Source organism: Dermatophilaceae bacterium Soc4.6 (assembly GCA_039889245.1).
GTDB lineage: Bacteria > Actinomycetota > Actinomycetes > Actinomycetales > Dermatophilaceae > Lapillicoccus.
Genome location: JAZGVH010000002.1, coordinates 1431458 through 1658173, shown reverse-complemented (window position 1 = coordinate 1658173; position 226716 = coordinate 1431458). Strand labels below are relative to the sequence as shown.

Sequence of the window (226716 nt, the reverse complement as noted above, 5' to 3'; positions counted from 1 at the left end):
TGCTCGCCCTGCAGATCTGGCCGATCGTCTACACCGTGGCGACGGCCTTCACCAACTACGGCGACGGACACTCCATCTCCAAGCAGGAGGCGACCGACTCGATCGTCGCGAGCTCCGTGCAGGAGGTGGCGGGCACCCCCCGCTACCGGATGAGCGTCGCCGTCCAGCAGGGCGCAGATCCGGTGACCGGCGGTCTCTCGCTGCTCCTCACCGGCCCCGACGGCGCGACCTTCGTCGGCACCCCGAAGGGACTCGCCGACCTGCCCGCTGACGGGGTGACGAAGACATCGACCGGCAAGATCACGGCGGCGCCCGGCTTCACAGTGCTCAACGCCCGCCAGGTCAACGCCCGCAGCAAGGACCTCAGCGCGCTCGGGGTGCCCACCGCCGGCGGCGGCGGCATCAAGCCGGTGGGGCTGAGCGAGGCGTTCGTGGGCAAGACCACGGTCGTCTACGACGCGGCCGCCGACACCCTCACGGACACCGTGACCGGCACGGTCTACGTCCCGAAGAACGCCTTCTGGACCCCCCGCACGGGTGACGGCGCGGCCTACGCCACGGGGTGGAAGGAGAACGTCGGCCTCAAGAACTTCTCCACGCTGCTGACCAACGACACCATCCGGTCGGGCTTCCTGAAGATCTTCGTGTGGAACGTCGTCTTCGCCGTCGTCTCCGTCGGCTCGACCTTCCTGCTCGGCATGCTGCTGGCGCTGCTCTTCGACGACGTGCGGCTGCGGGGCCGGCGGTTCTATCGCTCGATCATCATCCTGCCGTATGCCATCCCGGGGTTCGTGACGGCACTGCTGTGGCGCTCGATGTACAACCAGGACTTCGGTCTGGTCAACAGCCTGACCCACCTCGACGTCGACTGGCTCGGCAACCCGTGGGCGGCCAAGGCGGCCATCCTGGTGACCAATCTCTGGCTCGGCTTCCCCTACATGTTCCTGGTGTGCACCGGTGCCCTGCAGTCGATCCCGGGTGACGTGCGCGAGGCCGCCAAGATCGACGGGGCGTCGCCGGCCCGCACGCTGCGCTCGATCATCATGCCGCTGCTGCTGGTCGCGGTCGGGCCCCTGCTGATCGCGTCGTTCGCCTTCAACTTCAACAACTTCGGGCTGATCTTCCTGCTGACCAAGGGCGGGCCCTTCGAGTCGACGGACACCTCGATCGGCTCCAGCGACCTGCTCATCACCTACGCCTTCCGGCTCGCCTTCTCGGGCGTCAACCCCAACTACGGTCTGGCGTCGACGGTCTCGATCTTCATCTTCGTGATCGTCGCGATCATGAGCTACTCGGGCTTCCGTCGCACCAAGAACCTGGAAGAGGTCAACTGACATGGCGATCACCGACGCCCCCGTCACGACCACCACTCCGCTCCCCTCTGCTTCACGGCACGCCTCGCGGGGAGGGGGGTCCATGTGGTGGAAGTACGTCTGCGTCGCGCTGGCCCTGGCCTTCGCGCTCTTCCCGGTCGTCTACCTGCTCTCCGCCTCGCTCAACCCGGCCGGCAACCTCCAGACGAGCACTCTCATCCCGCGTGAGTTCTCGGGAAACAACTTCTCGACGCTCTTCTCCGACGGGGCCCGGCCCTACCTGTCGTGGTACCGCAACGCGATGGTGATCGGCGTCGTCGGTGCCCTCGGGCAGTCGTTCATCGGGGCCTGCGCGGCCTACGCCTTCTCCCGCATGCGGTTCACGGGCCGTCGCCCCGGGCTGCTGGCCCTGCTGCTGCTGCAGCTCTTCCCGGCGCTGCTCACCTTCACGGCGCTCTACCTGACCTTCGCCGTCGTCGGCGACATCGTGCCCGGGATCGGCCTCAACACCGCGTGGGGGCTGATCCTCGTCTACATGGGCGGGGCGATGGGAGCCAACGTGTGGCTGCTCAAGGGCTACTTCGACACCATCCCGCGCGAGCTCGACGAGGCCGCCAAGGTCGACGGGGCCAGCCACGCGCGCATCTTCTTCACCATGACCCTGCGCCTCGTCATGCCGATCCTGGTGACCACCTTCATGATCGGCTTCGTGGGGCTCTACAGCGAGTTCCTGCTCGCCAGCATCTTCCTGCGCGACGTGGGCGCCCAGACCCTCGGCGTCGGGCTCTACAGCATGACGCAGGGCAACGAGGCGTCGCGCCTCTTCGGCCAGTTCTCCGCCGGGGCCCTGCTCGCCTCGCTGCCCGTCGTGGTGCTCTACCTCGGGGCGCAGAAGTACCTCGTCGGTGGGCTGACCCAGGGGTCGGTGAAGTAGGCGTTGACGAGGGGAAGCGCCGACGACTGGCTCGGCCTGCCCCACCACGACGGGTCCGAGCTCTACGTCTCCGCGGCGTCGCCCCGCCTGGGTGACACGGTCACCGTGTGGGTGCGGGTGCCCGTGCAGACACCCGTCGACGCTGTGCACGTGCGCACGGTGCCGGACGGCGAGCCGCAGTTCGTCGTGGCGCAGGTCGACGCCGACCGCAGCACCGAGGGGGAGACCTGGTGGGCGGCCGACCTGCACTGCCACAACGCCGTCACGTCCTACCGCTTCATCCTCGCCGGGGGACCGACCCGCTACGCCTGGCTCAACGGCGCCGGGCTCCACCTGCGCGACGTGCCGGACGCCGGCGACTTCCGGCTCGTCGCCGGCGACTGCCCACCGCCCGCCTGGGCACAGGAGGCCGTGGTCTACCAGGTCTTCCCCGATCGCTTCGCCCGGTCGGCGCGCGCCGACGCACGCGAGCTGCCCGCGTGGGCCCTCCCCGCGAGGTGGTCGGACCCCATCGTGCCCCGCGACACCCCCGACCACGGTCTCGGGCGTCAGCTCTACGGCGGCGACCTCGACGGGGTGGTCGAGCACCTCGACCACATCCAGGCCCTCGGGGCGACGACGGTCTACCTCACGCCGTTCTTCCCTGCCCGCTCCAACCACCGCTACGACGCCTCGACCTTCACCGCGGTCGACCCCGTGCTGGGGGGCGACGCCGCACTGGCGCGGCTCGCCGATGCCGTGCACGAGCGGGGCATGACCCTGCTCGGCGACTTCACCACCAACCACACCGGCGCCGCCCACGAGTGGTTCCTCGCGGCCCGGGCCGACCCCGCGGCACCCGAGCGCGACCACTACTTCTGGCTGTCTGACACCGACGCCGACACCGACGCCGAGTCCCTCGACTACGTCGCGTGGCTCGGCGTGCCCTCCCTGCCGAAGCTCAACTACGCGAGCACCCAGCTGCGCCAACGGGTCTTCGACGACCCACAGGGCGTCGTACGCCGGTGGCTGGGCCCACGGGGCCTCGACGGGTGGCGGGTCGACGTGGCCAACATGACCGGCAGGCAGGGCGTGCAGGACCTCAACCACGAGGTCGCGGCCCAGATGCGGGCGGCGATGGTGGACCAGCACCCGGAGGCGCTGCTCGTCGGGGAGCACTGCCACGACTACACGCTCGACGTGCCGGGCGACGGGTGGCACGGCGTGATGAACTACGCCGGCTTCTGCCGCCCGCTCTGGACCTGGCTGTGCGACCCCGACGACGCGCCCGACTTCCTCGGCTCGCCGGTGCTCGTGCCCCGGCTCGGGGGAGCGGCAGTCGTGGAGACGATCCGCGACTTCACCTCGCGGGTGTCGTGGCAGGCCCTGACCCACTCCTTCGACCTCGTCGGCTCGCACGACACCACCCGCATCCGCACCCTCGTCGGCGAGGACTCACGACTGGTCGACGTGGCCGCCGGCCTGCTCTTCACGATGCCGTCGGTGCCGATGCTGACCTACGGCGACGAGATCGGGATGGAGGGAGCATTCGGCGAGGACGGCCGACGCACGATGGCCTGGGACCGTCGGGGGTGGGACGAGCGCCTGCACGCGGTCTACCGCGACCTCATCGCGGTGCGCCGTGGCTCCTCGGCCCTGACCCACGGCGGCCTGCGGTGGGTGCAGGCCGACGACGACTCGATCGTCTTCTTGCGCGAGAGCCTGACGCAGGTGGCCCTCGTGCACGTCGCGCGGGCACCGCACGACCCGCTCCGCCTCGAGGTGGCTCTGCTGCCGGGCGTCGGGGAGGCCGTCGTGGCCTACGGCCGAGGGGTCGAGGTGTCGGGCACTACGGTGGTGCTGAGGGCCGACGGACCCACGGTGGACGTCCTGACGTGGAGCCCGGGCGGCTGGGCCGCGCGCGGCGACCACCACCATGACGACCGAGTTGACGAGGGGACATCGAGTGCGGGCGAGGCTCTCTGACATCGCGTCGCACGCGGGGGTGAGCGAGGCCACGGTGAGCCGGGTGCTCAACGCCAAGCCGGGTGTGGCCGAGTCGACACGTGAGGTGGTGCTGACGTCCCTCGACGTGCTGGGCTACGACCGCCCGAGCCGCCTGCGGCCCAAGAGCGCAGGCCTCGTCGGGCTGATCATCCCCGAGCTGGTCAACCCGGTCTTCCCCGCCTTCGCGCAGGTGATCGAGAACTCCCTGGCCCGGCACGGGTTCACACCCGTGCTGTGCACCCAGACGCCCGGGGGCATCCACGAGGACGACTACGTGCAGATGCTGCTCGATCGTGGTGTCGCGGGAATCATCTATGTCTCGGGGCAGCACGCCGACACGACGACCGACCCCCGCCGCTACGGCCGCCTGCGCGAGCGGGGTCTGCCGATCGTGCTGGTCAACGGCTACGTGCCGGGTCTTGACGCCCCCTTCATCTCCAACGACGACGCCGCGTCGATGGAGATGGCGGTCACGCACCTGGCCCACCTCGGGCACCGTGAGGTCGGCCTGGCGATGGGGCCGGAGCGCTACACCCCCTCGATCCGCAAGGTCGCGGCCTACCGCGCTGCCATGGCGGCCGTCCTCGGGCACCACCGCGTCGACGACCTCGTCGTCCACGCCCCCTACACCGTCGAGGGCGGGGCCTCGGCGGCGGCGCGGCTGCTGGACCGCGGGGTCTCGGCCATCGTGTGCGGCTCCGACCTCATGGCCCTCGGAGCGGTGCGGGCCGCGCGGTCGGCCGGGATGTCGGTGCCGACGGACGTCTCGGTCATCGGGTCGGACGACTCACCCCTCATGGCCTTCACCGACCCGCCCATGACCACCGTGCGCCAGAGCGTGCTGGCGATGGGGGAGGCCGCCGTGCAGGCGCTGCTCGACGAGATCCGCGGCGTCGGCTCCGCGCGCACGGAGTACGTCTTCCGGCCCGAGCTCGTCGTGCGCGGCACGACCGGCGCCTGCCGGGCCCGCTGACGAGCACCTCCCCGTTCGTCCGCGCCCCGGTGGGGCAGAGCCCGCCGGGGCGCGGACGCACGGGCGGGTAGGCGGCTCAGCGGGGCCCGGGGGCCAGCTCCCTGCGCAGCTCGAGCAGCCGGGCGATGGTCTCGACGAGCTCGTCGACCGAGCCGACGCGATGGGCCGCGGCCGTGTCACCTTCGCCGACCTTGACCGTCACGTCGCCCCGGCCGGGGTCGAGGGTGGTGAAGGCGTCCTCGTCCGTGACGTCGTCGCCGCTGTAGAAGACGACCTCGGCGCCGACCGAGTCGGCGAGCGAGCGCAGCGACGACCCCTTGTCGGCGTGCGAGACCGACAGCTCGAGCACCGACTTGCCGCGCAGCACGCGCACCTCGTCCCGCCCTCCGCTCAGGGCCGCGGCCGCGTGCAGGGCGGCCTCGGCGCTGTCGTCGGACAGACCGCGCGTGTGGACGGCGACGGCCGCGCGCTTGCGCTCCAGCCTGGCGCCGGGGTGGCTCTCGATGAGCTCGGCCACCGTCGTCGTCAGCTCGTCGAGCAGAGCGCGCTGGGCGTCGTCGAGGCGACCGTCGACGACCCCCGGCGCGCTCGACTCCGCCCCGTGGCTGCCGACGAGTGCGATCGACTCGTGGTCCTGCACCCCGGTGAGCGCCGCGAGGGTGGCGAGGTCGCGGCCCGAGACGATGGCGACGTGGGTGCCGGGGAGCCGGGCCAGCGCCCGCAGGGCGACCATCGCGCCCGGTGCGGGCACGCAGTCGGAGGGCTCGGCGCAGAACTCGGCCAGCGCCCCGTCGAAGTCCGACGCCACCAGCACGGTCGTGGCGCGGGCCAGCCGCTCGAGCGACTCGGTCAGCGTGAGGCCGCCGGCCTGCCGGCTCATGCGCGCTTCTCCCGGGCCGAGGCGAGGCGAGCTGCCTCACGACGGTCCTCACCGGCATACCGCTCCTGGTCGACGGCCTCCTCGTCGCGGGCGAGCTGCTCGTACCGGCTGGGGCGCAGGGGGGCCGCCTCGAGCGCCTCGAGGAAGCGTGAGGCCCACCGCTGCACGTCGTTGTCGGCGACGCGCCGACGCAGTGAGCGCATGATCCGTCGCTTGTCCTTGTCGGGGGTGTGGATGGCCTTGACGATGGTCTGCTTGAGCCCCTCGATGTCGTGCGGGTTGCAGACGAAGGCCTGGTGCAGCTCGTGGTACGCGCCGGTGAACTCCGACAGGACGAGGGCTCCGCCGAGGTCCGAACGGCAGGTGACGTACTCCTTGGCCACGAGGTTCATCCCGTCACGCAGGGGGGTGACGAGCATGACGTCGGCGGCGAGGTAGAGCGCCGCCATCTCCTCCAGCGGCTGCGTGTGGTGGATGTAGTGGACGGCGGGTGACCCGATCGCGCCGTACTCGCCGTTGATCCGGCCCACGGTGGTCTCGACCTGGGTGCGCAGGTCGCGGTAGGAGTCGACCCGCTCGCGACTCGGCGTCGCCACCTGCACGAGGGTGACCTGGGGCGGCGAGACGACGCCGTCCTGCAGCAGCTCTTCATAGGCCTTGAGGCGGTGCCGGATGCCCTTGGTGTAGTCGAGCCGGTCGACCCCGAGCATGAGCACCTCGGGGTCGCCGAGCTGGCGGCGCAGCTCGGCCGCCCGCTCGCGCACCTCCGGGGTGCGGGCGAGGGCCTCGAGGCCCGCGAAGTCGATCGAGATCGGCACGGCCGCGGCGCGCACCGTGTGGGTGCCGCCCTCGGGCAGGCGCACGGTGACCGTGTCCTTCTTGGTGCTCGCTCGCAGCAGCTGACGACAGGCCCGCACGAAGTTCTCCGCGTCGCCGACGCGCTGGAAGCCGAGGAAGTCGGCGCCGATGAGCCCCTCGAGGATGCCGCGCCGCCACGGCAGCTGCGCGAAGAGCTCGACCGGCGGGAAGGGGATGTGGTTGAACCACCCGATCCGCACGTCGGGCCGCAGGTCGCGCACCATCCGGGGCACGAGCTGCAGCTGGTAGTCCTGCACCCACACGGTGGCGCCGTCGGCCGCGACCTCGGCGACCGCCTCGGCGAAGCGGCGGTTGACCGCGACGTAGGAGCGCCACCATTCGCGGTGGAAGGAGGCCTGGACGATGACGTCGTGGTAGATCGGCCACAGGGTGTCGTTGGCGAAGCCCTCGTAGTAGTCGCACACCTCGGTGGCCGACAGCGGCACCGGCCGCAGGAACATCCCGCCCTCGCTGAACGGCGCCGGCGCGTCACCCGGCTCACCGGCCCAGCCGACCCAGGCGCCATCGCGGCCTCTCATCACCGAGTCCATCGCGGTGACGAGGCCGCCGGGGCTGCGGCCCCACGTGTGGGAGCCGTCCTCGTGGAGGATGCGGTCGACGGGAAGGCGGTTGGCCGCGATGACGAGGTCGTAGCGCCGAGGCACGAGGTGATCACTCCTGGGTGGTCCATTGGGGGGATGGGCCGACTCCTACCCTACGGGCACCGGTACCACTCAGGGTCTGGCGCGTCCCCCGGGGCAGGTCTACGGTCCGGGTATGAAGATCTCCGACGTGCTACGCAGCAAGGGTGACGGTGTCATCACGATCCGTCCCGACGACTCGGTCGCGCACCTGCTGGCCGTGCTCGACGAGCACGGGATCGGCGCCGTGGTGGTCAGTGACGACGGGCAGCAGGTGGGGGGCATCGTCAGCGAGCGCGACGTCGTGCGCCACCTGCACCGCACCGGCCCCGACGTGGTGCAGGGCCCGGTCTCGGCGATCATGACGAGCGACGTGACCACCTGCGACGCCGACGACGACGTCGAGGCGCTCGCGCGCACGATGACCGAGCTGCGCATCCGGCACCTGCCGGTGACGGTGGACGGCCACCTGCACGCGATCGTGAGCATCGGCGACATCGTCAAGGTGCGCATCGACTCCCTGCAGTCCGAGCGCGACCAGCTCGTGGGCTACATCCAGCAGTGACGAGTCGGTGACGACGGCGCGGCCCTCCGGGTCGGAGGTGCCGCGCTGGCCTACCGTGAGGGGATGACGGCGCACGCCCGCCACCCGGGCCGAGGTGACGAGACGGCTCCCGAGCCGCGCCAGCACGAGCGGCTCGGGCCCTATCGGCTGCTCCAGCGCCTCGGCGAGGGCGGGATGGGAGTCGTCCACCTCGCGCTCGACCCCGCCGGGCGGGCGGTCGCGGTCAAGGTGCTGCGGCCCCACATCGCCTACGACCCCGAGGCCCGCTCGCGGCTCGAGCGCGAGGTCGAGACGCTCACCCGGGTGCGCGACGAGCGGGTCGCCGCGGTGATCGACGCCGACATCTTCGGCGACCGGCCCTATCTCGTGACCCGCTACGTGCCCGGCCCCTCCCTCGACGAGGTCGTCCGCGAGCACGGCCCCCTGCCCGGAGCCGACCTGCACCGGCTGGCCCGCGGCCTCGTCGACGCGCTCGAGGCGATCCACGCGGTGGGGGTCGTGCACCGCGACCTCAAGCCCGGCAACGTGCTGCTCGAGGACGGCGAGCCCGTGCTCATCGACTTCGGCATCGCCCACGTCGCCGACGACGTGCGCCTGACCAGCGTCGGCCTCGTGATGGGCACCCCGGGCTACCTCTCGCCCGAGGTCGTCGCGGGGGGCGCCGTCACCGAGGCCACCGACTGGTGGGGCTGGGCCGCCACCCTCACGTATGCCGCGTCCGCCCGCCCACCCTTCGGTCGCGGCCCGATGGATGTCGTCCTCGACCGCGTGCGCCGCGGCGAGAGCGACCTGACGGGGGTCGACCCCCGGCTCCGGCCGCTGCTCGAGGCCGCCCTCTCGCCCGACCCGCGGTGGCGGCCACCGGTGGCCGAGGTCGTCAGGGCGCTCGGGGCGTATGCCGCCGGGAGACCCGCGACGGTGGCCCTGCCGGCGGGGTCGGCGACGGCGGCATACGACGGGTGGTCGCGTGGGGCAGAGCTTGGTGTCGAGGCTGGTGGCGGCTCGGGTGCCGGATGGGCGACGCAGACGTCGGCGCTGCCGGCCAGTGAGCCACCGTGGGTGGCGGCGGGGCAGTGGCCGGCGCCCGAGCGGCGTCGGTCGGCGGGGGAGGAGGAGGGATCTGAGGAGGGCTTCGACGAGGGCTTCGACGAGGGTTTCGACGAGGTCCGGGGTGGGGGCGAGACGGTGGAGCGCGACCCCCGCATCGGCCGCCCGATGCGCACCGGCACCCTCGTCGCTGCGGCCGCGGTGCTCGCGGCCGCCGCGATGAGCTGGCCGGGCATCGTCGTGCTGGCCGTCGGGCTCTGGGGCTGGGTGGCGCGCTTCAGCGACCGCACGGTCTCCGCCTTGGTGGTGCGCCGGTTCGAGCGCGGGCGCCGACGCTCCGACGTGCCACGCGCCGTCGCCGCCAGCCCGTGGCACCTGCTGGTGTCAGGGGTGCGGGCGGTGGTGGCGCTCGCGCTGCCGGCCCTCGTCGCGGTCGCCGGTGTGGTCTGTGCGGCCCTGGCCCTCGGGGCCGCCGGGTCCGCCACGTCAGGCACGTCGGTTTCACCCCGCCAGCTCGTCGGACCGGCGCTCGCGGCAGGGTTCCTCGTTGGGGCGCTGGTCGCCTGGTGGGGGCCGGGCGGGGCGTCGCTGCGCCGCGGGTCGAGGTCGGTCGCACGCACTCTGGTGCCGGCAGGAGCGGTCACCCAGGTGGTGGTCGCGGCGCTGCTGGTCGGTGTGACGGTGCTGGCCGTGCTGGCCCTGCTGCACCCGGGGCAGGTCTCGTGGGCGCCGTGGTCGGGCGACCCGCTGAGCGGTCTGCTGCCGACCTGAGCGGGTCGGGGCAGGCGGGTCTGGGGGTGGGGGTTCGGGAGTCGCACAACTCGAAGATCGTCGAGCTGTGGCGCTCGTGGTTCGCAACTCACACCCCAATCCTCTGCGCCGCATATCGCTCAGGTCACGCACAGGTCACGGAAAGGTCACGCGCGGGCTTGGATTGTCGGGCTCGACGCCGTACCGTCAAGGCATCACCCGGCCAAGCGGCCGGGTCGTCGTCCTGCTCGACCCCGGGTCGTCAGGGCACCAACTCCATACGCACCACCTGCACGACCGTCGCGCCGAGCCTCGCCAGACGGACGTTCCGACCCGGAGAGCCCGGGGCACAGGCGAGGACGGGGGACCCACGATGGGACCACCCAAGCGGGGAACACCACCCCTGGGGAGAAGCCGGTACGCCGGCCGGGCACCTGACCGTCCGATCCCGACAGCTAACTCCGCAGGCGCACGTCAGGAAGGAACCACCATGCAGCACTACTCGTCCAAGCACGCCCTGCCCGCCACCGTCACCCGCCGCGTCAAGGCCCGCCTCGCCGGGGTCGGCATCGCCGGCGCCTCGGCCCTCGTCGGAGGCACCGCCCTCGCCTCGACGGCGAGCGCCGCCTCCGTGTGGGACTCCGTCGCCGCCTGCGAGAGCGGTGGCAACTGGGCCATCAACACGGGCAACGGCTTCTACGGCGGCCTGCAGTTCACCAACTCGACGTGGCTCGGCTACGGCGGCGGCGCCTACGCCCCCCGCGCCGACCTCGCGTCGAAGTCCGCGCAGATCACCATCGCCCAGCGCACCCTGGCCAGCCAGGGCCCGGGCGCGTGGCCGGTCTGCTCGGTCAGGGCCGGCCTGACCCGGAGCAACGGCGGGGCCTCCTCGAGCGTCGCCGTCGCCGCCGCACCCGCTCCGGTCCGCGTCGCCGCCCCGTCGACGTCGCGCACCGCCACCCGGGCCCCGGCCGCCGTCGCTCCCCGGGCAAGCACCAAGGCGCCGGTCCGCACTACGGCCCCCATCTCGTCGCCTCCGACCACGACGGCCAAGCCCGGCAAGCTCTTCACCGTCAAGTCCGGTGACAGCCTGAGCAAGCTCGCGGCCGCCAACAAGGTCGCCGGCGGCTGGCAGACCCTCTGGGCGCTCAACGCCAAGACGGTCAGCAACCCCAACCTCATCTTCGTGGGGCAGCAGCTGCACCTCCCGGCCTGAGGCCGGTCGTGACGCCTGGGTGACCGGGCGGCACACCGTACGACGTGAGGGCCCTGCAGGCGACAGACCTGCAGGGCCCTCCCGCATGCCGCGACGCCTCTCACTGTGGTTCAACCGGCGAGCGGTGTGATCAGGGCCTTCAGGATTGGCTACCCTCGTCAGGTCGCCTCACTGCTCGCGGGGCGACACAGGTCGACGCACGACACTGTCGTGCGCGTGGCCGGCCGGCGTGGCGCAACTGGCAGCGCACCTGTCTTGTAAACAGGGGGTTAGGGGTTCGAGTCCCCTCGTCGGCTCCACCTCTGACAGGCCGCTTTAGGCCCCTGACCTGCAGTGATGTGTATCGAGAGTATGGTCCAGCGGTCGTCAGGTCTGGACACGGATGGGCAGGAAAGTACACTCGGATCGCACGCGCATCGCACGCGCATCGCACGAAACCAGCGGGCGATCGGAGGGGTTGTGGCGGGAACGGCGCGTCATCGCGGGTTCGGGTACGTGCGCCGGCTGCCCTCCAAGCGGTGGCAGGCGAGCTACATCGGCCCCGATCTCGCTCGGCACTTCGCGCCGAGCACCTACGCCAGCAAGGGTGACGCCGAGGGCTGGCTGGGAGCCGAGCGAGGCCGGATCAGTGCCGACTCCTGGGCGCCGCCCGGGTCCCGACGGGTGGAGTCGCCCGTAGTGACGTTCGAGGCGTTCGCTGCCGAGTGGGTGGCCAACCGTCCCCTCAAGCCGCGGACCCGTGAAGGCTACAACCATCTGCTGCGCGGCTATCTGGTTCCGGCCTTCGGGGCGGCCCCGATGACGACGATCAGCCCGACCATCGTCCGACGCTGGTGGCGGGGGATGGACCCGACGACCCCGACGATCAATGCCCGGGCCTACGCCCTGCTGCGGGCGATCTTCTCGACCGCGGTGGAGGAGGAGGTGGTGGCCAGCAGCCCCTGCCGGATCCGGGGGGCAAGCATCTCGCCTCGAGTCGTGGAGATCCGCCCGGCCACCGTTGCTGAGCTCGAGACCATCGTGGCCGGCCTCCCGGCGAACCGGCAGGCCGTCGCCCTGCTCTGTGCCTGGTGCGCCCTGCGGATCGGGGAGGCACTCGAGCTGCGCCGGGGCGACCTCGACCTGCCCCGAGGCCAGCTGACGGTCGGCCGGGCCGTCTCGTGGCTGGAGGGCGGCCCCGTCGTCGGGACGCCGAAGTCGCGGGCCGGGATGAGGACGGTGGCCATCCCGCCGCACATCACGGACGCCCTGGCTCGTCACCTGGCCGAGTTCGTCGGTCCGGAGAAGGACGCGCTCCTCTTCACGGCGCGGGACGGCACCTCGCACCTGCAGCCCTCGGTCTTCCAGGGCGCCTGGCGCAAGGCCCGAGCGGCTGCGGGACGGGAGGACCTGCGCGTCCACGATCTCCGGCACACCGGCGCGACGATGGCGGCGATGACCGGGGCGACCCTGGCCGAGCTCCAGCAACGGCTCGGCCACTCGAGCGTGAATGCCGCCCTGCGGTATCAGCACGCAGCGAAGGGTCGGGACGCCGAGATCGCCAAGGCCCTGTCGGTGCTCGCCGGCTATTCGGGGCCGACCGCGTAACCGTCGCGAGTGGCCAGAAAGGGGAGCGGGGCGAGCCCCGCGTCAGGCCGTGGGCACGGGGACCATGAGCCGGTCGACCTCGGCGGCGTCGAGCCGGATGATGCGGGGGCCGAGCCGGTAGGCCCTTAGGGAGCCGTCAGCGATGCGTCGTCGGAGGGTGCGCGTGCTGACCCCCGTGCGGTCTGCGGCTGCGGCGATCGACTCGTACGACCTGCGTGGCGTGCTCTGCATGGTGATGGCCTCTTCCGTCACCCCCGAATGCCCGGTCGCTCACGTGGGTGGACACCCGCCAGTCGGTGAGTTGACCGACGCGAGGTCCCATCGGACATTGACCGTGAGAGGGGGATAGGGGGAGTCCCTCCGCGGCGGAAGGGGAGGGGAGGACGTGAGGTGAGGCGGGCAGGCTCGGAGCGCTGCTCCTCCAGGCCAGTCCATGGACACGGCATAACGCGACGCGTTATGCTCCCTCGGTGATCAGGTCGTTCGGCAACACCATGACCGAACGTCTCTGGTCGCGAGAGCGCACCAGGAGGCTCGACCCGCGGATCGAGCGGACCGCCTTACGCAAGCTCGTCATCGTGGACGCTGCCGAGACCCTCGATGACCTGCGGGTCCCCCCTGGCAATCGGCTCGAAGCCCTGCGAGGAGACCGGAGCGGTCAACACAGCATCCGCATCAACCAGCAGTGGCGGGTCTGCTTCGCGTGGACGCCTGCCGGACCTGAGAACGTCGAGATCGTCGACGACCACTGACCACGGAGGAACACCGATGACGACCATCGCGCCGATCCACCCCGGAGAGATCCTCCTGGAGGACTTCCTGACCCCGCTCGGGGTGACCCAGCACCACCTGGCGATCTCCATCAGCGTCCCGCCACGCCGCATCAACGAGATCGTCCACGGAAAGAGGCGGATCAGCGCCGACACCGCACTGCGGCTGGCCCGCTACTTCGGCACCAGCGACCGGTTCTGGCTCAACCTGCAGACCCGCTACGACCTCGAGATCGAGAAGGACCACCTCGGCACTGACCTGGAACAGATCCGTCCTCTTCAGAGCGCCTGACCACCCGTCCGTTACGCGGCGGTGTGGGACAGCCGCACTCGCGGCGAAAGGACGCACTCGTCGTCTCTACGGCAGGGCTTTTGCGGCCTCGCCCCCAGTTACCTAAGAGTGGGGAGGTCCTTACGATCGATGAGCCAGGGACGCCGCCAAGAACCGAGCGACTCGACTTTGTTCGGTTGAGCGTGGACGAGGCCGAACCGCTGGGCCTAGAGATCTGTGAGGACGACCTTTCCCGGGCCTGACGTTGGGCTGCGGCATCGGTGCGTCAGCGGATTTCGTGCGGGCAGTCTCCTGGCGTCGCCGCTTCGACCGTGCCACGCTCGCCAGTTTGGAGGAGAGAGATGGCCGAGGCGGACGAGATGCTGTGGATGGTGCGCGGTCGGGATCGGCAGGGTGAACTGCTCGTCCGACGAGAGGCCTGGCAGGTCGGGGCTGGTCGTGGTTCCCCGACGTTGTCCCTCGCGACAACGTACCTCGCCCTGTGGGGCGCGAGGTTGAGGCTGCCCCGACGAGTATTTTCGGGGAAGGTGTCGTATCGGGGCGCGATCGTTCGTGGAACCAGTGTGAGGCGGCCGGCCGGCCGCCCAGCACGAGGGTCGGACCGGACCTTGTGCAGGACCAAGAGGAGACGAACATGACGGAGTACCTGATTACCTTTAACGACGAGTGGGTGCCGGATCACACGGAGGACGAGATCAAGGCCAAGGGGGTCGCCGCCAAGTCGGTGGTGCACGCGATGCAGGAGCAGGGTGTCCTGATTTTTAGTAACGGCGGCCTCGACCGCGACACCGCGATCTGCAGCGTTGTGGCGCAGGATGGCAAGCCCGTCTTCACCGACGGTCCCTTCGTCGAGACGAAGGAGCACCTCGGCGGCTTTTGCGTTGTGGACGTCCCGGACGACGAGACGGCTCGGTACTGGGCCGGACGGCTCGCCGTTGCCCTCGACTGGCCGCAGGAGGTCCACCGGTTCCGCGGGGCGGGGATGGCCCGCCACGACGTCTCCGGGACGGTGTGAACGCCGTGGCGAGATACCTGCTGTCCGTCTACGGACCCGCGGAGCCCACCACGTTCGGCACCTATCCCTCGCGCGAGGAGATGCTCGAGGCGTTCGCCGACACCGGCGCCTTCAACGACAGGCTGCAGAGCGAAGGGCGCCTTGTCTTCGCCGACGGCCTGGAGCAGGCGTCGACCGCGACGACCGTGGACGGACGGGGCGAGCGGCCGACCTTTACCGACGGTCCCTACCTGGAGACCAAGGAGCATCTCGGGGGCTTCTGGGTCATCGAGGCCGCTGACCTCGATGAGGCCCTGGCGCTGGCCACCGAAGGGTCCAAGGCGTGTCGCGGGGCGGTCGAGGTGCGCCCTTTCCAGACCGCCGAGTCCGTCCGTGCCCTGACCGAGGGCTAAGCGGAACGTGCTCTCTGCGGACGTCGAGGAGGCGCTCACCCGGGTTCACCACCAGGAGTGGGGGCGGGTGGTCGCCCGGCTCGCCCGCCGATTCGGCGACCTCGACATTGCCGAGGACGCAGCCGCCGAGGCGTTTACTGGGGCCGCCGAGCGCTGGCCAGGCGACGGCATACCGCCCAACCCTGGCGGCTGGCTCACCACCACCGCGACGCGCAAAGCGATCGACCGGCTCCGCCGCGAGTCCCAACGCGACGCCAAGCACCAGGCGGCCCTGATGATCCACCACGACACCCCCGCCGCGCCGACGGGCCCGGTCGAGGACGACCGGCTGAGGCTGGTCTTCACCTGCTGCCACCCGGCGTTGGCCATGGAGGCCCGTGTGGCCCTGACGCTGCGCCTGCTCGGGGGGCTCACGGTCGCCGAGATCGCCCGCGCCTTCTTCGTGCAGGAGACGACGATGGCCCAACGGCTGACCCGGGCCAAGGCCAAGATCGCAGCGGCGCACATCCCCTACCGCGTCCCCTCGGCGGCCGACCTCCGCGAGCGGGTCGCCGGCGTCCTTGCCGTCGTCTACCTCGTCTTCAACGAGGGCTACCTCACCGGTGAAGGCACCGCCGCCGTTCGCGTCGACCTCACGGACGAGGCGATCCGTCTCGGCCGACTGCTTCGCGACCTGCTCCCGAACGACGGCGAGGTGACCGGGCTGCTCGCCCTGATGCTCCTGACTGACGCCCGGCGAGCGGCGCGGGTCTCTCCCACCGGCGAACTAGTAACGCTCGACGAGCAGGACCGGGGGGCCTGGGACGCTGCCCTCATCGCCGAGGGCAGGGCGCTGGTCGACGAGCGGCTGCGGGTCGTCGCGGCCGGAGGTGAGCGGCCGGGTCGCTACCAACTGCTGGCCGCGATCAACACGGTGCACACCGACGCCGAGTCCGCACGCGACACCAACTGGTCACGCATCGTCGCCCTCTACGACGCGATCGTGCGCCTCGACCCGTCGCCGGTGGTCCGCCTCAACCGGGCCGTCGCGCTCGCCGAGCTCGACGGACCACTGGTCGGCCTAGCCGAGGTCGACCGCCTCGATGACGCCCTCGACGGCTACCACGCCTTCCACGTCGCCCGGGCGGAGTTGTTACGCAGTCTCGGTCGCAGCAGCGAGGCGCGGACGGCATACAACCGCGCCATCGACCTGACCGGCAACCCGGCAGAGCGGGCCCACCTCGCCCGCCGACGCGATCAGCTCGTCAGCGCAGGTCCTCCGAGCGGGCGACGCTGACGTGATGCAGGCTCTGAACGCTCACGGTGCTTCTCCTTGCCGGGCGCGGCGGCCGCTGGCGCCAGCCGACGGAGCCGCCGGCCCGTTCTCGACCAGGACCTCAGCCGGGTCGTGGTCTGTCGGTCGCCGCGCTGCTCGGAGTCCGTGGCTCAGCGAACCGGGACACGGGTCACAGGGGGTTTGACCTGAGGTTCCAGGTGGGGGCCAAGGCGGTGCCCTCGCGACGCGAGCGCAGGTTGCTCGCTTGCGCCCGACAGGCGGCGGTGTGGGACAGCCGCACTCGCGGCGGTGTGGGACAGCCGCACTCGCGGCGGTGTGGGACAGCCGCACTCGCGGCGGAGTGGGACAGCCGCACTCGCGGCGGTGTGGGACAGCCGCACTCGCGGCGGAGTGACGCGCCTGAGCAACGAGGCGGCACCGCTATGGTGCCATCGGCACTCCGTGGTCGACAAGGCCGCCAGTCGCTCGCTGGGGTGAAGAAGATGTCGCCTTGACCTCCCGGGCAGAAACCCGCAGCCCGACCTCAGCGCGGCCACCCCCCTGTGGGCCCGGACCCTCGGCAGGGGGGTCCGAGGGTCCGGGCTGTTTGTGGCCGCAATCCAGCTCCGCTGACGTGGGCAGCCGGTTCCTAGCCTGCTACGGACCGCGTTACCAGGCGTGCGCGGACCTTGTGCAGCTGGGGCATGAGCCCGTAGATGACGATGGGCACGGCGATGGTGGCCAGGATGAAGGTGCGCAGCACCGGGTTCAGGGGGCGCAGCCAGTCCCCCAGGGTGAGGTTGATGATGGTTAGGGTCGGAAAGACCGCAAGCCAGATCATGAGCGCCAGCTGGTGCTTGCTCGGTGGGCCGGGACGTGGCGGGGTTGTCGAGGTCGAGGTCGTGGGTGAGGCTGAGTCGGTTGTGTGGTTGGACATGGTGAGGCTCCTTCGGTACGGATGTGCGGGTAGGGGTCGGGGGGCGACGGTTCAGACGGGGAAGCCTTGGTTGAAGTAGGTGACGGCGGTGCGGACGTCGTCGCTGACGAGGCCGGTGTTGATGGCGATGGCTGTGGCTGAGCCTTCGCCGGCGGCGGTGATGACCTGCGCGCGGGCGTTGGTGACGTTGCCGGCGACCCACAGGCCGGGGACGCTGGTCGCGCCGTTGGGTCCGGTGACGACCCACCCCTGGTCGTCGACCTGGCAGCCGACGCCGGTCAGGAGGGCGTCGTGGGGGACCATGCGCGGGGGGACGAAGAGAGCCTGTCGGGGGATGCTGCGTCCGTCGACCATCGCCACCGCGGTCAGCCGGTCGTCGTGCACGACAACGCGTTCGACGTCTCCCTCGACCACGCCGATGGCCCGCGCGACCAGCTGGGAACGGTCGGCCGGCGTGAGGGTGTCACCGGGGAGGAAGAGGACCAGGTCATCGGTCCACTGCCGCACGATCTGGGCGTAGCGCACGCTGTCCGGGCCGTTCCACAGCACACCGAGCTGCTGGTCGCGCACCTCCCAGCCGTGGCAGTAGGGACAGTGCAGCACGTCCCTGGCCCACCGTTGCTCGAGCCCGGGAAGGTCGGGCAGCTCGTCGCGCAGGCCGGTGGTGACCAGGACCTTGCGCGCCTTGACCCGCTGTCCATCAGCAAGGAGGGCCTGGAATCCTGACGCGGCGCAGTGGACGAGCTCGGTCACGGTGCCCGCGGTGATGGTCGCGCCGTAGCCGCTGACTTCTTCCCGCCCGGCCGCAAGCAGCTCAGCGGGCGGCATGCCGTCTCGGGACAGGAAGCCGTGCATGTTGGCGGCGGGAGCGTTGCGCGGTGCGCCGGCGTCCACGACCAGGACGTTGCGCCTCGCTCGGGACAGGACCAGTGATGCGGAGAGGCCGGCGGCCCCGCCGCCGATGACCAGGACGTCGTAGGTGTTCATGTCGCCACTGTGCAGCCGAGTCTCAGAGCGGTGCAACGGTTGTTGCCATTCCTGGGAATGTGCGCGAGTTGACCTCGATGTCGCTGGCGCTGCGCTCGACATCAGACCCGTGAGCGACATGCCGTTGCGTACCAGCACGACTCGTCGGGGCCGAGAGCGTGACCTGGCTTGCGGACGTCGCTGACCTCTCGGCGGGCAGGTGGGACGACCGCGGTCGACGGGTGTGCGGGCGCCGCCCGTCATGGCCGCCACGGTGTCCTCGGGTCTGCGAGGCCCCGTGCTCCGGGGCAACAAGGGTTGCTGATCACGGGAAACGTGCGGTGCAATGCAGACGTGAAGGACGCCTCGAGCAGACCATCGACCATCAGCTCCGCCCTGGACTTAGTGGGGCCGCGGCTGCGCAAGGTGCGCCAGCAGCGCGGCGTGACCCTGACCTCCGTGGCCGAGCGGACCGGGATCTCCAAGAGCACGCTGTCCCGGCTGGAGAACGGCCAGCGCAAGCCCAGCCTCGAGCTGCTCCTGCCGCTGGCGCAGGTCTACCGCGTGCCGCTCGACGACCTCGTGGGCGCCCCCGACGTGGGCGACCCCCGCATCCAGCTCAAGGCCAAACGGGTGAACGGACGCACGGTCCTGCCGCTCACCCGGCACCCGGACGGGATCCAGGCGTGGAAGATCATCATCCCCACCACCCAGTCCAAACCCAGGCTGCGCACCCACGACGGCTACGAGTGGCTGTACGTCCTGACGGGACGGATGCGCCTGCTGCAGGGTGAGCGAGACCTGGTGCTCGGTCCCGGCGAGGCCGCAGAGTTCGACACCCAGACGCCGCACTGGTTCGGCAGCACCGGCGAGGAGCCGGCGGAGGTCCTGAGCATCTTCGGCCGCCCCGGTGAGCGCATCCAGAGTCCAGCCAGGTCGCGGGCGACGTGATGGGGCCGGCCCTGGTCGAGACCAAGTTCTTCGTCCCGCCCGCGCGCGCCGGACTCATCGCGCGAGCCCGTCTCAACGAGGTCCTGTCAGCCCGAACGACACGGCTGACGCTGCTCTCGGCACCGGCTGGGTTCGGCAAGACGACGCTGCTCGCCCAGTGGTTGACGACGGAGGCCGAGCGTGTGGGCCTCAGGGTCGCCTGGCTGTCGCTCGACGAGGCCGACCGCGTCCCGACCACGTTCTGGACCTACGTGATGACGGCGCTCGAGCGGGCCGCCCCGGGCAGCGGGTCCGCGGGCCTACAGCTCGCCGCGAGCGGGCAACCGGTCGAGGCAGCCCTGGCTGCCGTACTCAACGAGCTCAGCGTCCTCCCCGGCGACATCGCCCTCGTCCTCGACGACTACCATCTCGCCGAGAGCCCGGGGATCCAGCCGGCCATGACGTTCCTGGTCGACCGCCTGCCTCCCCAGGTCCGCCTGGTCATCCTCACCCGAGCCGACCCGGCACTTCCCCTGGCCAGGCTCCGGGTGCGGGGGGAGCTGACCGAGGTGCGGGCCGCGGACCTGCGGTTCACCGACGCCGAAGCGGCGCGTTTCCTCAGCGAGGCGACAGGCCGCGACCTGCCCGCGGAGGAGGTGTCCGCTCTCGGCGCCCGCACGGAGGGCTGGATCGCCTCGCTGCAGCTGGCCGCCCTCTCACTGCGCGACCGCTCTGACACCTCCGGCTTCGTCGCGGGGTTCACCGGTACCGACCGATACGTCGTGGACTACCTGGTCGAGGAGGTCCTGGACCGCGAACCTCCCGACGTGCGCAGATTCCTCCTGGACACCTCGATCCTCGACCGACTCTGCGGCCCCCTCTGCGACGCCGTCACGATGGCTGACGGCAGCAACCAGGCCCTGACGCGGTTGGAGCGGCGCAACCTGTTCATCGTGCCGCTCGACGACCACCGGCGCTGGTACCGCTACCACCACCTGTTCGCTGACGTGCTCCACGCGCATCTGCTCCGCGAGCGACCTCACGACGTCGTGGGGTTGCACCAGCGGGCGAGCCGCTGGTGCGCCTCGAGCGGGCACACCGAGGAGGCGGTTCGGCACGCGCTCGCCGCCGACGACCCCGACGCCGCCGCAGACCTCATCGAGCTCGCTCTGCCCGGCCTGCGCCGCGACCGTCGCGAGAACCTGGTTCGGCAGTGGGCAGACCAGCTCCCGCCGGGCATCGTCAGTCGTCGGCCGGTGCTCGCCATCGGTCTCGTGGGGGGACTCATGGCCAGCAACGACTTCGACGACGTCGCACAGCGGCTGCTCGAGCTCGAGGCCATGCTCACCCTTCCTCGGTCGGAGCTGGTGGTCGTGGACGTCGACGAGCTGCCGCGGGTGCCCGCCGCGATCGAGAACTTCCGGGCCGGACTGGCCCTGGTTGCCGGCGACCTCACGGAGGCGGTCGACCACGCAACGCGAGCCCAGGCGGCGGTCATCGACGACGACCACCTCATGCGGGCGTCAGCCGCCGGAATCGTCGGCCTCGCGACCTGGGCCGGCGGAGACCTCGTCGCCGCCCACCGGGCCTACACGACCTGCGCGCAGGGCCTAGCCCAGGCCGGACATGTTGCGGACGTCCTCGGGTGCTCACTATCCCTCGCGGACCTGGAGCTCGTCCTCGGCAGGCTCACCGACGCCGAACGCACCTTGGTGGACGCCCTCAGTCTGGCCGAACGACACCGTCCAGATCCTGCACAGCTGGTGCGCGGGACGGCCGACATGCTGGTGGGTCTCAGTCTCTTGGCCTGGCACCGCAACGATCTCACCGCCTCGGCGGACTACCTTCGTCGCGCCGACGAGCTCGGGGAACCGGCAGGGCTGCCACAGCATCCCTACCGCTGGCGGGTCGCTCTGGCCCGCCTCAGGGCGGCTGAAGGCGATCTCGCCTCCGCCCTGGACCTGATCGATGAGGCCGACCGGGTCTACGTGGGTGACTTCTCCCCCGCCGTGCACCCCATCCACGCCACCCGGGCCCGCGTGCTGGCCGCCGCCGGCGATCGCAGGGGGGCCGCCGCCTGGGCTCGCGGACACAACGTGCGAGTCGACAGCGACCTCAGTTACCTCCATGAGTACGAACACCTCACGCTGTGCCGGATACTGCTGGCCGAGAACGATCCGACCCAAGCGTGGGCCGCGGCTGCACTGTTGGACCGTCTGCTGGCACAGGCTCTTGACGGCGGACGCATCGGCACGGTCATCGACGTGGAAGTTCTACGCGCCACGGCCGCTCATGCGGTCGGCGACGATGGCAGCGCCCTCAGCGCGCTGGAGAGCGCGGTCGACCTCGCCGAGCCGGACGGGTGGGTCCGTGTCCTCGTCGACATGGACGTGACGATGGCCCCGGTCATGCAGGCCCTCATCCGACGACGGCCACGATCGGCGTTTCTCCACGAGATACAGGCCGCGAGCACGCCCGCACACGCCGTGCCCGGCTCTCGGGCACCCACCGCTCCCGCCCTCCTGGACCCGCTGAGCGACCGGGAGCTCGACGTCCTCCGCCTGCTCGCCTCCGACCTCGACGGGCCCGCCATTGCCCGCCACCTCGTGGTTTCACTCAACACCGTGAAGACCCACACCAAGCACATCTACACCAAGCTCGAGGTCACCAACCGGCGCGCAGCGGTCACGCGGGCACACCAGCTGGGACTGACCAGGTAGATCACGCTACGCCGCCCTCGATTCCGACCGACGACCCACGATCACCCCGTCAATCACCTCATCGGGTGACGCCGGGTCACCCTCTCGGCTCCTAGTTTTCCGGTTGTCCCCGCGACGCTCGTCGCGGACCAACCACGACAGGAGTGGACATGACTCTCACACCCGCCGCGCTGACCCGGGCAGCCGGCCTCGCGGCCGTCGCCGCCGGCGCCGTCTTCATCGGCGTACAGCTCGCTCATCCGCAGCTGGACGTCGCCGGGGTAAACGCCACCGAGTGGGTGGTGCGCAGCTCGCTCAAGGTGCTGATGGCCGCCTTGGCCCTCGTCGGCATCACCGGCATTTACCTGCACCAGATCAAGAGGATGGGCGTGCTAGGCCTCGTCGGGTACCTGATGTTCGCGGCCAACTACCTCCTCATCTTCGCCACCTCCTTCGTTGCCGCCTCCGTGCTCCCCTCCATCGATACCACCAGCCCATCGTTCGTCAAGGACGTCCTCGCCGCCGCTTCCGGCGGCCACGCGTCCGGTGACATCGGCCTGCTGGGAACCGCGCTCCTGCTCGACGGCGGCCTGTACATCGGTGGTGCGCTGCTCTTCGGTATCGCGCTGTACCGCGCCCGGGTCCTGACGCGCTGGGCCGCCGTGCTCCTGGCCATCGGTGGCCTCGCAGCCGCCGGGCTCTCCTTGCTGCCCGACCCCTGGTTTCGGCTGCTGGCCGTCCCCAACGGCATCGCCATGATCGCCCTCGGTTACTCGCTGTGGGAGACCCTGCGCCCCCGGACCCACCCCACGGCCATCGGCACCCCGGTCCTGACCGCGACCGGCGCCCCATGACCCGGTCGACGAGCCGCTGGGTCCCCGCCGGCCTGATCGCCCTGGCCACGGTGCCCGTCGTGGCCGGCACCGCCCGGCTCGTCGAGGTCCTGGGCGGACCAGACCTCATCCCCACCGACGCGCGCTTCGCCGCCGCTCCGGTCCCGGTCGTCGTCCACGTCGTGTCGGCCATCGGCTACGCCCTACTCGGCGCGTTCCAGTTCTCCGCCGGCATCCGCCGTCGCCACCCCGGGCGGCACCGTCGAGCGGGGCGGGTCCTGGTCGCACTCGGCATCGGGGTCGCCGGGTCAGCGCTGTGGCTGACACTGGCCTACCCGCGCAAGGATGGCACCGGTGACCTCCTGTACGTGTTCCGGCTCCTGTTCGCCGCCGGCATGGCCGCCGCCATCGTCCTCGGGCTCGCCGCGATCCGTCGTGGAAACATCGCCCGGCACCATGCCTGGATGACCCGCGCCTACGCCCTCGGACTCGGCGCCGGCACCCAAGCCTTCACCGTCGGGTTCGGCGAAGCCCTGCTCGGTGTCGGTGTCGTCCGCCACGACTTATTGATGGGCGCCGGCTGGGTCATCAACCTCGCCGTCGCCGAGATCATCATTCGCCGCCCCACCGGACGGCAGACACGCAGCACGCCGACCCGCACAGCCCTGGCCGGGTCGCCATGAACACGCGATGCGCATCACACCCACCCGGCGACTACGAGGTGCGCATCGACGGCCACCTCGACAAGCACTGGGCGTCCTGGTTCGGCGGCCTGACGTTGACCCATGACGACGGCATCACCATCCTGCGCGGCCCCGTGACCGACCAGGCCGAGCTCCACGGCCTGCTCGCCAAGGTACGCGACCTCGGCGTCACCCTCATCTCCGTGAAGGCCGTCGACGCCGACACCTGACAGCCCTCACCTCAGACCCCCCAGCCCATGGTCGACCCCCGTACAGCCACCCCATCTCCGAGGACCCAGCCCATGATCACCATTGAATCACTCACCAGGACGTACGGCGGCTTCACCGCGGTCGACGACGTCAGTTTCACCGCCCTTCCCGGCCGGGTGACCGGGTTCCTCGGCCCCAACGGAGCCGGGAAATCCACCACCATGCGGATCCTTGTCGGACTCACCAGAGCAACGTCGGGCAACGCCACCGTCTCGGGGGTCAACTACGTCGACCTACCAAACCCGGGCCTCGAGGTCGGCGTCCTTCTAGACGCCTCCGCCCAGCACACCGGCCGCACCGGCCGAGAAATACTAACCATCGCCCAACGGTTCATGGGGCTCCCGCGCAACCGGGTTGAGGTGATGCTCGACGTCGTCAGCCTGTCTCCTCAAGAGGCGTCACGGCGGGTCCGCGACTACTCCTTGGGCATGCGGCAACGCCTCGGCATCGCGACCGCTCTGATTGGCGAACCCCGAATCCTGATCCTGGATGAGCCCGCCAACGGCCTGGACCCCGCCGGGATCCGCTGGATGCGCGGTCTGCTGCGCGACTACGCCGATCGAGGAGGCACAGTTCTACTCTCCTCGCACCTGCTCCACGAGATCGAGGTCATCGCCGACGACCTCGTGATGATCGGCAACGGCCGCATCGTGGCCCAGGGCGCCAAGGACGACCTCCTGCGATCCGCTGGCTCCACGCTGCGCGCCCTCGACCGCCATGGCGTCGCCCGGGCACTGTTGAACGCCGGAGTCACCTCAACCCCCGTGGGGGCCGACGGGCTGCTCGCCGACGCCGAGCCGGCACAGGTCGGTGGCATCGCCTTCGCCGCCGGCATACCGCTCCTCGAGCTGCGCCCCGCCGACGGAGCCGGACTCGAGGAAATGTTCCTCGCCCTGACCGCCGAAACCCAACGAGACAGCATCAGCCGCAGCCACCTCCAAGGAGCAGGTACATGACGACCCTGAAGACCGCGACCACGCCCCGAACGATGACGGGTGCGCAGGGGACTCACGGGCGGATCCCACTCAGCCGCATCACCAGCACCGAGCTGCGCAAGATGTTCGACACCCGGTCCGGGTTCTGGTTGCTGGCCAGCATCGGCATCCTCGCAGTCCTCACCAGCGCGGCGGTGATCGCTTTCGCCTCCACGGACGGCCTCGTCTACACCTCCTTTGCCGTCGCGATCAGCTTCACGATGACCGTGATCCTGCCCATCATCGCGATCCTGTCCGTGACCAGCGAATGGAGCCAACGCAGCGGGCTGACCACCTTCACCCTCGTGCCGCACCGCGCCCGGATCATCACCGCGAAGGCCATCGCCTGTGTGGGTGTCGCCGCCGCCACCATCCCCCTCGCCTTCGCGGCCGGGGCCCTCGGGAACTTTCTCGGAGCAACGATCGCCGGCGTCCAACCCGTGTGGGACCTGACAGCAACCCACATGCTCACGCTCCTCCTGGCCAACGTCCTCGCTCTCATGGTCGGCTTCATGCTCGGCGTGGTGATCCGAAGCTCGGCCGGTGCACTGGTGGGCTACTTCATCTACTCCTTCGTACTGCCGACCCTGTCGACCGTCCTGGCCACCTCACAGGACTGGTTCCGCGACCTACAACCCTGGATCGACTTCAAGTACGCCGGCGGGACATTGATCGACGGCACCCTGACCAGCCAGCAATGGGCCCATCTGGGGGTCAGCGCCATCATCTGGGTGGTCGTCCCTCTGACCGTCGGGCTCAGGCTCGTCCTCAGGACCGAGGTCAAGTAGCCCCCGGATCACCATCCGTTGCTCAACCATCGCCCCAGCCCGTATCAAGGCCAGCAGCACACATCTGGATCTGACCATCCAGCCACCCGGTGGCGGGGCCGACAGGTCGTCGCGGCCCTACGCGCTGGGTGTCCGGCTTATTCGTAAAGGACACCCCACCGGCCAATAACATCAGCGCCGTCCGGTTGGTCGCAGCCAGCGACTCCATCGCCTCCCCCCGTTCGTGACCCGCACCCTGCTCCCCTACTTCGGAACCACGGAAACCACCGAACGGCACCGGGTGGCCGCGGAGCGGCTGGCCGACCAGACCGATCGCGCACGTGAGGTCGCCGCCGCCGTCGGTACCGGCTCCTCCGTGCTGAAGCTGTCGCGTCCCTGTTCAGAAGCTAAGCGACCGTGAAGGCGCACGTCTCATAACTACTCGTCAAGCTCGACGTGACCGTGGTTAGGTCGCCATCGTCGTACACGACGCATCGCATGCCTGACCTGCCCGCCCACTGCGCCCGTTGACTGGTTTAAGGGCAGACCTCACATCCCCGCCCCGGCGTCCGCCTCCACCCCGGCTCGCGTCTGTCACCGTACAGCTGCAGTTGAAGACCTGAGGACGCTCCCACTGATCGAACGGAAGTTCCCGTGGTTGCTCGCAGCGAGCTAGAGCCAGAGTGACACTGCCCCACAGTGGGCGGTGTGCAGCATCTCTTGGGATCGTGCTGACGCGGTGGAGAGGCGTTCTCGACGGTCCATGGAGGGGCTGCGGACGAGCTCAGCGGCTGGGGCTCAGTGGCCTGTCTCCGAAGCTGCTGGGTGGTTGGTGTCGTTCGTGGGCGGCGGCCCTCAGCCGCGCGCGGCCGGTATCCGCGGTCGGTGGGCGGGGACGGCTGGGTTCGGGTTCCCCGTAGACCTTGCGGGGCCATCCTTCGTGAGGGGGCAGCGTGATGAGGGTCTGTTCGGCTGGGGTCAGCTGGGTGTGGATGCGCCACCACAGGGCGGCGACGGGGTGGTCGTCTGGTAGCGGACCGGTGGCCAGGGCCCGGGTGAGGTGGGTGGCGGGGTCGAGGCCGGCGGCGGCCAGGGCGACCAGGTGCTCGGCGAGCTGGGCGGTGACGTGCACAGCGCTGGCGGTCGGCGGGACGGGGTGGAGGTGGGACAGGACGGCGGCCCACTCCCGGGCGCTCGGGGTGACGGGTCGCCCGTCGCTGGTGGTGCGGTCGTGGAGCTGGGCGGTGGTGACGCGGGCGTCGAGGTGGCGCTGCCAACGGGCAGCCGTCTGGGCTCGTTGCGCGGGTCGGGTGGGGCGGTGGTCGTCGGGTCCGACGGCGGTGGCGGCCCGCCATACGGCGAGGTCCCCAGCCAACGATGGGTCGAGAGCAGTCCCGCCGGGTCGCCCCCACACGGGGACCTCCCCGGTACCGGGGGGACTGGCGGTGCTGGCGATGGTGTGGACCTCGGTGGTGAGGTCGCGGACGAGGTTCGCGCGGCGGGTGAGGTAGGGACCCCATTCGGGGTGGGCGGCGAGGGTGGGCGGGATGCGCGGGAGCCAGGGCAGTGGTTGCGGTGGGGGGCCGACCCCGTTGAGGGCGGGGTCGTAGTGGGGATCGGGGTCGTCGAGGCGCCAGGCGATGACAGCGGCGGGGTCGTGAGCGTCTGCCAGCGGTGCCCGGGCAGCGACGATCCGCAGCATCGTCACGGGGTCGACGTCGTGCGCGGCGAGCAGGAGCAGCCGGGCGCGCAGGGTGGGCCAGGCGGGTTGCTCGGTCAGCTCCGCGGATGTGACGGATGCGTCCCGTGCGTCGCGGTGGTCGCGGGGGTCGTGGACCAGCCCGTCGCGTCCGATCGCTGACGCGGCCTGCTCGATGGCGGGCAGGTGGGTGGGTCCGAAATGGTGCTCGGCGGCGGCGTGGATGGCGTCGGTGTAGAGGGCGGCGGCCTGCCCGAGGAGGTGGGCGGGGTCGGTCTGCTGCCGTCGCAGGGTGGTCGCGGAGGTCGGGGTGTCGTCGCGGGCGAGGACGGTCTCGAGGATGTCGGTCGCGGTCCGCGGGGTGAGGGTGTCGGGGTGGATCGCGGTGTGGGGGTCGCCGTCGCCGGTGACTTGGACGTGGACGTGGTTGGCGTGACGGCCGCGGGTGAGCATCGTGTACAGCTGCTGACGCGACTCGGTGCCGGTGAGCAGGCCGTAGACGGTGTCGGCGGTGACGCCCTGGGCGGCGTTGATTGTGGTGGCGTAGCCCAGCTCGACCGACGCGGTCACGTAGTCGGCTGGGAGGGTGACGAGCAGCCCGTGCTGGCGGTGCTCCACCGTCAGGGCTCCGTGGTCGTGCACGGTGCGGATGCTCCACCGGTCACCGTTCTTGACCCAGTCACCCCCACCACCCCTCCCGGCACGGCTGTTGGCGCCAGACCCGCCGATCCGGAGGCGGCGGTCGTTGGTGCGGGTGATGACGACGTCCCCGATGGAGGCGGTGTTCCCGTCCGCGAGGTGGACCTCCCGCAGCTGATCCTGGGGGTCCTTCGACAGTGGCGACTCGTGGCGGTTGCGGGGGTGGTCGTGTGCCAGGCGGTGGGTGCGGGCGCGGTGGTTGAGGTCGGCGACGAGGTCGCGGGTGGGCGCGAGCATCAGGGCGTCGAGGCCCTGGGCGCGGTCATCGGCCCACGCGGTCAGGACGTCGTCCAGGCTGGTGGTGGGGTCGCCGACGTGGACGCGGTGGTGGTCGAGGTAGAACCCGAGCGCCTCCGGTCGCCCGTCCCGGAGGGCGAGGGACGCGGCGCCCTCCCCGGGGGTGGTGAACCGGAGGAGCTCGTCGAGGCGGACCGCGCCGTGGGTGGCGGCGAGGTCGCGCAGGATCCCGCCGGCGCCGATCGCGGCGAGTTGCTGGTCGTCACCGATGAGCCGGACACTGCCGCCGCGGGCGGTGACGAACGCGACGGCGGTGTCGAGGGAGAGGGTGTCAGCCATCCCGGCCTCGTCGATGACCACCAGGGTGCCCGGCCTGATGCGGCGCACCCACTGCGGCACCCGCCCTGCCCCCGGTGACGACGGGGTGTGGGTGGTGGGGTGCTGGTCGGGGTGAAGCTGGCGGATGGACCAGACCAGCTTGGCCAAGGTGTCGGTCGTGGTGCCGGTCGCGCTTCTGTCGCTCGTGGGGTGGAGGTGGTCGTGCAGGACGGCGGCGGCCGCGGCGGAGGGGGCGAGCCCAACGACGCTGCCGCCGCTCGTGGTCCACGCTGATGTCAAGGCGTGCAGGGCGGTGGTCTTCCCCGACCCAGCCGGGGCGATCGCGAGCTGGAGCCGAGCGCCAGACGTCGCCATCTGCCGGACAAGGTCCGCCTGTCCGGGGTTGAGCGTGACGCCGTGGGCGGCGGCTTCGAGGAGGGCCAGGTCGACATCAGCGGTGGTCGCGGTCCGGCCGTCGGTGCGGCCGGCGGTCGCCAGCAGCCGCGCCTCGGCCGCGAGGATCCGGGTCGAGGTGTACTGCTGGGTTCCGGCGACGGTGTAGACGCTGGAACCGTCACGCCGGCGCAGCGGATCGGGTTCGCGGATGCCGCGGGCCCGATCACTGTCGGGGTGGTCGCGGGCGGTCAGGGCGACGCTATGGCGCTCGAGTGCGGCGTCGACGAGCAGGTCGACGACCTGCTCGGCCTGCACGGGGGTGAGGGTCAGGTCGGGGCTGGACCGCAGCGCGCGGTGAGCTTCGGCCCGGACGTGCCAGACCTGCCAGGTGCTGCGGCGGGCCTCTACGGCCGCGACGACACCGGCCGCGGTCGTGTCGAGCCACGAGGTGTCGAGCCGGGTCGTCACACCGGTTGTTGCAGTGGGGGATTGCCCCGGGTGCAGGGCGGTGTGGACCATCTGCTCGATAGCGTGCTCGCTGCCGAGGACCCGGGCCGCTTGCGCCCGCCAGGTGGTGCGTTGCTGGGTGAGGCTGCGGGGGTGCTTCTTGCGGTCGCGAGTCTCCAGCGTTGCCTGCTGCGCGAGCTGGATCGCCTCGATCGGAGTCGGTGGTCGGCCGTGGTCTCGCTGGAACGCACGGGCGAGGTCGCCCTGGCGGGCCACGATCGCGGTCCGCCGTGAGGACCACGCCTGGTTGAGGCGGTCGTCGACGCCGACGACCTCCCGGACGGGGCGCTTGCGGGAGCCGTCGTACCCGCCGTGCTGCCGGTCCTGACCGGCTCGCTGGTCGGGCCGGGCGGGCTGGTCGGATTGGTCGGTCCGGGTGGCGAAGTGCAGGCCGAGGTCGTGGTGGAGGTGGCGTTCGAGGGCGGTGTTGTAGGTCTCGGACGCGGTGACGACGGCCTGGAACAGGATCCGCCCGTCGATGGACAGCCACCGTCCACCACCGTCGGGGGTGCCGTCAGCGCCGTCACCGCGATGACTGGCGAGGGTTTGGACCTTGTTGGCGACGGCGACATGGGTGTGCAGATCGGGGTCGCCGGCGCGGGAGTCGCGGTGGGTGAACGCGGCCGCGACGAGGCCGCGGACCTCGACCTGCCGCACCCCGTCCGTCCCGAGTCGGGTGAACAGGGCGTGCCGTTCGAGGAACGTCAACGCGTCGGTCACGGCGGCGTGGTGGGCCCGTTCGATGGCCGCGGCGGTCGCGGGGTCGGCGACCGCCCACAGGGTGCTGACGGACTTGACGGGGGAGAACGTCAGGTCGTACCCGGAGACCGCGTTCGTCCGCGGACGGGTGTGCTTCGCGACCGTCGCCGCGACCTCCCGGGCGTCGGCAGGGTCCCGCCCGTGGGCGGCGCGGAAGACCTCGACCGCAACCTCGGTGCGGATCCGGGCCCGGTCCTGCAGCGAGACCTCCCCTCCTGCGGCCGTGCTGAGGGCGGCGATCCGGGTGGCGACCTCGACCTGGAACGGCGTCGCGTTGGTGGGGTAGATCCGGAACGGCGCCCCGAGCCGCATCGCCGCCCGCAGCTCGCTGTCGGTGGCGTCGGGCCCCTCGAGCTGGGCCCAACGTTCCTGCGCGAGGGGGTGGTAGCCGACGCCGAACAGGTTGGCCATCTGGTTCGCGGTGACCTCGTCCCCGACGTCCAGTCCGTCGATGCCGGCCATCCCGGACCCGACCCACCGGCCCGGGGTCTCGCCCTTGTCGGCGTAGTAGGAGGCGAGCCCGGTGTGGCCCTTGTCGGTCGCGTCGTGGGCCGCGACCTGACGGGTCAGGTAGTCGTACCCGCTACCCGCGCTGAGCTTGTGGATCGACATCGTCACACCCCCTAATGCCGCGGGGACGACGCGGGTGGACGCGTTCGGGCGGCCGACATGCAACAGGTGTGTAGGACTTCGTTGTTGCGTTTCGACAGGGGGTACGAAGGCCGTCCGGGCGCGCAGCGCTCGGGCAGCGGAGCGACGGTGGTCGGGCGGCGGTGCGACGGCGGTCGGGCGGCGGTGCGACGGCGGTCGGGCGGCGGTGCGACGGCGGTCGGGCGGCGGTGCGACGGCGGTCGGGCGGCGGCGGTTGGGCTCGAGTGGGGTGGCGGGTCGACTCGTCATCGACATAGACCTCGTTGGCGGGACTCGTGGCATCTCCTACGGTGACGTCATGCCGGGCTGGCCAAAGCGCGTGACGGCCACGGCCGTTCGCAAGGCCCTGCGCTGCGCCACTCGACACGGCGACACTCACGATCCGTGATGCCTGCGCCCAGCGACCATGCTGGAGGGGCCGGTCACGTCACGGCGTCCCGTGAGCAGTTCGACGAGGCGGCTTCGACAACTCACGTCGACCAAGCGGTTTGCTGCCGGGATGTGGACGCTTGGGAACGTACCCTGCCGTGGTGACGACGTCAGCCGGACCTGGACCGCTCCCGTCGGCAGTCGCGTCTCGCTACCCGCACGGCTACGCGGTGGTCGACGTCGAGACATCGGGCTTGAACTCCCGCGCGCATCGGGTCCTTCAGGTCGCAGTCAGTCAGATAGGCGCTGACGGCGGACTCGAAGCCGCGTGGTCGACGACGCTCGACCCAGGGTGTGACCCGGGGCCGGTGGAGATCCACGGGCTGACCAGGGCCAGGCTCGCAGGCTCTCCCCAGTTCGACCAGGTGTGCGCGCACCTGACCTCGATGATCGAAGGCCGCGTCTTCGTCGCCCACAACGCCGCGTTCGACTGGGGGTTCCTGTCGGCCGAAACCGAACGCGCCAACGCCAGAATGAACGCGCGTGGTCGGCTGTGCACGATGGCGATGACCCGCCGACTCGACATCCCGACGGGGTCACTGAAGCTCGCGGCGGTCGCCCGCTATTGGGGTGTGACCCACCGCGCCGCCCACGATGCCGCCGACGACACCCGGGTCACGGTCGAGATCCTGCGGCACTCACTCGTCATGGCACACCGCCTCAATCTCCCCCTGCCCATCACCGTTTCCGGCGACGGCCACCGGCTGGGCACCGCCTACCCCGCTCCGGCCCCGCGCACTCCGTGCCCGTGGCGCTACCCCGGCAGGATGGGCCCGCATGACGCACTGCAGCAGGGGATGAAGGTCGCGTTCACCGGAGCGTCTGGCCTGCCCCGCGAGACGCTGACCCGGCTGGCCACCAGCGCAGGCCTCGAGGTGATGAACTCGGTCAGCTCACGCACCAGCCTCCTCGTGGTCGATGCCTCCGGGACCGCAACACAGAAGGCAGCGGCTGGCGCGGCCCACCGGACGCCCGTCGTCACCGAGACCACCTTCCTCCAGATGCTCGACACCATCCGGGCAGGGAGCCTGAAGGCGGCGCAGACCTCGCAGCGCTCAATCGTCGAGGCGAAGGCAAGCAGCTTGAAACCTGCACCCATAACAGCCGCAGGACCGCTGGCCGGGCGTCGGATCCTCGTGCTGGGTGGGACGCACGACCGCGCAGCAGACACCAGGTCACGGATTGCCGAGATGGGCGGACAGGCCGCAGCAAACCTGACGGCATCGGTCACCGACGTCGTCCCCCTCGAAGGGCACGACTCTGATCCGAGATGGCGTCGAGCCCGCGCCCTGTCGCTGCCGGTCCTGGCATCGGAAACCCTCACGCCACTGCCTGCCGCCCCGCAAGCGGTACCACTTAGGACGGCAAGTCCTTCGCCGCGGACCACTGCGCTCGACACACCACCAGTTCGGCCCGTCGTCCCTTCCGCCTCCGCCGCCGTGCTTAGTCAGGGAGCGGTCGTTGATCTCCCTGAGGGCCACCGTTGGACGGTCGAGGTTTCCTGGTTGAGCGACCCCGACCCGAGGCACGCGCCCGACGTCGATGTCGTCGCACTTGTCGTTGACGCCGACGAGCAGGTGACTGCCGACGAGGACTTCTGCTTCTACAACCAGCCCCGCCACCCGACAGGCTCCGTCGAGATCGAGCTCGACATCCCGTTCGAGGCCGTCGTCGGCATCGATGTGAACCTGCTGCCGCTGGCTGCTGAACGGGTGATCATTGCCGCGAGCATCGACGCCACGCTGACATTCGGTGACCTCGGACCCATTGAACTGGTGGTGCGTGACGTCGATGGCACCCCCGTCGCCCGGGCCACCCTCGACGCCGCAAGCCGTGAGCGCACCATGCTGCTCTGCACCCTGTACCGCCGAGCCGGCCGATGGCGCATTCGCTCAGTCGGGCAGGGTTACACCGAAGGCCTTGAACACCTCGCCGCCCTGCACGGCGTCGACGTCCAAGACTGAGGACTCAGGACGGGCCCCTCTTGAATTCCCGTGCAACGATTGACCGGGGTGACAGCTTTGGGAGCGTTGCCGGCCGGTCGGGCTGGTGAGCGTTGAGGTCAGCGCTTTCGCTGCAGAGCGCCGGTCAGGAGCTCGGCGACGAGGTCGAGGTCGTCTGCGGTGACGTCGTCGCCGGTGGCGCTGCGGATCCGGGCCAAGGACTGCTGTCGTCGGTCGACGAACTACAAGTCCACGTGCAGGGCCATGTCGTGGGCGACCGCCGGGGCGACGCTGGTGATCTGCGCCAACGCCGGGGGTCGTGTTGCTGGGTCGAGCAAAAGGCGGACGATGTCGAGCAGGTCGGTGCCTTGCTTGTTGCTCGACCTGTTCTCTACCGCCTGGAGCTTCATAGCGATGAGCGGTCCGGGTTCTGCGACGAGCGTGGTGACGGTAATGCTCGAGTGGCCGGAGAGGAGCACCTCGATCGTGAGGTCGGTCGCCGTGTCGTGGGCCCAGGCGCGGGCAGAGGCGTATAGCCGGTCACCGGGGTCGTCGCTGGGTCGGTCGAGTTCGATCTGGCGGACCTCGAGCACGTCGATCTTTACCGGCCCGAAGCGGGTTTGGAGGAGCACCGCCGCCGGCTCGAGCGGCTCAGCACCGGCCCCTGCCCGGAGGACCTCGAGCTGGGAAGCGGGTCCCTGTCGACGGTCGACGACGTCGAGGTCGACGGTGGCGCGGTAGGGGTTCGACAGGCGGGCCAGTACGGCGAGCCCGCCCACGACGACCGGCGGTCGACCGATTAGGGCGTGTGCTTCGGCGATCCCCTGGACGACGGCGGCCATCGCGTCACCGACGAAGGTGACCCGGTCACCAGACACGGGTCCACTCCTTCGGTGGGGTCCAACCTTCGAGGATCTCGCGGCCTCGGACGGCATCCTGGGCCAGGTCGAGCGCAACGAACACCGGGTGCGTGAGGGGCCAGTGGCTCGGGTTCGTCGCGGTGTCGATGCGCTGGTGGACGACGGCGAGGACGGGGGCCACGCGGATGCTCGCCTGGGCCTGCGAGGGGCTGGCCGCTGCGCCGAGCAGGGTGACCGCCCGTCGGGCGACGACGTCGCTGGGGACAAAGAAGTCGAGTGCCTGCCCCGCCCGGACGGCCAGCGGGGCCCCGTACGCGGCGGCCGCAGCTGAGTCGGTCAGCGCCCATCCCGGTTCGTGATCGACGTCGTCGAGTCCGAGCCTGAGGGCCTGAGTCAGGCTGACGTCACCGGGTGCAGGTGCTTGGGCGAGGTAGGTGCGTCGGGTAGGCCAGCGGTCGGAGACCTGCCAGAACAGGCCGGTGCCCACGAGGGTGTTCTTCTCGTCCAGCAGCTCGTCGCGCCGTAACGCCGACAGGACCTCGGACACGGTGCTGGGGGAGCGGCCCAGGCTCCGGGCCACCTCCCGGACGGCGGCGGGTCGGGACGGGGACATCAGCATCGACACCGCCACCTCGAGACCGACCTTCCCGGCCAGAGCACGAGACCGCGGGGGTCGCTGGTGGGCGGGCGGCACATCGGCGTCGATCACCAGACCCTCGGCACGCAGGGCCAGATGACCTCGCAGGTCCAGGTAGCCAGCCCCCCGAGAGGTGAGGACACCGCGGGCGTCACCTGTCACCCGGTCCGCCACCACGAAGACGACCCCATCGGAGGGCTGCGCGTCGGCCAGCAGTCGGTCGGCGGTCGCTGCGTCCACCAGAGTGCGCCGCTTCAGCTGGACGTTGATGCGGACGTCCTGGTCGGTCAGGACGAGGTCTGTGCCCGTATCCGGGGTGGTGACGGGGAACCGGGCCGCTAAGCCCAGCTGGGCGAAGGCCTCGATGATCAGGAGTTCCAGTGTCACCTGGGTAACCTTCCTTTGTGTTCGCTGTTCGGTCAATACCGAACAGCAAACACGTCAGGAGACAGGCAGGTGCCGTTACCCCTGCCACGGATGGTCAGGTCTGGCCTCAGGGATCGCACGTGGATCGCACGACGACCACCACAGTGGGGTCCGTCGGGACGTCGTTGCAGGTCAAGGGCCTGTAGCAAGCCCGTGCTCGACGTCTTGTAAACAGGGGGTTAGGGGTTCGAGTCCCCTCGTCGGCTCCACCTCTGAATGGCACTTTAGGCCTCTGAACTGCAACGATGTGTGTCTTGAGCTCGGTCTGGTCATCGCCAGGACTGGACATCGATGGCCAGAAAAGTACACGCGCATCGCACGAAACCGGAGGGCGATCGGAGGGGTTGTGGCGGGAGGCTGCGTCATCGCGGGTTCGGGTACGTGCGCCGGCTGCCCTCCAAGCGGTGGCAGGCGAGCTACGTCGGCCCCGATCTCGCTCGGCACTTCGCGCCCAGCACCTACGCCAGCAAGGGTGACGCGGAGGCCTGGCTGGGAGCCGAGCGGAGCCGGATCAGTGCTGGGTCCTGGGCGCCGCTCGCGTCCTGACGGCCGGACTCCCCTGCGGTGACGTTCGAAGCGTTCGCTACCGAGTGGGTGGTGAACCGTCCGCTCAAACCGCGAACCCGAGAGGGCTACGGCCATCTGCTGCGCCGCGACCTGGGCCGGCTCGGCCCGTCACCGATGACGACGGTCAGTCCGACCGTCGTCCGACGCTGGTGGCTCGGGATGGACAGGACGACCGCGACGATCAATGCGCGGGCCTCCGCCCTGCTTCGGGCGATCTTCTCGACGGCGGTGGAGGAGGAGGTGATGGCCAGCAGCCCCTGCCGGATCCGGGGGGCGAGCATCTCGCCTCAAGTCGTCGGCGTTCCCCAAGCACATCGTCGGCACCATCGAGGTCATCGCCGAGTTCAGGTATCGCCCCGCACGCGGCGGTGTGGGACGGCCGCACTCGCGGCCGGTATGACGCGGGCTTGCGCGATCTCGGGGGGGCCGCTGCGCGAGCACAGCGCGCCTTGCAGCGGTCTGCCGCGAGACACAGCTCCAGCAGCACCTGCATCGCGGCCAGGTCGAGTGTCGGGGACGAACTGGCCGCCTGCCTTGGGCTCGGCCACCGGGAGGTCGGCCAGGAAGTCGCTGGTGATGTGGACACCAGCGACGACAGGTCCGCGGCGGTGACGTCAGGAGCTGGGGAGCTCCTGACCGACGGGGCCCGATCTGACGAGCCGCGTCAGTCGAAGGTGATCCCCTCGAACAGCTCGGTCTCCTCGCGGTGGATGGGCTGCCAGTTCAGCTCCCAGTTGAGGTCATTCGGCAGGTGGGCGCCGATGTCCTCCTTGGTGGCCACGGAGAAGTAGTGCTCCTTGCTCTCCAGCCCGTGGGCGTAGATCGGGACGTCGGTACGCGGGGTGCAGATGGTCGCCGAGATCGCCGGCGACCACGACTCGAAGTGGGCGGCGATGACCCGGGTGGCTGAGCTGCTTCTCCATCGCGAGGAACTGCGAGTCCAGTCCGGTGAGTTGGCTTACGCGGTAGTCCCCGGTACGTCACCGGTCGGACGGCGCACGACGGCGTGCCCGGTGCGCGCGGCAGCATGAGCGGCGTCGGTCCCGAGCCAGTGCAGGATGCGCTCGGCGGTCCACACGGGGACCTCGAGCTGGGGGACGTGACCCACGTCGGCGGCGACCTCGAACCGCCAGCGGGGGTTGGCCCTGGCGGCGGCCCGGGCCGAGCCGATCGGCACGAGCCTGTCCTTGTCGCCGTGCAGCAGCAACACCGGGCCGGCCATCTCGCTCAGCATGACCGCGTGCCGATTCCGCCGGGCCAGCACCCACATCAGCGATCGCGCTGCCTCGAGCATCGCCTCGTCCACCTCGTCGAACGTCCGACGCAGGTGGGCGACCGTGACGTGCTGCGCGATGACCGCGGCGGGCACCCGGCCGGCGTCGACGCAGCAGAGCCGCAACATGTCCAACGCGGCCTGCTCGGGGGTGCGCCATCGCCTGGATGACAGGGCGGCCCGTCCGAGGGGAGGCACGGCATACAGCGCGAACATGGTGGTGACAAACGGGTCCGGCCTTACCCCGACGGCCATCGGCAGGGCGGGATCGAGCAGGACGGCACCGGCCACCGTCTGGGGGTGTGCGTCGGCCTGCAGGGACAAGATCAGCCCTCCCATCGAGTTGCCGAGCAGGATCGCGGGCCCGTCGACCACCTCGGTCAGGAACCGGTTCAGCAGGCGCTGGTTGGCGAGCACCGACGCCGACCTGCCCACCGCCCTGGTGCGGCCGAAGCCGGCCAGGTCGAGCGCGAGCACCCGGGCGTGCCTGGTGAGCCGGGGCGCCAACGCGGCCCAGTTGACCAGCGAGCCGCCGAGCCCGTGGACGCAGATCAGCAGGGGCGCGCCCTCCGGCCCTCCGTGGTCGACGTAGTGGACGGGCCCGTCCAGGTCGACCCACTGTGACGTCGGTGGCTGGTAGCTGATGCTCACCCGCTCATCCTGCCCGTCGAGGTACCGACCGGCGATGGCGCAGCCTCGGTCGGGGTCGGGTCGAACGTCCGGGCCGTGTGCCGCAGCCCCTGACGGCGAGAGCTTCCCCGACGATGGCAAGCATGTGATCAGTCCTTCGGTCAGCGCCCGGAGCTCGTCACGGACAGGTAGGCGGTAAGGGGCACAGCTGACGCATCGAGAGGCAGCGTTCCGGTCGACGCGGGCGCCAGCTTGCCTTCGGCGTTGTACGGCGATGCGGGAGGCTCCCACCACCCGGTAAGGATCGCGGGATGATCCTGCGTTGCGGGGGCCACGGCGTCGGTGGCCTCGATGCTGGTCCCGTTCCAGAACTTTACGCCAGCAGCTCGCGTGGCACTCAAGAGGCCATCGCCGGCTCGAACTGGTGCTCGAGCATCCTGGCTGCGCGGCAGCCGCCCGCCGCTGCCTGACATCACCGTCACGGGCGGGCCGGCGTCCATGGCCGCGATGGACCGGGTGAGAACGCAGCCATCCGGAGCTGGATCGGCGGGGAGCTGGGTCAGCCAGGCGATGGAGCGTCCGCCCATCGGGCGTGAGTGCGGTAGCTGGCCGGGGAGTCGGGGTCGGCGACCCGTATGCGGCGCTCGAGGAGCAGGCATGTCTCGCAGCGAGCGACACGGCCTGCGCGAACCCTTCTTCTCTCAGGCCACCGTGCCCGCGTCCCGCAGAGCTGCGATCCGCACCGCGTCATATCCGAGTCCGGCGAGCACCTCGTCGGTGTGCTGTCCGACGGAAGGGGGGAGCCGCGCCGGCACCATCTCCACCCCGGCGAGCTGGAAGGGCACCGCGATCGTGGCGACCCGCTCGTCCTCGGCGAAGGGGACGACCAGCCCGTTGGCGCGGATCTGCTCGTCGTGGGGGATGTCCTCGGGGGTGGCCACGATGTCGAAGACGATGCCGTTCTCACTGAGCAGCCTCTGCCAGTGGGCGCGGTCGTAGCGGGCGAACGCCTCGTCGAAAGTCGCGATCAGCATCTGTGAGTGTCGCAGCCGGTCCGGTTTGGTGAGGAAGCGCTCGTCCTCCAGCAGGTCCGCCCGCTCGAGGCAGCGCACCAGCACCGGCCAGTGTCGGTCCTCGTTGAGGAGCGTCAGCAGCAGCCACTTCCCGTCCGCGCACCGGTAGTGCAGGCTCAGCGCGTTGAAGTGCCTCTCGCGAGATGGCCGCGGGATGAACTCGGCGCCACAGAGCGCTGCGGTGGCCATGAAGGAGTTGGCCCACAGCCCGTTGGCGTGCAGAGACGAGGACACCGTGGTGCCGCGGCCGGTCGTCTCGCGATGGTAGAGCGCCGTGACGATCCCGGCGTAGAGGGTCATCGCCGAGGGGTGATCGCCCTGGCCGATGACGGCCCGGGCGGGTGTGGCGTCGGCGGACGGCCGAACGATGTCCATCATCCCCGAGCGAGCCCAGTACGAGGTGGCGTCGAAGCCGGGCTTCGCGGCTTCGGGGCCGTGCTCGCCGTACCCGGTGAAGGAGGCGTACACCAGCCGCGCGTTGAGCGCCACCAAGGTCTCGTCATCGATCCGCAGCTTCGCACGGACCCGCAGCGGGTAGTTCGTGAGGAACACATCGGCGTCGGCGACCAGCTCGTGCAGTACCTGCTGGCCCTCAGGAGTGCTCAGGTCCAGCGCCAAGCCACGCTTGTTGCGCGAGTCGAGCAGCCAGGCGTAGTCGTGCTCGCAGACCGGGTTGCCGGGCAGCTTGGGCAGCTGCCGGTAGGGGTCACCCGCGCCAGGGGGCTCGATCTTGATCACGTCGGCGCCGAGGTCGGCCAGGATCGTGGCAGCGGCCGGCGCGGCGATATAGCTCCCGCAGTCGATGACCTTCAAGCCGGCGAAGAGGCTCATGACGCACTCCCGGGGGTCTCGTAGTCGTAGAAGCCGCGCCCCGACTTCACACCGAGGCGGCCGTCCGAGATGTAACGCCGCAGCAGCGCACGTGGTCCCTCGGGGATGCCGTCCCGGTTGGCGGCGTAGTTCTCCTCGATGTCGAGGACGACGTCGAGGCCGACCTGGTCCATCGTGCGGAAGGGACCGCGCCTCGCGCCGAGCACCATCGTGTAGAGCTGATCGATGTCCGCGGGTGAGGCAACGCCCTCGTCGAGCACCATCAGCGCCTCGCGCTTGATCGCCGCCCAGATGCGGTTCTGGATGAAGCCCATGCTCTCCCGCTGCACGCGGAAGGGGGTCAACCCGAATCGGGGGAGCGCCTCCATCAGGCGGTCGATGACCGTCGGGTCGGTCCGGCCACAGGACATCACCTCACACGCCGTGGAGACAGGCGGCATGAAGAAGTGCATGTTGACGACCCGCTCCGGAGCGCCGACCTCAGCGATCAGCCGGCTGGACGGGTGCGAGGAGGAGTTGGTGGCCAGGATCGCGTCGTCCGGGGCGATCCGGTCCAGCTGGCCGAAGACCGGGATCTTGATGTCCAGGCGCTCCGGCAGCGACTCCACCACCAGCCAGGCGTGCTCCGTCGCGTCGGCCATGCTGTCGGTGAACTCGACCGTCGCGGGCGTGGTGCTCCCGACCTGCTCGAGGACCGCCGGCAGCTGCTCCTCGATGAACGCGGCCGCCTCTTCGCGCTGCGTCGCGTCGAGGTCGCAGACCCGGACGGTGCCACCTCCGGTCGCAAACATGAGCGCGATGCGGCGTCCGAGCGTGCCCGCGCCAAGGACCGCGATCGGCCGTCCGGTGATGGGGGGATGGGTGCTCATCACTGCTCCTGGAGATAGTTGTACACAGGCACCGGACGGTCGAGCGTGAGGTCGGTCAGGATGTGGCTGGCGCCGACGACCTCCCGGACAGGCAGGTCCGCGAGCGGTGCAGCGACATGGTGAAACAGCTGCAGCCGCGCCGGGCCCGTCCAGGCCTCCTTGATCACGAGGTCCTTCACTCCCGCGCGGACCAGATCGCAGAGCAGCGGCTTGCGCTCGTAGCCGCGTACCACCTTGAGCATGAACTGCGGCACACCGATCTGGACGCGCGCCTCGTGGTCATCGAGACGGCGTTGCTTGTAGCCCATCGTGGCCGTCGCGACCCGCTCGGAGGTGACGTCGAGAGTGCCGAGCAGCACGCCGTCCTCGACGCGAAGCCGGGGGTCCCCCATGCCCTTGGGAAAGGCGCTGAGCTCGCGGCCGGCGACGGTGGCGCCGAAGTTGTTCAGGTACATCGCGTGCAGGTACTCGCCGTGCTCGTCACCCCAGCGCACCGGAATCGCGATGCCGCACTCGGTATAGGGACCGAACGACCCGACGTCTCCCATGTGCATGACCTCGAAACGAACCAGCGGGTCGTCGAACTCCAGCGGCTCGGGTACGACGGCCCGAAGCGCCTCGGCGTCGGTCCGGTAGGTGATGTTGAGGTACTCGCGGTCGACGAACCGGTTGGCCACCAAGGGGTACGGTGGCGCGGTCAGTGGCGTGGCGTGCGACGTGGCGACGTCTTCGGCCCGCATCAGAGTCCCATGTCCTTGGCGATGATGGTCTTCATCACCTCGGAGGTGCCGCCGTAGATGCGGTTGACCCTGTTGTCGGCGTACAGACGGGCGATCGGGTACTCGTTGATGAAGCCGTAGCCGCCGTGGAGTTGCAGGCATCGATCGATCACCCGGTGGGCGACCTCGGAGCAGAAGAGCTTTGCCGAGGCGGCCTCGGCGGGCGTGAGCTCACCGGCGTCGAGGGCTTCGAGTGCTCGGTCGGTCACTGCCTCGGCGGCGTCGACCTCCGCCTTGCACGCGGCCAGCTCGAACTTGGTGTTCTGGAAGGAGGCCACCGTCTGGCCGAAGATGAGGCGTTGCTCGACGTACTCCTGCGTGAAGCGCAGTGCGGCCTTCGACTGGGCGTAGGCGGTGTGCGCGATTCCCCAGCGCTCGGAGGCGAGATTCTTGCCGAGGTAGCTGAAGCCCTTGTCCTCCTCACCGAGCAGGTCCTCAGCGGGGACCCGGACGCCCTCGAAGGAGAGCTCGGCGGTGTCGGAGGCGCGCAGGCCGAGCTTGTCGAGCTTGCGGCCGACCGAGTAGCCGGGGGCGTGCGCGTCAACCGCGAACAAGGAGATGCCGAAGCGGCGATCATCGTCCTTCGGCGGGCTGGTGCGGGCAGCCACGATCGTCCGGTCGGCGTGCACACCGCCGGTGATGAAGGTCTTCGCCCCGTCGAGCACGTAGTAGGTGCCGTCAGCCGACAGCTTGGCGCTGCTGCGCATGCCGGCCAGGTCGGAGCCGGAGCCCGGCTCGGTCATCGCCAGCGCCCACATCTCCTCACCGGTCACGAAGCTCGGCAGGTAGCGCTTCTTCTGCTCCTCGGAGGCCAGCAGCGTGATGTAGGGAAGCGCCAGGAGCACGTGCACGTTCGACCCACCGAAGCTGACACCGGCGTGGGCGGTCTCCTCGGACTGGATCGCGTGGAACTTGTGCGTCGCCAGCCCGGCACCGCCGTACTCCTCGCCCACGCTGATACCGAAGATGCCGAGGTCGGCGAGCTTGGCGTAGAGCTCCTTCGGCACGATCCCGGCGGTGCACCACTCGCCGTAGTGCGGGACCACCTCGGCCTTAATGAACGCCCGCAGCATCTGCCGGAAGGCCTGATGGTCCTGACCGAAAACAGTTCGCCGCATGGCCACCTCCATTGGTAAGACCGTTGTGTGCCACAGACCGGCACAGACCGGCAACAGCAGCTCAGGTGTGGCGACTGTGTGACGTATTGCGCTAATGTCTCACGACATGAGACTGATGTCACATCTCTACCAGACACCCGACTCGCAGTCGAGCCTCGTCCGGATGCGACCGGTCGGCAACCGCGGGAGGTGTGATGGGTCAGACACGGCTTTCCCGTTCGCTGGCCGAACGGCCGCAGGAACGCCCCGACGCCGCGGTCGCTTTCCGGGTGGCTCAGCGCGCTTTCCTGGCGGGCGATCGACTGGAGATGCAGGACCTGGCGGCCGAGATCGGGGTGAGCCGGGCGACGCTCTTCCGCTGGGTGGGGCCGAAGGAGCAGCTGCTCGTCGAGATCTTCTGGTCGCTCGCGGTGCCGACCTTCGAGCAGGCGGTGACGAGCGCAGGCGGCACGCGGGGACCGCAGCGGATCGCGAAGGTGCTCAGCGCCATCGCCGGGGCATCGGTCCGGTCCGCGCCGTTCATGGCGTTCGTTCAACGCGAGCCGAAGCAGGCGTTGCGCCTGCTCTGCACCCGGGCCGGCACCTTCCAGGACAGGCTCCTCGGCCTGATCGAACCACTCCTGCAGGAGGAGATCGAGGCCGGACGGGTCAGCCCGCCGCTGCCGCTGCACGACCTGGCCTACCTGATTCTGCGGGTCACCGAGACGTTCGTGTACGCCGATGCCATCGCGGGTGCGACCCCCGACCCGGCCAAGGTGGGACAGGCCATACGGGCACTCCTGCGCGACTGACCAGCGGGTCCGGCACTCCCCGCGGAAGGGCCGCATGATGGGTCTTCCCGGACTGCGTGACCTCTCCGATCAGATCGAGAGGCTGGCGCCACTGGCCAACGGGTTGACCCACTCCGGGGAGTTCGCCCAGGCGGCTGCGCTGATCACCAGCGTGAAGAAGGTCGTCAGAACCGAGCTGAACAAGGTTGCTGCAGGAGCCTGGCACGCGATCAACCTCCCCGCGGGCACAGACGTGCAACGCCTCAAGCAGCAGGTGGGCTCGCTCGACCGCGAGGTGCGGCTCCTGTCCCTCGAACTCCAGAGCGCACGGAAGGAGACCAAACGACGTGGTGTCGATTCCCGGCCTGAGCACGATTGACCGCGTCCGCCGCGAGGTCGAGCGCAACGCGCTCCGGACGCGCAACGGCATCCGGATGGCGACCGGCATCCAGCGCACGGACGTGGGGTTGAGTCCGAAGGACGTGGTGTGGAGCTACGGCCGCACCGAGCTGTGGCACTACCGAAGCGCGCAGGTCTCCCTCAAGCCGCCGCTGCTGATCATCTACAGCCTCTTCAACAAGAGCTACATCCTCGACCTGCGTCCCGGCAACAGTGTGATCGAGCAGATGGTCGAGGCCGGCTTCGATGTCTACATGCTCGACTGGGGCGTCCCGGACGAGCGTGACGCGGCCAACCAGCTCGAGGACTACGTCGACTCCTACATTCCCGCCGCTATCGACCGGGTCCGCGAGCTGTCGGGCAGCGACAGCGTCAACCTGCTCGGCTACTGCTTCGGCGGTACGCTCGCGACGCTCCACGCCGCGCATCACCCCGACTCACCGCTGCGCAGCCTCACCGTGCTGACCACGCCGGCGGACTTGCAGCAGTGCGGACCGATGACCGACATGATGGCCCGCACCGACCTCGATGACGTTCTGGGCGTGGATGGGATGGTCCCCCCGGGGGTGATCGCCCAGGGCTTCCGCGCGCTCGCCCCGGTGAGCGAGGTGACCTCCCGGGTCACCCTGCTCGAGAAGCTGTGGAGCGAGGAGTTCGTGACCGCCTACCAGGCCATGGCGGGCTGGGGAAACGATCAGGTGCCTCTGCCCGGAGGGGTTGCTCGCCAGTTCAAGAAGATGGTCGAGGTCAACGCCTTCGTCAACGACCAGGTCTTCCTCGGCGGTGACCACGTGCGACTCGCGGACATCACGGTGCCCTTCATGCACGTCCTCGGGCTGCGCGACCACATCATCCCGCCGGCTGCCGCTTGCCCCCTCGTGGGGCTGATCGGGTCCGAGGACAAGCAGGAGCTGCGGCTCGACGCCGGCCACGTCGGGCTGATGGTCGGTCGAGGCGCAGCTCGCAACACACTTCCCGTCGTCATCGATTTCCTCCAGCAGCGAAGCGAGGCCGCGTCGTGACCATCCAGGACCTGACCCCAGGGCACGTCGAGCAGCTCGGCGCCTTCTTCGCACGACTGCCCGAGAGTGACCTGACGTTCATCAAGCTCGACGTCTCGCCTGCGGTACTGGCCGGCTTGCCGGCCGCCCCGGGCCACCGCTGGGTCGACGTCGAGGACGACGGCACCGTCAACGGCATCGCGGCTCTGCTGAGGTTGACCGGCTGGTCCGACCACGTCGCCGAGCTGCGCCTGGGGGTGGACCCGGCGACGCGGGGACGCGGCATCGGCCGCAAGCTCGCACAACACGCGGTCGCCCACGCCGTGCGGTCCGGCCTGCTGAAGGTGGTCGTCGAGGTGCCGGCTGCCCAGGAGCGGATCACCGAGATGTTCCTGGACCTCGGGTTCACCGGCGAGGCCCTCCTGCGTGACCACTTCAGGGATCGCAACGGCCGGCTGCAGGACCTGATCATGCTCGCTTACCTCACTGAGCAGACGTTCGAGTCACTGAGCGCGGTCGGCATGGCAGACGTTCTGGGAGGGGAGTGACATGAATTTCCTGGACTGTTTCCGGCTGGATGGCAAGGTGGCGGTCGTCACCGGCGCATCGAGCGGCCTGGGCGTCACCTTCGCGCTCGCGCTCGCCGAGGCCGGCGCCGACGTCGCCCTCGGCGCGCGCCGCGAGGACAAGCTCGCCGAGACCGTGTCCAAGGTGGAAGCGCTGGGTCGCAAGGCCATCGCCGTCCGCACCGACGTGACCAGCCCGGAGGACTGCCAGAAGCTCATCGATGCGACGATGGCAGCCTTCGGGCGAGTCGACGTGCTCGTCAACAACGCGGGCGTCGGCACCGCCGTACCCGCGACCAGGGAGACGCCCGAGCAATTCCGCTCGGTCATCGAGCTGAACCTCAATGCCTGCTACTGGATGGCCCAGGCCGCCGGCAAGGTGATGCAGCCAGGCAGCTCCATCGTCAACATCAGCAGCGTCCTCGGCCTCACGACGATGGGCCTGCCCCAGGCGGCGTACGCATCCAGCAAGGCTGGCCTGATCGGGCTGACCCGGGACCTCGCGCAGCAGTGGAGCCCGCGCAAGGGCATCCGGGTCAACGCGCTGGCGCCGGGCTACTTCGAGTCCGAGATGACCGATCAGTTCGGGAGCGAGTACCTCGAGCAGGTGGTCATACCGCGCACGTTGCTGGGGCGCCTCGGCAAGCACGAGGAGATCGGCGCCGCCCTGCTCTTCCTCGCCAGCGCCGCCGGCGGCTACGTCACAGGACTCACCCTCCCGGTGGAGGGGGGCGTGCTTGCCACGTGACCACCCGACTGTCCCCGCAGGCGATCCCCCACCACTTTCTCGAGGAGGAACGCGATGACCCATCGTGCCAAGAACGTGGTGGAGAGCGCCGCGGAGCGCCCCGCCGCCCCGGCGCTGCGCCGTGGCGCGACCGCCCTCACCTACGCCGCATCCGACGACCTGGCCGGCTGTAGCGCCCACCGTGGCACCGAGCACGACCTCACCGGTTCTCTGCGTGAGAAGCTCGAGGTCACCCCGGGCGCGCGCCGGTCGACGGGCCGGCCCGAGACGCGACGCAAGATCAGGGGCCCGCTGGGTGCGCTGGCCGCGGCAGGCCTCGAGCACCCGCAGGACGGGGACCGTGATCGGCGTGGTCGCGGGCTTGTTGCCTTGCCGACGAGGTGGCGCACGTGGTAGCCGCGCAGGGTGTCGGCGTCAGGACACGGCCGAACTCGCGGCGGTGTGGGACAACCGCTTTCGCGGCATTGTGACGCGGCTACGGGTAGGCGTCCGCGCATTGAGGGTGCCCTCGGTGATCCCGTCAGGGCCTGGCGACCCTAGAGGTCGAACAGCAGCGCCAGTGTTTCGCGAACCTCGAGGAGGACCACCGGGCCGACATTGCCCGTGCGCTCCTGGATCCGGGTCGTCGCGACGGATCGCACGTGCTGGCACTGCGCCGAGGAGCGCGCCACCAGCCGGTTGACCCCGTCGGGGTCGATCAGCACCTCGGTGCTGCTCGTGCGGATCGTCCGGGTCAACGGCACGACCTGGACGACGTTGGGTCCGCCTCGAAGGATCCGGGCGGCTGTCACGACCAGGGCCGGGCGACGGAGTCCGGCCTCGCTGCCGGCAGGCAAGCCGAGGTCGAGCTCGACGACGTCACCCGGCGTCAGCATCGAGCCATGCCGCCTCGTCGTCGGGGAGCTCTGCCGCGAGGTCTCGCGCCATGGCGTCCTGGCGGAGCGCGCGGATGGCCTTGCTCACCGTCTGGTCGATCGTCTCGTGGCGTTCGGCCGCCAGGCGCGTCACCCGTGCGTGAGTGTCCCGGCTGATGCGGATCGTCGTCGTCTCGGCCATGTCACCACGGTAGTACGTGTAGACATTTCCGTCTACAGGCGGTGTCCGCCAAGCAGAGCCGTCAAAGGACGCGACGCAGCCCCACCCAGCCCGTGGTGCGCGACCACGTCGACCGCGGCGGCGTACAGGACGGCCACCACGACGATGTCTCCTGCCGGGCGTGCGCCGTACGTGCCGACGTTGGCCCCGTTCCCGATCTGGTCGGAGAGCGCTTGCGCCTTGGCCGTGTCGCGGCTCATGAGCTCGATGGTGTGGCCGTGCTTGGCCGCCCGGGTGCCGATGGAAGTGGCCATGTTGCCGGAACCGATGATGGTGATGGTGCTCATGGGTGTGTTCCTTCGTGGTGTGACGGGGTGTTCGCGGGGTCACGCTGGCGTGACCGGAGGCCCTTGTGGCGCTCAGATGACCGTGGTGCCGCCGGGGCGGCCCATCTCCCGGCGGGGGATCACGGACTCGAACCGCGCCTTCATCTGCGCGTCGAGCATCGAACTGCTCCTCGGTGACCCCGCCGGGCGTGGCCTGCTCGCCACCGCCGGCGCTGGCCCACAGCACGCCCATCGCGCCCTTCTCCTGCTGTACCGGCACTTCTCCGGCAAGGACGAGCTCGTCGCGGAGTGCCTGCGTCGATTCGACCCCGACGTCCTACCCGAGGTGTTCGAGCGCGACGACCTGACACCCCGAGAGCGGCTCCTGACCGCGTTCGACCTGCACGCGCCCCTGTGCCCGTTCATCGCCGCAGCGGTCGAGATCCCCGACCCAGGCCACCCGGCCCGCGTGTGCGCCCGCGACTACGAACTGGCCTTCGCCCGTCGACTCATCGAGGCCGCCCGCGAGGCCGGGGCGGCCGACCCCGAGCAGCTCGGCGAGCAGCTGCAGTCTCACCTGCCGCGCCCGTGTCGACGACAAGCAGCACGGCCACGACGGCGCCGCTCGGTGCCGTGGCATTGATGCCAGGAAGGTAGGCCGGGGCCCGCCATGGGGACGGATCGTCAAGGCGGCACCCAGGAACCACGTCTGCTCGAGCCGGTCCCGCCCCCAGGGTGGACGGGGCGGCCGCCTCGCGGCGGTGTGGGGCGGCCGCTCTCGCGGCGAAATGACACACCTTCTCGACTGGCCGATTCGAGCCAGGTCGTTGCCCGTTCACCAGGCCCGCAGCCCCGGGGCGTTCGAGACCTTACGGGTCCGTGAAGAATCCACCGATCACGGCCGCTCGGGGACGGGTCCCGGCATGGTGGTGGCATGACCACAGCTTTCGTACTGTCTGGTGGCGCGAACTTGGGGGCGGCTCAGGTCGGCATGCTTGCTGCGGTGGCTGACGCGGGAGTTGTGCCGGATCTAGTGGTGGGCACCTCGGTCGGCGCGCTCAACGGGGCCTGGGTGGCTGCCGGCGCCCCGCTCGAAGACCTGGGAGCGGTGTGGCGATCGCTACGGCGCGGTTCGGTGTTTCCCATGAATCCACTGCGCGGACTGCTCGGACTCTCCGGGCGCACCGATCACCTGGTCGGCAACACGGGCCTTCGGCGTATCCTGCACCAGAACCTGGCGTTCGACCGCCTCGAGGACTTCCCGATCCAGTTGCACGTCGTGGTCACTGATGTCCTTACGGGAGTAGGGAAGCTGCTCTCGTGCGGGCAGGCCCTGGACTCGATCATCGCCAGTGCCGCCATCCCGGGTGTCCTGCCCCCGGTTTCGCTCGACGGTCGGGCCTACATGGATGGCGGCGTGGTGAACAACTCGCCGATCTCGCATGCGGTCGAGCTGGGCGCCGACACGGTCTGGGTCTTCGCGACCGGCTACTCGTGCGCCTTGCGGGAGCCGCCCCGCTCCGCGCTCGGGATGGCTTTGCACGCGACCACGTTGATCGTTCAGCAGCGCTTGCTGCTTGACCTCGTACGCTATGTAGGAGTGATTGACCTGCGGGTGATCCCACCGCTGTGTCCGGTGGGGGTCTCGCCAACAGACTTCAGTCAGGCGGACGAGCTGATCACCCGCTCGTACGCTCTTGCTGCAGACTGGCTGCGCGTGGCTCCGGTGGACCCGGCGACGATGCTCCTGCAAGCGGTGCATCCGCACGATGTCATGCCACGGCTCTGATCCCTCATCCGGCCCCAGTCGCGGCTCACCGGCACGTCATCCAACGTCTGGCACGACTTCGCCCTCGATCAGGCATACGATCCACGCGCGGCGAAGTGGGACGGCCGCTACGCGGCGGTAGGACGCATCTCTTCCACCTGGCTTTCTCCGGACGGACGAGTCGCGTTATGTCGGTGTGTCGGGCGACCGCTGCTTCCCTCGGCGGGCCGACCGGACACGATGAACAGCGAGAGATGGACAGAAGAGACCTGCTCATCGGGTCGTTGGTCCTGGGTCTCACCCTGCGGGGTGGACTTGCTGTGAGCGTATGGGCTCAACTCACCCTGACACGCAGGGAACGACCCCACGAGTCAGCCCCCGATCAGCAGGTCGCCTGACCACACACACCCATCCACAGGTCTTGACAATTGCTCGTGTCAGCGACATCGAAACCTCACTTAGCCCACCGTGACGGTGAAGTTCTCTTGGTCGGTGGCCTTGACCTGGTCGATCACCTCCAGGGTGAAGCGGTAGGTCCCCGCTCTGCTGGGCGTCCCAATGATGTCGCTGGCGCTCGTGCCCTGGGTGAAGGGGCCCGTCATGCCGGTGGGGATGCTGCCCGCTACCACTTTCCACTGGACCGGGGTGGGGGTGGCCCCGCTGCCGGTCGTGGTGTCACACCCGGTGGTCTCGAAGAAGACGGCTGCCGAACTGCCGGCAGGGATGGTGGTGGCCGGTTTGGGGGTGATCAGGCACGAGCCGGTCGGGGCAGCCGGGTTGGGCGGTACGGCTACCGCCGATGGGGTACAACCAGACAGGGTCGCCGTCGCGGTTGCCGTTCGGTCACCGTCGGAAATGGTGACCGTGCAGTCCGGGGCCGTGAAGCCCGACGCGGTGATGCGGTAGGAACCGCTCTGGTCGGCACGGGCGCCGGCCGAGCTGGTGGTCGAGCGGGCGATGACGTACACCCCCGGGAAACTGTGACCCTCCAGGCGCAGCTCCCCGCCGACGAGGGCGCTCCTGCTAGCGGAGACGGCCGCCGCAGGGTTGGCGAGAACGGTCTGGGCGACCAGCCAGCAGGACATGGCCACGGTGATGGCGAGCGCGGGACGACGATTCGAAGTGGGCATCTGAACTCCTGGTGACGGGGGTGGAAAGTCGCTGATCGGGACTGAACCGCTGTCCGAGGCGCGTCCGCCCTACCCCTTCAACCTACGTAGCCTGGGGCTCCGTCGGCCATTGGACCATCGTCGTAGTACCCGGCCCCACCGCCTGACCATCGACCTGGTGGCACCCCGTATGCGGACCTCAGGCCGGCGCCATCAGGATCGTGAACGCGCCGTGGCCGCAGCCGATGTCGGCCACCGTGATCCCGGCCTCCAGGCGCGCCTGGGGCACAGCGCAGCGCTGGTGCTCATCGGTGAGGCAGGCATCGGCAAGAGCTCGCTGATGGACCACGCCATGCGTGGGGCAGACGGCATGCGTCTGCTGCTGGCGGTCGGCACCGAGGCCGAGTCCACGGTCGCCTTCGCCGGGTTGCACCAGCTGCTGAACCCGGTGCTGGACCACCTGCCGGCGTCACCTTCGTCGGCCGCCGGCTGGTCGCCGACCGGATCGCCCTGCTGATGGCGGGCCGAAGGGTCGCGCCCGACCCGTTCGCCGGGACCGGGCTGCCTCGGACCGAGGTGGCGGGCTGTCACCCGAGGCCTCGCAGGAGCTGCTGGCCCGCCGTGAGGGTGGCCCGGGGGCCGGAGCGCTGGCGGCCTGGCTGCACCACTCCTGCGGGGGGAACCCGCTGGCGCTGATTGAGCCGACCGACGACGTCGAGTTGCTACGACGACTGTCGCCCGAGGCCCCGTCCCGGTGCCGGACGTGGTGCTCCTGCTGGCCGCGGTGACCGACGGCGACCTCAGCCTGGTCGCACGGGCGTTGCCGATCGGCACCGAGATCGACCTGCAGGCCGCCGCGGACGCACGGCTGGTCACGCTCTCGGCCGGGCGGGCCCGGTTCCGGCACCCCACTGACCCGGGCCGGGGGGCGACGTCGGCGGGCCCGACCTCACACCCGGGCATGTGGCGCCGCCTGCGTCCGGAACGCCGGACTCCACTGCGGTGACGCTCGAGGCGGCCGCTCCCGAGTGGGTGGCGTACCGGCCTTTCAAGCCGCGGACCCGAAAGGGCTTCCGTCATCTGCTGCGTCGTTGCCTGGTCATTCCCCCGGCCCCCGGGCCCTGCTGCGGCGATCCTCGACCGGAACGGGGGCAGCGGCTGCCGGCTGGTCGGGGCGGGAGTCGGGAATCACCCCTTGGCCGTCAGAGCTTCGCTCGCGATGCGCAGGAGGTTGGCAGCGGGGCCGCGGGGTCGCTGACGCGGGTGCCAGATCGCGTGCAGGGTGCGGGGCATGCTGAGGTCGCGAACGGTGATCGTGGACAGTCGCCCTGTGGCCAGGTCTCCCTCGATGGCGAGGGACGACAGGATGGTGGGGATGCCCGTGGTGCGAACCGCGTCGCGTACGGCTGCGGTGGAGGGGAAGGTGTGCGCCGCGGGAACGTGACCAGGTATGGCCTGGTCGACGTGGTCCCGAGTGCCGGATCCGGCCTCACGCAGGATGAGAGGGGTCGCGGACACCTCTTGCCGGTCGATGCCGCCCCGGCGTCGTGTCCAGGGGTGGTCGGGTGGCACGACGACGACGAGCTCGTCGTGTCCTACGACCTGGGACCCGAGACCTCGGGGGATCGACGACGTCTCCACGAAACCGATGTCGACCCGGCCTGCGGTGACGGCGTCGATGACGTCCTGGGAGTTGCCGGGGAACACGTTGAGGCTGGTGTCGGGGTGGGTTCGCCGCAGCCGGCTGGCCCACACCGGCAACAGTGCTTCGGAGATGGTGTTGCTGGCTGCCACGCTGACCGTGCGACCCGGTGCGCGCAGGACCAGGACCCCTTCCTCGAGCTCGCGAGCCGCGTCGAGGACGGTGTGGGCCCAGGCCAGGACCAGCTGCCCCTGCCCGGTCGGGGTGACCCCGGTGGTCGAGCGCTGCAGGACCGCGAACCCGAAGAGCGCCTCAGCCGCGGGATCCGAGCGCTGATGGCCTGCTGGCTCACTCCCAGCTGTCGGGCCGCCGCGCCCATGCTGCCGGTGCCGGCCGCAGCGACCACGGCCGTCAGCTGCTCGAGGGACGGGACATGGGTCAGGTGCGACACGACGCGAGACTACCTCGCCACAACCGCAGTTTGTGACCCCACAGTGGTGAGTGGGGTACCGCGAGGGCGATCTGCCGCTGATGCTGAAGGCATGACGATCTCATCTTTCGCTCCCGCCACAACCGGGCCCGGGCCGTACCGGGCCTGCCGGGCCTACCGGGCCTACCGGGCCGACCGCGCTGCTCGTCCTGCGGTCGCGGCTCTCGCTCCGGCGGGCCCGGTCTGGTTCTCGTCCGTCATGGGCACAGGGATCCTGGCGACGCTGCTGGGCCGCGAGAGCGCCCAGGTGCCGGTGCTGCTGGTGCCGGCGACTCTCCTGCTGGGGGTGGGGTGCCTGCTCCTGCTCGGCCTGACCGCAGGATTCGCCGCGCGGGTGATCCAGGACTGTGACGTCTTCACCGCCACGATCCGCGACTCGGCGGTGGTCCCCACCTGGGGCACGGTCTCGATGGGTGTGCTGGCCGTGGGGGCCGCCGTCCTGACCGTGGTGCCCCAGCTGGGTGCCCGCACGTCGTCGGGGGACCCCGCGGGATGGGTGGTGGTCATCGACGCGGGGTGCTGGGCCCTCGGGACCGCACTGGGGGTCGTGACCGCCTTCGGCTTCGCTGCCGTGCTGGTCAAGCGCGATGTGGGTCACCCCGTTCCGGCGTGGGGGCTGCCCATCGTCCCACCCATGGTCTCGGCGACCACGGGAGCGGCTCTGGTGCCTCACCTCGCCACGTCGGGAGCCCGGCTGGTCCTGCTCGTGGGCGTCGTGGCCTGCTTCTTCCTCTCGCTGTTCCTCGGGGGGCTGGTCTTCGCGATCGCCTACCACCACCACTGGCGCACGCTGGCCCTGCCGGTGCCGGCGTCCTTCTCCTCGTGGATCCCCCTCGGCGTGGTGGGCCAGTCCATGGCCGCGGCGCAGGTCATGGTCGCCCAGAGCGCTCCCCTGCTCACCCCGGCGGCGGCGGCGGCGGCCCGTCAGCTCGCCGACGCCTACGGCTACGTGATGCTCGCGGCGAGCGTCCCCGTCATCGGGTACGCCGTCCGCATGAGCGTGCGGGGGGCTCGCGCCCGGATCGCGTTCGTCCCCGGCTGGTGGGCCCTCACCTTCCCCATCGGGACCCTGGCCCTGGGCACACGCCTACTCGGGGCCTCCACCGCCAACCCGGTCATCAGCGGTCTGGGCGACGCCGCCATCGCCGTCCTGTGCGGTACCTGGCTGCTCTGCGCCGGGGCAACCGTCCGCGCGGTGATCACGACGCGTCCCACCGCGGCCCGGGCAACCTGACGCTGCTCCGACACGTGCAGCGCCGGCCACTGCCGCTGTGCTCAGAGGCAGTGGCGTGGCGGTCAGCGCAGCACAGCGCCACTGAACAGGAGCCAGGAGGCGCCCGACAGCACGCCGAGGACGAGGGTGCCGGCAGCGCCCGCGGTCGCCACCCGCAACCCAGAGGCGGCAGCTGCGGCGGTAGGCCTGGGGGTTCTCGTGACCTCGGGGTCGGACGGGGCCGCAGCGCGCATCAGGGGGGCGACCCAGCGAAGATAGTAGAAGAGGCTGAGGAGTGAGTTGGCGAGCACAGCGACGGTGAGCCAGGGCGCGCCACCGTCCCAGGCGGCGGTGGCGATGGCGAGCTTGCCGGCGAACACGGCAGTGGGCGGTGTGCCGACCAGGCCGAGGAGGCTGACGACGAGGGCGCCGGCGAGCCACGGACGCGCGGACGCGAGACCGGCGTACGACTCGAGGGTGCGGCGCTGCGGTAGCGCGGCGACGACGGCGAAGGCAGTCAGGTTGGTCAGGGCGTAGCCCGCGAGATAGACCACCAGGGAACCGAGCGCCAAGGGGGTTCGCCCAGCGACGGCAACCGGCACGAGCAGGTAGCCGACCTGGCTGACGGTCGACCACCCGAGCAGTCGTCGGGGGTCGTCCTGATAGAAAGCGGCGAGGTTGCCCAGGGTCATGCTGGCCACGGCGAGGATTCCGACGAGCAGGGGCGCGCGGGATTCGGGCGGCAGCATGACGACGAGCCGGTAGACCGCGACGAGGGCGCCGAGCTTGGGGACGGTGGTGAGGAACGACGCGGCGAACGACGACGACCCCTGCGCTGCGTCGGGCACCCAGAAGTGGCCGGGTACGGCACCTGCTTTGAACATCAGGCCCCCGACCACCGCGACGGTGGCCACGGTCAGCGGCCCCTGGGGTGCGGTCGTGAGCGACGAGGTGAGCACGCTGTACGACGTCTCGCCGCCGAGTCCGTAGAGCACGATCACCCCGGCCATGAGCAGGATCCCGAAGAGCGACCCGAAGAAGTAGGTCTTGAGTGCGGCCTCGGCGGCGGCCGCGGTGCGGGTCAGGCCGACGAGTGCGTAGAGCGGGACGCTGGCCAGGAGGAAGCCGGTGACGACGATGAGCAGGTCGTGGGCCCCGGCGAGGAGGACTGTCCCGAGGGTGGCGAGCAGGAGCAGTGCGCAGATCTCGGCCTGGCGCAGGTGGTCGCGCAGCTCGTCGCCGGCGAGGGCAATGACGAGCAGGGTGGCGACGACGGCGATCAGGCGGACCGCACCGGTGGCCGGGTCGACGGCGAAGGTCCCGTCGTAGACCAGCTGGTCGGGTCCGGCGAGGGCGAGCGCCGCACTCACGCCACTGCCGATCAGCGCGGCGGCCGTCAGTGCTCGCACCCAGCCCAGCCGGCGGCGGGGCAGGAACGACCCCGAGACCAGCACGACGAGTGATCCGACCAACAGCCACAGCTCGGGCAGCAGGGCCGCGACGCTCTTGTTCATCCCCATGGCAGCAACCTCACCGGCTCACCAGCTCGACGACGGAGCGCGCGGCGGGCGCGATCGTGTCGAGCACCACCCGCGGCGCGATCCCGATGACGACGGCCAGCGCCACGAGCAGGCCGGCGGGCAGCCATTCGTGGGTGTGCAGGTCGGTGAAGCCCTGCGCCTTGCCGGTCGTCGGGCCGGTGAAGACCCGCTGCAGCGCCCGCAGGAAGAGTGCGGCGGTCACGATGATGCCGAGCAGGGCCACGGCCGTCGCGGGGGCGAGGGCGATGCTGCCGGTGAAGACCTGGAACTCCGCGATGAAGCCGCTGAAGCCGGGAAGCCCGAGGGAGGCGAACGCGGCGAGGGCGAAGAGCGTGGCCAGGCGCGGGGCGGGGCCGGCGAGGCCACCGTACGCGTCCATGGCGTAGGTGCCCCGACGCTCGTGGAGCACCCCGACGAGGAGGAAGAGCGCGCCGGTGATGAGGCCGTGGCTGACCATCTGGGTGACCGCTCCGTTCACCGCGGCCTCGCGCGCTGCCGCGTCGCTGGGAGCGAACAGGCCGGCGGCGCCGACGCCGAGCACGACGTAGCCCATGTGGTTGACCGAGGTGTAGGCCACCATCCGCTTGAGGTCTGACTGGGCGAGGGCGACGAGCGCGCCGTAGAGCACCGAGACGACACCGACGGCGATGATCGCCCACGACCACGCCCGCCACGACCCGGGCAGCATCGGCATGGCGACCCGCACGAAGCCGTAGGTGCCCATCTTGAGCAGCACCCCGGCGAGCACCACCGACCCCACGGTGGGCGCATCGGTGTGCGCCGGTGGGAGCCAGGTGTGGAAGGGGACGGTCGGCGTCTTGATCGCGAGCCCCAGCAGGAGCGCGCCGAGCACGAAGCCCCCGGCGACCGGGTGCCCCTGCAGCGGAGCGGCCGCCACCAGCCCGGGGATGTCGAAGGTGTGCGGCTGCGCGTAGACGGCGAGCCCGATGAAGCCGCCCAGCAGGGCCAGCGACCCGAGGAAGGTGTAGAGGAAGAACGTCAGCGCCGAGCGCTCGCGGTCACCGTGGCCCCAGCGGGAGATCGCGAAGTACATCCCCACGATCGACAGGTCGAAGAAGACGAAGAAGAGGATGAGGTCCTGGGCAACGAACAGGCCCAGGCAGGTGCTCTCGAGGAAGAGGAACAGCGCCGCGTGCGGGCGCGGGCGGTCGTCCTGGCGCATCGAGTGGATAGCGGCGGCGACGAAGACGACCGCGGTGAGCGCGAGCAGTGGCAGGGAGAGTCCGTCGACACCCACGTGGTAGCTCGACCCGACGCTGGGGATCCATGGCACCTGCGCCTCGGCGGTCAGCCCGCTCGCCCCGGGGTCGCGACCGACCCAGACGCCGGCGACGAGACCCAGCACGACGACCGAGGTCGTGAGCCACGCCCAGCGCGAGGGGGCGGCCGGCACCGGGGCCACCGCCAGCACGAGGGCCACGGCGAGGGGGAGGAAGACGATCACGGACAGCACGGGGTCACCTGACGAGGACGAGGAGGACGGCAGCGACGGCGAGGACGGCGACGCTCTGGGCGTAGTACTGGTGGAGCTGGCCGGTCTGGGGGCGGCGGGCGAGGCTCCCGGCCCGTCGTACGGCATGCGCGAGGCCCTTCACTGCCCGGTCGATGACGTCGCCGTCGAACCGGGCTGCCAGGTCGGAGAGACGCAGAGTGGTGCGAGCGGTCGAGGCGACGGCTGCGGAGAGGACCTCGTCGTCGAAACGCGCCAGGGAGCCGGCCAACCGGTCGGTCGGCTCCACCACGGCTCGCTGCATGAGGTCCTCCAGGTGAAGCCAGTCACGGGCCCAGGCCGGCTCGGGCAGACGCACCCGCCAGGCGACGACGAGCACGACCAGGGCGAGCGCGGCCGAGGCGAGCAGCTCCACCAGGCCGGGCGCAGGCGCCCGCGGGTCGCCTACCGCCGAGGCGAGGGCGCTGGAGACCGGGGGGAGGACCAGGACACCGAGACCGGCTGCCCCGAGGCCGAGGACGAGCATCGGCACCCGCATCGCGGTGGTGACCTCTCGTGTCCCCTCCTCCTCGGTGTCGAGCCTGGCGTCAGCGGTGCGGTCGGCGTCGCTCTCGAGCGGGGCGAGGACGACGGCGAGCACGCGTCCGGCGTAGCCCGCCGAGAGCGCAGCCCCCAGCAGGCCGACGGCGTAGAGCGCGGTGCCGTGCTCGACGGCGGAGGCGAGCACGGCCTCCTTGCTCGCCCACAGGGCCAGGGGCGCTACCCCGGCGAGGCTGAGCAGGCCGAGCGTGGCCACGACGCCGACGAGCGGCCAGCGCCGGCCGGCCCCGCGCAGCGCGGGCAGCGCCTTGGTGCCGAGGGCCGACAGCCAGGCGCCGGCGACGAGGAAGAGCAGTGCCTTGGTGGCTGCGTGGGCCACGAGCTGGGTGGTGCCGGCGGTCACGCCACCGACTCCGGCGGCGAGCACGACGAAGCCGAGCTGAGAGGCGGTGGAGGCGGCGAGCACCTGCTTGAGGTCTCGCTGGGCGATCGCCACGACGCCGAGGACGACGGCGGTGACGGCGCCGACCCAGGCGACCGCTGGGCCGACCCAGGTGGCGGTGAGCAGGTCGGGCACGCGCAGCAGCAGGTAGCCGCCCATGGCGACCATCGCGGCGGAGTGCAGGAGGGCGCTGACCGGGCTGGGTCCGACCATGGCCCGCGACAGCCAGAAGGAGAAGGGCAGCTGGGCCGCCTTCCCCAGCCCGGCGACGGCGACACCGGCGGCGACGACGGTGCGGGGCCCGGGGTCGGCGTGCGCGAGGTCGGCCAGGGCCAGCCCGTGCCCGCCGGCGAGCGCTGCCGCCGCGGCGACGTAGAGACCGAGGTCGGCGGCGCGTGTGGTGACGAAGGCCACCAGACCGGACGAGACCCGCTCCGGGTCACGCCAGGAGAAGCCGATGAGGGCGTACGACGTCGCGCCCATCACCTCCCAGGCCAGCAGCAGCGTCGGCAGGGTCGTTGCGGTCACGGTGATGAGGACGGCGGCGGTGAACAGCAGCATGAGCCCGCCGAAGCGGCCCGGGGCCTGGTCGACGTCTCGCTCACCGCCGGCGGCGAAGGTCAGCGCAAGGAGGGCGACGGCGGCGACGGTGACGGAGACGACGGCGGCGAGCCCGTCGACCCGCAGCCCCAGGTCGGTGCCGAGCAGGAACGGGGTGCTGGTGCTGGGGCGCGTCGCCGCGGCGACGATGGTGAGGGCCAGGGTGACCGCGGCGGCGCTCAGGGTGGCGCCGTGCGCGACCCGGCGAGACGTGGGTCGGGTCAGGGCCAGCGCGGTGCCGGCGACGGCGGGCACGACGGGCAGGGCCCAGGCGAGCAGGCTCAGATGGGGGCTCATGGGTTCCTCATCCGGCGAGGTCTCCCGCCATGTCGGTCATGTCGCTGCCGCGCCGCCGGTGGACCAGGACGGCGACCGCGAAGCCCATGGCCATCTCGAGCGTCATGACCGCGAGCACCACGAGCAGCAGGACCTCGCCGGTGGGTCGCGGGGCCAGGAAGAGCCAGATCGCTGCCGCGGCGAGGACGAGGCCGTTGAGCATGAGCTCGAGGCCCATCATCACCATCACGACGACCTGCTGCGAGAGGGCGCCATAGAGCCCGACGCAGAAGAGTGCGGCGGCGACGACGAGGACCAGCTGGAGGGTCATCGGCCGACCCCACCGGGTGTCGGGTCCTGCGCCGGGTGGTCGAGGTCGTCGCCGAAGCGGTCGTAGCGGGTGCGCCCCGAAGCGAGCACCACCCCACCGACGATGGTGGCGAACATGATCGGGCTCACCGACATCATCACGAGCATCTTGCTCCCCATGAGGGTGTGGCCGAGGGCCGCGATGTCGCTCGCGGTGGAGGCCGACCCGGCCGCGCCCGGCCAGGGAGCGACCACGATGCCGACGACGAGGAGCGCGAAGAGCGCGACGGAGACGGCCAGGGCGGCCCGCTTGCCGTGGACCATGTCCATGGGCATGAGCGCGGGGTTCATCCCCATGAACATGATCATGAAGACGGCCATGATCGCCATCTCCATCACCATCATGAGGATGGTGATGACCCCGAGGTAGGTCAGGCCGAAGGTCAGCAGGGCGAGGGCTACGGCGACGAACGAGCACGCCAGGGCGTAGGTCGCGCGCGCCATCGAGTCGACCACGAAGACCAGCGCCCCGGTGACCACCGAGACCGCGGCGAGGAGCAGGAAGACCACGATCACGGCCGACCCCCTGGCGCGCGCCGGCAGCGACGGCGGCACGGACGGTCGTTGCTCATGACGCCACCACCAGCGAGACGACGAGCAGCTGCGCCAGCGCCAGCGGCAGCAGGACCAGCCAGCCGACCTCGAGGAAGCGGTCCGGCCGCAGCAGGACCAGGCGGCCGCGAACCGCGACCAGGGCCAGCACGACCACGAGGGTCTTCAGACTCATCCACATCCATCCGGGCAGGAGCGGACCCTGAGTGCCGCCGAGGAACAGCGCCGTGGCGAAGGCGGATCCGGCCGTGAGCAGCAGGTAGCGACCGGCACCCGCGAGCAGCCGGTCGGGGCCGGAGAGCTCGGCCAGCACCCCACCGGCGAGGTCGGGTGCGGCGGCCGGCGACAGGGGGCCCCAGACCGAGAAGCCGACGACACCGAGCAGGGTGATGGCGAAGGCGACCGGCATCCACACGACGTACCACAGCCCCGACTGGGCGGCGACGACGTCGCTCACGCGCAGGCTGCCAGCGGCGACCGCCGGTGTCGTGAGGGCGAACATCAGCGGCAGCTCGTAGGCCAGCGCCGTGGCGAGGAAGCGGAAGGCCCCGACCAGGGCGTAGGTCGAGTTGGCGCCCCACCCGAGCAGCCACACCAGGGCCCAGACCACGACGTCGGCAGCGTTGAACCAGACGATCCCGATGGGTGAGTCCAGCACGGCAGGAGGCCCGAGGGGGACGACTGCGGCCATGAGCAGCGGGATCAGGGCAAGCCCGGCGCCGCCGATGCGCCACAGCGGGGAGTCGGCCGCCAGCAGCGTGCGCCGCTCCTGGCGCAGCAGACGGGCCGTCTCGGTCGCCGGGAGCAGGGCACCCACGCCCGGGGACGCACCGACGGTGCGCGCGGCAAGGGCGCCGTGCGCGGACGCAGCGAGGGTGGCGAGGACCAGGAGGGTGGCCACTGTCCACCACACCGGGATCAGGGTCATGACGGGTGCCCCACGAGGCTGGCGACGGTCAGGCGGGCGGACGCGAGCTCACAGCCCACGAGGAGGTCCGGAAGGGCAGTGGCAACGGTGTCGAGACCCGTTGCGACAGATAGCGTCTCGCTGCTGAAGGCGGTCAGCCGCAGGAGCCGGTCGTAGGCGTCACCGACCCACGCACCGGGCCATCCGTGGTCGACCGCCTGCTCGGGGCTGACCGGGCCGACGCGCCGCAGTGAGCGGCGCAGGGTCCGTGACCGCCCCACGCGACGGCACAGGTCGATGAGATCGGGGCTCTCGCCGTCGAGGACCTGGTCGCGGGCGGTCCGAGCCCGGGCCGCCAGAGCGTCGGCTCCCGTGAGATCCAGCACCCGGGCGGCGGCGTCGAGCCGGTAGGCCCTCGCGGCGAGGTCGGCCGGCGCGTGCGTGTCGGTGTGCGTGTCGGTGTGAGTGTGGGGCGGGGTGACGTCGACCTCGACGCCAGCGATCACGTCTCCGGACAGGGTGGCGGTGACGACGAGCCCGGCCGGCCACGTGGCGAGGACCGGCCCGAGCGGCAGGTGCAGCACGTCCATCTCGAGACCGTCCCGGTCGTCGTCCGACCCCGAGGCCAGCGCGATCCCACCGGGCCCGGACATGTCCATGTCCATCTCGCCGTCCATGCCGTCCATGCCGTCCATGCCGTCCATGCCGTCCATGCCGTCCATGTCCATCTCGCCGTCCATGCCGTCGCCCGCACTGTCGTCGTGCTCGTCGTGCGGCCCCTGCTGAGGGTCTGCATGTTCCGGATCGGGCTCCGGTCGGGCGTCCTGCGCCGACCACCCGCGGTAGCCGGCGGCGAGGGCGTCGAGCGCCGGCTCGACGTCGACGACCGTGACGACCCTGCCTCGGCTGCGGGGCCCAGGGACCTGCGACCAGACGTGCTCGACGCCCGCGGTCTGCTGCTCGCCACTGGCGGTGCCGCACTCCAGGAGTGCGTCGGCGTCGGCAGGAGACGTGGCGAGCACCCAGCCTCGCGCGGTGACTGCGCGTTCGGCCCGTGCTCGCGTCACGAACTCGCCCGGGTGCTCGACGAGGAGCACGTGCAGGCGCCGCGAGGCGAGCCGGGCGAGGGCGCTGCTCAGACCCATCGGAGCGCTCCTTCGCGCCAGGCCCACAGCACCCCGACGAGCAGGACGCCGAGGAAGGCGAACATCTCGACGACCGACCCGAGGCCTTCACTCGCGACGACGACCGCCCAGGGGTACATGAAGAGCATCTCGACGTCGAAGGCGAGGAAGAGCAGGGTCGCGACATACCACCGGGCGTGGAAACGCGACAGGGCGTGCTCGGTGGGCAGCGCCCCGGACAAGAACGGCAGCGCTGGCGCGGGCAAGGCCTGGTGAGTGAGCCGGTGGCCGCCGTAGAGCGTGGCGACTCCGAGCAGACCGGCGCCGAGCAGCAGGAGGAGTGGGAGGAAGGCCATGGGTCTGCTCAGGACCTGACGAGGCGCGCGATGGCGGCGGAGGCCTCGGCAAGCTTGTCGTCGGCGGCGGGCCCCCCCTGGGCGACGGCGTCGACGACGCAGTGGCGCAGGTGGTCCTCGAGCAGGCCGAGGGAGACCGCCTGCAGGGCCTTGGTCATCGCCGAGACCTGGGTGAGGATGTCGATGCAGTAGGTGTCCTGCTCGACCATGCGCTGCAGCCCGCGGGCCTGGCCCTCGATGCGGCGCAGCCGGGCGAGGTAGGCGTCCTTGTTGCCGATGTAGCCGTGCGGGCCCTCGTGCCCGCCAGGGATGCCGGTCGGGTCGGTCGGGAGGTCGCTCATCGCTCAGCCCTTCTGGCTCTCGGAGGTGATGGAGTGCCCGGTGAAGCCTCGCAGCCGCAGGCTGTTGCCGACGACGAAGAGGGACGACAGGGCCATGGCGGCACCGGCGAGCATGGGGTTGAGCAGACCGGCGGCGGCCAATGGTAGCCCGGCGACGTTGTAGGCGAACGCCCAGAAGAGGTTGCCCCGGATCACGCCGAGCGTGCGCCGCGAGAGGCGGATCGCGTCGCCGGCCGAGCGAAGGTCGCCACTCACGAGGGTCAGGTCTGAGGCCTCGATGGCGACGTCGGAGCCGGTGCCCATGGCCAGGCCGAGGTCGGCCTGAGCGAGTGCGGCGGCGTCGTTGACTCCGTCACCGACCATGGCCACGACCCGTCCCTGCTCCTGCAGGGCGCGGACCACGTCGACCTTGCCCTGCGGGAGCACGTCGGCGACGACCTCGTCGATGCCGACCTGCGCGGCGACGGTGCGGGCGACGGCCTCATGGTCTCCGGTCAGCAGCACGGGGGTGAGTCCGAGCTCGCGCAGCTCGCGCACGGCGAGGGCGCTGGAGTCCTTGATCGTGTCGGCGACGACGATCACGGCGTACGGCGACTGGTCGACGGTGACGACGACGGCGGTGCGTCCCGCTGCTGCCGCCTCGCTGAGCGCGTCGCGCAGAGCGGGGTCGAGGTCGCCGGCCACGAGGCTGGGGCGCCCGACCATCACCGCCCGGCCCTCGACCGTGCCCCGCACGCCGAGCCCGGGCATGTTCTCGAAGTCGTCCACGGGCGGCAGCGGCCCCACCTTCGAGCGGGCCCCTGCAGCGACAGCCTGCGCGACAGGGTGCTCCGAGGCGGACTCGAGGGCCCCGGCGAGACGCAGGGCCTGGTCGTGGGCATCGCTGACCTGAGCACCGACCTGAGCGCTGACGTGCACGCTGACGAGGGCCATCCGGCCGGTGGTGACCGTGCCGGTCTTGTCGAGCAGCACGGTGTCGACCCGGCGGGTCGACTCCAGCACCTCCGGGCCCTTGATGACGATCCCGAGCTGGGCGCCGCGGCCGGTGCCCACCATGAGGGCGACCGGGGTCGCCAGACCGAGGGCGCACGGGCAGGCGATGACCAGCACCGCGACCGCGGCGGTGAAGGCGACCTGGGCGCCGGCGCCGGCGACGAGCCAGCCGGCGAGGGTGGCGAGCGAGATCAGGATGACGACGGGCACGAAGACGGCCGAGACCCGGTCGGCCAGCCGCTGCACGGCGGCCTTCCCGGTCTGGGCCTGCTCCACGAGCCGCCCGAGCTGGGCCAGCTGGGTGTCGGTGCCCACGCGCGTAGCCCGCACGAGCAGCCGGCCTCCGGCGTTGACGCTCGCCCCGACGACGTCATCGCCCGGGCTGACCTCCACCGGCACGGACTCCCCGGTCAGCATGGACACGTCCAGGGCTGAGCTGCCGTGCTCGACGACCCCGTCGGTGGCGACCTTCTCGCCCGGTCGGACGACGAAGACGTCGCCGATCGCCAGGCGCTCGACCGGCACCTGCGTCTCGACCCCGTCCCGAATGAGGGCGACGTCCTTGACGCCGAGCTCGAGCAGCGAGCGCAGGGCGGCTCCGGCACGACGCTTGGCCCGTGCCTCGGCGTAGCGGCCGGCGAGCAGGAAGGTGGTGACGCCAGCTGCGGCCTCGAGGTAGATCGAGCTACTGCCCTCACCGCGGCTCAGCGTCAGCTCGAAGGCGTGCCGCATGCCGGGCCGGCCGGCGTCACCGAGGAAGAGCGCCCAGAGCGACCAGAGGAAGGCCGCGCTCACCCCCATCGAGATGAGCGTGTCCATCGTCGTCGCGCCGTGGCGCAGGTTGACCCAGGCGGCGCGGTGGAACGGCCAGGCCCCCCAGACGGCCACGGGTGCGGCAAGGGTGAGGGAGAGCCACTGCCACGAGGTGAACTGCCACGCCGGCATCATGGCGAGCACGACCACCGGCACGGTGAGGACGGAGGAGATGATCAGCCGCTGGCGCAGGGCACGGGCCTCCTGAAGACTCGCGTCGCCCGGGCTGACATCCCGTGGCTCGCCGGGGAACGTCTCGGCGCTCGAGTCCTGCGGGGGCCGCGGCACGCTGGCGTGGTACCCGGCGGCTGCGACGACTTCGAGGAGCTGGTCGGTGCCGACGTCGGCCGAGGCCGAGACGGCAGCCTTCTCCGTCGCGTAGTTGACGCTCGCGGTGACCCCGTCGATCTTGTTGAGCTTCTTCTCGATCCGCATCGCGCACGAGGCGCACGTCATCCCGATGATCTCGAGGGTGACGTCCCGCAGGACCGGCTCATCGCTGCGTGCGGTCGTGGTGGGCGTGGTCATGAGCGGACGAGCTCGTAGCCGGCCTCGTCGACGGCCACGGCCACGGTCTCCTCGTCCAGGGGAGCAGTGCTGTCGACCGTCAGACGCCCGCCCTCGAGGTCGACCCGCACGGCCTGCACGGTGTCGATCGCGGTGACCTCCTGCGTCACCGCGCGAACGCAGTGGTCGCAGGTCATGCCGTTCACGGTCCAGCTCTGGGTGCTCATGTCAGGTCCTTTCATCGGGGCCTTCGATCTTACCAGTACCCGGTAGGGGTATAGCAAGTCCTGCGGACGCGACCACCCCCTGGGCTGAGGTGCGAGGAGGTGCCGCTCGGGCGCTCGGTGGGGTGTATGGCACCAGCAGACGGGCCGTGGGGCCCCCTGTGCGACCATGAGCTGGTGACCGGATTTCTGCCCAGGGCGCTCCCGTCCGCGGGGGCCCCGTCGGCCCTGGCGGTGCGGTGCTTCAGCGTCTTGTGCCTGGCGGTCGCGATCTTGGTGATGCACACCATGGGCATGGGGCACCCAGCGGAGTCCTCGTCGCCGATGACCTCGATGTCGGCTACCGCGTCGGGTTCCGTCGCGCCCGTCCTGCTCGCCGCAGAGGCGGCCCCCACGGTCTGCGACCACGACTGCGCTGATCCCTCTCATCCCATGGACATCATGGGTGGGCAGATGTGTCTGGCGGTGCTGACGTTCGCGACCCTTTTCCTTCTGGGACTGGGGCGTGGTACCCGTGCCCGTGACCTCGCGCTGTCGTGTCCTCGCGCGTGGCGTGGCCTGCCGCTCTCCGGGCGAGCCACACCGTCCCATCTGACTCCCTCGCTGTCCCGCCTCTGCGTCCTGCGCACCTGAGCTGAGCGGCCGGTGGTTGCCCGCACGCGACCACCGGTAACCCGCGCTCATCCACTCAGCTGCACAGACCGATGGAGGAACCACCGATGAACCGTGCCCTGCGCACCCTTGCGCTGCCCGCTGCCCGCTGCCCTGGTGACCACCCTGGTGCTCACCGCCTGCGGGAGCCCATCCAGCACCACGACGTCCGACCCCGGCGGCACGCCCAGCATGAGCGCCCCCAGCCCCACGACAGGCGGGGGTGCGGCGACCCTCCGTCCACCGGCGCCCCCGCGCAGGGACCGCACAACACTGCCGACGTCAGCGTCGCCACGGACATGATCCCGCACCACACGCAGGCGGTGACCATGGCCGCGATGGCCACGACGGCCGCCACCACCGCTGACGTGAGGACCCTGGCCGCGGCCATCTCCGCGGCCCAGGCGCCGGAGATCCAGACCATGTCTGGCTGGCTGGCCGGCTGGGGTGCACCCGTGCCCGAGACCGCGGCCGGCGCGCCCGGCATGGCTGGGATGAGTGGGATGGGCGAAGGCACGTCGGACGGGATGATGACCGATCAGCAGATGTCTGACCTCGGATCCGCCACAGGTCTGGCCTTCGACCGGATGTGGCGGCAGCTGATGATCAGTCACCACCAGGGGGCGGTCGCCATGTCCACGACCGAGCTGTCGGCGGGTGAGAACCCCGAGGCCAAGGCCCTGGCGCAGTCGATCATCGACGGTCAGAGCACCGAGATCACCACCATGGAGCGGTTGCTGGCCGCCGCGCCCGGCTCCTGACCGCCTGGGGTAGGACCACCACCCCTCCCGGTAGGCGGCACCTCGGCTGGCTCCTCCCCGTCCGACGTGCTGATGCCTGCCGACCACCCGTTCGAGCCTCTGACTTTCTGATCCGTGAACAGGACCCACCATGAACGACACACGTCAGCCCGACGAGCACCGCCCCACCATCACCCGACGCCACGCCCTCCAGCTGGGGGTCGGCGGCCTGGTCGTCGCCGGCGTCGGCACCGCCGGAACACTGTCCTGGCGCCGCAACGCGGATGCTGCTCCGGTCACCCCCACGTCCCCCGAGGTGCGGGCCGCCGAGCAGGGCCGAGCCAAGACCGGCAAGCTCGTGACACGGAAGCTGGTGGCCCAGCCCACGACCATCGACCTGGCCGGACGGCAGGCCACGACCTGGGGATTCGGCGACGGCGTCCCCACGTCAGCGATCAGGGCCTCCGCAGGAGACCAGCTGCGGGTGGACCTCAGCAACCACCTGCCCGCAGCCACCACCATCCACTGGCACGGTCTGGCCCTGCGCAACGACATGGACGGTGTCCCCGACGTCACCATGGCCGCCGTCCAGCCTGGCGGCAGCTTCCGCTACCAGTTCACCCTGCCCCACCCCGGCACGTTCTGGTTCCACCCCCACGTCGGGGTCCAGCTCGACACCGGGATGCTCGGCGCACTCGTCATCGAGGACCCGGCCGAACCGCTGGCGTACGACGACGACGTCGTCCTCGTGCTCGACGACTGGACCGACGGGATCTCAGCCTCGCCCGACACCGTGCTGGCGGACCTCGCCGCCAACGGCATGCCCGGCATGGGCAGCGGCATGAGCGGCATGAGCGGCATGAGTGGAATGGGCGGCATGAGTGGTTCGGGCGGCATGGGGACGGACGACCAGCACCCGCTCGGCCAAGACACCGGCGACGTGCGCTACCCCTTCCATCTCATCAACGGCAAGCCGCCGAAGGACCCCACGGTCGTGACGACGAAGCCGGCAAAGCGTGTGCGGCTGCGTCTGGTGAACGCTGGCTCCGACACCGCCTACCGGTTCGCCATCGGCGGCCACCGGCTCAGGGTCGTGGCGGCCGACGGGTACCCCGTGCAGCCGGTCGACGTCGACACGCTGATCCTCGGGATGGGGGAACGGTACGACGTGATCGTCACCGCGCAGTCGGGTGCCTTCCCGATCATCGCCGTCCCAGAAGGCAAGCCCGACCAGCCTGCGTTCGCGGTCCTGAGGTCAGGGTCTGGTACCACTCCCGCGGCCACCGCGCCGGAGCTGAGCGGTCGTCGTCTGACCTATGCCGACCTGCAGCCCACGGCAGCCGTCGCCCTGCCCACCAAGACGCCGGATCGGACCCTCGACGTCGGCGTGCAGATGGGCAACGGGGGCCGCGAGTGGCTGATCAACGGCAAGACCTACGCCGATCACGTCCCCTTGCACGTCAGGTCCGGTGAGCGGGTCCGCCTGCGGCTGCAGAACCAGACCATGATGTTCCACCCGATGCACCTGCACGGCCACACCTTCGCCCTCGTCACCAACGGGACACCGGGGGTCCGCAAGGACACCATCAACGTCCTGCCCATGCAGACCCTCGAGGTCGACCTGCACGCTGACAACCCCGGCCAGTGGCTACTCCACTGTCACAACGCCTACCACGGAGAGCTGGGGATGATGACCGTCATGTCCTACGTTCGTTGACCGGGGTGTCCTGACCCCCGCCGGCACGGCGCAGCCCGCCACGCGTCCTCCGGCGTCACTCCGGTCGGGGACACTGGGGGAACACCGACCGTAGCTCTCGACAAGGAGTCAGCCGTGACCGAGGGAACCGTCCGCTGGTTCGATGCCGACCGGGGGTTCGGCTTCATCGCCCTCGGGCAGGACGCAGACGACCTGTACGTCCATGCGTCCGAGATCGTCAGCGACGGCGCGATGAAGCTGCTCCGGGAGGGGCAGGTGGTCGAGTTCGAGATCGGCGAGGGTGACCGCGGCCCGCAGGCCCGCCGGGTCCGGGTCACGGCCGACCGGGCCGCCGACACGCCGTTGGGCGTGCTCGGCACCATCGCCTGGTACGAGCCCGCCAAGGGGTACGGCTTCATCACGCCCGACGGCGGTGGTGGCGAGATCTTCGTTCACGGTTCGGCCATCGTGGGGGGCGGCGTCGTCTCGGAGGGGCAGCGTGTGGCGTTCCTCGTCGTCGACGGGGAGAAGGGGCCGCAGGCTGACCACCTGCTCCCCCTGGGAGCCGAGGCCGCGCATCAGGCCGTGCCATCCGACGGCGCAGACGGGGCGGACGGCACGGTGTCCTGGTACGACGGGGACAAGGGCTTCGGGTTCATCACCCCGCAGGCGGGCGGCCCCGATGTCTTCGTCCACGTCCGCGAGCTGGCCGACGGGCTGCCCGAGCTGGGCGAGGGGGACCGGGTGACGTACGACGTCGTCGTGAGCGCGAAGGGCCCGCAGGCTCGCGACGTGCGCCTCGCGCGCGGCTCGGCACGGCGGGGCGCACCTGCGGCGTCGACAACCCGCCCACGGTCGGGACGCCAGGAGGCATCCGACGCCCCGGTGCGCGGCGGCGAGGGCGTGGTCGCGCGCTACGACGCGGAGCGGGGGTTCGGCTTCATCGCCCCGGACGCGGGAGGCGCCGACCTGTTCGTGCACGTGTCGGTCATCAGCGGCGCCGAGGCGCTGCACCAGGGCGATCGGGTCCGCTACCAGGTGCGACAGAGCGATCGAGGACCACAGGCCGACCGCGTCGAAGTGGTGTGAGGTGGGAGGCGCCAGCGAAGCCGGGTCGGGTACTGGCGCCCGCACCCACTACCGTTGAGCGGTGAGTGATGTAGCGACTGAGGCCCCCGAGGCACCCGAGATGCCGACCTTCGCCGAGCTCGGGTTGCCCGAGAAGGTGCTCGCCGTGCTGCGCGACGTGGGCTACGAGACCCCGTCGGCGGTGCAGGCCGCGACGATCCCGCCGCTGCTCGAGGGTCGTGACGTCGTCGGCGTCGCTCAGACCGGCACCGGCAAGACGGCGGCCTTCGCGCTGCCGATCCTGTCCCGGCTGGACCTGGCCCAGAAGACGCCGCAGGCGCTGGTGCTCGCCCCGACGCGCGAGCTCGCCCTGCAGGTGTGCGAGGCCTTCGAGAAGTACGCCGCCCACCTCAAGGGCGTTAAGGTCCTGCCCGTCTACGGCGGCCAGGGGTACGGCGTGCAGCTCTCCGCACTGCGCCGCGGCGTCCACGTGGTCGTCGGCACCCCCGGCCGGATCATGGACCACCTCGACAAGGGCACGCTCGACCTCACCCAGCTGCGATTCCTGGTCCTCGACGAGGCCGACGAGATGCTCAATATGGGCTTCGCCGAGGACGTCGAGAAGATCCTGGCCGACACCCCGAAAGAGAAGAACGTCGCGCTCTTCTCGGCGACCATGCCGGCCCAGATCCGCCGGCTGTCGAAGAAGTACCTCAACGACCCGGTCGAGATCACCGTCAAGGGCAAGACGTCGACAGCGGCGAACATCATGCAGCGCTACCTCACCGTCAGCTACCCGCAGAAGGTCGACGCCCTGACGCGGATCCTCGAGGTCGAGAACTTCGAGGGCATGATCGTCTTCGTCCGCACCAAGAACGAGACCGAGACCCTGGCCGAGAAGCTGCGGGCCCGGGGGTTCTCGGCCACGGCGATCAACGGTGACGTGGCCCAGAACGTGCGCGAGCGCACCGTGAACCAGCTCAAGTCCGGCGCCCTCGACATCCTGGTCGCCACCGACGTGGCGGCCCGTGGCCTCGACGTGGAGCGGATCAGCCACGTGGTGAACTACGACATCCCGACCGACCCCGAGTCCTACGTGCACCGCATCGGCCGCACCGGTCGGGCCGGGCGCAGCGGCGACGCGATCTCGTTCGTCACCCCGCGGGAGAAGTACCTGCTCAAGGCCATCGAGAAGGCCACCCGCCAGCCGCTGACCCCGATGGCCTGGCCGAGCGTCGAGGAGGTCAACAGCACCCGCCTGGCCCGCTTCGACGACCAGATCACCGCGGCGCTCCAGGCAACGAACCGGATCGAGGGCTTCCGCGAGATCGTGGCCCACTACGTGCGCGAGTACGACGTGCCCGAGGTCGACGTCGCAGCCGCACTGGCCGTCGTGGCTCAGGGCAGCGAGCCGCTGCTGCTCGACCCGGCTGCCGAGCAGTCGCGGCGACCCGAGCGGCCCGAGCGGCCGGACCGCAGCGAGCGGCCCGAGCGCGGCGCCGGCGTCAGGGGGGGCAGCAAGCCCAGCTGGAGCGACCGGGGTGACCGGCCCGAGCGCGGCGCCGAGCCCGAGCGTCGGGCACGGCCCAGTAACGTGCCGCTCGCGACCTACCGGATCAACGTCGGAAAGCGGCACAAGGTGGAGCCGCGCCAGATCGTCGGCGCCATCGCCAACGAGGGCGGCCTCAGCCGCAGCGACTTCGGCGCCATCGCCATCCGGCCCGACTTCTCGCTCGTCGACCTGCCGGCCGACCTGCCGGCCGAGGTCTGGGACAAGCTGCGCGCCACCCGCATCTCGGGCCGGCTGATCGACCTGGCCAAGGACGAGGGTGGGCAGGGGTCGGCGGAGCGCTCCGCTGACCGCCCGGCTCGCAAGCCCCCTCACCAGGGCTGACCGACTCTCCAGCGGTCGCCCTGGTCTCCTGGGCACCCACCTGTCCCGGTCGGCGCGACGGGGAGAGGATGGGGGCATGGCCCTGGACATCGACGCCCTGCTCACCCAGCTGACCCTCGCCGAGAAGGCCTCGCTGACCAGCGGCTCCGGCTTCTGGTGGACCACGCCGGTCGAGCGCCTCGGCATCCCGCGGATCATGGTCTCCGACGGGCCGCACGGGCTGCGGGCGCAGCCGGTGGAGGGTGACCACGTGGGGCTCGGCGGGTCGCTGCCGGCGACCTGCTTCCCGACCGCGTCGGCCGTCGCGTCGAGCTGGAATCCCGACCTGCTGCGCCGGATCGGGGTCGCGCTGGGGCAGGAGGCGCGGGCCTGCAACCTGTCGGTCGTGCTCGGGCCCGGCATCAACATGAAGCGGTCACCCCTGTGCGGCCGCAACTTCGAATACCTCAGCGAAGACCCCTTCCTGACAGGGGAGCTCGCGGTCGGCATGGTCGACGGGATCCAGTCGCAGGGCGTCGGTACGTCGCTCAAGCACTTCGCGGTCAACAACCAGGAGACCGACCGGCTGCGCGTGGACGCCCAGGTCGACGAGCGCACCCTGCGCGAGATCTACCTGCCGGCCTTCGAGCGCGTCGTGACGGCGGCGCAGCCCTGGACGGTGATGTGCTCCTACAACAAGGTCAACGGCGTGTCCGCGTCGCAGAACCACTGGCTGCTGACGACGGTGCTGCGTGAGCAGTGGGGCTACCAGGGCCTCGTCGTCTCCGACTGGGGAGCCGTCTACGACCGGGTGCCGGCCCTGCTGGCCGGGCTCGACCTCGAGATGCCACCGGCGCTGGGGCGCAGTCCGCAGGCGGTGGTGGCGGCGGTGGAGTCCGGCGACGTGCCCTCGCACGTCCTCGACACCCGGGTCCGCACGGTGCTCGAGCTGGTCGACAAGGGCTCCGCCGTGCTCGACCTCGACGAGCCCTTCGACCCCGACGCCCACCACGCGCTCGCACGGGAGGCGGCGGCCGAGTCGATCGTGCTCCTCACGAACGACGGTGTGCTGCCTCTTCGCCCGGATGCGCGGATCGCCGTGCTGGGCGAGCTCGCCCGCACCCCGCGCTTCCAGGGGGCCGGGTCCTCCCAGGTCAACCCGACGAGGGTCGACTCCGCGCTCGACGAGCTCACGGCCACCTACGGGCCGGTGCCGTTCGCGGCGGCATACGGCATCGGCCTCAGTGGCGGCGACGTCGACGAGCAGGCCCTGCTCGCCGAGGCCGTCGAGGTCGCGACCTCGGCGAGCACCGTGGTGATGTTCATCGGGCTGCCGGCGGCCGACGAGTCGGAGGGCTTCGACCGCACTCACATGGAGCTGCCCGCGGTGCAGCTGCGGGCCCTGCGCGCCGTGGCGGCAGCGGCCCCCGAGGTCGTCGTCGTGCTGGTCAACGGCTCGACCGTCCTGCTCGACCAGGTGACGCCGTATGCCTCGGCGCTGGTCGAGGCGTGGCTCGGCGGTCAGGCCGCCGGCTCGGCCGTCGTCGACGTGCTCACCGGCCGGGTCAATCCCTCGGGCCGGCTGGCGGAGACCATCCCGCACCGGCTCGAGGACAGCTCGTCCTACCTGGGCTTCCCGGGCGACTCGCACGTCGTGCGCTACGGCGAAGGGCTCTACATCGGCTATCGCGGCTACGACCGCTGCCGCCAGGACGTCGCGTTCCCCTTCGGATTCGGCTTGTCCTACACGACCTTCGCCGTCTCGGACCTCGCAGTCGACACCTCAGGAGAGGTGGCGCAGGGCACCCTCGCGGCGACGGTGACGGTGTCGGTGATGAACACGGGCGTCGTCGACGGCGCGCAGGTCGTGCAGGTCTACGTCAGCGACCCCGAGGTCTCGGTCACGCGACCGGTCAACGAGCTCAAGGGTTTTGCCAAGGTGCACCTCCGTCCGGGTGAGACCCAGCGGGTCGCGGTGGCCCTCGACCAGCGGGCGTTCTCCTTCTGGTCGGTGCGCCATCAGGCCTGGGTCGTCGAGCAGGGGGACTTCACGATTCATGTGGGCACGAGCTCACGCGACCTGCCGCTGGAGCACACGCTCTCGGTGGCCGCTCCCTCGATCACCGCGCCGCTCACGCGTGACTCGACGCTGCAGGAGTGGGTCAGCGACGAGACGGGCCGGCGGGTCCTGGAGGAGGCGGCGGGCGCGGGGGCCACGATGAACGCGCTGAGCGACGAGCTGGTGGGCGTCATCGGCAGCATGCCGATGAGCACCCTCGCGAGCTTCGGTGGGATGGCTCTGAGTCACGACGCGCTCGACCGGGCCGTGGTCACCTGGCAGGAGCGGACCCGGACAGCGGATGCCGGCGCCACCACGTAGCCCCGGCCGGCCGCCAGCGCCGACCAGCCGTCTGGTCGCGGACGTCGAGGTCGTGCACACCCTCGCCCGCCCGCGCGTCGCGGGCCACCACCTTGCCTCCTGAGGCGGCCTGAGCCCGGCTGTCTGTCCTCACCGTGGCCGGGCCCCGGGTCCATCGCTCCGCCCCTGCCCCGGCGCCGCGCCGCCGAGCCCCGAGGTGACGCCAGGTCCCACCGCTGCGGGTGGATCACCGCCTTCACCGAGTCCTTGGCGGTCTTGCCGAGCCTCAACGCCTCGGCGGTCTCGGCGAGCCCGAAGTGCGGCCGGCACGTCGACGTCGGGCAGCCTCACGTCGTGGGTGCAGGGGCTCGTCGGGGGAGTGCCCTTCGAGACCCTGGTCGCGGCGGCCGCGCGGGTGCCCGCGGGTTCAGACGGACTGCTTCTGCTGCCGTACTTCGCCGGTGAGCGGACGCCGATCTTCGACCCGGACGCCCGGGGCGTGGTCGCTGGCCTCACCCTCAACCACAGCCGTGGCCCCCTCTTCCGCGCGGTCTACGAGGGCATCGCCTTCGGGGTCCGGCAGATCCTCGAGCTCCTCGACACGCCGGCCAACCCCGTCGAGCGCATCGTGGCCGTCGGGGGCGGCACGCAGGGGGGTCTGTGGACGCAGGTGGTGTGACGTCACGGGTCGCACGCAGCACGTGCCCACCCAGACCATCGGGGCGTCGTACGGGGCCTCATGGCCGCGGTCGGTGTGGGGCTGGTCCCCCCGGAGACCGACTGGGCCCAGGCCGGCACCACGGTCACGCCCGACGCCGACCACCGCGAGGTCTACGGCGAGCTGTACGGTCTCTACACCTCGCTCTACGGCGCCAGCCGCCCGCAGGTGCACGCCCTCGCCCGCCTGCAGGGCGACTGACCACGCGGGCTGGGACGATGACGACGACGACGACGAGGAGCCACCCCCGGACGGGCCCCGGGAGCGGCGGGCCCCTCAGGCGCCCAGCGTGCGCTCGAAGTCGTCCGGGACCTCCAGCACGTCCGGCGTCAGCTCGGCGAGGGAGGAGACGCCGAGCCCGAGCATGGCGGAGTTGATGCCGCTGCTCATCACGTCGAGCACGTTCTCGACGCCGGCCTGGCCGTTGGCGGCGAGGCCCCAGAGGTAGGCGCGGCCGATCATGACCGCCTTGGCGCCGAGCGCGACGGCCTTGACGACGTCGGAGCCACGCCGTACGCCGCCGTCCATGACGACGTCGATCTCCCTGCCCACGGCGCGGGACACCGGCCCGATACAGCGGATCGTCGCGGGCGTGCCGTCGAGGTTGTTGCCGCCGTGGTTGGAGACGGAGATGGCGGAGACGCCGGCGTCGACCGCGCGGCGGGCGTCGTCGACGCGGCATACCCCCTTGAGCATGAAGGGTTTTCCGCCGCTGAGCTGCGACCACTGCTCGCGCATCCAGGCGACGTCGTCCCACGTCGGGGGGGTCGTGGTCATCCACTCGTAGTAGGCACCGAAGAAGGTCGGACCCTTGGCCTGACCGGGGGCCGCGAGGTTGGGCGCGGTGAGGTCGGGGATGGTCAGCGTCTTGCCGAACTGCCACATCCACCGCGGCCGGGTCACGACCTGGGGAGCCATGCGGATCATCGTCTTGAGGTCGACCTTCTCGGGGATCTCGGGCGAGCCCCAGTCGCGGCCCATCGAGAACGACCAGTCGAGGGTGGCGATCAGCCCCTGGGAGCCCGCGTCGTGCGCCCGCTGCATCCGCTGCACCATCACGTCGCGCTCGCCGGTCCAGTACATCTGGAAGAAGGTCTTGTCGTTGACCGCGCAGACCTCCTCGACCGACTTGGAGGCGAAGTTGCTCAGACCCATGATCGTGCCGCGGGCCGCGGCCGCCCGGGCCACGGCCACCTCACCGTCCGGGTGCACGGCCTGGACCCCGGTCGGGCTGATGATGACCGGCAGCGGGATCTGCTGCCCCATCACGGTGGTCGTCGTGTCGCGGGTGGGCTGCTGGCCGGCGACGTGCGGCGCGAAGCCGAGCTCGCGGAAGGCGGCCTCGTTGTCGGCGATGGTCTGGCCGCGCTCCGAGCCGGCCACCAGCGCGCCGTAGACCGGTGCCGGCAGACGCTTCCGGGCGCGGGCCTGGGCGACGGCCACCGACTCGAACCACGGGTTCTGCTTCCAGGGGTTCTCGAGCGCGGGGAGCCAGTCGGGCTTGGTGGTCACGGGGGCCTCACGTCGTCGGGGGCAGTCGGGGTGTCTGCCCCACGATAAATGCACTCGATGCCATAATGGAAGGGCTGAGACCGATAGGTTGACGTCGTGTCAAAGCGCCCCACTGCTGGTCGGCCCGAGGTGACCTCACCGGCGCAGATCGAGCAGGCCGCCTTCCGGCTCTTCGCCGAGCAGGGTTTCGACGACACGACACTCGAGGCCATCGCTGCCGAGGTCGGGGTCGGACGCCGCACCCTCTTTCGCTACTACCGCTCCAAGAACGACATTCCCTGGGGGCAGTTCGACCGAACTCTCGACGCCTTCCGGACCAACCTGGCCAGCATGCCCGATGACCTGCCCCTGCACGAGGCGGTTGGCCGAGCGGTCATGCTGTTCAACGCGTTTCCCGCTGACGCCCTGCCCTCGCACGCCGACCGGATGCGCCTGATCATGCAGACGCCCACCCTGCGGGCCCACTCGGTCCTGCGCTACGCCGAGTGGCGTCGGTGCATCGCCGTGCATGCCGCGACCCGACTGGGACTCGACCCCGACGACCTCGTCCCCGAGCTGGTCGGCCAGGTGAGTCTCGCCCTGACCCTCACGGCCTACGAGCGGTGGCTGCGTGACCCCGCCGTCGACGTGACGGCGCTGCTGGAGGAGGCCATGGCCGCCCTGCGGACCTATGTCGGCGAGACCGGGGCGGGCCCAGCCCGCTGAGCTGCCTCGAGTCCGACCCCCCGGTGGCCACTCACCCCCCGGGACTGGCAGGCACGGGCCAGGGAGGGCCGTCGGGGGTGAGCTCGACGAGCGTCGTGACGGGTGCGCGCTCGGCGAGCTCGTCGCGGAACGTGCGGAGGGGGCGCCGCACCCAGTCGAGGGACGCGAGGTGGAAGCCGAGGGGGTGGAGGGTGCCGTGGTGGATGGGCACGACCTGGGGCACCGCCAGGCGCCGGCAGACCTCGGCGGCGCCGGCCGGGTCGAGGTGGCCGCCGGACAGGCGCGGCCCCCAGCCGTGGATCGGCAGGAGGGCCACGTCGACCGGCCGCCCGGCGAGCTCGTTGAGCCGCTCCAGCCCGGCGTAGGCCGCGGTGTCGCCGGCAAACCAGATGACCGCCTCGGGCGACCGCACCAGGAAGCCGTGGGCCACGTCGGGGCGGTGCAGCATCGGTCGGGAGTGGTGCTCCGCCTTGACCAGCCGCACCTCCACCGGGCCGGCACCCGAGGTGGGCCCGGCCCCCAGGAGTGGCACAGTCTGCCAGTCGGTGGTGACTACCTGACCATCGATCCCTCTGTGCTGCAACCACTCTGCGACAGATCTCGAGGCCAGCACGGGTGTGCCGCCGAGCATTCGCAGGGAGGGCAGGTCGGCATGGTCGAGGTGCAGGTGCGACAACAACACCGCGTCGGTGCCGGCCCAGTCGGCCGGCGACGGGGTCGCCGCCACCCGGCGCAGGAGCCCGGCGTGCTTGCGCAGCAACGGGTCGGTGAGCAGTCGGACGCTGCCGAGGTCGAGGACGACGGTGGCGTGGCCGAGCCAGCGGATGCTGCTCACAGAGCACCGTCGAGCTGATGGGGCTCGCCAGGCTGAGCCAGGTGGTCGATCGGCCCGGCGCCGACCCCCCGGCGCCAGGCCAGCAGCTGCCGGTGAACGGCAACCGGACCCACGAGCAGCCGCTCACCGCCGACGTCGTCCACGAGGTCGGGGTCGACCGTCCAGGCCTTCGGGTGCACCAGCAGGGCATCGTTCTGGGGGCCGCCGACCCCGCCGTGCGAACCGACCTGGTGCTCGAAGGCCAGCACCCGACCGCGCTCGTCGACCTCGGAGACAACCACCACGTCGCCGCAGTGCTCGAGCCGGTGCAGCCGGGAGAGGTCGGCGGCGGTCCGCGAGGGGTAGCCGTCGAGGGGGTCGTCGCCGTCGACCTCGCCCGTGGCCAGCGACCGCGCTCCCCGCCGACCGAGCACCAGCGGCGCCCCGTCGTCGGACGTGACCATGACGAGCCCGACTCCGGGGGTGGCCACCAGGCCGGGCACGAGGCGCGGCCAGCGGCCCACGATCTCGTCGAGCCCCGGGCGCCGGGCCTGGCGCGGGAACCACGCCATGGCGAGGTTGCCGCCCGCGGTGAGTGCGAGCTCAGGCAGGGTGGGCGGGGCGTCGGCCCGAGGCCTACCAGCACGCTGCGCACGCTGCGCACGCTGCGCACGCTGCGCCACGGCAGCTCGGTCGGGACCGAGCACCACCCGGTCGACGCGGCCCCACCGCGCGAGCACCGAGGCCACCAGCGCGTTGACCGGGCCCCATTCCTCGCCGGCCGACCGCTCGACCCGGGTGACGTCGTCCTCGCCGTCCATGAGCCCAGCGACGTGGTCGACGAGAGTGTGCCCACTGACCTGCTCGAAGGTCGGCCCGAGGCTCTGCCCGTGGTCAGAGAGGACGACGAGCTCGTACTCCCGCAGGCAGGAGCGGGCCACGTCACGCAGCGAGCCGAGCACTCCGTCGAGCCCCTCGAGCGCCCGGAGCGCCTCGGGCCGCTCGGGCCCGGCGTGGTGGGCGATCTCGTCGTAGTCGACGAAGTCGACGAAGACGATGGGCCGGCCCGCCGCCATCTCCTGAGCCACGAGCGACAGGTTGAGCTTTCGCAGCAGCACGTTGGTGATGCCCCGCAACACGACGTAGCGGCCCGCGCGCGAGATCCTGGGCTCCACGCCGCGCACCTTCGCCCGGTTGGCCTGGTAGATCTCCTTCACCATCTCGCCGAGGGTCAGCACCATCGCCCCCGGCAGGAGGAACGGCCGGGCGAAGAAGGAGAAGTACGTCGCGCCGGAGCCCAGGCTGCGACTGCCCGCGGCCCGGCTGATGGTGAGGTAGGCGTGCTCTGCCCCGCCGCCGTAGGTCGTGCTGATGGCTGTGCCGCCCTCTCGCAGCAGTCCCTGCCCGGGCGGGAAGCGTCCTTCGACGATTCGCGAGTCGACGGGTCGGCTGGCCGCGAGCAGCCGCCCGGACTCGCGGTCCCACCACCTGAACGCCGGGACCTGCTGGTCGTCGCCGTGCAGGATGCCGGCCATGCTGGCGGGGGTCGTGGACGGGATGGTGGCCCACCACCGGGTCGCCGTGTGGCTGGTGCCGATCCAGTGGGAGAGGTTGGGGGCCTGCCCGCCCTCGATGGCGCGTCGCAGGACCGGTGCCGACACGCCGTCGAGCTGCACGACGAGCAGTCCGCGCGTGTCCTCGCCCGATGCGCGCAGGGCGGTGCGACGGTGCGCGGTCAGGAGGCGGCCGGTGCGGCCGGTCGCGGCGCCCACGACGTAGCCGCTGTCGGTTGCGCCCAGGAGCCACCGCCCGAGGGCGAGGAAGCCGCCAGCGACCACCAGCACCGTCGCGGCGTCGCCCCACCCCAGCCCCGGGGCGCCGATCGCCCACACGAGCGCCACGGCCAGCAGGGTGAGCTGGGCGGCGACGCCGAGGACCATGGCGAGCAGCACGCTGCCCCATGATGCGAGCCGCCGCAGCACCGGGCTGATGACCGTCTCGAGCACGAAGAAGCCTGCCGCGAGAGCCGTCAGGAGGACGGGTGAGCTGTGCACCGCGCCACCGATGACCGCCAGCCCGACGCTCACGCCGAGCCCGACCACCAGCACCGACCAGACCGCACCGGCGAGGTCGCGCAGCACCGGACGCGGCCACGAGCCGCCGGTCTCGTCGTCGCCCCCCGCCCAGCCCGACCGGGGGAGGGGCGGCGGCGGCTTCACCTCGCCAGTATCACCGTGGGATCACCGTCGGATCACCGGTGGAGCTCACCGAACGTCCGACAGGGCGGTGCGACGAGAGTCGTCGCACCGCCCTGCTTCGAGATCGTCAGCCTGGCTGACCCAGGATCACTGCTCCGGGTAGGTGAAGGTGCCGGCTGTTCCGACGACGCTGGTGAGGCCACCGGTGACGGCGGCCGTGGTGCACCTGACTGACGTGGCTTCGTCCTGACGTGGCTTCGTGAGTCGCGTCGGGGTGCGCCTCCGGCGCGGCGTCAGGAGCACCCGCGAACATAGGCCCATGGGACAGCGACCGACCGACACCAGCCCGCCCTCCCGATCACCGGCCGGGGCCCGACCGCGCCTCGTGGCGGTCAACGCCCCGACCGCCCCGGAGGCGGTGGTGCTGGTGCTGCACGGCGGGGCCTCCCGCGGTGCCGGGTCGACGGTCAGCACGACGCAGCTGTCGGTGCTGCGGATGGTGCCCGTCGCCCGTCGTCTCGCGCACGCCGGTGGCGGTCGGATCGTCGTCCGGCGACTGCTCAACTCCCACCGGGGGTGGGACCCCGGCCAGAGCCCCGTCGACGACGTGGTCTGGGCGCTCGACCAGACGAGGCAGCAGCACGGCGACCTGCCCGTGGGCCTGGTGGGTCACTCGCTGGGCGGGCGGGCGGCCCTGCTCGCGGGCGGCTCGCCCGGGGTGCGCAGCGTCGTCGCGCTGAACCCCTGGGTCGACGACGAGGACGACGCCGACCTCACGGGGCGTCAGGTCCTCGTCGTCGTCGGCGACGAGGACCGGATCGCTTCTCCCCGCAGGGCGGTCAGGGTGGCCAACCGACTCGGGCGACGTGCGTCCGTCGACGTCGTCACCGTGGTCGGGGGCAAGCACGCGATGCTCCGGCACGGGCGGGCGTTCGAGAAGGCAGCAGCCGACTTCACCCAGCGCACCCTGCTGGGCTGACATGCCAGCTCTGCTGGTGATCCGGTGATTTCCGCCCTTTCGACCCTCGGCGGTTGATATCGTCACGAGTGGGCTCCCACTGGGGAGTCGGAGCCCGCCCGACCGCGATGCGCGGTTGGCACGTGTGCTCCGGCCCCGGCCGGTCCCAGGGGGTAGCAACCATGTCCGTCGTCGGGCTCACCAGCATCCGTCGTGTGCTCGTCGTCGGCTGCGCCGCGGCGCTCGCCGCCTCGGCACTCGTGGCGGGGGCGCCCACGTCGGGCGCCTCGGCCCCCTCCCTCGTCGCGCTGCCGGCGGGCCCTGCGCTCTCCACCACGGCCGACACGTCCTTCTCGGGCACCAACGGGCGCGTCACCGACATCGTCAGCGACGGCACCTCGGCCTGGGTGGCGGGAGCCTTCGACTACGTCGGGCCCACGACCGGCCGGGGCGTGCTCGTCGACGGTGTCTCGGCCGCGCGCCTCTCGTCCGATGCCATCCGCGCCGACGGCCCCGTGCGGGCCACGGCCGCCGACGGCTCCGGCGGCTACTACCTCGCGGGGTCCTTCGCCCGCATCGGCACGACCCGGCGCAGCGGCCTCGCCCACGTGCTCGCCGACGGCACCCTCGACCAGGCCTTCGCCCCGGTCGTCGTGGGTGACGTCTCGACGATCGGGGTCGCGAGCGACCGCCTGGTCATCGGTGGCACCCTCACCTCCGTCGGAGGGGTCGCCACCGGGGGGCTGGCTGCGCTGGCTCTCGACGGCACCCTGGTCCCCGGATGGGGTGCCGGCACCGACGGCTCGGTCAGCACCCTCGACGTCGTCGGCGACACGGTCTACGTCGGCGGGGCCTTCACCTCGGTCGCCGGAGCCCCGGCGGCCAACCTGGCCCGCGTGCGGCTGCTCGACGGGTCGCGCGACCCCTCGTTCGCCGCCACGGCCAACGCCCCGGTGCGGGCGATGGACGTCGCGGCCGGCGCCACCCGCGACCTCGACCTCGTCTACGTCGGTGGCGAGTTCACCTCCGTGACCGCCCAGGGTGTCGCCCGGCCCCACGTGCGGATCGCGGCTCTCGGTGGCCTCGGCAGCGACCGCAGCTGGGGCACCAACGCCTCGGGCACCGTGCAGTCCATCGCCGTGGCCCCCGACCGCTCGAGCATCCTGGTCGGTGGGGCCTTCCTGACCGTCAACGGCGTCGCCAGGGTGCGGGTGGCCCGCCTGCAGACTGCCGGAGCGCTCCTGCCCTTCGACGCGCGGCTCGACGGCTGCCACGCACCACACACGACGCAGTACACCTACCAGCTCGCCCCCTGCACGACCGAAGTCAACTCGGTCTCGTGGTCTCCGACGGGCGACAAGATGTACGTCGGTGGGGTCTTCACCTTCTCGCAGGGCCTGACCCGGCACGACGCCGCCGCCTACACCACGGCCACCGGTGGGCTGACCGCGTGGGCGCCGCTGCCCGGCTCGCGCGTGCGCACCATGACGGCCATCCCCAGCGGGGTCCTGCTCGGCGGCGACTTCACCAGCGTCGGCGGCGCCATTCGCCGGGGACTGGCCAAGATCATCCTGGCCACCGGCAAGGTCGATCCCGCCTTCCGCGCCGACGCCAACGGCATCGTCCTCGACATCGAGCTGGACGCCGCCCGCACGGGGCTGTATCTCGGTGGGGCCTTCACGACCGTCGGTGGCCTGGCCCGCAGCAACGTGGCGGTCGTGTCCCCGGCCACCGGTCGGGTGGGAGTCGTCTTCGCCACCCCGGTCAACAAGCCGGTCCTGACCCTCGCGGTGCGTGGCGGATCGGCCTACCTCGGTGGCCTCTTCACCACCGTCGGCACCGTCGCCCGCTCCCACGCGGCCCGGGTCTCGGCCTCCACCGGCCGCGCCGATGCCTGGGTGGCCAACACGATCGGCGTCGGGGCGACCCAGCGCGACGGCGGCGCCGTCACCTCGCTGGCCGTCACGGCGGGCTCCTCGCGCGTCTTCATGGCCGGCGGCTTCACCTCGGTCAACGGCTCGACCGTCACCGGGGGGATCATCGTCGTCTCCGGCACCTCCGGGTCGGTCGTCTCGTCACGGCTCGGCGGGGTGCAGCGCTGCGGCAACATCTACGGCATCAACAAGGTCTACCTCAGCCCCGACGGTCTGCGGCTCTATGGTGGCGACCTCTGCCCCGACGACGTCTACCAGTGGGACGCCTACAACCTCGCCGCCGTGAAGGCCGACGGCCTCAACTGGCGCACGTCGTGCAACAGCGGCATGCAGGGGCGGCTCGAGATCAACGGCCACTTCTACTACGGCACCCACGGTGGCGACCGGGGTCTGGGCGGCTGGTGCTGGACCTCGCCGAGTGACCAGACCAAGCTGACCCAGCAGCGGATCTTCGCCTTCGCCGCCGCTGACGCGTCGGTGCTCGGCTGGGCGCCCGAGTTCGACTCGCCCATGGGGGTCTGGGCCTACGCGGCCGTCCCGGGCGGGCTGCTGGTCGGTGGCGACTTCACCATCGGCGGTGACCGCAGCGTCGTCCAGCAGGGCCTCGCCCTCTTCCGCGGCACGCCCTGACGCAGGTCCTCAGCGCCGCATCGACCCGGCCCCACGGCGGAGCGCCGCGAGCTCGTGGGCCAGGTCGACCGGTCGGCTGGGGCGCGGGGCCGCCCGGTCCACCGCACCGAAGAGCCGGGCCGACAGGACGGGCTCGTCCTGCCCGAGCCGAGCGGCCCAGCGCCTGGTGCGGCGGGTGGACCGGCTCGACTCGAGCCGCCCCGTGGGCAGACCGACCACGCCGTGGGCCGCAGTCAGCTCGACGAGCTCGCTCAGACCGGTCACCCGCGCCGGGGCGTCGAGGTACAGCACCGCCAGCGCCCCGGCCAGCACGTCGGGCGGAGGCACGCCCGCGGTGACGCGTCGGTCGCCGAGCAGGGCCACGGTGCCCGCTGCGTCGGGGTGGTCGACCCAGATGCCCGCGTCGGTGTCGCCGGACAGGGCCGCACGGCTCGTGGCGAGGACCTCGACCGGGTCGGCGAACCCGAGCACGACGACGAGGGCCGGCCGGTCCCACTGCCCACCGCCGCGGGCCTTCGGGTCGGGCAAGAGCGCGGCGAGGGCCAGGGTCTCGAGGTTCTTCACCTCCCGCGCCGCCGCCGGGTCGCTCACGCGCTCGCCCCACTCGGGCCCGTCGTGCCAGGCCACGGCGGCGGGGACGTGGGCGAGGACCGCTCCCGCCGCATACGCCCGATGGGCCAGCTGCCAGTCCTCCCCCCCGTAGGAGGAGAAGCGCTCGTCGAAGCCGCCCAGCTCGGTGAGCAGGTCGCGGTGCAGGGCCATGACGGCGGAGATGACGTAACGGTGGCTGCGGCTGTCGACGTCGAGCAGGTCGCGGTGCTCGCGGTAGCCGTCGCGCAGCCAGGTGGGCTCGGTGAGCTCGCGCGGTGGCGGCCCACCGCGGGTCAGCCACGCCCGCAGGCGCGCCGGTGACCAGCCGCCCAGGTCGGCGTGCCGCCGCCGGCCGACCGTGAGCGCGTCGGGGAGCAGGGCAGGCAGCCGGGTGAGTGCCCGCAGGTAGCCCGGCTCGGGCACGGTGTCGCCGTCGAGGAACGCCACGACGTGACCCTCTGCCGCCGCCGCGCCGAGGTTGCGGGCGGCCGCGGCGCGGAAGCCGGCCCGCTGCTGTCGCACGACCCGCACGTCGAGACCGCCGGCGGCGCGGGTGTCGGGCAGCACGCGCGACCCGTCGTCGGCGACGACCACCTGCAGGCGCGTGGCCGGGTGGTCCTGCAGCGTCAGGGCCGTGAGCACGAGGTCGAGGTCGGCTTGGGCCTCGTGGTGCGGCACCACCACGCTGACGGTGGGCGCGGTGTCCGGCCGGCGCCCGTCGAGCAGGTCCCAGCGGTTGTCGGGCACGACCCAGCGGTCGCCCCCCAGCGGGAGGGCAGCCGGCGGAAGGCACGCGGCCAGGTGTGTCGCGTAGGCGCGCGCCACCTCTCGCGTGTCCGGCCCCGTGCGGGTGCCCGGCGGCAGCCAGGTGAGCGAGGGGTCGACGACCGTGGCCTCGATCTCGCGCCTCAGCGCGCCGGGCGCGTCGGCGTCGTAGAGGCGCAGGGCGCCCGGCCACCGCGCCGCCAGCTCCCGGGCGTATGCCGTGTCGGGCACCAGCGGCCGGCGACCGGCCCCGACCCAGGCGGCGATCGACCCCGACGCCGCGACCCGACGGTTCGGCGCGACCGGCACCCCGGCGGCGCGCAGGGCCCCGGGCAGGTCGGCATCGGCGACGAAACCCGTTGTCCTCATCAGGTGCCCGGTGCGGGCGGCCAGCTCGGCCAGCTGCTCCGGCAGGTCGTCGTGACCCTCGGACGGGCGGCCGAGCGCGACGAGGTCGACACCGGTCGGCAGCTCGGCAATGGTGTGCTCGTAACCGCGGTCGGGGAAGACGAAGCCCAGCACGGTGACGTCCGACGGTCGGTCACCGGCTGTCGCGTCGGCGCGGCGCGTGGCGTCCTCCACGGCGTCGGTCATCGACGACGGCACGGGCAGCGGGATGCACCGCAGGCTCCTGGCCGTCACCGACAGCTCCTGCGCGAGCTCGAGCTCGCGCCAGCTGCTGACGACGACACCGGTGGCGTGCGCGACGACCCCGCGGTAGGCGGTGCGTCGCCGCTGCTCGAGGGCCGAGTCGCCCACGGGCAGGTCGTGCAGGGTCACCGAGAGCGACAGCCCGCGCTGCAGCACGGGCTCGGTCAGGGCGGCGAACGCGGCCAGTGCCTGCTCCGCCCGTCGGCCGAAGAGCCGGTCGGTCCACGGCACGTGCACCACCCGCGCGGTGCCGAGCTCGTCGTCGGTCAGTGGTCGCGGGGCCGGCAGTCGCAGCACCCAGTCACCGCACGCGTGCCCCACGAGCTCGCCGTGGAGCACGACGCCGTGCTCGTCGGGACCGACGACGACGTGCAGGGTGGCCGGGTCAGCGGTCGGCGTCGGAGAGCCCGGGGTAGGTGACGTCACGCCCGGTCCCGCGGGTCGGGTCCGTGGTCTCCCACCGGGGCCGGCCGCCGTGCGAGCACCGCGGCATACACCTCGGCGTGGGTGGCCACTGCGCCGTCGCGCTGTCGCAGGCGGCCGTCGCGGTCGGCCGCCGCCGGTGGCGGGTCGCTCACGGCCCGGGCCACGGCCCGCGACAGCGACTCGTCGTCGAGGCCCTGCTGCTCGTCGTGGTCGTAGGGGTAGGCGGCCGCCCACTGCTCGACGTAGTGCCCGCAGGAGGGGGCGACCACGCGGGTGCCGAGGTCGCGGGCCAGCTCGAGCCACCCCGAGTGCGTGCCCCAGCGGTGGGGGAGCACCGTGACGTGGCTGCGCCGCACGTAGCGCTCGAGCTGGAGGTCGTCGTAGCGGTCGTGCACCGCGACCTCGACCCCCCCGACCCCCTCGACCCCTCCGACCCGCTCGACCGATGCGAGGGCGGCGAGGCCCTCGAGTCGGGGGTCCTCCACGACGTCCCGGTGCACGTCGACCCTCAGCCGGCCACCACCGAGCGCGGCGCCGACGGCAGCCGCGCGCACGAGCCGCATCGGCTCGATGAGGTTGGTGCGCAACGACTTCAGGTGCATCGTGACCAGCCCCGGCTCGGTCGCGACGTCGTCCGTGCGTCCGGGGTCGACCAGCGTCGGGTGGGGGACGACGGTCGCCGTGCGGCCGTAGCGCTCGCGGATCTCGTCGGCCGCCCCCGGCGTGAGGGTGATCACAGCCGCGGCGCCGCGCACGAGCTCGGTCAGCACGGCGTCGTGCCGACGGGGGTCGAGGTGGTGCGGGTTGCGCAGGTCGTGGACCGTGAGCACGAGGGGCACCCCGGCGTCGACGAGGGCACGCAGCCAGGCCCGGGCCGTGGGAGCCGTGAGGTGGTCGAAGCCGAAGTGCAGGTGCACGACATCGGCGTCACGGACCCACGCGGCCACGGCCTCGGGGTCGAGCGCGGGGTCGGGTGCCCAGCCCACGGTGCGGTCCTCGGCGACCCGGCTGGTCGCGGGGGGCCGCACGGCGTCGACGTAGGGGTGACGGGCGGGAACGCTCAGCAGGCGCACCGCCTCGGACCGCGCCCGGGCGTGCGGGTGATGGAGCGTGGGTGAGGGAGGCACCGGGTCTGCATACCCGTTGCTGGCGGGGCGTGCACCCTCGTGCCCCGTGGTTGCCGCACACCCCGCCGGGGTATGGAGGAGCCGGGCCCGACGTGCGGGACCCGGTGGACGGGAGGGTCGTCGCGTGATCGCGGTGTGCGGGTGGTGGTGGTGAGCAGCGGCCAGGGGTCTTCCTTGCGGATCGCGGTGATCGGCCCGTCGCGCTACCCCGTGACCCAGCCCTTCGCCGGAGGTCTCGAGGCGCTGGTCTGGCACCTGGTGCACGGGCTGCGGAGCAGGGGCCACCACGTCACCCTCTTCGCGGCGGAGGGGTCCGACGGCGGTGACCCCGAGCTGTCGTTCCCGGCGGCCCGCTGGCACCCCAGCGCGACGGCGGCCGGTGACGTGTCCATGCCGGCCCCCGACTTCATCGGCGAGCACCACGCGCACCTCGACCTCATGCTGGCGCTGGGTGGGCGGTTGCGCCACCGCTTCGACGTGGTGCACAACCACTCGCTGCACTACCTGCCGCTGGCGATGGCCCAGACGCTGCCCCAGCCCGTGCTGACGACCCTGCACACGCCACCGACACCGTGGCTCGAGTCGGCCGTGGCGGCGGCGGGGCAGCGGGGGTCGTCGTCCTTCAGCGCCGTGAGCGGCTTCCTGGCGCGGCAGTGGGAGAGCCTGCTGGGGCCCGTCGACGTCGTGCCCAACGGGGTCGACTGCCGGGTCTGGCGCCCGGGCCCGGGGGGTGACGACCTGGCCTGGTCGGGGCGGATCGTGCCCGAGAAGGCGCCGCACCTCGCCATCGAGGCCGCCCACCGGGCCGGGCGACGGCTGGTGCTCGCGGGGCCGGTGCAGGACCAGGGCTACTTCGACGACCGGGTGCGCCCCGCCCTCGGCCCCGACATCGCGTATGCCGGGCACCTCACCTCGGCCGAGCTGTCGACCCTCGTCGGCTCGTCGGCGACAGCGCTCGTCACCCCCGTGTGGGACGAGCCCTTCGGCCTCGTCGTCGCCGAGGCGCTCGCGTGCGGCACCCCCGTGGTGGCCTTCCGCCGCGGTGGCGTGCCCGAGGTGCTGTCGTCCCCGCTGCTCGGAGAGCTGGTGCCCCCGGGCGACCCTGTCGCGATGGGGGAGGCCGTCGACCGGGTGGCGCGTCTCGACCGCGGGCTCGTGCGCTCCTGCGCCGAGGCCCGGCTGTCCCGGTCGGCGATGGTCAGCGGCTACGAGCAGCTCTATCGCCGGCAGCTGTCAGCATCCACCGCGCGGGAGTCCCTGCTCGCGTGACGAGGCCCGCGTCGGCGAAGGCGTCGAGCCACCCGCCCATCGGGTAGAAGCCCCAGCGTCCCTCGAAGCGGTTGCTGTTGCGCACGATGTCGGCCAGGTGGCGCACCGGTGGGCTGTCGACCTCGTGGTGCTGGTGGTGGGCGACGGCTCCGGCGACCCACCAGAGGGCTCCCCCGGCCCGCTCGAGGAGCATGGCGAAGTCGGTGTCCTCGCCGCCGTAGCCGCGGTAGCCCTCGTCGAAGCCCCCGATCTGCTCCCAGGCCGCGCTGGTCACGGCGAAGGAGAGCGACCAGAAGAGCAGCACGTCATCAGCCCGTACGGGGTCGCCGGGCGCGACCCGCGGTCGCGCCGGGTGGGGCGTCGACGCGGCGAGGTCGGCGGCGGCGTACCCGCCGGGAGAGCGGGGTGGGAGGTAGTGCACGGGGCCGGAGACCACGGCTGGCCCGGGAGACCCAGCAGACCCGTTGGTGGGTTCGAGGCGGTCGAGGTGGGCGAGGGCGTCACGGTAGGTGCGCACCAGGTCGGGGGAGGGCAGGCAGTCGACGTCGAGCACGACGAGCACGTCGGCCCCGGCCCCGATCGCCGCAGCGGCGGCGGCGTTTCGAGCTGCCGCCAGGGGCAGGGTCCCTCCCGTGGTGGGCACGTCGACGACCACCGTGCGACCGGCGACGCCGTCGGCCGCGGCGACGACGTCACGGATCTGCGGGTCGTCCATCGCGGCGACGACGTAGAGGTCGGGCCGCAGGTCGCTGCGGAGCAGGGCCCTGAGCTGGCCGGCCAGGTGGTCGTGGCGTCCGTGGGCGATGGTGAGGACCGCGACGACCGGGTGGGCGGGGCGCGTCATGCCGCGCACCGGGCCGCGAGGGCGTCGAGGTGGTCGGCGAGCCGCTGGGCGCCCTGACGGTCGCTCCAGCGTGACCACGGAGTGGGTGGGGAGGTGCGGCGTGCCTCGAGAAGGCCCGGCCACTGCGCGTCGGCCGGCCAGTCGCGCTCGACACCCACGATGCCGAGGCTGGCGAGCGACCGGGCCAGCCGGTGCTGCTCGTCGTGGGGGCGGGGCTGGGGCAGGACGACGGCGGGTCGCGTTGACGCGGCGACCTCGGCGAGGGCGTTCTGCCCGGCGTGGGTGACGACCACGTCGGCCGACTGGAGCCGGGCCCACACCTCGTCAGCCCCCAGGCCCTCGCACGACGACCAGTGCCAGCCGGGGGTGGCCTGCTGGGCCGCCAGCAACCGGGCCCGCGTCCCGGGCGACCGCCCGGAGCCCCACAGCACCGTGACGTGCCGTCCCCCCGGGGGTGGACCGGGGGTCAGGTGGTCGAAGCGGGAGAAGGCCCCGGCATACGTCGTCCGCTCCCGCCACTGCTCGCGCAGGCCGGTCACCGGAGCCTCGCCGGCGAGGGGGGGCCAGGCCGCCACGAGGGCCGAGGCGGCGTCGTAGGCCAGCTGGTGGGGCCGGTCCGTGCGGTCACCCGCCATGAGGGTCACGGCGGTGGGCACCCCGAGCAGGCGCGCGAGCAGGGTCACCTCGACCGAGACGTCGACCACGAGCAGGGGCGGCCGGTGGGTGCCGATCCACTGCGCCAGCGTCGCCATCCGGTCGCGGTAGCCGGCGTGGCCGGTGGGCGCCCAGTGGAGCGCTCCCCCCGCGGTGTGGTCGATCCCCCCGGGGGCCGCGTCGTCGGGCAGGTCCACCCACCGGTCGGCCGGCCAGTGCGCCGGGCGGGGCGCCGAGCTGAGGATGGTGACGGGGGTGCTCATCGACGCGGCGACCAGGACGGCTCGGGTGACGTGGCCGGCCCCGCTGTGGTGGGCGTACCAGCCGACCGGCTGCCGCGCGCCCACGGGCGGAGACGCGGGATGGGGGGAAGGCATGAGGGCCCTTCGTCTGAGGCGGGCTGGCGCAGGTGGCGGGTTGGCGCAGGTGGCCGACGCCGACGAGGACCCTGGGGCCGGAGCTCGCTGCTGAACCCCGGCCCGAGGGGCCTCCCTCGACTCCTACCCATCTGGCGTGGTCGGCAAAGGCCATCGGCAGGAAAGAGTCAGCAACGGATCCAGCCCGGGCCACGGACCAGGGGTGCGCCATACTCGGGGCGTGCAGACCACCAGGTGCGGGCGAGACCCGGGCGCAGCCGCGCCCGGGGGGCTGACCGAGCCCCAGCCGGGCTGACGGACCGACGGCCATGCCCTCCGCCAGCCGGTCCGTGCCCCCGGACGAGCTCGAGACCGCACAGGTCGACGCCCTGCGGGTGATGACTGCGGACGAGCTGTGTCACGAGGTCGTCACCCTGCGGCGGGCGGTGGTCTCCAACCGGCAGATCGGGGCGTCCGTGGGCGTGGTCATGCACGAGCGGGGGCTCGGCTACGACGAGGCGCTCGCCCTGCTGCGCCGGCTCAGCCAGGACACCAACGTCCCCCTGGTGCAGGTGGCCGAGACCGTGCTGCGGCTCGGGCACCTCGGGTCCTGACTCGGTGAGGGCTCGGTCCTGCGTCGGTCAGGGCTCGGCGTCGGCCCTTCCGCCGAGGCGCTGGGTGCTGCCGTCGGGGCGCACCACGAGTGCTGCGTGCTCGGGGCGAGCGGTGAACCACGGGGCCTGGCCACCGGCGGCGAGCAGTGCGGTGGCGTCGACGTCGGCCCACATCAGGCGTGGTCCCACGACGGTGGCCGACAGCAGGCTCGCCGCGGGTGACCCGGTGCGCGGGTCGAGCACGTGCAGCCCACGGGCCGCCGTGCCTGACGTCGCGACGGCCCCCACCCGCATCGGTAGCTGCAGGAGCAGCGAGGTGCGCTCGCGCGGGTCCTCGACCCCGACGACCCAGTCGGGGGTGTCGGTGCGGGCGCAGGTGAGCGCGACGTCGCCCCCGGCGACGACGAGCACGTCGTGCGCACCGAGGGGGCGCAGGTCGGTCTGGAGGGCCTCGAAGGCCTCCTGCACGGCCCAGCCCTTGACCAGGCCGGTGGGGTCGAAGACCGGTCGACCATCTCGTGGGAGCCAGGCCGAGAAGGCTCCGTCGGTGCGCTGCGACGCCTCGTGGCACAGGGCGGCCACGAGGCGCAGCCGGGGGCTGGCGTCCGCGACGGGCAGCTGCCCGCGCTGCACCCGGCTGACCTCGCTGTCGGGACGGTAGGTGCTGAACTGCGCGTCGTCGGCGCGCAGGCGGGCGAAGGCGCCGGTGACCGCGGCGGTGGCCGCGGCGTCACGGGCTCGCGGTCCGCGCACGTGGATGCTGACGGGCAGGCCCATGACCTGCTCGACGTGGGCCGACCGGGGCAGGACGTCGTCGACCGGGGCCGGCCCGGGGCCCGTCGCGGTCGTGGGTGGGGCCGTCACAGGTGCGCCTGGTCGAGGGCCGACTGCAGCGAGCTGAGGTAGCCCTCGCTCGTCACCGTCGCCCCCGAGATGGCGTCGATCCGGGCGCTCTGGGCCGTCACCGCCGCCTCGGAGAGGATCGGGAGCGCGTAGGCGTTGATCTCCTGGTCGCGGGGGTTGGCCTGCGGGAAGACGATCGCCTCCGACTTCGTCACCTTGCCGTCGGTCACGGTGATCTGCACCTGCACGTCGCCCCAGCGGGTCGCCACCGAGTCACCGGTGAAGGTCCCGGAAGTCGCGGCACCGGAGGCCGCACTGGTGCCCGAGCTCGTGCCCGAGCCGGTGGAGTTCGAGCTGGGGGTGCTGGGGCTGGCCGCGTCGGTGCCGCTCGAGCCGCCGGGGACCGGGACCGAGGAGGCTTTGGCGGTCACGGAGCTCGTGCTGGTGTGATAGCTGAAGAGGAGCACCAGGGCGCTCAGGGTGCTCATCGCGGCGATGACGATCCGTCGCATGTCATTCTCCTGGGAAGATGTAGACGGGGAAACAAGAGGGAGCGGGGCCGGGCGCGCCGGTCACCAGGTGAACCGCTCCTCGTGGATGGCCTGCTCGGGCACCCCGGAGTCCCGCGCTGCATCGTGGGCTGCCTCCATCCACTCACCCGAGCCGCAGAGGTAGACGTCGCGCTGCGCCACGTCGGGCACCAGCTCGGTGAGGGCGGCCACGTCGGTGAGGGCGGCGGCGCTGCGGGGGAGCCAGGACCGTCGTCCCGGGATGCGCGGTCCGAGGACGTAGACCACCCGGGCGCCGCGCTCGGCCGCGAGCGCCTCGATCTCGCGCTTCAGCACGAGCGAGCCGGTGTCTCGGGCGCGATAGAGCAGGGTCACGTCGCCAGGCTCCTGCGGTAGTGCCTCCAGCAGGCCGCGCAGCGGCGTGACCCCGATGCCCGAGGCCATCAGCAGCACCCCGGGTCGGGTGCGCACCCCGGCATGCAGGCGACCGTAGGGCCCCTCGATCGCGACCCTGGTGCCCACGCGGACCCGCCGGAGGGTGCCGCTGCCGTCGCCGAGGTCCTTGACCGTGATCCGCAGCGTGTCGTGGCCCGGGGCAGCCGACAGCGAGTAGGGGTGGCCACGAGTCCAGCCGGAGCCGTCGAGGAAGCGCCAGGTGAAGAACTGCCCGGCGGACACCGGCAGCCGGTGCAGGTGACGCCCGCGCATGGTCACCGAGACGGTGTCGCGGCTCTCACGCGTGACCGCGACGACCCGCAGGTCGTGCACCAGGGTGCGGTAGACGGGCACCACGACCCGCCAGACCAGCACCGACCCGGCGGCCGCGATCCACAGCGACCACCAGTAGAGCGTCGCCGTCGTCGAGGTGAGGAACTCCTGGCCGGACCACAGCTGGTGCGGCAGGGCCAGCCCGACGCCGAGGTAGGCGTAGAGGTGGAGCAGGTGCCACGACTCGTAGCGCAGCCGGCGGCGCGCCCGGCGGATGCTGGTCACCGTGACCATCACCATCAGCAGCGCACCCGCGAGCGCGAGCAGCATCCCGGGATAGGTGACCAGGAGGTCCCACGTCTCGGCGAGCACGCCGGTGCGGGCGGTGGCGGCATACCCGAGGGTGATGAGCACGATGTGGGCGACCATCAGGTTGAACGACCAGAAGCCGACGAGGCGGTGGCGTCGTGCCAGCTCGTCCTGGCCGTAGGACTGCTCGACCCAGGGGATGCGGGCCATGAGCAGCACCTGGACGAGCAGGAGGTCCGAGGCGACCAGGGCGGTGACGCGGCCGAGGCTGGTGAGCCCGGTGGCGTAGCCGGAGAGGTCGCTCAGGCCGCCGCCGCGCACCCACAGGGCCACGACCACGAGCATGCTGAGCCAGGTCAGCGCGCCGGTGGTGTCGCGCCACCAGCGCGGCACGACGTGCACGCGGTGACGGGGGGTGGCTGGGGTCGTGGGGCGTGGGGCGGGGACAGCCCAGGAGGTGTCGGGCCGAGGTGGCTCGGCGGTCGTGGTCATGACGGGCTCCTGGGCTCCTCGGGCGGCGATGCAGTCAGTGGCGGACCGCTTCGGGGCGTCCTGCGTCACCACTGTCCCGCTCGCGCCTAGGAGCATCCTGTGAACGCACCATGGCCGGGGTGGGAGTGGCGCGAGCTCCGCTGGCTAGGCTCGCGGGGTGCCGATCGAGACCGCCCCGCCCGTCGTCGTCACCGGAGGTGCCGGGTTCATCGGCACCGCGGTGGTCGACTGCCTGCTCGCCCGGGGTCGCGAGGTGGTCGTCGTCGACTCCCTGCGGGCCGACGTGCACCGCGACGCAGGTGCTGCTGCCCGGACCCGCTTGCAGGGCAGGGGAGTCCGACTCATCGAGCTCGACGTGCGCGACCGGTCCCCGCTCACCGAGGCGCTGCGCGGGGCCGGTGCGGTGGTCCACCTCGCGGCCAAGGTCGGCCTCGGTGTCGACCTCTCCGACATCGACGACTACGTCTCGAGCAACGACCTCGGCACCGCCGTCCTGCTGCGGTCCGCCGCCGACGCCGCCGTGCCCGTCGTCGTGCAGGCCAGCTCGATGGTCGTCTACGGCGAGGGCCGATACACCTGCCCGACCCACGGCGTCGTCCCCCCCGGGCCGCGCGTGGTCGACGACCTCGCGGCCGGGCGCTTCGAGCCGCCGTGCCCGTCGTGCGGGCGGGCCCTCGCCCCCGGTCTCGTCGACGAGGACGCCCGCCTCGACCCCCGCAACACGTATGCCGCGACCAAGGTCAGCCAGGAGCACCTGGCCGCTGTCTGGGCGCGCGAGACCGGCGGCCGCGCCGTCTCGCTGCGGCTGCACAACGTCTACGGCCCCGGCATGCCGCGCAACACCCCGTATGCCGGGGTGGCGGCGATCTTCCTCTCCGCCCTCGCCCGCGGGGAGAGCCCGCGGGTCTTCGAGGACGGCGGGCAGCGTCGCGACTTCGTGCACGTGCGTGACGTGGCCTCGGCCTTCGTCACCGCGGTCGAGGCCGCGGAGGCGGACGGAGGGGGTGGCGCGGCACACCGGCTGGGCCCGCACACCGCGCTCAACGTGGGCTCGGGTGTGGTGAGCACCGTCGGGGACATGGCTCGGGCCCTGGCCCGCGCGGCCGGCGGCGAGGACCCGGTGGTGACCGGCGGCTACCGCCTCGGCGACGTGCGCCACATCACCGCCTCGAGCGGGCGCGCCGCCGAGGTGCTCGGCTGGCGCGCGGCGACCCCCCTGCAGGAGGGCGTCGTCGACCTCGTGCGCGAGGCCGGCCTCCTCTGACTGCCTGAGGGCGGAACAGAGGGGTCAGGGTGTCAGGCGGGGGAGGGCTCGCCGGGCAGCACCAGGGCGAATCGGCACCCGCCGGGCACGTTGGCGACCCCGATGGTGCCGTGGTGGGCCTCGGCCACGCCCTTCGCGATGGCCAGGCCCAGGCCGGCGCCCGCGTCGGTGGTCGTGCGGCCCGGGTCGGCGCGCCAGCCGAGGTCGAAGACGCGGTGCAGGTCGGCTTCGGCGATGCCCCCGCACCCGTCGGTGACAAAGAGCGCGATGCGGCCGTCGGGTCGTCGCGCGGCGTCGAGCAGCACCTCACCACCGGCGACGGTGTGGCGCACGGCGTTGCCGACCAGGTTGCTGAGGGCGCGGGCGAGCTCGTCGGAGTTGCCGAGCACCGCGAGGCGGTCGTCCTCGGGCGTATGGAGACGCAGCCGCACGCCGCGGCCCGCGGCGTGGGCCGTGAGCTCACCGACGACGTCGTGACTGAGCTCGACCAGGCTAACCATCGAGCGCCGCACGCTCTCGGGCGCCGGCCCCGCCCGCAGGCGGGAGACCTCGAAGAGGTCGGTGACGAGGCCGCTCATCCGCTCGACGGTGAGCCGCACCTGCCGCAGGGCGGCGGGCTGGTCGTCGATGACGCCGTCCTCGAGTCCCTCGGCGAGGGCCCGCAGCCCGGCCAGCGGGGTGCGCAGGTCGTGCGACATGAAGGCGACGAGCTCGCGCCGGCTGTCCTCGAGCCCACGCGCGCGCCGCTGGGCGTCGGCGAGGCGGTCGCGGGTGGCGTTGAGCTCACGGGCCAGGCCGGCGAGCTCGGCGGGAGCCGGGGTCATCGCGGCGCCGCCGTGGGCCACCCGGGGGGAGGCGTCGGTCGCGTGGTCGTCGCGCTCGCCGCCGAGGTCACGCAGCGCCGTCGTGAGGTCGCGGGACGAGCGGGCGATGCCGCGCCCCAGCACCACCGCGAGGGCCACCGCGATGAGCACCGCGCACCCGAGGGCGACGAGCACGGCCGTCGAGTCGTCGGCCGAGAGGAACATCAGGCGCACGTTGACCAGCACGGCGACCGAGACCGCCGCGAGCGGCACGAGGGCGGCGACGACGATCGAGGTGAACAGGGAGCGGGCGTGCAGCACCCGGAGCGCGCCGGCCCCGAGCCCGAAGGTCAGGAGGCAGACCAGGGCGGTGACGCCGGCGATCTGCAGCAGGTCACCCACCGCTGCTCACCTCACCGTCGAAGCGGTAGCCCGAGCCACGGACCGTCACGACGTGCCGCGGGTCGGAGGGGTCGGTCTCGACCTTCTCGCGCAGTCGCCGCACGTGCACGGTCACCGTCGAGGTGTCGCCGAAGTCCCAGCCCCACACGCGCCGCATCAGCTGCTCCTTGCTGAAGACCTCACCGGGGTGGGTCATCAGGTGAGCCAGCAGGTCGAACTCGCGGGGCGTGAGCACGACCGGCCCGGCCCCGGTGCTGGCGGTGCGGGCCCCGAGGTCGAGGGCGAGCGGCCCGCTGACCAGCCGACGGGGCAGCAGCGCCGACGAGCCGAGCCGCTCGCCGCGGCGCAGCAGGGCCTGGACCCGCCCGACGACCTCGCGGGGGCTGTAGGGCTTGGTGACGTAGTCGTCGGCCCCCAGCTCGAGCCCGAGCAGCCGGTCCTCCTCCTCGCCCCGGGCGCTGAGCACGACGACCGCGGCGTGGTCGTCGGCTTCGCGCCGACGACGCAGCACGTCGAGCCCCGACATGCCGGGGAGCATCACGTCGAGCACGACGACGTCGGGCCGGCGCTGGGTCCACTCCAGCAGGGCCGAGGGCCCGTCGGTCGCGACCGCGGGATCGAACCCGGCCTGGCGCAGGTAGGCGACGAGCACGCCCGTCACCGTCGGGTCGTCCTCCACGACGAGCACGCTGGCGACCATGGCCCCAGCCTAGGGTGCGCGGCGCACCGTGACCGGCCGACCTGGCTCGGTGGCGACACCCGTAAGCGTCCCGTGAGCGGTCGGGCGTGCGCAGGGGGGCGCCGCCGCATACGGTCGGGGTGTGACCGTCGTCGATGTCGTGCTGCCGTGCCTCGACGAGGCACAGGCGCTGCCGTGGGTGCTCGGGCGGATGCCGTCGTGGGCCCGCCCGATCGTCGCCGACAACGGCTCGGTCGACGGGTCGCCGGAGGTGGCTCGCGCCCACGGGGCGCGCGTGGTCGACGTGCCGATGAGGGGGTACGGCGCCGCCTGTCACGCCGGCCTCGAAGCCGCCACCAGCGACCTCGTCGCCTTCATGGACGCCGACTCGAGCCTCGACCCGGTCGACCTCGCCCGCCTGCTCACGGCCCTCGAGAGCGGCGCCGACCTCGTGGTGGGCCGCCGCCGGCCGATCGGCCGCGGGGCCTGGCCCTGGCACCTGCGCCTGGCCAACGCGGTGGTCGCCCACCGGCTGGGCCGGCGCACGGGCCTGCGCCTGCACGACATCGGCCCGATGCGGCTGGGGCGGCGGGCCGACCTGCTGCGCGTGGGCATCACCGACCGACGCTCCGGCTACCCCCTCGAGACCGTCGTGCGCGTGGCGGAGGCGGGGCTGCGGGTCGTCGAGGTCGACGTCGACTACCACCCGCGGACGGGGCGCTCCAAGGTGACCGGGACCCCCCTCGGCGCTGCCCGTGCCGTGCGCGACATGAGCAGGGTGCTGGCCCGATGACGGCACCCGTCACGGCGGTCGTCGTCGCCGGCGGCGGCGTCGACCGTCCGGGGCCGGCCGCCGCGCGGCGCGCTGGTGATGCCGTCGTCGGCGCCGACCTGGCCCGCGAGGTGCCGCACACCGTCGTCGTCATCGCGAAGTCACCCGTGCCGGGCCGGGTCAAGACCCGTCTGACCCCGACGTTCTCGGGGGCGGAGGCGGCGGCGCTGGCCGCCGCCTCCCTGCGCGACACGCTCGACGTCGTCGGCGGCGTGGGCGCGGTGCGGGTCGTCGTCGCGTGGGACGGACCTCCGGTCCCGTGGCTGCCCGATGACGCCGAGCGCATCGGTCAGCGCGGTGGCGGGCTGGACGAGCGGCTCGAAGCGGTCTTCCACGACCTGCTGGCCGACCTGGCCCCGGGGCTCGAGCGCCCGACGCTGCTCGTGGGGATGGACACCCCGCAGCTGACGGCCGACCTGCTGACCCGCTGCTGGCAGGGCGCCGACGCGGTGCTCGGGTTGTCGCAGGACGGCGGCTACTGGGCGATCGGCTTCCGCCGGCACGTGCCCGGCGCCATTCTCGGGGTGCCGATGTCGACGGAGACGACCGGTGAGGAGCAGCTGCGTCGGCTGCGCTCGCTCGGCCTGCGGGTGGCGATGCTGCCGGCTCTGCTCGACGTCGACGGGCCGGGCGACGCGGTGGCCGTGGCCGCCCTTGCACCCGACACCCGCTTCGGTCGGCTGCACCGCCGCCTGGTGGGCACCCCGTGCGACCCGGGCCACCTCTTCGACGCGGCCCTGCACGGGGTGCCGGTGCGCGTCGTCCTCCCGAGCGGCCCGGCCGGGCGCGGTCCCGTGCTCGACGTGACCTCGTGGCACACGATGAGCGAGGTCGACGAGCTTGTCGTGGCCCGGTGCGAGGCACCGGTGCTCGACGTCGGCTGCCGCCCCGGCCGCTTCGTCGCCGCGCTCGGCGAGCGGGGCCTCGCGGCCCTCGGGGTCGACATCTCCCGGGCTGCGGTGGCCTCGACCGCCCGTCGGGGGGCGACCGCCCTCCAGCGCGACGTGCACCACCCCCTGCCCGGTGAGGGCCGTTGGGGCACAGTGCTGCTCGCGGACGGCAACATCGGTATCGGTGGCGACCCGCTGGCCCTGCTGCGCCGCTGCCACGAGCTGCTGCGCCCCGGGGCGCTGGCCGTGGTCGAGGTCGCGAGCGACGACGGCGCCGACACGTTGTCCACGATCTGCCTCGAGGAGCCCCACGGGCGGCGGTCCACCCCGATACCCTGGGCCGTGGTCGGCTCCCGGCGGCTGGTCGAGCTCGCCTCCGGGGTCGGTTTCGTCGCCGTCGAGGAGTGGCGGGCCGACCACCGCGCCTTCGTCACCCTGCGCTCGCTGGGGTAGGGACACCGGGCGGGTGCGCCGCTACCGCAGCCCGCCCGTCGCCAGCAGTGGCACGGCGACGACCACGGCCGCAGTGACCAGCAGCAGCGTTGCGCGCAGCACCCGTCGCACGACGGGGTTGGCGATCGGGCGCAGCACCCCGGCGCCGAGCGCCAGGGCCAGTGGTGCGACGACGGCGTCGTGGATCACGACCCCGGCGGCGAGCCAGAGCACGACGCGCAGCCACTGGCCCACGGGCTCCACGCTGATGAAGGCGTAGGCCCCTACGAGAGCGAAGAAGATGCCGATCGCGATGAGCAGCAACCGGACTCGCTGCTCTCCGCGAGTGGCGGGGCGCCTCCCGGTCGTGGTCGTCACGCCGTCACCTCCAGTCGCCTGACCCATTTCGTCTGCAGCACGCCGGGCCGGTTGGGCGCGATGATGCGCGCCGGGTGACCGTGCTCGAGCGGCAGGCGCTGACCGCCGATCCGCAGCGCCAGCAGCGAGTCGGGTTGCGCGACGTAGGCGGCGGGCAGCATCGTGGCGCGGTAACCGCCCGACTTCTCGGCTGACTCGACCGTCACGTCGCTCGACGCACCACCGACGAGGGCCATCAGCTCGCTGACCCGCACGCCGGTCCACGAGGACGAGGCGCTCCAGCCCTCGACGCACGCGATGGGCAGCACGACGGTCGTCTGGCGCATCGCGGTCAGCTCGGCGAGCCCGAGGTCGCGCGACCCGGAAGGGCCCGACACCGTGATGCGCCAGGCGTCCTCGGCCTGCAGGGTGACCTGAGCGGCCTCGGGCGTACGGTTGACCGGGATGCCGTTGGGGCTGGTGCTGGGGGTGCGGCTGCGCAGGATCGAGAGCCGCTCGAGCCCCGGCACCGTCGACCCGACGGTCAGCAGCGCCGTGCCGCGGAGGCGTCCAGGGCGCCGCGCAGGAACCACCGGCGGTCGCCCGTCGGCGTCGACCTGGTCACCGGGCCACCTCCTGGTCGACGTCGGCTGGCGAGGTGCCCCCGTCGAGCGGTGTCGACAGCGCGTCGCGGATGACGGGCAGCTTGACCGCGATGTGCACGGCCAGAGCCCCGATCGCGATCCACGCGAAGGCGAAGTGGGTCTGGGTGAAGCCGAAGCCGAAGACGGAGTACCACTGGGCGACGTTGACGATGCCGGTCAGCAGCTGGAAGAAGGCACTCGCGACCAGCACCCCGATCGAGAGCCGCTCGAGGGAGCGCAGCGGCCCCCCGAGCAGCGGGCGCTCGAAGAGACGCGGGTAGGTGCTGTACATCTTGGCCAGCAGGAGCGGCAGGCAGGCGACGCCCGTGGTGACGTGGAGTCCCTGGCTGACCCGGAAGCCCCACTCGGGCTGGGCCGGCAGGGGCAGGAACGACACGGGGTGCTGGTGCAGGTGGCTGATCAGCCCGGTGGCGAAGCAGGTCAGGAACGCGGCTCCGAGCCACACGCCCAGGCGCGCGGTGAGCGCCGCTCCGTGCAGCGGGGAGCGGAAGTCCTCCGGGGTGGGTGGCTGGGGCATGGTGACGACGCTAGGGCCGAGAGGGCCCTCGCGCGACGGGTGACCGGTTACGTGAGGGTGACGGGACGCCGCGCGGGGCCCGGCGGGGCCGCACCCGGGGCCCGGGCACGGCAGAGTGAGCCCATGCGCGTCGCCCTCGGAGCTGTGGTCACCACCGCCGGGTGGGCGGGTGTCGTCGTCCTCCTGCATCGAGGCACCTCTATCCCGACGGTCGTGTTCGTCGGAGCCCTGTGGCTCGTCACCGCGGGCCTGACCCGGTGGGCCACCCGAGGTGCGGCGCCCCGCCGGGCCCTGCTGGTCGTTGGTCTGGCGGCGGTCGTCGTGCAGCTGCCGGGCCTGGTGACGCCGCCGCTGACGAGCTCCGACGCCTACCGCTACGTCTGGGACGGGCGCGTGCAGCTGTCGGGCACCTCGCCCTACCGCTACGCCCCTCTCGACGACCGCCTCGCCGCCCTGCGCGATCCTGTGCTCTTCCCCGGGCTCGGCCCGGCCGACCGCTCCGGCTACCTCACCGAGCCGGTGCCGACCGACCGGAGTGCGCTGGCCGTGCGCGCGAAGGACGACCCCCGCACCCGCATCAACCGGCCCAGGGTGCCCACGATCTACCCGCCGGTGGCGCAGGCGTGGTTCACCGCCGTCGCGGCGGTCACGCCATGGTCGGCGGGCACCCGCGGGCTGCAGGTCGGCTCGGCCCTGCTCGCGGTCGCCGTGGCGGTCGCGCTCGCGGCCCTGGCCCGCCGGTCCGGCCGCCATCCCCTGGGCGCTCTGTGGTGGGCCTGGTCACCGCTGGTGCTGCTCGAGACCGGCAACGGCGCGCACGTCGACATCGTCTCGGCTGTGCTGCTGGTCGCGGCGGTCGCCGTCGGGGGTTCGTCCTCTGCCCGGCGCTGGGTCGCCGGCGTGGTCGTGGGGCTGGCCGGGGCCGTCAAGCTCTTCCCCCTCGTCGTGGTCGCTGCGCTCGCGCCGCTGGCCCAGCGCCGCTGGTGGCGGGCGGTACCGGCCCCGCTGGCGGCCGTCGCGACCCTGCTGGCGACTTACCTGCCTCACGTGCTGGTCGCCGGCGCCCTGGTGCTCGGCTACATCCCCGGCTACCTCCTCGAGGAGGGGGCGGGCGGTCGCTCGGCCGTGCTGCAGCTGCTGCTCCCCGACACCGCCGTGACCCCGGTCGGTGCCCTCGTCCTCGTCGGGCTCGGGCTGTGGTCGCTGCGGTGGTCGACCGCCCACCGCAGCGAGCGTGACGTCCCGGCGGTCGCGGTGCCCGCCGCCGTGCTCGTCGGAGGCTTCCTCCTCGTCACGACCCCCGCCTACCCCTGGTATGCGGTGTCCCTCCTGCCGCTCGCGCTCCTCGCCCGCCGTCCAGAGTGGGTCGCGGTGGCCGTGGCGGGCGAGGCGGCCTACCTCGGGATCCGGGTGCCGGCGCTGCCGTCGACCGCCTGGGTGCTCGCCTCGCTGGTCGTGGTCGCCTCGTCGGCAGTCCGCTGGCGGGCCGGTCGTGGCCCGGCGAACGAGGCGGCCACGAGGGCGGCCAGCCCCAGCCACACGTAGGCGTCTCCGATCAGGTGCTGCCACCACACCCAGTGCTGCTCTCGGCCGTCACCGGCGGGCAGGAGGTCGGCGGGCGCCACGACGAAGACGGCTGCGACGAGGGCGGGCACCGCCCAGGCCGCCGCGCCGGCCCACGTCAGGCGGTGGGCCGCGGCCGAGACGCGTCGGGCTCGGGCCAGCAGCCACGCGAGCGCAGGCACGACCCAGACCCAGTGGTGGGTCCACGAGACGGGCGAGACCAGCAGGCCGCCCGCGGCCGTCGCGAGCAGGGCGCCGAGGTCGTCGCCCCGATGCGTGCGACGCCACGTGGCGACCGCCGTCAGCACGCCCATGACGAGGACGAGGCCCACCCACACGGCGGAGGGAGCCTCGGGCCAGGCGCGGGCCAGCACGCCCCGCAGCGACTGGTTGGTGGCCGTGTCTGCCGCGCCGATGCGGCCGGGGGACGTCAGCACCCCACCGAGCCAGTAGTCCCGGCTGTCGGCCGGAAGCAGGACCGCGCCGAGCAGGTGAGCGGCGACGAACGTCACCACGGCCGTCGCGCAGGCCCGCCACTGGTGGCGGCAGACCAGCACCAGCAGGAACGCGAGGGGCGTGAGCTTCACCGCGGCGGCGAGCCCGATGAGCACCCCGCGCGGCCACCGTGGTCGTCGGACCAGCGTGTCGGCCGTCACCGCGGCCATCAGCACGAGGTTGACCTGGCCGAAGTAGAGGGTGAAGCGCACGGGCTCGAGCGCGACGGCGAGGACGCCCAGCGCGGCGACCACCGGCAGGGGCCAGCGCGCCCACGGACGGGCCAGCCCCGCTGCCTCGGCCGACAGACGGGCCGCGACGCCGAGGGCGAGCAGGCTGCCGGAGCTGACCAGGGCGACGGCGACGGGGGAGGGCAGCAGGGAGCTGAGGCCGAGCAGCAGGGCCGCAAAGGGTGGGTAGGTGAAGGGCAGGTAGATCCCCAGACCGAAGGGGTAGCCGGCGCCGTAGAGGGGCCGCCCGGCGCGCCACACGGCTCCCGCGGTGCGGTAGACCTCGAGGTCGACCGCTCTCCCCGGCAGGCGGGTCCCCAGGACAGCGGCCACGGCGACGGCGACCAGCACGGCCGGGCGCACGGCGGCGGCGGCGGCCCGGCGCTTGCGTGACACGACCCACCTCCGGTCCCGGGCCCCGGACGCCGGGGCGGGAGCTCGGAACCAAGCCCCCGGGTGCGACGTTAGTGCAGCAGAACCGCCTTCCCGAGGCCGGGTGCGCGCCTCGGACGAGGCCGATCTGGCGAGAGAAGGTGCTTTTCGCGCGCTGACAGGCGACACTGGGGATATGGACTCCCGACAGACGGCACGACGATCGAAGCAGTCCAGCAGCCCGTTCCGGCGTGAACCAGAGCTACCGACCCCCGACTGGCAGGTGGACGAGCGCGTGACCCACGACCGTCACGGCCTCGGTCGCGTGGTGCGCATCAACGGCAGCCGGATGTACGTCCGCTTCGGCGACCAGACCATCGACGTCGACTGCCGCAGCCCGCGGATCCACCCGCTCGCCGACGCGGAGTGAGTGCGCGCAGGGCGTCGACGCGGCCCTGACCGGGATCGACCTCGCCGCGGCATGCCACTGTCCCGCCGGGGAACCTCCCTCCCCGACGGGACAGCGCTTGCGTGGTGGGGTGGTCCTGCAGGGTCACCCCACCGGGTTCAGCACCCGGCGATCGCTGTCGGACCCGAGACGGGCACGCTGGCTGAGCCGTTCCACCGGTTTCCCTCCGTGGCCCAGTAGCGGGACAGGTTCTTGTTGATGCTCAGGGTGCTGAAGCTGTTGCCGGTGAAGACGCCACCGGAGACGGCACCGGCCTGGAAGGCGACGGCGCTGTTCGTGACCACGTTGCAGGTGATCTGGGTCCCGTAGGAGCTGGTGTCCCTCGACGGCGTGGTGAGGTTGGAGTCCTCCATACGGAGGCTGAAGCCGGCGTTGGCGCGGTTGGCCACGTTGTAGGACCAGACGTTGCCCCACGAGGACTGCTGCTCGTTGTAGGCGATGTTGACGTTGTCCACGACGTTGGCCGTGATGAGGTTGAAGGAGGCGTCCTGGTCGGTGGTGATGCCCCGCCCGGCTGCGTCGAGGTCGTGCACCCGGTTGCCCGTCACGACGTTGTAGTCGGAGCCGTTGCCCAGCCGGATGCCCTCCTGCATGTAGTGGCTCGCGGTGGAGTGGGCGACCTTCGAGACGTCGTTCCCGGAGAAGACGTTGCCGTGCGAGTAGTTGGCGAACCAGATGGCGGGGCCGGTGCCGCAGGCGATGTCGGTGACCGTGTTGCCGGAGACCGTCGCGTAGCGGGCGAAGCGGCCGAAGATCCCCTTGCCGGTGAACGTGTTGCCGAGGAGCTGGATGTCCTCCGAGGGGACGACCCCCTTGCCGACGAGGGCGCTGAACCAGGCGGTCAGGCCACGGGTCGTGCTGGGATCGCGGGTGGTCGTGCCCGGCACCGAGCGGCGGGCCTGCCAGTCGTGGTCGTCGATGCGCGCGGCCTGCCAGTTCTGCGTGAGGTTGGCGTTCTTGCTCGACAGGCGCAGGCCGCCCCGGATGGTCAGGCCGCGCACCACCCAGTGGCTCGCGCCGCCCACGAAGGAGACGGTGCGGTACTCGTCCGGGCCGGTGGCGCCGCAGCCCGGGTAGGGCACGGAGGAGGTCAGAGTGACGCTCGCACCATCGGCCGGGGTCACGACGATGGGGTGGGCGGCGGTGCCGGAGGCCTTGAGGTCGAAGGGGCCGGAGTAGGTGCCGCCGGCCAGCACGATCCGGTCACCGGCGCGGGCGGCAGCGAGGGCGGCGGTCAGCGCGACGGTGGTGGTCACGGGCACGGTGCGCAGGGCGACCGCCGTCACACCGGCGACGGCCGGGGCCCCGGTGGTCTCGCCGTAGAGCGCGGTGCCGCCGGACGTCGGGGTCACCGGCGTCAGGGGCGTCGTGCCCGGGGTGCTCGGGGTCCCCACCCCGACGACAGCCTTGCGGCTCGAGACCGGCGAGGTCGTGCCGGCGGCGGCCGTGCTGCAGGCCAGGCCGGTGAGGGCCAGGGCGGTGCCGATGGCGACCACGGTCCGTCGCCCGGTGCGGGCGGAGGTGGGGATGAGTGAGGTGCTCATGTGAGGGGTCCTTTGCAGGGTGGTGCCCAGGACGCGGGGGTGGGGACCACGCGTCGGGCGGTGTGAGGGTGGTGAGGAGATGCCGAGTGGCCGGCCGTCGGGGTGGGAGCCGATCGGAGCCGTGGCGAGTGAGGGTGAGGTGGGTCGGGCAAGGTGAGGCGAGGTGCCTCGGGCGGGGTGAGGTGCCGCCGGGTGTCGGGTTCGGGGTGAGGTGCCGATCCGTATAAAAGTAATCTAAGCCTTAAAACGGACACATCACAATTGCCCGTTCGGGGGAGCTCGAGCAGCGTTTGCCCGGGTCTGGAGGTGGAACGGCTCAGCGGGTCGTGACCTCGACCGCGTCCCCGACGTGGAGGGTGCCCCCGCCGTCTGGTCGCGCGGGCAGCCCGGGCAGCAGCGGCAGCAACCGCGTGCCGAACCAGGTGCTGCCGTCCCACCGGCGGTGCCTGGCGAGCGTGCGGATGGGCTCGAGGCCACCCTCGGCGGTGACCGGGTCGAGCGTCGTCATGACGCACCGGTCACACAGCTCGGTGATGCGGAAGTCGACCGCACCGATCCTCACCCCGACCCAGGAGTCCTCGTCGAAGGGCTGGTCGCCGTCGACCACGACGTTCGCTCGGAAGCGCCCGACGTCGAGGGGTGTCGAGCGCTCCGACTCCTCGCCGATCCACTCGTCGAGTCGCGCCATCGAGGCCTGCGAGACGAGCAGGAGCGGTCCCGTGTCAGCCATCGAGAGCACGTCACCCGGCTCCCCGCCGTGGGCCCCTGACACTGCTCGAGCGGAGGGGTCCTGCTGCCAGACCAGACGCAGCGACCGGCCGGTCCGGGCGCTGATCCACTCGCTCACGTCGGTGTCGGCCGGGGCCGCGAACGGCAGGCGGGACAGGGAGATCGGCACGGGCCCCACGCCCAGGGGCGTGTCGACGAGGATGCTCGCTCCCTGGGCGCCGCTGCCGTCAGCGGTTCGGTCGGCCCGGTCGGTGATGCGGATCGTGTCCTCGTCCACGACCTCGGCGGTCAGACGCAGCAGCGCGTGGCACTCGCGGGCGGTCACGACCTCACCCGACTCGTCGACGAGGCACCAGCGGCGATCACCGGCGAGCCCCTGCGGCTCCACCTGCACAGCGGTGACGGGCGCGCCGCCCATCGACTTGACCGGGTAGACGCGGAGCGAGGTGACCTGCACCCCTGCATCCAACCACCAGCCTCTGCTGTCGGTGGTGGGTGCGACGATGTCGGCATGCTGCTCCACCAGGTCGTCGACACCGCCGCCGTCGTCGCGGCGACGCGCTCGCGGCTGGCCAAGGTCGAGGCGCTCGCCGACCTGCTGCGACGTCTGGCGCCGGAGGAGATCGCGCCCACGGTGGGCTTCCTCGTCGGGCGGGCGAGGCAGGGGCGGGTCGGGGTCGGCTGGCGGGGCCTGTCGGCGGTGATGGGCGAGCCGGCCGACGAGCCGACGCTGACGGTCGCCGACGTCGACGCCCTGCTCGAGACCCTGCTGGCCACCTCCGGCTCCGGCTCCGGCTCGGCCCGGACGGCGACGCTGCGGGCGGTCACGGCGCGGGCCACCACGGCCGAGCAGGACTTCATCGGCCGGGTGCTGCTCGGTGAGATGCGCACCGGGGCACTCGAGGGGGTCCTCGTCGATGCCGTCGCCCGTGCGGCTGACGTGCCCGGCGACGTCGTGCGCCGCGCGGTCATGCTTTCGGGCGACCTCGGCCAGACGGCCCGGCTGGCGCTGACCGGCCCGGCCTCGGACCTCGTCGCCGTGGGCCTCGTCGTGGGGCGCCCCGTGATGCCGATGCTGGCCTCGAGCGCTGCCGACCCTGCCGCCGCGCTGGCCGTCACCGGTGAGGCGTCGGTCGAGTGGAAGCTCGACGGGGCACGCATCCAGGTGCACCGCCGCGGCGACGAGGTCCACGTCTACACGCGCAGCCTGGCCGACATCACCCACCGCGTGCCCGAGGTCGTCGAGGTGGTGCGGGCCCTGCCGGTCCGAGACGTGATCCTCGATGGTGAGACGCTCTCGCTCGACGAGGACGGCGGCCCCCGGCCCTTCCAGGAGACGATGTCGCGCTTCGGTGCCGACGCACCGCGCGAGACGTTGCTGCGCCCGTGGTTCTTCGACGTGCTCCACGTCGACGGCCGCGACCTGATCGACGAGCCGCTGTCGGCGCGTCTGCTCGAGCTGGAGCGGGTCGTGGGCGAGCACCGGATCCCCGGTGAGGTGACCACCGACCCGATGGTCGCCGAGCGGGTCTCGCGCGAGGCGCTCGCGGCGGGGCACGAGGGTGTCGTGGTCAAGGGCATCGACGCCGCGTATGCCGCGGGCCGCCGCGGCAAGAGCTGGGTCAAGGTCAAGCCGGTGCACACCTACGACCTCGTCGTGCTCGCGTGCGAGTGGGGCTCGGGCCGGCGCGAGGGGTGGCTGTCGAACCTGCACCTCGGTGCCCTCGACGTCGAGGGGGAGCACGGCGAGCCGGGCGGCTACGTCATGGTCGGCAAGACCTTCAAGGGTCTGACCGACGAGCTGCTGCGCTGGCAGACCGAGCACTTCCAGCAGATCGAGCTGCGGCGCACCGCGCACACGGTCTGGCTCGAGCCTGTGACCGTGGTCGAGATCGCGATCGACGGGGTGCAGCGCAGCAGCCGCTATCCCGGTGGGATCGCCCTGCGCTTCGCCCGGGTCAAGGGCTACCGCCAGGACAAGGGCCCGCAGGAGGCCGACACCATCGGCGCCCTGCGGGCGATGCTCCCCGGCGGCTGAGCAGCCGGATCAGGAGGCGAGGCGCACCGGGGTGCCGACCGGGGGAGCGCCGAGGTGGTCGGTGATCTTGTTGAGCTCCGACTGGTAGTAGAGCGTGTAGAGGCCGAAGAAGAAGACGAGCACCAGCCCGACGACGGGTGAGCAGCTCGAGCCGATGCCCACGGACTGCTGCCGCTGCGCGATCCGCTTGCCGGTGTTGTAGACGCTGACGTAGGGCGGCACGACGAGGAAGCTGCCCAGCGTGATGGCCAGGAGGCTGGTGCCGGCGCTGACCGGACGGCGCGGGTCGAGGCGGCCCATCTCGGCGTTGATCTTGTACCACCACACCCACGAGTAGATGCCCAGGGTGATGAGGGGAAGACCCAGCCAGACGGCGACGACGTTGCGCCGCTTCATCGCCAGGCCGGTTGCCGCGGACCACTGCGGTGGGCCGTAGGGGCCTACGGCGTCCTGCGGGTAGCTGTTCGGACCGAATTGGCCGGCGTTGCTCACTGGTGTCCCCTCGAGTCGGTGCGCGGGTGCTCACGCGTCACGACGATCCTCACACCTCGACCGGGATTCCGGGTGTGGTTCGCCCAGCCCGCCGCCCGTCGCCCAGGGCGACGGGGCGACGGGGCGACGGGGCGACGGGGCGACGGGGCGACGGGGCGACGGGGCGACGGGGGCGAGCGTCGAGCAGCAGCGCGGCGCTCAGATGGACGGGTCCTGCGGCCCGGGCGGCGGGGTGGCGCCCGAGGGTCCGGCTGCGGTGGGCGGCACCTCCGTGACGTCGTCGGGTGTCGTCGGAGCGGGCGCGGCATACGAGCCGGGGGTGGTGTCCGTGGGGGCGCCCGCGCCTGACGCCGCGTCGGGGCGCTGCTCGGCGACCCGGTCGACCGCCTTGGTGGCCATGCCCTTGGCCTTGGCCACCTTGTCGGTGTACTTGCCGTCGGTCTGCTCGTCGAACTTGGCCCCCGCCTTGTCGAGGCCCGATGCGACCTTGGCGCGGTTCTCGTGGGCGATCTCTCCGGCCTTCTCGGCTGCCTGCTTGCCGGTCTTCTCGATGCCGTCGGCCAGCTGCCCGGCCTTGCCCTGGAGGTCGTACTCCTGAGCCTTCTGCTTCAGCTTGTCCATGAAGCCCATGACGGCTCCTCCCGTGGGTGGTGAGTGGGTCCGTCCCACCGTATGCGTGTCGGTGGTCCGGGCGCACTCAGGATCGACCCTGACCCGCCCCCGAGCCCCCGCCCCCCGCACTCGACGCAGCGTCAAGTCGACCGGGGTGGGAGTGGGGGTGGGGCGAGGGGGGTCACCGAGGGACGCTTGGCGGTCAGCGCGTCGCCGGAGGACTGGCCGCGCAGGCGGCGCTGCACCCAGGGGCCCACGTGGTCGCGGGCCCAGCGGGCGTCGGCCGCGGCGGCATCCCGCCGGCGCAGCACGGGGGCAGGGGGGACGGCGCCGCGCCAGTCGGCCTCGTCGGTCGGCAGCCCGAGGGTCCACGCGGCGGCCGCGGCGACCCGGCGGTGCCCCTCGGGGCTGAGGTGGATGCGGTCCTCGCTCCACATCTGCCAGTCGCGCAGGAAGGGCTGGGTCCACTGGTCGAGCATGAAGGCGCCCTGACGCTGCGCGATGCCCCAGATGGCGGCGGCGTAGGTGGCCGTGCGACCCCGGACGGCCCGCACCAGCGGCGCCTTCCACGGGTCGGCGGGGGTCGCCATGAGCACGTCGGCCCCGGTCGCCCGGATGCGGGCCACCGCCTGCTCGAGCTCGCCGGCCAGCGCGTCGATGTCGGCCGTCGGTCGCAGGATGTCGTTGCCACCCCCGACGATGCTCACCAGGTCGGGCTGCAGGGTGAGTGCGGCCTCGAGCTGCGGGCCGACGATGTCGGCGAGCAGGCGACCGCGGACGGCGAGGTTGGCGTAGCCCAGCTCGCTCCCGGTGCCCCGGGCGTGCTCTCCGAGCCGCTCGGCGAGGCGGTCGGCCCAGCCGCGGTAGGCGCCCGGCGTGCCGGGGTCCGGGTCGGACATGCCCTCGCTGAAGGAGTCGCCGATGGCGACGTAGCGGCTCCAGTGGCGTGGCGGGTGAGGGGGTGTCCGGGAGGGGGGTGTCACGCGAGGGTCCAGTCGACGGGCTGGCCACCCTGGGCGACGAGGGCCTCGTTGACCCTGCTGAAGGGTCGTGAGCCGAAGAAGCCGGAGCGGGCCGACAGGGGTGAGGGGTGGGCGCTCTCGACCCGCGGCACCGCGCCGAGCAGGGGGCCGAGCGAGCGGGCCTGGCGACCCCAGAGCACCGCGACCAGCGGGCCACCGCGGTCGGCGAGGGCGGTGATGGCCTGCTGGGTGACGTCCTCCCAGCCCTGACCCTGGTGGCTCGCGGGCGCGCCGGGGCGCACGGTCAGCACCCGGTTGAGCAGGAGCACCCCCTGGTCGACCCACGGGGTGAGGTCGCCCGACGTCGGCTCGGGCAGGCCGAGGTCGGTGCCGAGCTCGGCGTAGATGTTGCGCAGGCTGCGCGGCACCGGCCGCACGTCACCGGCCACCGAGAAGCTGAGCCCCACCGGGTGGCCCGGGGTGGGATAGGGGTCCTGGCCCACGACGAGCACCCTGACGGCGTCGAAGGGCTGGCGGAAGGCACGCAGGACGGCGTCACCCGAGGGGAGGTATCCGCGGCCGGCGGCGATCTCCTCGCGCAGGAACTCGCCGACGCGGGTGATGGTCTCGCGGACCGGGTCCAGTGCGGGCACCCACGAGGGGTGGACGAGATCCTCCAGGGGGCGGGCCGACATGGGCTCAACCTACTGCGCAGGGGCATGAGGAGACGCCGCCGCCCGGGGTGGTGAGGGCTGGTTCAGGCGGCGGCGCCAACTCGTGGGCGGGACGACCAGCCGGCCGTGCCGCTCGTGAGCCCGGAACGGGCCCACTCCGGACTGGAGCAGCGCTCTGCGAAGAGCGTTGGTTCACCCCCTGTCCTGCTTCCGGGAACGTCCCGGGGCGAAGGGCCGATCATCGGCGAACGCACCCCCCGGCGAGTTCTTTCGGCTCCTGTTATGACAGTACCAATGTTAAAGAGATGGTCAAGAGTTTCTCGGGAAACTGGTCCGGGGGCCGTTTGAAGATGGCCCGGACGGGTGAGACGACCTAGCCCCATAGGCTGGTGTCCCGTGACCGACACCGACCCCGCGTCCCCCCTAGCCCCCCTCGTCACTGGGGCCGACGCCGTGTCGCCGCCCGGCCGGCCGTGGCGTCCGGTGGTGGTCTTCGACCTCGACGGCACGCTGGTCGACACGATCGACCTCATCCTCGCCAGCTACCAGCACGCCTTCCGCACGGTGCTGGGGGCAGAGCAGGACGAGGCACTCGTGCGCAGCTGGATCGGGCAGCCCCTGATCCGTGGTCTGCGCGAGCACTGGCCCGACCGAGCCGACGAGCTCTTCGCGACCTACATCGCGTGGAACCGCGCGCACACCGCCGAGCTGATCCGCTCCTACGCCGGGGTGACCGAGGTGCTCGCCGACCTGGCCGCCGCCGGCGTGCAGATCGCCGTGGCCACGTCCAAGCTGCGTGACGCGGCCCAGCTGTGCGCCGACCTCGTGGGTGTCACCCCACACGTGCAGGTCATCGTCGCCCTCGAGGACACCGACGAGCACAAGCCCCACCCCGCCCCCCTCCTGGCCGCGCTCGCCCGGCTGGGGGCCCACCCCGGTGCGGCGGTCTACGTCGGTGACGCCGTCGTCGACGTGGAGGCGGCCCAGGCTGCCGGTATGGCGTCGGTCGCGGTCACCTGGGGCGCCGCGCAGCGCGCCCAGCTCGAGGCCGTCGGGCCCGACCGTGTGGTCGACTCGGCGCAGCAGCTGCGGGACGCGCTCCTACCGAGTGGGCCCCGACCCTCCTAGACTCCGCGGGTGCACCGCTATGACCCCCAGAGCACCCGCGCCACCGTCGATGCCGTCATGGCCTACGCCGCGGAGCGGCTCGCCCTCGACCCGGTGCCCCTCGACGGCGCCCTCTCACCCGAGGAGCTGACCGCCCGCGCCGGCGTGACGATCACCCCCGACGGTCTCGGCTCGACGCGGGCGCTGGGCGTCTTCACCGACGTGCTGGCCCCGTCGTGCCTGTCCGTCGACCACCCGCGCTACCTGTCGTTCATCCCGTGCGCGCCCACCAAGGAGGCCGCGGCCTTCGACGTCGTCGTGGGGGCCTCGTCGATCTACGCCGGCTCCTGGCTGGAGGGGGCCGGGGCCGTGCACGCCGAGAACGAGGCGCTGCGCTGGATCGCCGACCTCGCCGGGCTGCCGGCGAGCGCCGGCGGGGTCTTCGTGCCCGGTGGCACGGTGGGCAACCTGTCGGCACTCGTGGCGGCACGGCATACGGCGAGGGCCCGGGCGGTCGCGGCCGGGTCGGGCGCGCGGCCCTGGCGGGTGGCGACGACCTACGGCGCCCACTCCTCCATCCAGTCGGCCTGTGACGTCATGGACGCCGAGCTGGTGACGGTGCCGATAGACGACGAGTGGCGCCTGTCGGCCGACCACCTGCGCAGCGTGCTGACGGAGCACGGTCCGGAGACCTTCTTCGCCGTCGTCGCGACCTCCGGCACGACGAACTTCGGGGTCATCGACGACCTGGCCTCGGTCGCCGAGGTCTGCCGTGAGCTCGGCGTGTGGTTCCACGTCGACGGGGCCTACGGCGGCGCCGGTCTCGCCGCCCCGTCGGTGCGGGCGAAGTACGCCGGCATCGAGGCGGCCGACTCCTTCATCGTCGACCCTCACAAGTGGCTCTTCGCACCCTTCGACTGCTGCGCGCTGCTCTACCGCGACCCCCTGCTCGCCCGGGCGGCCCACACCCAGAAGGCGGCCTACCTCGACGTGCTGACCGATGCGCCCGAGTGGAGCCCCACCGACTACTCGATCGGTTTGACCCGTCGGGCCCGAGGCCTGCCGCTGTGGTTCTCGCTCGCCGTGCACGGCACCCGCGCCTATACCGAGGCGGTCGAGCGCACCCTGGCGGTCGCGCGCTTCGCGGAGGAGGAGATCGGGCGCCGGCCCTATGTCGAGACCCTGCGCGAGCGCGACCTGTCGGTCGTCGTCTTCCGCCGCGTCGGGTGGGAGCCGGCCGACTACGCCGCGTGGTCGAACCGGCTGCTCGCGGAGGAGTTCGCCTTCGTCGTGCCGACCTCGCACGACGGTGAGACGGTCACCCGCTTCGCCATCGTCAACCCGCTGACGACCGAGGACGACATCTCGGCCATCCTCGACACGATGGCCTGAGGGCGCGGGGCCTGGGTGTGGCGTTCTACCCCGCTACCCAGCGGGGTAGAACGTCGCTCTCCACCGCGACCTGTCACCCCGCTGTCCGCTTCGAGCAGCCACTGGAGGGGCTTGCGGGGCGGATGTGACTCGTGGTGCATCACCACCCGTCCGCACCCCCCTCGTTCCGACGAGGTGAATGACAGGCCTGTTATTCACCGCGTATGCTGGCCCTGGCTCCCGCTCGGGGGCGCACGGCACCGGTCGAGAGGGAGCGTGGGTCGACGTGAACGCCCAGGAGCAGTACGACGTGCCGCTGGCAGGCGGGGCGGAGCTCGCGTCGCGTGACCTCGAGATCCTCGCCTTCGAGCGCCAGTGGTGGAAGTACGCCGGAGCCAAGGAGCAGGCGATCAAGGAGCTCTTCGACATGAGCTCGACGCGCTACTACCAGGTGCTCAACGCCCTGCTGGACAACCCGGCGGCCATCGCGGCCGACCCCATGCTCGTCAAGCGCCTGCGCCGGCTGCGCAGCTCGCGCCAGCGGGCCCGCAGCGCCCGTCGGCTCGGCTTCGACGCCTGACCCTGCCGATCACCCGGGTCCCGGTCCCCGCGTCGCGACCCCGGAGGTGGTTCACTTCCCCCATGGGCAGCGTGCGGGTGCGCAGGGCGCAGGCTGACGACGCCCTGGTGGTCGGTGCCCTCCGGCTCCAGGCGGCCCGCTGTGCCGAGGCCGGCCCCGAGCCGGGCTTCCTCGACCGCTTCAGCGCCGCATGGGACCCCGACGACCACCCGACCTGGGTCGCCGACCGCGACGGCGCCCACGTGGGCGTGCTGGTGACCCAGGTCGTGCGCGACCTCCCGTGGCCCGGCCTGGCCCCGGGCCAGAGCCTGCACGTGGCGACGCTGCATACGGCGGACGGGGGAGCGGGCGCCGGGGTCGCCGACGCCCTGACCGCCGTGATGCACGACTGGGCCCGCAGCCGCGGGCTCGCCCTCCCCGCCTGACTCCCTGACCCCCCACTTCCCGTTCCGAACGAGGGAAACCCCGCGTTCGGGTGGCCCGGTGCTCTCAGAACGCAGGGTTTCCCTGGTTCGGAACGCCAGGGGGGTGGGGTCAGGGGCGGCGGCCCATCCAGGCCACGAGCCGGTCGTACGGCGTCGCGTCGGCGCCGACCTCGACCACCTCGGCGAAGGGGACGGGGCCGCCGCGCGGGTGCGCGGGCAGCGCGGCCTGCACCGGGCCGAGGACGACCTGCGCCAGCGACTGGTCGAGCCCGTCGCGACGGTCGACGGCGACGGCGAGGTCCCACGCGTGCACGGCGACCTCGCTGACGTAGGCGAAGAGGGCGAGCCGGGCGGGCATCACCCGAGCCGGGTGCGCGATGGTGCCGGCGAGCACGCGGTCGTCGGCGAGCACGGTGTCGAGCCGGCGCCGCCCCTCCTGCCAGGCGTCGACCCAGCCGTCGTCACCGATGCCCGTGACGACCGACGGCACGTCGAAGGGCTGGCCGCCGGCCGCGATGTGGGCGATCCGGCCCTCGACGGCGACGAGGTGCCCGAGCAGCTCGCGCACGGCATAGTCCGGGCAGGGGGTCGGGCGGTCGAGGTCGTCGGCGCTCAGGCCGTCGACGAGCAGCCCGACCTGGTCGAGAGCGCGCAGCAGGAGGGGCCGGGGGTCGGGCGGGCCGACTGGAGCCGCAGCGGCTGGAGTTGCAGCGATGGGAGCGATCGGGGGCGAGGTCTGCGCGGAGGTGGTCATAGGTCCAGACTCCGCGGCATACCTGACACCTGATGTCGGGGTTTGCTGTCACGATCGTCACGTGCGTGCCGACCGACTGCTGCAGCTGCTCTACCTCCTGCGCCGTCACGGGCGGCTCCCTGCCCGCCGGCTGGCCGAGCTGCTCGAGGTGAGCGAGCGCACCGTCCTGCGTGACATGGAGGCGCTGTCGGCGGCGGGGGTGCCGGTCTACTGCGAGCAGGGCCGCGGTGGCGGGTGCGTGCTGATGGAGGGCTACGAGACCGACGTGAGCGGGCTGACCTCGGAGGAGGCGCAGGCGCTCTTCGCCTGGACCACCCAGGGGGCGGCCGCCGACCTCGGGCTCGGGGCGCAGCTCGGCACCGCCCTCACCAAGCTCGCCGCGACCGTGCCCCAGCCCGCGCTCGAGCGGGCCGACGCGCTCGCGGCCGTCGTGGTCGTCGACCGGCGGCGCTGGTTCGCCGCCGCCGAGGAGGTGCCGCTCCTGCCGCGGCTGCGCGAGGCGGCGATGGCCCGGCGCCGGGTGCTGCTCGGCTACGCCTCCCCGGGGGACGAGCAGCCGGGCACCCGCACCGTCGACCCCTACGGCCTGGTCGAGAACGCCGGGCGGTGGTACCTGCTGGCGGCGCACCGGGGCGTGGTCAAGAGCTTTCGGGTCTCGCGGATCGCCTCGGCCCGGGTGATCGACGTGGCGGCCCGGGTGCCGGACGACCTCGACCTGGCCGCCGAGTGGAGCCGGGTGCGCTCGGCCTTCGAGTCGTCCTACGAGGGCGTGGTCGTCACCGTGGCGGTCGCGCCCCACGCCCTCGCGAGGTTTCGGCTGGTGGCCTCGTCGCAGACGGCCGCGGGCACGGTGGTGGCGAGCGCGCCGTCCCCCGCGGGGTCGTGGCCGGCACTGCGCCTGACCGTGCGCGCCCGCGAGGCCGCGGTGGCCCTCGTGCTCGGCTTCGGGGGTGAGGTGCAGCTTCTGGCGCCGGTCGCGCTGCTCGACGACGTGCGCTCTCGGGCTCGTGCGGCACTGGTGCTGCACGAGGCTGCCACTCCCGCGTCCGCTGGTCGGATGGATGGGTGACCGGTACCGGCCCTCGGGATACGGTCCGATCCTCGGGAGGTCCCAGGGATCGGAAGGCACGATGGCGACGGATACCTACACCCACGGCCACCACGAGTCCGTCCTGCGCTCGCACACCTGGCGCACCGGCGAGAACTCCGCGGCCTACCTGCTGCCGCACCTGCGCCCTGGGCTGTCGGTGCTCGACGTCGGCTGCGGCCCGGGCACGATCACCCTCGACCTGGCCCAGTGCGTGGCGCCCGGCCGCGTCGTCGGTCTCGAGCCGGTGCCGGCTCCGCTCGAGACGGCCCGGCAGCACGCCGCCGACCGGGGTGACACGCTCACGCAGTTCGTGATCGGTGACGTCTACGCCATCGACGTCCCCGACGACACCTACGACGTCGTGCACGCGCACCAGGTGCTGCAGCACCTCACCGACCCGGTCGCGGCGCTGCGCGAGATGCGCCGGGTCACCCGCCCCGGCGGCCTCGTCGCGGTGCGCGACGCCGACTACGACGCCATGGTCTGGTCGCCGCGCGACGACCGGCTCGACGACTGGCTCGAGATCTACGAGGCGGTCGCCCGCAGCAACGGCGCCGAGCCCGACGCGGCCCGACACCTGCTCTCGTGGGTGCACGCGGCGGGCTTCACCGACGTGGCCTGCAGCGCCACCACCTGGTGCTTCGCCACCCCCGAGGAGCGGTCCTGGTGGGGCGGGCTGTGGGCCGACCGCACCCGCCACTCCACCTTCGGGCAGCAGGCGCTGGAGCGCGGGCTGATCACCCCCGACGGCATCGACGAGATCGCGCAGGCGTGGCAGGACTGGGCGACCCAGCGCGACGGCTGGTTCGCGGTGCTCCACGGCGAGGTGCTGGCCCGGGCGTGACCGGCCCAGCCACAGCCCGTAGGGAGCGCTGCCTCAGGCGGCCGTGATGCTCACCGTCCCCTCGGGCGGGTGCCGCAGCGACTGCCAGACCACGCAGTAGCGCTCGGTGAGCTTCTCGAGGGTCGCGAGCTGCTCGGCGCTCGCGTCGGTCTCGACCTCGAAGGCGAGCCGGATCGCCGTGAAGCCCACGGCCGCTTCCTTGTCGACGGCCAGCGTGCCGCGGAAGTCGAGGTCGCCCTCGGCCCGCACCGTGCCGCCGCGCACGTCGAGCCCGAGCGAGGTCGCCACCGCCTTGAGCGTGACGCCGGCGCAGGCCACGAGCGCCTCGAGGAGCAGGTCGCCGGAACACAGCTGCGACCCGTCGCCCCCGGCCATCGGGTGGAGCCCCGCGGCCGCCATCGCCCGCCCGGTGGTGAGGGAGCAGGTGACGCCCTCGCCGAGCCGGCCCGTGGCCTCGAGGGTGATGACGGCCGACTCGGCGTCTGCGCGGTACCGCTCCTTGAGCGGGCCCTGCAGCGCGACGAGGGCGTCCTTGTCCATGGCGGGTGCGTTCATGGACCGACGCTAACCCGCAGGACCGACAGGCCGCAGCGCAGGGTGGGGGGAGGGCTCGGCGTACGGGTCTGCTCCGGGGCCCCCTCGCGCCTGTGCGAGGCTGTCGGGATGAGCCAGTGGAGCACCCCCGAGCACCTGACCGCGGCGGCCACGACGATCGCCGACTCGATCAACGGCTGGACCGAGCCGGCCCTCTTCGCCGTCGGGATGAGCAGCGCGACCTCCGACGAGGGCTACGACTTCCCCGTCGTCAACCATGCCGGGCAGGGCGGGGAGCGCGCGCTGGCCACGCTCGTGCTGGCCAAGACCCTCGGATACGCGGAGGGCTCCTACACCCAGCACCTGTCGGCGGCCGAGCTCAGGCACGCACTCACCGCGCTCGAGCCGGTGGAGGGCGTTGCCGGGGTCGAGCACCCCAACCTCACGCTCTGGCGCGGGCTCCTCGCGGAGCACGAGTCCAACCCCGCCCGCACGCTCATCGCCGTCTTCGTCGGTGACCTCGCCGAGCCGGGTGCCTCCGAGGCCGAGGTCGCGCTGCGCACCCAGCTGACGGACTAGCCCGTATGCCGCCACCCGCACCGGCGAAGGCGTGCCTCTTCTGCGCCGTCGTCGCCGGCACCGAGCCGGCCACGGTGGTGCTCGACGAGCCCGACCTGCTCGGCTTCCTCGACGTGCGTCCCGTCTTCAAGGGTCACGTGCTGCTCGTGCCGCGACCCCACGTCGACACCCTGCTCGACCTGCCGCCCGCCCTGCACGCGCCCCTGCTCGACGGGGCCCGCCGCCTCGCCCAGGCCGCGGTCGACGGTCTCGGCGCCCAAGGCACCTTCGTCGCGATGAACAACGTCGTGAGCCAGTCGGTGCCGCACCTGCACGTGCACGTCGTGCCCCGCACCAAGGGCGACGGGCTGCGCGGCTTCTTCTGGCCGCGCACCCGCTACGACGACGGCGAGACCGCCGCGTATGCCGCCCGGCTGGCTGCCGCCCTCCCGCCGCCCACCTGAGGGCCCGGTCCAGCGCGCCAGTCGCGGAGGTCGGCGCGCTGGTCCTCCCGACACCCCCCTGACCGTTATGCGCCCTCTTCAGAGGCGCATACCGGACAGGCTGGTGTCGAGAGGACCACCCTGGCCCCGGCTGCGGGCGGCGAGCCGCCTCCTGGAGGCGCGTCACCGGACACGGGACGGTCGGGGTTTGCACTCTCGGGGCGAGAGTGCCAATAATGGCTTAGCACTCTCACCATGAGAGTGACAGAACCCGACCACTGCTGGTGAGGTCCGGGGAGCGCACGCGACGTGAGCGTGTGGCACCCGTGCCGTCCGTCGCGGGCACCGTGGTGGTCTCCACACACGATTCGCGTGGGAGGAACCACCCGAATGGCCAAGCTCATCGCATTCGACGAAGAGGCTCGCCGCGGTCTCGAGCGAGGAATGAACATCCTCGCCGACGCCGTCAAGGTGACCCTCGGCCCGAAGGGCCGCAACGTCGTCCTCGAGAAGAAGTGGGGAGCGCCGACGATCACCAACGACGGCGTGTCCATCGCCAAGGAGATCGAGCTCGACGACCCGTACGAGAAGATCGGCGCCGAGCTGGTCAAGGAGGTCGCGAAGAAGACCGACGACGTCGCCGGAGACGGCACGACGACGGCCACCGTGATCGCCCAGGCCATGGTCCGTGAGGGCCTGCGCAACGTCGCCGCCGGCGCCAACCCGATGGCGCTCAAGCGCGGCATCGAGAAGGCCGTCGAGGCCGTCGCCGCCGAGCTGCTCAGCTCTGCCGTCGAGGTCGAGACCAAGGAGCAGATCGCCGCCACCGCGTCGATCTCCGCCGCGGACGACCAGATCGGCGAGCTCATCGCCGAGGCGATGGACAAGGTCGGCAAGGAAGGCGTCATCACCGTCGAGGACTCCAACACCATGGGTCTCGAGCTCGAGCTCACCGAGGGGATGCGCTTCGACAAGGGCTACGTCAGCCACTACTTCGTGACCGACACCGAGCGCATGGAGACCGTCCTCGACGACGCCTACGTGCTCGTGGTCAACTCCAAGATCAGCAGCGTCAAGGACCTGCTGCCGCTGCTGGAGAAGGTCATGCAGTCGGGCAAGCCGCTGCTCATCATCGCCGAGGACATCGACGGCGAGGCCCTGGCCACCCTGGTCGTCAACAAGATCAAGGGCACCTTCAAGTCCGTCGCCGTCAAGGCGCCCGGCTTCGGTGACCGTCGCAAGGCCATGCTCGGCGACATCGCCATCCTCACCGGTGGTCAGGTCATCTCCGAGGAGGTCGGCCTCAAGCTCGACACCGCCGAGCTCGACCTGCTGGGTCGCGCTCGCAAGGTCGTCGTCACCAAGGACGACACGACCATCGTCGAGGACCTCGCCGACCGCACGCAGGTCGAGGGCCGGATCAATCAGATCAAGGCCGAGATCGAGAAGTCGGACTCCGACTACGACCGCGAGAAGCTCCAGGAGCGCCTGGCCAAGCTCGCCGGCGGCGTCGCCGTCATCAAGGCGGGCGCGGCCACGGAGGTCGAGCTCAAGGAGCGCAAGCACCGCATCGAGGACGCTGTGCGCAACGCCAAGGCTGCCGTCGAGGAGGGGATCGTCGCCGGTGGTGGCGTCGCCCTCATCCAGGCGACCAAGAACGTCTTCGCGACCCTCGAGCTCGAGGGTGACGAGGCCACCGGCGCCAACATCGTGCGCGTGGCAGCCGAGGCTCCGCTGAAGCAGATCGCGATCAACGCCGGCCTCGAGGGCGGGGTCGTGGCCGAGAAGGTCCGCAACCTCGACAAGGGTTGGGGCCTCAACGCCGCGACCGGCGAGTACGTCGACATGCTGGCTGCCGGCATCAACGACCCGGTCAAGGTGACCCGGTCCGCGCTGCAGAACGCCGCGAGCATCGCCGCGCTCTTCCTCACGACCGAGGCCGTCATCGCCGACAAGCCGGAGAAGGCCTCGGCGGGCATGGGCGGCGGCGGCGGCGACGACATGGGTGGCATGGGCTTCTGAGCCCCGGCACTCGGTAGCGTCAGCCACCAGCACGACCCAGCGTCACCAGCACGACCCAGCACGACGGAGGGCGGTTCCCCGAGAGGGGGGCCGCCCTCTCGGCGTGCGGGGCACACGAGGACGGGCGGCCCCCCGAGGGGACCGCCCGTGCCCGGGTCGACGTGCCGTCAGCCCCGGCCACCGGGGTGCGGGTCAGGCGGCGCTGAAGTCGTCTCCGGCGACAGCAGCCAGCGGGCGGATGCCGGAGGCGCGCTGGGCAGCGGCCTGGGCGGCGAGCGGCAGGTAGAGCACGCCGGGGACGACCGGGGCACCGGGCTCGCGCCACGTCGGCTCGACGGGGGTCGCCACCCGCAGGTAGCGCGTGGTGGTCGACAGGGTGCTGCGGGAGAAGACGCGACGGGCGAACCCGGCCCGGCGCACCTGCTCGAGCTGCCGGTACGACGTGGACGGCGCGAGCAGCCGCGAGGCGTAGGCGAGGGTGACGGCCGGGTCGGTCCGCAGGCGGCTGCCGTCGACCACGCGGAGGGGCTGAGCGCTCATGGGGGTTCCTGGGGATGGCCGCGGAAGTAGGGAATCGTGACATCTCAGACTCTAGAACCCGCAGCTGCCGACGGACAGTTTAAAGCGGGCAAATAGGGTGGTTGACGACTCGGGCTCATCCGTTCGGACGAGGGGCGGGTTACCGTGGGCCGCGATGACCACCTGGATCGACGTCCCCATCTGGCCCCGGCACGGCACGACCTTCGCCCACCTCGTCAGCGACGCCTCCCTCGAAGAGCTGCACGCCGTCGCTGCCCGCGCCGGCCTGCACCCGCGCAGCTTCGAGGGCGACCACTACGACGTCTCCACCCAGCGGTATGCCGCGGTCGTCGCCGCCGGAGCCACGCCCACCACCGGCGCCGACCTGGTGCGCCGCCTGCTCGCCTCCGGCCTGCGGCTGCGCAAGCGGCGCGGTGACGTGCCCGTCGCCCGGGTGGCCGGCGTGCCCGCACCCGGGGGTGGCCTCATGGACGTCGACCTGGTGCTGGCCGACACCGCCCTCGACCGCGGTCACGTCGTGGCGGTGGCGGTCGTCGTCGACGACGGGGCCAGCGCGGTGGCGGTCGTGCACACGCTCGCGCGCGAGGCGTGGGGGCCGCCCGGTGGGGGAGTCGAGCCGGGCGAGCACCCGACCGACGCCGCGGTGCGCGAGCTCACCGAGGAGACCGGGCTCGTGGTCGCGCCGGCGCTCCTGCGTCCCGTCGGCTGGGAGCGCTTCACCGTGCGCGCCGACGCCGCCGTCACGGCCGGCCGCGTCGGCCGCTGGGGCGAGGGTGCGGCCTACCTCCAGCTGTATGCCGTGACCCTCACCTCGCGCCCGTTGGCGCCGGTCGCCGCCGACGTCGACGCGGCGCTCTGGGTGGGCCGCGACGAGCTCGAGGCTCGGTGTGCGGGGGAGTTCTGGTGGCCGCTGCTGGACCGGGTGCTGGGGCCCGGTCCCGGGGCGGGGGCGGCCGGCAGCGCACGCTGCTCCGGGACAAAGTGACATCGAGGGGGCGAAGGGCTCCTGATCCGGCGGCCGCGGCCGATGGGGTTGTCAGGTAGAGCTGGAGTCGATCGCAGGGTGGTGCGCAGGATGGCTGGTAGTCGCAGGGTTCGTGGTGTCGCGGAGGTGGGGTGCGCCGCCGTGGTGGCGTTGGCCCGCCCTCTCCTGACCGCAGTGGCGGTCTGCCTCCTGCTCGTCACGGGCTCGGCGAGCGCCCTGGCCTCGATCGTCGGGCCCGACGTCTCGAGCTACCAGCACCCCGGCGGCCAGGCCATCAGCTGGGGATCGGCCCATGCCAGCGGGAGCGCGACCTTCGGGTTCGTCAAGGCGACCGAGGGAGCCGGGTACACCAACCCCTACTTCGCCAGCGACTTCGCCGGGATGGCGGCTGCCGGGATGATGCGTGGGGCCTACCACTTCGCGACGCCCTCCGTCAGTGCGGTCACCCAGGCCCAGTACTTCGTGCGGGTGAGCGGGACCCTGCACCAGCGGGGCGACCTGCCGCCCGTGCTCGACCTGGAGGCCACCGGCGGCCTGAGCCCCACTGCGCTCGTGGCCTGGACGCAGTCCTACCTGCAGACGGTCACGTCGCTTACCGGTCGCACCCCGATCATCTACGCGAGCTCCTACTTCTGGCAGACGGCGATGGGCAACAGCCGGGCCTTCGCCGGATACCCCCTGTGGATCGCGTCCTACGGGGCGGCGCCGCAGATCCCCGGGGGGTGGAGCGCCTACACCTTCTGGCAGTACACGGCGTCGGCGAGCCTGTCGGGCATCACGGGGGCCGTCGACATGAGCGTCTACAACGGCTCACTGGCTGGCCTGCAGGCCCTGGCCAACGGTGCGGCGGCCTCCGCCGCACCCCCGTTCGGGCACGTCGACGCGGTCGCCTGGAACGGCTCCGCCCTGGTCGCGGCCGGCTGGGCGATCGACCCCAGCACCGCCAACCCGATCAGCGTCTCGGTGTCCGTCGACGGCGGAACCCCACAGACGGGCACCGCCGGCAACGCCCGAGCCGACATCGCCCGGGTCTACCCCGCGTCCGGCGCCAACCACGGCTACGCCGTCGCGGTCCCGGCCGCTCCGGGCAGCCACTCCGTCTGCGTGACGGCCCTCGGTCTCGTGGCCCGGTCGCTGGGCTGCGTCACCGTCGTCGTGCCTCCCTCGACGCCGTTCGGCCGCCTCGACGTCGCCGTCTGGAACGGCTCCGCCGTCATCGCGGCCGGCTGGGCGATCGACCCCGACACCGCCAGCCCGAGCAGCGTCTCGGTCTCCGTCGACGGCGCCACCCCCGTGACCAGCGCCGCGGGCACCGCCCGCGCCGACATCGCCCGGGTCTACCCGGCCTACGGCGCGAACCACGGCTACGCCGTCGCGGTCCCGGCGGCCCCTGGCTCGCACTCCGTCTGCGTCACGGCCCTCAACATCGGTGCCGGCACGGTCAACACCCCTCTCGGGTGCCGCACCGTCATCGTGCCGGCGTCGGCGCCGTTCGGTCGGCTCGACGTCGCCGTCTGGAACGGCTCCGCCCTCGTCGCGGCCGGCTGGGCGATCGACCCCGACACCGCCGACCCGACCAGCGTCTCGGTCACCATCGACGGCGGCACCGCCCAGACGACCGCCGCCAGCACGTCGCGCGCCGACATCGCCCGCGTCTACCCCGCCTACGGCGCCAACCACGGGTATGCCGTCACCACACCGGCGGCTCCCGGCCCCCACTCCGTCTGCGTGACGGTGCTCAACAGCGGGGCCGGGTCGGTCGACACCCCGCTCGGGTGCCGCACGGTCGTCGTGCCACCCTCGAAGCCGATCGGGCACTTCGACGTCGCGGCCTGGAACAGCTCGGCCATCGTCGCGGCCGGCTGGGCGATCGACCCCGACACGGCCAACCCGGCCAGCGTCGCGGTCTCCCTCGACGGCGCTGCCCCGGTGACCAGCGCAGCCAGCACGGCCCGGGCCGACATCGCCCGCGCCTACCCGGCCTACGGCGCGAACCACGGGTACGGCGTCATCGTGGCCGCCGCTCCCGGCCCCCACTCGGTCTGCGTGACGGTGCTCAACACCGGTGCCGGCACCTCCGACACGCCCCTCGGGTGCCGCACGGTCGTCGTGCCGCCCTCGAAGCCGTTCGGGCACTTCGACGTCGCGGCCTGGAACGGCTCCGCGATCGTCCTGGCCGGCTGGGCGATCGACCCCGACACGGCCACCCCCAGCGCCGTCTCGGTCTCGGTCGACGGTGCGACCCCGGTGACCAGTGCCGCCAGCGCAGTCCGCCCCGACGTCGGCCGCGCCTTCCCCGCCTACGGGCCCAACCACGGGTATGTCGTCACCGCACCGGCGGCCCGCGGCCGTCACTCGGTCTGTGTCACCGCCCGCAACCTCGGCGCCGGCACCTCCGATACCCCGCTCGGCTGCCGCACGGTCGACGTGCCCTGACCCGGCAGGGGTGCCGACGCCCACAGGACCGGTGGAGGGGGGTGGAGGGGTGGTGCCTGTCGGGGGGGCGTGCACTGGTCTCGTTGTGCGGTGTCGGCGCCTCCACCGACGTCCGCAGAGCCTTAGCCGCGTTCGAGGATCGCCTTGAGCCGGGACAGGTCCTTGCTGGTCGCCCGGCGCATGGCGCGTTCCATGATCGGTGCGGCGATGCGTGAGAAGCCGGCCGGGTCGCCCCGGTTGCGAAGGGTCATCCGGGTCTGCCCGGCCTCCGTCACTCGCCACTCGTACGTGGTCTCCATCGGGAAGGGACCGTCGGTGGTGCGCATCATTAGCCGGCGACCGGGATCGAGCTCGGCCACCTCGTAGGTGTAGGCCAGACGCCTGCCGAGGAACCGGGCGACAAAGTCCATCCGTGAGCCCACCTCGACGGGGGGAGCTGTCCTCCAGGTGACCGATCGGATGTTGGCGTACCAGAGCGGGGCATTGGTGGGGTCGCCCGAGAATGTTGCGACGTCGGCGACGGGTCGCCCGATCGTGGTCTCCACCAGCACGTCGACGGTCATGGCGGTATTCTCCCCCGGCGACCCTCCCCAGCGCGTCGGGTCACCCCTCTGGTGCCCCACCCTCTGCGCCCAGCCTCACGAGCTCGCGCCCCACGTTGTGCCGCGCCGCAGCCGTCCACTCCCGGTGGGCGTGGTCGGTGAGGTAGAGCCGCTGGCGGCCCACGAGGTCGGCGAGGATGGCCGAGCGGCCGACGGCGAAGGCGGCGTCGGGCACAGCGGCATACTCCTCGCGCACCTGGCTGGCATAGGCGGCGTAGCGGGGCGGTGGTGAGGCGAGGATCCACAGGTCGGCGTCGTGCAGGGCCCGCGTGAGCGGTGTGGGGTCGGCGGCGGTGTGGCCGGCCGTCATCCGCACGAGCGCGACGACGGTGGTGACGACATCGGTCGGCAGGCGCAGACCGGTGAGGGCGTCGTGGGCGAGCACCGCGCTGCGCTCCTCGTTGTCGGTGGCCGCCGGGTCGTAGACCGCGTCGTGCCACCACGCCGCCAGCCGGGCGAGGCGCTCGTCGTCCGCCCCGACCTCGCCGGTCTCGCCGAGCTCGTGCAGCACCTCGACCATCTCGACGAGGTGGGTGGGCGAGTGGTAGCGCCGATGGGGCTCGCGCCAGCGGGCGAGCAGGTCCGTGCCGACGGCCTGCACGATGACCGGGTCGGCGCCGGGACACAGGACCATGAGGTCGTCGGTCCACGAGTCGAGCAGCAGCACGGTGACGGCCTCCTCAGGCGAGCAGCGCGGGCAGGTCGTCGCAGTGCACGACGGTGAGCGCCGTGACGGCGCGGGTGAGCACGACGTAGAGGCGCCGGAGGCCGGTCCGCTCGTCCGGCTCGTCCGCGGCGATGCGCGCAGGCTCGACGACGACGACCCGGTCGAACTCCAGCCCCTTGGCCACCGTCGCCGGCACGAGGTCGACCTGGTGCTCGATGTCGCCGTGGTCGGAGCCGAGCAGTCCGTGCTCGAGACCGGCCGCGTCCAGGGCCGCCCCGAGGTCGGCCAGCAGCGACGCCGGCGCGATGACGCCTACCGACCCCGGCTGCGTCACCTGCTCGGCGACGACGACCGCGACCCTGGCCGCCAGCCCGGCGCGGTCGACCCGCACGATGTCGAGCCGGCCCGGGTTGTCGCGCACCGACACCGGCGCGCCCAGCCCCGGCGCCATGGCGGGCAGGAGACGGGCGGCGTAGTCGATGACGAGCCCCGGCACCCGGAAGCCCCGGTCGAGCACCTCGACGTGGCTGCCGGGCTTGCCGAGGTGGGCGAGCGACTCCTCCCACGACGACGTCGACCACGGTGTCGTGCCCTGGGCGATGTCTCCGAGCACGGTCGCCGACCCGGTCGCGCAGCGTCTTCCGACCGCCCGGAGCTGCATGGGCGAGAGATCCTGCGCCTCGTCGAGCACGACGTGCCCGAGGCTCGGTGTGCGGTCCACGAGGTCAGCCAGCTCGTCGAGCAGCACCGCGTCGGCAGCCGACCAGCGGGCCGACCCCTTGGTGCGGGGAGGCCTGTCCCACAAGAGGATTCGCTGCTCTTCGTCCGACAGGACCCCGTCGGCGTGCTCCGCCAGCACCGCCGGGTCGCTCCAGAGGGTGAAGAGGACCTGTCGGGGGTCGAGGGCCGGCCAGACCGAGGCGATGTAGGACTTGACGGCGGTGGTGCGGGCCACGGCGTCCTGCACCTGGTCGTCGGGGGAGTCGCCGGCGCGCTCCATCGCGAGCAGCACGTGGTGGGCCAGCCGCTGCGGCAGCACCGCCCGCGCGGCTCCGTAGCGGATGTCGCGCGCCCGCAGCTGCTCGAGCACCTCCGCCACGTCGTGTGCCGCCACCCGCCACTTGTGCGCGCCCCGCGGCACGACGAGCGCGTCGAGCGAGGCGCCCGAGGGGAGCACGTGGCTCCATACGGCGCGGTGGAGCACCTGCGCGAGGCGCGCGTCGCCCTTGAGCGTGGCCGCCGGCGTGTCGTCGACCCCCCTGACCGGCACGCTGGCGACGAGCTCCTCGGCGGTGGTGTGGGCGACCTCGACCTCACCGAGCGCCGGCAGGACGGCGCCGATGTGGTCGAGGAAGGCGCGGTTGGGGCCGATGACGAGCACGCCCGAGCGCGAGAGCTTGTCGCGGTAGGCGTAGAGCAGCCAGGCCGCGCGGTGCAGGCCGACGGCGGTCTTGCCGGTGCCCGGGGCGCCCTGCACGCACACGGTCGTGCCGGCGTCGGCCCGCACGATCTCGTCCTGCTCGGGCTGGATCGTCGCGACGATGTCGCGCATCGGGCCCACGCGGGGGCGCTCGATCTCCTGGGCGAGGATGTCGGAGCGGTGGTCCCGCTCGGTGACGTCCTGCAGGTGCTCGTCCTCGTAGGCCGTGAGCCGACCGTGGTCGACGCCGAAGCGGCGCCGCAGGGTCACGCCCATCGGCTCGGCGCGGGACGCCCGGTAGAAGGCCGCGCTCAGCCCGGCTCGCCAGTCGATGACGAGCGGGTCGCCCCGGTCGTCGGCGACGTGGCGCCGCCCCACGTGCCACGTCCCGCGGGGGGCTGCGCTCCCCGAGTTCCCCCCGAGTGCCCGCGTGGCCGGGTTCTCTTCTCCGTCGAGGTCGATGCGGCCGAAGAAGAGGGTGGAGGTGGGATCGTCCTGCAGCGAGGCGAGGCGCCGGGCGAGGGTGGCGGCGAGGAAGGCATCCGAGACCGGGTCACCGGCGGCACGCTCGGTGGTGCGCGTCTTCTCGGCCATGCGGGCCAGCTCGGCCCGGGCCCGGGCGAGGTGCTCCTGCTCGCGAGCCAGCTCGGGCTCGGGGCGGCTGACGGCAGGCACGGCTGAGACCTCCGGACGACGCGGGTACGACGGGCAGTCGCCCACCGTACCCGCTCTCGCCGTCGGTCTGCCGGTCTCCCGGCTGCACTCAGCCCTGAGCGGGCCGGGCCGCGAGGGTGACCGCGATGTCCTGCTTGGCGCCGCCGCGGATGACCGTGACGGTGACCTTGTCGCCGACGCCGTACTCGTGGATGGTGGCGACGAGCGACTCGGACGACTCGATGCTCTGGCCGTTGATGGCCACGATCGCGTCACCCTGCTTGACCCCGGCGTTGGCGGCCGGGGTGCCCGAGGACAGCGAGCGGATCAGGGCTGCCGCCCGCTTGCTGCTTCCGTCGGTCACCGTGGTGTCGGAGGCACTGACGCCGAGGTAGGCGTGCTGGGCCTTGCCGGTCGCGACGAGCTGGTCGGCGATCGACTTGGCCTCTTTCGACGGGATCGCGAAGCCGATGCCGATGTTGCCGCTCTGGCTGCCGCCGCCGCTGCTGCTGCCGCCGAGTGAGGCGATCGACGAGTTGATGCCGATGAGCTGGCCGTCGGCCGTCACGAGGGCACCACCGGAGTTGCCGGGGTTGATCGCCGCCGACGTCTGGATCGCGTTGGTGACGACCGGGGTGGCTGCGCTCGGCGTCGAGCCACCGAAGGGGTCCTGGGTGCTGCCACCCGAGCCACCCTCGGACGAGGCGGTGGTGACGGGTCGGTTGAGCGCCGAGACGATACCGGTGGTGACGGTGCCGGCGAGGCCGAGAGGGTTGCCCACGGCCATGACCGGCTGGCCCACGACGAGGCTCTTGCTGTCGCCGATCGAGATCGCCTTGAGGTCGGTCGGCGGGCTCTTGATCTGCAGCACCGCGAGGTCGGTCGACGGGTCGGTGCCCTTGATCGTGGCGTCGTAGGAGCGTCCGTCGCTGAGCGTCACCGAGATCTTGGCCCCGGCGCCCGCGCCGGTGGCGACGTGGTTGTTGGTCAGGACGTAGCCGTTCGCGGCGTCGATGATGACGCCGGAGCCCTGCCCCTCGGCCGAGCTGCTCTGCACGGTGATCGCCACGACGCTGGGCGAGACCGCCTTGGCCGTGACCGTCCAGTCGGGGCTGCTCGGGTTGCCCTGCGCGACCGGGGCCGCGGGGTTGGACGCCGAGGCCGGGGCGGAGCCCGCGGTGCTCGTGGTCGCGATCGTGCTGCCGAGGCCGTTCTTCGCCGCGACGTAGCTGCCGCCGCCGGCCAGGGCCGCCGCGACGAGGGCCACGACGCCGATCTCGGCCCAGCGACGGCCCTGACGGGTCTTCGGCTGGGGGCCGGGAGAGACGGAGGGGGCGGGGTAGGGGCCGGCCCAGCCACCGTCGCCACCACCGAAGCCGGCGCCGGCGGTGCTGCCGGTGGGGCCGTACGGGCTGGTCGGGGCGGCATACGAGCTGGTGGTGTCGGCGGCTGCCCGGGCCGTGTCGTCGGGCCAGCCGAAGCCGGGGTGCTCCTGCGTGTGCTCGGCCGAGGGCGACGTCGGCATCGCGCTCGTCACTGGCGCCGTGAGCCCGAAGTCCTTCCCGGGGGAACCCTCGCTCGTGCCCTGCGGCGGACTCTGGGGGGTGTCCCCGGCCTGCCCGTCGGAGCCGGTGGAGGGGGACTGCCAGGCGGCCGGCCCGTCGTACCACAACGGCTCGCGGGTCTCCCCCTGCTCCGAGGCGGCCGGGGTGGGGTCGTGCTCCTCGCGGGGACCGTCGGTCTCGTGCGGGTGCGTCTGCTGGGTCATGGTCCTCAAGTCCTCTTCCTGCGTTCGTGCGGTCGACGGGTCGTGCGTCGGTATGTCCACTACTACACCGGGTTGACGTCTGAGCCCGCTTGGGTCAGCCTGTGCAGGGCCTGTGGGAGCTCGACCGTGAAGGTCGCGCCACCGCCGTCGGTGGGGGTCACGCGCACGGAGCCCTGGTGGGCGGCCACGATCGCGGAGACGATAGCCAGCCCCAGGCCGCTGCCACCCTGCACGCGGCTGCGGGAGGGGTCGGTGCGGTAGAAGCGCTCGAACACCTTGCGGGCGCGCTGCGGGTCGATGCCGGGGCCGTGGTCGCGCACCTCGATGACGGCGCACCCGGCGGTCGTCTGCCCGACCGCGATCTCGACCGGCGTGCCCGCGGGGGTGTGGTTGAGCGCGTTGCTGAGGAGGTTGGTCATCACCTGACGCAGCTGCGGGTCGTCGCCGACCACGTGCACCGGGCCGAGCGGCCCGAAGGCGCCGACGAGGCGCACGTGACGGTCCGGAGCCAGCACGTGAGCGTCTTGGCGCGCGTCGCCCGCGAGCACCGCGAGGTCGACGTCGTCGAGCGACAGGGGCCGCTTCTCGTCGAGGCGGGCCAGGATCAGCAGGTCCTCGACGAGGCTGCCCATGCGCCCGGCCTCGCTCTCGATGCGTCCGAAGGCGCTGCGCACGTCTTCGGGGCGGCTCACCGCGCCCTGCCGGTAGAGCTCGGCATAGCCCCGGACGGTGGCGAGGGGGGTGCGCAGCTCGTGCGAGGCGTCGGCGACGAACTCGCGCATCCGCTCCTCGGAGGCCTCGCGCACGGCGAAGGACTGCTCGATCTGGGTGAGCATGGCGTTGAGCGAGCGGGTCAGCGACCCGACCTCGTCGGGCGTGGCCCGCTCGGGCATGCGCTGCGTCAGGTCGCCGGCGGCGATGGCGGCGGCCGTGTCCTCGATGCGGTTGAGGGGGCGGAAGCTGCGGCGGACGGCATACCAGCCGATGACCACCGAGGCGGCGAGGACGGCCAGGCCGATGAGCAGGCCGTCCTTGATCACCCGGTCGAGGGTGTCGTCCATCGGCCGCAGCGAGATGGCGACCTCGTAGACCGACTTGGAGTCGGCCGTGACCCCGGAGATGACCCGCCACGACGGCTCGTCGCCCGCGGTGGACGGCACGGTGAAGGGCCGGGACTGGGCCACCCGGGGGTCCGTGGACTTCAGCGGGGGGATCAGGGGAGTGAGGTCGGGCTCGGTCGCCGAGTCGACGATCTCCATCACGTCGCTGCCGTCAGGTCGGTTGAGCCGCACCGTGAAGTTGGGGCGCAAGGCGTACGCGGTGCGGCTGTCGTAGTCGAGATCGGCCACGACCCCGGAGTAGGTGCGCAGCTCGTCGTCGGCGCGGGCGAGGAGGTAGCTGCGCAGCAGCACGTTGACGATCAGGCCCGAGGCGGCCAGGGCAGCCGCCAGCAGGAGCACGACGACCGAGACCAGCCGCACGCGCAGGGGCAGCGTCGCCAGCCGGTCGCTGGCGCGGCGCAGCGGATGGAGGCTCCGGGTCACGCCGTGGGAGTGCCCGGCGGCAGGCGCAGCACGTAGCCGATGCCGCGCTTGGTGTGGATGAGGGAGGGCTCGACGGTGTCGATCTTGCGCCGCAGGTAGGAGATGTAGGACTCGACGATGCCCGACTCGCCACGGAAGTCGTAGTCCCACACGTGGTCGAGGATCTGCGACTTCGACAGGACCCGGTTGGGGTTGAGCATGAGGTAGCGCAGCAGCTTGAACTCCGTCGGAGAGACGTCGATGACACGGCCGCCCCGGCGCACCTCGTGGCTGTCGTCGTCGAGCTCGAGGTCGTGGAAGCGCAGCGAGGCCGCGCCGTCCTCCTCACCGCGCGTGCGGCGCAGCACGGCGCGGATGCGCGCGATGACCTCCTCGAGGCTGAACGGCTTGGTGACGTAGTCGTCGCCGCCGACGGTCAGGCCCTTGATCTTGTCCTCGACCGAGTCGCGTGCCGTGACGAAGACGATCGGCAGCTGGCGTCCCGACTCGCGCAGGCGCCGGGTCACCTCGAAGCCGTCCATGTCGGGGAGCATCACGTCGAGCACGACGAGGTCGGGGTGGCGCTCGGAGGCGCTGGTCAGCGCGCTCTGGCCGTCGGCCGCGACCGAGACGTCGAAGCCGGCGAAGCGCAGCGAGGTGGCGAGGAGCTCGCGGATGTTGGGCTCGTCCTCGACGACGAGGAGCGTCGCCTCGTAGGGGTTGTCGCGGTTGTCCCGCGTCTCACGCGTCTCACGCGTCTCACGCGTCTCACGCGTCTCACGGCTCACGGTGTCGGTCACCTCGTCAGTGTCGGCCGAGAGTCTGGACGTTTGCTGGACATCGGCTATGACCCGAGTATGACTCCTGCGGCCCTATCTCGGGGGCTGGAGACCGTCCCACTGCCCCAGCTGCTGGTCCGGTCTCAACCCGACGTCGCCGAGGGCGGCGGAGCAGCAGGCGATCGCGCGCGCGCCCCTCACGGGCTCCATGCCACCAGCATGCCGTGAGGGCTCAGTCCTCGGGAAGGGCTGCGTAGGCCGCCTTGGTGTCGGTGTACCAGCCCATCGACTTCCGGGGGTGGCGCCACCGGCTCTTCATGGCGTCGCGGGCCGGCTGGTGCTGCGCGTCGCCGGCCTGCTCCTGGTCCTTGAGGTGGCGGTCCTGCGCCTTGATGACGTCGTCGGCGCTCGCGCCGTGGTGCTCGAGGTCGCAGGCGCCGCCGAGGGCGCGGCAGGTCATGGTCTTCATGGTCGTTCTCCTTGGTCTGTGTGGTGTGTGTGGCGTGTGCGGGGGGCAGGTGGTGCGCGGTCAGCCGCGAGGCCGGCCGCCGTCGCGGCGCACGACGCGGAGGAGGACCTCGGGTGCTGCGCGGAAGGTGACGGCCTGCACGAGGCCGTCGCCGACTGTGAAGTCGAAGACGACCCTGGCCTGCCCGAGGTGGAACCAGGCGGTGCCGGGCCGCTCGCCGACGAAGACGGGCAGCGCCGACTGCGCGCTGCCGTTGAAGAACGCGGCCACCGCGTCTCGGCCGTCGATCTGGCGCGGCGTGCCCACCAGGACCGCGGCGTCGTCAGCGGTCACGGCGGCGTCAGGGGCGAGCAGCGTGAGCAGTGCGGCGAACTCGCCGTTCCTGGCCGCCGCCATGAAGGCGTCGACCACCTCCCAGTCGGCCAGTCGATCCTGTGAATGGGGTGCAGTCACCTTGGCCCGCGCCCGCGAGGCCAGCTTGCGCGCGGCGGCCGGCGTCGTGTCGAGGACCGAGGCAACCGCCTCGAAGTCGACGCCAAAGCTGTCGTGGAGCACGAAGGCGACCCGTTCGCGCGGGGAGAGCCGGTCGAGCACCACGTGCAGTGCGAGGGCGACGGTCTCGGCGAGCGCGACGTCGTCGGCGGGGTCGCCGCCGGTCTCCTGCGTCTCGAGGAGCTCGACGTCCTCGACGGGCAGGGGGGTGCGGGCCCGCAGACGGTCGAGGCACAGCCGGGTGGTGACCGTGGTCAGCCAGGCCGGCAGGCTGTCGATGTCGGTCTGCGTGCGGTCCAGCCGCAGCCAGGCCTGCTGCACGATGTCCTGCGCCTCGCTGTGGTCGCCGAGCACCCGGCCCGCGATGGCCACCAGTCGAGGACGCTCGGCCTCGAACACCTCCGTCCGGTCCACGGACCCTCCACCTGTGCTCATGCTCCCCTGACGCGCAGAGCGGGAGAAGTGTGACCGCCATGCGGTTGTCGATACCGCTCAGCGCGTGGTCAGCCCGGTGCCCGCAGGATCGCCGACATCTTCTTGCCCCGTGCGACCTCGTCGACGAGCTTGTCCATCCACCGGACCTGCTGCATCAGCGGGTCCTCGATGTCCTCGACCCGGTGCCCGCAGACGACCCCGGTGATGAGGCCGGCGTGCGGGCTCATCGCCGGCGCGTCGGCGAAGAAGGTCTGCAGGTCGATCTCGTCGTCGATGACCCGTTGCAGGCTGGAGGGGTCGTGACCGGTCAGCCAGCAGATCACCTCGTCCACCTCAGAGCCGGTGTGCCCCTTGCGCTCGACCTTGGCCACGTAGAGGGCGTGGATGGTGGCGAAGCTGGTGGTGAAGAGGCGGTGGCCGGGCACGCTCGAGGATCCCACAGGCAGGCCCTTGCCGGGCGGGCCCCGCGTCGCGACACTGGGACGCACGTCCGACGGCCCAGCCGGACGCCGAGCCACGAAGGAGCGGCAGGCATGTCCGACGCAGCCATCCACCTGCTGGTGGGCACCACCAAGGGCGCCTTCGTGCTCGACGGCGACGCCGACCGCACCCACTGGTCGGTCCGCGGGCCCTACTGCGACGGGTGGTCGGTCAACCACGTCGTCGGCGACCCCGTCAGCGGGGCCATGTGGGCCTGCGGTGGTGGTGAGTGGACCGGCGCCGGGGTCTGGCGCTCGGGTGACGGCGGCCGCACGTGGCAGCTGGCCAAGCTGACGTCTGGGCAGATGGACGCCTGGGCCGCGGGCAGCCCCGACTTCGCGGCGTCCATCGGCTGGAGCGAGCAGCCGGTCCCCTTCGGGGAGACCTTCTCGCAGGTCTGGTCGCTCGGCCGCGCCGGCACGCGCCTGTATGCCGGGACGAAGCCGGCGACCCTGCTGGTCAGCGACGACGACGGTGCGACGTGGGAGGTCGTCACGGGGCTGACCGACCACCCGTCCGCGCAGGAGTGGGTCCCCGGAGGGGCCGGGCTGGTGCTGCACACGATCGTCTCGGACCCTGCGGACCCGGACCGGCTGTGGGTCGGGATCTCGACGGCCGGGGTCTTCGCCACACAGGACGGCGGGGTGACCTGGGAGCGGCGCAACGACCTCGCCGACCCCGCCGACGGGGAGGGTCACGCGCACCCCGCGGCCGCGTCCGACGGGCACACCGGCTTCTGTGTGCACCACCTCGAGCGCGCCGTCGGCGACACCGACCGGCTCTACCAGCAGAACCACCACGGGGTCTGGCGCTCCGACGACGCGGGTGGGAGCTGGCACGACATCACCCCGGGCCTACCCTCGACCTTCGGCTTCCCCCTCTGGACCCACCCGCACGACCCGCAGACGCTGTGGACCGTGCCGCTCAACGGTGACAGCGAGGGCCGCTACCCGCCGGGTGCCGCCGCCGCGGTCTGGCGGTCACGGGACGCCGGTGCCTCGTGGGAGGCGCAGCGGGTGGGCCTGCCCCAGGAGGCGTGCTTCTTCACCGTGCTCCGGCAGGCGATGAGCGGCGACGGGCGCGACCCCGCGGGGGTCTACTTCGGGACGAACACGGGCTCGGTCTTCGCCAGCCGCGACGAGGGTGAGACGTGGGAGGAGATCGCCCGGCACCTGCCGACGGTGCTGGCGGTGGAGGTGCTGGAGCCGGTCGGGGGTGGTCGTGCGGATGAGCGGGGGCTCGGCCTGCAGTCTGCCCAGTCGACCACCCGTGGGTAGCGGCGTCGAGTGCGCACCCACGGGCCGTCGACCTCGATGTCGGTCACCACGTGTGTCCAGGGGTCTGCGTCGCCGACGGCGCAGGATGACACCGGCGACGCTGCGCACGACCGGATCTCAGCGGCCTCGGCCCAGGTGGAGGACATCGATCCGGACGGTCGTGTCGTCGATCTCGTAGAGCACCCGGTACCGGCCAGCCCGGAGGCGAAGGACACCACCAGAGCCCCAGGGGAAGGCAGCAGCGGGCCGCGGATCCCGGGCCAGGTCGTCGACGGTCTCGAAGAGGCCCGTCAGGCCCGCCGAATCCTCCACCATGAAGGCCTGCGCGGCGGTGAACGCCTCGTCGGTCCAGAGGATCTCGTAGGTCAAGGGCGCGCGGCCGGCGGTGGCGAGGGGGGCAGCCCCAGGGCCGAGCGCGCCTGCGCCTGAGTCACGTAGGTGACGTCGCCCAGCTGGCGGCGGACCTGGTAACGAGCCACGGCCAGCTCGTCCTCGAGGTCCTCGACCCGGCGCACCTCATCGGTGAGGTAGGTGCGGATGGCCTCCCGGGCGACGTCCTGCTTGCTCCGTCCCTCCTGGCGGGCGCGCTCGGTCAGCAGCAGGTCGTCGGCGTCGGTGAGCCGCAGGGTCATGGCCATCGCCCAACGGTATCGCCAGATACCAGTGCCGTCGACGGGGCTCCCGACGGGTGGTCAGGCGCTCTGCCACGACGAGTCTGCGTGGGGCCCGGGCACCACCTCACGCCGTGGCGCGCCCGCGGGTCACCCGCTCCAGGAGGTAGGCCACCGCGACCACGCCGAGACCCGCGATGGCGTAGCGCTCGTCGTCGGTGACCTTGAAGGCGATGGCGGCCGCGATGAACGCGACCGTCATCACCGCCTCGCGCCCGACCGTCCGCCGCTCCCTCGCCACCTGGGCCCTGACCTGATGGGGGTCGCGCACGACCTGGCGGTGTCGTTGCACGAACTCGTCGGGGTCGTCGATGCCCTGCACGCCCTTCGCGAGCAGCACCCGTACGGCGCCTCCCGGGTCGACCACCCGCAGCTCGACACCGTCCAGGGCCACGCCTCCCTCACGGCGGGTGGCGCGGGGGGAGATGCCGAGGTCGCCGCCGACGAGCCAGCGGATCGGGGGGATCGGGAGGGGGCTCGTGAAGAGCAGCGCGAGGTTCGCTGACCGGAAAGAAGTGGTCGTGGCCAGGTAGGGGACGCGAAACTCCTGCTCCGTCACCCACTCGGCGTCCTGGGGTTCCTCGTTGCCCCAGCCCGGCCCGACCTGGTCGAGGTCCTCGTCGTCCTCGTCGTCCTCGTCGTCCTCGTCGTCCTGACCGAGCCCGCCATCCAGGACGACACCCACCGCTGCGATCGGGACGACCCACGACCGCCCGCGGCCGAAGACGACGGGGACCACGAAGGTGACCTCGGTCGAGGAGACGTCGACGAAGGAGGATCGAGACAGGAACCGGTAGCGGCGCAGCAGGATCCGCTCGACCCCTGCGGGGGGCACACCGTCCCGCCCGGCCCACGTCGTCGCGGTGGAGGCGGCCGTACGTGGTGCCTTGACCACCACTGTGAGCGCCACGACCACCGCCCCCAGCGCGATGAACGTCGAGAACCCCTGGGCCGAGTCACGTGGGGCCGAGACGCCCTCGTTGCCGCCCAGCACCGCGAGGGACATGAGCAGGACGACGACCGGGGGCAGGGCCAGGAGCGAGCGGGATCGCAGCGCCCGCCACGACCAGGAGCCGGCCGGGGCCCGGCCCGCGTGCAGCGTGAAGGCGAGGAGCAGGGCCACCGCGGCCGCGAGCATGACGAGGTAGTCGGGCCAGGTGTCGCCGCGGTAGAGGTGGCCGCGACCGACGGCGTACAGGCCAACGGCGAGGAGGGTCAGGCCGAGGGCGAGCAGTGAGCCGGTCCCGAGTGCGCGACGGGGTGCCGGGAGAAGGGCGTGATCACTCGACATGCGCATACGGACAAAAGTATCATTTCACCCCTTCCGGATGAGCCAAGATGGCGCTCCAGACGGGCAGGTCGTCGCTGTGGAGGACGTGATGGGCGAGCCCCTGCTCGGCGCTACCCGAGTGCTGGAGGTGATGTTACCGGCCACCCCGGTCCGAGCATGGCGTCGGGGTGATCGGTCGCTCCATGCAGCGACCGTCTACCCCAGGGGCGGGTGCGAGGTTTCGCCTCACGAGGGCCAGACGCGGCGTCACACCGGCAGGTCGTCGCTGTCGACGATGCGGTAGGCGTAGCCCTGCTCGGCGAGGAACCGCTGCCGGTGCGCGGCGAAGTCGGCGTCGACGGTGTCGCGCGCGACGACGGTGTAGAAGTGCGCGGTGCGGCCGTCGCCCTTGGGGCGGAGCACCCGGCCGAGGCGCTGGGCCTCCTCCTGGCGTGAGCCGAAGGTGCCCGAGACCTGGATGGCGACGCTGGCCTCGGGCAGGTCGATCGAGAAGTTGGCGACCTTGCTGACCACGAGCAGCTGGATCTCGCCTACCCGGAACCCCTGGAAGAGCTTCTGTCGCTCGGCTACCGAGGTCGCGCCGGTGATGATCGGGGCGTCGAGGCGCTGCGAGAGGGTCTCGAGCTGGTCGAGGTACTGACCGATGACGAGGGTCGGCTCACCGCGGTGCTTCTCGACGAGCCGCTGCACGACCGGGTCCTTGGCGGAGCTGCACGACGAGAGCCGGTAGCGCTCCTCGGGCTCGCTCATCGCATACGCCATGCGCTGGCCCTCGGGCAGCGAGACCCGCACCTCGACGCAGTCGGCCGGCGCGATGTAGCCCTGGGCCTCGATGTCCTTCCACGGCGCGTCGTAGCGCTTGGGGCCGATGAGCGAGAAGACGTCGCCCTCGCGGCCGTCCTCGCGCACGAGCGTGGCGGTGAGGCCGAGCCGGCGGCGGGCCTGCAGGTCGGCGGTCATGCGGAAGATGGGGGCGGGGAGCAGGTGCACCTCGTCATAGACCACGAGGCCCCAGTCGCGGGCGTCGAGCAGGTCGAGGTGGGCGTAGGCGCCCTTCCGCTTCGTCGTCAGGACCTGGTAGGTCGCGATGGTGACCGGACGGATCTCCTTGCGGGAGCCGGAGTACTCACCGATCTCCTCCTCGGTGAGGGAGGTGCGCTTGATCAGCTCCTCCTTCCACTGCCGGGCCGAGACGGTGTTGGTGACGAGGATGAGGGTGGTCGCCTTCGCCGCAGCCATCGCGCCGGCGCCGACCAGGGTCTTGCCCGCACCGCAGGGGAGCACCACGACGCCGGAGCCGCCGTGCCAGAAGCCGTCGACGGCCTGCTGCTGGTAGGGGCGAAGCGACCAGCCGTCGGTGAGCAGCTCGATGGGGTGCGCCTCGCCGTCGACGTAGCCCGCGAGGTCCTCCGCCGGCCACCCGACCTTGAGCAGCTCCTGCTTGAGGTGGCCTCGCTCGCTCGGGTGCACCGCGACCGTCAGGTCGTCGATCCGCGCGCCGAGCAGCGGCTGGATCCGCCTGTGCCGCAGGATCTCCTCGAGCACCGGGCGGTCGGTGGTCGTGAGGGTCAGCCCGTGCTCGGGGTGCTTGTCGAGGGTGAGCCGACCGTAGCGGTCCATCGTGTCGGCGATGTCGATGAGCAGGGCCTGCGGCACGGCATACCGGCTGTGGGTGATGAGGGCGTTGACGACCGACTCGGCGTCGTGGCCGGCGGCGCGCGCGTTCCACAGACCCAGCGGTGTCACGCGGTAGGTGTGCACGTGCTCCGGCGCGCGCTCGAGCTCGGCGAAGGGGGCGATGGCGCGTCGGGCCAGCTCGGCCGACGGGTGGTCGACCTCGAGCAGCAGGGTCTTGTCGCTCTGGACGATGAGGGGGCCGTCATTCATGTTCTGCAGTCCAACCTCGTGTGGAGGGGAGTTGTTCCGTCGGGCACGGCAGGCGGGGTCAGATCTGCTCGACGGGGTTGCCCGCGCCCGGCCGACCGCTGACGAAGCTGACGAAGAAGGCCCAAAACGCCACGACGAGGGCGGCGGCGACCCCGAAGCAGACCCACCCCACCTTGGCGAGCCGGGTCGCGGACGTCCCGTCGGTCTGTGACCGGGTCATCGCGACGATCGACAGGATCAGGCTGGGCAGACCCAGGCCGCAGCCGAGGAAGGTGAGCAGCAGCGACAGGACGAGCTGGGTGATGGTGCCGGAGCGCCACCCCGAGGTCATCGGTGGCGTCCGGCCGTAGGGGGCGAGGCCGCCCAGCCGAGGTGTGCCGTAGGGGCTGGGGGCTCCATAGATGGCTGGAGCGCTGTGGAAGGTGGGGGCGCCGTAGGAGGCGGGGGCGCCATAGGAGTCCGGGGCTCCGTAGGGGCCGGGGGCGCCGTAGGAGTCCGGGGCTCCGTAGGGGCCGGGGGCGCCGTAGGGTGGAGCGACCGGGGGAGGCGGCGATGCGTCCTGTGGCGGGCGCGACGGGTAGCCGTCGTCGCCGCCTCCGGGTGCCGACCACGAGCTCACGCGTTCCTCCAGGCTGGGCGGGCCCACCCCCACGGGCGAGCCGGAACCAGAAATGTATCCTTCTCGCCGTCTCCGCGTCCCGCGCGGACAGGCGTCAGGCTGACGGCCGGAGCAACCGGGACAGCTGCGATCAGGCGCTGGCGACGCCCGTGATGCGGTGGATGACGAAGGCGCGCTCCTCGGCGCTGTCGGCGAGGCGCCCGAAGGCTCGACCACCGTCGATCGCCAGGGGGTAGAACAGGTGGGTGGTGGAGCGACCACCGTTGTCGGCGTAGCCGATCCAGACTCCACGCTGGTCGGCGGCGGCGTCTCGCAGCAGCGCGATGGTGACGGTCGGGTCGGTGGCCTCGAGCACCGGCCCGTCGGCCTCCTGACGCGAGCGCAGCGCCTGGGCCGAGATCTCGGCGGTCCGCAGCCCGGTGACGAGCCGCCCGGCCAGCTCGGCGTCGACCGCAGCCACGACGGGTCGCGCCGCGGGTCGCCGGTCGCGGGCCCGTCGCTCGGGGGGTGCGGTGACGACGACCTGGCCGTCGGACCCCTCCTGCACCGGGGCAAAACCCTTGTCGCGCAGCATCTCCAGCATCGTGACGGGATCCGCCCCGGAGATCACGACGGTCGGCGCGATGCGGCGCAGGCGCAGCGCCCCGAGCGACCGCTCGGCCACCATGGTCTCGAGCACCGCCTCGTCGTCACTGCGGATGTAGGCGGTGGCGGCGCCCACCCGGGTCTGGCCGTGGCGTCGGGCGAGGTCACGCACGAGGTACTCCAGCGGCTGGGGCACGCCGGTGCGGCTCGCCTCGCGCAGACGCTCGAGCAGCTCGTCGGCGGTCCACCCCACGTCGAGGGCGCGGCGCACCGAGGTCGGTGAGAGCCTGTGCACCGTTGCGCCGCCTCGCGACTCGACGTCGGAGACCAGTCGCATGAGGCGGGCCAGCTCTCCTTCGAGCGGGCCGGGCGCGATGGCCGTCAGGTCGGCCTGCAGGAGCACGTAGTCCACCGACTCGGGCAGGGCCGAGCCCATCGCGGCCGCGGCGTCGCCCACCTTGACCACCAACGCTCGACCGGCACGGGAGAGGGCGCCACGTCCGGTCACGCCCAGCCACTCGGCCTCGCGCAGGACGGCTGCGGCGGCGTCGCGCAGCATCCGCGGGTTGCGCAGGGGTCGCCGCCACAGCAGTCGCTCGACCACGGACTCGCTCGCCGTCACGGCGCCCTCGGGGCTCGTGGCCAGCTCGCTGAGCACCTCGGCCCGCAGCGCCCTGATGGCCGGCCACTGCACGTCGGGTCCGAGCGCGTTGGAGCTCGAGGGGGCGGCCCCGCCCGCCGTCGTGGTGGCGTCACGCCCCCCGACCAGGTGGGTGGCGCGCATCGAGGCGAACCAGCCGGTCGCCAGCCGCTCCCAGCGTGACCCGGCGGGCAGGGCCTGCCACTCGTCGGACGCCGTCGTCGGTGCCCACACCGGCGCGAGCTCGCCGTCGTCGGCGACGAGGCCCGCGGCATACGCGATCTCGACGACGAAGGCGGCCTGATCGGCCGGCAGCTCGAGCGACGTGCCGACCACCCGCAGGTCGCGTATGGAGAGCCCACCGGTGCGCAGCACCCGCGGCGGGTTGGACCCCCACCGCAGCACCAGCTCCTCGACGTGGGTGAGCAGGTCGACGACGACCCCGGCGGCTGTCGCGTCGATGACGTCCTGCGCCAGGGGGGTGGTCCGGGCCGGGGGAGGTGCGAGCGCCGGGTGGGCGTGGATCTGCCCGCCTCGCAACACGATTGCCACGTCGCGGGGCAGCACGACCCGCAGGTCGTTGGGCGCGGCCACCGTGCTGCGCAGCGCCGTGAGCTCGGGCGCGAGACGGGCGAGCAGTCCCCGCTCGAGCAGCCAGCCGGCGCCGTCGGTGCCGCCCTGTCCGCTGCCTGCGGCGGCGCCCACGACACCCACCGGAGGTCCCCAGGCGAGCCGGTCGAGCACAGCTCGAGCGCCCGGCGGGGCCCGCTCGACGAGCCGGGCGATCTCGTGCGGGTCCGTGAGCCCGGCCGTCGGTGTGCCCTGGAGGTCGGCTGCGGCGGGGCCCAGACCGACGGGCGTGGGCCCGAGCACGTCGGGCACGGTGCGCACCACGTGCAGCCCGTCGCTGGCGCGCCAGAGCAGGCCGAGGCTGCGCAGCTGCTCGAGCACCGGCGCCACGTCGCGCTCGGGGTCGGCGCCCTCGCCGAGCAGGGCTGCGACCCGAGCGGGCGCCGCGCCGTCGCCGACGACGACCGTGGCCTCGAGCACCTGCAGCTGGCCGCGGTCGAGCGCCTCGAGGCAGCGCTGCACGCTGGCGCGCGTGCTGGCCCGGGCCGCCAGCGAGGTGAGGTCGGCGGGGGCGGGGCGGGCCAGGTCGGGGCGGCCGACCACCAGCGCGACCAGCTCGTCGTCGCTGCGGGCCCGGATGTCGTCGGCCAGGCTGCGGGCCGCGGGGGCGGTCACCGCGGGGGCTGTGGTCGCGGAGGATCGACGGCGGGGGGGCACCGCACCACGGTAGTCGGGGCGGCCCCGGTGGTGCCGACGCGCCCACGGGTGGGGCACCGGCGCTCGGCCCGCCGATAGGTTGGGAGGGTGACGTCCTTCTCCGCCCTCGCCCCGGAGGGCCAGCCCACCGGCCAGCAGTGGACCATCAGCCGCGGCGGCGACGTGCTGACCGTGGTGGAGGTCGGCGGCGGGCTGCGCAGCTGGAGCCGCGGCGGGGTGGATGTCGTCGCCGGCTACCCCGCCGACGCCACGGTCGTGGCTGGCCGCGGGCAACAGCTGATCCCGTGGCCCAACCGTGTCGCCGACGGTCGCTGGAGCTTCGACGGCGTCGACCACCAGCTGCCGCTGACGGAGCCCAAGCTGCACAACGCGAGCCACGGGCTGGTGCGCTGGGCCTCGTGGGGGCTCGGCGACCTCGGCGAGCACCACGTCACCCTCACCCACCGACTGCACCCCCAGCCGGGGTGGGACTGGGTGCTCGACCTCGCCACGACCTACACGCTGACCGAGGCCGGGCTCGAGGTGACGACGAGCGCCGTCAACCGGTCCTCCACCCGGGCGCCCTACGGCTACGGCGCACACCCCTACCTCCACGTCGGCGACACCCCCCTCGACGACCTCTCGCTCACCCTGCCCGGCTCGAGCTTCCTCGAGGTCACTCCCGACCGGCTCCTGCCGGTCGCGACCCACCGGGTCGACGGCACGGCCTACGACTTCCGGGGTGGGCGCGTGCTCGGTGCGACCGACCTCGACACCGCCTTCACCGACCTCGCGCGCGGTGGGGACGGCCGTTGGGAGGCGCGGCTCGACGGGGTCGCGCTGGGCGCCGTGACCCTGTGGGCCGACGAGCACTACGGCTGGATGCAGGTCTTCACCGGCCGCTCGACCTCGCAGACCGAGGGCAGCAACGGCATCGCCATCGAGCCGATGACCTGCCCGCCGGCGGCCCTCGCGTCGGGCGCCGACCTCGTGGTGCTCGAGCCGGGGGGCTCGCACACCGGCACCTGGGGCATCCGCATCGGCTGAGACCGCTCGCGGAGGCTCGGCGCCCGCCCGCCCGCCCCGCCTGCCCGCCCCGCCTGCCGACGGCGGTCAAACGGGTTGGTGGCCTCCCGTAAAGTGGGGGTCATCCCCGCAGCGTCGCGACCCAGGTCGTCGACGCGCCGCAGACTCGACAACTCCCGAACGAGGTAACCCATGCCGACCGGCAAGGTGAAGTGGTACGACGCCGAGAAGGGCTTCGGCTTCCTCTCCGACGACGAGGGCGCTGACGTCTTCCTGCACGCCAACGCCCTGCCTGAGGGCACCACCACGCTCAAGGGCGGCACGCGCGTCGAGTTCGGCATCGTCGAGGGCCGCCGCGGCGCCCAGGCGCTGTCGCTGCGCGTGCTCGACCCCGCGCCGACCGTCACCGCGGGCAAGCGGGCCGCGCTGCGCAAGCCCGCCGACGACATGGTCGTCATCGTCGAGGACCTCATCGCCCTGCTCGACTCGGTCGGTGAGGGCCTGCGTCACGGGCGCTACCCCGACAAGGAGTTCGCATCCAAGGTCTCGCAGGTCATGCGGGCCGTCGCCACCGACCTCGAGGCGTGACCGTGCCCGACTCCAGCACCGACTCCAAGCCCCTGAAGAAGGACGCGACCCTCGCGGCCGCCGTCGACGTCGCCCGGGCCGCCCTCGACGACGTCGCGCTGGCCGGCGCGGTCGGTGAGCACCTCGAGATGGTGATGGAGGGCGAGCGCCTGGCCACGCACTACTTCGACTGCTCGAGCCCGGCCTACCGGGGCTGGCGCTGGGCGGTCAGCGTGGCCCGCGCGCCTCGGCAGAAGGACGCCACGGTCTGCGAGACCAACCTCGTGCCGGGCCCCGACTCGGTGCTGTCACCGCAGTGGCTGCCGTATGACGAGCGTCTCGCCCCCGGCGACCTCAGCGCCGGCGACGTCCTGCCCTACCGCGAGGACGACCCGCTGCTCGAGGCGGGGTTCGAGGCGACGGGCGACGACGACGTCGACCAGGTCGGCTTCGTCGAGCTCGGTCTGGGGCGCCCGCGGGTGCTCAGCGCCGAGGGCCGCGACGACGCCGCCCAGCGCTGGTACGACGGGTCGCACGGGCCGACCGCCGAGGTCGCGGTCAAGGCCGAGGCGTCGTGCTCGAGCTGCGGCTTCTACGTGCCGATGGCCGGGGCCCTGCGCATCGTCTTCGGTGTCTGCGCCAGCGAGTGGTCGCCCTCCGACGGCACAGTCGTCAGCCTCGACCACGGCTGCGGTGCGCACAGCGAGACCCGTGCGCCGCTGCCCGAGCCCGAGCCCATGGGTGAGCCGATCCTCGACGAGCTGGCGCTCGAGTTCGTCTGAGCTCAGGCGCCTGCGGCATTCCCCCGCCCGCGCCTGACGTAGAGCCAGCACCCGACGCCGAGCGCGAGCCCGGCGACGGCCGTCCACGGCCACCACGAGCGTTCGCCCGTGTGGAGATCCGGCACCACCAGGGTGACCACGAGCACGACCAGCCACGCGAGCGACCCGACGACGCAGACCGTCGGGACCGAGACGGTCGCCGGTCGTGGGCCCGCCCCCGCGCCCCCGGCGGGGGAGGACTCCATACGGGCGTCGGGGGTGCTCATGACCCAAGGCTATGCGGCCCGCGGCTGGGCGCTGGGGCTCGAGGTGCGCACGGGCCAGACCGGCGGCGTCGCGCCCGACCCGACCGGACCGCTGCGGGGTCGACTCCGAGTCACCCCCCGGACCCAGAGATCGTTAGCCAAGGTAATGAGTTAGGCTAACGACCGATGAACAGCGCGCCCACCTCCTTCACCCCCCAGCAGATCGCCCACCTCTCGGCCGACCTTCGCCTGGCCTGTATGCGGATCAGCCGCCGTGTCCGCTTCGAGTCCAGCCACGACGTGGCTCCCCACCAGTTCTCGGTGCTGTGCCGACTCGAGGGTGCCCCGCGCACGCCCGGCGAGCTGGCCGAGATCGAGCGCGTCGCAAAGCCGAGCATGACCCGCACCGTCGCCGCACTGGTCGAGCAGGGTCTGGTCAGCCGTCAGGACGACCCCACCGACGGGCGTCAGGTCATCCTCAGCCTGACCGACGAGGGCCGACGCAGCGTGCGGTCGATCCGCCGCCGCCGCGACGCGTGGATGGCCAGCCGGGTCAAGCACCTCAGCCTCGAGGAGCAGGACGTGCTCGCCCGGGCCACGCAGATCCTCACCCGGGTGGCCAGCGAGTGAGCCCGACCTTCTCGTCGCTGTCGATCCGCAACTACCGCATCTACTTCAGCGGCTCCTTCGTCTCCAACGTCGGCACCTGGATGGGCCGCGTCGCGCAGGACTGGCTCGTGCTCACGGTCCTCACCGACCACTCCGCCACCGCGCTCGGCCTCGTCACGGGGCTGCAGTTCCTGCCCTTCCTGCTCCTCGCGCCGTTCACCGGGGTCATCGCCGACCGCTTCCCCAAGCGCCGCATCCTCTTCGTCTCGCAGGGCGCGCTCGCCGTGTCGGCGCTCACCCTCGCCGTGCTCACCCTCAGCGGCGTCGTGCAGCTCTGGCAGGTGTATGCCGTCGCCCTCTTCCAGGGCATCGCGACCTCCGTCGACAACCCGGCCCGCCAGTCGTTCGTCTCCGAGATCGTGCCGCGCCAGCAGCTGAGCAACGCCGTCGGCCTCAACAGCGCCTCCTTCAACGCCGGACGGCTCGTCGGCCCCGGTGTCGCCGGGCTGGTCATCGCGTGGCTGGGCACCGGCACGGCTCTGCTGCTCAACGGTCTGTCGTTCTTCTTCGTCATCGCCTCGCTCGCCGCCCTGCACACCGACGAGCTGACCCCTTCCCCCCGGCTGCGGGGCAAGGGCCAGGTGCGCGAGGGCTTCGCCTACGTGCGCAGCCGTCCCGATCTGATGGTGATCATGGGGCTGGTCTTCGTCCTGGGCACCTTCGGCATGAACTTCCAGCTGACCATGGCCCTCATGGCCACCCAGGTCTTCCACCAGGGTGCGACCCAGTACGGCCTGCTCGGCTCGATCATGGCGATCGGCTCCCTCGCCGCCGCCCTGCTCTCGGCGCGACGGCGCGAGCCCCGCCTTGCCGTGGTCCTCGTCGCCCTCGGGGGCTTCACGGTCGCCTCCCTGCTGGCCGCCCTCGCCCCGACCTACGACCTCTTCGCGCTCGCGCTCGTGCCCGTCGGGTTGGCCTCGCTGACGGCGCTCACCACCGCCAACTCCACGGTCCAGCTGTCGGTCGAGCCACAGATGCGCGGCCGGGTGATGTCGCTCTACATGGCGATCCTCATGGGGGGCGCCCCGATCGGCGCCCCGCTGATCGGCTGGCTCGGTGACCACGCCGGCCCCCGATGGACCATCGGCATCGGCACGGTCATGGTGGGGCTGTCGCTCCTGGCGGTGCTGGCCCTCCATGCTCGAGGGGGACCCGCGGGTCGCCTCCGGGTCACCCGGACCCCGCGCCGGCTGCCGCGGCTGGCGCTCGTGCCGGTCACGGTGCCGGAGCCCGAGCCGGTCCGCTGACCCGCGGCGCCTCAGCGGGTCGGCAGCCGTCCACCCCTCACCTCGGTGGGTCTGGCAGGATCCGCACGTGACCCCACGATTCCGTCAGCGCCTCACCGTCTTCGTGCTGGTCGGTCTCGTCGTGGTCGCCGCGGTGTCGGCGTTCGTCCAGACCCTGCACTGACCCCATCAGCGCCTCAGCCCGGGCAGCCCATCAGGTCAGCCGAGCTGCTCGACCACCCAGTCGATGCAGGCCGTGAGCGCGGAGACGTCGTCGGGGTCGACGGCGGGGAACATCGCGACCCGCAGCTGGTTGCGACCGAGCCGCCGGTAGGGCTCGACGTCGACGACGCCGTTGGCCCGCAGCGTCGCCGCGACCGCGGCCGCGTCGACCTCCGGGTCGAGGTCGATGGTGCCGACGACCTGGCTGCGCGCTGACGGCTCGGTGACGAACGGCGTGGTGTAGGAGGTCCTCTCGGCCCACGCATACAGGCGGCTCGAGCTGTCGAGGGTGCGGGACACGGCCCACCCCAGCCCGCCCTGGCCGTTGATCCACCGCAGCTGCTCACCCATCATCGCGATGGTCGCGACGGCCGGTGTGTTGTAGGTCTGGTCCAGGCGGCTCTGGGCGACCGCGGTCGGCAGGCTGAAGAAGTCAGGGACCCACCGGCCGCTGCCGGCGATCTCGTCGACGCGGGCGAGCGCTGCGGGGGAGAACGTCGCCAGCCACAGCCCGCCGTCCGAGGCGAAGGACTTCTGCGGGGCGAAGTAGTAGACGTCGGTCTCGGTGACGTCGACCGGCAGCCCGCCCGCACCCGAGGTCGCGTCGACCAGCATCAGCGCGCCGTCGTCGGCGCCCTCGACTCGACGCACCGGCGCCATCACGCCGGTGGACGTCTCGTTGTGCGGCCAGGCATAGGCGTCGACGCCGGTCTCGGCGTGCGCGGTCGCGAGGCCACCGGGCTCTGCCCGCACGACGGTCGGCTCGCCGAGGAAGGGGGCGCCCGCGGTGACGGCGGCGAACTTCGCCGAGAACTCCCCGAAGGCCAGGTGCTGGCTGCGCTCGCGCACGAGGCCGAAGGCGGCGACGTCCCAGAAGGCCGTCGAGCCACCGTTGCCGAGCACGACCTCGTAGCCGTCGGGCAGCGAGAACAGCTCGGCGAGCCCCTCGCGCACCTCGCGGACGAGACGGCGTACGGGGTCCTGTCGGTGCGACGTGCCGAGCACCGTCCGCCCGAGGGAGGCCAGGTGGGCGACCTGCTCGGGCCGCACCTTGCTCGGGCCCGAGCCGAAGCGACCGTCCTGCGGCAGCAGGTCGGCGGGGATGGTCAGGCGGGGGTCGCTCATACCTCATGAGACCACCGCGGGAGGGGATGCCCCCTTCGTTTCCACGGGGTGGACCGGAGTCGGGAACAGCGGGGGCTGGTGCGCCGTTCCTTTGTCTGTAATCATGTAATCACCATTACGAAGGAGCACCACATGAGTCACCACCACGACCACCACGGCCCGGATGCGGGCCACCACCACCCCTTCGCCGAGCGGTTCGCCGAGCGCTTCTCCGACGAGGAGCAGGAGCGCGGCCCACGCGGAGGCCGCCGCGGACGCCGCGGCGGTGGCCCGGGGGGCCCGGGCGGGCCCGGCTTCGGACCCGGCTGGGGCCCCGGCTTCGGACCGATGGGTCCGGGCGGTCCCGGCCGGCGCGGAGGCGGCTTCGGTCGCCCGGGCGGCTGGCAGCAGGCCGACCTCCCCGCGGCCGACGACGTCGTCGCCTGGTTCGCCGGGCGACTGCCGAGCGGCTGGTACACCGGCTCACCGACCGTCTCGGTCGACCGCGAGGAGGTCATCGTCGTCGGCGAGCTGCCGCCCGTCGACAGTGCTGACGGCGAGTCGTCGGCGGCCGCGGCCCAGGGGCGGATCAGCCGCTTCCGCGAGGACACCCGCGACGAGCGGGTGGCCATCGCCCTCGAGGCCGAGGCCCGCTACGGCCGCAAGGTCGGCTGGGGCGCGACGATCGGCGACGAGTCGGCGATCTTCACCCACCAGGCGGTGCCGGTCATGACGCGGCTGCGCCAGCCGCAGCGTCAGGTGCTCGACACCCTCGTCGACGCCGGCGTCGCCCGCTCCCGCTCCGAGGCGCTCGCCTGGGCCGTCACGCTCGTCGGCCAGCACGCCGACGAGTGGCTCCAGGGCCTGCGGGAGGCCATGGCCGAGGTCGAGAAGCTGCGCACCGAGGGTCCGCAGGTCTGACCTCACCCCCCACCCGCCCGGAACGCGGGAGGGGTGGCGGGAGGGGTGGCGGGGCAGGATGGGCGGATGCCGCCGCGCCGCTCCGCCCGTCGACCGCCCCGCCCGCCGCTCGACCCCCACACGCTCGAGGCCCATGACGCGCCGCTGGTGGCCGACGAGACCTACGACCGGGTCGTCGTGCGTGACGCCGACCTCACCCGGGCGCGCGCCGCCGGGTCCCGCTTCCTCGAGTGCGCCCTGGTGGACGTCGACCTCACCGAGGCCGACCTGTCGGGAGCCCGATTCTCCGAGAGCGTGCTCACCCGGGTGCGCGGCGCGGGCATCGACCTCTCGGACGCGACCCTCGCCGACACCGTGGTCACCGACCCCCGCCTCGGGGCGCCATCGGCCTACGGGTCCGTATGGCGTGACGTGCGCGTCGTAGGCGGCAAGGTCGACTTCCTCAACCTGCGCGGCGCCACCCTGACCGACGTCGTCTTCGAGGACGTGGTGCTGCTCGAGCCCGACCTGGCCGGTGCGACGCTCAAGCGGGTGTCCTTCGACGGCTGCCAGCTGGTGACGGCGCAGTTCTCCGGGGTGACGATGACCGAGGTCGACCTGTCGGGCCCGCGCCTCGTCGCCCCCCGCGGCCTCGCGAGCCTGCGCGGCGCCACGATCAGCCGCCTGCAGCTGCTCGACCTGGCCGATGCGCTCGCCGACCAGCTGGGGATCCGGATCGGCACCTGAGCAGCCCCCCGTCCCGGCGCCTAGCCTTGGCCGGGTGAACAGCGACGCGGCACACGCCGCAGGACAGGTCCAGCGGCACGACTACACCGGTGACGGGCTCACCGAGGAGATGCTCGAGTCGACGCCCTATGCGCAGGTGCGCCGCTGGGTCGACGAGGCCGATCAGCGGGCACTGACGAACCCCGACGTCTACGAGCCCCGCGCGCTGTCGGTCGCGACGGCCGACGCGCACGGCGTGCCGAACGTGCGCACCGTGCTCATGCGCTTCCTCGACCAGCGCGGGCCGGGCTTCGTCAGCTCGACCGACTCGACGAAGGGCCTCGAGCTCGCGGCCAACGCGCACATCGCGGTCGCGCTGACCTGGCCGGCGATGTTCCGCGCGATCCGGCTGCGTGGCACGGTCGAGCGGATCGCGGCGCCCGAGGTGCACGACTACTGGGTCACCCGCCCCTGGGGCTCGCGGATCAGCGCGTGGGCCTCGCACCAGTCGGCGCCGGCGCGGGACCGCGGCCAGCTGGAGGACGACTACGCCCGGTATGCCGCGCAGTACCCCGACCACGGTCGGCCCGACGACGTGCCGGTGCCGCCGACCTGGGCCGGCTACCGGGTGCGCGCGACCGAGGTCGAGCTCTGGGCCGGGCGCAGCAACCGGCTGCACGACCGGCTCGTCTTCACCGCTGTCGGCGCCGGGGGCGGGGTCGCGGCGCAGGACGTGAGTGCGCACCCGGCGCTCGACGACCGGGCCGCCTGGGTGCTCACCCGCCGCCAGCCCTGAGGTGTCGCCAGCCCGCAGGCGAGCAGGGGCACGGACGAGCCCGTGGGCGCCGAGTCCTCCACGGGGGAGGGAACCGGCGGGTGCCTGGACGGGGGCACCACCACCCACGGGCCGCGGCGACTGCTGGATCTGGCGATCGCACGTCCGTTGCCGACCGAGGCGGTCAGCGATACGGCTGCGCTATCGCGCAGTCACCTCACGCGTCCTCGAAGAATTCACTACTGGACCACCTCCCTTCTCGTGTCCTCAAACCCTAAGTCGGCGGGGCAGCGCCCACAAGGGGGTTTCGTTCCATGCCTAGAGTGCTCGCGGTGGACTCGCTCGCAGACCTGAGGTCGATCGCGCTCGCGGCCTACGGGCCGAGCGTGCTCAGCGCTGTCGGCACGGGGGCGGTCGCCCCGGTCATCGTGCTCTCTGCGCGCGACCTCGGGGCCGGCGTCAACCTCGCCGCGTTCATGGTCGCGCTCATGGGTGTCGGGCAGCTGCTCGGCGACATACCGGCGGGCGCGCTCGCCGCCCGGCTGGGGGAGCGCACGGCCCTGCTGCTCGCGTGCGGGATCGAAGCGGTCGGCATGCTCGGCTGCGCCCTCGCCCGCCACGTGTGGGTGCTGGCCGCATCGCTCGTGGTGCTCGGTCTCGCGGCGTCCGTCTTCGGCCTGGCCCGTCAGGCCTACCTCACCGAGGTGGTGCCGATCCGCCTGCGGGCCCGCGCCCTGTCGACCCTCGGCGGGGTCAGCCGCATCGGCCTGTTCGTGGGGCCCTTCCTCGGGGCGGCCGCGGTCAGCCGCTTCGGTGTGTCGGCGGCCTACGGCGTCGGGCTGCTCGCCTCGACGGCCGCCTTCGCCCTCCTCCTGGTCGTGCCCGACCTGACCTCCGGCGAGCGGGCGGCGCAGCTGCGCGACCCCGTACGACGCTCTGTGGGCTCGGTGCTGCTCGAGCACCGTCGCACCCTGCGCACCCTCGGTGTCGGGGTGCTGTTCATCTCGGGCGCCCGCTCCTGCCGCACGGCGCTGGTACCGCTGTGGGCCGAGGGCATCGGGCTCGACGCGGCGCACACCAGCCTCGTCTTCGGCATCGCCGGGGCCGTCGACATGCTGCTGTTCTATCCGGGCGGTCGCATCATGGACCGCTGGGGCCGCCTCTACGTGGTCGTCCCGAGCATGGTCGTGCTCGGGCTCGGAATGGCGCTGCTGCCGCTGGCCGGGTCGTTCGGCCTCGTCGCCCTCGTGGCGACCGTGATGGCGGCCGGCAACGGCCTCGGCTCCGGCGTGGTCATGACGCTCGGCGCCGATGCCTCACCGACCCGCGACCGCGCGCAGTTCCTCGGGGGCTGGCGGCTGATGTCGGACAGCGGCAACGCGGCCGGCCCTGGCCTCATCTCGGCCCTCACCACCGTCGTGCCGCTGGCGGCGGCCGCCGTCGCGATGGGTGCGCTCGCCCTCGCCGGGGCCGGCTGGCTGCGGGTGTGGGTGCCGCGCTTCGACCCCGTCTCGCGGGGGTCGCTGGAGCGGCGGCGGGAGCGCGGGGCGGACGGGCCCGGCCGACGGTAGCGGGGCCGTCGGTGGCTTCTGCGAGAATCCGCAGGTGACGGACCTGATCGACACGACGGAGATGTACCTCAAGACGATCTTCGAGCTGGAGGAAGAAGGCATCACCCCGCTGCGCGCGCGCATCGCCGAGCGGCTGGGCCACTCCGGGCCCACGGTGAGCCAGACCGTGGCCCGGATGGAGCGCGACGGGCTGCTGCACGTCGCCGACGACCGGCAGCTGCGGCTGACCGACCAGGGGCGCACCCTCGCCACGCGCGTGATGCGCAAGCACCGCCTGGCCGAGCGGCTGCTGGTCGACGTCATCGGGCTGGAGTGGGAGTTCGTGCACGACGAGGCGTGCCGCTGGGAGCACGTCATGAGCGAGCGCGTCGAGCGCAAGATCCTCGCCATGCTCGACGACCACCTCGTCTCGCCCTACGGCAACCCCATCCCGGGGCTCGACGAGCTCGGGGAGGAGGGCGGCGAGTCCTTCCGCCACGGCGTCGAGACCCTCGTCGAGATCGCCACCGCCGAGCCGGTCCTCGTCGTGGTGCGCCGCATCGGTGAGACGGTGCAGGTGGACCACGAGGCCCTCACGCTGCTCACCAGTGCCGGTCTGCTGCCGGGTGAGCGGGTCTCGGTCAGCCTCCAGGGCGGTCGGGTGATCGCCGTCCGCGAGGGCGACGAGCTCAGCACCGGGGTCTCCCTGCCGACCGGCGTCGCCGTCCACGTCTTCGCCGCCCGGATCTGAGCCGGCACTGGGCCGGTCCTGAGCCGGCTCGGGGTCGGGCTCGGGGTCGGGCTCGGGGTCGGGCTCGGGGTCGGGCTCGGGGTCCCCCGGGGTCGATGACTAGTCCCTACCACCCGATCGGGCCATCTTTTTCGGGGTTATCCACATCCTGAGCGGGATATTCCGGGCAATGGTGACACTTTCGTGACCTTCATGTGACACGAGCGATACCTCTGTTGTAGCGTATGCCGCACTTGGCCGAACACCGGTCAGGGTTCTTCCCGAGACGCCTAGTCCTGCCACTCGGATGAGAAAAGCACAACCGCTGGCAGGAGCGGGGGAACCACCTTCGACCGTCTCCGGACGGTCTCGGGGTGAAGCCCTTGGCTCGGGACCGCGAGGTCTCGTGACGAGGGCCGGGTGAACAGCAGAACCTCCCACCCGAACCCGACAGCTCACTTCGTAGGCGCTTGAGAGGTTTCATTCGTGGCTCGTACGCTTGTTGGGCGCCATCGCGCCCCGGGATTCAGTCCCATCTCCGAACTCGCCGATATCGCTGCCGTCTCCGCGCAGCCGGCCATGAAGGTCTCGGCCGTCGTGGTGGCCTCCGGTGGCCTGCTGGCCACCTTCGCCCTCCCGGCCGCGGCCGCCCCCGGTGACAACGGAACCGCCCTGGTTGCCTCCGCGAAGCAGGCTACGGCCCCGGCCGTCGGCGCCGTCGCCGTCGAGGCCCCCGCGACGCCGGCCAACGCGCCGACCTACGGGGTCATCGGCTTCACCGGCAAGAAGGCTGTGGCCACTGCGGTCCCCATGACGATCAAGAAGATCGTCAAGAAGGTCGTGCAGCCCGCTCCGGCTCCCGCCGCCCCGGTCGCCCGGGTCTCACGCTCCGCCAGCCGCGTCGCCATCACGAGCACGCCGACTGCGTCGGCTGCCTCGACCTCGTCGGCTGCACCGGCCACCCGCACCATCGCGCTGCCGGCTCCGAGCGGTGGCATCCTCGGCGCAGCACGGGCGCTCAGCGGCATCCCCTACCTCTGGGGCGGCATGTCGACCGCGGGCGCCGACTGCTCCGGATACACCAGTCTCGTCTTCCGCGCGGTCGGCATCTCGCTGCCCCGCACGGCCGAGGCCCAGCGTCTGGCCGCCACCCGCGTGACGAACCCGGTCCCCGGCGACCTGGTCTTCGTCGGCTTCCCGGCCTACCACGTCGGTATCTACGCCGGCCCCGGCGTCATGTACGACGATCCCCGCCCGGGCCAGTCCAGCGGACTGCACAGCATCTGGACCATGCAGAACGTCAGCTTCGGTCGTATGTGACCAACGCGCCTCATCACGGGCCCCGCGCAAGCCCACGAGTGACCACATGAGCACGGCCCGTCACCTCCACCGGTGACGGGCCGTGCTGTGTGTCTGCGGGCCCCGGGCCTACGGGGCCCGTCTGCTACCGCTGCGTCGCCACCGCGGGGGCCCGCTGACCACGCCCACCCGCCCGGACGACCACGAGCTGCGTCACGGCGTCCTCGAGGGCCGTGCGGGCCCGCGAGGGCAGCCCGGAGTCGGTGACGAGCAGGTCGACCTCGGCGAGCGCGATGATGGTGCTGAGCCCGACGACCCCCCACTTGGTGTGGTCGGCCAGGATCACCGTCTGGCGGGCCGAGGCGACCAGTGCGCGGTTGGTCTCGGCCTCGACGATGTTGGGGGTGGTCAGCCCGGCCCGTGAGTCCATCCCGTGCACGCCGAGGAACAGCCGGTCGACGTGCAGCGACCGCAGCGCCGTCACCGCGACCGGGCCGACGAGCGCGTCGGACGGCGTGCGCAGCCCACCGGTGAGCACCACGGTCTGCCCGGGGGCGCTCGACTCGTGCAGCAGCTGGGCGACCGGCACCGAGTTGGTCACGATCGTGATGTCCGGCACCGTGCGCAGGCAGCGTGCCAGCTCGTAGGTCGTCGTACCGGCGGAGATCGCGACCGCCGAGCCGGGCTCGACGAGGGTGGCCGCGTGCTCGGCGATGGCCCGCTTCTCGGCCGTCATCAGCGCCGACTTCACGAGGAAGCCGGGCTCGTGCGAGCTCGCCTGCCCGAGGGAGACGGCTCCGCCGTGCACTCGCTCGAGCCGTCCCTCGCGCGCCAGCTGCTCGATGTCGCGCCTGATCGTCATGTCCGAGACCTGCAGGTGGTCCACCAGGTCGGAGACCTTGACGGCGCCCGTCTCGTCGACCAGCGACAGGATGGTCGAGCGGCGCTGGCTGGCGAGCACGGTCCTCATCCTTCACGCACGACGGCGACGTGACCGGGGGCGAGGGTGATCTCGCCGTCGACGGTGACGTCGGCGACCAGGTCGTGGCCCCGGGTGGTCACCCGCTGCGGCTGGTCGGTGTCGTTGGCGAGGAAGAGCCACGACCCGCCTGGCCCGGAGCGTCGGACGGCCTCTACCCCGGGGGAGACGTCGGCGGCCGGGTGCACCCCGGCCTCGGCCACCAGCTGCCCGAGCAGAGCGTCGAGGTGGGTGTCGTCGGGCAGGGTGCTCAGATACCAGGCCGACCCCACACCGACGTCGCGCCGGGTGAGAGCGGGCCGCCCGGAGAGCGGCCCGGTGGCGAAGCGGTCGACGACGACGGCGTCGACGGCCGTCACGTCCTCCGACCAGATCTCGCCGTGCCCCCCGCCCTCGAGGCCGACGGCCTCGCCCTCGCGCAGGGGGAAGAACTCCTCGACGCGCACGCCCAGCAGGTCACAAAAGGCTCCGGGGTAGCCGCCCGGGCGCACGTGGTCGTCCTCGTCGCTGATGCCGGAGAACATCGTTACGAGCACGGTCGCGCCCCGCTCGGCGGCGGCGGCGATCGCGGCTGCGTGCGCATCGGAGACGAGGTAGAGCGTCGGCACCACCACGAGGCCGTAGGAAGCGAGGTCAGCGCCCGGGTGCACCACGTCGAGCGTCACGCCCCGGTCGCGCAGGAGCCGGTGGACCGCACGGGCCACGACGGGGTAGTCGAGCAGCTGGGACGGCATCGCGGGTCCCGTCCCCGCCCACTGCGCCTCGTAGTCCCACAGCAGGGCCACGGAGGCCTCGACGCGGGAGCCGCACACCTCGCCGAGGCGGGCGGCGACCTCCCCGAGCCGGCAGACCTCGCGGAAGCGGGCGCTGTCGGGGCCGGCGTGGGGCACCATCGCCGAGTGGAACTTCTCCGACCCCGAGAGCGACTGGCGCCACTGGAAGAAGCCGATGGTGTCGGCGCCGCGCGCCACGTGGGCGAGGCTGTCGCGCAGCGTCTGGCCGGGGGCCTTGGCCCGGTTGACCGGCTGCCAGTTGACGGCCGACGTCGAGTGCTCCATCAGCAGCCACGGTGAGCCGTCGGCGAGACCGCGCGTCACGTCGCCGCTGAAGGCGAGCTCGGCCCGCGGGTGCTCGAGGCCGTCGACGACGTAGTGATCGGTGCTGACGACGTCCTGGTGGGGGGCCCAGCGGTGGTAGTCGAGGTGACGGAAGTGCGTCATCGTCATGAAGTTGGTCGTGACCGGCACGCCGGGGGAGAGGGTGGTCAGGACCTGCTTCTCGGCCCGGTAGAAGTCCAGCAGGGTGTCGGACCCGAAGCGGGCGAAGTCGAGCTGCTGCGTCGGGTTGGCGAAGGCTGTGGTGCGCCGCGGGGGCAGGATCTGCTCCCACGCCGTGTACCGCTGGCTCCAGAAGGCGGTGCCCCAGGCGTCGTTGAGGTGCTCGAGGTCGTCGTACCGGCGCTGGAGCCAGCGGCGGAAGGCACCGGCGCAGGTGTCGCAGTAGCAGGGCAGGTTGTGGCAGGCGTACTCGTTGGAGACGTGCCACATGGCCAGGGCGGGGTGCTCGTGATACCGGGTGGCCAGGGCCGTGGTGAGGGCGAGCGCGTGCTCGCGGTAGACCTCCGAGCTCGGGCACCACGTCTGCCGGCTGCCCGGCCACAGCGTGTGCCCGTCGTGGTCGACCGGCAGCGTCTGGGGGAAGGCCAGCGAGAACCACGGCGGTGGGGTTGCGGTCGCCGTCGCGAGGTCGACCGCGATGCCGGCTCCGGCGAGGCGGTCCATGATGTCGTCGAGCCAGGCGAAGTCGTACTCACCCTTCGCGGGCTCGAGCCACGACCACGAGAAGACGCCGAGGGTCACGAAGGACACCCCGGCCCGCGCCATCAGGGCGATGTCCTCGTCCCAGACCTCACGGGGCCACTGCTCGGGGTTGTAGTCGCCACCGAGAGCGACACGATCATCGGGCCACGAACGCATGGGTCGAAGTGTTCAGGTGCTGGAGCTGAAAGTCAACAGAAACCAACATCGTGCCCGACGGATCCCCCACGGCGGTGCCACAGCGCAGGAGCGTAGCGAATTCGTTATGTGGCAACGGATCGACTAGTGAGACCCGGGCAAGGTCGTCGCGCCCGGAGTCTTGACAGTCGGCGATCTCGGGGTCATCCTTCAGTGCGGAAGTGATCGTTTCTGGGTGTTCGCGTTGGAGTGCGGAGGCCGGATCACCACCACTGCCCCTCGTTCAGCGTCGAAGGAGTCCACTGATGAGCCGTCCGTCCACCGAGGCCGAGTACCTCGCCCGCCTCGTACCCGCCTCCACCGCGGCCCTCTCGCGCCGCAACCTCCTGCGGGGTGCGGTCGGAGCGACCTCGATGCTCGCCATCCCGTCGCTGCTCGCGGCCTGTGGTGGCAGCAGCAGCACCACCAGCCCCGGGGCCACGGCCAACACCTCCGGCGCCACCGGCACGGTGACCCTCGGCTCCAACCAGTCGGACGCCGTGCCCAAGGCCGCCGTCCAGTCGGTGATGGACGCGTTCGGCAAGGCCAACAGCGGCCTGTCGGTCAAGATCAACACGATCGACCACAACTCCTTCCAGGAGAACATCAACAACTACCTCCAGGGCACTCCGGACGACGTGTTCTCGTGGTTCTCCGGCTACCGCATGCGCTTCTTCGCCTCGCAGGGCCTCGCCGGCGACATCAGCGACGTCTGGGCGGCCAAGACCGACATGACCGACGCGCTCAAGATCGCCTCGACGGGCGACGACGGCAAGCAGTACTTCATGCCGTCGACCTACTACCCCTGGGGCGTCTTCTACCGCAAGAGCGTCTTCTCCTCCAAGGGCTACACCGTCCCGAAGACGATGGACGAGCTGGTCACCCTCAGCAAGCAGATGCAGAAGGACGGCCTGTCGCCGATCGCCTTCGGTGACAAGGACGGCTGGCCCGCGATGGGCACGTTCGACCAGATCAACATGCGGGTCAACGGGTTCGACTACCACGTCAGCCTGATGGCCGGCAAGGAGGACTGGAGCGGTGACAAGGTCAAGAAGGTGTTCGACACCTGGCGTGGCCTGCTGCCCTACCACCAGAGCGACTCCCTCGGGCGCACCTGGCAGGAGGCGGCCCAGAGCCTGCAGCAGAAGAAGTCGGGGATGTACGTCCTCGGCGCCTTCGTCGCCCAGCAGTTCACCAAGGGCGCCGAGCAGGACGACCTCGACTTCTTCACCTTCCCCGAGATCGACTCCAACATCGGCGCCGACGCGATCGAGGCGCCGATCGACGGCTACATGCTGTCGGCCTCGCCCAAGAACGAGGCCGGCGCCAAGAAGCTGCTCGGCTACCTCGGAGGCGCCGACGCGCAGAACCTCGCCGTCAAGGCCGACCCCAGCGTCATCGCGACGAGCGGGGCCGCCGACACCGGGGCCTACACCGCCCTGCAGAAGAAGTCGGCCGAGTTCGTCAAGTCGGCCAAGAACATCGCCCAGTTCATGGACCGCGACACGCGGCCCGACTTCGCCTCGACGGTGATGATCCCGGCCATCCAGAGCTTCATCAAGGCTCCGACCGAGATCGACTCTCTCGTCGCCGGCATCCAGAAGCAGAAGCTCAGCATCTTCAGCAGCTGACATGGCTACCGTCACGGCGGACACCGCCCACCAGACCCCGAAGACTCCTCGCAAGCGCTCTCGGTACAAGGGGCTCAACCACCTGAGCGGGGTCGACCGCATCGTCGTCTCGCTCATGGTGGGGGTCCCCACGTTCCTCGTGGTCGCCCTCGTGTGGTTCCCGGCCGTCGGCTCGGTGCTGCTGTCGTTCACCAACTGGAACGGCATCGGCAGCCCGAGCCGAGCCAAGTGGCTCGGCCTGACGAACTACCAGAACGTCGTGACGAACTACCCGCCCTTCTGGCCGGCGCTGCAGCACAACCTCATCTGGCTCGTCGTGATGTTCGTCATCGCGACCCCGCTGGGGATGCTGCTCGCCGTCCTGCTCGACCAGGAGCTCAAGGGTGGACGCATCTACCAGACGGCGTTCTACCTGCCGGTGGTCCTGTCGCTGGCTCTCATCGGCTTCATCTGGCAGCTGATGTACAGCAAGGACCAGGGCCTGATCAACGCCGTCACCGGCTCCACCATCGACTGGTACGGCGACCAGAGCTACAACCTGGGGGCGGCCCTCGTCGCCACCAGCTGGCGGCAGGTCGGCTACGTCATGCTGCTCTACTTGGCGGGCCTCAAGGGCGTCGACCCGACGCTGCGCGAGGCGGCCAAGGTCGACGGAGCCAGTGAGACGACGACCTTCTTCCGCGTCATCTTCCCGGTGATGAGGCCGATCAACGTCATCGTCCTGGTGGTCACGGTCATCGAGTCGCTCCGGGCGTTCGACCTCGTGTGGGTCATCAACAAGGGACGCAACGGTCTCGAGCTCATCTCGACGCTGGTGACCCAGAACATCGTGGGGGAGGCGAGCCGGATCGGCTTCGGCTCGGCCCTCGCGACCTTCATGCTCCTCATCTCGTCGGCCTTCATCGTCGTCTACCTGCGCATCATCATGAGGGAGGAACGATGACCACCGCCACCAGCGCCCCCGTGGACGCCGCCAGGGAGCGGCCCACCCGGGTCGTCGCCAAGGCCGCCCGACCCCGTCGCGTCGGGAGGGTCCTGCTCTACACCTTCCTCACGGTGATGGCCCTGATCTGGCTCTTCCCCGTGGTCTTCGCCGTCATCAGCTCGTTCCGCAGCTACGCCTACACGGCGCAGAACGGCTACATCTCCTTCGGCGGCTTCACCTTCTCCAACTACGTCAACGCGTGGCAGCAGGCCAACTTCGGCCACACCCTGATCAACTCGCTCATCATCACCGTCCCTGCTGTGGTCCTCACGCTCTTCCTGTCCTCCTGCATCGCCTTCGTCGTCGCACGCTTCACCTTCAAGTTCAACCTCGCGCTGCTCGGGCTCTTCACCGCCGCCAACCTGCTGCCCCCGCAGGCCCTGCTCATCCCGGTCTTCCGGATGTTCAAGGCGATCACCGTCCCTCTGTGGTTCAGCGACTCGGGCACCCTGCTCAACAGCTACTGGGGTCTGATCGCGGTCAACGTCGCCTTTCAGACCGGCTTCTGCGCCTTCGTGCTCAGCAACTACATGAAGGCGCTGCCCCGTGAGCTCTACGAGTCCGCCGTCATCGACGGGGCCGGGGTGCTGCGCCAGTTCTTCCAGCTCACCCTGCCGCTGTGCCGCCCGCCGCTCGCGGCCCTGGCGACCCTCGAGGTCACCTGGATCTACAACGAGTTCTTCTGGGCCACGGTGCTCCTCTCGCAGGGCGACAAGTACCCCATCACCAGCTCGCTCAACAACCTGCGCGGTCAGTTCTTCACCGACAACAACCTCGTGGCCGCCGGCTCGGTGGTCGTCGCCCTCCCGACGCTCATCGTCTTCTTCGTCCTGCAGAAGCAGTTCGTCTCCGGCCTCACCCTCGGCGCCACCAAGGGCTGAGCAACCCCGTCACTGTGTGGCGTCAGAAGTGCCCTTTCCGCGGTCGCCAGACCACGGGAAGGGCACTTCGCACGCAACACGGTCACGGGTATGGAGCGGTCGGGGGCGACCGGCGCGACCGACGCCGGCGCGACCGCATACCGTGGGGGAGTGACGGCCGCTGCGACTCCCACGTCCTCCCAGCTGCGTCGGGCCCTCGCCCGCGCGCGTGACGGGAAGGCCCTCGACGCCGGTGAGGCGGAGGTGCTCCTGCACGCCCGTGGGGACGACCTCGTCGCGCTGTGCGAGCCGGCCTCCCGGGTGCGCGACGCGGCGATGGTCGCGGCCGGCCGGCCGGGGGTGGTCACCTACTCCCGCAAGGTCTTCGTGCCGCTGACGCGGCTCTGCCGGGACCGTTGCCACTACTGCACCTTCGCGACGGTGCCCCACCGGCTGCCGGCGGCCTACCTGAGCCCCGACGAGGTGCTCGACATCGCCCGCGCCGGCGCTGCGCAGGGGTGCAAGGAGGTGCTGTTCACCCTCGGTGACCGCCCCGAGGAGCGGTGGCCAGCGGCGCGCGAGTGGCTCGACGCGCACGGCTACGACGACACGCTGTCCTACGTGCGGGCGATGGCCATCCGGGTCATCGAGGAGACCGGGCTGCTGCCGCACCTCAACCCGGGCGTGATGACCTGGTCGGACCTGCAGCGGCTCAAGCCCGTCGCGCCGTCGATGGGCATGATGCTCGAGACGACCTCGACCGCGCTCTTCACCGAGCCCGGCGGGGCTCACTACGGCTCTCCCGACAAGGATCCCGCCGTGCGGCTGCGGGTGCTCGAGGACGCCGGTCGCATCGGCGTGCCCTTCACCACCGGCATCCTCGTCGGCATCGGCGAGACCTACGCCGACCGCATCGAGTCGATTCTCGCGATCCGCCGGGTGTCCCGCGAGTACGGCTCGGTGCAGGAGGTCATCGTGCAGAACTTCCGGGCCAAGGACGACACCGCCATGCGCTCGAGCGACGACACCGAGGGCGAGGAGTTCCTCGCGACCGTCGCGGTGGCGCGCCTGCTGCTCGGCCCGTCGGTCACCCTCCAGGTGCCGCCCAACCTCTCGGCCCCCGACGAGATCGGCCCGCTGCTGGCGGCCGGGGTCGACGACTGGGGCGGCGTCTCGCCCGTCACCCCCGACCACGTCAACCCCGAGCGCCCCTGGCCGCAGGTCGACGACCTCGCCGCGTGGACGGCCGCGCACGGGCTCGAGCTGCGCGAGCGGCTCACCGTGCACCCGCGGTTCGTGCTCGGCACCCTCGAGCGCGACGAGCCGTGGATCGACCCGCGGCTCGTGCCGGCCCTGCGCGCCCTCGTCGACCCCGCCACCGGTCTCGCCGACGAGGCCGCCGTGCCGGTCGGGCAGCCGTGGCAGGAGCCCGACGGCGGCGGTCTGGCGAGCAGCGGCCGCACCGAGCTGCACCGCGAGGTCGACGAGAGCGGCCGCACCGATGACCGCCGCAGCGACTTCGGTCAGGTCTACGGCGACTGGGACGCCGTCGCGCTGCGCGTCCACGCCGACGACCAGGTGGTGGCACCGCCGCACGAGCGCGTCGAGCGGCTGGATGCCGACGTGCGCTCGGCTCTCGCCCGGGCTCACGACGACCCGGCGGGCCTGACCGACGAGCAGTACCTCGCCCTCGTCACCGCCGAGGGCCCGGCCCTCGAGGCGCTCACCGCCCTGGCCGACGACCTGCGCCGCGACGTCGTCGGCGACGACGTGACCTACGTCGTCAACCGCAACATCAACTTCACCAACGTCTGTTACGTCGGGTGCCGCTTCTGCGCCTTCGCGCAGCGCAAGACCGACGCCGACGCCTACACGCTCTCGCTCGAGCAGGTCGGCCAGCGGGCCGCCGAGGCCCAGGCACTGGGCGCCACCGAGGTCTGTCTGCAGGGCGGCATCTCGCCCGACCTGGGCCACAGCGCCTACGTCGACATCGTGCGTGCGGTGAAGGCGGCGGCGCCCGGCATCCACGTGCATGCCTTCTCTCCCATGGAGATCGCCACCGCGTCGAGCAAGGCGGGTCGCTCGGTGCGCGACTGGCTGACCGAGCTGCGCGAGGCGGGGCTCGACACCATCCCCGGCACCGCCGCCGAGATCCTCGACGACGACGTGCGCTGGGTGCTCACCAAGGGCAAGCTGCCGACCTCGGCCTGGCTCGACGTCGTGCGCACCGCCCACGAGCTGGGCCTGCGCTCGAGCTCGACGATGATGTATGGCCACGTCGACCACCCGCGTCACTGGGTGGGTCACCTGCGCACGTTGGCCGCCCTGCAGGACGAGACCGGTGGCTTCACGGAGTTCGTGCCGCTGCCCTTCGTGCACACCAACGCGCCGGTCTACCTCGCCGGGCTGGCCCGGCCGGGCCCGACGCTGCGCGACAACCGCGCGGTGCACGCGCTGGCCCGCGTCCTGCTGCACGGGCGCATCGACCACGTGCAGACCTCGTGGGTCAAGCTCGGGGTCGAGGGCACTCAGGCCATGCTCACCGGCGGCGCCGACGACCTCGGTGGCACGCTCATGGAGGAGACGATCAGCCGGATGGCCGGGTCGCAGCACGGCTCGGCCAAGACCGTCGCCGAGCTGACCTCCATCGCGGCGGGCATCGGTCGGCCGGTACGCCAGCGCGGCACGACGTACGAGGTCCTGGCGACCGCGACGGTGGGCGTCTGACGGTCACCGCCCGTCAGGACGCCTCGGACGACCGGCGCGCGTGGGGGGCGGAGGCCGAGCCGGTGGTGATCGTCTCCGTCTGGAGGTGGGCCCGCACGAGACTGAGCTGCGTGACGGTGAAGAGCATCATGACGAGCGTCAGCAGGCTGAGGGTGACCGACAGCGGGTCGTGGTTGAGCTTCTCGTGGAAGACCGCGAGGGCGAGGCAGACGCTGGCGAGGGGGTCGACGCTCGCCGTCGCGGGCAGGCTCGCGGCCAGCGGCCCCGCCTGGAAGGCCATCTGGGCGAAGAAGAGGCCCATCGCACCGGCGGTGACGAGCACGTAGAGCTGCCAGGCGGTCAGCAGCGAGAGCAGGCCCTCGGTGGCGACGACGTGGGCGCACGACTTGATCAGGGCTGCCGTGCAGGCGTAGATGATGCCGGCCGCGAGGCCCATCAGGGCGGCGCTCCACCGGCCTGCCGCCGCCGTGCGCAGTCGACGCGCCATCCCGACGCAGACCACCACGAGCACGACGACGACGATGCTGGCGATGATCGTCGAGCCCACGTAGGGCCGCCCCTCGTGCACCCCGAGGGCTCCGGAGACCGCGAGGAACCCCGCGACCGCGAGCACGAGCAGCCCGGCGTAGCCCACCTCGCGCCGGGCCATGCGCGTGCCGGCGATGCGGTGGGCCACCACGAGCGAGAAGAGCACGGCGCTGACCAGCAGCGGCTGCACCAGTGACAGGGCACCGAGGTGGAGGGCGGTGATCTGCAGGCCCAGCCCGCCGACGTCGGCGCCGATGCCGGCCAGCCACAGCGGGTGGCGCAGGGTCGCCAGCGCGAAGGCGCCGACGGCGGAGGGAGAGAGCCGCTCCATCGAGGGCATCGTGCCCGCACTGCGGTGCTTCAGGGCGGTCGCGAGCGAGAAGAAGCCAGCCGCGCCCAGGGAGGCGAGGACGACGAGGAGGAGTCTCACCGCACCAGCGGCACGCGCAGGTCGGCGTCGGCGATCTGCCGGCCCTCGCGCGCCTGTCGCGTGGCGAGGTCGTAGGCCGCCTCGGTCGCGAGCAGCAGCGACCCCCAGGCGACGGAACAGGTCGCCTCGCGGTTGTGCCGCGCGATGCGCGCGCGGAGCCCGGGTTCGCGCACCAGACGCACGATGGACGCCGACATGTCGGCGTCGGTGTCGCAGAGGAGACCCTCGGCCTCGTGGCGGATGAACTCGCCCATCCCGCCGCCCGACTTGGCCAGGACCGGGAGGCCGGCGCAGCGCGCCTCGAGCGCCGCGATCCCGAAGGACTCGAGGTCGGCCGGAGCGAGGAACGCGTGCGCCCGCCCCAGCACGTCGTCGTGCACGGTGTGTCGGTCGACCCGGCCGAGCAGGTCGACGGTGGCCGTCATCCGGTGCCGTGACAGCCAGGTCGTCATCGCACCCTGCCGGGGCCCGTCGCCGGCCACGAGCAGCCGCAGCCGGGTGGGGTCGCCGAGGCGCTCGAGCTCGGCCTGGGCGTCGCGGACGATGGCCAGCAGCGCCATCGGCCGCTTGCGCCGGGCCAGTCGCATCACGGCCGCGAGCACCAGCTCGTCGTCGGGTGCGGGTGTCGGCGAGGCCAGCCGCCACTGGTCCTGGTCGATGCCGTTGGCCAGCACGTGGATGGTGGTGCTCGCGGGCAGCACCGCCGCGACGGGCCCGGCCGCGGCGCGGCTGACGGCCGTCCACAGGATGGGCAGCCGGGACCAGCGGCCGAGGAAGTCCATGGTGCGCATGATGGGCCGCACCCCCGCCCACATCGAGTGCACCGTGACCACCGTCGGGATGCCCCGCTGGGCGGCGGCGCGCGCGACGAAGAAGGCCAGCGGCGAGGCCACACCGAGGTGGGCGTGGACCACGTCCGGGCTCAGGCGCTCGAGCGCGGCGATCCCCTCACGGACCGAGAGCGGGTGCAGGGCGTGCGCCCGGCTGAAGCGCTCGGTGACCCGGTGCACCGGCACGGACGACCCGCGGGGGCACTCACCGACGGCGGGCGAGCTCGTGATGACGTGCACGTCGTGACCACGGTGCTGCTGCCGCTGGGTGAGGTCGGCGACGTGCATCTCGATGCCGCCGAGCCGGGGCAGGTAGAAGTCCGTGACGTGCGCGACCCTCACGGTCGTCCCCCTGTCACTCGGCGTACTCGACGCAGCATCGTCCCACAGGCCATGGTCACCGAGGGTAGTTCGTCCACCGGTGAACCTGCGTCAGCCCGCGGGTGGAGAGCGCGGCCGTGTCGGCGCGGCAGGTCACGACCGCTGCAGATCCTGCCGCAACCCCTCGAGGTTCGCGGTCATCGACGTGCGCCACTGCTCCAGCCGGCGGGCGACGATGCGGGCCTCCTTCTCGGGAGATGCGCGGATGGCGGGGGTCAGGCCCGACGGGCCCGGTCCCATCCGGGCCCACTGGCGCACGAGGACCCCGTCGCGCGCGGGCTCGACCTCGAAGGCCCAGGTGGCGACTGGGTCGTCGTCGCTCCCGCACACCTGCCACACCCACCGCCGCGGCGGGTCCACCTCAGTGACCAGGCACTCCGTCGACCACTCGCCGGTGGCCGGGTGCGAGCTGGTCCCCCTGAACCGGGCGCCCACGCGCACTCCGTCGGAGTCGCCCAGCCACTGCACCGCCTGCAGCTCGGTCGAGTGCCGCACCGGGAAGCCGATGTCGGTGACGAGGCTCCATACGTCATGCGGCGTGGCCGGCACCGTCAGGGTGACCTCGATGGTCGGGGAGTCGCGGTAGAGCATCGGTGCGCCTTCTTCCGGGGGCAGGACGTCGTATGGAGCGTCGGGGGTCAGCCGTGGGGGTCGCCGTCGGCGACGAGGGCGACGAGCGTCGACAGGGTGGCTAGACGGGCCTCGGGTGACCCCTCGAGCTTGGCCAGCAGGGTCGTGATGCCCGCCTCGCGGTAGGCGGCGACCCGGGCGGCGAGCTGCTCGGGGGTGCCGACGAGGTTGGTGTGCGTGCCGATCTCCAGAGGGACAGCGCGCGCTGCGGCCTCCCGGTCGCCGGCCTGCCACAGCCGGGCCACCGTGTCGACCTCGTCGGCGAACCCCAGGCGGGAGAACGCCTGCGCGTAGAAGTTGGCGCCACCGGTGCCCATGGCCCCGATGGTGAAGGCGTAGCCGTCAGCGTGCCGTCGGCCGCGACGAGCGGAGTCGGCCTCGTCGGTGGCGACCTCGACCGCGACCGGCGCGACCAGGTCGAGGTCGGCCAGCATGCGACCGGCCGACGCCGCGCCCTCGCGCAGGGGACGGAGGAACACCTCGGCCGCCTCGGGAACGAACGCGTTGCCGAGCCACCCGTCGGCCACTTCACCGGTGAGCCGCAGGTTGGCCGGCCCCAGCGCCGCGACGTAGACGGGTACGTGACCCGGCTCGAGCGCCGGACGCAGTGCCCGGCCACGGCTGTCCGGCAGCGGCAGGGAGAAGACCTCTCCGTCGTGGACGAGCCGGTCTCCCCGGCTGACGGTGCGCAGGATCTCGATCGTCTCGCGGGTGGTCTGCACCGGCTTGTGGAAGCGCACCCCGTGCCACCCCTCCATGACGGCGGGTCCCGACACCCCGACCCCCAGGCGGAAGCGACCGCCCGACAGGTGCTGCAGCGACAGGGCCGACGTCGCCAGCAGTGCCGGGGTGCGCGAGCCGAGCTGCACGACGAAGGTGCCGAGGCCGATGCGGGTGGTCTGAGCGGCGAGGAAGCCGAGACCGGTGAGGGCGTCGTAGCCCCAGGTCTCCGGTACCCACAGGGCCCGCACACCCAGCGCCTCCGCGCCCCGTGCGAAGTCGCCGGCGCCCGGCGCGTGCGGGTCGACCATGGCATCGACGTGCACGTGGCTCCTCGGCATCGGGGTCGGCATCGGGATTGGGATCGGGGTCAGGCGTCCGACGGCCGGTATCCGGCGTCGGTCACGGCGAGGCTAGCTGACCTGGCTCGGTGTGCCGTGGACGCAGGCGACCGTGAGCTCGATCTCGTTGTCCCCACTGATGAAGGTGGCGTCGAGGTGGTCGTCCTCGGCCGCCTGCCGGAAGTGCCAGCCATTCAGGGGGACGATGGACCTCACGCTCAGCACGCTGCCCCGGCACGTGGCGGTGACGGTGCCGCCATCGGTCTGGAACGAGGCCGAGCGGGACGGGGTGCTCGTGGTGCGGGGAGGGCTGGAGGGGGGCGAGGTCGGCCCGGGGGCGGGGCCGGGCGGCGGGCGGGGTGACGGCGTGCGCGGGGACACGGCGGGCGATCGGGGTGCGGGCGCCCCCGCTCCGGCGGGCAGCTGCGGCACCGGCGCAGGGGAGGAGGACGCGACGGGGGCCGACGGGCCGCTCGGCCGGACGGTGGTCGGCGACGCCGAGGACGCCGACGTGGCGGACGACCCTGTCGTCGAGGACGGTTGCCGAGCAACGGCGTCCAGCGCCGTGGCTGCCGACCTCCGGTGCCCCACCACGCCGGGTCCGGCGAGCGGCTGGCCGAGGCCGCGGCTGGCGCTGCTCACGGCCGCGAAGGTCAGGGCAGACGCGATCACGACCACGCCGATCCATCCGAGCGCGATGACGACGAGCTGACTACGCGACGTTCTCATCACCGCGCACACCCTCCTGCTCTACGGTTCCCACTGTGACACACGTGCTGGTCATCGAGGACGACCCAGCGATCCGGACGGCCCTCATCCGGGCCCTCACGGACCGGGGGCACGCCGTGTCGAGCGCGTCGACGGGGATGAGCGGCCTGCAGACGGCGCTCGACGAGCGGCCGGACCTCGTGCTGCTCGACCTGGGGCTGCCCGACGTCGACGGCTTCAGCGTGCTGACGATGCTGCGGGCGGTGCAGCACGTGCCGGTCGTCGTGGTCACCGCCCGGGACGACGACCCCTCGATCGTCAAGGCCCTCGACGCGGGGGCCGACGACTACGTGGTCAAGCCCTTCGGCATGGACCACCTCGAGGCGAGGATCCGGGCCGTCCTGCGTCGCTCGGCCACGGGGGGGAGCGAGCTGCCTCTGCGGGTCGGCGACCTCGTGATCGACCCGGCGCGGCGCGTGGTCGTGATGCGCGACGTGACGGTGGAGCTGTCGCGTCGCGAGTTCGACCTGCTCGAGCTGCTGGCGCGGCGCGAGGGCGAGGTCGTCACCAAGCGCGACATCCTGGCCGAGGTGTGGAACCAGCCCTACGGCGGCGGCGAGCGCACCGTCGACGTCCACCTGTCGTGGCTGCGGCGCAAGCTGGGGGAGACCGCCGCTCAGCCGGTCTACCTCCACAGCGTGCGGGGGGTCGGGGTGCGTCTCGCGGCCCCCGTCGTCGACGCCCCGTGCAGCACCCCTCCGCCGCCGGAGGCGGGCTGATGCCCCGACGGATCGCGCTCCTCGTGGCGGCAACCACCTCGGCGGTGGTCGTGGCCCTCATCCTGCCGCTGTGCTTCCTCGTGGCGAGCCTCGCCCGGGACCGGGCAACCACCCGGGCGCACGAGCAGGCGCAGCACGTCGCGACCATGCTGGCCACCTTCGACAACGAGACCGTGCTCGCCCGCGCGGTCGCCGACCTCGATGCGCGGGGACCGCACGTCGCGGTCGTCCGTGCGGACGGAACGGTGCTCGGGAGTGCCGTGATCTCCCCCTCGGCGGCCTCGCTGGTGCAGCGCGCGCGAGCCGAGCTCAGCGCCTTCACCGCCCCGGCCGACGGGGGGATCGCCTCGCTGGTGGCGGTCGGGTCGGCCACGGGGGTGTCCGTGGTCGTGGCGAGCGTGTCGGACGACGAGGTCCACTCCGGCGTCTCGCGGGCCTGGGCCCTGCTGGCCGCCCTGGGTCTCGTGCTCGTCGCCATGTCGGTGGTGGTCGCCCTGCGGATGGGCCGGTTCATCAGCGTGCCGGTGACCGAGGTCGCCCGGGTCGCCCACCGCCTGCGCGAGGGCGACGTGGCCGCGCGCGCCGTGCCGGGCGGGCCGCCCGAGACGGCCGAGCTGGGGCGCGCCCTCAACGCGCTGGCCGACCGCATCCACGAGCTGGTCGGCGAGGAGCGCGAGCAGGTGGCCGACCTCGGTCACCGGCTGCGCACGCCCGTCACCGCGTTGCGGCTCGATGCCGACCTGGTGACCGACGCCGACGTCCGCGACCGGTTGCGAGCCCACGTCGACCACCTGCAGCGCAGCATCGACGTCGTGGTGCGCGAGGCCCGTCGCGGCGTGGTCGACGGGATCCCGGTGACGACGGTCGTGGCGCCGGTCGTCGCCGAGCGGATCGCCTTCTGGGCGGCGCTCGCCGAGGACCAGTCGCGCCGCCTCGACCTCGACCTCGGTGGCGGCGGTGAGGGTGCCGCGCTCCTGGCGGTCGGTGACCTGCGCGAGCTGGTGGACACCCTGCTCGACAACGTCTTCGCCCACACCCCGGAGGGCACGCCGGTGCGGGTCGCGGTGACGCAGGGCGGGCAAAGCTCCGACGTCGTCGTCGTCGTCGAGGACGGCGGTCCGGGACTCGTCACCCCGTGGCGGGGGCGCGGTCACAGTGACGCCGGCTCGACCGGACTGGGCCTCGACATCGTGCACCGGATCGCCCAGGCCGCCGGTGGGCGGGTCGACCTCGACCGGTCGTCCCTCGGGGGGCTGCGGGTGACGATCTCCCTCCCGGTGCGGCAACAGGGCCCGTATGCCGATGACGATCCCTTCCCGCCGATCCCGCTCGGGCGTCGCGGCTGAGCGGCTCCCTCAGCCGGCGACCGTCGCGCGCGGTCGCCGGCCCCTCGGTCGCACGGCTAGGGGGCGCTGTTGCCGTCGTGCTCGCCGTCGCCGCCCCCATCGTGCCCGCCCACGTAGCCGCCGTCGTGCTCGTCGCCGGTGGGGGTGGGCGACGGGGTGGGCGACGTGGCGACCGGTGGCCGCGCCGTCTGCGGCTCGGCTGCGGGACGGGGCGCCGCGGCCGGGCTGGTCGTGCGGGCGGCCGTCGCGGCCCGCGTCGGGGCGACGGGTGCCGGTGCACCCGCCACCGGGACCGGCGCGGACGCGGGGGTGACGGTCACCGTGGGGCCGGGACGGACGACGACGCACTCCGGGCCCTGCAGGATCGCCGGCGGGGCGCAGGAGGCGAGCCGATGGACGGTGGCTCGCACGACGGGAGTGGTCGGGGCGACCGGCGAGCCCGCGGTGGCGGCCGCCCCGCCGGAGGTGGCTGCGACGTAGACGGCGACGGCCGCCGCCGTGCCGAGCAGGGTGCCGCCCGCGACGACTCGGGTGAGGGACACGATGAGACCTCCGGGGCTGCGGTGTGGGGCACGGGCACGGCCGGCGTCGGCGAGGCGGCGGCTCGATCGTCGCGCCGCCGGGGTCAAGCCGGGGTCGTCACCCGCTCAAGAGCGGGTTAAGTCGGCGGCGGCTGGTCCTCGTGGCCCGACGGGTCGTTAACCTGCTCTTGAGCACAGGATGACGCCCGGTTTGGCGCCCCGCCTCCACGCTGGGGTCGACCGGGTCCGCCTGGACCCGCCATCCCACCGACAGGTCGTGGTCACGTGCCGTCCCTGCTCAGCACCGGTCAGCGCAACCGGTCCCAGCTCGTGCTGGCCCTCCTCAGCGGCACGCTCGCCGCCGCTGCTGCTGCCGGCACCGGCGTGGCGACCGCCGCCGCGGCCCGGGAGACCGCCCGACAGCGGGCCACGGAGACGGAGGCGGCCGCGGCGTCGCAGGCGCGCGCCGCGGCCGCGCACCAGGCCGCGCTGCAGCGCTGGGCCGACGCCAACCCGGTCGTGGTGACGTCGGCCCGCCCGGTCCGCACCGTGGTCGGGCCGCGGGTCGTCGTCCGGGCCTCGGCGCCGGGATCGGCCCGGGTCGGCGGCGCGTCCAGCGCGAGGTCGGATGCCCCGGCGGTGACCGGAGCGGCCGCACCCCGCTCGGCCGGGGTGCCCCGAGCCTCTCCCGTCGCTCCCGTCGCTCCCGTCGCTCGTCCCGCCGCGCCCGCCCCGCGCCCCCCGGCTGCTGCACCGCCCCCGCCGCCCCCGCCCCCGCCCCCGCCCCCGCCTCCACCCCCGGTCAGGACGACGGGGTCATGAGCCCCACGCGCGCGCTCGCCCATCCGGCGACCGCCGAGGCGGCGAGCGCGCCGGTCCTCGACCGCGCCCACGGGTCGGCCACCTGGCGGGCGCTGGGCACCTACGTCGACGTGCGCACGACCCCGGACGCGCTCTCGCCGGTGGCGGCACTGGTGGCCGACGTGCTCGACGAGGTCGACCACGCGTGCAGCCGCTTCCGGGAGGACAGCGACCTCACCTGGGTCAACCGCCTCGAGCCGGCGGGCACCCCGGTGGCGGTGTCCCCGGTGCTCCTCGCGGCGGTCCGTGTCGCCCTCGAGGCGGCGGACGAGACGGGCGGGCTGGTCGACCCGACCCTCGGGGCGCTGCTGGTCGCCGGGGGATACGACTGCACCTTCACGCGCCTGGCCCTCGACGACCAGTCTCCGGCCACGCTGCCGGCCGCCACTGTCGCCGCTCCCGTCGAACCGGCCGCGGTCGACTCGACGCAGCGTCAGGGCGGCTGGGCCGCGATCGTGGTCACCGCCACCACGGTGTCGGTGCCGGCCGGCCTCTGGCTCGACCTCGGCGCCACCGGCAAGGCGTTCGCCGCCGACCTGGCGGCGGTCGCCGTCGAGGAGGCGTTCGGGGTGCCGGTCGTCGTGGGCGTCGGGGGCGACGTGCGCGTGGCGGGGTCCCCGCACGAGTGGGGCGGGCCCGCCTACGACCTCGTCCTGGGCGAGACCCTCGCCGACCTCGAGCCGGGAGGGGTGCAGACCCGCCTCACCCTGCGCGGGGGTGGGCTCGCTACCTCGAGCACCGTGGCCCGGCGCTGGCGGCGTGGTGGTCGGCAGTGGCACCACCTGCTCGACCCGCGCACCGGCGCCCCGGCGTCCGGGCCCTGGCGCACCGTGACCGCGCTGGGGCAGACAGCGGCCGCGGCCAACACCGCGAGCACGGCAGCCGTCGTCCTCGGCGACGACGCCCTCCCGTGGCTCGACGAACGGGGCGTCGCCGCCCGCCTGGTCGACCGGTCCGGCTCCGTCGCGCGCACCCCCGCGTGGGTGGCGTCAGGTGTCGAGCACGGCCGGGGGATCGCGTCGTGACCTCACCGCTGCTCTGGTTCCTCAACCGGGGCACCGGCGTGGTGCTGCTGGTCGTCTTCACGCTCACGACCGTCCTCGGCGTGCTCGCCACTGGTCGGGCGACGAGCGCCTGGTGGCCGCGCTTCGTCACCCAGGGCCTGCACCGCACCCTCTCGGCCCTCTCGGTCCTGCTGCTGCTGGCGCACGCCGTCGTCGCGGTGGTCGACGAGTTCGTCGACATCCGGTGGTGGCAGGTCGTCGTCCCCTTCGGGGGTACCTACCGGCCGCTCTGGCTCGGGCTGGGAGCGCTGTCGCTCGACCTGTCGGCCCTGCTCGTCGCCACGTCGCTGACGCGGCGGTGGGTGTCGCACCGGGCCTGGGTCCTGGTGCACCGCAGCGCCTACCTCGCGTGGCTGCTCGGCGTCGTGCACGGCATCGGCATCGGCACCGACACCTCGCGCTCGTGGCTCGCCGTGACCGACCTGGCCTGCCTCGCCCTCGTGGGCCTCGTCGCGGCCGCCCGGGGCGTCGCGGTGAGTCGCGGCCTCCGGGCTCGTCGCCGACACGTCGGCGGTGGATCCGCGCCTGCGGGGGACCCCTGGCGCGCAGCAGCGGGAGAGCTCACATGACCGCCTGGATGCAGGATCTCCGGCCCATCCGCCCCATCCAGGTCGTCGACGTGCTCCCGGGCCCGCTGCTGCTGTCGTCGCCCACCGACCCGCGGGATCGCACGAGCCACACCGCGCGGTGGGGTGCCGTGCCGACGGCGACGCTCGAGCAGCTGGTCGCCGCGGCGCGTGACGGCGTCGTGCGGGGTCGCGGCGGCGCGGGCTTCCCGCTGGTCCGCAAGCTGCAGGCGGTGGCCACCGCGCACGCCGCGCGCAGACGGCTGGGCCGCGGACGACCCGTCGTGGTGGTCAACGCGGCCGAGGGTGAGCCGGCCAGCGCCAAGGACTCCGTGCTGCTGGCGGTTGCCCCGCACCTGGTGCTCGACGGGGCGATCTCGGCGGCTAGAGCGTTGGGGACCAACGAGATCCATGTCGTCACCTCGAGCGACCGTCCGCTGTCGACCCAGGCTCTGACCGAGGCCCTCGACGAGCGGGGAGGGGGCGACGAGCGAGGTGTCCGGTGGGTGCACCATGTCGCTGCTCCCGGCTACGTCTCGGGCCAGTCGCGGGCCGTGATCGAGCTGATGTCCGGCCGGCCGGGCCTGCCGGTCACCTCGTGGGCTCCCGAGGCCGTCGAGGGTCTGCGGGGTCGGCCGACGCTGCTGTCCAATGCCGAGTCCTTCGCCCACCTGGCCGCGCTCCTGCGCGTCGGCCCCGGTCGGTATGCCGCCCTCGGCGTCGAGGGAGAGCCCGGCACGACCTTGCTGACGCTCTCGCACCCACCGGGCGCCGACGGGGTACCGCAGCAGGCGCGGGTGGTCGAGGTCCGGCACGGGTCACCCGTCAGGGCGGTGCTCACCGGGGCCGAGCTCGCGGGGCCGGTGCTGCTGGGTGGCTACCACGGCTCGTGGGTCCATCCCCGGCACCTGCGCGAGCTGACGTGGGCGACTGCCGACCTGCGCCGGATCGGGGTCGGGCTCGGGGCGGGGGCGGTCGTCGCCCTCGGGCCCGGGGGGTGCCCGGTGGCGCAGACGCACCGGGTCGCCGACTACCTCGCGGGTGAGTCCGCCGGTCGGTGCGGCCCGTGCCGCAACGGGCTTCCCGCCCTCGCCCACGAGGTGGCCCGCCTCGCCCAGGGCACCGACACCAGGCACCGGATCGCTGAGCTGACGGGTCTGGTGACCGGTCGCGGAGCGTGCGCCCACCCCGACGGCACCGCCCGGATGGTCGCGTCGCTCCTCACTGGCCTGCCCGACGCGGTGGAGGCCCATCTCGACGGCTCCTGCTGGTGCACGCTCGAGGTTGCGAACCACGAGCCAGACTTGGTGGACGCGTGAGCGACCCGGTGCTGCGGGTCGACTGGCCGCAGTGTCGGGCCCGGGGACTGTGCGCCGAGCTGCTGCCCGAGCTGATCACCCTCGACGAGTGGGGCTACCCGCTGGTGCACGGGCCGGTCGGGGCGCAGCACCTCGACCGGGCCCGCGAGGCCGCTGCCACCTGCCCGCGGCGGGCGCTGCACCTGCGCGCCGGCTGACGTTCCCGGACCGGATCGATCCATGAGGGACCGATCCGGTCCATCGGGGTTACGCTGGTCACGTGCCCCGGATGACGAGTGAGGAGATCGACGCCGAGATCGTCGACTCCGCTGCCCGGCTCTTCGCGCGCCACGGATACCGTCAGACCTCGCTGCAGGTGATCGCCGACGAGGTCGGCTACAGCAAGACCGGTCTGCTGCACCGGTTCTCGAGCAAGGAGGGCCTGTGGGAGGTGGTTGTCACCGACTTCCGCACCCAGATCGCGACCGTCCTCGACGCGGCGTCGACCCTCCCGTTGGGGCAGGCGCGTGACCGGGCCGTGGTCGACGCGGTGCTCGACGTCGCCGCCCGCCGCCCGGGCCTCGTCCGCCTGATGTTCAGCCTGCTCACGCTCCCCGAGGACGACCCCGACGCCGCGCTGCTGCAGGAGGCTCCTCGCGTGCTCCTCGCTGCCTTCGGCGCCGCTCCGGGCCCCGACGCATCCGACGTGACCCTCGACGTGACCCTCGACATCGACGACGCGGTCGAGCACGACCCCGCTCGCGCGGTCCCTCTCGTGGGCGCCCTCGGCGTCCTCGCCGTCTCGACGCTCCTGCTCGAGAAGCACCGACAGGCCAGGCCGCTCGTCGTCCAGGCCGCGATGCGCGCGCTCGGGCACCCCTGAGCGCGACCGCCCGCGCACCACGCTCTCCCCATCGCCAGGCAACGAGGCCTGACACCCCCCTCCGACCCCAGGGAAGTCCCATGTCCTCAGTGCTGCACCGTCTCGGGCTCGCCACGGTCCACCACCGCGCCCTCACCATGGTCGTCTGGCTCCTGGTGCTCGTCGGCGCGGGTGTCGGGGCCGCCACGTTGGGCGGCCCGACGAGCAACACGTTCAGCATCCCCGGGCAGGAGTCGACCACCGCGCTGAGCCTCATCGAGAGCCGCTTCGGCTCCACGGGAGGTGCCTCGGCGCAGGTCGCCGTCCTCGCACCCAGTGGCAGCCAGGTGACCTCGGCGCCTTCGGCGTCGCAGGTGGCGGGTCTGGTCGCGCGGCTGACGGCCCTGCCGGGAGTGGTCGCCGTCGCCGACCCGCTCGACCCGGCCCGGCCGGTGGTCTCGCCCGATGGCCAGGCCACCTACCTCACCGTCACGTATGCCGCCAAGGCCCCCGACATCACCGCTCAGCAGCGCGACGCGCTGACGACGGTGGTCGCGGACGCCCGCACCGGCGGCCTCTCCGTCGAGGTGAGCGGCGAGGCGACCCGGGCCCCGGTCGACATCGGTGGCGTCGGCGAGGTCGTCGGTGTCGTCGCGGCGCTGGTCGTGCTGGCCCTGACCTACGGCGCGCTCGTCGCCGCGGGGATGAACCTGCTCACCGCCCTCGTCGGTGTGGGCGTCGGAGCGCTCGGTGTCACCATCGCGACCGGCTTCGCCGACCTCCAGTCGACGACCCCCATCCTCGCGACGATGCTCGGGCTGGCGGTGGGCATCGACTACGCCCTCTTCATCGTCACCCGGCACCGCGCCGAGCTGCGGGCCGGGCGCCCCGTCGCGGAGGCGGTCGCGCTCGCCGTGGGCACGGCCGGCTCGGCGGTCGTCGTGGCCGGGGCCACCGTGGTCATCGCGCTGTCCGGCCTGGCGGTTTCGGGCATCCCCTTCCTCACCCAGATGGGGTTGGCGGCGGCGGGCACCGTGGTCGTCGCCGTCCTCGTCGCCCTGACCCTCGTGCCCGCCGCCCTCGGCTACGTGGGCCTGCGGGTGCTGCCCCGACGCGAGCGGGAGGCCCTGCCCGTCTCTGCGGTGGAGGCGACGCCAGCCGCCGGGTCCCGGGGTGGGGCGCTCCCGACGCTGCCGCGCGGTCGTGGCTTCATCCTCGGGTGGGCCGACGTCGTCACCCGCCACCGCTGGCCCTCCCTCCTGCTCGGCCTGGTCGCCCTCGGCGTGATGTCGGTGCCCGTGCTGTCGCTGAAGACGTCCCTCGTGCCGACCCCTGCCGACGGGTCGACGCAGGCCCGCGCGGAGGCGATCATCGCCACGCACTTCGGTCCCGGGGTCAACGGGCCGCTGCTCGTGCTCGTCGACTCGGCTGGCACCCGAGCCGCAGCAGCGGGCGGGACGGGCGCCGCGGCCGCTGCGGCCACCCTCGCAGGTCAGGTCAAGAGCCTGCCCGGTGTGGCCGTGGTGACCCCACCGACGCCGAACGCCGCCGGGACGGCGGCGCTGCTCACCGTGATCCCCACCTCGCCCCCCGACAGCACCCGGACCGAGGACCTCGTCCACGCGATCCGCGACCAGGTCAAGGCCGACTCCGGTCTGACGGCCTACGTCAGCGGGGCCACGGCGGTCAACGTCGACGTCTCCGAGAGCCTGCGCCGGGCCCTGCCGGTCTACCTCGTGCTCGTCGTCGGTCTCGCGCTGCTGCTGCTCGTGCTGGTCTTCCGCTCGGTGCTCGTGCCGGTCACGGGCGTGCTCGGCTTCCTGCTCACGATCGGGGCCTCCCTCGGAGCGACCACCGCGGTCTTCCAGTGGGGGTGGCTGCGCCCGCTGCTGCAGCCGGCGTCGACCGGCCCGCTGCTCAGCCTCGCGCCCATCATCATCGTGGGCATCCTCTTCGGGCTGGCCATGGACTACCAGGTGTTCCTCGTGTCACGCATGCACGAGGCGCACGCCCACGGGGCCGAGCCGCTCGAGGCGGTCCGCCACGGGTTCCGGGCCGCGGGGCCGGTGGTCGTCGCGGCCGCCGTCATCATGTCGTCGGTCTTCGGCGGCTTTGCCTCGGGTCACGACCTGACGGTCAAGTCGCTGGCCTTCGCCCTCGCGGTCGGGGTGCTCGTGGATGCGGTCGTCGTGCGCATGGTGCTGGTGCCGGCCGCCCTCGCCATCCTCGGTGGGGCGGCCTGGTGGTTCCCCTCGTGGCTGCAGTGGCTCCCGGACCTCGACGTCGAGGGGGCCGCGCTGGCCCACGATCGGCAGGACGCTGTCCCGTCCGCTGCCGTCGACCGGGACCCGTCGACGGCAGGGCTGGGCACCCGTGCGTAGCAGCGTGATCGACGTCCACACCGGTGCCACCGAGGTCGTCCACGACCTGACCACGGCGTGTGCCGCCTTCGTGCGGCCCGAGGGAGACGGCCTGCTGCACGTCTTCGTCCCCCACGCCACGGCCGGCGTCGCGGTCATCGAGACCGGTGCCGGCAGCGACGACGACCTGCTCGCCGCCCTGCGGGACCTGCTCCCCGCCGACGACCGGTGGGGTCACCGGCACGGCTCGCGCGGCCACGGGCGATCGCACGTGCTGCCTGCTCTCGTGCCGCCCTACGCGACGGTGCCCGTGCTCGGCGGTCGGCTGGCCCTGGGCACCTGGCAGAGCATCTGCCTGGTCGACCTCAACGTCGACAACCCCGACCGGCAGGTGCGCCTGTCGTTCCTGGCGGGCTGAGCGGCCTACTGCTCCAGCTGGTGCAGGCGGGTGCTGAGGGCCGCGGTGACCGCCTCGGTGCCGGGCTGACCGTAGGCGTTCTGGAGCTGGTAGGGGTCGGCTCGCAGGTCGTAGAGCTCTCGCTCGCCGGTCGTGGGGTACTCGACATAGGTGTAGCGGTCGGTGCGCAGCCCCCAGTACTGCGACACGGGGTGGCCCGTGCTGGTCGCACCGGGCCCGCCGCCCTCACCGCCCCCGCCGGTGGCTCCGCCCGATCCCGGGCTGGGCCTCGGCTTCTGCAGCAGGGCCTCGTCCGTCCAGGCGCTGGAGGCGCCGCTCATCAGCCCGACCGCCGAGCGGCCGTCCTGGGGGCGGGTCGGGGTCGCCTTGCCGAGGGCGGCGATGGTGGTGCCCAGGTCGACGTTGGTGACCACGTGGTCGTCGACCGCCGCAGCGGTCGTGCCGGGGTAGCGCACCATCAGGGGCACGTGGATGCACTCCTCGTAGGCGCAGTTCTTCGACTCCTTCCACCGGTGCTCCCCGAAGGAGAGCCCGTGGTCGGAGGTGAAGACGATGACCGTCCGGTTGAGCACCCCACGGGTCTTGAGGGTCTCGACGACGCCCTTGACCAGGTCGTCGGCCGTGCGGGTCGACTCCCACTCCTTGCGCTGGTCGATGTCCTGGCGGGCCTGCTCGCGGGGGTTCAGCAGCGGGAGGTCCTGCACCCATTGCGGCTTGTCGCTCACGTCGGTCTCGTTGAAGCTCGGTCGGTGCGGCACGACCGCGTCGGCGTAGGTGTTGACGTAGCGGGTCGGACGGTCGAACGGCCGATGGGGCACCGACGTGGACGCGTAGAGGAAGAACGGCTCCGAGGCTGTCCTGGCGAAGTCGACGGCCTGCGCGGCGTAGAGGTCCGTGACGTTGTGGTTGTTGTCGGCGGGGAAGGTCGTCGAGGTGCCCTGGTCGTTGATCAGGACCTGCCTGGTGAGACTCGCCGACGCGAGGGGGTTGTAGGCGAACCAGCGGTCCCAGCCCGGGGGCACGTAGGAGGCGGGGCGGTCCCAGGGGTAGTTGTTGAGGTACTTGCCGATGAGCGCGGTCTGGTAGCCGGCGTCGTGCATCCACACCGGGAGCAGGGTCGTGTCGTCGAGGTAGCGAGCGCAGTTGCCGTTGTCGACGACGCCGTTGTGGTGGGCGAACTGGCCGGTGAGGAAGGACGAGCGCGACGGGCAGCAGTTCGCCACGCTGGCCACGGCCTGGTCGAAGCGGACCCACTGCCCGTAGGGCTTCGAGCTGAGGTAGGGCATCGCCGCGTCGAGCGCCTGGTAGGTCTGGTCGTCCGTCACGATGTAGACCACGTTGGGGTGGGTCGGGAGAGCGGCCCGCGCGAGCGGCGTCGAGGCCGCCGCGGTGGTGCCGGCACCACCGGTGGCGCTGGCGGGGGACGAGCAGGCGAGCCCGACGCCCACCCCGAGCAGCGTGACGACGGCGACGGCGACCCCTGACCTGACCATGTCGCCGATGGTGCCACGGAAGGGCGACAACCGACAGGCTCAGGTCACTTTGTCCCTTGCCCGCCCGGGCCGCCCGTGCGACGGTTCGCGTATGGGGTCCCTGACGGCGCGTCGTCGCGCCCTGTCCACGCTCGTCACAGCGCTCGTGTCGGTGCCCGCCCTGGTCGGGTCGGCCGTGAGCGCGCCCGCGCTCACGGCGCCGCCGAGCGCGTCGAGCCGATCGGAGGCGGTCCCCGCCCCGTCCGTCTTCCACACCTACGGACCGCAGTACATGTCGCGCACGGGGCCGGTCACCTCGGCCCAGGCCGTCGCCGACGCGACCGAGTTCGGCGTCATCGCGGCCAAGCCCGGCATCTACGACGCCTACCTGCCGGCCATGAAGGCCGCGAACCCCTCGCTCGTGGTCATGGCCTACACGAACGCGACGATGGCCCGGCCCACCGAGGGCGCCGCCTACCCCACCGACTGGTACGTCAGGGACTCGGCCGGCGTGCAGGTGCGCTCGAAGTACGCCAACTACATGATGGACGTGCGCAAGCAGGGGTGGATCCACAACCGGGTCCTCGAGTGCCGCAGCAACCTGGACACCTCGGGCTACGACGGCTGCCTCCTCGACATCATGGGGCCCGCCCCCGTCACCGCCCCTTTCGGGGCGACCGGCCAGGTCGACCGCGAGCCCGTCGACGCCCGCACCGGGCGGCCCTGGACCGCCACCGACTGGATGGCGTCGACCACGCACCTGGCCGACGTGATGGCGGCCGCCGTGGCCCCGAAGCTGGTCTACGGCAACGGCGTCAGCGACGGCCTGCGCTACTTCGGCACCAGCGCCACCGGTGGCACCGACGGCACCCGGCAGCTGCTGACGCCGGCCCGGAGCGTGATCGCCGAGGGCTTCCTGCGCCCGGGCCGAGCCCCGATCGACGTGGTGCCCGACCTGTCGACGTGGCAGGCCAACGTCGCCATGGTCAAGGACGCCGAGGCGAGAGGGCTTCAGCTGCTCCTCACCACGAAGGCCTGGACGGACGCCACCCCCGGGCAGAAGGACCAGGTGCACGAGTTCTCGCTCAGCACCTACCTGCTCGCGGCCGGAGGGCGCACCCGGTGGGTCTTCCTCTACGAGGAGCTCGGCGACGTCATGGCTCGTCACCCGTGGTGGGCCGAGGCGGCCGCGCTCGGTGGCCCCCGAGGGTCGGACTTCGTCAACCCGAGGGGTCTCTACCAGCGCAGCTTCGTCGGTGGCCGGGTGCTGGTCAACCCGGGGACGACGACCGTCGTGCAGTCGCTGGGTCGGCCCCTGCTCACCCTCGACGGCGCCACGGTCACCAGCGTGACCCTCCCGCCCCACTCGGGCAAGGTCCTGCGGACCCCCTGAGCAGGGCGGGCCGGCATGCAGCGGGGGCCGGGGTGCCCGGGCAGGCGCGATGTCGCCGGTGGCCCTTGTCGCGTTGTCACGGGCGTGCGAGCGTGGGGGCATGCGCACTGCTGCGAGGGTCCATCGGCCGGTCGGGGCCCGCTGGCGGGCGGTCCTCGGCACCGTCCTGACCCTCGTCACCGTGGCCGGCGTGACGGGTCTCGCGCCGGTCCCGTCGGTCGCCTCCGCCGCAGGGCCACCGGTCTTTCGGAGCTGGGCCCCGCAGTACATGACGCGGGAGAGCTCGGTGACCGCCGAGCAGGCGCTGGCCGACGCCCGCGGATTCGACCTGCTGGTCGCCAAGCCCGCCATCTACACGCCCTATCTGGCGCGGATGCGCCAGGCCAACCCCGCGCTGACGATCCTCACCTACCTCAACGCCACCGAGGCCAACCACGCGTTCGGCTCGGTCTATCCCGCGTCGTGGTTCGTCTACGGCCCCGACGGGGTCAAGGTCCGTTCGTCCTACGGGGCGTGGATGATGGACCCGCGCAAGCCTGGCTGGGTGCGCACGGTCACCCACCAGTGCGAGGACCAGAACGCGTCGAGCGGATACGACGGCTGTCTCTTCGACATCATGGGCCCCGGGCCGGTGCTCGGGCCCTTCGGCCCGGGCCAGGCCTCCGACCGGCAGCCGATCGACGCCCGCACGGGCCTGGCGTGGACCCCCACCGACTGGCTGGCGGCCACGACCGCGCTCGGGGCCGCGGTGCGCTCGGCTGTCGCCCCCTTGCCGGTCTGGGGCAACAGCGTCGGGGGCGGCCCCCGCTACTTCGGGACCGATGGTGCGGGTGGCACCGCGCAGCTGCTCGACGGCACCGACGGGATGATCGCCGAGACGTTCCTGCGCTCGGGCCGCGCCCCGCTCGACCCGCCGCCGACGCTGACGGACTGGCAGGCCAACCTCGACATGGTGCTCGACGCCGAGGCCCGCGGTCGCACCCTGCTGCTGACGACCAAGGCCTGGACGACCGCAGACCAGGCAGCCAAGGACCAGTGGCACGAGTTCTCCATGGGCACCTACCTGCTGGGGGCCGGGGGTCTGACCCGCTGGGTCTTCCTCTACGACATCGCCCTGCGCTCGACGTCGGTCCAGCCGCAGTGGGCGGCGGCGGCCGAGCTGGGCGCTGCCCGCGGCTCCTACGTGGTCAACCGCAAGGGCCTCTACCAGCGCAGCTTCGTCGGCGGACGGGTGCTCGTCAACCCCGGCACGACGACGGTCGTTCAGGAGCTGGGGCGCCCGTTCGTGACCCTGGACGGCGCGACGGTGACCACCGTGACCCTCCCGCCGTCCTCGGCGAAGGTTTTGCGCAACAACTGAGAGCTCGCGGTGAGAATTTGCCAAACCCATACCCTTCGTGGGTCGACACCGAAGGTGGGCCCTCCTAGGTTGGCGGTGGCGCTGAACCGCTTCAGTCACGGCTGTCGGTGGCGCCACCCGAACCGGGCGCCGACGAGGGCGCACGGTGCCGACCAAGGGATGTCACCGATGCCATACCCCCGCCGACCACTGCTTGCTGCCGCCGTCGCGGCCGCCCTCGCCGGAGGGCTGGCCACCGGCCCGGCCCTCGCGGCCTCGAGCTCACCACCGAACACCACCGGTCCCGCCTCGCCCGCGGCCAACGTGGCATACCGCAATGCCGCCCTGCCGGCCGCGACCCGGGTCGCCGACTTGCTCTCGCGCATGACCCTCGCCGAGAAGATCGGCCAGATGACGCAGGCCGAGCGGCAGGACGTCGACACCGACCGGGGCCTCATCACCACGTATGCGCTGGGCAGCCTGCTCTCCGGCGGGGGCTCGGTGCCGGCGGACAACACCCCGAGCGGGTGGGCCGACATGGTCGACGGCTACCAGGCGGCCGCGCTGCGCACCCGCCTCGGCATCCCCCTGCTCTACGGGGTCGACTCCGTGCACGGCAACAACAACCTCTACGGCGCCACGGTCTTCCCCCACAACATCGGCCTCGGCGCCAGCCGCGACTCCGCCCTCGTCGAGCAGGTCGCGCACACCACCGCGGTCGAGACCCGGGCCGTCGGGCCGAACTGGGCCTTCGCCGCCTGCGTCTGCGTCGCCCGCGACGACCGCTGGGGCCGCACCTACGAGTCCTTCGGGGAGGACCCGGCGCTGGCCAGGAAGATGAGCGTCGCCATCCGCGGTCTGCAGGGCACGCCGGGCCAGCTCGACCAGCCGGACCGGGTGCTCGCCACGGCCAAGCACTTCGGTGGCGACGGCCTGACCACCTTCGGCACCGGCGAGGGCGACTACACGATCGACCAGGGCATCGACGAGGTCTCGCGGGCGACGTGGGACGCGCTGGCGCTCGAGCCCTACAAACCGGCCGTGCAGACCTACGACGCGGGCGCGGTCATGCCGTCGTTCTCCAGCGTCGACTGGACGGGTGACGGGCTGGGCAACCCGATCAAGATGTCGGGCAACAAGCAGCTGCTCACGGGGGTGCTCAAGGGCGACCTCGGCTTCTCGGGCATCACGATCTCGGACTGGAGGGCGATCCACCAGCTGCCGGGCGACTACCGCCAGCAGGTCAAGACCTCGGTGCTCGCCGGGATGGACATGTTCATGGAGCCCTACAGCGGTGACACCGTGGGGTGGAAGGAGCTCATCTCCACGCTCGAGTCGCTGGTGCGCCAGGGCGATGTGCCGATGAGGCGGATCGACGATGCCGTGACCCGCATCCTCACGCAGAAGGTGGAGCTCGGGCTCTTCGAGCACCCCTACACCGACCGCACCAACATCGCCACGATCGGCAGCGCCGACCACCGGGCCCTGGCTCGGCGCGCGGTGCAGGAGTCGCAGGTGCTGCTGAGGAACAGGAAGCGCACCCTGCCGCTGTCCACGACCGCCCCGGTCTACGTGGCCGGTAGCAACGCCGACGACCTGGGCAACCAGGCCGGCGGCTGGACGCTCAGCTGGCAGGGCCAGTCGGGCCAGCACGTCATCCCCGGCGACACCGTGCTCGACGGCATCCGCAAGACCGCGACCGGCCTGGTCACCTACAGCAAGGACGCCTCGGCAGCCGTGCCGCCCGGTGCCAACGGTGTGGTCGTCGTCGGCGAGACCCCGTATGCCGAGGGCTTCGGCGACGTCGGTGGCCCCACCTTCGGCGCGCCGCACACGATGACGCTGACCGACGCCGACTCGGCGGCCATCCGCACCGTGTGCGCCCAGGCCGCGACGTGCACCGTGCTCACCGTCTCGGGCCGGCCGGTCATCCTCCCGCCCGACCTGCTCGGGCAGGTCGACGCGCTGGTCGCCGCCTGGCTCCCGGGCAGCGAGGGTCAGGGCGTGGCCGACGACCTCTTCGGCCGGGCGCCCTACATCGGCAAGCTGCCCGTGAGCTGGCCGCGTGACCTCGCCCAGGAGCCGATCAACGTGGGAGACAAGGCCTACGACCCGCTGTTCCCCTACGGCTTCGGGCTGCGCGCCTGACCACGCGCACCGGGGCGGGTGGTGGGGAGAGCAGGCGGGCGGCATGCTGGTCGGGTGGGACGTCAACGGGGGCCGCAGGTCGGTGCCGAGCCCGACGAGAAGACCTGTGCCTCGTGCGGGCGCCGCATCGAGTGGCGCAAGGCCTGGGCGAAGGACTGGGATGCGGTGCGCTGGTGCAGCGACGCCTGCCGCCGCCGCGGGGTGAGCGCCACCGACCGGGAGCTCGAGGCCAGCCTGCTCCACCTGCTCGCCGGGCGCGCTGGCGCGGCCACGGTCTGCCCGTCGGAGGCGGCTCGGGCGGTGGCCGGAGAGCGGGACGGTGAGGAGCCGGGTCACGAGACCTGGCGCGCGCTGATGGAGCCGGCGCGCCGGGCCGCGCGTCGGCTCGTCGCGGCGGGCGAGGTCGTCATCACCCAGCAGGGGAGGGTGGTCGACCCCTCGACCGCCGTCGGCCCCATCCGGGTGCGCCGGACCTGACGGGGTGCAGCCAGCCCCACTCGAGGCAGTCTCGTCCCGGCTACCGAGCCAGGTGCAGGATGCGTGACTCCCACGGGAGCAGGTGGGTGGCGGGGGAGCCCGAGCGGTCGGGGTGGGTGGCGAGCAGCACCGTCGAGCCCTCGAGGTCGGGCAGGTCGTGGGTCGCCAGGGTGGCCCGCTCGGACGAGCAGTTGGCGAGCACGAGCAGCGTCTCCTCGGCGTGGTCGCGGCGGATTACCCAGAGCTGCTCGTGGTCGGGCAGCAGGAGGGTGAAGCGGCCGTCGCGCACACACACCCGGTCGTGCCGCAGGGCGATGAGCGCCCGGTAGTGCGCGAAGACCGACTCCGGGTCGTCGACCTGTGCGGCGGCGTTGATCTCGGTGTGGGCCGGGTTGGTCGGGAGCCACGGCTGCCCGGTGGTGAAGCCCGCGTGAGGGGAGTCGTCCCACTGCATCGGCGTCCGCGCGTGGTCGCGGCTCCTGGCCGCGAGCGAGCGCAGCACCACCGTCAGGTCCTCGCCGCGCGAGGCCGCGTCGGCGTAGTGGTTGACCGACTCGATGTCGCGGTAGTCGTCGATGGAGGCGAAGGGCGAGTTGGTCATCCCCAGCTCCTCACCCTGGTAGACGTACGGGGTGCCGCGGTGCAGGTGCAGCACCGTGCCCAGCGTCTTGGCCGACGCCACCCGGTGCGCGGCGCGGTCGTCGCCGAAGCGTGACACCGCCCGGGGCTGGTCGTGGTTGTTCCAGTAGAGCGAGTTCCACCCCACGTCGGCGAGGCCGACCTGCCACGTCTCGAGGTTCCGCTTGAGGGTGGGCAGCCGCAGCGGCGCGAGGTCCCACTTCGTGCCGCCGGGGACGACGTCGAGGTCGACGTGCTCGAACGTGAACACCATGGTCAGCTCGCGTCTCGACGGGTCGGTGACGCGGCGGGCGAGGTCGACGGTGGAGCCCGGCATCTCGCCGACCGTCAGCAGGTGGCGGTCGGAGAGCCCGACCTCACGGTTCATCTCCTGCAGGTAGTCCTCGAGGCGGGGGCCGTTGAAGGCCGGGGTGGGGGCGCCCAGCCCGGTGTCGGCGGCGGGCGGTGTGTCCGGCAGGGCGGGGTCCTTCGAGATGAGGTTGATGACGTCCATCCGGAAGCCGTCGACGCCCCGGTCGACCCACCAGCGCATCATGGCGTAGACCGCCTGACGGACCTGCGGGTTCTCCCAGTTGAGGTCGGGCTGCTTGCGCGAGAAGAGGTGCAGGTAGTACTCGCCCGTGCTCTCGTCGTAGTGCCAGGCCGGCCCGGAGAAGGCCGCCTCCCAGTTGGTGGGCTCGGCACCGGGGGTGCCCGGCTCGTGCCCGGGACGGGGCGGACGCCACCAGTACCAGTCGCGCCGGGGGTCGTCGGCGCTGCTGCGCGAGGCCGTGAACCACGGGTGCTCGTCGGACGTGTGGTTGACGACGAGGTCCATCACCAGCCGGATGCCGCGGTCGTGGCACCCGGCGATCAGTGCGTCGATGTCGGCGAGGGTGCCGAAGATCGGGTCGATGTCCTGGTAGTCGCTGATGTCGTAGCCGTTGTCGTCCATCGGCGAGCGGTAGACCGGCGAGAGCCACAGGACGTCGATCCCCAGACGTCCCAGGTGGTCGAGCCGGGCCGTGACTCCCGGGAGGTCACCGACCCCGTCGCCGTCGCTGTCGGCGAAGGAGCGGGGATAGACCTGGTAGACGACGGCGGAGGTCCACCAGTCGGGGCGAGTGTCCATGACGACACCCAAGCACGAGGGCGGCCAGGGGGCGAGTTCCGCGCGATCGGGGGGCTGGGTACGGTCGGGGAGTGCTCCCTGACATCGGCGTCCTCCGGCCCTGGGCCGACCCCACCTGCGTGGCCCTCGGCCGGTTGCCCCTCTCGGCCGACCTGCGGCGCGAACCGACCGACCCGGCCTACCGGCTCGAGCTCGACGGCGACTGGTCGCTGCGCCTGTTCGACACGCCCGAGGAGGTGCCGGCCGACGTGGTCGTGCCGCTGCCGCAGGCCCTGCCCGCCGACGGCTGGAGCAGGGTCGCGGTGCCCGGCAACTGGACCATGCAGCTGCCCGGCGACCTGCCGCACTACACCAACGTGCAGATGCCCTTCCCCGGCCCGCCGCCCCGCCTGCCCGACCGCAACCCGACGGGCGTCTACCGGCGGCGGTTCGCCGCGTCCCGGCTGTGGGCCGACCGTCAGGTGGTGCTGCGGCTCGACGGCGCCGACGCGGTGCACGCGGTGTGGCTCAACGGCGTCTTCGTCGGCTACGGCACCGACAGCCGCCTGCCCAGCGAGTACGACGTCACGCCCCACCTCGTCGAGGGTGAGAACGACCTCGTCGTCGTCGTGGTGCGCTACGCCGCAGTGAGCTACGTCGAGGACCAGGACAAGTGGTGGATGGCGGGGCTGCACCGCAGCGTGCGTCTCGAGGCTCGTCCACGCACGCGCGTCACCGACGTCGTCGTCACCGCCGACTGGGACGCCGAGCGGGGGGTGGGACGGGCCGACGTGCGCGCCACGGTCGGCTTCGGCGGCGCGCCCGAGCCGGGCTGGACGGTGCGGACCCGGCTCGACGTGCCGGGAGCGGCGGCCGCCACGGGCGAGGTGCCCGACGTCTTCGCCAAGCCCTACGTCTTCCTCGGCCACGTCGTCGACACCACCTGGCCCGACCTGACCGTCGACCCGTGGAGCGCCGAGACCCCCAGCCTGTATGCCGTTGTCGTCGACCTGCTCGACCCCGACGGCGTCGTGGTCGACACCGTCTCGACGCGAGTCGGCTTCCGGCGCGTGGAGATCCGCGGTGCGGACCTGCTGGTCAACGGGCAGCGCATCTGGGTCTTCGGCGTCAACCGGCACGACCACCACCCGGACCGCGGGAGCGCCGTGACGGTCGCCGACATGCGGGCCGACCTGGAGCAGATGCGGCGCCACAACATCAGCGCCGTCCGCACCTCGCACTACCCCAACGACGGCGCGTTCTACGACCTGTGCGACGAGCTCGGCTTCTACGTCGTCGACGAGGCCAACATCGAGTGCCACGCCTACAACCGCACGGTCTGCGAGGACCCGACCTACCGTGACGCGTTCCTCGAGCGGGGTGCGCGGATGGTCGCTCGCGACCGCAACCACCCGAGCATCGTCCTGTGGAGCCTCGGTAACGAGAGCGGCTACGGCGCCAACCACGACGCCCTCGCCGGCTGGCTGCGCCGGGTCGACCCGAGCCGGCCGCTGCACTACGAGGACGCGATCCGCACGCAGGGCTGGGTCGACGGCGGCCGTGCCGCGACCGACGTGGTCTGCCCGATGTATCCCGAGATCGCGGCCATCCACGAATACGGCCTCAAAGTTGCTGCAGGAGAGGCGGATCGGCCGCTCATCATGTGCGAGTACACCCATGCGATGGGCAACAGCAACGGCTCGCTCGCCGACTACTGGGACGTCATCAACACCACGGCCGGGCTGCAGGGTGGCTTCATCTGGGAGTGGAAGGACCACGGGCTGCGCCAGAGCATCGACGGGACCGAGGGCAGCCGCAAGCGGCTCGCCTACGGCGGTCAGTTCGGTGACGAGCCGAACGACGGCAACTTCGTCGCCGACGGGCTCGTGTCGGCCGAGCTCGAGCCGCACCCGGCCATGCGCGAGGTGGCGTGGGTGCACCGACCGGTGGCGGTGGGGGCCCATGCGGGCAGCCTGCTGGTGCGCAACCGTCAGGCCTTCTCGGACCTCAGCCACCTGCAGGGCCACTGGGAGCTGATCGTCGACGGGGAGAGCCTCGGACGGGGGCTGCTCGACACCCCGAGCGCTGCACCCCTGGGCGAGTCGGTGGTGCCCTACCCGTGCACCGTGCCGGAGCAGGGTCAGGCGCTCCTGACCGTCACGTGGGTCGAGCGCGGGGCGACGTGGTTCGCCCCCGCCGGCCACCTCGTGGCCTGGGACCAGGTCGTGCTGCGCGACGAGCCGGTCACCGCCCGGCCGCCGGCCGGCGCCGACCCCACAGCGTCGTACGGCGTCTCGGCGATCGACGAGCCGCGCCTGCACCTGTGGCGGGCCGCCACGGACAACGACGGCTTCAAGCTCTTCGGGGCCGACCCGCACGACGAGCTGATGGGCGGCAAGGCGCTGACCCACTGGCTGCGGTGGGGGCTGCCGGACGGTGACCCCGAGACGCTGGTGCGGCACACGGTGTCGCGCCACGACACCGGTGCGGGGGTGGAGTACCGCCATGTCGTCGAGGTGCCGCCCGAGCTCGACGACCTGCCCAGGGTCGGGGTCGAGCTGAGCGTCGACCCCCGCTTCGACACAGTGCGGTGGTCGGGTCGCGGCCCCCACGAGAACTACCCCGACCGCAACCGGTCGGCCACCCTCGGCCGGTGGGAGTCGGGGGTCGACGAGGCGCCCTACCTCGTGCCGCAGGAGTACGGCCTGCGGACGGACACGACGTGGGTCGAGCTCGCCGACAGCGCGACCGGCGACCGGCTGCGGCTGACGAGCCTCGGTGCGCCGTTCCACTTCTCGGCGACCCGCCACTCGTCGCGCGCCCTGTGGGCAGCCCTGACGAGTGACGGGTTGGTGCCGGACGACCGGCTGGTGCTGTGCCTCGACGCGGCCCACCGCGGGCTGGGGACGGCGAGCTGTGGGCCCGACGTGCTCGACCGCTACCGGATCACCCCGGGGACCTACGAGCTGGCCTACGTGGTGCAGGCCCTGCCGTCAGCCTCCGGCCAGTCGCCGTCGGTCCCGTCGCCGGAGGGGCCGCGTCGCTGAGCCGCCGGTCAGCGCCCCGTGTGCGAGTGGGTGGTGACCGGGGTCCAGGCCGTGCTCGCGCCGGTGCGCTTGGCTCCGAGCCCGATCACCGGCGCGTCGAAGGTGCCGGCGACGTCGATCATGAGCGGGGTCGTCCCGGCGGCGTTGAAGGCGTTGAAGCCGATCGAGTCGGCTCGCGGTGTCGGGGCGAGGGGGATGACGGCGCCGCTGGCGACGACGTCGCCCCGGGCGGCGTTGATGCTGCTGGCCAGGGGGCGTGACTCGAAGTCCGAGGGGTAGAGCGTCACGTAGGTGGGGGCGCTCGGTCCTGCGACGGCGATGTTCGCGGCCAGCGCCGTCGTGCCGGTCGTGCCCACGGCGTCGGCGCTCAGGCTGCGGTCCTCGCCCGGGGCCAGGTTGGGGCCACCGGTGCCGGGGGTCCTCGTGTCGAGGATGCGCTGCGGTGTCGACAGGGGCACGAAGCGCGCGTCCTGGCTGGCGCCCGGTGCGGTGAACACGCCGATGACGTCGACGATGAGGTGGACCGAGCCGCTGCCCGTGCTCGCTGCGACGTGCATCGAGGGGAAGGTGCCGCCGTCGGGACCGGAGTAGGTGAAGTCACCACGCTCGACGATCGCGAGGTTGGAGGCTCCCGTGCCACGGGGAAAGATCAGCGACGGCGTCGTCGAGTCCGGCTGGCCGCTGGCGGAGGTGGTGAAGTAGCCCGCGGCCGAGGGTCGGTCGGCGCTCAGGTGGACAACGAAGGCCCGGATGTCGGGGTTGTTGCCACCGAAGTCGTACCCCAGGTCGATGTTGTAGCCGTCGTAGAAGGGCGTCCCGTCCGCGCGGGAGTCGTATCGGCCGCGGGTGACCGGCTGCAGGCCGCCGTACGTGGCGTTCTCGGCCGTGGCGTAGTAGCCGACGACATCGACCACGACGTCGGTGGAGCCCACCGCGTTGTAGACGGTGACCTTGCCGTCAGCGTGCAGGGGAACGGTCACGAGGTTGCCGCGCGTCGACCGGCCGGCGAAGTTCAGCGAGGAGACGGTCGGTCGCGAGACATCGGCAGGGTAGGCGCTGAGGTAGCTGCCCGCAGTGCTGCCGGTCTCGGTCAGGTGGATCACGACGGCCGAGGCGCCGCCGCCGCTGGGCACGCCGGCGCGACCGGCGAGTGGGACCGTCGCGGTCTGGCCGGGCCCGATCTTGGCTGCTCGGGGCAGCCCGAGCCCGGTGCGGGTGTCCATGGCCCGGCGGGGCGTCATCAGCGGCACGTAGCCACCGCCCGTGATCGGTGTGGCCGCAGCCGCCCGGCCTGTCGTCGTGGGCGACGCGGCCTGGGCCGGCGCCACGGCCGTGCCGAGCGCGGCAAGCCCGGTGAGCCCGGTGAGCAGGGCGGTGGCCGTGCAGGTGACGGCGACGCGCGAGCGGCGAGCGGGTGTGGTGGTGCTCATGTGGTGGTTCCCCCTGAGAGGCGGCGCGGCGCCGCGACCGGGGCGCCCAGCAGGGCGCCCCGGAAAGACGGTAGGCGACGGAAGCCCCTCGGGGGCGGGATTGCCGATCTGGGCCCGACGTCCCTTGATCCGCGTTCGACGTGTCGGGGGTGACCCCTCGGTCAGGTCAGCGGGTCCGGGTCGCCTCGACCCGGGCCTTGCTCCACTGCGGGGCCCGGGCGGCCGCCACGCCCGGAGCGCTCTGGAAGGTGCCGGTGACGTCGATGACGAACGGCGTCGTGCCGACCGCGTTGTAGGCCTTGAGGTCGGGGGTCGTGCGCGGGGACGACAGGCCGAGGATCGCCCCGTTGGCCACGATGGTGCCCCGGCCGGCGTTGATGCTGCTGACCGTCGGTCGTGTGGTGAGGTCACCCGGGTAGACCGTGACGTAGGTCGGGGCGGTCGGCCCCACGATGGTGAGGTTGGCGGCCAGTGCGGTCGTCGTGGGGCCGCCCAGGGTGGGCGCGGACAGCTCCCGGGTCTGGGCTGCGGCGAGGTTGGGGGAGGTGGTGCTGCGGGTGTCGACGACCCGGATCGGGGTCTCGAGGGGTGTGAAGCGGGCGTCCGCGCTGGCGCCCGGGGCGGTGAAGACGCCGACGAGGTCGATGAGCAGGTTGGCCGAGCCACCACCGACGGAGGCGTCGAAGGTCATCGACGGCAGGCTCGCACTGTCGCCTCGCTCGATGATGGCCAGGCTGCCCCCGTCGACTCCGGGTCGAAAGGTCAGCGAGGGGGTCGTCGCCGGCGTCTGCCCGGTGGCCCAGGCCTTGAAGTAGCCACCTGACGTGGGGTTGGCCGCAGACAGGTTGACGACGAAGGCCCTCACCTGGTCGTTGGCATTCGGGTTCCCGCTGGTGGTGAAGTCGAGGGCGATGTCGACCCCGTCGCCGTCCTGGAAGGCGACGCCCGCGTCACGCGAGTCGAAGACCCGCGACGGCGGGAGGGTCTGCAGCCCGCCGTACGTCGTGCTGACGTCCGTGGCGTAGTAGCCCACCACGTCGACCACGACATCGGTGGAGCCAGCGGCGTTGTAGATGGCGACCTTGCCGTCGGCCGACAGCGGCACGGTGACGAGGTTGCTCTGGGTCGAGCGGCCGGCAAAGCTGAGGGACGACGTGCCCGGGCGCTGCGGGAGACCGGCGGGGTAGGCGGTGAGGTAGCTGCCAGCCGTGTTGTTGGTCTCGGTCAGGTTGACGACGACGGCGCTCGCGGCACCGGCTCCAGGGATGCCGGCGCGGCCGGCGAGGGGGACGGTGACCGTCTGGCCGGGGCCGACCTTGGCGACCCGGCCGAGGCCCAGGCCGGTGCGGGTGTCCATGCTGCGCCTCGGGGTGACCGGCACGTAGGCACCGCCGCCGACGACGCTCGCTGCGGAGGGGTGCGCGCCGGCAGGGGTGGTGGCCTGGGCGGGGGCGACGCCGCACAGGACACCGGCGACAGCGGCGGTGACGCCCACGGTGACGGCGGTCGCCGTGGTGGCGATGGTCCGGTGGGTGCGGGGCGGGCGGGACGGGCTGGGCATGTGGGGGTTCCCCTCTGAGGACGGCGCGAGGCCGTGACCGATACGCCCGATTTAGGCGTCGATGGGTATAATAAGGGCCCTTGACCGTTGCCGCATCCCGAGGTGGCGCAGTGGCGACATCTCGGTCGGTCGTCGATCCCGGCTCAGCCGTGCGTGGCGCAGCAGGGGGTGGGCTCGGGCTGCTCGAAGGGGACGACGGCGCCCCCCGGGGCCGGCCGCACCAGCAGTCGCACGCGGCCCCGCTCGAAGGTCGGGCGCACGAACTCCTGCGTGTGCAGGGGCGTCGAGGCGTCGACCGACGGCACTCCGATGCCCACGACCTCGTCGACGGCGGTCAGGCCGAGCACGGCCCCGACGGCGGTGGTGCCGACCAGCGACTGGCTCCCGGGGAAGAGGAAGAGCCGGCCACCGGTGCGATGGCGGTGGTGCTCGAGGGCCCAGCCGGCGTGGGAGGGGTCACCAGCGCCGATGACGGTGAGCTCACCGTCCGCGTGCTCGATGGTGACGGCGACACCGGAGTGCTCCGGCAGGAAGTGCGTCGCCGCGAAGAGCGCCGGCGACCGCGGTGCGCACGTGCCCCACCACTGGTGCAGGTCGTGCTCCGCCTCGGCGGTGGTGCGCCACGCGAAGGCGTGACGCACCACCTCGAGGTCGCTCACGGAGCGGGCCTCGTCGTCACCGGGGCAGCACCCAGATGGGGTTGGTGTAGAACCACAGGTCGCTCCACGGGTCGGCGTCGCCGAGCACGTCGGCGGCCGGGCCGGCCGGGTCGACCGAGGGGCCGCCCAGGCCGGGGGCGCTGCGCTTGCCGTCGGTGCCGCGCACGCGCACGTAGAACGGCTCGTCGGCGACGCCCAGGTCGAGCACGATCCTCACGGTGCCGGTGGCCCCGCTGACGTCGCGCTGGAGCACGACCTTGGTGCCCGGGGCGGACATCGAGTCGCGGTCGCTCGCCGGGCCGGTGAGCCCGCCGCGCACGACGTCGACCCGGGCCAGCTCGGGCACGAACTGCGCCCAGTTGGGCAGGGTCGCCGGTGTCACCGAGATGACGAGCTCGAGCCGCGTGCCCCGCTTGGGCATGACCGTCGACCCGAGGGTCGAGCCGGGGCCCTTGTCGTCCCTGGCCCGCAGCCCGACCTCGAGCCCCCCGACGAGACCGCCGTGGTCGACGAAGACCCGCCCCGCCCGCAGCCCGTCGAGCACCGCGGCATAGCTGCTGCGGGCGGCACCGACGTGCGTCTTGCTGTAGTAGCCGGGCCAGAAGTCGCCGTTGGTCGTCTTCCCTCCCGTCAGGCCGTGGACCGGGTCGACGTAGTGACCGAGCGCCTCGAACTCGGCGGTCGACCCGGCACCACCGCGCACCGAGTCATCGAGGTAGATCGAGTGCGAGTCGGAGTTGGCGGTGATCCACCACGGCTTGCCCTCGGCGAGCAGGCTGTCCCAGAGCCCCCCGACGGTGCTGGTCATCCAGTCGAAGCCGCCGTAGGTGATGTAGCTCTCGAGGGGGTAGCCGGCGAAGCTGTCGGCCGAGGGCGAGTTGTCGTAGTAGCCCCGACCCGAGCCCGGCCCGTACGGCGCCTTGATACCGGCCGCCTGGTGGCCGGGCGCACCCTCCATCCCGAGGGCGATCTTGGGCTGGCGCTCGCGCCACCCGCGGATCTCGTGGGGGGAGTCGAGGCCCTTGCGGGCCGGGTGGTTGGCGAAGAAGGCGGCATCCTGCACGCGACGGGTGACGACGGCGCCAGCGAGGAAGTCGAGTCCCTCGAGCGCGTGCCGCTCGTTGTCGGGCGAAGAGGCGGTCCATCCGTTGACGACGCCGTCGAAGGAGTTCTCGAACTCCTTGAGGACGGCGACCTCGTTGCTGCCGGGGTGGACGAAGACGGTGCCGTGCTCGGCGGCCGGGATGTTCCACTCGAGACCCTGGAAGACGAGGGTCTCGTCCTTGACGACCTTGCGGGCGGCGACGATGTCGGGGTTGACCTGGTCGACCCCGAGCTTGGCGTGGGTGACGCTGCCGTGGTCGGTGATGACCATCCAGTCGAGACCGTAGGCCGAGGCGTGCCGGACCTGGTCGATGACGCGGTACTGGGCGTCGGGGCTGTACTGCGTGTGGATGTGGTGGTCGCCAGCGAGCCACTGGTAGGCGCGCCCTGAGCCGCTGTCGTGGGCGAGGACCGAGTCGGCAGCAGCCGACTCGGTGCCGGCGAGCACGGACCCGCCCGCCGCAGCGGCGCCGATCAGGCCGGCCCGGGTGAGGAAGGAGCGACGACCGAGGCCGGAGGGCGACAGCTCGCGGTCGGGGATCGCGAGGTCGAGCGCCTCGCGGGTCGCCTCGGGGAGGTCCGCCGACGATCCGAGGGACGGACCGTGCGGGTGCTCGTGCCCGTCGGGGCCGTGGGGGTGGTCGTGGGGGTGGTTGTGCGAGTGGTCGTGTGCAGGCACTGCAAGCCTCCTGGTCCAGGTTCGGGCGCAGTCCGCCCGTCCCGCCATCACAGGGGGCCCAAGTGTCCGGGACAAGGGCGTTGCATGAACATCGGGTCAAGGAGTTGCGGCGGTCTCCTCCGAGCCCGGCACCCGGGTGCCCGCCGGGCCCGGCCCTCCGGCTCGGACCAGCAGGTACTGCTGCTCCGGCTGGCTCCTGGTGCCCTGGGCGGCCCGGAGGTACGCCGCCCGCGCGCCGTCCCGGTCTCCGAGGCGGTCGAGCAGGTGGGCTCGCACGACGTCGACGCGATAGTGACCGGCAAGCGGGGGGTCGGTCGCGACCACGTCGAGCTCAGCCAACCCCGCGGCCGGGCCGCGCAGCTCCGCGACAGCGACGACCCGCCCGAGCGTGACCATGGGTCCGGGCGCCACCAGGATGTGGACGTCGTACAGCGCGAGGACCTGATCCCAGTCGGTCTGCTCCGCGGACGGCGCCTCGTCGTGGACGGCCGCGATCGCCGCCTCCAGCTGGAAGGGGCCGGGGACGGCCCGCGGCAGCACCTCGCTGAGCAGCGCCACCCCCTCGGCGACCATGTCGGCGTCCCACCGGCCGCGGTCCTGCTCGGCCAGCGGCACGAGGGCGCCCTGACGCGTGGTCCGCGCGGGTCGTCGGGCGTCGGTGAGGAGCATCAGGGCGAGCAGCCCGGCGACCTCGCCGTCGTCGGGGAGCTGCGCCCGCAGCTGGCGGGCCAGCCGGATGGCCTCGGTCGACAGCTCCACCCGTTGCAGGGACGGGCCGGAGCTGGCCGTGTGCCCCTCGGTGAAGACGAGGTAGAGCGTGCGGAGCACGGCCGGCAGACGCTCGGCGACCTCCTCGTCGGTGGGCTTGACGAAGTGGGCACCGGCCGCCCGGATCCTGCTCTTGGCGCGGCTGATCCGTTGCGCCACAGTGGGTTCCGGCACCAGCAGGCCGCGGGCGATCTCGGCCGTCGTCAGTCCCCCGAGGGCCCGCAGGGTGAGTGCCACCTGGGCGGTGGGGGTGAGGGCCGGGTGGCAGCAGAGGAAGAGCAGGGGCAGCGTGTCGTCGTGCGCGGAGCCCGGCCCGGGCGCGCCGGGCTGCTCGAGGGCGTAGCGCTCCTCCCGCCGCCGCCGAGCCGACTCGCTCCGCCAACCCTCCACCAGCCGCCGTGACGCGGTCGTGATGAGCCATCCCAACGGGTTTCGTGGCCGGCCTGCTTCCGGCCACTGGCGCGAGGCCGCGACCAGCGCCTCCTGTACGGCGTCCTCGCAGGCCTCGAACGAGCCGTGCCGGCGCACGAGCACACCGAGGGCACGCGGCGCCAGCTCGCGCAGCTCGGCGTCGAGCGTCACATGTCCCACCCGCTCATGTCGAGCACGGCCCGGACCTCGACGAGGCCCCATACCGCATCGGGGATGCGGGCGCCGATCTCGACGGCCCGCTCAGCTGTCTCGCAGTCGACGAGATAGAAGCCTGCGAGGTGCTCCTTGACCTCGGCGAACGGGCCGTCGCTCGTCATCGTCTCGCCGCCGCGTGAGCGCACCCAGGTGGCCTGGGCCGGGTCGACCAGTCCCTCCGAGACGACGAGCTCGCCGGTGTCGGCCAGCTCTGCGCTGAGGGCGAGGTGGCCCCGGCCGAAGTTCTCCCGCTCGGCGTCGGTGAGGGCGTCCCAGCGCTCCTGGAAGTGCGGGTTGCTGTGGATGAGGATGAGGTACTTCATCGGATCTCCTGGCCGTCGGGGGGAGGTGGGGGATCGTGGCCGGGCCACCTGTCGCACTGTCGAGACTGCCGCTCCCGTCTCGACACCATGGTGGAGGCGCCCGTCGGTGGGCGCCAGCGAAGGGAGCACGTCATGACCACCACCCCGCTCGACCCCTCGACCCCCACCTGGCGTCGAGAGCCCGCCGAGGTGGCCGTGCGAGCCGTCCTCGACGAGCACGCAGCCGCCCACGCCGCCCGCGACGTCGGGCGCCTTCTGAGCCTGTACGACGACGCCGCCGTCTCCTACACGCTGGCCCCGCCCCTCCAACAGGGACCGGACTCGCCGTACGGCACGCCGGAGGGGATCGCCCGCTGGTTCGGCACCTTCGACGGCCCGGTTGTCATCGACTACCGCGACCCGGTCGTCACGGCCGACGGCGACGTGGCGTTCGTCCACACCCTCACGCGGATGACGGCCAGATCGGTGGGTCAGCCGGAGTCGTTCTCCCTCTGGTACCGCTCGACCTTCGGGCTGCGCCGTCGCGTGGACGGGTGGCGCATCGCCCACCGGCACGAGTCGACTCCCTTCCACATGGACGGCAGCTTCCGTGCGGCGGTGGAGCTGCAGCCGTGAGAGTCGCGGGCGACGGGGCGACGGGGCGACGCGCAGCGGCTGCCGATGGCGCCGACGGAGCCGAATGTGGGGCTGAAGAGTCCGTATGATCGTCAGGACAACCCAACCCCCGGAGGGGGAGTGTCTCGTGAGCAAGGCAGACAGGGAGTTCCTCTCGCTGGGGTACCGCATCGGCTGGCGGATCCGCTCGACCACGTTGAACATCTTCGGGCCGGCGCAGATCGGCCAGGACGACCCGCAGATCCGGCTGCTGCGCGAGCGCGAGGCCAAGGTCGTCGCCGCCCGCCGCGAGCGCGGACTGGGTGACTCCTGACCCACGGGGTTCTACCCCGGTCAACGGGGTGATCCGTCACGGCCCCCGAGCCGTCCCCGATGCCGGCCGAGCTGTCGGGACCATCGTCCCTCACCCGGGGCCGTGGGCCGGGCAGGCTGCGGACCATGACGGTAGACCTGTCCTTCGTCGATGACGAGTCCCCTGCTGCCCTTGCGGTCACGGTTCGGCTCCAGAGCAGGTTCCCCTCATTGCCCGCCGCTGTGGTCGCCGACGTGGTCGTCGACGCCTTCCGTGGCCTCTCGGGACCGGTACGCGGGTTCGTCCCGCTGCTGGCCGAGCACGAGGCGCGAGACGTGCTGGCCGCGATGGCCCGCACCCCTGCGGCACCCGAGCCGGTGTCGCGCGCGACGACGCAACCTCGGTGACCTAGCGTGGCCCCATGACCACCACGACTGTCGTCTGCCTGCCCGACGAGAACGCCGCGACGATGCTGGGACCGGTGCCCGACGGGGTGGAGGTGCTCATCTGGGACGGCACCGGACCCCGCCCCGACCGGCTCGCCGAGACGACGTTCTGGGTGCCGCAGGTCGAGGACGCCGACGCGCTCGACGAGAAGTTCGCCGCCCTGCCGGCGTTGAAGGTCGTGCAGCTGACCAGCGCCGGGGTGGAGGACGTGCTCGGCCACGTGCCGGACGGCGTGGTCCTGTGCAACGCCAGGGGTGTCCACGGCACGTCGGTGGCCGAGCTGGTGCTGGCGATGATCCTCGCCTCGCAGCGGCGGCTGCCGCACTTCCTCGATGCGCAGCGCGAGTCGCGGTGGGACCTCGTCGAGGGCGACGACCTGCGCGACAAGCGGGTGCTCGTCGTCGGGGCGGGCGACCTCGGTGACGAGACGGCCAAGCGGCTGCGAGCCTTCGACGCGGTGCCCGTGCTCGTCGCCCACAGCGCCCGCGACGGGGTCCACGCGACCGCCGAGCTGCCCGACCTGCTGCCGACGGCCGACGTGGTCGTCCTCACCGTGCCCCTCACCCCGGCCACGACCGGGATGGTCGACGCCGACTTCCTGCGGCTGATGCCCGACGGCTCGATGCTGGTCAACGTCGCCCGCGGCAAGGTGGTCGACACCGACGCCCTGCTCGCCGAGCTGGTGTCGGGCCGGCTGCGCGCCGGTCTCGACGTCGTCGAGCCCGAGCCGCTGCCCTCCGACCACCCGTTGTGGCAGGCGCCCGGGCTGATCCTCACCCCACACGCCGCCGGTCACGTCCGGCAGGCGGGCCCGCGCGCCTTCGCGCTCGTGGCCGCCCAGCTGCGCCGCTTCGTCGTCGGTGACGACCTGGTCAACGTCGTCGGCGACGGCTACTGACGTCACCAGCAGCGCTGGACCACTGTGGACACGGCCTCTGGTCAGGCGAAGGCGGTGAAGTTCGGGCCGAGCGTGTCGAGCCAGGCGGCCGGGTGGGTGGCCACCGCGTCAGCCCCCGGCCGTGCCCGGGCCGCCTCCACCGCCTCGAGCAGCGCCGCGGCGGTGCGGTCGGTGGAGTAGCGCTCGAGCACCCAGGCCCGGTTGGCCGTATGGAGAGCCGTCAGCTCACCGGCCCGCTGCACCAGGTCGACGACCCGGTCGCGCAGCAGCAGCGGCCGCTGGTCGGGGACCCGCCAGACGCCGGGGGCCTCGAAGAGCTCGGCCCCGCCCCCGCCGTCGTAGCCAGCCACGAGGCAGCCCGAGGCCAGGGCCTCGGCCACGGGCAGGCCGAAGCTCTCGCTGTGCCCGAGGGAGACGAAGACCGTTGTCCCGGAGAGGATCCCGGCCACCTGGGCTTGTGGCGCATCGACCAGCTCGACCAGCTCGACGCCGGCCAGGCGGGGGTCGTGGCTCAGCAGCTCGCGCAGCAGGGAGGCCTCCCGAGGACGCTTCCTGGGAAACCACGTGACGCGGGTGGGCTGCTCGTGCTGCCGGGTCTGCTCGTCGGTCGGTCGGCCGGGACGGAAGAGCTCGCCGTCGACGCTGTTGGGCACCAGGGCCACGGTCAGGTGCGGCAGGGTGGCGGCGAGCACGTCGCGGCTCTCGTCGCTCACGGCCCACACGCCGGGGGGCAGGGCCCACGTCGGGAAGTCGGGCGCCGAGCGCCCGGGGGGTGACGCGGCATACGTGTAGAAGTGGTTCTGGTTGAAGATCACCGTGCGGGCACCGGGGGCCGGGTCGCGGCCGGGCACGGTGGGGGTCTCGGGCACGACCAGGAGGTCCTGGGGGCCGATGGGGATGGTCGTGCCCGTGACGACCGGCAGGTCGGGGTCGAGCCAGCCGGGCCGGTCGGCGCCGCCGGGCAGCCACAGCCAGGCCTCGATGCCGTGCTTGCGCAGGAGCCCCACGTGCTGGGTCATGACGTGCACGCCGCCACTGCGGTGCGGGGTGGCGAAGCCGGCGTAGAGCACGCGACCGGTGCTGCTCATGCCCGCCTCACGTCGTGGTCGAGGCCACCGGCTCGAGGTACCACGTGGCGGCACTGCCGGTGTTGTGGGCCGGGAAGGAGTCGGGCCCGAGCCCGGCCCGGGCGCGCCACCCCCCCGGCCACTTGGCGTCCATGCCGTCGAGGATCTCGGCGCGGTTGAGCTCGGACGGCTGGCCGGTGCGCTCCATGGTCGCGCGCCGCAGGTGCGAGACGTAGGCCCGCTCGGTCACCAGGCACCGCAGCCCCGCCTCGCGGACCCTCAGGGCGAGGTCGATGTCGGAGCCGTAGCCGTGGCGCGGGAAGGCGACCTCGTCGAGCCCGCCGATGTCGAGGACCCGGCGCGCCGCGAAGGCGAGCGCCGTGCCGTCGCAGAAGGGCACGTCGCGGACCACGTCGCGGCCCTCGTAGTCGGCGGCGGTCGGAGGGATGACGTCGGCCCGCTGGTGGATCCAGAAGTCGTCGTAGCAGGCGGCCACCAGCGCCACGTCGTCCTCGAGCTCAGCGGGCCCGATGAAGGGCGTGACGAGGCCGTCGAGGAAGCCGGGTGACAGACGGGTGTCGTTGTTGAGCACGACGCACAGGTCGAGACCGTCGCGCACCGCGGCCCGCAGCGCCCAGTTGGCGCTGCCGATCCACCGCAGGTTGTGGCCGGGGCGGTGGACGGTCACCCGGGACCCGGCGGCACCGGGGCTCCGGAGCGCGGCGGGGACGACGTAGTCACCGCCGTTGTCGACCACGACGACCTGCACCCGGAGGTCGTCGAGGCTCCCGTCGCGCGCAAGGTCGGCCAGCACGTTGTCCGTCAGCTCCGGAGAGCCGAAGGCCGGGATGGCGACGAGGCTGGTGGGCTGCCAGGGGGTGGTGCTCATGCCCACCAGTGTGCGGGATCGGCCTGAAGAGAGGGGTCAGCGGCGTCGGCGAGGTGAGCGGGGTCGGGGCAGCAGGCAGGGCGCATACCTCCTGCCTACCCTGTGGGCGACCGTCTCGCGCGGCTGGTCCGTCCGTGCCGGCAGGTGAGGGGAGGCTCTTTGTCGGATTTGATGGTCTTTACCGTGTCTTTACCGTATGCTGATGAATGTCAGGCAAACGGCCGTGGGGCCGCCAGCCTGATGGGGATGAAGATCACCGGAGACGCACCGTGGGGGTGCCGATCCAGGGCCGGCGAGGATGTCGGCCTGACCGCACCGAAGGACAGGGGTGCCGCACCGTGGGGGTGTCGGCGCCCCTGTTTTTCGTCGTCCCCGGGCTGTGGCCCGACGGATCGGGGCGGCGGGCCCTGAGGAGGCGGTGGCGGCTGGCCGCTCGTCGACCCGACCGGTATGTCCGGAAGATGCCAGTGACCGAAATAGGGTCTTTACTCACTTTACTGTTCCTTTACCCGTATAGTTGTGAGTGTCAGGAGCACAGCCGGTGGGGACCGGAGCCTGACGGGGAAACCCGTGCTCGGTCCGTCCGTGGGGGACGGTGCCCGAGACCGCCGGCCGGGGGGCCGGTGCCGCAGGGGGACGACGCAGGGCGCCTGACCACCGTGGGGGTGGACAGGCGCCCTTCGTCATGTGCCCGCGCCCGACGGCTGTGGCACGCTGACGGCATGGAGGACCAGGGCGGGGACGCGGGGCCGGTGCGGGGCCGGGTCTGGCGGGCTGGGGTGCTCGAGCGCACCGAGTTCGCCTTCGACGCGATCGACGACCTCCTGGCCGAGCCTGACGTCCTGGTGTGGGTCGACGTCTGCGACCCGAGCTCGCGCGTGCTCGACGACCTGGCGGTCGAGCTGTCGCTCGACCCGCTGGCCGTCGAGGACGCCGTCTCCCACGGCGAGCGCGCCAAGGTCACTCGCTACTCCAGCCACATCTTCCTCACCGCCTACGCAGCCGTCATCGCGTCGAACCCGTCAGACCCCTCAAGCCCGTCGGGCGCGTCCGGCCGCCCCAACCTGCGGCTGAGCCGCGTCTCGGCGTTCGTCCTCCCTCGAGGCATCGTCACGGTGCACGCCAGCGACGGCTTCGACATGGACGAGGTCGTGAGCCGGTGGGACGAGAACGCCGACCTGCTCAAGCACGGCGTCGGTGCGCTCGTGCACGGACTGCTCGACATGGTCGTCGACAGCCACTTCGAGGCCGTGCAGGTGCTCGACGACCGCATCGAGGCGCTCGAGGACGTGCTCTTCGAGGAGGAGTCGCTCAGCCATGCCGTGCAGCGCCAGACCTATGGCATCCGCAAGGACCTCGTCGCCCTGCGCCGGGTGGTCCTGCCGATGCGCGAGGTCGTGAACGGCGTGCTGCGCCACCGCCAGGAGCGCGGGGCCCCCACCGAGCTCAACCCCTGGTACGACGACCTCTACGACCACGTGCTGCGCGCGACCGAGTGGACGGAGTCGCTGCGGGACATGGTCACAACCATCTTCGAGACCAACCTGTCGCTGCAGGACGCTCGACTCAACACCGTGATGAAGAAGCTCACGAGCTGGGCCGCGATCATCGCGATCCCCACGGCGATCACGGGTTTCTTCGGCCAGAACGTGCCCTACCCCGGCTTCCAGCAGCCGTTCGGCTTCGAGCTCAGCACCGTCTCGATCATCGTCATCGCGGGGCTGCTCTACCTCACCTTCAAGCGGCGCGGCTGGCTCTGACGTCGCTCGTCGGGTGAGGGGCGCATGGTCGCCACGCTGACCGCCATGAGCGCGACGAGCGCGAGCCCGACCCAGCCCGACCCGAGCCCGACGCCGTGCTCGGCAACCGGCTTGCCGAGCCAGTCGGCGACGGAGGCGCCGAGCGGGCGGGTGAGCACGTAGGCGAACCAGAACGAGAAGACCGGGTCCCAGTGCAGCAGCCGGTAGCCCAGCACCGGCACGAGGATGGCCACGGCGAAGGCCACGATCGACACCGGGTAGCCCAGGTGCAGCGTCACCGCGGTGAGGTCGCCGAGCGCGGTGCCCATCGCGAAGGTGAGCACGACAGCGGCCCAGTAGAGCAGCTCTCGCCGCGTGGTCGTCACCTCGTGGACGTCGCAGCTGCCCTCGCTGCGACGCCAGTAGACGAAGAGCCCGCCGAGGAGGGCGGCGCACAGCGGGAAGGACGCGGCGTACGGCAGGCCGAGCACGACGTGCGCGACGTCGGCGGCCATCGTGCCGAAGACGCCGACCATCGCGACCGCGGTCCAGTAGACCCAGGGCAGGTAGCGATGCCGGGTCAGCTGCACCGCGAGGGCGGCGACGAAGGCCACGAGGCCGACGAGCACCGCGAGCACCGGCGGGGCAGCGCGGATCGACCAGTCAGAGACCGACTCGCCCATGGCGGTCGACAGGGCCTTGGCGACCCAGAACGCGAGGGCCGGTACGGCGACCCGGGCGGCGGCGGGCAGGGCGTCGGTCCCTCTCGTGCGGGTCGAGGGACGGGAGTCGGGGGTGGCGCTCACTGCCTCATCCTCGCGGGCGCCGGGCATCGGCGGCGACGATCCTCGTGGATGTGGGGCGAACTCCCAGCAGGTTCGCACGTGACGCCCGGGGCCGCGGCCCGCTACCGGTGCGCCAGGAGAAGCCCCCCGAGCCGTCGTCGCAGCACCTTCCGCAGGTGTCTCAGGTCCTGGTCGTAGGCCTCGACGGCCCTCGCGGCGGCGGCCCGCTCGACCCGGCTCACGGCGTCGTACGGGGTCAGGTCCTCACCGGCCGTCCTGGCCTGCGTCGTCAGGTCACGCACCACCTGTCGGGCGACGACGGCGTCCTGGTGGGCACCCAGCGACTCCTGCACCCGGGTCGCTGCGCGGGCCACCTTGCGGGCACGCTTGCCGCAGACCGGGGTGACCGACTCGGCGGAGTAGCGCAGCTGCTTGGCCCGCTTGCGCACCTCGTGGAGGGCGACGTCGCGCCCCGGTGGCAGAGCGCGCCCGGCCCGGCGGCTGGCCCGAAGGAAGCGCCGGGCGTCGCGGGCGAGCAGTCCCGGCACGAGGGTCTTGGCTCTCGCCGCGGCCTCGGGCCGGGCGGGAGGCAGGGTGGCCAGGGTCTCGAGCTCGTCCAGCAGGTGGTGGTAGCGGTCGGAGGTGACGGCCTGGGCCGTGTGGGCCTGGCCGGTGCCGGCCAGGCGGCCGAGGTGCGCGTCGATCCTCGCCGCGGCGGGTCCGCGATCGAGGCCGCCGGGGAGGGCTGCGAGCTCTGCCTCCAGCCGCTCGCGCAGCACCTGCGCATCGCGAGCGGAGCCGAGCATCAGCCCCAGCCAGCGCAGCTCACGGGTGCACTGCGTGGTCGCCCCCGTCTCCAGCACCGGCTCGAACGTGCGTAGCGCGGCTCGCAGGCGCCGGGTCGCGATGCGCATGTCGTGGACGGCCGTGGGGTCCCCGGCAGCGACCCCGTCCGCCTGCGCCGTGAGGGCGTCCAGCTGGGAGTGCAGCCGTGCACCCAGGACGTCGCTGGCCGAGCGGTCGTGTCGCCCTCTGCGGTGGCCCCGTCCGGGCCGTCCCGGGTGCGTGATCGGCAGGCGGTCGCCCAGGGCGTGGGCCAGCTTGGACGCGAAGACGGGGGGCTGGGCGCCCCCGGCGATCAGGGCCGTCGAGGTGGCCGCCAGCAGGTGGCGGTCGCCGTCGGCGAGCTCGACCTCCCACTCGCGCCAGTGGCTCGTACCGGGGGTCGTGCGGTCGGGGCGCAGGGTCGCCCCGACCGTCTGTGCCGCCCCGTGCCCGGACGACGGTGGGGTGTCGGACACCACGAGGTCGTCACAGAACCAGGCGAGCACGCGCCCCGCCCCGTCGAGCAGGGGGGTCTCGTCGCGGTGCGTGTCGACCCGGGCGACCACCTGCAGCGGGTGCTCGAGGACGAGGTGGCGCACCAGGTCCACGAGGGCCTCCGGTGGGGCGGTCGCGTCCCCGAGCTCGCACGCGTGCTCGGCTCGACCGTCGACGCCGGCGCCGACCTTGAGGTGCCACCCCGCATCGGTGCCCCCGGTACGACGCCGCAGGGTGATCTGGTGGCGCGCGAGGTGGTGGCGGCGGGTGTCCCAGTAGTCGGCCGCGAGGTGGAAGGTCGAGGTCGGCCCGGCGGCTTCCACGCCGGGCAGGTGCTGCAGGTCAGGCGGGCTCGAATCGTAGGGCACGTCGAACTTGCGCTCGATCTCGAGGTGGCTGGTGGGCGGCATAGCTCATCCTGACTCGGTCTCCGGGGGAACAGGGAGGGCCGGAAGTCCCCCCGTGCGTGCCCGTCGTGGTCCTCTCACCCGAGCCGGTTGACGATCTCACCGACCGCGTCGCGCGCCGTGCGCCCGACGCCGATCAGGGTGGCGGAGGCCGGCCCGGTCCAGTCGCCGTAGCCGACGAGGTGCAGTCGGGGCTCGTCCCGCGCCCGGGTGCCGATGGTCAGGGGGTGGCCGCCGCGCCGAGCCAGCCCGAGCGACGCCAGGTGGGTGAGGTCGGGTCGGAAGCCGGTGCACCACACGATCACGTCGGCAGGCACCTCGTGACCGTCGGGGCCGACCACCCCCGTTGCGGTGACCCGCTCGAACATCGCGTGGGTGACCATCGCGCCGCGGGCGCGGGCCTCACGCACGGAGGCGACGGCGACGACGTCTCCGAGGCCGGCAACGCCACCGGGGTCGGGTCGGCCGGCGTCGAGGGCCTTGCGGCGGGCGGTCGCGACGTCGAAGAGCACCCGACCGTCGACGTCGTCGGGCAGGAATCGTGGTGCTGTCGCCGTGCACCAGGTCGTGTCGGCCACGCTCGACAGCTCGGCCACCACCTGGGCGCCACTGTTGCCGCCGCCGACGACGAGCACCGTTGCCCCGGCGAAGGACTCGGGCCCTGCGTAGGAAGCGCTGTGCAGCTGCCGGCCCGCGAAGTCACCTGCCCCGGGCACGGTCGGCACGAAGGGGCGGCCCCAGGTGCCGGTCGCGCTGACGACGACTCGGGCGCTCCATACGCCGGCGGGGGTGTCGACGAGGAGGCGCCCCTGCGGGTCGTCGTCCTCGCGGCGGACGTCGTGGGCGCTGAGCCCGTGGTGGACGGGCAGGGCGTAGTGCGTCTCGTAGTGCGCCAGGTAGTCGACGACGTGGACCGCCGCGGGGTACTCCTCGCCCGAGGGCGGCATCGGGCGCCCGGGCAGTGAGGAGTAGGCGGCAGGGGAGAAGAGACGCAGCGAGGGCCAGGTGTGCTGCCAGGCCCCACCCGGCGCCGGGTTGGCATCGATGACCGAGAAGCCGTCACCTGCGACGAGACCGGCCCGTCGCAGGTGGTAAGCCGTGGCGAGACCGGCCTGACCGCCGCCGATGACGAGGACGTCGGGGCGGGTGGTGCTCACGCCTCGAGCGTCGCGGCGTGGTCCGGCACCGGCTGCTGCAGCGACCGCTCGGTGCGCACGTAGCCCTGCGAGGGCGGTCGCTTCGGCAGGACCAGGGTGGGGGCCTCGACCTGCTCGTAGGGGACCTGCGAGAGCAGGTGGGCGATCATGTTGATCCGCGAGCGGCGCTTGTCGTCGCTCTCGACGACGTTCCACGGCGAGGCGGCGATGTCGGTGTGCACGAGCATCTCGTCCTTGGCGCGGGAGTAGTCCTCCCAACGGGTGATCGACTCGACGTCGGTGCTCGAGAGCTTCCACCGGCGCATCGGGTCCGTGAGACGCGACTCGAAACGCTTCTGCTGCTCGGTGTCGCTGACCGAGAACCAGTACTTGTGCAGGCGGATGCCGTCCTCGACGAGCATCCGCTCGAAGATGGGGCACTGCCGCAGGAAGCGACGGTGCTCCTCGGGGGTGCAGTAGCCGAGCACCCGCTCGACGCCGGCGCGGTTGTACCAGCTGCGGTCGAAGAGCACGATCTCACCGGCGGCCGGCAGGTGCTCGACGTAGCGCTGGAAGTACCACTGGCTGCGCTGTCGCTCGGTGGGCATGGGCAGGGCGACGATGCGGGCGCGGCGGGGGTTGAGGTACTCCGCGACCCGCTTGATGCTCGAGCCCTTGCCGGCAGCGTCGCGCCCCTCGAAGACGACGACCACCCTCTCGCCCTCCCGTCGCACCCATTCCTGCATGGCGACCAGCTCCCCCTGCAGGCGCAGCAGCTCGGCCTCGTAGGCCGTCTTGTCGAGTCGGTGGCGGGTCGTGCGGTGGGCGGACATGCCCTCAGGCTGGGGCAGGCCCCCCGTTGGCGCAAGCACCGAGGTCCCCGGCGGCCCGTGACCGGCGACGGCGACCGGCTCGTCGCTGCCCTCGACCTCGTCGAGCAGCCCACGCCGACCACGTCGAGCACTGGTGTTGCTTGCGCCTAACCGCGCTCGGTGCCGTCCGCCGGGGGAGCCTCCAGGAGGCGGCGGTGGAGCTCTGAGGTGAGCACGTGGATCTGCCGCGTCAGGTCGGTGTTGGTCTTCAGCTCCATCTCCTGCTCGACGAAGTCGTGGTCGGCCTTGGCCTGCGAGAAGGCCGCCTGCCGGTTCTGGCCGATCATGACGAAGGTCGACAGGAAGATCGCCTCGAGCGACACGACGAGGGTGAGGGTCGGCCACGGCGACCGCTCGATGACGAGCATCCAGATGGCGAAGGCCACCGCATGCAGGTAGACGAAGGGCATCGACCCGGCGAACGCGGTGACGGCGTCGGCGATGCGCAGCTGGAGGTCCGATCGGCGGGCGGCGCGAAACCGCTGCACCATCGGGTGCTGGGCGTGCTGTGCCTGCTGGGCACCGGGGGTGCGGTCGGGCGAGCGAGGGGACGAGTCGGCGGGCACAAGGCTCATGCGTTCCAACGTATTCCTCGGGTGGCCGCACCGAGACGGGGGCGGACCGCCCCCGCGACCGGCGCTGACCTCGGCGGCCGGTGTCTTCGACCGGGTTCTCGGGGGAGGTTGACTCAGGGTCGGTGAGGTCGGCTGCTGGCTACCCGTCAGCCGAGTCCACTGACTCTGGGTCGACCTCGCCCGCATCGGTAGCCCAGCGCGCGGTCTCCCCTCCGACGGCGTGGATCAGGCCCTGGTAGTCCTCGTCGCAGGGGCCACAGGCGAGCAGGTGCGCCAGCAGCCCGGGATACCGTTCGGCCGCCTGCTCGGCCCCGGTCAGGAGCACGAGGTCGACGTAGAGGTGCAGACCGCCGAGCGCCTCGCCGCAGCCGACGTCGCGCGGGTCGGTCGACAGCAGCCGGTCGAGCTCGGTGGGCCAGGTCATGGTCGCCTCGGGGTCAGGGTCGGCGGCATCGGCAGCGGGTGGTCGCCCGCCGGGTCGGCCGCGCCCCCAAGGTGGCCCTGGGCGACCAGGACGGCACGGATCTTGCGCCGGGCGTCGAACATCGTCTTGTAGATCGCGTTGCGGTTCGAGTCGAGGTCGAGCACCACCTCGTCCAGCGGGCGGCCGGCCAGGACGATCGCGGTGAAGACGACGCGCTGCCGGTGGGTGAGGTCGTCCTCGACGCACGTGCGCACGGCGGCCAGCAGGTCACGCTGCTCGACGGCCTCCGCGGGCCCGAGCCCCAGCCGGTCGGGCAGCCGCTCCCAGTCGTCGGGCTCCATCGCCGCGGTCGGACGCCGCCAGAAGTGTCGCGCCAACTTGGTCGAGACCTCGCGGACGACGAAGGCGTAGGCCCAGGTGGTGAACCGGCTCTCGCCGCGGAACTGCTCGAGCTTGGTCAGGACGGCGAGCAGCGCGTCGTCGGCGGCCTGCTGGGCGACGTCGTCGCGCTCCGGCCCGGTCAGCCGCAGGGTGCCGTTGCGGCGGTGGACCTCCCCGCGGGCGATGACGACCAGTCGTGCGTGCAGCTGGGCCAGCGCCTGCTCCCGCCGGGCACCCGGGGCCGAGGACCGGAGCGCCGGCACCCAGTCGGCATCGCTGTCGATCTCGAGCACCTGGCCAGGGTCCAGCGCGCCGGCTGGCTGCGCGGGTGAGGGCATGGGCCGATGCTACGGGGTCCGGCTCGGACGGCACCCACCGCTGAGATCCCCACCCCTCAGGGGTAAGACGTCGGCCCGTGCCGCCGCTAAGCCCACAGGAGACCCCGACCGGCGGTCGCCCCCCGACCCATCTCCCCGACCCCCCAAGGAGCCCACCCCGATGACCCTGCTCGCCCCCGGTGACCTGTTTCCCGCACTCACGATCACCACCGACGCCGGCCCCGTGCGCCTGCCCGACGACCTGGGTGGCCAGTTCGCCGTCGTCCTGTTCTACCGCGGGTCGTGGTGCCCCTACTGCAACGCCCAGCTGCGGGCCTTCCAGCGGTCGCTGGAGGCGCTGGGCGAGGCCGGCGCGCGGGTCGTCGCCCTCTCGGTCGATGACGAGGCCACCACACGAGACCTCGTCGCGAAGCACCACCTCACCTTCCCTGTCGGGTATGCGGCGGACGCGTCCGCCGTCGCCGCGGCGACCGGGGCCTTCGTGGACCCCGAGCGCGGCTTCCTGCAGTCCACCGGTTTCGTCCTCGACCCTGAGGGCCGTGTGCTGGTCAGCGTCTACTCCAGCGGCGCGATCGGGCGGCTCGTCCCCGAGGACGTCGTCGGTATGGTCCGCTACGTGCGCTCGCAGGCCGCCGGATGACCGCCACGTCAGCCTCGGCGTCCGCTACCGAGGACTACGACCTGCGGTTCTACTTCGACCCCGTGTGCCCCTTCGCGTGGATGACGAGCCGGTGGGTGCGCATGGTGGCGCAGCAGCGGGACTACCGAGTGGACTGGCGGTTCATCTCCTTGCGGCTGCTCAACGCGCACCTCGACTACGCCACCCACTTCCCGCAGGGCTACGACGACGGACACTCCGCCGGTCTGCGGCTGCTGCGGGTCGCGGCGAGGATCCGGGCCGAGCACGGCCGTGAGCAGATGGGCCCGTTCTACGAGGCGGTCGGGGCTCGGGTCTTCGACGACCCGGCCGCGGCCGACGACGCCACCCACGGCGGCTACCGCGGGACCCCCGCGTTCCTCGAGCCCATCCTGCTCGAGCTGGGTCTGCCGACCGGTCTCGGTGCTGCACTCGACGACCCGTCGTGGGACGAGGAGATCCAGGCCGAGACCGACGAGGCCCTGACCCTCACCGGTCGTGACGTGGGCACCCCGATCCTGCACGTCGACCCACCTGGCGGGGTCGCCTTCTTCGGCCCCGTCATCAGCCGACTGCCCAGCCCTGAGCAGGCGGTGCCGTTGTGGGACAACGTGCTCGGGCTCGCGCGCTTCCCCGGCTTCGCCGAGCTGAAGCGCAGCCTGCGGGAGCAGCCACAGCTCGCCAGCTTCGGGGTCACCACCAGCGACGTCGGCCTCCAGGAGGACTGGCACCAGGGCAGCAGGCTGGCGCCCACCGACTGACTCCACGGGGGCCGACACCTCTGCTGGGGCACCACGCCCGGAGCGCTATCGTCGCCATGGTCGCTATCGTCAGAGGGAGACAGTGCTGGCGACGACGCGCAGATGAGGCCACCGATGACGACATCCGGGTCGATCGAGCTGAGGGTGCACGGCGTCTCGGGCACGCCGCCCGACTCCCTGCTCGACCGGCAGGAGGTCCACCGGGTCGGCGGAGACAACCGGGCCGGCTTCTACCGTCCGAGCCTGACGATCCAGTCGCGGGACACGACCCCGAACCCGCCGTTCGCGCAGGAGCCGGCCGACGCGCCCCAGCTCGAGGGCTACAGCTGGGGCGGTCTGACCTCCGGGTCGTCCGTCCGGGCGCTGTGGCTGGCCCTGCTGCCGTTCACCCTCGCCAACCTCGCCGTGCGGGCCCGCCCCGACACCCCGCCCGAGGGCGTGGCCTGGCGGCTGGTCTGGGGCAGCTCGCGGGTCGTCGCCCTGGGGCTGACCGCGCTCTTCGTGCTCACGACGGTCGGCATCGGTGACGCGATCGCCGGGGCCTGTCCCGCGGCGGGTTGCGACGGCACACCTGCCGTCCCGCTGGTGAGCTGGGTCAGCCGCCTGCCGCCGGGGTGGCAGATGGCCGCCTCGTCGCTGCTGCCGGCGCTCGCGGTCCTGGGGCTCTGGGCGATCAGCCAGCGCACCCTCAACCGCTACGAGGCGGTGACCGCCGTCGTCACCCGCCGGTCCGGGCAGGAGGCCGAGCTCGACACCGTCCCCGCCCCCCGGCTCGAGGAGAATCTCGACAGCCTGGGCATGTGGCACAACGCGATGGTGGTGCGGACGCTGCGCGCCCGGCACGTGCAGCTCGGTCTGTCGCTCGTCGTCCTCTCGCTGCTGTGGGGGCAGTGGCTGTCTTACGTCGTCGGCGCCGTGGCCGCGCTGGCCCTCGGCGTCAGCGTCTGCCGCACTCCCGGCCGGCCAGCGCCCCTCGACCCCGCGACCGGTGAGGAGCGCCGGTCCCGGGCGCACCTCGTCCCGTGGGTCCTGCTCGTCGTCGGAGCCGTGGTCGGGGTCGTGCGGGTGGCCGGGATGGACGACGGCGCAGCCAGCGCGGCCTTCGGGCGCACCCGGGCGGTCGCCTTCGACCAGCTGCTGGTCGGCGTGCTCGCCGTGCTGCTCGTGAGTGTCGCGGTGCTCGCCGTGGTCAACCTGTGGTGCCGTCGCAGCGCCGGGCCGGGCGGCTCACCGCTGACGCCGATGACCCCGCAGTCGCACGCCTGCGGCGGCATGGCGACGACGTGCTTCACCGTGCTCGCCGTCTTCCTCGGCACCGTCTACTCCGGCGCGTTCTACCTGTATGCCGTCGCCTACCTCACCACCGGCTCACTGCGGCCCAGTCTCGACGAGGTCGCCGAGAGCGAGGGCAAGGTGGCCGTGTCGGTCGTCATCGAGATCGGAGCCATCGCCACGCTCGTCGGTGTGGTCGTCCTCCTGCTGGTCGCGAGCGTCGCTGGGGCGCTCGTCTTCCGCGGCTACCGTGCGGCGGGCAGCGGGGACGACCCGGTGATCGACGAGTTCTTCGAGGACGACTTCGGGGTGCCGCCGACCGACCCGGCCGAGCAGCCGAGGACCGCCCAGGTGAAGCAGGCCATCTTCATCGGCTCGCTCGTCGACCGTGGCCCCTCGCTCATCGTGATCCTGGCCTTCGGTGGCGTGCTCAGTGCGGCGCTGGCCGCCGTCGTGGTGGTGGTCGGCAAGCCGCAGCGTGGGCCAGCCTGGTGGCGGTGGGTGCTCGATCCCGTGCACCTGCAGGCGGTCGGTGCCTACGTCGCCGTATACGGGCTGATCCTGCTCATCGCCCTGGGGGCGGCCGCCTTCCGCGTCGACCGCACGCGGCGCCTGGTCGGCATCCTGTGGGACGTCGCGTCGTTCTGGCCGCGGACCGTGCACCCCCTGGCCGCGCCCTGCTACGCCGAGCGCGCCGTGCCCGACCTCGTGACCCGCACGAGCTGGCTGCTGCACGGCGAGAACCGGCGGGTGGTGCTCGCCGCCCACAGCCAGGGCACCGTCCTCTCGGCCGCGACGATGTTCCACCTCATGGCGCTGGAGGGGCCGCGGGTGGTGGGCGACACCACGAGCCGGGTCCCCGAGGTGCGCCTGCTGACCTTCGGATGCGTCCTGCGCCGCCTCTACGGCCGCTACTACCCGGTCTACTTCGGCCCCCGGCGGCTGCAGGCCCTGTCGCAGGAGCTGACGCCAGCACCGCTGTCCCACCGCGACGCCGACCCCGGTATGCCGCCCCCGGCGGTCGGGGGGTGGCTGAATCTCTGGCGCTACACCGACTACCTTGGTGGCCCGGTCACGAGCGGCCCACCCCACCTACCCCGCTCAGCCAGCCTCGCTGCCGCGACGACGGTGATGCCCTCGTGGGAGCGGCACCTGCGCGACCCCTGGCGCCTGGCGCGGGTGGAGGGGTTCACGACCTACGCTCCGCCCAAGGCCCACACCGACTTCTGGAACGACGAGTCGGGGGCCTACCAGGTGGCCGTCCGCGACCTGCTCGCGTAGTCCGCCCGCACCTCGATCGGGAGCGGGTCAGAGGAAGAGCGTGACGAGCGGGGCCTTCGGTGCCGTGCCCGACGCATACGGGCTGCTCGGCTGTGGCCGCCAGACGGACGAGCGCGCCCGGCGCAGCGAGGCGTAGGTGAGGTCGTCGTGGGTGGCCTCGCGGGGCGGTGTCGCAGGAGCCGCTGGTGCGGGCGCCGACGGTGCCGCGGGCGCTTCGTGACCGGCGTCGTAGTCGGCTCGCCGCTGCGGGTTGGAGAGGGCGCAGTAGGCCTCGTTGACGAGGTCGAAGAGGGCAGGGGAGCCGCCGACGTCGGGGTGACAGGTGCGCAGCAGCCGTCGGTAGGCGCTCCGGAGGTCCTCGGAGCCGGCGTCGCGGGCGACGTCGAGGATCTCGTAGTAGTCGTGGTCTGCGCGCATGGCTCCCCCTCCCGCCGGCTGATGGCCTCACGACCGTCTGGTGTCTAGATTAGGGTGAAAGACGCGGGAATGCAGCCGAAGTGATGAGGTAAGAAGTCCCGTAAGCACTGGAGGGCTGGTGGTTTCCGCCAGCCGGAAGGGGGTGGCGGCTCGGGCGCGGACGCGGCTCCGGTGCCGGTCGACTTCCATGCCGCGACCGTCACCGTGCAGGTGCGCGAGATCTTCAGCGACAACACGACCAGCACCGGCAGCACCGTGACGATCGAGGGCATCACCCGTCCGCTGCCGGCACAGCGGGTCGGTCGCGTGCGCAGCGCCCGGGTCGGGGACCTCGACCATGAGCTCGTTCATCGCGCACGAGATGAGGCAGCCGTCGTTCTCGACCAGCGCCGGCAGCTCGCGCCGGCGGTCGGCCTCGCTCCACGCGTAGGCCCCGGAGATGTCGGGGACGAGCGCGCACGACCAGCCCGGATGCCGCGAGCTCCGCGCGGAAGCGGGTGTCGCCGGACCCGACCCGCGCAGGATCACCATGCCCCCCCGCCATGGATCTGCAGGACGCCGGGCAGGGGCCCGGTGTCGGCGGTGGGACGCACGAGGTGGAGCGTGATGTCGCACAGAACTCGAGCAGCGCGTCGCGCGGGGCCTCGGATCCGACCGTGCGTCGGTGCCCAGGTCGAGCTCGGGGCGGCCGAGCCGGCCCGGCAGAGGGGAGGCCGCCCGTGCCTGCCGGCCGGGGCGCGGGTCAGAGCCCCAGCTGGAGCAGGGTCTGTCGGGCCATGGCGCGCTCACCGGTGGCGTTGGGGTGCACGGGGTAGGCGTTGACCGGTGCGACCGCGGGCTCGATCCACCGCTGGTAGGCGGGCTTGCAGGCGTCGTGGCCGAGGGAGCTGCGGGACAGGTCGATGTAGTGGGCGCCCGTCTGCTCGGCTGCGCGCGCGAGCACGGAGTTCATCACGTCCTGCTGGTGGTTGAGCCAGGGGACGTCACCCATCGAGATCGGCACCGAGGGGTAACAGGTCAGCTCGCCGGTCAGGGGCAGGATCCGCGGGTACCCGACGATCACGACGGTCGCATTGGGGGCCTTCTCCATCACGGCGGTCAGCGCAGCGACCAGGTGGGGGTAGGTCTGGTTGCGGATCTTGGAGACGAAGCTGTTGCCGTACTTCTGTTCGCATGGGTTGCCCAGGACGTCGGTCGACGAGATCGCCGCACATCCGAAGAAGGAGTCGACGAAGACGCCCTCGTCGTTGCCGCCGATCGTCATGGTCACGAGACGGGTGCTGCGCGTCACCGCATCGAGCTGCGGGGCGACCCCGGGAGCCTGCGCCCCGAAGAAGTCTGAGGTCCGGGCGCCGCTGCAGGTGACGTCGGTGAACGAGGAGGGCGTGGTCTTATTGGCGATGATCTCGGCGAAGTTGCGCTTCGAGCGGCTGCAGGTGGCCGGCGCGCCAGGGAAGAGGGGGGTCACCCCGGCGGCTGAGGAGTAGCTGTCGCCCAGGGCGACGAAGGGCGAGGTCGTGATGGCGGGGAGGTCTGGCGCGGCCGCAGCCGGACCGGCGACCGCGGCTGCCACGCCGGCGGTGAGAAGGGCGACTGTGAACACGCTGACGGTGCGACGCATCATGAACTCCGTTGTTTGTGAGGTGCCATCAACATACCGTCGCCGGCTGACATGCGTGGGTATGTGTCGACGCAAGAGGCGGTGATCTCGCCGAAAGGGCTTCAGTCGCCGACCCCACTGGTCGATGGAACGGTCATGGTGACTGCGTGGCGTGTCTATGCCCTGGCGGGCGTGGCTGTGCTGTGTGGCTACCTCCTGCTCCCGCTCGGCCTCGTGCGTGACGGCGTCTACCTCGTCGTGGGACTCAGCTGCGTCGCAGCGATCGGTGTGGGCGTGCGCCGTCACCGGCCCGAGGGACAGGGGCCGTGGTGGTGGTTCGCTGCAGGATGGATGCTGTGGACCGTGGGCGACACTGCCTACAGCTGGCTGGGCGACGTCATGGGCGTCGAGGCCAGTCCCTCGATCGCCGACGCCTTCTATCTCGCGGCCTACCCCCTGCTCGCGGTCGGCGTCGTCAAGCTCGTCCTGGTGCGGCGACCGCGCTCGGCGCTCGGTGGCGCCCTCGACGCGGCGGTCGTCGGCGTCGCGATGGGGCTGCTGGCGTGGGTGCTGCTGGCCGGCCCCACCCTGGGCAGCGATCTGCCGCTTGCCGAGCGCATCATCGGCATCGCCTACCCGTCCGGCGACATCCTCGTTCTCGCTGGCATCGCCTGGTTGGTGACCTCGGTGCGCTCCAGACTCCCGTGCTACCGCCTCCTCGTCGCCGCGATGCTCGCTCTGGTCGTCGGCGACGTCGGCTTCACGATGGAGTCCTACGGGCTGTTCGCCGATCCGCACGCCGCCCTCGACCTGACCTGGCTGCTCGCCTACGTGCTGTGGGGCACCGCGGCCCTGCACCCCTCGATGGCGCGGCTGAGTCGGCCGTCGACCGTCTCGGCGCCGACGATGACCGCCCGACGCCTCGTCGCCCTCTGTGGGTCGGTCCTGGTGGCACCGGTCCTGCTCGCCGTCCAGACGGTCACGGGTGGTGGCAACGTCGACGTCTGGCCGTTCGTCGTGTCCTCCACGGTGATGTTCGTGCTGGTGGTGCTGCGCATGGCGCTGGCCATCCGCGACGCGGCACGGGCCATCAGGGTGGGCGAGGACCTGAGCGCCTACCTGGCCTATCAGGCGGCCCACGACACCCTGACGCTGCTGTCCAGCCGGGCCCGGACCCTCGAGCTGCTGGGCGTCGCGCTGGAGCGATCGGCCGGCGTCGGGACCACGATCGCGGTGATCTTCCTCGACCTCGACCACTTCAAGCTGGTCAACGACACCTACGGCCACTCGGTGGGCGACCACGTGCTCCAGGTGGTGGCCCAGCGCATGCGGGCCGCCGTGCGCGCCGGTGACGTGGTCGGCCGCCTCGGGGGCGACGAGTTCATGGTGCTCGCCGAGGATGCCGACGACCTGGCCTCGGTGCTGTCGCTGGCCTGGCGCCTGGTGGCCGCGATCGGTGAGTCGATCCAGGTGCCCGGCACCGGCCAGGTCCTCGATATCGGGGCCAGCGCAGGATTGGCCCTCAGCCGTGCGGGTCAGACCGATGTCGCCGGCCTGCTCCACGAGGCGGACGTCGCCGCCTACCGGGCCAAGGGGGCCGGTCGGGGCGGCGTCGAGGTGTTCGACGAGACCCTGCGTCGCGAGCTGGCCGAGCGCCACGAGCTGGGCGCCGCGCTCGAGCAGGCGCTGGCCCTCGGTGAGCTCGAGCTGCACTACCAGCCGGTGCTGGCCGCCGGGACGGGGGTGCTGGCCGGCTTCGAGGCGCTGGTGCGCTGGCAGCGGCCGGGCCACGGTCTGCTCGGGCCGTGCGCGTTCATCGAGTTCGCCGAGCAGTCCAGCGCGATCAACCGGATCGGGTCGTGGGTGCTGCGGGAGGCCTGCTGCCAGCTGGCGGAGTGGACCCGCCAGGATCCGCAGCGGTACGACGCGACGAGGATGTCGGTCAACATCTCGGGGCGGCACCTGCGCGACGCCGTGCTGCTGGACGACGTGCGCAACGCCCTGGAGGCGTCCGGGCTGGCGCCGGAGCGGCTGGTGGTCGAGGTGACCGAGACCGTGCTCGTGGACGTGCAGGAAGTCGGCGAGCGCCTGGCGGCGGTGCGCGCGCTCGGCGTCCGGCTGAGCATCGACGACTTCGGCACCGGGTACACCTCGTTCGGTCAGCTGGCGACCCTGCCTGCTGACGAGCTGAAGATCGACCGCAGCCTCGTGACGGCGGCGTCGCCCGGACGCACCGACCTGCTGCGCCTCATCGTGCACAGCGCGCACGCCTTCGGGCTGCTCGTCGTGGCCGAGGGCGTCGAGGACGCTGACCAGCTGGCGCTGGTGACCGAGGTCGGCTGCGACCTCGTGCAGGGATACCTGCTGGGGCGCCCCGCGCCTGTGGACCCCGCTCCTGCTGAGCTGGGTCCTGCTGAGCGGGGGATGACGTCGCCCGTCGCCTCCTCGCCGCGCGCGTCCTTGGTCTGAGGGCTGTGCCTTGCCCCCCAGCAGGGTTCACTCGGGGAGAGGAAACACCAGCAGCGTCGAGGTGGCAGTGGCGATGAGCTTGCCTGCGGCGTCTCGCACTTCGCCGTCGGCGAAGGCCACGCGTTTGCCCGGCTTGAGCACGCGGCCGGTCGCGGTGAGCTCACCGCTGTGGGCGTGCACCGCGGCCAGGTAGCTGACCTTCAGCTCGAGGCAGGTGTAGCCCAGGCCGAGCGGCAGCGTGCTGTGCACCGCACACCCGACGACCGAGTCGAGGAGCGTGCAGACCAGCCCGCCGTGGACGATGCCCAACGGGTTGTAGTGCGACTCGTCGGGCTGGCAGGTGAAGACGACCGCTCGGTGCCGCGACCGGCGCTGTCGGCGTTCATGCCGGCACCAGCCGGGCGTGCGAGCCGTCGATCGGGAGGTGGCACACGTCGCAGGTCCACACGCCGTGCACGGTGTGCCGGTCGTCGCCGTGCACCATCCGCGACGGCGGCGACACCACCGCGTGCGTCTCGCCCCACTGCCGCAGGGCGTTGAGCACGGGGCGCAGGGCCCGGCCCGAGTCGGTCAGGTGGTATTCCCAGCGCTCGGGGTGCTCCGAGCAGCGCCGACGCGCGAGGACGCCGACCTCGACGAGCAGGGCCAGGCGCGCGGCGAGCCGGTCTCGCGGGGCACCGGTGCCGGCCCGCCCCGGAGCCGTGCTCGGCGTCCTGTCGCTCGCGGCCTTCATGGCCAGCCTCGACCTCTTCATCGTCAACGTCGCCACCGCGCCCGACCGGCGCGCCCGAGCCGTGCGCATCTGGGCCGCCACAGGCGCCCTCGCCTCGGCCGCGGGACCCGTGCTCGGCGGTCTGCTCGTGGCGGCCTCGTGGCGGTGGGTCTTCGTCATCAACCTGCCCATCGGCATACTCACCGTCGTGATCGCCGCGCGCATCGTGCCGTCCGTGGTGTCGGACCGGGGAGGGCGGGTGCCCGACCTCGTCGGGGCCGCGACCCTCGCCGTCGGGATCGGCGCTCTCGCCCTCGGCCTGGTGCAGGGGCCGGAGTGGGGCTGGGCGAGTGCGGGGGTGGTGACCGCGTTCGTCGTCGCGGTCGGGGGGCTGGTCGTCGTCGTCCAGCGCTGTCGAACCCACCCGGTGCCGGTGCTCCAGATCGCGCTGCTGCGGGTGCGCGCCCTCGCCTGGTCGAACGTCACGTCGCTGGTCTTCAGCATCGCCTTCGCCGCGTCCCTGCTGACCCTGGTGCTGTGGCTGCAGCAGGTCTGGGGCTACTCCGCGCTGCGGACCGGGCTCGCCGTGGCGCCGGGCCCGCTGATGGTGCCGATCTTTGCCGCGGTCGGCCAGCGGCTGTCGCGACGGGTGCCCGTCGGGGTGCTGGCGGCCGCCGGCTGTGTGCTGCTCGGGGCGGGAGCCGTCCTCGTCCTGCTGTCGGTCACGACCACCCCGAACTATGCCGCCGGCGTCTTGCCGGGCTGGCTGGTCGGCGCGGTCGGCGTGGGTCTGGCGCTGCCGACCATCCTCGGTTCCGCCACCCTCGACCTGCCCGCCGACCGGGCGGCCACCGGCAGCGCCGTCGTCAACGTTGGGCGACAGGTGGGGTCGGTGCTCGGCATCAGCATGCTGGTCGTGCTGCTCGGCACCCCCGACGCCGGCTCCGCCCTCCCGCCCTTCCAGCGGGTGTGGTGGGCCACCACCGGGTACGCCGGGCTCGCCGGGCTGGCTGCCCTGGGGATGACCCCCCGCTCGAGCAGGTAGCCCGGCCAGCGCCCCTGCTCCTCGTCGCCGACGGGATCCGGTCGGTGGGTGTGGACCGGGTGCACCCCGCGCCAGCGCATCACCGCCGGCCGCGCCTCTAGCTGTCGGTGGAGATGAGCTCGGCTGACGGTGTGACCGTGGCGTAGAACTGACCCAGGGCGGCGACGAAGGCGGTGTGGACGTCATCTCCGGAGACCGTCTGGCCGTCGTACTCGAGGGCGGGCGCTGCGCACGCGTCGGGGACGAGGGTCATCGTGAAGCCCAGGTCCGAGCCGGCGCGGGTGGTGGCGTCGACGCACATGCTGGTCATCATCCCCACGACGACGATCTCGGTCGTTCCCCGCTCGCGCAAGCGCTGCTCGAGATCGGTGTGCAGGAACGAGTTGGGTGACCGCTTGGTGATGACGAGCTCGTCCCCGGCTGGGCGCACCGGATCCATGATCTGTGCGCCATCGGTGCCCTCCACCAAGAACCCGGCCGCGGCGGGGCTGAGGTGCTGGATGTGGATGACGGGCTCCCCGGAGGAGCGGAAGGCCTGGAGGACCTCGCCGGCCCGGGCCGCGGCCTGCTCGGGCTGGTGCAGCGGCATCGCGCCGCCGGGAAAGTAGTCGCGCTGGATGTCGATGATCACGAGGGCTCGGCTCACCCTCCCACCGTAACAGACGTTCTAACGTCCGTAAGAACGTTGACCTTGCCTATGCTGCGTCGATGGATGGAATCTCTGCCCTTCGCGTCCTTCCTGAGGCCCACGCCCAGACGATCAGGGACCTCCAGCCCGCGGGTGAGGCCCTCAGTGGCCGCGCCAGGCAGGTCGCGGCCTTCGCTGATCCGACCCGCCTAGCGCTGGCGATCGCCCTACGAGCGGGGACGGAGGTGTGCGTGTGTGACCTCTCTTGGATCGTGGCGCGCCCTGTGCAGCTGGTGTCGCACCACCTGGGCAAGATGCGCGCGGCCGGGGTGGTGTCGTCACGTAAGGAAGGTCGACTGGTGATGTGCACCCTCACCCCGGACGGTGTGCAGTTGCTCGAGGCCCTCGCCCCCGGACCGAGCGCTGCGGCGCTCGGTCCGTCGGTCCGCGCTCAAGCCTGAGCCGCAGCCCGCCCAAACCTGAGCCGCGGGACCAGGCGTCGGAAGCCACGCCTCCGGTCAGACGCCGAGCTCGTGAAGGCAGGCAGCGACCGAACGGGGTCGAAGGCTCGGCACGGCTTGGGCGCTGGTCGGCTGCTCACGCTCGTCTTGCGCCAGGGTCAGCTCGGTCATGGGTCGGCCCGTTCTCGCCATCAGACCACGTCTCCTACATATCTTGCGAATTTCCGGTGCAGGACACAAGACGGGATTGAAGAACTGACCAGGACAGGCCATGCGCGTGACCCTGTGGCTACTTCAGTTACCCGATTGTGATGGAGACCTCGTCGACGAGGCCGGAGAAAAAGTGCGTGTTGTTCGGTTTTCCGCCGAGGGTGAGGTCCACGGTGTTGGCGATACTTCCTACTATGCGCCCGGCGGGGGGACCCGATACGCCATCGGTCGTCACATAGGCTTGTGTGGAGGTGAGGTGGCATTCCACGCGGTGGTAGGTGCTGTCAGTAAGGCGCTTCGGCCCATAAACGCGGTTCTTAAGCCCTCCGGGAGAGTTGAACGCGCAGTCCGGGTACCCGAATCTTGCGGAGGTGGTGTTGCCAACCACCTCAAGTTTGTAGGCGCCACCAAGGGCGGTAGCGGTCCCCTTCTCGAGCAGGTTGTAGTCACCCGCCGAAAGGTTGGTCGGCACGTTGACGTAGGCGGAGATGGTGAGCGGCGCCGAGTAGGGGTTGAGGTCGTCCGCAGTCGGCACACGGACGATCGGGGCGTTGCCGGTGAGGTCGAACCCCGAACCCAACACTCCGGGTGCTCCGAGCCCGACGTCGGGGCTGATCGCGCCGTGGTGGGCGAATCCGGAGCTATCGACCATGACAGAGGAGCCCGCCGCCTCATCGAGATGCCACATCGACACCACCATCGGGCCAGAGACTGCGGGGGCAACCGCCGCATCTGCGGACGAGCCCACCGTCATCGCGCCGAGCGCAGCCACAGCCGCCCACGTCAACCGCTTCATAGTTACGTTCTCCCGATGGCACAGATGGCGAATAGCGGTCCCGCGCGGACGTGGGACGGGCGGCGACGTGTCTTGCGGTCGATACCGTGCAGCATAGATGCTGGGAAATCCTGTCGTCACGACATTGGCAAACTGGCTCGTGGCCGCCCTACGGTACCCGCGTGGGACGACCACCTGGGACCCCACGCGGGATCGGGGACCTCTCACCGATCCACGTGAGAGGTCCCCGACACGCGGTTATCCGATGTGGATCCAGGTGGCGACGGAGGGGACCCCGGTGCTGTCGACGAGGAAGAGCAGGTAGTAGCCGGTGAGGGCGACGGTGTCGGAGGGGACGGCGACGGTGAGGCCGGTGGTCGAGCGGTCGGTGACCGCGAGCTCGATGTGGCGTTCGCTGAAGTCGACCGTGTGGGTGGCCGCTCCCGGGCTCATGAGGACCGCCCGGCTGTTCACGTCGGGGGTCTCGATGGTGAAGCCGGAGCCGTGGGCGGCCTGGGAGGGTGCGGCGATGATGGTCGGGCGGGGGCCCTGGAAGAGGTAGGGCGGGGAGTAGATCTCGTCGGCGTTACCCCCACCGCCGGAGCCGGTGTCCCCGGCGGAGAAGACCCGGCCGTCCGGGAGGAGGACCGCGGACGAGTGGTACCCGCGCCGTTCCACCTGGGAGGCCAGGGTCGTCCAGCTGCTCGCCCCAGGCACGTAGCGCAGGGCGCTGAACTGGGGCTGGAGGAACAGACCCTGCGAGTTGCCTCCGACGCCGAGGAGGGAACCGTCGGGCAGCAGCACCGGGCTCATGTGCTCGCGGACCTGCGGCAGGGGCGCCAGCCGGGTCCAGCCGACGGGAGAGGCGGCGGCATCCAGGGACTCAAACCCCGCGGTGGCCGTGCTCGCGTCGCCCCCTCCGATCAGCGCGGCGACCGTGGACCCGGACGGCGACCCGGGCAGCAGGACGGCTCCCTCACCGCTCTTGTGTCGGGTGATCGGCTTGGGCAGCGGCGTCCAGGTCCAGGTCGCCGGGTCGAGGATCGAGGTCGTGCGGGAGGTCTCCTCCAGGACCGTGCCGTTGGGCAGCACGCACTAATTATCCCTACAGCTCGGACCGGCAACGTTGGGGCCGGAGCACTGAAGGGACCAGGAGTGGGGACTGTCTGCTGCCGCCGAGGCCGACCGGGCCGGTGGACGAAGGCGAAGCAGACCGGCCAAGAATGGACCTGCGGAACGCGGACGAGTTCCGAGTGCACCCTGCCACCGGTGAGGGCGTGAGGGGGCGTGGCTGGGGCACCGGATCATGGGGCGGCGAACCCCACCGCGTGATGGGCCGCGGGTCGTTCTACGCGGGACACATGGGCGGTCCTCGCCGAGGACGCCCCGTACCTGCAGGCCGGATCTGGGTAGCGCGGGCCTTGTCGCGGTTAGCCGGTGAGGCGGGCGGCGATTCGCTCGGCGACTCGGAGCGCGTTGGCGATGATGGTGAGGGTGGGGTTGACGGCGCCGATGGAGGGCATGAAGCTACCGTCGACGACATAGAGGTTGTCCAGGTCGTGGGCCTTGCAGTCGAGGTCCAGCGCGGAGGAGCGGGGGTCGGTCCCGAAGCGGATGGTGCCGGCCTGGTGCGCGGTCGCCGAGACGTCCATGGCCTTGTGCAGGTAGAGGCTGCGCTCGAACGACGTGGACTGGAGCCCGAGGTCGGTCAGCATCGAGTCGAACGTCGCGCGCAGGCGCTGGAGCCCCTCCCTGTTGTTGTTCGGCTGCACCGCGAGCTTGACGGACCCGTCCGGTCGCAGGCTGACCCGGCTGTCGGGCAGCGGCAGGTCTTCGCTGGCCAGCCAGAAGTCCAGCGAGTGTTTCGCGACGAAGCCGTAGGGCAGGTTGGGGCCCCATCCGAGCCCCTTCGGGGCTTGCCCCTTGACCTGCCAGTCATCGGACTTGCCGAGCATCTGGATGTTGCCCATCGGGTACTGCCACTTGTCGCTGGGTCCGTAGAAGTCGTTCAGCGCGAGGGTCTTTTGGAACACGGTGGGGTTCGGGTCTCGGGAAAACGCCATCAGGGCAAGGTTGTTGTGGCGCATGTAGTGCCGGCCCACGACGTCGGAGGAGTTGGCCAGCCCGTTCGGGTGGGTGTCGTTGGTCGATTTGAGCAGCAACACCGAGGACAGGATGGATCCTGCCGACAGCACCACGACGTCGGCCGTGAACGTCACCGTGGAGCCGTCCGCCATGCTCGTGACCACCCCGGTGACGGTGCGTCCGCTGGGATCGGTGATGAGCTTGTTCGCGGTTGCGCGGGTGAGCAGTGTCAGGTTGCTGTGCGCGGCCAGTGCCGGACGGATCACTGCCCACTCCGCGTCGGCCTTCGCCCCGACCAGGCAAGGGAAGCCGTCTACCCGGTCGCAGCGGATGCAGCGGGACTCCGGGGTCGCCTCGCCGTGTTCGTCCTGGATCAGATCGACCCCGATCGGGAGGTGGAAGGGGTGTAGTCCCAGCTTCTCCAGCCCGTCGGACAGCTGCTGGATGCGCGGCGCGTGCCGGACCGGCGGGTAGCGGTAGTCCTGGCTGGACGCGCCGGCGAACGGGTCCTCACCGTGGCGACCGTGCACCCAGTACAGGTGCTCAGCCTGCACGTAGTACGGCTCGAGGTCCCCGTAGCTGATCGGCCAGGCCGGTGCGATGCCGGAAGGGTGGCGGACGTTGTCGAAGTCGTGCGGCAGCAGCCGGAACAGTGCCGCGCCGTAGACCTTGGAGTTCCCCCCGACGAAGTAGTGCAGCTCAGGGTGAAAGGTGTTGTCGTCGATGTCGTAGAACGTCTCGTCGGCGGTGTACTTGCCCTGCGCGAACACGGTTCGGGAGTCCCAGTTGTCGCGCTCACGGGGAAGGTAGTCCCCGCGCTCGAGCAGCAGCACGCGCTTACCGGTCTCGGCGAGCTTGGCGGCGGTGGTGCCGCCTCCGGGGCCGGACCCGATGACGATGACGTCGTACTGGCCGGAGCCGTCGGGGGCGGGTTCGGCGCTCACAGGCCCACGCTGCCCTGCATGATGCCGCCGTCGACGACGACGGTGGTCGCGGTCATGTAACCGGCCTTGCCTGAGGCCAGAAACACCACCACGTCGGCGATCTCGGACGGCTGCGCCATCCGTCCGAGCGGGATGGCCGCGTCGAGGGACCTCATTTTGGCCGGGTCTGCCTCGGTGCTGGCATTGATCGGTGTCGCGACCGCGCCCGGGGCGATGTTGATGACGCGGATGTCATGGGCGCCCAGCTCGACTCCGGCGGTGCGGGTCAGCATCCGGATGCCGCCCTTGGACACGCAGTAGGCGATGTTGCCGGGCATCGGCCAGTCCTCGTGGACGGACGAGATGTTCAGGACCAGCCCGCCACCACCCTGGCTGATGAACTGTTTGGCGGCGGCTTGTGTGCCGAAGAAGGCGCTCTTCATGTTGATGGCTATGACTTTGTCGAAGTCGGCCTCGGTGGTGTCCAGCAGCGAGGTGCGGGTCTCGATGCCGGCGTTGTTCACCAGGACGTCCAGGCGTCCGTAGGAGTCGACGGCGGTCTGGACCATCCGGTGGATGTCTGCAGCCTGGGACACGTCGGCCTGAACGCCGACGGCGTGTCCACCAGCAGCCTCGACCTTCGCGATCAGGTCCGTGGTCTCCTGCGGGTGGGCGACGTAGTCGATGACGACGTTTGCGCCCTCAGCCGCGGCGGCCAGGACGATGGACTCGCCGATACCGCTGTTCCCGCCGGTGACGACGATCGACTTCCCCTGCAACATCATCTGCGCTCCCGCGTGCCGGTTGACCGTTGTTCGCCCGAGCGAGCGCTCGGACCCTCGCCCTCAGCGTGACACGGGAGCCTGCGACGCACTCAGCGGGGTGCGGCAGATGTCCGGTGGCACTATCAGTTTATGAGCCGCATTGAGGATTACGCCCTGCTCGGGGACCTTCAGACCGCCGCACTGGTCAGCACTGCCGGCTCTATCGACTGGCTGTGCCTGCCCAGGTTCGATGGCCCGGCGTGCTTCGCCGCGCTGCTGGATACCCCGGATGCCGGGCACTGGCGGATCGCACCGGCCGGTAGCGCGGTTTGCACGACCCGCCGCTACGTCGAGGACACGCTCGTGTTGGAAACGGAGTGGCGGAGCCCTTCGGGCACCGTGCGGGTGATCGACTTCATGCCGCCCCGCGGGCACGCCCCGGATGTGGTGCGGATCGTGGAGGGAGTGCAGGGGAGCGTGGCGATGCGGGGCGATCTTCGCCTACGTTTCGACTACGGCCGGGTCACACCCTGGGTGCGCCATCACGGTGATCGGACCGAAGCCATCGCCGGCCCCGACCGCGTGCGGCTGCGTACCCCGGCACCTACCCGGGGTCAGGAGATGTCGACGGTTTCGGAGTTTACCGTCCGCGCCGGGGACCGGATTCCGTTCGTGCTGACCTGGAACCCCAGCCACGAGCCCCCGCCGAAAGCAGTGAATGCCGAGGATGCGCTCCGCGACACGCTGACGTTCTGGCTCGAGTGGTCGGCTCGCGGCGCTCCGGTGACCGGTCCCTACCGCGCGGCCGTCAAACGGTCGCTACTCACGCTGAAGGCGCTGACTCACTACCCCACCGGGGGAATCGTGGCCGCCGCTACGACGTCCTTGCCGGAGCAGATCGGCGGCCCCCGCAACTGGGACTACCGCTACTGCTGGTTGCGCGACTCCACCTACACCCTGCAAGCCCTCATCTCCGCCGGCTACCTGGACGAGGCGCGAGCCTGGCGCGAATGGCTGCTTCGGGCTGTAGCCGGCGACCCGGCCGACCTGCAGATCATGTACGCCCTGGACGGCACCCGTCGCCTGCCCGAGGCCGAGCTGCCCTGGCTCGCCGGCTATGAGAACTCCAAGCCGGTGCGCACCGGTAACGCCGCCTCAGACCAGCTCCAGCTCGATGTATGGGGCGAGACGCTGGACGGTCTGGCGTTAGCCCGCGACGCCGGCATCGTTGCCGACGACGATGCGTGGGACCTGCAGCTGGCCCTGATGGAGCACCTGGAAGGCAACTGGGACCAGCCCGACAACGGTCTGTGGGAGATGCGCGGCGCCCGCCGACACTTCACCCACTCCAAGGTGATGGCCTGGGTCGCCGCCGATCGGATGGCCACTGCCGTGCGCACCAACCCCGGCCTGCACGGACCGGCGGACCAGTGGGAGGCGCTGCGCGACACGATCCACGCCGATGTGCTCACCCACGGCTACGACGCCGACCGCAACACCTTTACCCAGTCCTACGGCTCGCCCGGCCTGGATGCCAGCCTGCTCATGATCCCGCGCGTGGGCTTCCTTCCCCCGACCGATCCCCGGGTGCTGGGCACCATTACCGCGATCCAGCAGGGGCTCACCGAGGACGGGTTCGTCAAGCGCTACAACACCACCGACTCCGGCGACGGCCTCACGGGGGGTGAAGGGCTGTTCCTGGCCTGCTCGTTCTGGCTCGTCGACGCCCTCCACCTCGCAGGCCAACAAGGCGACGCCACTGAGCTGTTTGAGCGACTTCTGGCCCTACGCAATGACGTCGGGCTGCTCAGCGAAGAGTGGGACCCCACGGCTGGTCGCCAACTCGGCAACACGCCACAGGCATTCAGCCACTTCCCCCTCGTCACCAGCGCTCTGCAGCTGCACGCGGGTCACGGCCATCTCAGCAACCTACCCATTCGCCCCTCCTCCTGAGCTGAGTGGCGCTTCCGGTAGTCCCAGGCGCGAGGTGGGTGTCTGGCAAGACTCTCGGTGCGGACTTGACCGGACAACTCGGCTGTGCCCTCGAAGGTGCGGGTCAACGCGTCAGGCGACTCCGAGCGCAGCCCAGCGTCGAGGGGTGGGGAGGGGTGGGGAGCGGTCGCCATTATGCTGCGGCCGTGAATATTCTGCCGCACCTGCCCCTGTGGGCCGAGCTGCTGATCTTCGTGGTCAGTGCCGCCGTGATCTGGGTGGCTGGGATCCCGTTGTCGAACTACACGGACATCCTGGCCGACCGGCTCCACCTCGGCCAGGCGCTCGGTGGGCTGATCCTGCTCGCCGTGGCCACCAACCTGCCCGAGATCGCCATCACCTACAGCGCAGCGGCCAGCGGCAAGCTCGACGTGGCGGTCAGCAACATCCTCGGCGGGATCGCCATCCAGACGGTCGTCCTCGTCGCGTTGGACGCGTTCGGCGTGCGTGAACGACGACCCCTGACCTACCAGGCCGCGAGCCTGACGCTCGTCATCGAGGGGGCGATCGTCCTGGCGGTCCTCGTGGTCGTGGTGATGGGCACCCAGCTGCCCAAGACCCTCGTCGTTGCTCGCCTCTCCCCGGACGTCGTCCTCATCGCCGTGGTCTGGGTGGTCGGGCTCATGCTGACCCAGCGGGCCGGATCGCACCTGCCCTGGTCCAACAGCGGTGAAGCCCCCGACAGCCAGCCCAAGCCCCGCGGCCACTCGCAGAAGACAAGGTCAGCGGAGGCGACCAGCAAGGGTGTCAGCACCACGCGGGTCGTCCTCGTCTTCGGAGCAGCGGCCGTGGCGACCCTCGTCGCCGGTGCCCTGGCCGAGGAGAGCGGTACCGCGGCCGCTGACCAGGTGGGGCTCTCGGGGGTCCTCTTCGGCGCCACCGTCCTGGCCGCCGCGACGTCCCTGCCTGAGCTCAGCACCGGACTGAACTCGGTCAAGCAGGGCGACTACAAGCTGGCCTTCGGTGACATCTTCGGCGGCAACGCGTTCCTGCCCGTTCTGTTCCTGCTCGCCGTCCTCGTCTCCGGCAAGGCGGTGCTGCCGAACGCGCACGCCGCCGACATCTACCTGACCGGCCTCGGCGCCCTGCTCACGATCGTCTACATGGCCGGGCTCGTCTTCCGCCCAGCCAAGGTGCACGCCCGCCTCGGCATCGACAGCATCGCGGTGCTCGCGCTTTACGTCCTCGGCGTCATCGGACTCGTCGTCCTGCCGCAGTAGTAGAGCCCTGGGAATCGCCCACCCGACGCGCCGAAGTGTCGGCGCACACGCAAGACCCAAAGATGTCCGGCCCACCGACCCCGGGAGCGAGCAGGGGCCCTGAATACCGTCGGGTGGGGAACACCACTTCAGGCGGTGCGCCCACTGACCAGACTTGACTGCCAGCCTGCCGCAGCGGTCTGGCCGCGGGGGAGTGCAAGGTTGGGATGGGTCCCCCTGGGGTCCCGTCACATCGGCGGATACCGATCAGGTGGTTGACGAAGGGTGCCGCTGGGGG

The 226716-nt window shown here is 72.2% G+C and carries 215 protein-coding genes, 1 tRNA gene, 1 pseudogene and 2 riboswitches (2 of these 219 only partly in view); of the genes and pseudogenes, 110 read left to right on the top strand and 107 right to left on the bottom strand.

Translation table 11 applies throughout. From position 1 onward, the window contains the following. The 4 genes in view from V3N99_07635 to V3N99_07620 are tightly spaced (at most 3 nt apart) and all read left to right on the top strand, a layout consistent with a single transcriptional unit that may run on beyond the window. Positions 1-1334: the 3' portion of an ABC transporter permease subunit gene (locus V3N99_07635; protein MEO3936618.1), read on the top strand. The gene continues 289 nt to the left of window position 1, outside the view; the window shows 1334 of its 1623 coding nt (coding positions 290-1623); the start codon falls outside the window, past its left edge; the stop codon is at positions 1332-1334. A 1-nt stretch (position 1335) separates the two neighbouring features. Then, on the top strand, positions 1336-2247 hold the full coding sequence (locus V3N99_07630) for an ABC transporter permease subunit (protein MEO3936617.1): 912 nt from the start codon (positions 1336-1338) through the stop codon (positions 2245-2247). 3 nt (positions 2248-2250) lie between these two features. Beyond that, the gene (locus V3N99_07625; protein ID MEO3936616.1) at positions 2251-4212 is read left to right on the top strand and encodes a glycoside hydrolase family 13 protein; all 1962 of its coding nucleotides are present in this window, start codon (positions 2251-2253) and stop codon (positions 4210-4212) included. Further along, positions 4193-5206: a LacI family DNA-binding transcriptional regulator gene (locus V3N99_07620; protein MEO3936615.1), complete on the top strand. Its 1014-nt coding sequence runs from the start codon at positions 4193-4195 to the stop codon at positions 5204-5206. The genes V3N99_07625 and V3N99_07620 overlap by 20 nt, the downstream gene beginning before the upstream one ends. Positions 5207-5282: 76 nt before the next feature. Here the strand turns inward: V3N99_07620 and otsB are convergent, their stop codons facing one another. Next, a complete protein-coding gene (gene otsB / locus V3N99_07615) occupies positions 5283-6086 on the bottom strand; it encodes a trehalose-phosphatase (GenBank protein MEO3936614.1) in 804 nt (267 codons plus the stop codon). After that, on the bottom strand, positions 6083-7609 hold the full coding sequence (locus tag V3N99_07610) for a trehalose-6-phosphate synthase (protein MEO3936613.1): 1527 nt from the start codon (positions 7607-7609) through the stop codon (positions 6083-6085). The genes otsB and V3N99_07610 overlap by 4 nt, the downstream gene beginning before the upstream one ends. Positions 7610-7721: 112 nt before the next feature. Between V3N99_07610 and V3N99_07605 the strand changes: the two genes are divergently transcribed. The 5 genes from V3N99_07605 to V3N99_07585 all read left to right on the top strand — a co-directional run bounded on the left by V3N99_07605 (position 7722) and on the right by V3N99_07585 (position 12750). Continuing rightward, complete coding sequence (locus tag V3N99_07605) at positions 7722-8150, top strand: CBS domain-containing protein (GenBank protein MEO3936612.1); 429 nt, start codon at positions 7722-7724, stop codon at positions 8148-8150. Positions 8151-8213: 63 nt separating this feature from the next. Then, entirely contained in the window at positions 8214-9968 is a 1755-nt protein-coding gene (locus V3N99_07600) for a serine/threonine-protein kinase (protein MEO3936611.1), read from the top strand. Positions 9969-10317: 349 nt separating this feature from the next. Next, a riboswitch (cyclic di-AMP (ydaO/yuaA leader) is annotated at positions 10318-10432 on the top strand. A 5-nt stretch (positions 10433-10437) separates the two neighbouring features. Then, positions 10438-11163: a transglycosylase family protein gene (locus V3N99_07595; protein ID MEO3936610.1), complete on the top strand. Its 726-nt coding sequence runs from the start codon at positions 10438-10440 to the stop codon at positions 11161-11163. Positions 11164-11386: 223 nt separating this feature from the next. Further along, positions 11387-11462, top strand: a tRNA-Thr gene (locus V3N99_07590). Positions 11463-11658: 196 nt separating this feature from the next. Continuing rightward, positions 11659-12750: a tyrosine-type recombinase/integrase gene (locus V3N99_07585; protein MEO3936609.1), complete on the top strand. Its 1092-nt coding sequence runs from the start codon at positions 11659-11661 to the stop codon at positions 12748-12750. A gap of 42 nt (positions 12751-12792) precedes the next feature. Here the strand turns inward: V3N99_07585 and V3N99_07580 are convergent, their stop codons facing one another. Beyond that, positions 12793-12981, bottom strand: a complete 189-nt coding sequence (locus tag V3N99_07580; protein MEO3936608.1) for an excisionase family DNA-binding protein — start codon at positions 12979-12981, stop codon at positions 12793-12795. A gap of 239 nt (positions 12982-13220) precedes the next feature. Between V3N99_07580 and V3N99_07575 the strand changes: the two genes are divergently transcribed. The 5 genes from V3N99_07575 (at position 13221) to V3N99_07555 (ending at position 16495) form a co-directional block, all read left to right on the top strand. Further along, complete coding sequence (locus V3N99_07575) at positions 13221-13502, top strand: type II toxin-antitoxin system RelE/ParE family toxin (GenBank protein MEO3936607.1); 282 nt, start codon at positions 13221-13223, stop codon at positions 13500-13502. Between the two features lie 16 nt (positions 13503-13518). Next, on the top strand, positions 13519-13812 hold the full coding sequence (locus tag V3N99_07570) for a HigA family addiction module antitoxin (protein MEO3936606.1): 294 nt from the start codon (positions 13519-13521) through the stop codon (positions 13810-13812). A 634-nt stretch (positions 13813-14446) separates the two neighbouring features. Beyond that, on the top strand, positions 14447-14827 hold the full coding sequence (locus V3N99_07565; GenBank protein ID MEO3936605.1) for a YciI family protein: 381 nt from the start codon (positions 14447-14449) through the stop codon (positions 14825-14827). A gap of 5 nt (positions 14828-14832) precedes the next feature. Further along, positions 14833-15219 (top strand): YciI family protein, encoded by a 387-nt coding sequence (locus V3N99_07560; protein ID MEO3936604.1) that lies wholly within the window; start codon positions 14833-14835, stop codon positions 15217-15219. 7 nt (positions 15220-15226) lie between these two features. Further along, positions 15227-16495, top strand: a complete 1269-nt coding sequence (locus tag V3N99_07555) for a sigma-70 family RNA polymerase sigma factor (protein ID MEO3936603.1) — start codon at positions 15227-15229, stop codon at positions 16493-16495. Between the two features lie 628 nt (positions 16496-17123). On the opposite strand, the gene V3N99_07550 is transcribed toward V3N99_07555, so the two are convergent. Both V3N99_07550 and V3N99_07545 read right to left on the bottom strand, forming a co-directional pair. Next, entirely contained in the window at positions 17124-17411 is a 288-nt protein-coding gene (locus tag V3N99_07550; protein ID MEO3936602.1) for a hypothetical protein, read from the bottom strand. Between the two features lie 51 nt (positions 17412-17462). Then, entirely contained in the window at positions 17463-18398 is a 936-nt protein-coding gene (locus V3N99_07545) for an NAD(P)/FAD-dependent oxidoreductase (protein ID MEO3936601.1), read from the bottom strand. A 333-nt stretch (positions 18399-18731) separates the two neighbouring features. Here V3N99_07545 and V3N99_07540 point away from each other — a divergent pair, with 333 nt between their 5' ends. The 8 genes from V3N99_07540 to V3N99_07505 all read left to right on the top strand — a co-directional run bounded on the left by V3N99_07540 (position 18732) and on the right by V3N99_07505 (position 25954). Then, on the top strand, positions 18732-19328 hold the full coding sequence (locus tag V3N99_07540; GenBank protein ID MEO3936600.1) for an XRE family transcriptional regulator: 597 nt from the start codon (positions 18732-18734) through the stop codon (positions 19326-19328). Continuing rightward, positions 19328-22027 carry a LuxR C-terminal-related transcriptional regulator gene (locus V3N99_07535; GenBank protein MEO3936599.1) on the top strand — a complete coding sequence of 900 codons (2700 nt, stop codon included), beginning with the start codon at positions 19328-19330 and terminating at the stop codon, positions 22025-22027. Before V3N99_07540 ends, V3N99_07535 begins: the two co-directional genes overlap by 1 nt. A gap of 149 nt (positions 22028-22176) precedes the next feature. After that, the gene (locus tag V3N99_07530; protein ID MEO3936598.1) at positions 22177-22860 is read left to right on the top strand and encodes a hypothetical protein; all 684 of its coding nucleotides are present in this window, start codon (positions 22177-22179) and stop codon (positions 22858-22860) included. After that, on the top strand, positions 22857-23522 hold the full coding sequence (locus V3N99_07525) for a DUF2306 domain-containing protein (GenBank protein MEO3936597.1): 666 nt from the start codon (positions 22857-22859) through the stop codon (positions 23520-23522). Before V3N99_07530 ends, V3N99_07525 begins: the two co-directional genes overlap by 4 nt. Continuing rightward, on the top strand, positions 23519-23752 hold the full coding sequence (locus V3N99_07520) for a hypothetical protein (protein MEO3936596.1): 234 nt from the start codon (positions 23519-23521) through the stop codon (positions 23750-23752). The genes V3N99_07525 and V3N99_07520 overlap by 4 nt, the downstream gene beginning before the upstream one ends. A gap of 72 nt (positions 23753-23824) precedes the next feature. Then, on the top strand, positions 23825-24748 hold the full coding sequence (locus V3N99_07515) for an ATP-binding cassette domain-containing protein (GenBank protein MEO3936595.1): 924 nt from the start codon (positions 23825-23827) through the stop codon (positions 24746-24748). Beyond that, on the top strand, positions 24745-25554 hold the full coding sequence (locus V3N99_07510) for an ABC transporter permease (GenBank protein MEO3936594.1): 810 nt from the start codon (positions 24745-24747) through the stop codon (positions 25552-25554). Before V3N99_07515 ends, V3N99_07510 begins: the two co-directional genes overlap by 4 nt. A 223-nt stretch (positions 25555-25777) precedes the next feature. Next, a complete protein-coding gene (locus tag V3N99_07505; GenBank protein ID MEO3936593.1) occupies positions 25778-25954 on the top strand; it encodes a hypothetical protein in 177 nt (58 codons plus the stop codon). 363 nt (positions 25955-26317) lie between these two features. Here V3N99_07505 and mobF read toward each other — a convergent pair whose 3' ends face one another. Continuing rightward, positions 26318-30760, bottom strand: coding sequence for a MobF family relaxase (mobF, locus tag V3N99_07500; protein MEO3936592.1), 4443 nt, complete (start codon positions 30758-30760; stop codon positions 26318-26320). A 638-nt stretch (positions 30761-31398) separates the two neighbouring features. Here mobF and V3N99_07495 point away from each other — a divergent pair. Next, positions 31399-33192, top strand: a complete 1794-nt coding sequence (locus V3N99_07495) for a TerD family protein (protein MEO3936591.1) — start codon at positions 31399-31401, stop codon at positions 33190-33192. A gap of 221 nt (positions 33193-33413) precedes the next feature. Here V3N99_07495 and V3N99_07490 read toward each other — a convergent pair whose 3' ends face one another. Together V3N99_07490 and V3N99_07485 are read right to left on the bottom strand one after the other, a co-directional pair. Next, positions 33414-34049: a prevent-host-death protein gene (locus V3N99_07490; GenBank protein MEO3936590.1), complete on the bottom strand. Its 636-nt coding sequence runs from the start codon at positions 34047-34049 to the stop codon at positions 33414-33416. Then, on the bottom strand, positions 34039-35055 hold the full coding sequence (locus tag V3N99_07485) for a transcriptional regulator (protein ID MEO3936589.1): 1017 nt from the start codon (positions 35053-35055) through the stop codon (positions 34039-34041). Before V3N99_07485 ends, V3N99_07490 begins: the two co-directional genes overlap by 11 nt. A 420-nt stretch (positions 35056-35475) precedes the next feature. On the opposite strand from V3N99_07485, the gene V3N99_07480 reads away from it, so the two are divergent. After that, positions 35476-35640 (top strand): hypothetical protein, encoded by a 165-nt coding sequence (locus tag V3N99_07480; protein MEO3936588.1) that lies wholly within the window; start codon positions 35476-35478, stop codon positions 35638-35640. 86 nt (positions 35641-35726) lie between these two features. Here V3N99_07480 and V3N99_07475 read toward each other — a convergent pair whose 3' ends face one another. The 6 genes from V3N99_07475 to V3N99_07450 all read right to left on the bottom strand — a co-directional run bounded on the left by V3N99_07475 (position 35727) and on the right by V3N99_07450 (position 42234). Further along, on the bottom strand, positions 35727-35942 hold the full coding sequence (locus tag V3N99_07475) for a hypothetical protein (GenBank protein MEO3936587.1): 216 nt from the start codon (positions 35940-35942) through the stop codon (positions 35727-35729). 677 nt (positions 35943-36619) lie between these two features. Further along, complete coding sequence (locus V3N99_07470; GenBank protein ID MEO3936586.1) at positions 36620-37585, bottom strand: alpha/beta hydrolase; 966 nt, start codon at positions 37583-37585, stop codon at positions 36620-36622. Between the two features lie 680 nt (positions 37586-38265). Beyond that, entirely contained in the window at positions 38266-39468 is a 1203-nt protein-coding gene (locus V3N99_07465; protein MEO3936585.1) for a CoA transferase, read from the bottom strand. Next, entirely contained in the window at positions 39465-40337 is an 873-nt protein-coding gene (locus V3N99_07460; protein ID MEO3936584.1) for a 3-hydroxyacyl-CoA dehydrogenase family protein, read from the bottom strand. Before V3N99_07460 ends, V3N99_07465 begins: the two co-directional genes overlap by 4 nt. After that, positions 40337-41077 (bottom strand): acetoacetate decarboxylase, encoded by a 741-nt coding sequence (locus tag V3N99_07455; protein ID MEO3936583.1) that lies wholly within the window; start codon positions 41075-41077, stop codon positions 40337-40339. The genes V3N99_07460 and V3N99_07455 overlap by 1 nt, the downstream gene beginning before the upstream one ends. Then, positions 41077-42234, bottom strand: coding sequence for an acyl-CoA dehydrogenase family protein (locus tag V3N99_07450; protein ID MEO3936582.1), 1158 nt, complete (start codon positions 42232-42234; stop codon positions 41077-41079). Before V3N99_07450 ends, V3N99_07455 begins: the two co-directional genes overlap by 1 nt. Before the next feature lie 194 nt (positions 42235-42428). Between V3N99_07450 and V3N99_07445 the strand changes: the two genes are divergently transcribed. From V3N99_07445 to V3N99_07420, 6 genes are read left to right on the top strand one after another with little or no spacing between them, the layout of a single operon-like run. Further along, on the top strand, positions 42429-43025 hold the full coding sequence (locus tag V3N99_07445) for a QsdR family transcriptional regulator (GenBank protein MEO3936581.1): 597 nt from the start codon (positions 42429-42431) through the stop codon (positions 43023-43025). Positions 43026-43059: 34 nt separating this feature from the next. Beyond that, positions 43060-43383, top strand: coding sequence for a hypothetical protein (locus V3N99_07440; protein ID MEO3936580.1), 324 nt, complete (start codon positions 43060-43062; stop codon positions 43381-43383). Beyond that, positions 43352-44425 carry an alpha/beta fold hydrolase gene (locus tag V3N99_07435; protein ID MEO3936579.1) on the top strand — a complete coding sequence of 358 codons (1074 nt, stop codon included), beginning with the start codon at positions 43352-43354 and terminating at the stop codon, positions 44423-44425. The genes V3N99_07440 and V3N99_07435 overlap by 32 nt, the downstream gene beginning before the upstream one ends. After that, positions 44422-44952, top strand: a complete 531-nt coding sequence (locus V3N99_07430) for a GNAT family N-acetyltransferase (GenBank protein ID MEO3936578.1) — start codon at positions 44422-44424, stop codon at positions 44950-44952. The genes V3N99_07435 and V3N99_07430 overlap by 4 nt, the downstream gene beginning before the upstream one ends. Before the next feature lies 1 nt (position 44953). Then, positions 44954-45718: an SDR family oxidoreductase gene (locus V3N99_07425; GenBank protein ID MEO3936577.1), complete on the top strand. Its 765-nt coding sequence runs from the start codon at positions 44954-44956 to the stop codon at positions 45716-45718. Between the two features lie 54 nt (positions 45719-45772). Next, the gene (locus tag V3N99_07420; GenBank protein ID MEO3936576.1) at positions 45773-46114 is read left to right on the top strand and encodes a hypothetical protein; all 342 of its coding nucleotides are present in this window, start codon (positions 45773-45775) and stop codon (positions 46112-46114) included. A gap of 140 nt (positions 46115-46254) precedes the next feature. Here the strand turns inward: V3N99_07420 and V3N99_07415 are convergent, their stop codons facing one another. From V3N99_07415 to V3N99_07405, 3 genes are read right to left on the bottom strand one after another with little or no spacing between them, the layout of a single operon-like run. Next, on the bottom strand, positions 46255-46593 hold the full coding sequence (locus V3N99_07415; protein MEO3936575.1) for a type II toxin-antitoxin system PemK/MazF family toxin: 339 nt from the start codon (positions 46591-46593) through the stop codon (positions 46255-46257). Continuing rightward, positions 46577-46774, bottom strand: coding sequence for a hypothetical protein (locus tag V3N99_07410; protein MEO3936574.1), 198 nt, complete (start codon positions 46772-46774; stop codon positions 46577-46579). Before V3N99_07410 ends, V3N99_07415 begins: the two co-directional genes overlap by 17 nt. Before the next feature lie 32 nt (positions 46775-46806). After that, positions 46807-47100, bottom strand: a complete 294-nt coding sequence (locus V3N99_07405; protein ID MEO3936573.1) for an NAD(P)-binding domain-containing protein — start codon at positions 47098-47100, stop codon at positions 46807-46809. Between the two features lie 76 nt (positions 47101-47176). Here V3N99_07405 and V3N99_07400 point away from each other — a divergent pair, with 76 nt between their 5' ends. Then, positions 47177-47722 carry a hypothetical protein gene (locus V3N99_07400; GenBank protein ID MEO3936572.1) on the top strand — a complete coding sequence of 182 codons (546 nt, stop codon included), beginning with the start codon at positions 47177-47179 and terminating at the stop codon, positions 47720-47722. A 291-nt stretch (positions 47723-48013) separates the two neighbouring features. After that, positions 48014-48868, top strand: coding sequence for a patatin-like phospholipase family protein (locus V3N99_07395; GenBank protein ID MEO3936571.1), 855 nt, complete (start codon positions 48014-48016; stop codon positions 48866-48868). A 437-nt stretch (positions 48869-49305) separates the two neighbouring features. On the opposite strand, the gene V3N99_07390 is transcribed toward V3N99_07395, so the two are convergent. Beyond that, positions 49306-49977, bottom strand: a complete 672-nt coding sequence (locus V3N99_07390) for a hypothetical protein (GenBank protein ID MEO3936570.1) — start codon at positions 49975-49977, stop codon at positions 49306-49308. A gap of 211 nt (positions 49978-50188) precedes the next feature. Between V3N99_07390 and V3N99_07385 the strand changes: the two genes are divergently transcribed. Together V3N99_07385 and V3N99_07380 are read left to right on the top strand one after the other, a co-directional pair. Next, positions 50189-50473, top strand: coding sequence for a hypothetical protein (locus tag V3N99_07385; GenBank protein MEO3936569.1), 285 nt, complete (start codon positions 50189-50191; stop codon positions 50471-50473). A 237-nt stretch (positions 50474-50710) separates the two neighbouring features. Further along, a complete protein-coding gene (locus V3N99_07380; protein MEO3936568.1) occupies positions 50711-50962 on the top strand; it encodes a hypothetical protein in 252 nt (83 codons plus the stop codon). 182 nt (positions 50963-51144) lie between these two features. Here V3N99_07380 and V3N99_07375 read toward each other — a convergent pair whose 3' ends face one another. Continuing rightward, entirely contained in the window at positions 51145-51777 is a 633-nt protein-coding gene (locus V3N99_07375; protein ID MEO3936567.1) for a LysR substrate-binding domain-containing protein, read from the bottom strand. Positions 51778-52140: 363 nt separating this feature from the next. Here V3N99_07375 and V3N99_07370 point away from each other — a divergent pair, with 363 nt between their 5' ends. Next, the gene (locus V3N99_07370) at positions 52141-53322 is read left to right on the top strand and encodes a TDT family transporter (protein ID MEO3936566.1); all 1182 of its coding nucleotides are present in this window, start codon (positions 52141-52143) and stop codon (positions 53320-53322) included. 62 nt (positions 53323-53384) lie between these two features. On the opposite strand, the gene V3N99_07365 is transcribed toward V3N99_07370, so the two are convergent. From V3N99_07365 to V3N99_07315, 11 genes are read right to left on the bottom strand one after another with little or no spacing between them, the layout of a single operon-like run. Beyond that, positions 53385-54821: a proton-conducting transporter membrane subunit gene (locus tag V3N99_07365; GenBank protein MEO3936565.1), complete on the bottom strand. Its 1437-nt coding sequence runs from the start codon at positions 54819-54821 to the stop codon at positions 53385-53387. A gap of 10 nt (positions 54822-54831) precedes the next feature. Next, positions 54832-56316 (bottom strand): NADH-quinone oxidoreductase subunit M, encoded by a 1485-nt coding sequence (locus tag V3N99_07360; GenBank protein ID MEO3936564.1) that lies wholly within the window; start codon positions 56314-56316, stop codon positions 54832-54834. A gap of 4 nt (positions 56317-56320) precedes the next feature. Further along, entirely contained in the window at positions 56321-58192 is a 1872-nt protein-coding gene (locus V3N99_07355) for a proton-conducting transporter membrane subunit (protein MEO3936563.1), read from the bottom strand. A 7-nt stretch (positions 58193-58199) separates the two neighbouring features. Continuing rightward, complete coding sequence (locus V3N99_07350; protein MEO3936562.1) at positions 58200-58502, bottom strand: NADH-quinone oxidoreductase subunit K; 303 nt, start codon at positions 58500-58502, stop codon at positions 58200-58202. Next, positions 58499-59095, bottom strand: a complete 597-nt coding sequence (locus V3N99_07345; protein ID MEO3936561.1) for an NADH-quinone oxidoreductase subunit J — start codon at positions 59093-59095, stop codon at positions 58499-58501. The genes V3N99_07350 and V3N99_07345 overlap by 4 nt, the downstream gene beginning before the upstream one ends. A gap of 13 nt (positions 59096-59108) precedes the next feature. After that, the gene (locus V3N99_07340) at positions 59109-60020 is read right to left on the bottom strand and encodes an NADH-quinone oxidoreductase subunit H (GenBank protein ID MEO3936560.1); all 912 of its coding nucleotides are present in this window, start codon (positions 60018-60020) and stop codon (positions 59109-59111) included. After that, positions 60017-61144: a hypothetical protein gene (locus V3N99_07335; protein ID MEO3936559.1), complete on the bottom strand. Its 1128-nt coding sequence runs from the start codon at positions 61142-61144 to the stop codon at positions 60017-60019. Before V3N99_07335 ends, V3N99_07340 begins: the two co-directional genes overlap by 4 nt. Then, positions 61135-61479, bottom strand: a complete 345-nt coding sequence (locus V3N99_07330) for an NADH-quinone oxidoreductase subunit A (protein ID MEO3936558.1) — start codon at positions 61477-61479, stop codon at positions 61135-61137. Before V3N99_07330 ends, V3N99_07335 begins: the two co-directional genes overlap by 10 nt. 8 nt (positions 61480-61487) lie before the next feature. Further along, the gene (locus V3N99_07325; GenBank protein MEO3936557.1) at positions 61488-61820 is read right to left on the bottom strand and encodes a metal-sensitive transcriptional regulator; all 333 of its coding nucleotides are present in this window, start codon (positions 61818-61820) and stop codon (positions 61488-61490) included. Positions 61821-61823: 3 nt separating this feature from the next. Next, positions 61824-64154, bottom strand: a complete 2331-nt coding sequence (locus V3N99_07320) for a heavy metal translocating P-type ATPase (protein ID MEO3936556.1) — start codon at positions 64152-64154, stop codon at positions 61824-61826. Beyond that, entirely contained in the window at positions 64151-64360 is a 210-nt protein-coding gene (locus V3N99_07315; protein ID MEO3936555.1) for a heavy-metal-associated domain-containing protein, read from the bottom strand. The genes V3N99_07320 and V3N99_07315 overlap by 4 nt, the downstream gene beginning before the upstream one ends. 947 nt (positions 64361-65307) lie before the next feature. Between V3N99_07315 and V3N99_07310 the strand changes: the two genes are divergently transcribed. From V3N99_07310 to V3N99_07280, 7 genes are all read left to right on the top strand, one after another. Then, complete coding sequence (locus V3N99_07310) at positions 65308-65769, top strand: DUF305 domain-containing protein (protein ID MEO3936554.1); 462 nt, start codon at positions 65308-65310, stop codon at positions 65767-65769. A 130-nt stretch (positions 65770-65899) separates the two neighbouring features. Next, positions 65900-67465, top strand: a complete 1566-nt coding sequence (locus V3N99_07305; protein ID MEO3936553.1) for a multicopper oxidase family protein — start codon at positions 65900-65902, stop codon at positions 67463-67465. 114 nt (positions 67466-67579) lie between these two features. Further along, entirely contained in the window at positions 67580-68533 is a 954-nt protein-coding gene (locus tag V3N99_07300; protein MEO3936552.1) for a cold shock domain-containing protein, read from the top strand. Positions 68534-68633: 100 nt separating this feature from the next. Continuing rightward, entirely contained in the window at positions 68634-70406 is a 1773-nt protein-coding gene (locus tag V3N99_07295) for a DEAD/DEAH box helicase (protein MEO3936551.1), read from the top strand. 76 nt (positions 70407-70482) lie between these two features. Then, entirely contained in the window at positions 70483-72765 is a 2283-nt protein-coding gene (locus V3N99_07290) for a glycoside hydrolase family 3 C-terminal domain-containing protein (GenBank protein MEO3936550.1), read from the top strand. Positions 72766-73102: 337 nt separating this feature from the next. After that, positions 73103-73423 (top strand): FGGY-family carbohydrate kinase, encoded by a 321-nt coding sequence (locus V3N99_07285; GenBank protein MEO3936549.1) that lies wholly within the window; start codon positions 73103-73105, stop codon positions 73421-73423. 60 nt (positions 73424-73483) lie between these two features. Then, positions 73484-73663 (top strand): hypothetical protein, encoded by a 180-nt coding sequence (locus V3N99_07280; protein MEO3936548.1) that lies wholly within the window; start codon positions 73484-73486, stop codon positions 73661-73663. A 75-nt stretch (positions 73664-73738) separates the two neighbouring features. Here the strand turns inward: V3N99_07280 and mftD are convergent, their stop codons facing one another. Beyond that, positions 73739-74974: a pre-mycofactocin synthase MftD gene (gene mftD / locus V3N99_07275; GenBank protein ID MEO3936547.1), complete on the bottom strand. Its 1236-nt coding sequence runs from the start codon at positions 74972-74974 to the stop codon at positions 73739-73741. Positions 74975-75070: 96 nt separating this feature from the next. Here mftD and mftR point away from each other — a divergent pair, with 96 nt between their 5' ends. After that, positions 75071-75679: a mycofactocin system transcriptional regulator gene (mftR, locus tag V3N99_07270; GenBank protein MEO3936546.1), complete on the top strand. Its 609-nt coding sequence runs from the start codon at positions 75071-75073 to the stop codon at positions 75677-75679. 31 nt (positions 75680-75710) lie between these two features. Here mftR and V3N99_07265 read toward each other — a convergent pair whose 3' ends face one another. Together V3N99_07265 and V3N99_07260 are read right to left on the bottom strand one after the other, a co-directional pair. Continuing rightward, a complete protein-coding gene (locus V3N99_07265; GenBank protein MEO3936545.1) occupies positions 75711-76514 on the bottom strand; it encodes an MBL fold metallo-hydrolase in 804 nt (267 codons plus the stop codon). After that, positions 76511-78712, bottom strand: coding sequence for an alkaline phosphatase family protein (locus V3N99_07260; protein MEO3936544.1), 2202 nt, complete (start codon positions 78710-78712; stop codon positions 76511-76513). The genes V3N99_07265 and V3N99_07260 overlap by 4 nt, the downstream gene beginning before the upstream one ends. 298 nt (positions 78713-79010) lie before the next feature. Between V3N99_07260 and V3N99_07255 the strand changes: the two genes are divergently transcribed. Both V3N99_07255 and V3N99_07250 read left to right on the top strand, forming a co-directional pair. Next, on the top strand, positions 79011-79670 hold the full coding sequence (locus tag V3N99_07255) for an alpha/beta fold hydrolase (GenBank protein MEO3936543.1): 660 nt from the start codon (positions 79011-79013) through the stop codon (positions 79668-79670). Between the two features lie 161 nt (positions 79671-79831). Next, the gene (locus tag V3N99_07250; protein MEO3936542.1) at positions 79832-82213 is read left to right on the top strand and encodes a hypothetical protein; all 2382 of its coding nucleotides are present in this window, start codon (positions 79832-79834) and stop codon (positions 82211-82213) included. Positions 82214-82222: 9 nt separating this feature from the next. On the opposite strand, the gene V3N99_07245 is transcribed toward V3N99_07250, so the two are convergent. Both V3N99_07245 and V3N99_07240 read right to left on the bottom strand, forming a co-directional pair. Next, the gene (locus V3N99_07245) at positions 82223-84646 is read right to left on the bottom strand and encodes a glycosyltransferase (GenBank protein MEO3936541.1); all 2424 of its coding nucleotides are present in this window, start codon (positions 84644-84646) and stop codon (positions 82223-82225) included. Next, positions 84643-85773, bottom strand: a complete 1131-nt coding sequence (locus tag V3N99_07240; GenBank protein MEO3936540.1) for a glycosyltransferase — start codon at positions 85771-85773, stop codon at positions 84643-84645. Before V3N99_07240 ends, V3N99_07245 begins: the two co-directional genes overlap by 4 nt. Before the next feature lie 174 nt (positions 85774-85947). Here V3N99_07240 and V3N99_07235 point away from each other — a divergent pair, with 174 nt between their 5' ends. Then, on the top strand, positions 85948-87042 hold the full coding sequence (locus V3N99_07235) for a glycosyltransferase family 4 protein (GenBank protein MEO3936539.1): 1095 nt from the start codon (positions 85948-85950) through the stop codon (positions 87040-87042). On the opposite strand, the gene V3N99_07230 is transcribed toward V3N99_07235, so the two are convergent. Both V3N99_07230 and V3N99_07225 read right to left on the bottom strand, forming a co-directional pair. After that, positions 86972-87886: a glycosyltransferase family 2 protein gene (locus V3N99_07230; protein ID MEO3936538.1), complete on the bottom strand. Its 915-nt coding sequence runs from the start codon at positions 87884-87886 to the stop codon at positions 86972-86974. The genes V3N99_07235 and V3N99_07230 overlap by 71 nt on opposite strands. Then, a complete protein-coding gene (locus tag V3N99_07225) occupies positions 87883-88917 on the bottom strand; it encodes a glycosyltransferase (protein ID MEO3936537.1) in 1035 nt (344 codons plus the stop codon). The genes V3N99_07230 and V3N99_07225 overlap by 4 nt, the downstream gene beginning before the upstream one ends. A gap of 308 nt (positions 88918-89225) precedes the next feature. Here V3N99_07225 and V3N99_07220 point away from each other — a divergent pair, with 308 nt between their 5' ends. After that, the gene (locus tag V3N99_07220; GenBank protein MEO3936536.1) at positions 89226-89510 is read left to right on the top strand and encodes an ANTAR domain-containing protein; all 285 of its coding nucleotides are present in this window, start codon (positions 89226-89228) and stop codon (positions 89508-89510) included. Between the two features lie 27 nt (positions 89511-89537). On the opposite strand, the gene V3N99_07215 is transcribed toward V3N99_07220, so the two are convergent. Genes V3N99_07215 through V3N99_07205 form a run of 3 tightly spaced genes read right to left on the bottom strand, consistent with a single transcriptional unit; the run spans position 89538 to position 92371 of the window. After that, complete coding sequence (locus tag V3N99_07215; protein MEO3936535.1) at positions 89538-90374, bottom strand: FAD:protein FMN transferase; 837 nt, start codon at positions 90372-90374, stop codon at positions 89538-89540. After that, positions 90371-90865, bottom strand: a complete 495-nt coding sequence (locus V3N99_07210; protein ID MEO3936534.1) for an FMN-binding protein — start codon at positions 90863-90865, stop codon at positions 90371-90373. Before V3N99_07210 ends, V3N99_07215 begins: the two co-directional genes overlap by 4 nt. A gap of 60 nt (positions 90866-90925) precedes the next feature. After that, a complete protein-coding gene (locus V3N99_07205; protein MEO3936533.1) occupies positions 90926-92371 on the bottom strand; it encodes a ferredoxin reductase family protein in 1446 nt (481 codons plus the stop codon). Between the two features lie 157 nt (positions 92372-92528). Between V3N99_07205 and V3N99_07200 the strand changes: the two genes are divergently transcribed. After that, on the top strand, positions 92529-93635 hold the full coding sequence (locus V3N99_07200) for an NAD-dependent epimerase/dehydratase family protein (GenBank protein MEO3936532.1): 1107 nt from the start codon (positions 92529-92531) through the stop codon (positions 93633-93635). Between the two features lie 32 nt (positions 93636-93667). Here the strand turns inward: V3N99_07200 and V3N99_07195 are convergent, their stop codons facing one another. Both V3N99_07195 and V3N99_07190 read right to left on the bottom strand, forming a co-directional pair. Then, complete coding sequence (locus tag V3N99_07195) at positions 93668-94840, bottom strand: HAMP domain-containing sensor histidine kinase (protein ID MEO3936531.1); 1173 nt, start codon at positions 94838-94840, stop codon at positions 93668-93670. Continuing rightward, positions 94833-95540 (bottom strand): response regulator transcription factor, encoded by a 708-nt coding sequence (locus V3N99_07190; protein ID MEO3936530.1) that lies wholly within the window; start codon positions 95538-95540, stop codon positions 94833-94835. The genes V3N99_07195 and V3N99_07190 overlap by 8 nt, the downstream gene beginning before the upstream one ends. Before the next feature lie 121 nt (positions 95541-95661). On the opposite strand from V3N99_07190, the gene V3N99_07185 reads away from it, so the two are divergent. Together V3N99_07185 and V3N99_07180 are read left to right on the top strand one after the other, a co-directional pair. Then, positions 95662-96312 (top strand): glycosyltransferase family 2 protein, encoded by a 651-nt coding sequence (locus V3N99_07185; protein MEO3936529.1) that lies wholly within the window; start codon positions 95662-95664, stop codon positions 96310-96312. Continuing rightward, on the top strand, positions 96309-97694 hold the full coding sequence (locus V3N99_07180; GenBank protein ID MEO3936528.1) for a DUF2064 domain-containing protein: 1386 nt from the start codon (positions 96309-96311) through the stop codon (positions 97692-97694). The genes V3N99_07185 and V3N99_07180 overlap by 4 nt, the downstream gene beginning before the upstream one ends. A 21-nt stretch (positions 97695-97715) precedes the next feature. Here the strand turns inward: V3N99_07180 and V3N99_07175 are convergent, their stop codons facing one another. Genes V3N99_07175 through V3N99_07165 form a run of 3 tightly spaced genes read right to left on the bottom strand, consistent with a single transcriptional unit; the run spans position 97716 to position 99212 of the window. Continuing rightward, a complete protein-coding gene (locus V3N99_07175) occupies positions 97716-98051 on the bottom strand; it encodes a hypothetical protein (protein ID MEO3936527.1) in 336 nt (111 codons plus the stop codon). Continuing rightward, positions 98048-98623 (bottom strand): molybdopterin-dependent oxidoreductase, encoded by a 576-nt coding sequence (locus V3N99_07170; protein ID MEO3936526.1) that lies wholly within the window; start codon positions 98621-98623, stop codon positions 98048-98050. The genes V3N99_07175 and V3N99_07170 overlap by 4 nt, the downstream gene beginning before the upstream one ends. A gap of 28 nt (positions 98624-98651) precedes the next feature. Then, positions 98652-99212 carry a hypothetical protein gene (locus V3N99_07165; protein MEO3936525.1) on the bottom strand — a complete coding sequence of 187 codons (561 nt, stop codon included), beginning with the start codon at positions 99210-99212 and terminating at the stop codon, positions 98652-98654. A 123-nt stretch (positions 99213-99335) separates the two neighbouring features. Between V3N99_07165 and V3N99_07160 the strand changes: the two are divergent. After that, a pseudogene (locus V3N99_07160) lies at positions 99336-100493 on the top strand (glycosyltransferase 87 family protein). A 113-nt stretch (positions 100494-100606) separates the two neighbouring features. Here V3N99_07160 and V3N99_07155 read toward each other — a convergent pair. After that, complete coding sequence (locus V3N99_07155) at positions 100607-101896, bottom strand: glycosyltransferase 87 family protein (GenBank protein MEO3936524.1); 1290 nt, start codon at positions 101894-101896, stop codon at positions 100607-100609. A 271-nt stretch (positions 101897-102167) separates the two neighbouring features. Between V3N99_07155 and V3N99_07150 the strand changes: the two genes are divergently transcribed. Next, a complete protein-coding gene (locus tag V3N99_07150; protein MEO3936523.1) occupies positions 102168-102302 on the top strand; it encodes a hypothetical protein in 135 nt (44 codons plus the stop codon). A 137-nt stretch (positions 102303-102439) separates the two neighbouring features. Here the strand turns inward: V3N99_07150 and V3N99_07145 are convergent, their stop codons facing one another. Both V3N99_07145 and V3N99_07140 read right to left on the bottom strand, forming a co-directional pair. Beyond that, complete coding sequence (locus V3N99_07145) at positions 102440-103885, bottom strand: hypothetical protein (GenBank protein MEO3936522.1); 1446 nt, start codon at positions 103883-103885, stop codon at positions 102440-102442. A gap of 316 nt (positions 103886-104201) precedes the next feature. Next, positions 104202-105071 carry an MOSC N-terminal beta barrel domain-containing protein gene (locus V3N99_07140; protein ID MEO3936521.1) on the bottom strand — a complete coding sequence of 290 codons (870 nt, stop codon included), beginning with the start codon at positions 105069-105071 and terminating at the stop codon, positions 104202-104204. Between the two features lie 54 nt (positions 105072-105125). Between V3N99_07140 and V3N99_07135 the strand changes: the two genes are divergently transcribed. Beyond that, positions 105126-106652 carry an ATP-dependent DNA ligase gene (locus tag V3N99_07135; protein ID MEO3936520.1) on the top strand — a complete coding sequence of 509 codons (1527 nt, stop codon included), beginning with the start codon at positions 105126-105128 and terminating at the stop codon, positions 106650-106652. Positions 106653-106661: 9 nt separating this feature from the next. On the opposite strand, the gene V3N99_07130 is transcribed toward V3N99_07135, so the two are convergent. The 4 genes from V3N99_07130 to V3N99_07115 form a co-directional block, all read right to left on the bottom strand. Beyond that, positions 106662-107144, bottom strand: a complete 483-nt coding sequence (locus tag V3N99_07130; GenBank protein ID MEO3936519.1) for a DUF4234 domain-containing protein — start codon at positions 107142-107144, stop codon at positions 106662-106664. Positions 107145-107342: 198 nt separating this feature from the next. Next, positions 107343-107774: an Rv0909 family putative TA system antitoxin gene (locus V3N99_07125; GenBank protein MEO3936518.1), complete on the bottom strand. Its 432-nt coding sequence runs from the start codon at positions 107772-107774 to the stop codon at positions 107343-107345. A gap of 122 nt (positions 107775-107896) precedes the next feature. Then, positions 107897-108739: an SGNH/GDSL hydrolase family protein gene (locus V3N99_07120; protein ID MEO3936517.1), complete on the bottom strand. Its 843-nt coding sequence runs from the start codon at positions 108737-108739 to the stop codon at positions 107897-107899. Then, a complete protein-coding gene (locus tag V3N99_07115) occupies positions 108736-109413 on the bottom strand; it encodes a uracil-DNA glycosylase (GenBank protein MEO3936516.1) in 678 nt (225 codons plus the stop codon). The genes V3N99_07120 and V3N99_07115 overlap by 4 nt, the downstream gene beginning before the upstream one ends. Positions 109414-109788: 375 nt before the next feature. Between V3N99_07115 and V3N99_07110 the strand changes: the two genes are divergently transcribed. From V3N99_07110 to V3N99_07095, 4 genes are all read left to right on the top strand, one after another. Then, the gene (locus tag V3N99_07110; GenBank protein MEO3936515.1) at positions 109789-110520 is read left to right on the top strand and encodes an HAD-IA family hydrolase; all 732 of its coding nucleotides are present in this window, start codon (positions 109789-109791) and stop codon (positions 110518-110520) included. A 57-nt stretch (positions 110521-110577) separates the two neighbouring features. Next, positions 110578-111891, top strand: a complete 1314-nt coding sequence (locus V3N99_07105; protein ID MEO3936514.1) for an aminotransferase class V-fold PLP-dependent enzyme — start codon at positions 110578-110580, stop codon at positions 111889-111891. A 178-nt stretch (positions 111892-112069) separates the two neighbouring features. Next, entirely contained in the window at positions 112070-112450 is a 381-nt protein-coding gene (locus V3N99_07100) for a DUF3263 domain-containing protein (GenBank protein MEO3936513.1), read from the top strand. A 62-nt stretch (positions 112451-112512) separates the two neighbouring features. Then, complete coding sequence (locus tag V3N99_07095; protein MEO3936512.1) at positions 112513-112875, top strand: GNAT family N-acetyltransferase; 363 nt, start codon at positions 112513-112515, stop codon at positions 112873-112875. 109 nt (positions 112876-112984) lie between these two features. On the opposite strand, the gene V3N99_07090 is transcribed toward V3N99_07095, so the two are convergent. Further along, a complete protein-coding gene (locus V3N99_07090) occupies positions 112985-113629 on the bottom strand; it encodes a TIGR03086 family metal-binding protein (GenBank protein ID MEO3936511.1) in 645 nt (214 codons plus the stop codon). 61 nt (positions 113630-113690) lie between these two features. Between V3N99_07090 and V3N99_07085 the strand changes: the two genes are divergently transcribed. Together V3N99_07085 and V3N99_07080 are read left to right on the top strand one after the other, a co-directional pair. Continuing rightward, complete coding sequence (locus V3N99_07085; protein ID MEO3936510.1) at positions 113691-114698, top strand: WYL domain-containing protein; 1008 nt, start codon at positions 113691-113693, stop codon at positions 114696-114698. 61 nt (positions 114699-114759) lie between these two features. Continuing rightward, a complete protein-coding gene (locus V3N99_07080) occupies positions 114760-115563 on the top strand; it encodes a methyltransferase domain-containing protein (GenBank protein MEO3936509.1) in 804 nt (267 codons plus the stop codon). A 33-nt stretch (positions 115564-115596) separates the two neighbouring features. On the opposite strand, the gene V3N99_07075 is transcribed toward V3N99_07080, so the two are convergent. Further along, entirely contained in the window at positions 115597-116118 is a 522-nt protein-coding gene (locus V3N99_07075) for an OsmC family protein (GenBank protein MEO3936508.1), read from the bottom strand. A gap of 108 nt (positions 116119-116226) precedes the next feature. Between V3N99_07075 and V3N99_07070 the strand changes: the two genes are divergently transcribed. The 3 genes from V3N99_07070 (at position 116227) to groL (ending at position 119120) form a co-directional block, all read left to right on the top strand. Continuing rightward, complete coding sequence (locus V3N99_07070; protein ID MEO3936507.1) at positions 116227-116676, top strand: hypothetical protein; 450 nt, start codon at positions 116227-116229, stop codon at positions 116674-116676. A gap of 5 nt (positions 116677-116681) precedes the next feature. After that, complete coding sequence (locus tag V3N99_07065) at positions 116682-117119, top strand: HIT family protein (GenBank protein ID MEO3936506.1); 438 nt, start codon at positions 116682-116684, stop codon at positions 117117-117119. Between the two features lie 369 nt (positions 117120-117488). Continuing rightward, positions 117489-119120 (top strand): chaperonin GroEL, encoded by a 1632-nt coding sequence (gene groL / locus V3N99_07060; GenBank protein MEO3936505.1) that lies wholly within the window; start codon positions 117489-117491, stop codon positions 119118-119120. A gap of 192 nt (positions 119121-119312) precedes the next feature. Here the strand turns inward: groL and V3N99_07055 are convergent, their stop codons facing one another. Beyond that, positions 119313-119660: a hypothetical protein gene (locus V3N99_07055; protein ID MEO3936504.1), complete on the bottom strand. Its 348-nt coding sequence runs from the start codon at positions 119658-119660 to the stop codon at positions 119313-119315. A 154-nt stretch (positions 119661-119814) separates the two neighbouring features. On the opposite strand from V3N99_07055, the gene V3N99_07050 reads away from it, so the two are divergent. Together V3N99_07050 and V3N99_07045 are read left to right on the top strand one after the other, a co-directional pair. Beyond that, complete coding sequence (locus V3N99_07050) at positions 119815-120645, top strand: DUF4031 domain-containing protein (GenBank protein ID MEO3936503.1); 831 nt, start codon at positions 119815-119817, stop codon at positions 120643-120645. Between the two features lie 90 nt (positions 120646-120735). Beyond that, positions 120736-123081, top strand: a complete 2346-nt coding sequence (locus tag V3N99_07045; protein MEO3936502.1) for a GH25 family lysozyme — start codon at positions 120736-120738, stop codon at positions 123079-123081. Positions 123082-123203: 122 nt separating this feature from the next. Here the strand turns inward: V3N99_07045 and V3N99_07040 are convergent, their stop codons facing one another. The 9 genes from V3N99_07040 to V3N99_07000 all read right to left on the bottom strand — a co-directional run bounded on the left by V3N99_07040 (position 123204) and on the right by V3N99_07000 (position 132315). Beyond that, on the bottom strand, positions 123204-123644 hold the full coding sequence (locus tag V3N99_07040; protein ID MEO3936501.1) for an SRPBCC family protein: 441 nt from the start codon (positions 123642-123644) through the stop codon (positions 123204-123206). 40 nt (positions 123645-123684) lie between these two features. Further along, on the bottom strand, positions 123685-124350 hold the full coding sequence (locus tag V3N99_07035) for a hypothetical protein (protein MEO3936500.1): 666 nt from the start codon (positions 124348-124350) through the stop codon (positions 123685-123687). Positions 124351-124363: 13 nt separating this feature from the next. Next, the gene (locus V3N99_07030; GenBank protein MEO3936499.1) at positions 124364-126445 is read right to left on the bottom strand and encodes an AAA family ATPase; all 2082 of its coding nucleotides are present in this window, start codon (positions 126443-126445) and stop codon (positions 124364-124366) included. A gap of 88 nt (positions 126446-126533) precedes the next feature. Further along, entirely contained in the window at positions 126534-128192 is a 1659-nt protein-coding gene (locus tag V3N99_07025) for a trypsin-like peptidase domain-containing protein (protein MEO3936498.1), read from the bottom strand. Positions 128193-128254: 62 nt separating this feature from the next. Beyond that, the gene (locus V3N99_07020) at positions 128255-129736 is read right to left on the bottom strand and encodes a HAMP domain-containing sensor histidine kinase (GenBank protein ID MEO3936497.1); all 1482 of its coding nucleotides are present in this window, start codon (positions 129734-129736) and stop codon (positions 128255-128257) included. Next, positions 129733-130515 carry a response regulator transcription factor gene (locus V3N99_07015; GenBank protein MEO3936496.1) on the bottom strand — a complete coding sequence of 261 codons (783 nt, stop codon included), beginning with the start codon at positions 130513-130515 and terminating at the stop codon, positions 129733-129735. The genes V3N99_07020 and V3N99_07015 overlap by 4 nt, the downstream gene beginning before the upstream one ends. Positions 130516-130726: 211 nt before the next feature. Continuing rightward, entirely contained in the window at positions 130727-130963 is a 237-nt protein-coding gene (locus V3N99_07010; GenBank protein ID MEO3936495.1) for a hypothetical protein, read from the bottom strand. Positions 130964-131023: 60 nt separating this feature from the next. Further along, on the bottom strand, positions 131024-131869 hold the full coding sequence (locus V3N99_07005) for a sigma-70 family RNA polymerase sigma factor (protein MEO3936494.1): 846 nt from the start codon (positions 131867-131869) through the stop codon (positions 131024-131026). 89 nt (positions 131870-131958) lie between these two features. Beyond that, positions 131959-132315 (bottom strand): DUF2200 domain-containing protein, encoded by a 357-nt coding sequence (locus V3N99_07000; protein ID MEO3936493.1) that lies wholly within the window; start codon positions 132313-132315, stop codon positions 131959-131961. A gap of 108 nt (positions 132316-132423) precedes the next feature. On the opposite strand from V3N99_07000, the gene V3N99_06995 reads away from it, so the two are divergent. After that, positions 132424-133647: a sialidase family protein gene (locus V3N99_06995; protein ID MEO3936492.1), complete on the top strand. Its 1224-nt coding sequence runs from the start codon at positions 132424-132426 to the stop codon at positions 133645-133647. A 117-nt stretch (positions 133648-133764) separates the two neighbouring features. Here V3N99_06995 and V3N99_06990 read toward each other — a convergent pair whose 3' ends face one another. The 6 genes from V3N99_06990 to V3N99_06965 all read right to left on the bottom strand — a co-directional run bounded on the left by V3N99_06990 (position 133765) and on the right by V3N99_06965 (position 140585). After that, positions 133765-134016, bottom strand: a complete 252-nt coding sequence (locus V3N99_06990) for a type II toxin-antitoxin system RelE/ParE family toxin (protein MEO3936491.1) — start codon at positions 134014-134016, stop codon at positions 133765-133767. Then, the gene (locus V3N99_06985) at positions 134013-134285 is read right to left on the bottom strand and encodes a ribbon-helix-helix protein, CopG family (GenBank protein ID MEO3936490.1); all 273 of its coding nucleotides are present in this window, start codon (positions 134283-134285) and stop codon (positions 134013-134015) included. Before V3N99_06985 ends, V3N99_06990 begins: the two co-directional genes overlap by 4 nt. 100 nt (positions 134286-134385) lie before the next feature. Next, positions 134386-135615, bottom strand: a complete 1230-nt coding sequence (locus tag V3N99_06980; GenBank protein ID MEO3936489.1) for a hypothetical protein — start codon at positions 135613-135615, stop codon at positions 134386-134388. Between the two features lie 240 nt (positions 135616-135855). Beyond that, complete coding sequence (locus V3N99_06975) at positions 135856-137496, bottom strand: DNA repair helicase XPB (protein ID MEO3936488.1); 1641 nt, start codon at positions 137494-137496, stop codon at positions 135856-135858. 58 nt (positions 137497-137554) lie between these two features. Continuing rightward, positions 137555-138115 (bottom strand): hypothetical protein, encoded by a 561-nt coding sequence (locus tag V3N99_06970; protein MEO3936487.1) that lies wholly within the window; start codon positions 138113-138115, stop codon positions 137555-137557. Between the two features lie 130 nt (positions 138116-138245). After that, positions 138246-140585, bottom strand: a complete 2340-nt coding sequence (locus V3N99_06965; GenBank protein MEO3936486.1) for a helicase-associated domain-containing protein — start codon at positions 140583-140585, stop codon at positions 138246-138248. Between the two features lie 129 nt (positions 140586-140714). On the opposite strand from V3N99_06965, the gene V3N99_06960 reads away from it, so the two are divergent. The 3 genes from V3N99_06960 to V3N99_06950 all read left to right on the top strand — a co-directional run bounded on the left by V3N99_06960 (position 140715) and on the right by V3N99_06950 (position 142981). Then, positions 140715-141653 (top strand): aldose 1-epimerase family protein, encoded by a 939-nt coding sequence (locus V3N99_06960; GenBank protein ID MEO3936485.1) that lies wholly within the window; start codon positions 140715-140717, stop codon positions 141651-141653. A gap of 171 nt (positions 141654-141824) precedes the next feature. Beyond that, on the top strand, positions 141825-142220 hold the full coding sequence (locus V3N99_06955; protein ID MEO3936484.1) for a cold-shock protein: 396 nt from the start codon (positions 141825-141827) through the stop codon (positions 142218-142220). 2 nt (positions 142221-142222) lie between these two features. After that, positions 142223-142981, top strand: a complete 759-nt coding sequence (locus V3N99_06950; GenBank protein MEO3936483.1) for a DUF3027 domain-containing protein — start codon at positions 142223-142225, stop codon at positions 142979-142981. A 2-nt stretch (positions 142982-142983) separates the two neighbouring features. On the opposite strand, the gene V3N99_06945 is transcribed toward V3N99_06950, so the two are convergent. Further along, on the bottom strand, positions 142984-143247 hold the full coding sequence (locus V3N99_06945; protein ID MEO3936482.1) for a DUF2530 domain-containing protein: 264 nt from the start codon (positions 143245-143247) through the stop codon (positions 142984-142986). Between the two features lie 165 nt (positions 143248-143412). Between V3N99_06945 and V3N99_06940 the strand changes: the two genes are divergently transcribed. Together V3N99_06940 and V3N99_06935 are read left to right on the top strand one after the other, a co-directional pair. Next, positions 143413-143856: a MarR family transcriptional regulator gene (locus tag V3N99_06940; protein MEO3936481.1), complete on the top strand. Its 444-nt coding sequence runs from the start codon at positions 143413-143415 to the stop codon at positions 143854-143856. Next, complete coding sequence (locus V3N99_06935) at positions 143853-145142, top strand: MFS transporter (GenBank protein MEO3936480.1); 1290 nt, start codon at positions 143853-143855, stop codon at positions 145140-145142. The genes V3N99_06940 and V3N99_06935 overlap by 4 nt, the downstream gene beginning before the upstream one ends. A gap of 198 nt (positions 145143-145340) precedes the next feature. Here the strand turns inward: V3N99_06935 and serC are convergent, their stop codons facing one another. Then, a complete protein-coding gene (gene serC / locus V3N99_06930; GenBank protein ID MEO3936479.1) occupies positions 145341-146468 on the bottom strand; it encodes a phosphoserine transaminase in 1128 nt (375 codons plus the stop codon). A 132-nt stretch (positions 146469-146600) separates the two neighbouring features. Between serC and V3N99_06925 the strand changes: the two genes are divergently transcribed. From V3N99_06925 to V3N99_06900, 6 genes are all read left to right on the top strand, one after another. Then, positions 146601-147368: a hypothetical protein gene (locus tag V3N99_06925; protein ID MEO3936478.1), complete on the top strand. Its 768-nt coding sequence runs from the start codon at positions 146601-146603 to the stop codon at positions 147366-147368. Positions 147369-147434: 66 nt separating this feature from the next. Then, positions 147435-148094: a pentapeptide repeat-containing protein gene (locus tag V3N99_06920; protein MEO3936477.1), complete on the top strand. Its 660-nt coding sequence runs from the start codon at positions 147435-147437 to the stop codon at positions 148092-148094. A gap of 34 nt (positions 148095-148128) precedes the next feature. Then, on the top strand, positions 148129-148869 hold the full coding sequence (locus V3N99_06915; GenBank protein ID MEO3936476.1) for a pyridoxal 5'-phosphate synthase: 741 nt from the start codon (positions 148129-148131) through the stop codon (positions 148867-148869). A 311-nt stretch (positions 148870-149180) separates the two neighbouring features. Then, complete coding sequence (locus V3N99_06910) at positions 149181-150419, top strand: MFS transporter (GenBank protein MEO3936475.1); 1239 nt, start codon at positions 149181-149183, stop codon at positions 150417-150419. 34 nt (positions 150420-150453) lie between these two features. Further along, positions 150454-151149, top strand: coding sequence for a metal-dependent transcriptional regulator (locus V3N99_06905; GenBank protein ID MEO3936474.1), 696 nt, complete (start codon positions 150454-150456; stop codon positions 151147-151149). Positions 151150-151441: 292 nt separating this feature from the next. After that, positions 151442-151610, top strand: a riboswitch (cyclic di-AMP (ydaO/yuaA leader). 97 nt (positions 151611-151707) lie between these two features. Continuing rightward, positions 151708-152448 (top strand): NlpC/P60 family protein, encoded by a 741-nt coding sequence (locus V3N99_06900; GenBank protein MEO3936473.1) that lies wholly within the window; start codon positions 151708-151710, stop codon positions 152446-152448. A gap of 124 nt (positions 152449-152572) precedes the next feature. Here V3N99_06900 and V3N99_06895 read toward each other — a convergent pair whose 3' ends face one another. Beyond that, on the bottom strand, positions 152573-153388 hold the full coding sequence (locus V3N99_06895) for a DeoR/GlpR family DNA-binding transcription regulator (protein ID MEO3936472.1): 816 nt from the start codon (positions 153386-153388) through the stop codon (positions 152573-152575). A 5-nt stretch (positions 153389-153393) separates the two neighbouring features. Beyond that, a complete protein-coding gene (locus tag V3N99_06890; protein MEO3936471.1) occupies positions 153394-155382 on the bottom strand; it encodes a beta-galactosidase in 1989 nt (662 codons plus the stop codon). A gap of 284 nt (positions 155383-155666) precedes the next feature. Here V3N99_06890 and V3N99_06885 point away from each other — a divergent pair, with 284 nt between their 5' ends. The 4 genes from V3N99_06885 to V3N99_06870 all read left to right on the top strand — a co-directional run bounded on the left by V3N99_06885 (position 155667) and on the right by V3N99_06870 (position 161603). Next, the gene (locus V3N99_06885; GenBank protein MEO3936470.1) at positions 155667-157031 is read left to right on the top strand and encodes an ABC transporter substrate-binding protein; all 1365 of its coding nucleotides are present in this window, start codon (positions 155667-155669) and stop codon (positions 157029-157031) included. A gap of 1 nt (position 157032) precedes the next feature. Further along, on the top strand, positions 157033-157974 hold the full coding sequence (locus V3N99_06880; GenBank protein ID MEO3936469.1) for a sugar ABC transporter permease: 942 nt from the start codon (positions 157033-157035) through the stop codon (positions 157972-157974). After that, the gene (locus V3N99_06875; GenBank protein ID MEO3936468.1) at positions 157971-158897 is read left to right on the top strand and encodes a carbohydrate ABC transporter permease; all 927 of its coding nucleotides are present in this window, start codon (positions 157971-157973) and stop codon (positions 158895-158897) included. The genes V3N99_06880 and V3N99_06875 overlap by 4 nt, the downstream gene beginning before the upstream one ends. 150 nt (positions 158898-159047) lie before the next feature. Continuing rightward, positions 159048-161603, top strand: coding sequence for a bifunctional FO biosynthesis protein CofGH (locus tag V3N99_06870; protein MEO3936467.1), 2556 nt, complete (start codon positions 159048-159050; stop codon positions 161601-161603). Positions 161604-161616: 13 nt separating this feature from the next. Here V3N99_06870 and V3N99_06865 read toward each other — a convergent pair whose 3' ends face one another. From V3N99_06865 to V3N99_06845, 5 genes are all read right to left on the bottom strand, one after another. After that, positions 161617-162561 (bottom strand): DMT family transporter, encoded by a 945-nt coding sequence (locus V3N99_06865; protein ID MEO3936466.1) that lies wholly within the window; start codon positions 162559-162561, stop codon positions 161617-161619. Further along, complete coding sequence (locus V3N99_06860) at positions 162558-163733, bottom strand: glycosyltransferase family 4 protein (GenBank protein ID MEO3936465.1); 1176 nt, start codon at positions 163731-163733, stop codon at positions 162558-162560. The genes V3N99_06865 and V3N99_06860 overlap by 4 nt, the downstream gene beginning before the upstream one ends. 132 nt (positions 163734-163865) lie before the next feature. Next, complete coding sequence (locus V3N99_06855; protein MEO3936464.1) at positions 163866-164363, bottom strand: SRPBCC family protein; 498 nt, start codon at positions 164361-164363, stop codon at positions 163866-163868. A gap of 47 nt (positions 164364-164410) precedes the next feature. Further along, a complete protein-coding gene (locus V3N99_06850; GenBank protein MEO3936463.1) occupies positions 164411-165448 on the bottom strand; it encodes an LLM class flavin-dependent oxidoreductase in 1038 nt (345 codons plus the stop codon). An 87-nt stretch (positions 165449-165535) separates the two neighbouring features. Then, entirely contained in the window at positions 165536-165679 is a 144-nt protein-coding gene (locus V3N99_06845) for a hypothetical protein (protein ID MEO3936462.1), read from the bottom strand. Between V3N99_06845 and V3N99_06840 the strand changes: the two genes are divergently transcribed. The 3 genes from V3N99_06840 to V3N99_06830 are packed head-to-tail and all read left to right on the top strand — an operon-like array spanning position 165669 to position 168296. Then, positions 165669-166175 carry a hypothetical protein gene (locus tag V3N99_06840; protein ID MEO3936461.1) on the top strand — a complete coding sequence of 169 codons (507 nt, stop codon included), beginning with the start codon at positions 165669-165671 and terminating at the stop codon, positions 166173-166175. The two genes, V3N99_06845 and V3N99_06840, sit on opposite strands and share 11 nt — an antisense overlap. Positions 166176-166227: 52 nt before the next feature. Beyond that, positions 166228-166950 carry a response regulator transcription factor gene (locus tag V3N99_06835; GenBank protein ID MEO3936460.1) on the top strand — a complete coding sequence of 241 codons (723 nt, stop codon included), beginning with the start codon at positions 166228-166230 and terminating at the stop codon, positions 166948-166950. Next, complete coding sequence (locus tag V3N99_06830) at positions 166950-168296, top strand: HAMP domain-containing sensor histidine kinase (GenBank protein MEO3936459.1); 1347 nt, start codon at positions 166950-166952, stop codon at positions 168294-168296. The genes V3N99_06835 and V3N99_06830 overlap by 1 nt, the downstream gene beginning before the upstream one ends. A 56-nt stretch (positions 168297-168352) precedes the next feature. Here the strand turns inward: V3N99_06830 and V3N99_06825 are convergent, their stop codons facing one another. Beyond that, positions 168353-168838 carry a hypothetical protein gene (locus V3N99_06825; protein MEO3936458.1) on the bottom strand — a complete coding sequence of 162 codons (486 nt, stop codon included), beginning with the start codon at positions 168836-168838 and terminating at the stop codon, positions 168353-168355. A gap of 264 nt (positions 168839-169102) precedes the next feature. On the opposite strand from V3N99_06825, the gene V3N99_06820 reads away from it, so the two are divergent. The 8 genes from V3N99_06820 (at position 169103) to V3N99_06785 (ending at position 176246) form a co-directional block, all read left to right on the top strand. Continuing rightward, positions 169103-169639: a hypothetical protein gene (locus V3N99_06820; GenBank protein ID MEO3936457.1), complete on the top strand. Its 537-nt coding sequence runs from the start codon at positions 169103-169105 to the stop codon at positions 169637-169639. Beyond that, positions 169636-170703, top strand: a complete 1068-nt coding sequence (locus V3N99_06815; protein MEO3936456.1) for an FAD:protein FMN transferase — start codon at positions 169636-169638, stop codon at positions 170701-170703. The genes V3N99_06820 and V3N99_06815 overlap by 4 nt, the downstream gene beginning before the upstream one ends. Then, positions 170700-171311 (top strand): ferric reductase, encoded by a 612-nt coding sequence (locus tag V3N99_06810; protein MEO3936455.1) that lies wholly within the window; start codon positions 170700-170702, stop codon positions 171309-171311. Before V3N99_06815 ends, V3N99_06810 begins: the two co-directional genes overlap by 4 nt. Next, a complete protein-coding gene (locus V3N99_06805) occupies positions 171308-172627 on the top strand; it encodes an NADH-ubiquinone oxidoreductase-F iron-sulfur binding region domain-containing protein (protein MEO3936454.1) in 1320 nt (439 codons plus the stop codon). Before V3N99_06810 ends, V3N99_06805 begins: the two co-directional genes overlap by 4 nt. Next, entirely contained in the window at positions 172624-172824 is a 201-nt protein-coding gene (locus V3N99_06800) for a ferredoxin (GenBank protein MEO3936453.1), read from the top strand. The genes V3N99_06805 and V3N99_06800 overlap by 4 nt, the downstream gene beginning before the upstream one ends. 71 nt (positions 172825-172895) lie before the next feature. Beyond that, a complete protein-coding gene (locus V3N99_06795; protein MEO3936452.1) occupies positions 172896-173489 on the top strand; it encodes a helix-turn-helix domain-containing protein in 594 nt (197 codons plus the stop codon). A gap of 80 nt (positions 173490-173569) precedes the next feature. Further along, positions 173570-175849: an MMPL family transporter gene (locus tag V3N99_06790; GenBank protein MEO3936451.1), complete on the top strand. Its 2280-nt coding sequence runs from the start codon at positions 173570-173572 to the stop codon at positions 175847-175849. Between the two features lie 4 nt (positions 175850-175853). Beyond that, positions 175854-176246: a YjbQ family protein gene (locus V3N99_06785; protein MEO3936450.1), complete on the top strand. Its 393-nt coding sequence runs from the start codon at positions 175854-175856 to the stop codon at positions 176244-176246. A 5-nt stretch (positions 176247-176251) separates the two neighbouring features. Here V3N99_06785 and V3N99_06780 read toward each other — a convergent pair whose 3' ends face one another. Beyond that, complete coding sequence (locus V3N99_06780; protein ID MEO3936449.1) at positions 176252-177739, bottom strand: sulfatase; 1488 nt, start codon at positions 177737-177739, stop codon at positions 176252-176254. Between the two features lie 91 nt (positions 177740-177830). On the opposite strand from V3N99_06780, the gene V3N99_06775 reads away from it, so the two are divergent. The 4 genes from V3N99_06775 to V3N99_06760 all read left to right on the top strand — a co-directional run bounded on the left by V3N99_06775 (position 177831) and on the right by V3N99_06760 (position 183075). Beyond that, positions 177831-179111 (top strand): putative glycoside hydrolase, encoded by a 1281-nt coding sequence (locus V3N99_06775; GenBank protein ID MEO3936448.1) that lies wholly within the window; start codon positions 177831-177833, stop codon positions 179109-179111. A 100-nt stretch (positions 179112-179211) separates the two neighbouring features. Continuing rightward, the gene (locus tag V3N99_06770) at positions 179212-180471 is read left to right on the top strand and encodes a putative glycoside hydrolase (GenBank protein ID MEO3936447.1); all 1260 of its coding nucleotides are present in this window, start codon (positions 179212-179214) and stop codon (positions 180469-180471) included. A gap of 168 nt (positions 180472-180639) precedes the next feature. Continuing rightward, positions 180640-182598: a glycoside hydrolase family 3 protein gene (locus V3N99_06765; GenBank protein ID MEO3936446.1), complete on the top strand. Its 1959-nt coding sequence runs from the start codon at positions 180640-180642 to the stop codon at positions 182596-182598. Between the two features lie 54 nt (positions 182599-182652). Beyond that, positions 182653-183075: a DUF2256 and DUF3253 domain-containing protein gene (locus V3N99_06760; GenBank protein MEO3936445.1), complete on the top strand. Its 423-nt coding sequence runs from the start codon at positions 182653-182655 to the stop codon at positions 183073-183075. A 40-nt stretch (positions 183076-183115) separates the two neighbouring features. On the opposite strand, the gene V3N99_06755 is transcribed toward V3N99_06760, so the two are convergent. Continuing rightward, complete coding sequence (locus V3N99_06755) at positions 183116-184825, bottom strand: alpha-glucosidase (GenBank protein ID MEO3936444.1); 1710 nt, start codon at positions 184823-184825, stop codon at positions 183116-183118. 71 nt (positions 184826-184896) lie between these two features. On the opposite strand from V3N99_06755, the gene V3N99_06750 reads away from it, so the two are divergent. Further along, a complete protein-coding gene (locus V3N99_06750; GenBank protein ID MEO3936443.1) occupies positions 184897-187851 on the top strand; it encodes a glycoside hydrolase family 2 TIM barrel-domain containing protein in 2955 nt (984 codons plus the stop codon). An 8-nt stretch (positions 187852-187859) separates the two neighbouring features. On the opposite strand, the gene V3N99_06745 is transcribed toward V3N99_06750, so the two are convergent. From V3N99_06745 to V3N99_06720, 6 genes are all read right to left on the bottom strand, one after another. After that, a complete protein-coding gene (locus V3N99_06745; protein MEO3936442.1) occupies positions 187860-189281 on the bottom strand; it encodes a hypothetical protein in 1422 nt (473 codons plus the stop codon). Positions 189282-189447: 166 nt separating this feature from the next. After that, entirely contained in the window at positions 189448-190842 is a 1395-nt protein-coding gene (locus V3N99_06740; GenBank protein MEO3936441.1) for a hypothetical protein, read from the bottom strand. A gap of 143 nt (positions 190843-190985) precedes the next feature. After that, positions 190986-191501 carry a hypothetical protein gene (locus V3N99_06735; GenBank protein ID MEO3936440.1) on the bottom strand — a complete coding sequence of 172 codons (516 nt, stop codon included), beginning with the start codon at positions 191499-191501 and terminating at the stop codon, positions 190986-190988. Between the two features lie 16 nt (positions 191502-191517). Then, positions 191518-193284 (bottom strand): PHP domain-containing protein, encoded by a 1767-nt coding sequence (locus tag V3N99_06730; protein ID MEO3936439.1) that lies wholly within the window; start codon positions 193282-193284, stop codon positions 191518-191520. Positions 193285-193380: 96 nt separating this feature from the next. Then, positions 193381-194643 carry a DUF6596 domain-containing protein gene (locus V3N99_06725; protein MEO3936438.1) on the bottom strand — a complete coding sequence of 421 codons (1263 nt, stop codon included), beginning with the start codon at positions 194641-194643 and terminating at the stop codon, positions 193381-193383. Beyond that, entirely contained in the window at positions 194631-195002 is a 372-nt protein-coding gene (locus V3N99_06720; GenBank protein ID MEO3936437.1) for a YciI family protein, read from the bottom strand. The genes V3N99_06725 and V3N99_06720 overlap by 13 nt, the downstream gene beginning before the upstream one ends. A gap of 132 nt (positions 195003-195134) precedes the next feature. On the opposite strand from V3N99_06720, the gene V3N99_06715 reads away from it, so the two are divergent. The 4 genes from V3N99_06715 to V3N99_06700 all read left to right on the top strand — a co-directional run bounded on the left by V3N99_06715 (position 195135) and on the right by V3N99_06700 (position 197254). After that, entirely contained in the window at positions 195135-195617 is a 483-nt protein-coding gene (locus V3N99_06715) for a nuclear transport factor 2 family protein (protein MEO3936436.1), read from the top strand. 127 nt (positions 195618-195744) lie between these two features. After that, positions 195745-195930, top strand: a complete 186-nt coding sequence (locus V3N99_06710) for a hypothetical protein (protein ID MEO3936435.1) — start codon at positions 195745-195747, stop codon at positions 195928-195930. 125 nt (positions 195931-196055) lie between these two features. After that, positions 196056-196316 (top strand): hypothetical protein, encoded by a 261-nt coding sequence (locus tag V3N99_06705; protein MEO3936434.1) that lies wholly within the window; start codon positions 196056-196058, stop codon positions 196314-196316. A gap of 14 nt (positions 196317-196330) precedes the next feature. Beyond that, on the top strand, positions 196331-197254 hold the full coding sequence (locus V3N99_06700; GenBank protein MEO3936433.1) for a 2-hydroxyacid dehydrogenase: 924 nt from the start codon (positions 196331-196333) through the stop codon (positions 197252-197254). Between the two features lie 41 nt (positions 197255-197295). On the opposite strand, the gene V3N99_06695 is transcribed toward V3N99_06700, so the two are convergent. Further along, complete coding sequence (locus V3N99_06695; protein ID MEO3936432.1) at positions 197296-198342, bottom strand: glycosyltransferase; 1047 nt, start codon at positions 198340-198342, stop codon at positions 197296-197298. A 7-nt stretch (positions 198343-198349) separates the two neighbouring features. After that, positions 198350-199210 carry a glycosyltransferase gene (locus V3N99_06690; protein MEO3936431.1) on the bottom strand — a complete coding sequence of 287 codons (861 nt, stop codon included), beginning with the start codon at positions 199208-199210 and terminating at the stop codon, positions 198350-198352. A gap of 722 nt (positions 199211-199932) precedes the next feature. Here V3N99_06690 and V3N99_06685 point away from each other — a divergent pair. Then, a complete protein-coding gene (locus V3N99_06685) occupies positions 199933-200970 on the top strand; it encodes a magnesium transporter CorA family protein (protein ID MEO3936430.1) in 1038 nt (345 codons plus the stop codon). Here the strand turns inward: V3N99_06685 and V3N99_06680 are convergent. From V3N99_06680 to V3N99_06650, 7 genes are all read right to left on the bottom strand, one after another. Then, a complete protein-coding gene (locus tag V3N99_06680; protein MEO3936429.1) occupies positions 200937-201755 on the bottom strand; it encodes a hypothetical protein in 819 nt (272 codons plus the stop codon). The genes V3N99_06685 and V3N99_06680 overlap by 34 nt on opposite strands. Positions 201756-201856: 101 nt before the next feature. Then, positions 201857-203464 (bottom strand): CYTH and CHAD domain-containing protein, encoded by a 1608-nt coding sequence (locus tag V3N99_06675; protein MEO3936428.1) that lies wholly within the window; start codon positions 203462-203464, stop codon positions 201857-201859. A 74-nt stretch (positions 203465-203538) separates the two neighbouring features. Further along, a complete protein-coding gene (locus tag V3N99_06670; GenBank protein ID MEO3936427.1) occupies positions 203539-204618 on the bottom strand; it encodes an ArsO family NAD(P)H-dependent flavin-containing monooxygenase in 1080 nt (359 codons plus the stop codon). After that, positions 204615-205430, bottom strand: coding sequence for a polyphosphate kinase 2 (ppk2, locus tag V3N99_06665; GenBank protein MEO3936426.1), 816 nt, complete (start codon positions 205428-205430; stop codon positions 204615-204617). Before ppk2 ends, V3N99_06670 begins: the two co-directional genes overlap by 4 nt. 146 nt (positions 205431-205576) lie before the next feature. Further along, on the bottom strand, positions 205577-206044 hold the full coding sequence (locus tag V3N99_06660; protein ID MEO3936425.1) for a DUF1003 domain-containing protein: 468 nt from the start codon (positions 206042-206044) through the stop codon (positions 205577-205579). Between the two features lie 139 nt (positions 206045-206183). Then, positions 206184-206468 (bottom strand): hypothetical protein, encoded by a 285-nt coding sequence (locus V3N99_06655; protein ID MEO3936424.1) that lies wholly within the window; start codon positions 206466-206468, stop codon positions 206184-206186. Next, on the bottom strand, positions 206465-207187 hold the full coding sequence (locus tag V3N99_06650; GenBank protein MEO3936423.1) for a sigma-70 family RNA polymerase sigma factor: 723 nt from the start codon (positions 207185-207187) through the stop codon (positions 206465-206467). The genes V3N99_06655 and V3N99_06650 overlap by 4 nt, the downstream gene beginning before the upstream one ends. Before the next feature lie 160 nt (positions 207188-207347). On the opposite strand from V3N99_06650, the gene V3N99_06645 reads away from it, so the two are divergent. The 3 genes from V3N99_06645 to V3N99_06635 all read left to right on the top strand — a co-directional run bounded on the left by V3N99_06645 (position 207348) and on the right by V3N99_06635 (position 211138). Further along, a complete protein-coding gene (locus V3N99_06645) occupies positions 207348-207827 on the top strand; it encodes a redoxin domain-containing protein (GenBank protein ID MEO3936422.1) in 480 nt (159 codons plus the stop codon). Further along, positions 207824-208585 carry a hypothetical protein gene (locus V3N99_06640; protein MEO3936421.1) on the top strand — a complete coding sequence of 254 codons (762 nt, stop codon included), beginning with the start codon at positions 207824-207826 and terminating at the stop codon, positions 208583-208585. Before V3N99_06645 ends, V3N99_06640 begins: the two co-directional genes overlap by 4 nt. 114 nt (positions 208586-208699) lie before the next feature. Beyond that, positions 208700-211138 carry a hypothetical protein gene (locus V3N99_06635; GenBank protein ID MEO3936420.1) on the top strand — a complete coding sequence of 813 codons (2439 nt, stop codon included), beginning with the start codon at positions 208700-208702 and terminating at the stop codon, positions 211136-211138. A 27-nt stretch (positions 211139-211165) separates the two neighbouring features. Here the strand turns inward: V3N99_06635 and V3N99_06630 are convergent, their stop codons facing one another. The 3 genes from V3N99_06630 to V3N99_06620 all read right to left on the bottom strand — a co-directional run bounded on the left by V3N99_06630 (position 211166) and on the right by V3N99_06620 (position 213179). Then, complete coding sequence (locus V3N99_06630; GenBank protein MEO3936419.1) at positions 211166-211555, bottom strand: J domain-containing protein; 390 nt, start codon at positions 211553-211555, stop codon at positions 211166-211168. A gap of 27 nt (positions 211556-211582) precedes the next feature. After that, complete coding sequence (locus V3N99_06625; GenBank protein ID MEO3936418.1) at positions 211583-212086, bottom strand: hypothetical protein; 504 nt, start codon at positions 212084-212086, stop codon at positions 211583-211585. 211 nt (positions 212087-212297) lie between these two features. Beyond that, entirely contained in the window at positions 212298-213179 is an 882-nt protein-coding gene (locus V3N99_06620; GenBank protein MEO3936417.1) for an SGNH/GDSL hydrolase family protein, read from the bottom strand. Positions 213180-213347: 168 nt separating this feature from the next. On the opposite strand from V3N99_06620, the gene V3N99_06615 reads away from it, so the two are divergent. Further along, positions 213348-215624 (top strand): EAL domain-containing protein, encoded by a 2277-nt coding sequence (locus tag V3N99_06615; protein MEO3936416.1) that lies wholly within the window; start codon positions 213348-213350, stop codon positions 215622-215624. Between the two features lie 27 nt (positions 215625-215651). On the opposite strand, the gene V3N99_06610 is transcribed toward V3N99_06615, so the two are convergent. After that, positions 215652-215933 (bottom strand): PaaI family thioesterase, encoded by a 282-nt coding sequence (locus V3N99_06610; protein MEO3936415.1) that lies wholly within the window; start codon positions 215931-215933, stop codon positions 215652-215654. Between the two features lie 73 nt (positions 215934-216006). Beyond that, complete coding sequence (locus V3N99_06605) at positions 216007-216357, bottom strand: winged helix-turn-helix transcriptional regulator (GenBank protein ID MEO3936414.1); 351 nt, start codon at positions 216355-216357, stop codon at positions 216007-216009. Between V3N99_06605 and V3N99_06600 the strand changes: the two genes are divergently transcribed. Further along, positions 216356-217381, top strand: a complete 1026-nt coding sequence (locus V3N99_06600) for an MFS transporter (protein MEO3936413.1) — start codon at positions 216356-216358, stop codon at positions 217379-217381. The two genes, V3N99_06605 and V3N99_06600, sit on opposite strands and share 2 nt — an antisense overlap. 97 nt (positions 217382-217478) lie before the next feature. On the opposite strand, the gene V3N99_06595 is transcribed toward V3N99_06600, so the two are convergent. After that, positions 217479-218027, bottom strand: coding sequence for a cysteine hydrolase family protein (locus V3N99_06595; GenBank protein MEO3936412.1), 549 nt, complete (start codon positions 218025-218027; stop codon positions 217479-217481). 62 nt (positions 218028-218089) lie between these two features. On the opposite strand from V3N99_06595, the gene V3N99_06590 reads away from it, so the two are divergent. After that, entirely contained in the window at positions 218090-218470 is a 381-nt protein-coding gene (locus tag V3N99_06590; protein ID MEO3936411.1) for a metalloregulator ArsR/SmtB family transcription factor, read from the top strand. Positions 218471-218768: 298 nt separating this feature from the next. Here V3N99_06590 and V3N99_06585 read toward each other — a convergent pair whose 3' ends face one another. From V3N99_06585 to V3N99_06570, 4 genes are all read right to left on the bottom strand, one after another. Continuing rightward, on the bottom strand, positions 218769-219476 hold the full coding sequence (locus tag V3N99_06585) for a LamG-like jellyroll fold domain-containing protein (GenBank protein ID MEO3936410.1): 708 nt from the start codon (positions 219474-219476) through the stop codon (positions 218769-218771). Between the two features lie 237 nt (positions 219477-219713). Next, the gene (locus tag V3N99_06580) at positions 219714-220547 is read right to left on the bottom strand and encodes a galactose oxidase-like domain-containing protein (protein MEO3936409.1); all 834 of its coding nucleotides are present in this window, start codon (positions 220545-220547) and stop codon (positions 219714-219716) included. 338 nt (positions 220548-220885) lie between these two features. Beyond that, positions 220886-222484, bottom strand: coding sequence for a GMC family oxidoreductase (locus V3N99_06575; GenBank protein ID MEO3936408.1), 1599 nt, complete (start codon positions 222482-222484; stop codon positions 220886-220888). Then, positions 222481-223248 carry a glucose 1-dehydrogenase gene (locus V3N99_06570; protein ID MEO3936407.1) on the bottom strand — a complete coding sequence of 256 codons (768 nt, stop codon included), beginning with the start codon at positions 223246-223248 and terminating at the stop codon, positions 222481-222483. The genes V3N99_06575 and V3N99_06570 overlap by 4 nt, the downstream gene beginning before the upstream one ends. Before the next feature lie 129 nt (positions 223249-223377). Here V3N99_06570 and V3N99_06565 point away from each other — a divergent pair, with 129 nt between their 5' ends. The 3 genes from V3N99_06565 to V3N99_06555 form a co-directional block, all read left to right on the top strand. Continuing rightward, entirely contained in the window at positions 223378-225180 is a 1803-nt protein-coding gene (locus tag V3N99_06565) for a glycoside hydrolase family 15 protein (GenBank protein ID MEO3936406.1), read from the top strand. A gap of 185 nt (positions 225181-225365) precedes the next feature. Next, positions 225366-226439, top strand: a complete 1074-nt coding sequence (locus V3N99_06560) for a sodium:calcium antiporter (protein ID MEO3936405.1) — start codon at positions 225366-225368, stop codon at positions 226437-226439. 264 nt (positions 226440-226703) lie between these two features. Beyond that, positions 226704-226716 carry the start of a hypothetical protein gene (locus V3N99_06555; protein MEO3936404.1) on the top strand. 2105 nt of this gene lie beyond the right edge of the window, so only the first 13 of its 2118 coding nucleotides appear in the window; it begins with the start codon at positions 226704-226706; the stop codon falls past the right edge of the window.

Bases quoted from the DNA above. Each gene is read 5' to 3' on its own strand.
- V3N99_06940 (MEO3936481.1), top strand. From the start codon at position 143,413: ATGAACAGCGCGCCCACCTCCTTCACCCCCCAGCAGATCGCCCACCTC.
- V3N99_06720 (MEO3936437.1), bottom strand. From the start codon at position 195,002: ATGAAGTACCTCATCCTCATCCACAGCAACCCGCACTTCCAGGAGCGC.
- V3N99_06885 (MEO3936470.1), top strand. From the start codon at position 155,667: ATGAGCCGTCCGTCCACCGAGGCCGAGTACCTCGCCCGCCTCGTACCC.
- V3N99_06650 (MEO3936423.1), bottom strand. From the start codon at position 207,187: ATGCCCTCACCCGCGCAGCCAGCCGGCGCGCTGGACCCTGGCCAGGTG.
- V3N99_07520 (MEO3936596.1), top strand. From the start codon at position 23,519: ATGAACACGCGATGCGCATCACACCCACCCGGCGACTACGAGGTGCGC.
- serC (MEO3936479.1), bottom strand. From the start codon at position 146,468: ATGAGCGACCCCCGCCTGACCATCCCCGCCGACCTGCTGCCGCAGGAC.
- V3N99_06600 (MEO3936413.1), top strand. From the start codon at position 216,356: ATGGCCAGCCTCGACCTCTTCATCGTCAACGTCGCCACCGCGCCCGAC.
- V3N99_06855 (MEO3936464.1), bottom strand. From the start codon at position 164,363: ATGCTCTACCGCGACTCCCCGACCATCGAGGTCACCCTGACGGTGCCG.
- V3N99_07280 (MEO3936548.1), top strand. From the start codon at position 73,484: ATGGCCGCGGTCGGTGTGGGGCTGGTCCCCCCGGAGACCGACTGGGCC.
- V3N99_06765 (MEO3936446.1), top strand. From the start codon at position 180,640: ATGCCATACCCCCGCCGACCACTGCTTGCTGCCGCCGTCGCGGCCGCC.
- V3N99_07475 (MEO3936587.1), bottom strand. From the start codon at position 35,942: ATGCTCGCCCCCCGGATCCGGCAGGGGCTGCTGGCCATCACCTCCTCC.
- V3N99_07220 (MEO3936536.1), top strand. From the start codon at position 89,226: ATGCCCTCCGCCAGCCGGTCCGTGCCCCCGGACGAGCTCGAGACCGCA.
- V3N99_07420 (MEO3936576.1), top strand. From the start codon at position 45,773: ATGACCCATCGTGCCAAGAACGTGGTGGAGAGCGCCGCGGAGCGCCCC.
- V3N99_06775 (MEO3936448.1), top strand. From the start codon at position 177,831: ATGGGGTCCCTGACGGCGCGTCGTCGCGCCCTGTCCACGCTCGTCACA.
- V3N99_06900 (MEO3936473.1), top strand. From the start codon at position 151,708: ATGAAGGTCTCGGCCGTCGTGGTGGCCTCCGGTGGCCTGCTGGCCACC.
- V3N99_07440 (MEO3936580.1), top strand. From the start codon at position 43,060: ATGATGGGTCTTCCCGGACTGCGTGACCTCTCCGATCAGATCGAGAGG.
- V3N99_06700 (MEO3936433.1), top strand. From the start codon at position 196,331: ATGACCACCACGACTGTCGTCTGCCTGCCCGACGAGAACGCCGCGACG.
- V3N99_07325 (MEO3936557.1), bottom strand. From the start codon at position 61,820: ATGAGCGACCTCCCGACCGACCCGACCGGCATCCCTGGCGGGCACGAG.
- V3N99_07425 (MEO3936577.1), top strand. From the start codon at position 44,954: ATGAATTTCCTGGACTGTTTCCGGCTGGATGGCAAGGTGGCGGTCGTC.
- V3N99_06655 (MEO3936424.1), bottom strand. From the start codon at position 206,468: ATGACCTGGCCCACCGAGCTCGACCGGCTGCTGTCGACCGACCCGCGC.
- V3N99_07535 (MEO3936599.1), top strand. From the start codon at position 19,328: ATGGGGCCGGCCCTGGTCGAGACCAAGTTCTTCGTCCCGCCCGCGCGC.
- V3N99_07040 (MEO3936501.1), bottom strand. From the start codon at position 123,644: ATGACCGTCGACGTGCTGGTGGAGACCACGATCGGGCGACCCGTCGCC.
- V3N99_07405 (MEO3936573.1), bottom strand. From the start codon at position 47,100: ATGAGCACCATCACCATCATCGGTTCCGGCAACATGGCCACTTCCATC.
- V3N99_07255 (MEO3936543.1), top strand. From the start codon at position 79,011: ATGGGACAGCGACCGACCGACACCAGCCCGCCCTCCCGATCACCGGCC.
- V3N99_07100 (MEO3936513.1), top strand. From the start codon at position 112,070: ATGACAGGCCTGTTATTCACCGCGTATGCTGGCCCTGGCTCCCGCTCG.
- V3N99_06620 (MEO3936417.1), bottom strand. From the start codon at position 213,179: ATGATGCGTCGCACCGTCAGCGTGTTCACAGTCGCCCTTCTCACCGCC.
- ppk2 (MEO3936426.1), bottom strand. From the start codon at position 205,430: ATGTCCGCCCACCGCACGACCCGCCACCGACTCGACAAGACGGCCTAC.
- V3N99_06955 (MEO3936484.1), top strand. From the start codon at position 141,825: ATGCCGACCGGCAAGGTGAAGTGGTACGACGCCGAGAAGGGCTTCGGC.
- V3N99_07335 (MEO3936559.1), bottom strand. From the start codon at position 61,144: ATGGGTCTGAGCAGCGCCCTCGCCCGGCTCGCCTCGCGGCGCCTGCAC.
- V3N99_07565 (MEO3936605.1), top strand. From the start codon at position 14,447: ATGACGGAGTACCTGATTACCTTTAACGACGAGTGGGTGCCGGATCAC.
- V3N99_06645 (MEO3936422.1), top strand. From the start codon at position 207,348: ATGACCCTGCTCGCCCCCGGTGACCTGTTTCCCGCACTCACGATCACC.
- V3N99_06815 (MEO3936456.1), top strand. From the start codon at position 169,636: ATGAGCCCCACGCGCGCGCTCGCCCATCCGGCGACCGCCGAGGCGGCG.
- V3N99_06980 (MEO3936489.1), bottom strand. From the start codon at position 135,615: ATGCGCATGTCGAGTGATCACGCCCTTCTCCCGGCACCCCGTCGCGCA.
- V3N99_06740 (MEO3936441.1), bottom strand. From the start codon at position 190,842: ATGCCCAGCCCGTCCCGCCCGCCCCGCACCCACCGGACCATCGCCACC.
- V3N99_07450 (MEO3936582.1), bottom strand. From the start codon at position 42,234: ATGCGGCGAACTGTTTTCGGTCAGGACCATCAGGCCTTCCGGCAGATG.
- V3N99_07065 (MEO3936506.1), top strand. From the start codon at position 116,682: ATGCCGCCACCCGCACCGGCGAAGGCGTGCCTCTTCTGCGCCGTCGTC.
- otsB (MEO3936614.1), bottom strand. From the start codon at position 6,086: ATGAGCCGGCAGGCCGGCGGCCTCACGCTGACCGAGTCGCTCGAGCGG.
- V3N99_06925 (MEO3936478.1), top strand. From the start codon at position 146,601: ATGAGTCACCACCACGACCACCACGGCCCGGATGCGGGCCACCACCAC.
- V3N99_06945 (MEO3936482.1), bottom strand. From the start codon at position 143,247: ATGAGCACCCCCGACGCCCGTATGGAGTCCTCCCCCGCCGGGGGCGCG.
- V3N99_06975 (MEO3936488.1), bottom strand. From the start codon at position 137,496: ATGAATGACGGCCCCCTCATCGTCCAGAGCGACAAGACCCTGCTGCTC.
- V3N99_06635 (MEO3936420.1), top strand. From the start codon at position 208,700: ATGACGACATCCGGGTCGATCGAGCTGAGGGTGCACGGCGTCTCGGGC.
- groL (MEO3936505.1), top strand. From the start codon at position 117,489: ATGGCCAAGCTCATCGCATTCGACGAAGAGGCTCGCCGCGGTCTCGAG.
- V3N99_07025 (MEO3936498.1), bottom strand. From the start codon at position 128,192: ATGACCCAGCAGACGCACCCGCACGAGACCGACGGTCCCCGCGAGGAG.
- V3N99_07315 (MEO3936555.1), bottom strand. From the start codon at position 64,360: ATGAGCACCCAGAGCTGGACCGTGAACGGCATGACCTGCGACCACTGC.
- V3N99_06830 (MEO3936459.1), top strand. From the start codon at position 166,950: ATGCCCCGACGGATCGCGCTCCTCGTGGCGGCAACCACCTCGGCGGTG.
- V3N99_07190 (MEO3936530.1), bottom strand. From the start codon at position 95,540: ATGGTCGCCAGCGTGCTCGTCGTGGAGGACGACCCGACGGTGACGGGC.
- V3N99_07295 (MEO3936551.1), top strand. From the start codon at position 68,634: ATGCCGACCTTCGCCGAGCTCGGGTTGCCCGAGAAGGTGCTCGCCGTG.
- V3N99_06590 (MEO3936411.1), top strand. From the start codon at position 218,090: ATGGATGGAATCTCTGCCCTTCGCGTCCTTCCTGAGGCCCACGCCCAG.
- V3N99_06755 (MEO3936444.1), bottom strand. From the start codon at position 184,825: ATGGACACTCGCCCCGACTGGTGGACCTCCGCCGTCGTCTACCAGGTC.
- V3N99_07530 (MEO3936598.1), top strand. From the start codon at position 22,177: ATGACTCTCACACCCGCCGCGCTGACCCGGGCAGCCGGCCTCGCGGCC.
- V3N99_07415 (MEO3936575.1), bottom strand. From the start codon at position 46,593: ATGCTGACGCCGGGTGACGTCGTCGAGCTCGACCTCGGCTTGCCTGCC.
- V3N99_07305 (MEO3936553.1), top strand. From the start codon at position 65,900: ATGAACGACACACGTCAGCCCGACGAGCACCGCCCCACCATCACCCGA.
- V3N99_07460 (MEO3936584.1), bottom strand. From the start codon at position 40,337: ATGAGCACCCATCCCCCCATCACCGGACGGCCGATCGCGGTCCTTGGC.
- V3N99_07080 (MEO3936509.1), top strand. From the start codon at position 114,760: ATGGCGACGGATACCTACACCCACGGCCACCACGAGTCCGTCCTGCGC.
- V3N99_07455 (MEO3936583.1), bottom strand. From the start codon at position 41,077: ATGCGGGCCGAAGACGTCGCCACGTCGCACGCCACGCCACTGACCGCG.
- V3N99_07010 (MEO3936495.1), bottom strand. From the start codon at position 130,963: ATGAAGACCATGACCTGCCGCGCCCTCGGCGGCGCCTGCGACCTCGAG.
- V3N99_06705 (MEO3936434.1), top strand. From the start codon at position 196,056: ATGACGGTAGACCTGTCCTTCGTCGATGACGAGTCCCCTGCTGCCCTT.
- V3N99_07055 (MEO3936504.1), bottom strand. From the start codon at position 119,660: ATGAGCGCTCAGCCCCTCCGCGTGGTCGACGGCAGCCGCCTGCGGACC.
- V3N99_06675 (MEO3936428.1), bottom strand. From the start codon at position 203,464: ATGCCGCCCACCAGCCACCTCGAGATCGAGCGCAAGTTCGACGTGCCC.
- V3N99_07310 (MEO3936554.1), top strand. From the start codon at position 65,308: ATGATCCCGCACCACACGCAGGCGGTGACCATGGCCGCGATGGCCACG.
- V3N99_07465 (MEO3936585.1), bottom strand. From the start codon at position 39,468: ATGAGCCTCTTCGCCGGCTTGAAGGTCATCGACTGCGGGAGCTATATC.
- V3N99_07370 (MEO3936566.1), top strand. From the start codon at position 52,141: ATGACGATCTCATCTTTCGCTCCCGCCACAACCGGGCCCGGGCCGTAC.
- V3N99_07605 (MEO3936612.1), top strand. From the start codon at position 7,722: ATGAAGATCTCCGACGTGCTACGCAGCAAGGGTGACGGTGTCATCACG.
- V3N99_07045 (MEO3936502.1), top strand. From the start codon at position 120,736: ATGGCTGGTAGTCGCAGGGTTCGTGGTGTCGCGGAGGTGGGGTGCGCC.
- V3N99_06770 (MEO3936447.1), top strand. From the start codon at position 179,212: ATGCGCACTGCTGCGAGGGTCCATCGGCCGGTCGGGGCCCGCTGGCGG.
- V3N99_07320 (MEO3936556.1), bottom strand. From the start codon at position 64,154: ATGACCACGCCCACCACGACCGCACGCAGCGATGAGCCGGTCCTGCGG.
- V3N99_07095 (MEO3936512.1), top strand. From the start codon at position 112,513: ATGGGCAGCGTGCGGGTGCGCAGGGCGCAGGCTGACGACGCCCTGGTG.
- V3N99_06840 (MEO3936461.1), top strand. From the start codon at position 165,669: ATGGACCTCACGCTCAGCACGCTGCCCCGGCACGTGGCGGTGACGGTG.
- V3N99_07550 (MEO3936602.1), bottom strand. From the start codon at position 17,411: ATGTCCAACCACACAACCGACTCAGCCTCACCCACGACCTCGACCTCG.
- V3N99_06780 (MEO3936449.1), bottom strand. From the start codon at position 177,739: ATGGTCAGGTCAGGGGTCGCCGTCGCCGTCGTCACGCTGCTCGGGGTG.
- V3N99_07600 (MEO3936611.1), top strand. From the start codon at position 8,214: ATGACGGCGCACGCCCGCCACCCGGGCCGAGGTGACGAGACGGCTCCC.
- V3N99_07225 (MEO3936537.1), bottom strand. From the start codon at position 88,917: ATGCCTTCCCCCCATCCCGCGTCTCCGCCCGTGGGCGCGCGGCAGCCG.
- V3N99_06630 (MEO3936419.1), bottom strand. From the start codon at position 211,555: ATGCGCGCAGACCACGACTACTACGAGATCCTCGACGTCGCCCGCGAC.
- V3N99_07210 (MEO3936534.1), bottom strand. From the start codon at position 90,865: ATGCGACGGATCGTCATCGCCGCGATGAGCACCCTGAGCGCCCTGGTG.
- V3N99_07070 (MEO3936507.1), top strand. From the start codon at position 116,227: ATGAGCCAGTGGAGCACCCCCGAGCACCTGACCGCGGCGGCCACGACG.
- V3N99_07515 (MEO3936595.1), top strand. From the start codon at position 23,825: ATGATCACCATTGAATCACTCACCAGGACGTACGGCGGCTTCACCGCG.
- V3N99_07330 (MEO3936558.1), bottom strand. From the start codon at position 61,479: ATGGCCTTCCTCCCACTCCTCCTGCTGCTCGGCGCCGGTCTGCTCGGA.
- V3N99_07050 (MEO3936503.1), top strand. From the start codon at position 119,815: ATGACCACCTGGATCGACGTCCCCATCTGGCCCCGGCACGGCACGACC.
- V3N99_07115 (MEO3936516.1), bottom strand. From the start codon at position 109,413: ATGTCGGCCCGCCCCCTGGAGGATCTCGTCCACCCCTCGTGGGTGCCC.
- V3N99_07230 (MEO3936538.1), bottom strand. From the start codon at position 87,886: ATGACGCGCCCCGCCCACCCGGTCGTCGCGGTCCTCACCATCGCCCAC.
- V3N99_07545 (MEO3936601.1), bottom strand. From the start codon at position 18,398: ATGAACACCTACGACGTCCTGGTCATCGGCGGCGGGGCCGCCGGCCTC.
- V3N99_06745 (MEO3936442.1), bottom strand. From the start codon at position 189,281: ATGAGCACCACCACACCCGCTCGCCGCTCGCGCGTCGCCGTCACCTGC.
- V3N99_06995 (MEO3936492.1), top strand. From the start codon at position 132,424: ATGTCCGACGCAGCCATCCACCTGCTGGTGGGCACCACCAAGGGCGCC.
- V3N99_07165 (MEO3936525.1), bottom strand. From the start codon at position 99,212: ATGCCCCAGCCACCCACCCCGGAGGACTTCCGCTCCCCGCTGCACGGA.
- V3N99_07105 (MEO3936514.1), top strand. From the start codon at position 110,578: ATGGCCTACGCCGCGGAGCGGCTCGCCCTCGACCCGGTGCCCCTCGAC.
- V3N99_07390 (MEO3936570.1), bottom strand. From the start codon at position 49,977: ATGCCCACTTCGAATCGTCGTCCCGCGCTCGCCATCACCGTGGCCATG.
- V3N99_07355 (MEO3936563.1), bottom strand. From the start codon at position 58,192: ATGAGCCCCCATCTGAGCCTGCTCGCCTGGGCCCTGCCCGTCGTGCCC.
- V3N99_07180 (MEO3936528.1), top strand. From the start codon at position 96,309: ATGACGGCACCCGTCACGGCGGTCGTCGTCGCCGGCGGCGGCGTCGAC.
- V3N99_07510 (MEO3936594.1), top strand. From the start codon at position 24,745: ATGACGACCCTGAAGACCGCGACCACGCCCCGAACGATGACGGGTGCG.
- V3N99_06690 (MEO3936431.1), bottom strand. From the start codon at position 199,210: ATGAGCACCACCCCCTGGCAGCCCACCAGCCTCGTCGCCATCCCGGCC.
- V3N99_07580 (MEO3936608.1), bottom strand. From the start codon at position 12,981: ATGCAGAGCACGCCACGCAGGTCGTACGAGTCGATCGCCGCAGCCGCA.
- V3N99_07350 (MEO3936562.1), bottom strand. From the start codon at position 58,502: ATGACCCTCCAGCTGGTCCTCGTCGTCGCCGCCGCACTCTTCTGCGTC.
- V3N99_06570 (MEO3936407.1), bottom strand. From the start codon at position 223,248: ATGATGTTGCAGGGGAAGTCGATCGTCGTCACCGGCGGGAACAGCGGT.
- V3N99_07135 (MEO3936520.1), top strand. From the start codon at position 105,126: ATGCTGCTCCACCAGGTCGTCGACACCGCCGCCGTCGTCGCGGCGACG.
- V3N99_07570 (MEO3936606.1), top strand. From the start codon at position 13,519: ATGACGACCATCGCGCCGATCCACCCCGGAGAGATCCTCCTGGAGGAC.
- V3N99_06640 (MEO3936421.1), top strand. From the start codon at position 207,824: ATGACCGCCACGTCAGCCTCGGCGTCCGCTACCGAGGACTACGACCTG.
- V3N99_07340 (MEO3936560.1), bottom strand. From the start codon at position 60,020: ATGACCCTGATCCCGGTGTGGTGGACAGTGGCCACCCTCCTGGTCCTC.
- V3N99_07445 (MEO3936581.1), top strand. From the start codon at position 42,429: ATGGGTCAGACACGGCTTTCCCGTTCGCTGGCCGAACGGCCGCAGGAA.
- V3N99_07400 (MEO3936572.1), top strand. From the start codon at position 47,177: ATGACCGTGGTGCCGCCGGGGCGGCCCATCTCCCGGCGGGGGATCACG.
- V3N99_07410 (MEO3936574.1), bottom strand. From the start codon at position 46,774: ATGGCCGAGACGACGACGATCCGCATCAGCCGGGACACTCACGCACGG.
- mobF (MEO3936592.1), bottom strand. From the start codon at position 30,760: ATGTCGATCCACAAGCTCAGCGCGGGTAGCGGGTACGACTACCTGACC.
- V3N99_07090 (MEO3936511.1), bottom strand. From the start codon at position 113,629: ATGACCACCTCCGCGCAGACCTCGCCCCCGATCGCTCCCATCGCTGCA.
- V3N99_06715 (MEO3936436.1), top strand. From the start codon at position 195,135: ATGACCACCACCCCGCTCGACCCCTCGACCCCCACCTGGCGTCGAGAG.
- V3N99_07630 (MEO3936617.1), top strand. From the start codon at position 1,336: ATGGCGATCACCGACGCCCCCGTCACGACCACCACTCCGCTCCCCTCT.
- V3N99_07395 (MEO3936571.1), top strand. From the start codon at position 48,014: ATGACCACAGCTTTCGTACTGTCTGGTGGCGCGAACTTGGGGGCGGCT.
- V3N99_07250 (MEO3936542.1), top strand. From the start codon at position 79,832: ATGTCCGTCGTCGGGCTCACCAGCATCCGTCGTGTGCTCGTCGTCGGC.
- V3N99_06890 (MEO3936471.1), bottom strand. From the start codon at position 155,382: ATGCGTTCGTGGCCCGATGATCGTGTCGCTCTCGGTGGCGACTACAAC.
- V3N99_06605 (MEO3936414.1), bottom strand. From the start codon at position 216,357: ATGAAGGCCGCGAGCGACAGGACGCCGAGCACGGCTCCGGGGCGGGCC.
- V3N99_07075 (MEO3936508.1), bottom strand. From the start codon at position 116,118: ATGAACGCACCCGCCATGGACAAGGACGCCCTCGTCGCGCTGCAGGGC.
- V3N99_06985 (MEO3936490.1), bottom strand. From the start codon at position 134,285: ATGGCCATGACCCTGCGGCTCACCGACGCCGACGACCTGCTGCTGACC.
- V3N99_07290 (MEO3936550.1), top strand. From the start codon at position 70,483: ATGGCCCTGGACATCGACGCCCTGCTCACCCAGCTGACCCTCGCCGAG.
- V3N99_07365 (MEO3936565.1), bottom strand. From the start codon at position 54,821: ATGGGGATGAACAAGAGCGTCGCGGCCCTGCTGCCCGAGCTGTGGCTG.
- V3N99_06805 (MEO3936454.1), top strand. From the start codon at position 171,308: ATGACCGCCTGGATGCAGGATCTCCGGCCCATCCGCCCCATCCAGGTC.
- V3N99_06695 (MEO3936432.1), bottom strand. From the start codon at position 198,342: ATGAGCAGCACCGGTCGCGTGCTCTACGCCGGCTTCGCCACCCCGCAC.
- V3N99_06875 (MEO3936468.1), top strand. From the start codon at position 157,971: ATGACCACCGCCACCAGCGCCCCCGTGGACGCCGCCAGGGAGCGGCCC.
- V3N99_06880 (MEO3936469.1), top strand. From the start codon at position 157,033: ATGGCTACCGTCACGGCGGACACCGCCCACCAGACCCCGAAGACTCCT.
- V3N99_06685 (MEO3936430.1), top strand. From the start codon at position 199,933: ATGGAGGACCAGGGCGGGGACGCGGGGCCGGTGCGGGGCCGGGTCTGG.
- V3N99_07125 (MEO3936518.1), bottom strand. From the start codon at position 107,774: ATGGGCTTCATGGACAAGCTGAAGCAGAAGGCTCAGGAGTACGACCTC.
- V3N99_07595 (MEO3936610.1), top strand. From the start codon at position 10,438: ATGCAGCACTACTCGTCCAAGCACGCCCTGCCCGCCACCGTCACCCGC.
- V3N99_06565 (MEO3936406.1), top strand. From the start codon at position 223,378: ATGAGCCGCATTGAGGATTACGCCCTGCTCGGGGACCTTCAGACCGCC.
- V3N99_06795 (MEO3936452.1), top strand. From the start codon at position 172,896: ATGACGAGTGAGGAGATCGACGCCGAGATCGTCGACTCCGCTGCCCGG.
- V3N99_06625 (MEO3936418.1), bottom strand. From the start codon at position 212,086: ATGGTGATCCTGCGCGGGTCGGGTCCGGCGACACCCGCTTCCGCGCGG.
- V3N99_07205 (MEO3936533.1), bottom strand. From the start codon at position 92,371: ATGACCACGACCGCCGAGCCACCTCGGCCCGACACCTCCTGGGCTGTC.
- V3N99_06585 (MEO3936410.1), bottom strand. From the start codon at position 219,476: ATGAAGCGGTTGACGTGGGCGGCTGTGGCTGCGCTCGGCGCGATGACG.
- V3N99_06920 (MEO3936477.1), top strand. From the start codon at position 147,435: ATGCCGCCGCGCCGCTCCGCCCGTCGACCGCCCCGCCCGCCGCTCGAC.
- V3N99_06790 (MEO3936451.1), top strand. From the start codon at position 173,570: ATGTCCTCAGTGCTGCACCGTCTCGGGCTCGCCACGGTCCACCACCGC.
- V3N99_07525 (MEO3936597.1), top strand. From the start codon at position 22,857: ATGACCCGGTCGACGAGCCGCTGGGTCCCCGCCGGCCTGATCGCCCTG.
- V3N99_06660 (MEO3936425.1), bottom strand. From the start codon at position 206,044: ATGAGCCTTGTGCCCGCCGACTCGTCCCCTCGCTCGCCCGACCGCACC.
- V3N99_07145 (MEO3936522.1), bottom strand. From the start codon at position 103,885: ATGAGCACCTCACTCATCCCCACCTCCGCCCGCACCGGGCGACGGACC.